Annotated in this window: 202 protein-coding genes (1 of these 202 only partly in view); 98 read left to right on the top strand and 104 right to left on the bottom strand. The window is 51.9% G+C overall.

Going from position 1 to position 230347, the window contains the following annotated elements:
* Positions 1-2766: SdrD B-like domain-containing protein (locus ACAW87_RS02830; protein ID WP_370721628.1), on the bottom strand; the 2766-nt coding region annotated here is incomplete at its 3' end.
* Between the two features lie 2 nt (positions 2767-2768).
* Between ACAW87_RS02830 and ACAW87_RS02825 the strand changes: the two genes are divergently transcribed.
* Positions 2769-3182: a hypothetical protein gene (locus ACAW87_RS02825; RefSeq protein WP_370721627.1), complete on the top strand. Its 414-nt coding sequence runs from the start codon at positions 2769-2771 to the stop codon at positions 3180-3182.
* 442 nt (positions 3183-3624) lie between these two features.
* Here the strand turns inward: ACAW87_RS02825 and ACAW87_RS02820 are convergent, their stop codons facing one another.
* From ACAW87_RS02820 to ACAW87_RS02805, 4 genes are read right to left on the bottom strand one after another with little or no spacing between them, the layout of a single operon-like run.
* Entirely contained in the window at positions 3625-6891 is a 3267-nt protein-coding gene (locus tag ACAW87_RS02820) for a hypothetical protein (RefSeq protein WP_370721626.1), read from the bottom strand.
* 39 nt (positions 6892-6930) lie between these two features.
* Entirely contained in the window at positions 6931-7992 is a 1062-nt protein-coding gene (locus ACAW87_RS02815) for an NAD(P)/FAD-dependent oxidoreductase (protein WP_370721625.1), read from the bottom strand.
* Positions 7989-8705, bottom strand: a complete 717-nt coding sequence (cmk, locus tag ACAW87_RS02810) for a (d)CMP kinase (RefSeq protein WP_370721624.1) — start codon at positions 8703-8705, stop codon at positions 7989-7991. The genes ACAW87_RS02815 and cmk overlap by 4 nt, the downstream gene beginning before the upstream one ends.
* 45 nt (positions 8706-8750) lie before the next feature.
* Positions 8751-9299: a GNAT family N-acetyltransferase gene (locus ACAW87_RS02805; RefSeq protein WP_370721623.1), complete on the bottom strand. Its 549-nt coding sequence runs from the start codon at positions 9297-9299 to the stop codon at positions 8751-8753.
* 238 nt (positions 9300-9537) lie between these two features.
* Here ACAW87_RS02805 and ACAW87_RS02800 point away from each other — a divergent pair, with 238 nt between their 5' ends.
* Positions 9538-10104, top strand: coding sequence for a cupin domain-containing protein (locus ACAW87_RS02800; RefSeq protein ID WP_370721622.1), 567 nt, complete (start codon positions 9538-9540; stop codon positions 10102-10104).
* 12 nt (positions 10105-10116) lie between these two features.
* Positions 10117-10962 (top strand): helix-turn-helix domain-containing protein, encoded by an 846-nt coding sequence (locus ACAW87_RS02795; RefSeq protein ID WP_370721621.1) that lies wholly within the window; start codon positions 10117-10119, stop codon positions 10960-10962.
* 11 nt (positions 10963-10973) lie between these two features.
* Here ACAW87_RS02795 and ACAW87_RS02790 read toward each other — a convergent pair whose 3' ends face one another.
* From ACAW87_RS02790 to ACAW87_RS02755, 8 genes are all read right to left on the bottom strand, one after another.
* Positions 10974-11135, bottom strand: a complete 162-nt coding sequence (locus tag ACAW87_RS02790) for a hypothetical protein (RefSeq protein ID WP_370721620.1) — start codon at positions 11133-11135, stop codon at positions 10974-10976.
* Positions 11136-11168: 33 nt separating this feature from the next.
* On the bottom strand, positions 11169-11369 hold the full coding sequence (locus ACAW87_RS02785) for a helix-turn-helix transcriptional regulator (protein ID WP_370721619.1): 201 nt from the start codon (positions 11367-11369) through the stop codon (positions 11169-11171).
* Complete coding sequence (locus tag ACAW87_RS02780; RefSeq protein ID WP_370721618.1) at positions 11366-11827, bottom strand: hypothetical protein; 462 nt, start codon at positions 11825-11827, stop codon at positions 11366-11368. The genes ACAW87_RS02785 and ACAW87_RS02780 overlap by 4 nt, the downstream gene beginning before the upstream one ends.
* A gap of 110 nt (positions 11828-11937) precedes the next feature.
* Complete coding sequence (locus ACAW87_RS02775; RefSeq protein WP_370721617.1) at positions 11938-12267, bottom strand: L-rhamnose mutarotase; 330 nt, start codon at positions 12265-12267, stop codon at positions 11938-11940.
* Positions 12268-12327: 60 nt separating this feature from the next.
* On the bottom strand, positions 12328-13602 hold the full coding sequence (gene fucP, locus ACAW87_RS02770) for an L-fucose:H+ symporter permease (protein ID WP_370721616.1): 1275 nt from the start codon (positions 13600-13602) through the stop codon (positions 12328-12330).
* A 128-nt stretch (positions 13603-13730) separates the two neighbouring features.
* Positions 13731-14513, bottom strand: coding sequence for an L-fucose dehydrogenase (locus ACAW87_RS02765; protein ID WP_370721615.1), 783 nt, complete (start codon positions 14511-14513; stop codon positions 13731-13733).
* A 270-nt stretch (positions 14514-14783) separates the two neighbouring features.
* Complete coding sequence (locus ACAW87_RS02760) at positions 14784-15608, bottom strand: amidohydrolase family protein (RefSeq protein WP_370721614.1); 825 nt, start codon at positions 15606-15608, stop codon at positions 14784-14786.
* Positions 15605-16462, bottom strand: a complete 858-nt coding sequence (locus tag ACAW87_RS02755) for a fumarylacetoacetate hydrolase family protein (RefSeq protein WP_370721613.1) — start codon at positions 16460-16462, stop codon at positions 15605-15607. The genes ACAW87_RS02760 and ACAW87_RS02755 overlap by 4 nt, the downstream gene beginning before the upstream one ends.
* Before the next feature lie 137 nt (positions 16463-16599).
* On the opposite strand from ACAW87_RS02755, the gene ACAW87_RS02750 reads away from it, so the two are divergent.
* Positions 16600-17226, top strand: coding sequence for a Uma2 family endonuclease (locus tag ACAW87_RS02750; protein WP_370721612.1), 627 nt, complete (start codon positions 16600-16602; stop codon positions 17224-17226).
* A gap of 62 nt (positions 17227-17288) precedes the next feature.
* A complete protein-coding gene (locus ACAW87_RS02745) occupies positions 17289-17957 on the top strand; it encodes a hypothetical protein (protein ID WP_370721611.1) in 669 nt (222 codons plus the stop codon).
* Positions 17958-17986: 29 nt separating this feature from the next.
* Here ACAW87_RS02745 and ACAW87_RS02740 read toward each other — a convergent pair whose 3' ends face one another.
* Positions 17987-18892, bottom strand: coding sequence for a hydrogen peroxide-inducible genes activator (locus ACAW87_RS02740; RefSeq protein WP_370721860.1), 906 nt, complete (start codon positions 18890-18892; stop codon positions 17987-17989).
* A 116-nt stretch (positions 18893-19008) separates the two neighbouring features.
* On the opposite strand from ACAW87_RS02740, the gene ACAW87_RS02735 reads away from it, so the two are divergent.
* The 3 genes from ACAW87_RS02735 (at position 19009) to hemH (ending at position 22012) form a co-directional block, all read left to right on the top strand.
* The gene (locus ACAW87_RS02735; RefSeq protein ID WP_370721610.1) at positions 19009-19773 is read left to right on the top strand and encodes a hypothetical protein; all 765 of its coding nucleotides are present in this window, start codon (positions 19009-19011) and stop codon (positions 19771-19773) included.
* Between the two features lie 163 nt (positions 19774-19936).
* Complete coding sequence (locus tag ACAW87_RS02730; RefSeq protein ID WP_370721609.1) at positions 19937-20884, top strand: hypothetical protein; 948 nt, start codon at positions 19937-19939, stop codon at positions 20882-20884.
* A gap of 48 nt (positions 20885-20932) precedes the next feature.
* A complete protein-coding gene (hemH, locus tag ACAW87_RS02725; RefSeq protein ID WP_370721608.1) occupies positions 20933-22012 on the top strand; it encodes a ferrochelatase in 1080 nt (359 codons plus the stop codon).
* Positions 22013-22174: 162 nt separating this feature from the next.
* Here hemH and ACAW87_RS02720 read toward each other — a convergent pair whose 3' ends face one another.
* Positions 22175-22573, bottom strand: a complete 399-nt coding sequence (locus ACAW87_RS02720) for a Dabb family protein (RefSeq protein ID WP_370721607.1) — start codon at positions 22571-22573, stop codon at positions 22175-22177.
* Between the two features lie 90 nt (positions 22574-22663).
* Between ACAW87_RS02720 and ACAW87_RS02715 the strand changes: the two genes are divergently transcribed.
* Complete coding sequence (locus ACAW87_RS02715; protein ID WP_370721606.1) at positions 22664-23719, top strand: zinc dependent phospholipase C family protein; 1056 nt, start codon at positions 22664-22666, stop codon at positions 23717-23719.
* A gap of 5 nt (positions 23720-23724) precedes the next feature.
* On the opposite strand, the gene ACAW87_RS02710 is transcribed toward ACAW87_RS02715, so the two are convergent.
* Positions 23725-24597 carry a sugar phosphate isomerase/epimerase family protein gene (locus ACAW87_RS02710; RefSeq protein ID WP_370721605.1) on the bottom strand — a complete coding sequence of 291 codons (873 nt, stop codon included), beginning with the start codon at positions 24595-24597 and terminating at the stop codon, positions 23725-23727.
* Between the two features lie 80 nt (positions 24598-24677).
* On the opposite strand from ACAW87_RS02710, the gene ACAW87_RS02705 reads away from it, so the two are divergent.
* The 5 genes from ACAW87_RS02705 to ACAW87_RS02685 all read left to right on the top strand — a co-directional run bounded on the left by ACAW87_RS02705 (position 24678) and on the right by ACAW87_RS02685 (position 29635).
* Positions 24678-25892: a class I SAM-dependent rRNA methyltransferase gene (locus ACAW87_RS02705; protein ID WP_370721604.1), complete on the top strand. Its 1215-nt coding sequence runs from the start codon at positions 24678-24680 to the stop codon at positions 25890-25892.
* 108 nt (positions 25893-26000) lie between these two features.
* A complete protein-coding gene (locus tag ACAW87_RS02700; RefSeq protein WP_370721603.1) occupies positions 26001-27092 on the top strand; it encodes an AI-2E family transporter in 1092 nt (363 codons plus the stop codon).
* A 133-nt stretch (positions 27093-27225) separates the two neighbouring features.
* Positions 27226-28080 carry a sterol desaturase family protein gene (locus ACAW87_RS02695; RefSeq protein WP_370721602.1) on the top strand — a complete coding sequence of 285 codons (855 nt, stop codon included), beginning with the start codon at positions 27226-27228 and terminating at the stop codon, positions 28078-28080.
* Between the two features lie 78 nt (positions 28081-28158).
* On the top strand, positions 28159-29253 hold the full coding sequence (locus tag ACAW87_RS02690; RefSeq protein WP_370721601.1) for a Gfo/Idh/MocA family protein: 1095 nt from the start codon (positions 28159-28161) through the stop codon (positions 29251-29253).
* Between the two features lie 139 nt (positions 29254-29392).
* Complete coding sequence (locus ACAW87_RS02685; RefSeq protein ID WP_370721600.1) at positions 29393-29635, top strand: hypothetical protein; 243 nt, start codon at positions 29393-29395, stop codon at positions 29633-29635.
* 21 nt (positions 29636-29656) lie between these two features.
* Here the strand turns inward: ACAW87_RS02685 and ACAW87_RS02680 are convergent, their stop codons facing one another.
* From ACAW87_RS02680 to eno, 5 genes are all read right to left on the bottom strand, one after another.
* Positions 29657-30226: a hypothetical protein gene (locus tag ACAW87_RS02680; protein ID WP_370721599.1), complete on the bottom strand. Its 570-nt coding sequence runs from the start codon at positions 30224-30226 to the stop codon at positions 29657-29659.
* A gap of 107 nt (positions 30227-30333) precedes the next feature.
* Positions 30334-31908: a 2,3-bisphosphoglycerate-independent phosphoglycerate mutase gene (gene gpmI / locus ACAW87_RS02675; RefSeq protein ID WP_370721598.1), complete on the bottom strand. Its 1575-nt coding sequence runs from the start codon at positions 31906-31908 to the stop codon at positions 30334-30336.
* A gap of 125 nt (positions 31909-32033) precedes the next feature.
* Positions 32034-32522 carry a low molecular weight protein-tyrosine-phosphatase gene (locus tag ACAW87_RS02670; RefSeq protein ID WP_370721597.1) on the bottom strand — a complete coding sequence of 163 codons (489 nt, stop codon included), beginning with the start codon at positions 32520-32522 and terminating at the stop codon, positions 32034-32036.
* Positions 32523-32627: 105 nt separating this feature from the next.
* A complete protein-coding gene (locus ACAW87_RS02665; RefSeq protein ID WP_370721596.1) occupies positions 32628-32936 on the bottom strand; it encodes a septum formation initiator family protein in 309 nt (102 codons plus the stop codon).
* Positions 32937-33023: 87 nt separating this feature from the next.
* Positions 33024-34301, bottom strand: a complete 1278-nt coding sequence (gene eno, locus ACAW87_RS02660) for a phosphopyruvate hydratase (RefSeq protein ID WP_370721595.1) — start codon at positions 34299-34301, stop codon at positions 33024-33026.
* 225 nt (positions 34302-34526) lie between these two features.
* On the opposite strand from eno, the gene ACAW87_RS02655 reads away from it, so the two are divergent.
* The 3 genes from ACAW87_RS02655 to ACAW87_RS02645 are packed head-to-tail and all read left to right on the top strand — an operon-like array spanning position 34527 to position 39385.
* The gene (locus tag ACAW87_RS02655; protein WP_370721594.1) at positions 34527-38270 is read left to right on the top strand and encodes a tetratricopeptide repeat protein; all 3744 of its coding nucleotides are present in this window, start codon (positions 34527-34529) and stop codon (positions 38268-38270) included.
* A gap of 21 nt (positions 38271-38291) precedes the next feature.
* A complete protein-coding gene (locus ACAW87_RS02650; RefSeq protein ID WP_370721593.1) occupies positions 38292-38735 on the top strand; it encodes a hypothetical protein in 444 nt (147 codons plus the stop codon).
* A gap of 59 nt (positions 38736-38794) precedes the next feature.
* Positions 38795-39385, top strand: a complete 591-nt coding sequence (locus ACAW87_RS02645; RefSeq protein ID WP_370721592.1) for a Uma2 family endonuclease — start codon at positions 38795-38797, stop codon at positions 39383-39385.
* A gap of 8 nt (positions 39386-39393) precedes the next feature.
* Here ACAW87_RS02645 and ACAW87_RS02640 read toward each other — a convergent pair whose 3' ends face one another.
* Positions 39394-40182, bottom strand: a complete 789-nt coding sequence (locus tag ACAW87_RS02640) for a transposase (RefSeq protein ID WP_370721591.1) — start codon at positions 40180-40182, stop codon at positions 39394-39396.
* On the bottom strand, positions 40182-42290 hold the full coding sequence (recG, locus tag ACAW87_RS02635) for an ATP-dependent DNA helicase RecG (RefSeq protein ID WP_370721590.1): 2109 nt from the start codon (positions 42288-42290) through the stop codon (positions 40182-40184). The genes ACAW87_RS02640 and recG overlap by 1 nt, the downstream gene beginning before the upstream one ends.
* 101 nt (positions 42291-42391) lie before the next feature.
* Between recG and ACAW87_RS02630 the strand changes: the two genes are divergently transcribed.
* The 5 genes from ACAW87_RS02630 (at position 42392) to ACAW87_RS02610 (ending at position 47159) form a co-directional block, all read left to right on the top strand.
* A complete protein-coding gene (locus tag ACAW87_RS02630; protein ID WP_370721589.1) occupies positions 42392-43294 on the top strand; it encodes a DUF1338 domain-containing protein in 903 nt (300 codons plus the stop codon).
* Positions 43295-43317: 23 nt separating this feature from the next.
* Positions 43318-43527: a hypothetical protein gene (locus ACAW87_RS02625; protein WP_370721588.1), complete on the top strand. Its 210-nt coding sequence runs from the start codon at positions 43318-43320 to the stop codon at positions 43525-43527.
* Positions 43528-43730: 203 nt separating this feature from the next.
* Positions 43731-43895 (top strand): PIN domain-containing protein, encoded by a 165-nt coding sequence (locus ACAW87_RS02620; protein ID WP_370721859.1) that lies wholly within the window; start codon positions 43731-43733, stop codon positions 43893-43895.
* A 190-nt stretch (positions 43896-44085) separates the two neighbouring features.
* A complete protein-coding gene (locus tag ACAW87_RS02615; RefSeq protein WP_370721587.1) occupies positions 44086-44925 on the top strand; it encodes a sugar phosphate isomerase/epimerase family protein in 840 nt (279 codons plus the stop codon).
* 92 nt (positions 44926-45017) lie between these two features.
* On the top strand, positions 45018-47159 hold the full coding sequence (locus tag ACAW87_RS02610) for a S46 family peptidase (RefSeq protein ID WP_370721586.1): 2142 nt from the start codon (positions 45018-45020) through the stop codon (positions 47157-47159).
* A gap of 91 nt (positions 47160-47250) precedes the next feature.
* On the opposite strand, the gene ACAW87_RS02605 is transcribed toward ACAW87_RS02610, so the two are convergent.
* The 4 genes from ACAW87_RS02605 to ACAW87_RS02590 all read right to left on the bottom strand — a co-directional run bounded on the left by ACAW87_RS02605 (position 47251) and on the right by ACAW87_RS02590 (position 52289).
* Positions 47251-48945 carry a S41 family peptidase gene (locus ACAW87_RS02605; protein WP_370721585.1) on the bottom strand — a complete coding sequence of 565 codons (1695 nt, stop codon included), beginning with the start codon at positions 48943-48945 and terminating at the stop codon, positions 47251-47253.
* Positions 48946-49051: 106 nt separating this feature from the next.
* On the bottom strand, positions 49052-51025 hold the full coding sequence (locus ACAW87_RS02600) for an acetoacetate--CoA ligase (protein ID WP_370721584.1): 1974 nt from the start codon (positions 51023-51025) through the stop codon (positions 49052-49054).
* 75 nt (positions 51026-51100) lie between these two features.
* Positions 51101-51700 carry a YcxB family protein gene (locus ACAW87_RS02595; RefSeq protein ID WP_370721583.1) on the bottom strand — a complete coding sequence of 200 codons (600 nt, stop codon included), beginning with the start codon at positions 51698-51700 and terminating at the stop codon, positions 51101-51103.
* A gap of 166 nt (positions 51701-51866) precedes the next feature.
* Complete coding sequence (locus ACAW87_RS02590; RefSeq protein WP_370721582.1) at positions 51867-52289, bottom strand: DUF4783 domain-containing protein; 423 nt, start codon at positions 52287-52289, stop codon at positions 51867-51869.
* Between the two features lie 139 nt (positions 52290-52428).
* Between ACAW87_RS02590 and ACAW87_RS02585 the strand changes: the two genes are divergently transcribed.
* Positions 52429-52932: a phosphoribosyltransferase family protein gene (locus ACAW87_RS02585; protein ID WP_370721581.1), complete on the top strand. Its 504-nt coding sequence runs from the start codon at positions 52429-52431 to the stop codon at positions 52930-52932.
* 7 nt (positions 52933-52939) lie between these two features.
* Entirely contained in the window at positions 52940-53902 is a 963-nt protein-coding gene (locus ACAW87_RS02580; protein ID WP_370721580.1) for an esterase-like activity of phytase family protein, read from the top strand.
* Positions 53903-53939: 37 nt separating this feature from the next.
* Here ACAW87_RS02580 and ACAW87_RS02575 read toward each other — a convergent pair whose 3' ends face one another.
* Positions 53940-54266, bottom strand: coding sequence for a DUF4286 family protein (locus tag ACAW87_RS02575; RefSeq protein WP_370721579.1), 327 nt, complete (start codon positions 54264-54266; stop codon positions 53940-53942).
* Positions 54267-54322: 56 nt separating this feature from the next.
* On the opposite strand from ACAW87_RS02575, the gene ACAW87_RS02570 reads away from it, so the two are divergent.
* Both ACAW87_RS02570 and ACAW87_RS02565 read left to right on the top strand, forming a co-directional pair.
* Entirely contained in the window at positions 54323-54757 is a 435-nt protein-coding gene (locus ACAW87_RS02570) for a cytochrome B (protein WP_370721578.1), read from the top strand.
* A gap of 127 nt (positions 54758-54884) precedes the next feature.
* Entirely contained in the window at positions 54885-56963 is a 2079-nt protein-coding gene (locus tag ACAW87_RS02565) for an IPT/TIG domain-containing protein (RefSeq protein WP_370721577.1), read from the top strand.
* A 69-nt stretch (positions 56964-57032) separates the two neighbouring features.
* On the opposite strand, the gene ACAW87_RS02560 is transcribed toward ACAW87_RS02565, so the two are convergent.
* Positions 57033-58436, bottom strand: a complete 1404-nt coding sequence (locus ACAW87_RS02560; RefSeq protein WP_370721576.1) for a vanadium-dependent haloperoxidase — start codon at positions 58434-58436, stop codon at positions 57033-57035.
* Positions 58437-58637: 201 nt separating this feature from the next.
* Between ACAW87_RS02560 and ACAW87_RS02555 the strand changes: the two genes are divergently transcribed.
* The 3 genes from ACAW87_RS02555 to ACAW87_RS02545 all read left to right on the top strand — a co-directional run bounded on the left by ACAW87_RS02555 (position 58638) and on the right by ACAW87_RS02545 (position 61526).
* A complete protein-coding gene (locus ACAW87_RS02555) occupies positions 58638-59603 on the top strand; it encodes an alpha/beta hydrolase (RefSeq protein WP_370721575.1) in 966 nt (321 codons plus the stop codon).
* 131 nt (positions 59604-59734) lie between these two features.
* The gene (locus ACAW87_RS02550) at positions 59735-60508 is read left to right on the top strand and encodes a type III pantothenate kinase (RefSeq protein ID WP_370721574.1); all 774 of its coding nucleotides are present in this window, start codon (positions 59735-59737) and stop codon (positions 60506-60508) included.
* 367 nt (positions 60509-60875) lie between these two features.
* Positions 60876-61526 carry a hypothetical protein gene (locus ACAW87_RS02545; RefSeq protein ID WP_370721573.1) on the top strand — a complete coding sequence of 217 codons (651 nt, stop codon included), beginning with the start codon at positions 60876-60878 and terminating at the stop codon, positions 61524-61526.
* Position 61527: 1 nt separating this feature from the next.
* On the opposite strand, the gene ACAW87_RS02540 is transcribed toward ACAW87_RS02545, so the two are convergent.
* The 3 genes from ACAW87_RS02540 to ACAW87_RS02530 all read right to left on the bottom strand — a co-directional run bounded on the left by ACAW87_RS02540 (position 61528) and on the right by ACAW87_RS02530 (position 63750).
* Positions 61528-61731: a type II toxin-antitoxin system antitoxin gene (locus ACAW87_RS02540; protein ID WP_370721572.1), complete on the bottom strand. Its 204-nt coding sequence runs from the start codon at positions 61729-61731 to the stop codon at positions 61528-61530.
* Positions 61732-61829: 98 nt separating this feature from the next.
* Entirely contained in the window at positions 61830-62693 is an 864-nt protein-coding gene (locus tag ACAW87_RS02535) for an SPFH domain-containing protein (RefSeq protein WP_370721571.1), read from the bottom strand.
* 121 nt (positions 62694-62814) lie between these two features.
* Positions 62815-63750, bottom strand: coding sequence for a hypothetical protein (locus ACAW87_RS02530; RefSeq protein ID WP_370721570.1), 936 nt, complete (start codon positions 63748-63750; stop codon positions 62815-62817).
* A gap of 201 nt (positions 63751-63951) precedes the next feature.
* On the opposite strand from ACAW87_RS02530, the gene lysS reads away from it, so the two are divergent.
* A complete protein-coding gene (gene lysS / locus ACAW87_RS02525; RefSeq protein WP_370721569.1) occupies positions 63952-65739 on the top strand; it encodes a lysine--tRNA ligase in 1788 nt (595 codons plus the stop codon).
* A gap of 169 nt (positions 65740-65908) precedes the next feature.
* On the opposite strand, the gene ACAW87_RS02520 is transcribed toward lysS, so the two are convergent.
* Positions 65909-66103, bottom strand: coding sequence for a cold-shock protein (locus ACAW87_RS02520; protein WP_085410498.1), 195 nt, complete (start codon positions 66101-66103; stop codon positions 65909-65911).
* A gap of 209 nt (positions 66104-66312) precedes the next feature.
* Here ACAW87_RS02520 and ACAW87_RS02515 point away from each other — a divergent pair, with 209 nt between their 5' ends.
* Positions 66313-66546 carry a PspC domain-containing protein gene (locus ACAW87_RS02515; protein ID WP_370721568.1) on the top strand — a complete coding sequence of 78 codons (234 nt, stop codon included), beginning with the start codon at positions 66313-66315 and terminating at the stop codon, positions 66544-66546.
* A gap of 85 nt (positions 66547-66631) precedes the next feature.
* On the opposite strand, the gene ACAW87_RS02510 is transcribed toward ACAW87_RS02515, so the two are convergent.
* Both ACAW87_RS02510 and ACAW87_RS02505 read right to left on the bottom strand, forming a co-directional pair.
* Complete coding sequence (locus ACAW87_RS02510; RefSeq protein WP_370721567.1) at positions 66632-67144, bottom strand: DUF2480 family protein; 513 nt, start codon at positions 67142-67144, stop codon at positions 66632-66634.
* A 157-nt stretch (positions 67145-67301) separates the two neighbouring features.
* Positions 67302-67733 carry a DUF2141 domain-containing protein gene (locus tag ACAW87_RS02505; RefSeq protein WP_370721566.1) on the bottom strand — a complete coding sequence of 144 codons (432 nt, stop codon included), beginning with the start codon at positions 67731-67733 and terminating at the stop codon, positions 67302-67304.
* Positions 67734-67891: 158 nt separating this feature from the next.
* On the opposite strand from ACAW87_RS02505, the gene ACAW87_RS02500 reads away from it, so the two are divergent.
* From ACAW87_RS02500 to ACAW87_RS02480, 5 genes are read left to right on the top strand one after another with little or no spacing between them, the layout of a single operon-like run.
* Positions 67892-69616 (top strand): GMC oxidoreductase, encoded by a 1725-nt coding sequence (locus ACAW87_RS02500; protein WP_370721565.1) that lies wholly within the window; start codon positions 67892-67894, stop codon positions 69614-69616.
* A complete protein-coding gene (locus ACAW87_RS02495; RefSeq protein WP_370721564.1) occupies positions 69613-70203 on the top strand; it encodes a gluconate 2-dehydrogenase subunit 3 family protein in 591 nt (196 codons plus the stop codon). The genes ACAW87_RS02500 and ACAW87_RS02495 overlap by 4 nt, the downstream gene beginning before the upstream one ends.
* Before the next feature lie 55 nt (positions 70204-70258).
* The gene (locus tag ACAW87_RS02490; RefSeq protein ID WP_370721563.1) at positions 70259-71188 is read left to right on the top strand and encodes a helix-turn-helix domain-containing protein; all 930 of its coding nucleotides are present in this window, start codon (positions 70259-70261) and stop codon (positions 71186-71188) included.
* A gap of 55 nt (positions 71189-71243) precedes the next feature.
* Positions 71244-71711 (top strand): hypothetical protein, encoded by a 468-nt coding sequence (locus ACAW87_RS02485; protein ID WP_370721562.1) that lies wholly within the window; start codon positions 71244-71246, stop codon positions 71709-71711.
* A gap of 13 nt (positions 71712-71724) precedes the next feature.
* Positions 71725-72036, top strand: coding sequence for a DUF3817 domain-containing protein (locus ACAW87_RS02480; protein WP_370721561.1), 312 nt, complete (start codon positions 71725-71727; stop codon positions 72034-72036).
* Positions 72037-72051: 15 nt separating this feature from the next.
* On the opposite strand, the gene tsaB is transcribed toward ACAW87_RS02480, so the two are convergent.
* From tsaB to ACAW87_RS02465, 3 genes are all read right to left on the bottom strand, one after another.
* Complete coding sequence (gene tsaB, locus ACAW87_RS02475) at positions 72052-72744, bottom strand: tRNA (adenosine(37)-N6)-threonylcarbamoyltransferase complex dimerization subunit type 1 TsaB (protein WP_370721560.1); 693 nt, start codon at positions 72742-72744, stop codon at positions 72052-72054.
* 117 nt (positions 72745-72861) lie between these two features.
* Positions 72862-74517 (bottom strand): S41 family peptidase, encoded by a 1656-nt coding sequence (locus tag ACAW87_RS02470; protein WP_370721559.1) that lies wholly within the window; start codon positions 74515-74517, stop codon positions 72862-72864.
* A gap of 100 nt (positions 74518-74617) precedes the next feature.
* Positions 74618-75127 carry a ribonuclease P protein component gene (locus ACAW87_RS02465; protein ID WP_370721558.1) on the bottom strand — a complete coding sequence of 170 codons (510 nt, stop codon included), beginning with the start codon at positions 75125-75127 and terminating at the stop codon, positions 74618-74620.
* 295 nt (positions 75128-75422) lie between these two features.
* Between ACAW87_RS02465 and ACAW87_RS02460 the strand changes: the two genes are divergently transcribed.
* Positions 75423-76112, top strand: a complete 690-nt coding sequence (locus tag ACAW87_RS02460) for a hypothetical protein (RefSeq protein WP_370721557.1) — start codon at positions 75423-75425, stop codon at positions 76110-76112.
* A gap of 185 nt (positions 76113-76297) precedes the next feature.
* Positions 76298-76900, top strand: a complete 603-nt coding sequence (locus tag ACAW87_RS02455; protein ID WP_370721556.1) for a DUF5025 domain-containing protein — start codon at positions 76298-76300, stop codon at positions 76898-76900.
* Positions 76901-76991: 91 nt separating this feature from the next.
* Here the strand turns inward: ACAW87_RS02455 and rpmH are convergent, their stop codons facing one another.
* A complete protein-coding gene (rpmH, locus tag ACAW87_RS02450; RefSeq protein ID WP_085410512.1) occupies positions 76992-77159 on the bottom strand; it encodes a 50S ribosomal protein L34 in 168 nt (55 codons plus the stop codon).
* Positions 77160-77385: 226 nt separating this feature from the next.
* Between rpmH and pyk the strand changes: the two genes are divergently transcribed.
* A complete protein-coding gene (pyk, locus tag ACAW87_RS02445) occupies positions 77386-78825 on the top strand; it encodes a pyruvate kinase (RefSeq protein WP_370721555.1) in 1440 nt (479 codons plus the stop codon).
* A 73-nt stretch (positions 78826-78898) separates the two neighbouring features.
* Here the strand turns inward: pyk and ACAW87_RS02440 are convergent, their stop codons facing one another.
* Positions 78899-80413, bottom strand: a complete 1515-nt coding sequence (locus tag ACAW87_RS02440; protein ID WP_370721554.1) for a DUF1593 domain-containing protein — start codon at positions 80411-80413, stop codon at positions 78899-78901.
* A 196-nt stretch (positions 80414-80609) separates the two neighbouring features.
* Here ACAW87_RS02440 and ACAW87_RS02435 point away from each other — a divergent pair, with 196 nt between their 5' ends.
* From ACAW87_RS02435 to ACAW87_RS02415, 5 genes are all read left to right on the top strand, one after another.
* Complete coding sequence (locus tag ACAW87_RS02435) at positions 80610-82208, top strand: vanadium-dependent haloperoxidase (RefSeq protein ID WP_370721553.1); 1599 nt, start codon at positions 80610-80612, stop codon at positions 82206-82208.
* Positions 82209-82473: 265 nt separating this feature from the next.
* Positions 82474-84018: a gluconokinase gene (locus tag ACAW87_RS02430; RefSeq protein WP_370721552.1), complete on the top strand. Its 1545-nt coding sequence runs from the start codon at positions 82474-82476 to the stop codon at positions 84016-84018.
* A gap of 9 nt (positions 84019-84027) precedes the next feature.
* Complete coding sequence (locus tag ACAW87_RS02425; RefSeq protein ID WP_370721551.1) at positions 84028-84690, top strand: DUF4230 domain-containing protein; 663 nt, start codon at positions 84028-84030, stop codon at positions 84688-84690.
* Between the two features lie 123 nt (positions 84691-84813).
* Positions 84814-85935, top strand: a complete 1122-nt coding sequence (locus tag ACAW87_RS02420; protein ID WP_370721550.1) for a hypothetical protein — start codon at positions 84814-84816, stop codon at positions 85933-85935.
* The gene (locus tag ACAW87_RS02415) at positions 85901-88357 is read left to right on the top strand and encodes a hypothetical protein (protein ID WP_370721549.1); all 2457 of its coding nucleotides are present in this window, start codon (positions 85901-85903) and stop codon (positions 88355-88357) included. The genes ACAW87_RS02420 and ACAW87_RS02415 overlap by 35 nt, the downstream gene beginning before the upstream one ends.
* A gap of 108 nt (positions 88358-88465) precedes the next feature.
* Here the strand turns inward: ACAW87_RS02415 and rnhB are convergent, their stop codons facing one another.
* Both rnhB and ACAW87_RS02405 read right to left on the bottom strand, forming a co-directional pair.
* A complete protein-coding gene (rnhB, locus tag ACAW87_RS02410) occupies positions 88466-89053 on the bottom strand; it encodes a ribonuclease HII (protein WP_370721548.1) in 588 nt (195 codons plus the stop codon).
* A gap of 103 nt (positions 89054-89156) precedes the next feature.
* Positions 89157-90179 carry a vWA domain-containing protein gene (locus ACAW87_RS02405; RefSeq protein WP_441656222.1) on the bottom strand — a complete coding sequence of 341 codons (1023 nt, stop codon included), beginning with the start codon at positions 90177-90179 and terminating at the stop codon, positions 89157-89159.
* Positions 90180-90458: 279 nt separating this feature from the next.
* On the opposite strand from ACAW87_RS02405, the gene ACAW87_RS02400 reads away from it, so the two are divergent.
* Both ACAW87_RS02400 and ACAW87_RS02395 read left to right on the top strand, forming a co-directional pair.
* Complete coding sequence (locus ACAW87_RS02400; protein ID WP_370721547.1) at positions 90459-91112, top strand: MarR family winged helix-turn-helix transcriptional regulator; 654 nt, start codon at positions 90459-90461, stop codon at positions 91110-91112.
* Between the two features lie 62 nt (positions 91113-91174).
* On the top strand, positions 91175-93631 hold the full coding sequence (locus ACAW87_RS02395) for a TonB-dependent receptor (protein ID WP_370721546.1): 2457 nt from the start codon (positions 91175-91177) through the stop codon (positions 93629-93631).
* Between the two features lie 12 nt (positions 93632-93643).
* Here the strand turns inward: ACAW87_RS02395 and tsaD are convergent, their stop codons facing one another.
* Positions 93644-94654: a tRNA (adenosine(37)-N6)-threonylcarbamoyltransferase complex transferase subunit TsaD gene (tsaD, locus tag ACAW87_RS02390; RefSeq protein WP_370721545.1), complete on the bottom strand. Its 1011-nt coding sequence runs from the start codon at positions 94652-94654 to the stop codon at positions 93644-93646.
* Positions 94655-94776: 122 nt separating this feature from the next.
* On the opposite strand from tsaD, the gene ACAW87_RS02385 reads away from it, so the two are divergent.
* Both ACAW87_RS02385 and ACAW87_RS02380 read left to right on the top strand, forming a co-directional pair.
* Positions 94777-95184, top strand: coding sequence for a VOC family protein (locus tag ACAW87_RS02385; protein WP_370721544.1), 408 nt, complete (start codon positions 94777-94779; stop codon positions 95182-95184).
* 224 nt (positions 95185-95408) lie between these two features.
* Entirely contained in the window at positions 95409-100103 is a 4695-nt protein-coding gene (locus ACAW87_RS02380) for a translocation/assembly module TamB domain-containing protein (RefSeq protein ID WP_370721543.1), read from the top strand.
* 23 nt (positions 100104-100126) lie between these two features.
* Here the strand turns inward: ACAW87_RS02380 and ACAW87_RS02375 are convergent, their stop codons facing one another.
* The 8 genes from ACAW87_RS02375 to ACAW87_RS02340 form a co-directional block, all read right to left on the bottom strand.
* Positions 100127-101404 carry a hemolysin family protein gene (locus tag ACAW87_RS02375; RefSeq protein WP_370721542.1) on the bottom strand — a complete coding sequence of 426 codons (1278 nt, stop codon included), beginning with the start codon at positions 101402-101404 and terminating at the stop codon, positions 100127-100129.
* 6 nt (positions 101405-101410) lie between these two features.
* Positions 101411-101653: a hypothetical protein gene (locus ACAW87_RS02370; RefSeq protein WP_370721541.1), complete on the bottom strand. Its 243-nt coding sequence runs from the start codon at positions 101651-101653 to the stop codon at positions 101411-101413.
* 128 nt (positions 101654-101781) lie between these two features.
* Positions 101782-104358, bottom strand: coding sequence for a cytochrome c biogenesis protein CcsA (ccsA, locus tag ACAW87_RS02365; protein WP_370721540.1), 2577 nt, complete (start codon positions 104356-104358; stop codon positions 101782-101784).
* Between the two features lie 25 nt (positions 104359-104383).
* Positions 104384-104578: a hypothetical protein gene (locus ACAW87_RS02360; RefSeq protein ID WP_370721539.1), complete on the bottom strand. Its 195-nt coding sequence runs from the start codon at positions 104576-104578 to the stop codon at positions 104384-104386.
* On the bottom strand, positions 104575-105015 hold the full coding sequence (locus ACAW87_RS02355; RefSeq protein WP_370721538.1) for a cytochrome c maturation protein CcmE domain-containing protein: 441 nt from the start codon (positions 105013-105015) through the stop codon (positions 104575-104577). The genes ACAW87_RS02360 and ACAW87_RS02355 overlap by 4 nt, the downstream gene beginning before the upstream one ends.
* A gap of 28 nt (positions 105016-105043) precedes the next feature.
* Entirely contained in the window at positions 105044-105310 is a 267-nt protein-coding gene (locus tag ACAW87_RS02350) for a CcmD family protein (protein ID WP_370721537.1), read from the bottom strand.
* Positions 105311-105473: 163 nt separating this feature from the next.
* Positions 105474-106133: a cytochrome c biogenesis protein CcsA gene (gene ccsA / locus ACAW87_RS02345; RefSeq protein ID WP_370721536.1), complete on the bottom strand. Its 660-nt coding sequence runs from the start codon at positions 106131-106133 to the stop codon at positions 105474-105476.
* Positions 106134-106246: 113 nt separating this feature from the next.
* Positions 106247-106921 carry a heme exporter protein CcmB gene (locus ACAW87_RS02340; protein WP_370721535.1) on the bottom strand — a complete coding sequence of 225 codons (675 nt, stop codon included), beginning with the start codon at positions 106919-106921 and terminating at the stop codon, positions 106247-106249.
* Positions 106922-106972: 51 nt separating this feature from the next.
* On the opposite strand from ACAW87_RS02340, the gene ACAW87_RS02335 reads away from it, so the two are divergent.
* From ACAW87_RS02335 to rluF, 4 genes are all read left to right on the top strand, one after another.
* Positions 106973-107746 (top strand): sulfite exporter TauE/SafE family protein, encoded by a 774-nt coding sequence (locus ACAW87_RS02335; RefSeq protein ID WP_370721534.1) that lies wholly within the window; start codon positions 106973-106975, stop codon positions 107744-107746.
* A 252-nt stretch (positions 107747-107998) separates the two neighbouring features.
* A complete protein-coding gene (locus ACAW87_RS02330; protein WP_085410544.1) occupies positions 107999-108223 on the top strand; it encodes a FeoA family protein in 225 nt (74 codons plus the stop codon).
* Between the two features lie 26 nt (positions 108224-108249).
* Positions 108250-110397 (top strand): ferrous iron transport protein B, encoded by a 2148-nt coding sequence (gene feoB, locus ACAW87_RS02325; protein WP_370721533.1) that lies wholly within the window; start codon positions 108250-108252, stop codon positions 110395-110397.
* 190 nt (positions 110398-110587) lie between these two features.
* Positions 110588-111628: a 23S rRNA pseudouridine(2604) synthase RluF gene (gene rluF, locus ACAW87_RS02320; RefSeq protein WP_370721532.1), complete on the top strand. Its 1041-nt coding sequence runs from the start codon at positions 110588-110590 to the stop codon at positions 111626-111628.
* 125 nt (positions 111629-111753) lie between these two features.
* Here rluF and ACAW87_RS02315 read toward each other — a convergent pair whose 3' ends face one another.
* On the bottom strand, positions 111754-111918 hold the full coding sequence (locus ACAW87_RS02315) for a hypothetical protein (RefSeq protein WP_370721531.1): 165 nt from the start codon (positions 111916-111918) through the stop codon (positions 111754-111756).
* A gap of 245 nt (positions 111919-112163) precedes the next feature.
* A complete protein-coding gene (locus ACAW87_RS02310; protein WP_370721530.1) occupies positions 112164-113666 on the bottom strand; it encodes an NAD(P)H-hydrate dehydratase in 1503 nt (500 codons plus the stop codon).
* Between the two features lie 107 nt (positions 113667-113773).
* Here ACAW87_RS02310 and rplS point away from each other — a divergent pair, with 107 nt between their 5' ends.
* From rplS to ACAW87_RS02295, 3 genes are all read left to right on the top strand, one after another.
* On the top strand, positions 113774-114157 hold the full coding sequence (gene rplS / locus ACAW87_RS02305; RefSeq protein WP_370721529.1) for a 50S ribosomal protein L19: 384 nt from the start codon (positions 113774-113776) through the stop codon (positions 114155-114157).
* A 213-nt stretch (positions 114158-114370) separates the two neighbouring features.
* Complete coding sequence (gene dapF / locus ACAW87_RS02300) at positions 114371-115171, top strand: diaminopimelate epimerase (protein ID WP_370721528.1); 801 nt, start codon at positions 114371-114373, stop codon at positions 115169-115171.
* Positions 115172-115276: 105 nt separating this feature from the next.
* Positions 115277-116206, top strand: coding sequence for a bestrophin family protein (locus ACAW87_RS02295; RefSeq protein ID WP_370721527.1), 930 nt, complete (start codon positions 115277-115279; stop codon positions 116204-116206).
* 109 nt (positions 116207-116315) lie between these two features.
* On the opposite strand, the gene ACAW87_RS02290 is transcribed toward ACAW87_RS02295, so the two are convergent.
* The 5 genes from ACAW87_RS02290 to ACAW87_RS02270 are packed head-to-tail and all read right to left on the bottom strand — an operon-like array spanning position 116316 to position 120865.
* Positions 116316-116624 (bottom strand): rhodanese-like domain-containing protein, encoded by a 309-nt coding sequence (locus ACAW87_RS02290; RefSeq protein WP_370721526.1) that lies wholly within the window; start codon positions 116622-116624, stop codon positions 116316-116318.
* Between the two features lie 47 nt (positions 116625-116671).
* Positions 116672-117874 carry a 3-oxoadipyl-CoA thiolase gene (gene pcaF, locus ACAW87_RS02285; RefSeq protein ID WP_370721525.1) on the bottom strand — a complete coding sequence of 401 codons (1203 nt, stop codon included), beginning with the start codon at positions 117872-117874 and terminating at the stop codon, positions 116672-116674.
* Between the two features lie 34 nt (positions 117875-117908).
* The gene (locus ACAW87_RS02280; RefSeq protein ID WP_370721524.1) at positions 117909-118721 is read right to left on the bottom strand and encodes an SDR family NAD(P)-dependent oxidoreductase; all 813 of its coding nucleotides are present in this window, start codon (positions 118719-118721) and stop codon (positions 117909-117911) included.
* Complete coding sequence (locus tag ACAW87_RS02275) at positions 118711-119913, bottom strand: CaiB/BaiF CoA transferase family protein (protein WP_370721523.1); 1203 nt, start codon at positions 119911-119913, stop codon at positions 118711-118713. Before ACAW87_RS02275 ends, ACAW87_RS02280 begins: the two co-directional genes overlap by 11 nt.
* A gap of 58 nt (positions 119914-119971) precedes the next feature.
* The gene (locus ACAW87_RS02270) at positions 119972-120865 is read right to left on the bottom strand and encodes an HTD2 family dehydratase (protein ID WP_370721522.1); all 894 of its coding nucleotides are present in this window, start codon (positions 120863-120865) and stop codon (positions 119972-119974) included.
* A 129-nt stretch (positions 120866-120994) separates the two neighbouring features.
* On the opposite strand from ACAW87_RS02270, the gene ACAW87_RS02265 reads away from it, so the two are divergent.
* The 6 genes from ACAW87_RS02265 to ACAW87_RS02240 all read left to right on the top strand — a co-directional run bounded on the left by ACAW87_RS02265 (position 120995) and on the right by ACAW87_RS02240 (position 126068).
* Positions 120995-121411 carry a VOC family protein gene (locus ACAW87_RS02265; RefSeq protein ID WP_370721521.1) on the top strand — a complete coding sequence of 139 codons (417 nt, stop codon included), beginning with the start codon at positions 120995-120997 and terminating at the stop codon, positions 121409-121411.
* Between the two features lie 3 nt (positions 121412-121414).
* Positions 121415-122218, top strand: coding sequence for an IclR family transcriptional regulator (locus tag ACAW87_RS02260; protein ID WP_370721520.1), 804 nt, complete (start codon positions 121415-121417; stop codon positions 122216-122218).
* Between the two features lie 13 nt (positions 122219-122231).
* Complete coding sequence (locus ACAW87_RS02255) at positions 122232-123344, top strand: bile acid:sodium symporter family protein (protein ID WP_370721519.1); 1113 nt, start codon at positions 122232-122234, stop codon at positions 123342-123344.
* A gap of 168 nt (positions 123345-123512) precedes the next feature.
* Positions 123513-124370: a 3-hydroxyacyl-CoA dehydrogenase family protein gene (locus ACAW87_RS02250; protein ID WP_370721518.1), complete on the top strand. Its 858-nt coding sequence runs from the start codon at positions 123513-123515 to the stop codon at positions 124368-124370.
* Positions 124371-124443: 73 nt separating this feature from the next.
* Positions 124444-125277, top strand: coding sequence for an alpha/beta fold hydrolase (locus ACAW87_RS02245; protein WP_370721517.1), 834 nt, complete (start codon positions 124444-124446; stop codon positions 125275-125277).
* Positions 125278-125291: 14 nt separating this feature from the next.
* Positions 125292-126068 carry an alpha/beta fold hydrolase gene (locus tag ACAW87_RS02240; protein WP_370721516.1) on the top strand — a complete coding sequence of 259 codons (777 nt, stop codon included), beginning with the start codon at positions 125292-125294 and terminating at the stop codon, positions 126066-126068.
* 60 nt (positions 126069-126128) lie between these two features.
* Here ACAW87_RS02240 and ACAW87_RS02235 read toward each other — a convergent pair whose 3' ends face one another.
* The 10 genes from ACAW87_RS02235 to ACAW87_RS02190 all read right to left on the bottom strand — a co-directional run bounded on the left by ACAW87_RS02235 (position 126129) and on the right by ACAW87_RS02190 (position 135481).
* Entirely contained in the window at positions 126129-126803 is a 675-nt protein-coding gene (locus ACAW87_RS02235; RefSeq protein WP_370721515.1) for a hypothetical protein, read from the bottom strand.
* A gap of 37 nt (positions 126804-126840) precedes the next feature.
* On the bottom strand, positions 126841-127809 hold the full coding sequence (locus ACAW87_RS02230; RefSeq protein ID WP_370721514.1) for a zinc-binding alcohol dehydrogenase family protein: 969 nt from the start codon (positions 127807-127809) through the stop codon (positions 126841-126843).
* A 133-nt stretch (positions 127810-127942) separates the two neighbouring features.
* Positions 127943-128686 (bottom strand): alpha/beta hydrolase, encoded by a 744-nt coding sequence (locus tag ACAW87_RS02225; RefSeq protein ID WP_370721513.1) that lies wholly within the window; start codon positions 128684-128686, stop codon positions 127943-127945.
* Complete coding sequence (gene ygiD, locus ACAW87_RS02220) at positions 128683-129519, bottom strand: 4,5-DOPA-extradiol-dioxygenase (RefSeq protein ID WP_370721857.1); 837 nt, start codon at positions 129517-129519, stop codon at positions 128683-128685. Before ygiD ends, ACAW87_RS02225 begins: the two co-directional genes overlap by 4 nt.
* Positions 129520-129634: 115 nt before the next feature.
* Positions 129635-130078, bottom strand: coding sequence for a DoxX family protein (locus ACAW87_RS02215; RefSeq protein WP_370721512.1), 444 nt, complete (start codon positions 130076-130078; stop codon positions 129635-129637).
* Between the two features lie 40 nt (positions 130079-130118).
* Positions 130119-130781, bottom strand: coding sequence for an NADPH-dependent F420 reductase (locus tag ACAW87_RS02210; protein ID WP_370721511.1), 663 nt, complete (start codon positions 130779-130781; stop codon positions 130119-130121).
* Positions 130782-130906: 125 nt separating this feature from the next.
* Entirely contained in the window at positions 130907-131485 is a 579-nt protein-coding gene (locus tag ACAW87_RS02205; protein WP_370721510.1) for a Crp/Fnr family transcriptional regulator, read from the bottom strand.
* A 46-nt stretch (positions 131486-131531) separates the two neighbouring features.
* Complete coding sequence (locus ACAW87_RS02200) at positions 131532-132773, bottom strand: multidrug effflux MFS transporter (protein ID WP_370721509.1); 1242 nt, start codon at positions 132771-132773, stop codon at positions 131532-131534.
* Positions 132774-133093: 320 nt separating this feature from the next.
* Positions 133094-134500, bottom strand: a complete 1407-nt coding sequence (locus ACAW87_RS02195) for a Gfo/Idh/MocA family protein (RefSeq protein ID WP_370721508.1) — start codon at positions 134498-134500, stop codon at positions 133094-133096.
* A gap of 24 nt (positions 134501-134524) precedes the next feature.
* Entirely contained in the window at positions 134525-135481 is a 957-nt protein-coding gene (locus ACAW87_RS02190) for a TolB family protein (RefSeq protein ID WP_370721507.1), read from the bottom strand.
* Between the two features lie 280 nt (positions 135482-135761).
* Here ACAW87_RS02190 and ACAW87_RS02185 point away from each other — a divergent pair, with 280 nt between their 5' ends.
* The 7 genes from ACAW87_RS02185 to ACAW87_RS02155 all read left to right on the top strand — a co-directional run bounded on the left by ACAW87_RS02185 (position 135762) and on the right by ACAW87_RS02155 (position 150947).
* Positions 135762-136487, top strand: a complete 726-nt coding sequence (locus ACAW87_RS02185; protein WP_370721506.1) for an NUDIX hydrolase — start codon at positions 135762-135764, stop codon at positions 136485-136487.
* 251 nt (positions 136488-136738) lie between these two features.
* The gene (locus ACAW87_RS02180) at positions 136739-140056 is read left to right on the top strand and encodes a SusC/RagA family TonB-linked outer membrane protein (RefSeq protein WP_370721505.1); all 3318 of its coding nucleotides are present in this window, start codon (positions 136739-136741) and stop codon (positions 140054-140056) included.
* Between the two features lie 26 nt (positions 140057-140082).
* A complete protein-coding gene (locus ACAW87_RS02175; RefSeq protein WP_370721504.1) occupies positions 140083-141597 on the top strand; it encodes a SusD/RagB family nutrient-binding outer membrane lipoprotein in 1515 nt (504 codons plus the stop codon).
* 205 nt (positions 141598-141802) lie between these two features.
* A complete protein-coding gene (locus tag ACAW87_RS02170; protein WP_370721503.1) occupies positions 141803-142324 on the top strand; it encodes an HD domain-containing protein in 522 nt (173 codons plus the stop codon).
* A 144-nt stretch (positions 142325-142468) separates the two neighbouring features.
* Positions 142469-145348 (top strand): phosphoesterase, encoded by a 2880-nt coding sequence (locus ACAW87_RS02165; protein ID WP_370721502.1) that lies wholly within the window; start codon positions 142469-142471, stop codon positions 145346-145348.
* Between the two features lie 160 nt (positions 145349-145508).
* Positions 145509-147764 carry a TonB-dependent receptor gene (locus tag ACAW87_RS02160; protein WP_370721501.1) on the top strand — a complete coding sequence of 752 codons (2256 nt, stop codon included), beginning with the start codon at positions 145509-145511 and terminating at the stop codon, positions 147762-147764.
* A gap of 264 nt (positions 147765-148028) precedes the next feature.
* Positions 148029-150947, top strand: coding sequence for a bifunctional YncE family protein/alkaline phosphatase family protein (locus ACAW87_RS02155; protein WP_370721500.1), 2919 nt, complete (start codon positions 148029-148031; stop codon positions 150945-150947).
* A 96-nt stretch (positions 150948-151043) separates the two neighbouring features.
* On the opposite strand, the gene ACAW87_RS02150 is transcribed toward ACAW87_RS02155, so the two are convergent.
* The 3 genes from ACAW87_RS02150 to ACAW87_RS02140 form a co-directional block, all read right to left on the bottom strand.
* Entirely contained in the window at positions 151044-152516 is a 1473-nt protein-coding gene (locus ACAW87_RS02150; RefSeq protein ID WP_370721499.1) for a nicotinate phosphoribosyltransferase, read from the bottom strand.
* A gap of 12 nt (positions 152517-152528) precedes the next feature.
* Positions 152529-153404 carry a ribose-phosphate diphosphokinase gene (gene prs, locus ACAW87_RS02145; RefSeq protein ID WP_370721498.1) on the bottom strand — a complete coding sequence of 292 codons (876 nt, stop codon included), beginning with the start codon at positions 153402-153404 and terminating at the stop codon, positions 152529-152531.
* Between the two features lie 141 nt (positions 153405-153545).
* Positions 153546-154232, bottom strand: coding sequence for an NUDIX hydrolase (locus ACAW87_RS02140; RefSeq protein WP_370721497.1), 687 nt, complete (start codon positions 154230-154232; stop codon positions 153546-153548).
* A gap of 140 nt (positions 154233-154372) precedes the next feature.
* On the opposite strand from ACAW87_RS02140, the gene ACAW87_RS02135 reads away from it, so the two are divergent.
* Positions 154373-154876, top strand: a complete 504-nt coding sequence (locus ACAW87_RS02135) for a (2Fe-2S)-binding protein (protein WP_370721496.1) — start codon at positions 154373-154375, stop codon at positions 154874-154876.
* Positions 154877-154878: 2 nt separating this feature from the next.
* Positions 154879-157029, top strand: coding sequence for a xanthine dehydrogenase family protein molybdopterin-binding subunit (locus tag ACAW87_RS02130; protein WP_370721495.1), 2151 nt, complete (start codon positions 154879-154881; stop codon positions 157027-157029).
* A gap of 125 nt (positions 157030-157154) precedes the next feature.
* On the opposite strand, the gene ACAW87_RS02125 is transcribed toward ACAW87_RS02130, so the two are convergent.
* A complete protein-coding gene (locus ACAW87_RS02125; RefSeq protein WP_370721494.1) occupies positions 157155-157613 on the bottom strand; it encodes a hypothetical protein in 459 nt (152 codons plus the stop codon).
* 147 nt (positions 157614-157760) lie between these two features.
* On the opposite strand from ACAW87_RS02125, the gene ACAW87_RS02120 reads away from it, so the two are divergent.
* Complete coding sequence (locus ACAW87_RS02120) at positions 157761-159035, top strand: DUF5690 family protein (RefSeq protein ID WP_370721493.1); 1275 nt, start codon at positions 157761-157763, stop codon at positions 159033-159035.
* 204 nt (positions 159036-159239) lie between these two features.
* On the opposite strand, the gene ACAW87_RS02115 is transcribed toward ACAW87_RS02120, so the two are convergent.
* The 10 genes from ACAW87_RS02115 to ACAW87_RS02070 all read right to left on the bottom strand — a co-directional run bounded on the left by ACAW87_RS02115 (position 159240) and on the right by ACAW87_RS02070 (position 176583).
* Positions 159240-162731: a putative Ig domain-containing protein gene (locus ACAW87_RS02115; protein WP_370721492.1), complete on the bottom strand. Its 3492-nt coding sequence runs from the start codon at positions 162729-162731 to the stop codon at positions 159240-159242.
* Positions 162732-163197: 466 nt separating this feature from the next.
* Entirely contained in the window at positions 163198-163338 is a 141-nt protein-coding gene (locus ACAW87_RS02110; protein ID WP_370721491.1) for a hypothetical protein, read from the bottom strand.
* 84 nt (positions 163339-163422) lie between these two features.
* On the bottom strand, positions 163423-163614 hold the full coding sequence (locus ACAW87_RS02105) for a hypothetical protein (protein WP_370721490.1): 192 nt from the start codon (positions 163612-163614) through the stop codon (positions 163423-163425).
* Complete coding sequence (locus tag ACAW87_RS02100) at positions 163595-164056, bottom strand: hypothetical protein (protein WP_370721489.1); 462 nt, start codon at positions 164054-164056, stop codon at positions 163595-163597. The genes ACAW87_RS02105 and ACAW87_RS02100 overlap by 20 nt, the downstream gene beginning before the upstream one ends.
* Before the next feature lie 55 nt (positions 164057-164111).
* Positions 164112-171626 carry a T9SS outer membrane translocon Sov/SprA gene (sov, locus tag ACAW87_RS02095; protein WP_370721488.1) on the bottom strand — a complete coding sequence of 2505 codons (7515 nt, stop codon included), beginning with the start codon at positions 171624-171626 and terminating at the stop codon, positions 164112-164114.
* A 221-nt stretch (positions 171627-171847) separates the two neighbouring features.
* Positions 171848-172435, bottom strand: coding sequence for a Holliday junction branch migration protein RuvA (gene ruvA, locus ACAW87_RS02090; RefSeq protein ID WP_370721487.1), 588 nt, complete (start codon positions 172433-172435; stop codon positions 171848-171850).
* Between the two features lie 110 nt (positions 172436-172545).
* Complete coding sequence (locus ACAW87_RS02085) at positions 172546-174171, bottom strand: lytic transglycosylase domain-containing protein (RefSeq protein ID WP_370721486.1); 1626 nt, start codon at positions 174169-174171, stop codon at positions 172546-172548.
* 116 nt (positions 174172-174287) lie between these two features.
* Positions 174288-175751, bottom strand: a complete 1464-nt coding sequence (gene gatA, locus ACAW87_RS02080) for an Asp-tRNA(Asn)/Glu-tRNA(Gln) amidotransferase subunit GatA (protein ID WP_370721485.1) — start codon at positions 175749-175751, stop codon at positions 174288-174290.
* A gap of 88 nt (positions 175752-175839) precedes the next feature.
* Entirely contained in the window at positions 175840-176040 is a 201-nt protein-coding gene (gene tatA / locus ACAW87_RS02075; protein ID WP_085412555.1) for a twin-arginine translocase TatA/TatE family subunit, read from the bottom strand.
* Positions 176041-176139: 99 nt separating this feature from the next.
* Entirely contained in the window at positions 176140-176583 is a 444-nt protein-coding gene (locus ACAW87_RS02070) for a YkvA family protein (protein WP_370721484.1), read from the bottom strand.
* Positions 176584-176844: 261 nt separating this feature from the next.
* Between ACAW87_RS02070 and lepA the strand changes: the two genes are divergently transcribed.
* From lepA to ACAW87_RS02020, 10 genes are all read left to right on the top strand, one after another.
* Positions 176845-178632 (top strand): translation elongation factor 4, encoded by a 1788-nt coding sequence (gene lepA, locus ACAW87_RS02065; RefSeq protein ID WP_370721483.1) that lies wholly within the window; start codon positions 176845-176847, stop codon positions 178630-178632.
* Positions 178633-178639: 7 nt separating this feature from the next.
* A complete protein-coding gene (locus ACAW87_RS02060; RefSeq protein WP_370721482.1) occupies positions 178640-178900 on the top strand; it encodes a hypothetical protein in 261 nt (86 codons plus the stop codon).
* Positions 178897-179286: an aspartyl protease family protein gene (locus ACAW87_RS02055; protein WP_370721481.1), complete on the top strand. Its 390-nt coding sequence runs from the start codon at positions 178897-178899 to the stop codon at positions 179284-179286. The genes ACAW87_RS02060 and ACAW87_RS02055 overlap by 4 nt, the downstream gene beginning before the upstream one ends.
* 115 nt (positions 179287-179401) lie before the next feature.
* The gene (locus ACAW87_RS02050) at positions 179402-180409 is read left to right on the top strand and encodes a glycosyltransferase family 2 protein (RefSeq protein ID WP_370721480.1); all 1008 of its coding nucleotides are present in this window, start codon (positions 179402-179404) and stop codon (positions 180407-180409) included.
* 54 nt (positions 180410-180463) lie between these two features.
* Entirely contained in the window at positions 180464-181567 is a 1104-nt protein-coding gene (locus ACAW87_RS02045) for a glycosyltransferase family 4 protein (protein ID WP_370721479.1), read from the top strand.
* 117 nt (positions 181568-181684) lie between these two features.
* Positions 181685-182770: a M20/M25/M40 family metallo-hydrolase gene (locus ACAW87_RS02040; RefSeq protein ID WP_370721478.1), complete on the top strand. Its 1086-nt coding sequence runs from the start codon at positions 181685-181687 to the stop codon at positions 182768-182770.
* Between the two features lie 224 nt (positions 182771-182994).
* On the top strand, positions 182995-183885 hold the full coding sequence (locus ACAW87_RS02035) for an alpha/beta hydrolase (RefSeq protein WP_370721477.1): 891 nt from the start codon (positions 182995-182997) through the stop codon (positions 183883-183885).
* A gap of 8 nt (positions 183886-183893) precedes the next feature.
* Complete coding sequence (locus tag ACAW87_RS02030) at positions 183894-185213, top strand: CitMHS family transporter (protein ID WP_370721856.1); 1320 nt, start codon at positions 183894-183896, stop codon at positions 185211-185213.
* Entirely contained in the window at positions 185210-186532 is a 1323-nt protein-coding gene (locus tag ACAW87_RS02025; protein ID WP_370721476.1) for an acyclic terpene utilization AtuA family protein, read from the top strand. The genes ACAW87_RS02030 and ACAW87_RS02025 overlap by 4 nt, the downstream gene beginning before the upstream one ends.
* A complete protein-coding gene (locus ACAW87_RS02020; protein WP_370721475.1) occupies positions 186529-186843 on the top strand; it encodes an AtuA-related protein in 315 nt (104 codons plus the stop codon). Before ACAW87_RS02025 ends, ACAW87_RS02020 begins: the two co-directional genes overlap by 4 nt.
* 13 nt (positions 186844-186856) lie before the next feature.
* Here ACAW87_RS02020 and ACAW87_RS02015 read toward each other — a convergent pair whose 3' ends face one another.
* The 3 genes from ACAW87_RS02015 to ACAW87_RS02005 form a co-directional block, all read right to left on the bottom strand.
* The gene (locus ACAW87_RS02015; RefSeq protein ID WP_370721474.1) at positions 186857-187165 is read right to left on the bottom strand and encodes a hypothetical protein; all 309 of its coding nucleotides are present in this window, start codon (positions 187163-187165) and stop codon (positions 186857-186859) included.
* Positions 187166-187291: 126 nt separating this feature from the next.
* On the bottom strand, positions 187292-188065 hold the full coding sequence (locus tag ACAW87_RS02010) for a hypothetical protein (protein WP_370721473.1): 774 nt from the start codon (positions 188063-188065) through the stop codon (positions 187292-187294).
* 349 nt (positions 188066-188414) lie between these two features.
* Positions 188415-189383 (bottom strand): HNH endonuclease, encoded by a 969-nt coding sequence (locus ACAW87_RS02005; protein ID WP_370721472.1) that lies wholly within the window; start codon positions 189381-189383, stop codon positions 188415-188417.
* 252 nt (positions 189384-189635) lie between these two features.
* Between ACAW87_RS02005 and ACAW87_RS02000 the strand changes: the two genes are divergently transcribed.
* From ACAW87_RS02000 to ACAW87_RS01990, 3 genes are all read left to right on the top strand, one after another.
* Positions 189636-191108, top strand: a complete 1473-nt coding sequence (locus tag ACAW87_RS02000; protein WP_370721471.1) for an amidohydrolase — start codon at positions 189636-189638, stop codon at positions 191106-191108.
* A gap of 280 nt (positions 191109-191388) precedes the next feature.
* Positions 191389-192234, top strand: coding sequence for a hypothetical protein (locus tag ACAW87_RS01995; RefSeq protein WP_370721470.1), 846 nt, complete (start codon positions 191389-191391; stop codon positions 192232-192234).
* Positions 192235-192435: 201 nt separating this feature from the next.
* Positions 192436-193305, top strand: coding sequence for a geranylgeranylglycerol-phosphate geranylgeranyltransferase (locus ACAW87_RS01990; RefSeq protein ID WP_370721469.1), 870 nt, complete (start codon positions 192436-192438; stop codon positions 193303-193305).
* Positions 193306-193411: 106 nt separating this feature from the next.
* On the opposite strand, the gene ACAW87_RS01985 is transcribed toward ACAW87_RS01990, so the two are convergent.
* Complete coding sequence (locus tag ACAW87_RS01985) at positions 193412-193894, bottom strand: MarR family winged helix-turn-helix transcriptional regulator (protein ID WP_370721468.1); 483 nt, start codon at positions 193892-193894, stop codon at positions 193412-193414.
* Positions 193895-194016: 122 nt separating this feature from the next.
* Here ACAW87_RS01985 and ACAW87_RS01980 point away from each other — a divergent pair, with 122 nt between their 5' ends.
* From ACAW87_RS01980 to acpP, 4 genes are all read left to right on the top strand, one after another.
* Entirely contained in the window at positions 194017-195105 is a 1089-nt protein-coding gene (locus tag ACAW87_RS01980; RefSeq protein ID WP_370721467.1) for an HlyD family secretion protein, read from the top strand.
* Between the two features lie 13 nt (positions 195106-195118).
* The gene (locus tag ACAW87_RS01975) at positions 195119-196732 is read left to right on the top strand and encodes a DHA2 family efflux MFS transporter permease subunit (RefSeq protein WP_370721466.1); all 1614 of its coding nucleotides are present in this window, start codon (positions 195119-195121) and stop codon (positions 196730-196732) included.
* A gap of 113 nt (positions 196733-196845) precedes the next feature.
* On the top strand, positions 196846-198150 hold the full coding sequence (locus ACAW87_RS01970; RefSeq protein ID WP_370721465.1) for a TolC family protein: 1305 nt from the start codon (positions 196846-196848) through the stop codon (positions 198148-198150).
* 142 nt (positions 198151-198292) lie between these two features.
* Positions 198293-198529 carry an acyl carrier protein gene (gene acpP / locus ACAW87_RS01965; RefSeq protein ID WP_370721464.1) on the top strand — a complete coding sequence of 79 codons (237 nt, stop codon included), beginning with the start codon at positions 198293-198295 and terminating at the stop codon, positions 198527-198529.
* Between the two features lie 331 nt (positions 198530-198860).
* Here the strand turns inward: acpP and ACAW87_RS01960 are convergent, their stop codons facing one another.
* Entirely contained in the window at positions 198861-199847 is a 987-nt protein-coding gene (locus ACAW87_RS01960) for a YheT family hydrolase (RefSeq protein ID WP_370721463.1), read from the bottom strand.
* An 87-nt stretch (positions 199848-199934) separates the two neighbouring features.
* Here ACAW87_RS01960 and ACAW87_RS01955 point away from each other — a divergent pair, with 87 nt between their 5' ends.
* Positions 199935-200330, top strand: a complete 396-nt coding sequence (locus ACAW87_RS01955; protein WP_370721462.1) for a hypothetical protein — start codon at positions 199935-199937, stop codon at positions 200328-200330.
* Between the two features lie 8 nt (positions 200331-200338).
* Here ACAW87_RS01955 and ACAW87_RS01950 read toward each other — a convergent pair whose 3' ends face one another.
* The 5 genes from ACAW87_RS01950 to ACAW87_RS01930 form a co-directional block, all read right to left on the bottom strand.
* Positions 200339-201103 carry a glycosyltransferase family 2 protein gene (locus ACAW87_RS01950; protein WP_370721461.1) on the bottom strand — a complete coding sequence of 255 codons (765 nt, stop codon included), beginning with the start codon at positions 201101-201103 and terminating at the stop codon, positions 200339-200341.
* Between the two features lie 28 nt (positions 201104-201131).
* Positions 201132-202127: an aldo/keto reductase gene (locus ACAW87_RS01945; RefSeq protein WP_370721460.1), complete on the bottom strand. Its 996-nt coding sequence runs from the start codon at positions 202125-202127 to the stop codon at positions 201132-201134.
* Entirely contained in the window at positions 202124-202930 is an 807-nt protein-coding gene (locus ACAW87_RS01940) for a TauD/TfdA family dioxygenase (RefSeq protein WP_370721459.1), read from the bottom strand. The genes ACAW87_RS01945 and ACAW87_RS01940 overlap by 4 nt, the downstream gene beginning before the upstream one ends.
* 145 nt (positions 202931-203075) lie before the next feature.
* Positions 203076-205208, bottom strand: coding sequence for a BatA domain-containing protein (locus ACAW87_RS01935; protein ID WP_370721458.1), 2133 nt, complete (start codon positions 205206-205208; stop codon positions 203076-203078).
* A 150-nt stretch (positions 205209-205358) separates the two neighbouring features.
* Positions 205359-206597 carry a bifunctional 3,4-dihydroxy-2-butanone-4-phosphate synthase/GTP cyclohydrolase II gene (locus tag ACAW87_RS01930; protein ID WP_370721457.1) on the bottom strand — a complete coding sequence of 413 codons (1239 nt, stop codon included), beginning with the start codon at positions 206595-206597 and terminating at the stop codon, positions 205359-205361.
* Positions 206598-206776: 179 nt separating this feature from the next.
* Between ACAW87_RS01930 and ACAW87_RS01925 the strand changes: the two genes are divergently transcribed.
* The 3 genes from ACAW87_RS01925 to ACAW87_RS01915 all read left to right on the top strand — a co-directional run bounded on the left by ACAW87_RS01925 (position 206777) and on the right by ACAW87_RS01915 (position 210281).
* Positions 206777-208747, top strand: coding sequence for a T9SS type B sorting domain-containing protein (locus ACAW87_RS01925; RefSeq protein WP_370721456.1), 1971 nt, complete (start codon positions 206777-206779; stop codon positions 208745-208747).
* A 117-nt stretch (positions 208748-208864) separates the two neighbouring features.
* Positions 208865-209218 (top strand): YbaB/EbfC family nucleoid-associated protein, encoded by a 354-nt coding sequence (locus ACAW87_RS01920; RefSeq protein WP_370721455.1) that lies wholly within the window; start codon positions 208865-208867, stop codon positions 209216-209218.
* A 31-nt stretch (positions 209219-209249) separates the two neighbouring features.
* Positions 209250-210281, top strand: coding sequence for a glycosyltransferase family 2 protein (locus ACAW87_RS01915; protein WP_370721454.1), 1032 nt, complete (start codon positions 209250-209252; stop codon positions 210279-210281).
* A 107-nt stretch (positions 210282-210388) separates the two neighbouring features.
* Here ACAW87_RS01915 and ACAW87_RS01910 read toward each other — a convergent pair whose 3' ends face one another.
* A complete protein-coding gene (locus ACAW87_RS01910; RefSeq protein ID WP_370721453.1) occupies positions 210389-211204 on the bottom strand; it encodes a serine O-acetyltransferase in 816 nt (271 codons plus the stop codon).
* A 191-nt stretch (positions 211205-211395) separates the two neighbouring features.
* Between ACAW87_RS01910 and ACAW87_RS01905 the strand changes: the two genes are divergently transcribed.
* Together ACAW87_RS01905 and ACAW87_RS01900 are read left to right on the top strand one after the other, a co-directional pair.
* Complete coding sequence (locus tag ACAW87_RS01905) at positions 211396-212592, top strand: PQQ-dependent sugar dehydrogenase (RefSeq protein ID WP_370721452.1); 1197 nt, start codon at positions 211396-211398, stop codon at positions 212590-212592.
* Positions 212593-212922: 330 nt separating this feature from the next.
* Positions 212923-213729: a hypothetical protein gene (locus ACAW87_RS01900; RefSeq protein WP_370721451.1), complete on the top strand. Its 807-nt coding sequence runs from the start codon at positions 212923-212925 to the stop codon at positions 213727-213729.
* On the opposite strand, the gene ACAW87_RS01895 is transcribed toward ACAW87_RS01900, so the two are convergent.
* The 4 genes from ACAW87_RS01895 to ACAW87_RS01880 all read right to left on the bottom strand — a co-directional run bounded on the left by ACAW87_RS01895 (position 213719) and on the right by ACAW87_RS01880 (position 219723).
* The gene (locus tag ACAW87_RS01895) at positions 213719-215230 is read right to left on the bottom strand and encodes a DUF1501 domain-containing protein (RefSeq protein ID WP_370721450.1); all 1512 of its coding nucleotides are present in this window, start codon (positions 215228-215230) and stop codon (positions 213719-213721) included. The genes ACAW87_RS01900 and ACAW87_RS01895 overlap by 11 nt on opposite strands.
* A gap of 27 nt (positions 215231-215257) precedes the next feature.
* Complete coding sequence (locus ACAW87_RS01890; protein WP_370721449.1) at positions 215258-216919, bottom strand: DUF1800 domain-containing protein; 1662 nt, start codon at positions 216917-216919, stop codon at positions 215258-215260.
* Positions 216920-217112: 193 nt separating this feature from the next.
* Positions 217113-218051 (bottom strand): carbohydrate kinase family protein, encoded by a 939-nt coding sequence (locus ACAW87_RS01885; protein WP_370721448.1) that lies wholly within the window; start codon positions 218049-218051, stop codon positions 217113-217115.
* Positions 218052-218220: 169 nt separating this feature from the next.
* Positions 218221-219723 carry an MFS transporter gene (locus ACAW87_RS01880; protein WP_370721447.1) on the bottom strand — a complete coding sequence of 501 codons (1503 nt, stop codon included), beginning with the start codon at positions 219721-219723 and terminating at the stop codon, positions 218221-218223.
* 188 nt (positions 219724-219911) lie between these two features.
* Between ACAW87_RS01880 and ACAW87_RS01875 the strand changes: the two genes are divergently transcribed.
* Entirely contained in the window at positions 219912-221318 is a 1407-nt protein-coding gene (locus ACAW87_RS01875) for a BamA/TamA family outer membrane protein (RefSeq protein WP_370721446.1), read from the top strand.
* Between the two features lie 9 nt (positions 221319-221327).
* Entirely contained in the window at positions 221328-221864 is a 537-nt protein-coding gene (locus ACAW87_RS01870) for a hypothetical protein (protein ID WP_370721445.1), read from the top strand.
* A gap of 201 nt (positions 221865-222065) precedes the next feature.
* Here ACAW87_RS01870 and ACAW87_RS01865 read toward each other — a convergent pair whose 3' ends face one another.
* Positions 222066-223550, bottom strand: a complete 1485-nt coding sequence (locus ACAW87_RS01865) for a hybrid sensor histidine kinase/response regulator (RefSeq protein WP_370721444.1) — start codon at positions 223548-223550, stop codon at positions 222066-222068.
* 75 nt (positions 223551-223625) lie between these two features.
* Complete coding sequence (locus ACAW87_RS01860; protein WP_370721855.1) at positions 223626-224072, bottom strand: response regulator; 447 nt, start codon at positions 224070-224072, stop codon at positions 223626-223628.
* Positions 224073-224415: 343 nt separating this feature from the next.
* Between ACAW87_RS01860 and ACAW87_RS01855 the strand changes: the two genes are divergently transcribed.
* Positions 224416-225054, top strand: coding sequence for a porin family protein (locus tag ACAW87_RS01855; protein ID WP_370721443.1), 639 nt, complete (start codon positions 224416-224418; stop codon positions 225052-225054).
* Between the two features lie 69 nt (positions 225055-225123).
* On the opposite strand, the gene ACAW87_RS01850 is transcribed toward ACAW87_RS01855, so the two are convergent.
* Together ACAW87_RS01850 and ACAW87_RS01845 are read right to left on the bottom strand one after the other, a co-directional pair.
* Positions 225124-226590: a sigma-54-dependent transcriptional regulator gene (locus tag ACAW87_RS01850; RefSeq protein WP_370721442.1), complete on the bottom strand. Its 1467-nt coding sequence runs from the start codon at positions 226588-226590 to the stop codon at positions 225124-225126.
* Between the two features lie 133 nt (positions 226591-226723).
* Positions 226724-227098, bottom strand: a complete 375-nt coding sequence (locus ACAW87_RS01845) for a response regulator (protein WP_370721441.1) — start codon at positions 227096-227098, stop codon at positions 226724-226726.
* 498 nt (positions 227099-227596) lie between these two features.
* Here ACAW87_RS01845 and ACAW87_RS01840 point away from each other — a divergent pair, with 498 nt between their 5' ends.
* Positions 227597-227758, top strand: coding sequence for a lmo0937 family membrane protein (locus tag ACAW87_RS01840; protein ID WP_207332037.1), 162 nt, complete (start codon positions 227597-227599; stop codon positions 227756-227758).
* Positions 227759-228066: 308 nt separating this feature from the next.
* Here ACAW87_RS01840 and ACAW87_RS01835 read toward each other — a convergent pair whose 3' ends face one another.
* The 3 genes from ACAW87_RS01835 to ACAW87_RS01825 all read right to left on the bottom strand — a co-directional run.
* Positions 228067-228810 (bottom strand): LytR/AlgR family response regulator transcription factor, encoded by a 744-nt coding sequence (locus ACAW87_RS01835; protein WP_370721440.1) that lies wholly within the window; start codon positions 228808-228810, stop codon positions 228067-228069.
* Positions 228811-228933: 123 nt separating this feature from the next.
* Entirely contained in the window at positions 228934-230034 is a 1101-nt protein-coding gene (locus tag ACAW87_RS01830) for a sensor histidine kinase (protein WP_370721439.1), read from the bottom strand.
* A gap of 258 nt (positions 230035-230292) precedes the next feature.
* Positions 230293-230347: the 3' portion of a histidine phosphatase family protein gene (locus tag ACAW87_RS01825; protein WP_370721438.1), read on the bottom strand. The gene runs 581 nt beyond the window's last position; the window shows 55 of its 636 coding nt (coding positions 582-636); the start codon falls outside the window, past its right edge; it ends in the stop codon at positions 230293-230295.

The following is a 230347-nucleotide window of genomic DNA, read 5'->3' as shown; positions in this document are numbered from 1 at the left end:
TGGGTTGTTCTCACCAGAGGCTAAAGTCACACTCTGGCTACGACCTGTAATCGGGTCAGCGTCAGAGTCCAGTGACTTATCCGTACCTGACAACGGCGTTGTAGTCGAGAAGCCTGATGGAGCCGTGAAGCCCACTACGTAGCTATTCGACGCACCTGGGGTCAGACCCGTGAATGAGTAGGCACCGTTTACGTCCGTAGTAGTCGTGGCGATGGCCGAACCGTTCTGATACAGCGTTACCGTCACCCCTTGAATTGGGCTGTCACCCGCATCCTGCGTACCGTTGCGATTGGTGTCGTTAAACACATAGTCACCCAGCGAAGCAGGACGGAAGAAACCAGCGTCAACCGTGGGGTTGAACTCGTCAGCCGTCAGCGAATACACACCCGTCAAACCAGTAGTCCGGTCAGCGTCTGAATCAAGAGCATCGTTGCCGACACCTACCAGCGTTGGCTCGAAACCGGCTGGCTTACCGAAGCCGACCACGTATGGTGTGCCCGGCGTCAGACCCGTGAACGAGTAAGCACCGTTAACATCCGTAGTAGTGGTAGCGATAGCCGAGCTGTTGGTATACAGCGTTACCGTCACCCCTTGAATTGGGCTGTCGCCCGCATCCTGAATACCGTTGGCATTCTTATCTTCAAATACATAGTCGCCCAGACCCGCCGTTGGCTGGTAGAAACCAGCATCGATCGTTGGGTTGTTCTCACCAGAGGCTAAAGTCACACTCTGGCTACGACCTGTAATCGGGTCAGCGTCAGAGTCCAGTGACTTATCCGTACCTGACAACGGCGTTGTAGTCGAGAAGCCTGATGGAGCTGTGAAGCCTACCACGTAGCTGTTTGACGTACCTGGCGTCAGACCCGTGAACGAGTAGAAGCCTGTAGAGTTCGTCGTTGTGGTAGCTACAGCCGAACCGTTCTGGTAGAGCGTTACTGTCACACCCGGAATCGGGCTGTCACCCGCATCCTGAATACCGTTCCGATTGGTGTCGTTAAACACATAGTCGCCCAGTGAGGCAGGACGGAAGAAACCAGCGTCAACCGTAGGGTTGAACTCATTGGCCGTTAACGAATAAGTACCCGTCAATCCAGTTACCAGATCGGCATCCGAATCAACAGCATCATCGCTACCTACGCCTAACGCTGTCGGCTCAAAACCAGCTGGCTTACCGAAACCAACCACATATGGTGTGCCTGGGGTCAGACCCGTGAACGAGTAAGCACCGTTTACATCCGTGGTCGTAGTGGCAATAGCCGAAGAATTTGTATACAGGGTAACAACTACGCCTGGAATGGCTACGTCACCCGCATCCTGAATACCGTTGGCATTCTTATCTTCAAATACATAGTCGCCCAGACCCGCCGTTGGCTGATAGAAACCAGCATCAATCGTTGGGTTGTTCTCACCAGAGGCTAAAGTCACACTCTGGCTACGACCTGTAATCGGGTCAGCGTCAGAATCCAGCGTATCATCTCCTATGTTAGCCGAAGTAGACTCAAAGCCCGAAGGCTTGCCAAATCCTACTACATAACTATTCGACGTACCTGGGGTCAGACCCGTGAAGGAGTAGAAGCCCGTAGAGTTCGTTGTTGTGGTAGCCACAGCTGAACCATTCTGATACAGCGTCACCGTCACACCCGGAATTGGGCTGTCACCTGCATCCTGAATACCGTTCCGATTCGTGTCATTAAATACGTAATCTCCCAATGAGGCTGGTTTAATATAGCCAGCATCGAGAGTAGGATTAAACTCTCCAGCCGTCAAAGTCACGGATAGACTTCTGCCTGTTAAGGGGTCAGCATCGGAATCTTTCGACCGATCAGTTCCTGACAGTGGCGTTGTTGTGGTGAAGCCAGCCGGAGCAGTAAAGCCTACACTGTAACTAAGCGACGTACCGGGGGTCAGACCTGTAAACGAGTATGCGCCCGAAGCATCGGTCGTTGTTGTAGCAATGGCCGAACCATTAAGGAAGAGTGTTACCGTTGCACCAGGAATCGGCACATCGCCCGCGTCCTGAATACCGTCGGCATTTTTGTCTTCAAATACAAAATCGCCCAAACCTGCCGTCGCACCTGGGTTAACCAGAATATTACAACAGTTACTTACATCACAACCATTGAGTTTTCCTGAAAACGAAAATATACCGGGCGCCTTGATGACAAGGTTACCGGATGCATCAACACTTGCTTCAGTAGTTGCTCCTGTAATTGGGTTACCATTCACCAGCCAGGTAACCGCACTAAAGTTGGCTGGCTTATCAACGGTGTACTCGTCGCCTTCATACCAGGTTAGTGGTACAGAGAAACAGGCGTTGTCATAGTCATCTTCTACCAGCGAACCATTGCCGGGAGTAGAGTTAGCATCAGTGCCATCCATCGAAGCAATTTCTGCCGCGTTGAATGAAACACCTTCTCCTTCCACACGGGTAGTAATAAGGAGTGTAACGGTTTGGCCGGGGTTCACCGTACCAACAGTCCAGCTTCCTGTAGAACCAACCGCATCAAAACTGAACGTTCCAATTGAGGCTGTCGATGACAGATAGGTAGACAAGCCTGCCGTGATAGATTCACTTACAATCACACTGGTAGCAGTTGCCGACCCGGTGTTTGTAACAGCTACCGTATAAGTAACCAAATCACCCAACGCGGGTGAAGCATTACTGATCGACTTCTCGAGTTTGAGATTAACCGTCGGCGCTTGTGCAAAAGCGCCTGATGCCAGACCCAATAGCATAAACACCGCTACGAAGGCTCGCAACAGCATTGATGAGCTACCAGAAGAAGGAGGCCCTATGTGCTTATGCAGAAACGCGACAAAATAAGTCCAAAAGGAGCTTATTCGGCGCAGAGACTGGTTTTGTAGAAAGATATCATTCATTGCATGCGGGGAAATTTGTAAGCTGGATAGATTGCCAAATGGAAAGTATCTGGATCGTTGATCAGGTGGTTCTGCCCATCGGGGTGGCCTTTCCAGACGATTACCGGTTAATGGTTGTCCCGAAAAACAAACCGGCTTTTGAGCAACCTCAAGCTCCAGAAACCGTGACGCAAAGCTCCACGCTCCCAGCATGTACCCAAATTGAAGGATCAACCGCTCCAGGAAACAAAGTAACCGACCGCCGAAAGCGGGCTGAGCACGTTTGTCCAGAGTCAATATCGATGCTGAATCAACCTGATTGAGGACTTTTTTCAATGTAGATGTTACGTTCATCTGCGATGGAATTAGAAGCGTTTAATGGGGTCCGTTAGCCAACAGATATACGCTCAGTTCGGACCTGATGCCCGTGCGAAAGTCACGAACACAGTGCAGACCAGAAAGAAGGCTATGGTTCGCTCTATTTTCATCTAAAACTATGCCAAAGGCGGCCGGGTATCGGGCAAATACACGTATACCCAATGTTACGGGCAAGTCACTAGCTATTCGTGTTTACGAACTACCATTTTCGTACACCAACCGTACCGACACCTCTGTATATTCAGATAGAAAAGAGTTGCAGGACAGTTAGCGAAAACTATGCCAAATAAAGGCTCCACTAAGCAATAGCACTTAAGCATCTCCCCATATAGACACAAAAAAAACCCGCCTAAGCGGGTTTCTTTTCACTACAATGTGTCGCAAAAATTAGAAGTCATACCCTAATGTCAGGTACGCAGTAGGGCTATTAACGGTCTTGTTTTCGATTCCCCAGGCATAGTCAAACTTCACGTAATAACCCAGCAACATCGTCCGTACGCCGGCACCATAACCAATCAGGAAAGGGTTTTGAAAATTAGTTATCGTTACACGAAATGGAGTTGGCGGGCCACCAAAACGCTCCGTGTTCAAGCTGTTCTCCCGGCTAAATGGGCCACTTGTTCCATTCCAGGCAGTACCAATATCGGTGAAACCAACAAGCTGAAGATTACGCAGGAAGTTCGATGTGATATTGCCTCTGTACAGGTAACGAATCAATGGAAAACGTAATTCAGCATTGAACAGCAAGTGGCTGTTGCCAACCAGCTTGCCCTGCCGGAAACCACGGAGCGGCGCCGCAAAATCCAGAAAGAACAAGTCTCTGATATTATTACGTACCTCAGTAATGTAGAGCGGGTTAGTAGCGGTTTCTTCTCGCTGAGTGTTTATCCAGTTTTCCATCCCTCCTACTGCACTTTGTTTCGGAGCTGCTCCCCCCGACTGACCGTACGATAAACGCAGGGCCAACACCAGATCACGATGAATATGCTGGTAATGCCGAATGTCGGCCGAGAGTCGGTTAAACGATTCATTTACACCGCGCAACCCGGTATAATTATCATACCGAACCTTAAAACGGGTGCCCTCGATCATGTTCATGCCGCTGACCTTTGTATTATCGAACACCACTTCAGCCCGCGCACCGGCATAATCGGATACGGCATCGGGTTGCCCCTGCCCTTGAAACGACAAGTCGATCTGACGGGTTAAAGCGTAGAAAGGCGATACTGAGAACCGAGTATTTACCGAGATTGGGTAAGCGGCCGTTAAGGCGACTTTATTGTATCGGAAACGCTGACTAAACTCGCCCGCATCCAGAAACAGGGTCTGGCGATCGACCCGAACGCCATAATCAACCCGGTGTTTCAGGTTCTGGTACTCAGTCCATAAATCACTATTCTTCAGATTGGTCGTAATAAACAGGCCCCCTTTTACGATATGATTTTCAAGCAAGTCATTTAAGGCTATGTTCTGAACGTACCCAAATCCACGGATCGGGTCTATGCGCCAGGCCGAACTCGCATCATTCATGACGAACAATCCCTGGTATTCAAACGGGCCGCGAACAGTTACGTTTTCCCGGCGACGATTCCGTGGCAAAGGTGCGTTCAAACCAGGAACGGTAGCTTGGGCAGCCGTAGAAGCGGCCCGGCGCTGCCGATATTCGGCCGCCTTCAAAACGTCGGCATCAAACTCATACTGGTCTGTGTCTACCTCGCCCGGAGCCAGTACCATACGCTTAGGAGGGGCTACCGTAACCGAATTGACTGGTGTCGTTCTAGCAACTGTATCACGAACCATCGTTGTACTGTCACGAGCGGGTGCGGGCTTTGGGGTTGGCTTGGCAACAAGGCGAGGGCTCATAGCTATGGCCCGCTGCGTAGTGGGTAAGGCCGCTACGGCGTTGGCTAGTTGCGACCGGAAACCAATGTATACTGAGCCTTCCTGAATGCTGCTGTAAACAAATCCTCCGTTGGCGGGCAGATAGTCGTATTGCAAAATTCCACTGGGTAATGCCGTTACTGCCGTTTCCGATTGCTCGTCGATAAGCCGCTTGTATACATTGCGAATACCTGTTTGCTCGCTCACATAGAACAGAGTATTCTCATTGGCACCAATGGGCGCCAGTGCCTGATACGTAGAATCGGTTAATCGGCGAGCAGATGACACACGAGCTGTACCTTCAATGGTAAAAATACTGAACTGATCACGTATCGATTTGTACGTCCCCTTGTCTGCGTTCAACGTGTCTAACCGGCGATTCGAGGAAAACACAATCTGCCGACCCGACCGCCCCACAAATCGTGGATTAAGATCGTCGTACAAATCGTTGGTCAACTGCTGATAATTGTTCCGATTCAGGCTATACAGGAACAGGTCGTTCTGACCTCTCCGAACGGCACTTAAAACTAGACTACCTCCATCGGTCGAAGCATCCATACTGGTTACCTGCGCCAACCCACTAATTCCCTGACTGAGTACGCGCTTGGGTCGTTTTTTCAACGACGCATCCAGATCGCTATATATATATAGGAACGGTCTGCCTTTTTCTTCCAGCAAAATAACCAGGCGGTTATCGCGTTGCCAGGCTACCAACGGCATGTTCGGTTTATACGTTAGCCCGTCGAGCCGGTACCCTCCCGACATGAGACTGTACCTTTTTTGAGTAGTTGTGTTCACTACCTCTACACTATACTTCCCGTCACGAACGGTTGTGTAAGCAAGCAGTGACTTATCCGGGCTTAATTTCAGACTATTTAACTGAACGGGCGTTTTAGAACCAGACAGCTTAATTCGGAAATCATCCGGGTTGGTTTTGAATGCGCCGGCAAACGGCGATGCCTGCACGGTATAATACTCGCGCCAATCGCGTAGGAATCGGTTGTACGAAATACCCAGGGTGCTCTGAATGCTTTTCTGCTCATCCCGAATAATACGAGTCAGATTCAGAATATTCGAAATGTTATCACGACCATATTTCTGACCAATGTAATTCCAGATCGACTGCCCTACCCGTTCCGCATCCATTCCCGACAGCGTAGACGGTTTACGTACCGGATCATTGATAGAGGCATCGCGCATGTAGTCGTCAAGTTCAGGACTCCACCCTTCGGCTACATACGAGGCCATACCCGGCATAAACCAGTTGGGTAGTGTCAGTAGCAACGAACTTTGTAACGCATCTTTCAAACTACCGCCGTACAGCATATCGTACACGAACAGCATTGTAACATTACGCAGTAACTCTTTACGGAAACTGACCTGATCGCCCGAGAACGCCAGCTCTACCCGCGACTTCGACAGGTCGAGTTCACGGCGAGTCATCTCACCGAGGGTAGTTACGCCAATGTTACTTTGGGCAAGCTCCTGCGGTGAATTGTACAGAAAGATCTTAATGCGATTGTAAGGCGTGTAGCCAAGCAGTTCGGTAATCCGATCGAAATCAGATTCGGCATACTGCGCGGCCAGATTAGCCAGTTGCTCACCGTCTTCATAGAAGTAAATCTCGAAGTTCGAAGTCCGCACCGTTTTCCACTCGAACGTTCGATATTGGATCCGGTTTTTACCAAACTGTTCGAGCGACGGATAATTCTGCCCCCAAGCCGACGTACCTGCAACCAGGCACAATAATGAAAAGATATATAGCTGACGCATAAGCATCCCGAGTAAAAAACAAGTCAGACAAACTGCACTTTATAACGAATGAAAACGGCTAATATTCACGGCCGGATTGATTTCTTTACCCAATAACATATGATCAGCGAAATCATGGGCCAAATACGGCGCCAACGACACTCCTTTCGTCCCCATTCCACCAAATATACCAACAGCCGGATACGTTTGATGCCAGCCCACAAACGGCCGCCGATCGTTGGTCGAAGGCCGAATACCCGCCTGCTGATCAATCACGGTAAACGGAATGGTGAGCAGTGCACGGGCCTTCGTCTCTAAGAACGACCGCCCCACGTCGGTTGTTTTCCAATCTAGTTCGTGCCACGAATAGGTAGCCCCAATCCGAATGCGCGTCGGTGACAGGGGCATCACGAAAATACCCTGATTGACAATGTTCGTCAAGGGATAGTTGGCAACTTCGGCAGTCAGAATTTCGCCTTTCACCACATTGTAAGGCAATGTCTGAAAGAGCGGGTTAGACTCACCATGCGGCCCTTCGCAAAAGACAACATACCGATATTTTTTTCCCAGGTACGTTACCGAGTCAGCTTGTATCTGTAACTCTTTGGTATGTACCTGATCTAGACTAAACTTCTCTTTTTCAATAAAATAAGCCCGAACAGCGGTAATAAAAGCAGGCAGATCAACCCAACCCGCCTGTGTCACCTGAATGCCGCCAAAGGGGTTATTGATAACAGTTGAATAACTCGATTCGTCGACATCGTGCCTGAAGTAAGGCTGCAGGTCAGGGTCAGCGGCAATGGTCTGATAGAGATTCCGCTCCTTTTCGTCGCGATAAGGCCGATACACGTCGAGCGACGTAAAAAACGAAGCATCGAGTTGATGTTCGGCATCGGAATAGAAGCGATGCAGGTACGGAAAAAGTCGATCTGCCTCCCAGGTTCTTACCAGCTTACGACCCGTCAGTGGGTTTACAATGCCTGCCGCTACGGCCGAGGCAGCGGGTAGTTGGGCCGACGAAACAACATGAACCGACAAACCCCGCTGTTGCAGGGTCAGGGCCAACACTGAACCCGCAACGCCCTGTCCAACAATCAGGACATCGGCCGACGACAGGCTCATGAGTGAGCCCGTCCGAAATGTCCCTGCCGATGCAACTCTGCAATACGACGGTCGGCGAGTTCAATGACCCATTCTACCTGTTCATCAATCATCATAAATGAGGTATCGAGCAAGACGGCATCGGAGGCTTGCGAAAGCGGACTTTCGGAGCGGGTGCTGTCGATATGATCGCGCTTTTCGAGGTTACGCACAATCTCGTCGAGGTTCACCATCTCACCTTTTTCGAGCAGTTCAACCTGCCGACGTTTGGCCCGGATGAACGTATCGGCGGTCATAAACACTTTTACTTCCGCATCCGGAAAAACCTTGGTACCAATATCGCGGCCATCCATGACAACGCCGCGTTTACGGCCCATTCGCTGTTGTTGCGATACCATGGCGCGACGTACTTCCACGATGGTGCTCACCTCGCTGACCATATTGGAAATATACATTTTCCGAATTTCTTCTTCTACGTTGAGTCCGTTAAGACATGTCTCGTTTCGGCTCGTTTTCTCGTTGAAATTAAACGATACGTGCAGTTTTTCCAGAGCGTCGGCCACCTCCTTCGGATTGGTGTAGGTGACGTGATTCTGATGAAAGTACAAACTCACCGCGCGGTACATGGCTCCGGTATCGATGTAGGCGTAACCCATTCGGGCGGCAACGGCTTTGGCCGTGGTGCTCTTCCCGCAGCTCGAATATCCGTCTACGGCAATGATGATTTTCGACATGCAAAAGGGGCTAATAAGTCCGCAAAGAAACCACAAACGGGGCGTTTATGAAAGTTGGTTTTTGCGCGCCTGATACTCTTCGCGCAATATGGCATAGATATGCTCGTCTAAGAAACGGTTGTTTTTAACGGCCGCTTTCCGGTGGATGGCTTCGTGCCGGAACTGTGTTCGCTCCAGTACCCGCATCGACCCTTCGTTACCTTCTAACACACAGGCATAGATGCGATTGACCTGCGAATTTTTGAAAATGTAATCGACCAGAACAGGTAATACTTCGGTGATAATACCCTGACCCCAATGCTTTTCTGAAAGCCAGTACCCTATCTCGGCGTTGAACCGGTAAATGTCGTCACGGACAGTATAACCTACATTACCAACAGCTTCACCATTTACCTCAATTGCCAGATTACTAGGTAGTTGCAATGTTCGATTAGAACGTACCCAGGCCGTGGCATCACGCATACTGTAGGGATACGGAAAGAAATCACGGACCCAATTCCAGATATTCCGGTTACTGGCATGGCGCGATAACGGCTCCTCGTCACCCTCACGCCAGGGGCGAAGCAGACAGGTATTTAATTGAAAGTGCGTCAAAAGGCAGCGGATTTTTGCCTAAACTACAAGTTTATCTCGCGAAATAACAACGGGCAGGCCGCTTTGTTGGCATAACATTATCCTATCTGGCTATAACCGGGCCGAATTCATAGCGTACGGCTAATGAGGATACCTATGCAGAAAAGTCTGTTTCCCACTTCCCAAAAACCGCCGTTTTTTACCACCAGACCGCCAGTAGTATCGCCCATTTTTGTCTCGCACTTAAACAAAACCGAACATGCAACGAAGAACATTCCTGGCTACGGCCATGGTGGCCCCTACTCTTGGTTCATCAATAGCAACTATGCCGACAACGCAGTCTGCCCCGGGTACCCAGCCCCAAAAAGGCTTTATGGTTAAGGCGGGAGAAGCCCGCTTCGGCGTGCATACACCCTTCAAAGGCGTCAATCCCAACGACCTCAAAGTATCGTCGAAGGACACCAACGGTGCGTTGTCGGTATTTGAGTACATAGGCAGGGAGAAGACCGGTCCATCGCTACACGTTCATTTTGACCAAGACGAAATCTTCTATATCATCGAAGGAAATTACCGCTTTCAAGTTGGCGATGAAACTGTATTGGCCGGCCCCGGCGACACGGTATTTAGTCCCCGTAACGTACCCCATACCTGGATTCAGTTATCAGACGCTGGGAAACTTGTATATTCGGTTCAGCCTGCCGGTAAACTGGAAGATTTTTTTACGCTGATGAGCCAGATGACTGGGCCGCCTACCGTCGAAGAAAGTGAAGCCATTCATCGGGCACATGGCATGAAGGTAATAGGCCCGCCACTGTCGCTCGAGTAAAACGGATCGTTTATGCTTGTTCACTATTTTCAGCCCAACCCTGCTCTGCGTGAATACGTCAGGCTATTTCAGATTGTCCATTTCGTTTTCGATGACAGCGTCGTTCTGCCGGTCAAGCCGTATTGGCCCCGGCCAGAACACTGTTTGGCTTTTTATACCCGACACACTGAAACAGTCAGGTACGTTGGCAACGACACGCCACTCCAAAAACCCCGGTCAGCACTGATCGGACAGCCGTCTATCGTCACGAACCGACATGTTGGGCGGGAATTCTTATTGTTTCAGGTCGTTTTTCAACCCGGAGCCCTCTTTCGACTCACCGGCCTTCCTGTTCAGGAGTTGACTAATCAATTTATCGATGCTGAAGCCCTTTGGGGGCCAGAGATTCGTTTGGTTAATGAGCGGCTGAACAGCACCAACAATTACACCGATATGACCGCTATCGTTGAACTGTTCATCCGTGTCTTAATCGACACCCGGAGCAGCAGGCAGTCGCGCTACAGCATCAGGCCAATCGACAAAGTGAGTCAGTTTATGCTCACCAATCCAACTCCCGTTTCACTCGATTGGCTGGCCAGTCAGGCCTGTTTGAGTACAAGGCAATTCTACGAACGCTTTGTAGAACGATTAGGTATCAGCCCTAAACTATACAGCCGGATTATCCGCTTCGATAACGCCATGAAGATCAGCAATGCACAGCCAGGGAAAGACTGGTTGAGCATTGCGCTTGAAGTAGGGTATCATGATTACCAGCATATGGCGCGTGATTTTAAGGAATTTACCACTCTCACCCCCGCCGAATTCTCAAAACAGGAAAGCCAAGCCCCCGAGCGCGCATTCGGAATCATTGAGACCTAACGGAGCAACGACTATAAATCACGGGCCTTAACCCGCACAGGCTTCCCGTCGCGCTCGATAATGAGGGTCTTGTTTTCCAATTTGGCCCGCTTTAGCATTTTTTGGTGATCAGTTACAAAACCCTGCATTACTAATGCCCCTAAATCCTGGTCGCTTTTTACGTTACTTTCCATAACTTCTTGTTAGACTGTCCCATAAACACAGCACTAATCGGTCTCTTCCAGGCTAAATAGCACCTCCACCGGTTTGGCAAATACGGTGGCCAGTTTAAGTGCTAGCACCGTCGAGGGAACGTACCTACCGGTTTCAATAGAGTTGATCGTTTGCCGACTGACTCCTATACGCTCAGCCAGATCACCCTGCGACAGGTTTGCCTCGGCCCGCGCTATTTTCAGTTTGTTCTTCATGCCGCCATTAGTTGGTTATTCCGGTAAATCAACCAGCGGAAACGTAATATAAAGATCAACAGTGGAGTAAACAGGTTATATACCAACACTGAAGAATAACTGAATCCATAAACGAGTAGGGTGGCCATAATCAACAAGATATAGTTGATAAGCAAACTCCACTGAAGTGATTTAAGTCTGATTTGAGCGATCATTTCGTCTTCTACAGCTTCGCGAGAAAAAGTAACAAAGCCCATTCCAGTAATTAAACTTACGATACTAAACGTGTCGGTCAGGTTCAGATCGTCTGTGTGAAACCGCCTGTATTCGGCTGTTAGTGGATGTACAGGAACTGTGATTGTTAGCCAGTCAATAGAATATCCATAGGCGTTGACGAGAAAGCTAAGCAGTAAGGCAGGAATGAGAATCGACCAGCCAATGTGCTGAAATCGATGTGGTAAAAGCAAGTGAGATCGCATATATAGTGTAAAGTTTATTTAACAGCACAAGTATCAAGCAAACTTTTCACATTGTCAAGTAAACTTGTCATTTATTTTCAAACCTATAAGGCCCTTAAGACCTTATAAGTTTAACCCAGACCATAAATCTGGTCCATCAGTACCCATTTTTCGCCGGGTTTCGCGCCGGGAATGGGTTGTTGGTAGCCCCACATGAGTTGTTCCCAGACCTGCACGGCTGGGTTATCAGCATCCATTTGGGCTTTACGCTCGAAGGAAAACGTCTCATCGGTTTCCATGATCATGAATAGCCGGTTACCAAACCGATAGATATTCATGGCCGTAACGCCCGCCTCCCGGATGCTCGCCTCTATCTCGGGCCGTGGGTTGGCGTGGTGGTGTTCATACTCGGCAATCAGAGCCGGGTCATCTTTCAAATCAAGCGCAAGGGCGTAGGTCATATACGTAACGCGGACTTCAGTCCGCCGATCTAAAGCATGCGGACTGAAGTCCGCGTTACATTACTCTTCAACAACGTGTCCTCTCCAGCCGTACCAGGCGATGACCGTCAGGCAGAGCATGGGCACCACGTAGGCGATTTGGATGTTGGTTTGGTCAGAAATCCAGCCCATCAGAAGCGGGCAGAACGCGCCACCAGCGATCGACATCACCAGCAGCGAAGAGCCAAGTTCACGGTCTTCATTCAGCTTATTGATACCCAGCGCGAAGATGGTCGGGAACATGATCGACAGGAAAAATGGTACGGCAAACAACGCCCACACCGCCACCTGCGATTGCGATGACAGCGCCACCGCCAACAGCGCCATGCAAATCACGGCATAAATCGTGAGCAGTCGGTGCGGTGCAATATAGCGCATCAGGAACGTACCTGTAAACCGGCCAATCAGGAAACCCAGCATAGCAAAACCAAGCAGTTCGGCGGCCGCTTTTTCGGGAATATCGCTGGTAAATTTGGCAAAGCGGATAAAGAAACTCGTTACACAAACCTGCGTACCCACGTAGAAAAATTCAGCACCAATACCGCCAACCAGTTGCTTGTGCGACAGGGCCGTACGCAACGTAGAGACACGTTCGCTCACGTGGGTATGCACGTTCGGCAGTTTAATGAACACGAACAAGACCAGCACCAGCAGCACCAGACCGGCAATGATGAGGTAGGGCAGTTTTACCGAGTCGGCTTCAAATTGCAGGTACGTATCCAGTTGAGCCGGGGTCATAGCCGCCAGTTCACTCTGCGTATGTTCGATGCCACTCAAAATCAGCTTCCCTCCTATCAGTGGAGCCAGAAACGACCCCAACCCGTTAAACGACTGACTCAGGTTCAGCCGCGTAGTAGCCGAATCGGGTGGGCCAAGAAGCGTGACGTATGGATTGGCCGCCGTTTCCAGAAAGGCACAACCCGACGCAATGATGAACAACGCACCCAGAAACAGGCCATAAATACGGGTATTGGCGGCAGGTACGAACAGCAACGCGCCAACAGCGTACAAGGCCAAACCCATCAGAATACCCTGCTTATAGCCATATTTCTTCATGACCAGACCAGCCGGAATAGCCATCAGAAAATAGCCCAGATATACGGCTGAGTCGATAAAGGCTGATTGTAAATCTGTTAATTGACAGGCTTTTTTCAGGTGTGGAATCAGGATAGGTTCCAGGTTGTGAACGAATGCCCAGAGGAAAAACAAACTCGTCACCAACGCAAAAGCGAGTGTGTACGATTGGGCCGGGGTGCCCGGTGGTTTGGTAGCAGGAGTAACAGGAATGGCAGCCATTTTTAGTAAGGGAAGGTTTAGGGAGAGAGTTTGTGGTTTGTTGTGTGTGGTTTGTGGTTGCGCTGCTTGCCATCGTGATCGTGATTTAGCAGCGCAACCACAAACCACACACAACAAACCACAAACCGTTAAGAAATTGACCGATCAAGGTGCGTGTAGCCGCCATCGACGTATACGAGTTGGCCGGTGGTGTGGCTCGACTGCGATGATAATAGAAAAGCGACGGCATTACCTAATTCAGTAGTCGTTGTCATCCGGTGTTCGAGCGGAATTTTACTGGTAATCTTTTGCAGTGTTTCTTCCGGATTGGGAAGCGTTTTAATCCAGCGTTCATACAGCGGTGTCCAGGATTCGGCCACAATAACGGCGTTTACGCGAATACCGTACGGCAGCAGTTCAACGGCCCATTCGCGAGTCAGGGCATTACGACCGCCGTTCGACGCGGCATACGCCGACGTACCTCCCTGACCCGTTGTAGCTACTTTGGAACCGATGTTGACTATACTACCTTTCGACGCTTTCAGCGCGGGCAGGGCGTGGTGCGCCATTAGGTAGTAGTGTACCAGGTTCTTGTGCAGCGACGACATGAAGCCTTCGTAACTGCCGTTTTCGAGCCCAACGCCGTCGTTCTCACCTGCGTTGTTCACCAGCCCGTCGATCCGGCCAAACTGAGCCATCACCTGCTCAATAGCCTGCTTACACGCCTCCGGCTGGGTTAACTCGGCCACGACGCCAAACGCTTTCCCACCTGCCTGTTCAATGTTGGCAACGGTGACGTCATTATTGCCAGCACTACGCCCAACAATGACGACGATAGCTCCCTCTGCGGCAAGTACGTGGCTAATGCCTTCGCCAATACCACGAGCCCCGCCAGTAACGATAATGACTTTATCTTTTAAGTGTAAATCCATGAGTTAGGATGCTGGATGTTAGATGTTGGATATTGGATATTAGATGCTGGACTCTAGACAATGGACTTCGTTAGACGTGACCTAAAGACTCTGGTCTGACGCTGAAATGAGTTGATCTGCTCCAAACATTGATCGAAAGGAAAGCCAGGCAATATCCATAGCCTGTTGCCAAATTCTCAGTTCTTTAAAATTATGCATAGAAACGGTGGGTGATGACGATGTATTGATTAATCAGGCTTCTCCAGCGTCCAGAATCCAATGTCTAAAATCCTATAAACTATAAAACTCAACTGCGTTGCCGCCGAATACTTTATTGCGTACTTCATCACCCCAGGGGGCCACATAATCCTCAATCAGCGTTTTCACCTGCGTGTAGTCGGCCGCCACGAGGCAAACGGGCCAATCGGACCCAAACAGCAACCGATCGGGGCCGAACTGCTCGAAAACCACGTCGAGATAAGGAAAGAAATCGGCTTTCCTCCAGTTTTTCCAATCCGCCTCCGTCACCATTCCTGATACCTTACAGGACACGTTCGGCTGTTTGGCAATCTCGGCCATGAAATTCGACCAGCGGTTTATCTCCTGTTTCCGAATAACAGGTTTAGCCAAGTGATCGATTACAAACTTCACGTCGGGTGCCGACCGCACCAAATGCAGGGCAGCTTTCAACTGCGACGGGTAGATCAGGATATCATACGTAAAGTCGAACGCAGCCAATTGCTGAATTCCTTTTACCACCTCGGGACGCATCAGAAAATCATCAGGTTCAGCCTGCGCTACATGCCGAAAACCACGAATTTCCTCAAACTGAGAATAGGCTTCCAGACGGTCGTAGAGGCCAGAAGCCCGCAAATCGACCCAGCCGACTACGCCCTTGACAATATCGTACGCCTGCGCCATACTGACCAGAAACATGGTTTCTTCATCAGACTGCGACGCCTGAACCGCCACACAGCCGTCGATCCCGTTGGCCTGTAGTACAGGCTCCAGATCGGCGGGCAAAAAATCACGGCGAATCGTCGCCATGTCGTCTGTAATCCAGCTATCCCGTTCGGGGTTATACAGCCAAAAATGCTGATGCGCGTCTATGGTCATAGTGAATACGAGACTGCTACTTGCCGTTGTTCGCCCAGGCCCTCAATACCGAGTTCGACTACATCGCCGGCGCTGAGGTAGCGGGGTGGTTTCAGACCGAGACCAACGCCGGATGGGGTGCCCGTTGAAATTACGTCGCCGGGAAGCAGGCTCATAAACTGACTGATGTAGCTAACGAGCGTAGGTACGTCGAAGATCATGTCGTCGGTGTTGGAATCCTGTAGCTTTTCGCCGTTGACAGACAGCCACAGGCCCAGCGCGTTCGGGTTTGGTACCTCGTCGCGCGTGACCAGATAAGGCCCCAGAGGAGCAAACGTGTCGCAGCCTTTCCCTTTCGCCCACTGACCGCCGCGTTCGAGTTGAAAAGCCCGTTCGCTATAATCGTTGATCACAGCGTAGCCCGCCACGTAGTCCATAGCGTCGTCGAGTTCAACGTAGCTGGCCCGTTTGCCAATGACCACGGCCAATTCGACTTCCCAGTCAGTTTTTTCAGACCGCTTCGGAATGACCACGTTATCGTTGGGGCCGCAAAGTGAAGTGGTCGATTTGAAGAACAAAATCGGCTCGGCCGGGGGGGTAGCGCCCGTTTCGGCGGCATGTTTGGCATAATTCAACCCGACACACACGATTTTCGACGGGCGTTTGATGCACGAACCAAATCGGGTATCGGCCGGCACGGGTGGACATTGAGGAGCATGAGCCGTAAGCCAATGCGCCAGCCGTTCGGGACCATCGGTAGCGAAAAAAGTTTCGTCGTAGTCGCCACCAAAGTGCGTAACGTCGAGGTGGCTACCGTCCGGCATCAATACACCGGGGTGCTCATGGCCATCGGGGCCGAAGCGAAATAGTTTCATAAAAATGCGTTTCTGTAGCGGACGAGTGTACTACCGCTTAACCAGTAATCGTACTCCGAGCCTCTATAAGCCTACGGAAGCCCAAGTTTAACCAGTTAGCGACAAAAAGGCCGGATCGTTTGTTAAATTTGTGTACGGTGACCACCAATTCTATGACCACGCTCGATCAACTCTGGCAAGCGCCTAACCTGCGCACCCTTCTGGACGAAGCCGAAGAAAAATGGCAGGACGAACAACGCCGTCGGCATCAGTTTTGGGCTGATGTGGATGAGAACGTCAAGTCGGAATTCATTCTCGGAGAGATAATCTATCACTCTCCTGTCTACGGACGTCATTGGAAAGCCTCGTCCCGAATTACCCGGCATCTAATGCCTTATGTCTACGATAACAAACTTGGCGAGATTGGCTACGAGAAGGTAATGGTCCGCTTGACTCGAAACGATTACGAACCAGATATCTGCTTTTGGAATGCTGAAAAATCGGCCGCTTTCGAACCAAAACAATCCGCTTTCCCGCCACCCGACTTTGTTGTCGAAATTCTGTCAGATAGTACCCGCGACCGGGACTATGGCATCAAAATGACGGATTACGCCTTACATGGCGTTCATGAATATTGGATTGTCGATACCGAAAAGGAAACCATTGAGCAGTATTTGCTGGATGGAACTACGTTTCGGTTAGCGCAAAAACTAAGAGGGGGAACATTAGTATCCGAAGCAGTCGATGGCTTTACAATTCACGTGAGCGACATCTTTGCCGACTAGCTACCACTACTTTTCACATGCCTCCATATACGACCTGCCCAACTCGGCTCGTTGTTAGGGCAATGTCCATAAATCCCGCCTTATACCGTACTGCCTCGGCTCCCGGTTTACTCACCGTTTGCCTTCTCGTGGGCTTGTCTGCCTGCCAGCGTCCTGTTGCCCAGTTTCAACGCAGCAACCGCGAGGTTTTCTACTCGCCGGCCCCGAAACAACTCGCCGATAAACACGCAGGTACGTTGCCTGCCGATCAGCAGGTTGATTCGATCAGCAACGTACCTGACGAAACTGAACGTACCCGGCAACCGCTGGCTTATGCCGAGGCAAACAGACCCGCCGAATCGACCGGCAGGCCAATGCCGACGCAGCATACGTACCCGATTGCCGAGCGGATTAGGCAACATCAGTCTAACGCACGGCGTCTGCTGACTCCCAACCCCGTTACTGCTGCCCGACCTGTTTCCGCGCCGGTTGCGATGAACGCCGTACAGCCTGGGCCAAAACCGAAAAAGAAAACATTACGTGAAATTCTTGGCCTGCCTGCCCGTAAAAAACTGAACTGGTGGCAACGCATTTCCTGGCAGCTCAAAGCCTCTATTGTTGTCATATCTATTGCGCTCGTTTTTGCAATTTTAAACGTCACCATACTGGCAATCATTTTCGGCGTCATCGGCGCACTGCTCCTGATTCGGGGCCTGAAGAAAAGCTTCAAGGTGAAGCGGCCCTGGTTCTAAGAAAAGCTAATCCCAGGCAGCATAGCCACCTATTCCCGGGCAAGTCCTTCGGGGAGGTTCACCAGAATCTCGCGGCGAAGGGCATTGATGAGGCCGCGTTTCAGAAAGCTTCGATGCATCACTAGGCTTACCTGGCGTACCGGTGGAACACCCGAAAATGGGCGTAACTGCTTCCGACGGGCCGCATCGAAATCCAGCGTAGCCAGATAGGGTAACAGTGTAAAACCATCCTGCCGGTCAATGAGCCTGACCAGCGTTTCCAGCGAACCTGTTTCATACCGCAACATCTTATTGCCCTGATGGCTGTTGCCACATAAATTCAGCACCTGATCCCGAAAACAGTGTCCCTCCGACAACAACCACAGCCCTTCGTTTTTCAGATCGTCGGGGCTGATTTTCTGCTTTTTCAATAGTTCGTTTCCCGTTGCCGCATAGAGCATAAAAGGCTCTTTGAACAAAGGAATCTCGACCATATTATTCTCGCGCAAGGGTGTAACCACGACGCCAACATCCAGCAAACCGGTACGTAGTCGCTCCACAATCTGCTCGGTTAGTAACTCCTGCAACTGAATGGTCACGGCCGGGTAACGCGCCATGAACGCGCTGATAAAATACGGCAACAGGTAGGGTGCCAGCGTTGGAATAATCCCTACTCGCAAGTCACCACCTACATCGTCGCGTGATTCTCTGGCCATTTCAGGAATACGACGAGATGCCTGCAACACCTCACGCGCCTGAGCCACAATAAGTTGCCCGGTTTCAGTAGGCACTACCGGGTGTTTCGACCGGTCGAATAGCAATACACCAAGTTCATCTTCGAGCTTCTGAATCTGCATGCTCAGCGTAGGCTGCGTTACGTGGCAGTGCTCGGCAGCGGTGGCAAAATGCCGGTGCGTATCGATAGCAACAATGTAATCAAGTTGGGTGAGGGTCATGGGAAGGAAGTTTACCGTTTTCATAGGTGTATTCGATATAAAACTAAATCGTATTGATGAAAGAAACGGGGGGAATCGGCTTTCTTTGTCTTCCAGTTCAAACCCAGTTATCATCGATGAACATCTATCGCTCTCTGCCTCTGTTGCTTTTGCTCCTGACCTCGCCTCTGCTGGCGCAAAAGAAAATGAATAATCCAGCGGCCAAAGACTTTGATTTAGCTGGGTCAGATGCCCGCGCCGTTCAGATCGCCGATGAAGTGATGGCGGCACAGGGAGGACGCAAAGCCTGGGATAACACCCACCACATTGCCTGGACATTTTTTGGTGCCCGCCGCCTTCACTGGAACAAATGGACCGGCGATGTACGGGTCGATAACCTTAAGAATGATCAGACCGTTTTGCTTAACATCAATACCGATAAAGGCCGCGTGTTTCGCAATGGAAAAGAAGAAACCAACCCCGACAGTGTAGCTCGGTTTGTTAAAGCAGCCAAGGGGGCCTGGATCAATGATTCGTACTGGCTTGTGATGCCTTACAAACTGAAAGATTCGGGGGTTACGCTGAAAGACCTGGGCACAGCCAATACCGAGGCCGGTCAACCCGCCGATCTGATTCAACTCACGTTTAAAGGCGTGGGTAATACACCCGACAATAAATACCATGTTTGGGTTGACAAAACAACCCGTCTGGTATCACAATGGGCCTACTACCCAAAATTCACGGACGAAAAGCCTGGTTTCATTTTACCCTGGACCGATTATCAAACGTTGGGGAAAATCAAACTATCGGGTAAGCGCGGCCCACGCGAACTATCAGATATCAAGGTGTTCGATTCTCTATCAGACGCGATCTACGTGAATTTCGATCGGCCGTCCCTGTAACGTTTTTGGGTTCTGTTGGCTCCAGCTCCGTTGGCTGAAGCCAACGGCAAAAAACCAGAAGTCCCCGTTGGGACTTTCCCTTCCAGTCCCAACGGGACTTTTCACTCATTGCTATTGGCTTCAGCCAATGGAGTTTTAGCCAACGGAACTGCTCTTCAGCGTTATGAATGTTCGCTCCTGCATTGTCTGGCTAGGTACGTTGCTGTGGGCTTCGGCGGCTTTCGCACAAACTGATTCAACTACCCTGAGCGATTCAACGCGTTTTCGGAATCACCGGTACAACGAATTTTTTCGGGGTAATCGCGACTTTTCGTATATCTCGCCAAGTGGTGAATTAGGTGCCCCCAGTAAGTACGTCATCAACGGTGAGTTGATTGCCAGTTATTTTTTGCTCGCCAATGCCAAATCGCGCTTGTCGGTTGCTGTAACGCAGCGTTTCATGGCTCGTACCCGCACAGACCGGTCTTCGCCAATTCGGACGCCAAGCTTCAGACTGGGCACGCAGATTTTCTACCGGTTAAGCAACAGCGTAACACAATACAGGTACGTTGAAGGGCAATTTTTTCATCACTCCAATGGGCAGGATGGCCCAACTTACCGGCCAAACGGCACGTTCAACACCGAAACCGGCGATTTTTCGACCGATTACCTACAGGCCACTTATAACTGGGGTACTCACTTAAGCCAGCGTTACGGTACCTACTATAATCTGGGCTATCGTTGGCACGCTCCTATCTTTAACCATTCAGAAGGGCTGGAAGGCAATTATGGCTTTGGCCGACTGCTGGGCCAGGCTACTTACCGACTATTTGCCCGAACGCAGACAGCATCTACGTCATCGATAACGACCGAACGGCTACGGCTAACACTACAGGCCTCCTATGCCGTCAATCAGTTGACCAACTGGCCACTGAACATAGCACGTCGCCGATTAAATACCGAGTTAAGTCTCTGGTATGTTCCACCCTTTAGCCATGATGCTGGTATCTTTGCCACCGCAGGTTATTACGGCGAAGATCCGTACAACATTTACTTCAATGACCGATACGCTTTTGTACGGTTTGGCATTGCGGCAGGTTTTACCCGTTACAATGACGAACGCATAAAGTGAAGGTCGACCTACCGTAAACCGATTTCGGCCAAAAACCGTTACCCACTCATGGAAGCCACTGCTTTACACTCTCCCCATACGACAGTTGCCGGAACTACGCCGAAACAGATCGGAAAAACCGGTGTTTTATTGGTCAATCTGGGTACCCCCGATAGCCCAAACGTACCCGACGTCAGGAAATACCTGCGTGAATTTTTGATGGACGGACGCGTTATCGACGTTCCCTACATCGTTCGTTTTCTGTTGGTAAATGGCATCATTGCGCCGTTCCGAGCACCGAAATCAGCGAAGGTGTACAAGGAACTCTGGAATGAAAACGGTTCGCCCCTGAAACACTACGGACACGTAGTGACGAAACTGGTGCAGGAACAACTGGGCGACGATTACGTGGTTCGTCTGGCCATGCGCTACCAAAGCCCAAGCATCGATACAGGCCTTGCTGAGTTTCAGCGGATGGGCCTGAACGATATTGTGGTCCTACCCTTCTTTCCGCAATATGCCTCAGCATCGACCGGGTCGGTGTATGAAAAGGTGATGGACATTCTGAAAACCTGGCAGGTGATTCCGCAGGTACGTTTCATTAACCGCTTTCTGGAACACCCCAAATTCATCCAGGGCTTTGTTGAGCGGGGCCGCAAGTACATGAACGAGCGGGAATATGATCACTACCTATTCAGCTACCACGGCCTGCCCGAACGGCAAATTCGCAAAGGTGACGTAGACAAAACGGTCTGTAAATTTGGTGAATGCTGTGCCTCATTACGGCCCGACAACCAGCATTGCTATCGCGCTCAATGCTTTGAAACGACTCGCCGGTTAGTGAAAGAGTTGGGTATTCCTGAAGGCAAGTACACCACAAGCTTCCAGTCACGCCTGGGCAACGATCCGTGGATTAAGCCCTACACCGATGACGAGATCAAGCTGTTTGCGGGCAAAGGCATCAAGAGCGTACTGGCGTTCTCACCCGCTTTTGTAGCCGATTGTCTGGAGACGACGATCGAAGTAGGCGAAGAATACAAAGAGCTATTTGAAGAACACGGCGGTGAGCACTGGCAGTTGGTCGAAAGTCTCAACGACAGCCCGCTTTGGGTTGAAGCCGTGGTTGATATGGTAAAAAAAGAGTCGTAAGTCGTAAGTCAATAGTCGATAGTCGCGCTGATGACGGACGTATTGAATCTTGCAGCGCGACTATCGACTATTGACTTACGACTTACGACTCTTTTTTAGTTTAAAATGCAGAAAGCCGAACGTTTCCACGTTCGGCTTTCTGCATTTTAAACTAAAAAAGGTTTACGGCTGTATCTCAGCGTTGATGACCAACGTCTTATCCCAGCTGTCTTTATTCTCATTAACAAACGCTTTGTACGCCGGATTTTGCTCGAACGCTTTCATGTCTTCTTCACTCTGAAAAGTCAGATAGTGCATGACGTCGTACTCAGAATCAGCCTTACCAACCAAAAACGTCTTGCCGGCCGTGTAACCAACGACCTGTGGAATTTCGTGCCGAAGGGCTGCAAAATCGCGCATATGCTTGTCAACAGCTTGCGGATTTGCATCATTTGTGAATGAAAAGCAGAAAATCTGCTGTTTCTGGGCTTTGCGAGCGGGTGAGTACGCTCCGTAGATTAATAAACCGAGGATGCAGAAGAGACCTACAATGAGGGCATATCCTTTAGTTTCGCGTTGCATTGATTTGGAATTTATGTCGTTTAACAAAATATTATTCGCTTTTGGTCGAGGTTTTATTTGTTACGTCTTATTGAGTCTTCAAATAGTACCATGACTACACAAATGTACAAGGATAGTATTTGGTTGGGTATTTTTTCGGGAAAATATTTTCGGAACACCTTTTTTGGCTTTTTTTCGCTTTGGACAGCTATCACCAATTTCGCGTTCGCCAACCCGCCGCGTCCGGCACCATTATCTCCGAAATGGGGGTTTTATGCTCACCAACAGATCAATCGGCTGGCGGTATTTACGTTGCCGCCCGAAATGATGCCGCTCTTCAAAAGCCGCATTCAGTTTCTGACCGATAATGCCGTTAATCCCGATAAACGTCGGTATGCCGTTGTCGGTGAAGCTCCCCGCCACTTCATCGATCTAGATGTATATGCCGACACCACCCGCGAAACACTGCCCCGCAGTTGGAGCGCCGCCGCCGAGCGATACGGCGCCGATACGCTGGCCATGCACGGCATCGTACCTTGGCACATTCAACTGGCCAAGTATCAGCTCACCGAAGCGTTTAAAGAACGGAACGTACCCAAGATTTTACGATTATCGGCCGATATAGGGCATTACATTGCCGATGCCAATGTGCCGCTGCATACCACCCGCAATTACAACGGACAGCTAACGGGCCAAACCGGTATTCACGGCTTCTGGGAGTCGCGCTTACCGGAGTTATTTTCAGGAAATTATGATGTGCTGGTCGGTGCCGCCGAATACATTGAACGCCCTCAGCAACGGGCATGGCGGGCTGTTTTTGACGCCCACGCAGCACTCGATTCTGTGCTGACGATTGAGCGGGAGATGACTGCCGAATTGGGCGACAGCAAAAAATGGAATTTTGAAGACCGGAATGGGCAAACCGTCAAGGTGTATTCCGAAGCCTTTGCCCGGCAATATCACGAACGGCTACGCGGGCAGGTAGAACGCCAAATGCGGGCGTCGATTAAAATGGTAGGCGATTTCTGGTACACCTGTTGGGTCGACGCCGGGCAGCCCGACCTGACAAAACTGGCCCGCCGACTGCCCGACGAAGCCGAACAAGCAGAAACAGCCGCCGAGCAACAAAGTTGGCTCAAGCGGCTGTTTAAAGTGCGGGAAGAGTGACCGGCCTAAAACTTGAATTTTTTCAGGTAATCGGCGTCGGCTTTCAGGCTCACCATGGATGGGCCGGGGTATTCTTCCTGCTCGATCAGGAAGTACTTCATACCGCTTTTGCGTGCCTGCTTTAGAATGGCTTTGTAGTTTACCTCTCCCTGGCCTAGGTCCTGCTGTACTACCTTACCGCTCGTCTCTTTTTTGTAATCCTTAATGTGACACAGTTCATAGCGATTGCCATATTGCTTCAGGTGATCGACGGTGCTTTGGCCAGCCGCTTCACTCCAGCACATATCGAGTTCGAACATCACATTCATTGGGTCGCAATGCGTAAGCAGATACTCTTGCGGCAATTTACCATCCAGCGGGCGGAACGAATAATCGTGGTTATGGTAGCCGAATTTCAGACCACCATTCCGAACCACTTCGCCTACCCGGTTAAAACTATCGGCAATGCGTTTCCAGTCGTCCCAGGTTTTCTGCGGGCCGATGTAAGGGCAAAGCATATAACTCAGACCAGCTCCATTAGCCATATCAATGTATTTCTGAAGCGTATCGGCGCTTTCCGATGCGCCTTTGAAATCGAAATGTGTACTAACCATCTTTACGCCAAGGCCATTCAGAAACGACTTCATAGCGGCGGGTTCCATTCCCCACAGAAAGCCTTTGTCGCCCTGATAGCTTTCAAACTGTTTGTAGCCCATCTGGGCCAGTTTTGTCATAACGCCTTTAGGATCAGCGGGCAACACATCACGAACGCTGTACAATTGAAGGCCAAACGTTTTTATGGAAGCGCCCAACGCCTCAGTCAGGGTTGAACTTAGCGCAACAGCACCCGCAGACAGAAGGCCCGCCTGCTTTAGAAAATCACGTCGATTGGTTTGCATTGATTAGTTGATTTGATAGATGAAAGTAGCTGAATTTGGCGATTTACCATTGCCCGCCAACGCTTCACTACCTTTGCAGCATGAATTACCCCAAAATTTTTCTGCAAAAAGGTCGCGAGCAAGCCGTGCGACGGTTTCACCCCTGGGTGTTCTCGGGCGCCGTTGCCCGCCGAGAAGGAGCTAAACCTGACAACAATATAGAGGATGGTGAAGTAGTCGAGGTCTTCGATAGTAAGGCAACGTACCTGGGAACGGGGCACTTCCATGACGGTAGCATTCAGGTACGTCTCTTCTCATTTGCGGCCCATACAAACGGTCAGTCCATCACGCCTGACGTTGATTTCTGGGCACAGAAACTCGTTCAGATTCGGGCGGTGCGCGCCAGCGTGATTCCACCACAGACCAACTGCTACCGCTTAATTCATGGCGAAGGCGATGGCTGTTCAGGCCTGATCATCGATATGTATGATGGCGTAGCGGTGCTTCAAGCTCACTCGATTGGCATGCACCGGCAGCGGCAGCCCATCGTAGAGGCGCTACAACGTGTTTTTGGGACAGACCTCGTAGCCGTTTACGACAAAAGCGCCGAAACCCTACCCGAACAGTACGCCGCTGGTGTGCAGAATGGTTACCGCTATGGCCGGGCAGAGACACCGCGTGCCGTTCAGGAGAATGGTCACACGTTTATGGTCGACTGGATTACGGGGCAAAAAACCGGCTTTTTCTTAGATCAACGCGATAACCGGCAATTGCTGGCGCGCTATTCGGCGGGAAAAAGCGTGCTGAATGCCTTCTGCTATTCAGGTGGTTTTTCAGTGTATGCACTGGCAGCAGGCGCTACAATTGTTCATTCGGTCGATGTATCGAAAAAGGCCATCGAACTGACCAATCAGAACGTGGCGGCTAATCCCGGTTTCGCCGGTGAACATGAGTCGATTGTGGCCGATGTGATGGATTACCTGAAAGAGCCCGCCACACCCACGTACGACATTGTGGTGCTTGATCCGCCTGCGTACGCCAAAAGTCTGTCGGCTCGGCACCGGGCCGTACAGGGGTACAAGCGTCTGAATGTAGAGGGGTTGAAACGGGTAGCACCAGGCGGCATTCTATTCACCTTCTCGTGTTCACAGGTGGTAGACAGGGAGTTGTTTTACAACACCGTTGTGGCCGCAGCCATCGAGGCGGGTCGTCAGGTACGTGTGCTGCATCACCTGAGCCAGCCCGCCGACCATCCGGTTAGCCTCTTTCACCCCGAAGGCGGGTACCTGAAAGGGTTGGTGTTGTGGGTAGAATGAACAAATTGTAATGAATAATGTATAATGCACAATGAACAATGTACTTCGCTCTACGAACGTCTCTGAGCGAAGCCATTGTACATTATTCATTATACATTGTTCATTGCTATGGCATCTTCTACTATCTACACGCCGAAACAACAGCGTATTCTTCTCATTGCCAGCCTATTAATTTTAGGAGGCTTCATTATTGCGGGGCTCCGTGGGTACGTATCGGCTTTCTTCGGAGCGGGTATACTCTACGTTATCTTCCGTCCCCTCTTTTACAGTCTGGTCTACCGTAAAAAGTGGAATCGGACGCTGGTAACTACCGGTATCATCATCTTTTCGCTGTTTGTTATCGTACTGCCCTTTATCGTGTTGAGTTTTCTGCTCATCGATCGAATTCAGTATTATTCGCAGCATACCGACCAGATTTTGGGTCTGGTGAAACAAGCTGAACAGTTAACCGGCTTCAAGATCACCAGTCAGCAGAACATTCAGAAGATATTGCAACAGGGCGGCACCTTTGCTTCCCGTCAATTGCCTTCGCTTGCTGGTGGCGCGCTTGACTTTCTGGTCATCATTGGCCTGATGTTCTTCACCCTGTTTTACATGTTTTCGGATGAAGAGTCTTTCCTGGAAGGTTTACGCAAGCACCTGCCCTTCAAGCGGGATACACTGAAAGAGTTAGGTGAGCAACTCCGTAACAACGTAAACGCCAACGTATTGGGCCAAGGCATTGTTTCATTGGTTCAGGGCATTCTCACCGGTGTAACGTTATTGATCTTCGGCGTTCCCGACGCGGCATTCTGGGGTACTGTGGCTTTTTTCCTGGCCTTCATTCCCGTACTGGGTACGCCGCTTGTTTGGTTACCCGCCGGCCTGATTCAGCTTTCGCAGGGCAACACCACGCAGGGCGTTGGTATTCTGCTCGTAGGTGCCATCGTGATCACCAATATCGATAATCTGCTTCGTATTATGCTGGCCAAGCGCATGGGCGATGTGCACCCGCTCGTCACGCTGGCGGGTATCGTAATTGGTGTACCCATCTTCGGCATCCTGGGTCTGGTAATTGGGCCAACCATTCTCTCCTTTTTTATTGTGCTGATGCAGGTCTTCGCCAAAGAGAATAAAGACTCCCGCGAAGAAGTAGCACAAGATGAAGCCAGACTAACCGAACACGCAGAGGTGAAAGCTGAGAAGGCGGTGAGGGAATAAAAAAGAAGTTCAAAGTGCCAGATTCAAAGTCGCTCTGCTGATTAGCAACGCGACTTTGGACTTTGAATCTGGCACTCTGAACTTCTTTTTTATACTTATTTTGCGAAATAATCCAACAAAACCAAGCTTAGTCATGGAGCATATCGTTGATTATTTCGCACATATACCATCGTCCCACCGAAGTTTGATACTGGTGGGTGGTATTTGCTTTTTCTGGCTGATAGAAAGTATCGTCCCGCTTGTTCGGTTTGATTATCAGAAAACCCGGCATGCAGGCATTAACTTCTTCTTTACGTTCACTACCATTCTGGTCAATTTTTCACTGGCGTTCATCCTGGTCAAAACCAGCGACTGGACCGTGGCGAATCAGTTCGGGCTGTTGCAGTGGTTATCTCTACCAATCTGGGCGCAGGCTATTGTTGGTTTGCTGTTGCTTGACCTCCTGGGGGCCTGGCTTGCGCATTGGAGCGAACATCAGGTTAAGTGGATGTGGCAGTTTCACGCTGTTCATCATTCCGACAGGCACGTTGATACCACTACGGCCAACCGGCATCATCCCGGCGAGAGTGTGATTCGATTTCTGTTTACGACACTAGCCGTAGTCATCACCGGTGCCCCCATGTGGCTGGTGTTTATGTATCAGGCTTTTTCGGTGCTACTGTCGCAATTCAACCACGCCAATATCGAATTACCACGCTGGGCCGACCGGGTTGTCAATTGGTTACTGGTGACGCCGAATATGCACCACGTTCATCATCATTACGTGCTGCCCTACTCGAATACCAATTACGGGAACATATTCTCTGTCTGGGACCGACTTTTCAGCACATTCGCCGTTCGCCAAGGCAAAGACCTTGTTTACGGCCTGGACACCCACCCAGATCCAACTGGGCATAGTCATATTGTCGGAATTCTAAAGGCACCGTTCCAGGCTTATCGGGCACCCGTTGGGGAAAATCAGGTTGAACGATCAACGGTCGACGTTTAATGTTCCTATGCTATATTGAGAGTATTCTCGCTGGCAACGTAACTTTAAGCACTAAACCTCAAACGCTAAACGCATATCATGACTTCCCGTCGTACCATTCTCCAAACCCTGTCGCTGGCCTCGGCTTCAACGCTCATATCGCCGCACACGTTACTGGCGGCTACGTCGCCTAAGAAGGATAAGCTGGGCGTGGCTCTGGTTGGCCTGGGTTACTACAGCACCGATTTACTGGCTCCGGCGCTTCAACAGACTAAAAACTGCTACCTGGCTGGTATCGTAACAGGTACGCCCGCTAAGGCAGAGGCCTGGAAGAAAAAATACAATATTCCTGATAAGAATATCTACACCTACCAAACCTTTGATCAGATTGCCAACAACCCGGACATCGATGTAATTTATGTGGTGTTACCGCCATCGATGCATGAAGAGTATGTAGTGCGCGCTGCCAAGGCAGGTAAACATGTTTGGGTTGAAAAACCGATGGCCGTAACGGCAACAGAATGCCAGAATATGATTGATGCCTGTAAGAAGAACAAACAGTATCTCTCTGTCGGTTATCGCCTGCATCATGAACCTAATACCCAGGCGTACGTCAAATACTTACGTGAAGGAAACATCGGCAAGATAAACATGGTGAACTGCGCGGCGGGCTACTACGATGCACGAACCGATCACTGGAAGCAGAAGAAAGAGATGGGCGGCGGTGTTATGTATGATATGGGCGTGTATGCCATTCAGGGAGCCCGCTTAGCTACCGGCGAAGAACCGATTGCACTGACTGCCCAGCAGTACACGACCCGCCCCGATGTGTATAAAAACGGGCTGGATGAAACCAGCATGGCCCAGTTGGAGTTTGCGAGCGGTGCACGTGCTATGATCCAAACCAGTTATGGTATGAACATGAACTTTCTGCATGTGACAGGGCAAAAAGGGAAATTAAAGATGGAGCCTTACTCAGATTATAATGGCGTAAAAGGCGAGGGCAGTAAAGATTTCAAAACCGACGTTCCCTACAAGACACCGATGCAACAGACCATGCAAATGGACAATGACGCTAAAGCCATCATGTCGAACTCACCGGTGCTTGTTCCCGGCGAAGAAGGGCTAGCCGATATTCGGGTTGTCGAAGCGATTTACAAAGCCGCCAAGTCAGGCAAGCGGGTGACGATGTAATATAAGTTTCAGGTTTCAAGTTTCAGGTTTCAAGTGCGCTGCTGATCAAGCCTTTGGCTGAAAAGCGAAGCACTTGAAACCTGAAACTTGAAACCTGAAACTTTTTTTTAGCCTATATTCGCTATGAAATCGCTCTTTTATGACACCAGCTCACTTTACCAGCCTCGATACCGACGACCAGTTGAACGCCCTGTATTTCGAGGCAAGCATTCTGGCTAATCGGTATGAAGACGATTTCATCTACCTCCTCTACAGCCTCGACTCATTCTACGTGGAGGTTCGTCATGACGCTTACACCAATAAGGTGAAGCAGATTTCGGCGTTCAAATCAACCGATAAGCTGGAACCGTACCTCCCTTATTTGACGGAGGTTTCCAATTAACGCATCAGCATTCCAGGTACGTTACCGCAACACCGTTCCCTCTACATCGAAAGTGTTCTTATCGGAAATGCTCAGGTGCTGAAAGCCCTGCAACCGGTAGTGGACGATTCCCCATGAACCGTTAGCCCTCGATCCATTATCCAGCCTGATCCTTCTTTCCGAAGTGTATAATAGATTCTCGGTAGCCAACACAGCATCGATATGGTGTGGTTGGCGCGTAGCCGAATCGAGCCTGACCGTCAATGATCGGACGGTTAGATTTTTCTCCGTTGGTTTTAACGTATACTGATACGTCAGGGAGTCGGGCCGAGCAATGGTGTAACTGTTACGCAGGGCAGGCTTGTTGATATCTGCCTGCGCGAACAATTCCAGTTCACGGCTCCAGTTGATAGTACTGGTTGTCTGCTTCTCCACTTTATCGCCCATCTGCGACCGTTTAGTCACTGTTGGCTTTTGCTTCGACAATACATCAATCTGACCTTTAACGAATCCAGCTACATCAAAATAGACGGGTTTTTCGGTGCGCTTGGCCGTACCGTCTGAGCAGGCGGTAATCGATAAAGCGGCCAATAGCAGGAACGCGTATTTCATAGACAAAAAAACCGCCCGCAGCGGTTGTGAGCTACGGGCGAGTTAGTAGAACGTTATACAGAAATAACAGCGGTCAGGTACGTTGCGTTCAGTGAACGACAGCGTGCTTAGGACAACAAACTGGTACCCGTCATTTCGGCGGGTTTTTCGATACCCATCAACGCCAGAATGGTAGGGGCAATATCGCCTAGCTTACCGTTCTTCAAGGCGGGCTGATACTCATTGTCGACCAGAATGCAGGGCACCAGGCTGGTTGTGTGCGCGGTGTTAGGCGAACCGTCGTCGTTAACCATGTAATCGGCGTTACCGTGGTCGGCAATGATGATCGATGTGTATCCGTTCGCCAAGCCCGTTGTCACTACATCACGCGTGGTGGCGTCAACGGTTTCGGCGGCTTTCACTACCGCTTCGAATACACCGGTGTGGCCCACCATATCGGTATTGGCAAAGTTGAGGCAGATAAAATCAACCTCCCCTTTTTCTAGCTCTGGAATAATGGCATCGCGAATGCCATAGGCCGACATTTCGGGCTTCTGATCATACGTTTTCACTGGAATCGTGATTTCTTCGCCCTGTTCGTTGGTGATGATCATTTCTTTGGGTGATGGCACCAGCAGACGCGACTCACCGACAAAGGGTTCTTCGCGGCCACCCGAGAAAAAGAACGTTACATGCGGATATTTTTCGGTCTCGGCAATGCGTATCTGCTTGCGGTTGGCTTCGGCAACAACTTCACCCAATGTTTTAGCCAGATTATCTTTCTCGAAAATCGCTTTCACGCCCACAAACTCACTGTCGTAGTTTGTCATGGTGATGTACTTCAAATCGAGCTTGTGCATGTTTTGCTCCGGGAAGTCGCGCTGCGTTAGGGCTAATGTGATTTCGCGACCCCGGTCGGTGCGGAAGTTGAAACAGATCACCACGTCACCATTCTCGATCTGAGCTACGGGAGTATGGTCTGCATTTTCCATCACTATCGGGTTGATAAATTCGTCTGAGACACCCGCCTCATAGGAGTCCCGGATCATCTGGAATACACCATCACCCTGCGCCCGGTCGCCAATGGCATTCACCATGGCATCGTACGCTATTTTAACGCGCTCCCAGCGGTTGTCGCGGTCCATCGCGTAGAAACGGCCTACCACAGTAGCCAGTTTTCCGGTTGTACTGGCCATATGTTCGCAAACATCAGTCAGGAACCCCAGCCCACTCTTCGGATCAGTATCGCGTCCATCGGTAAAGGCATGAACAAATACATCGTTCAGCCCCTGCTCATGGGCGATAGTCAACAGGCCTTTCAGGTGCGTTATGTGGGCATGAACGCCACCGTCAGACACCAACCCGATCAGGTGCACGTTCTTACCATTCGCTTTGGCGTATGTCAGCGCATCGGAGAGTACAGGCTCTCTTTTCAGGGTATCATGCTCAACGGCCAGGTTGACTTTAACCAGGTCCTGATATACGATCCGGCCTGCGCCAAGGTTCATGTGGCCTACCTCTGAGTTGCCCATTTGCCCGGCAGGCAAGCCAACAGGCAGACCCGAGGCTTCGAGCGTACTGTGCGAGTAACGGTTCCAGGCATCGGTAACAAACGGTGTTTGGGCCGCTGCCAGCGCCGACCGGTCGTTCTGGGTGGTCATGCCCCAGCCGTCCATGATGATGAGAATGACTTTCTTATTCATAAAGAGGGAAAGAATGGAAGAGATAAAGAGGAAAAGCTGCTTACGCCATAGACAATGCCTGCGAGAGCAGCTCTTGTTCCGGTAGGCGTACCACTCTTTTACTCTTTATCTCCTTCACTCATTAGTTAAAGGTTATGTCGTCTCTGGATGTATGTCAGTAATTCCTCGCAGCATCGGCGAACAATCTGGTAGACCTCCTCAAAAACCTCCGGACCTTCGTAGTAGGGATCCGGTACACTCGGTTGGTCACTAACCGCCGGGTCGAATTCGCGAAGCAGGAATATAGTATCATCGTGAACCAGACCAACTGAACGTTGACTAAGTTTCATAACCGACTCGAAGTTGGCTTCGTCCATCGTGATGATGTACGTAAAACGGGCCAGGTCTTCGCCGATCATTCGGCGACCACGGTGGGTTAGCGTTAGCCCATGCGTCAGGGCATTTTGGCGGGTACGCAGGTCAGGCAACTGCCCAATATGGTACGATGACGTACCTGCCGAATCACAGTCAATTTGCCCGGAGAGGCCCGCCTCATCAACCAACTGCCGAAATACTCCTTCTGCAACCGGCGACCGGCAAATATTACCCAGACAAACAAAAAGAAGGGAAATCATAGCGTAGAATTAAGAATTAAGAGTTAAGAATTAAGAGTTGCGCTGCTTACCCACCAGTTGACTGAGAAGCAGCGCAACTCTTAATTCTTAACACTTAATTCTTAACTATTTTTCAATCGGTTCACCGTTTTCGTCGACGAGTACGTACACGTCTTCGTTACGCTTTTTCATCAGGTATTTCTCGCGGGCGTATTTAACGCGGAGTTGTTGGCTGCCAAGCACTTCTTTGCGCTCGGCCTTAACAGCTTGAATTCTGTCCTCGAAATAGGCCTTCTCTGCTTCCAGTTCCTTCGCCTTCCACCAGTTACGAAACTGCGAACGGAGATCGTTGGCGTCGAAAAACATCATCCACAGCAATAACCCCGCACCCGTCAGGATGTAAAAACGATAGCGATTGTTGAGGAGACGGTTCATGGGAGTTAAGAATTAAGAGTTAAGAATTGCGTTGCTACGGCACGTGTGATAACCATAGCAGCGCAATTCTTAACTCTTAACTCTTAATTAAAATTTTAATCCTGGGAAATAGGCCATTTCGCCTAGTTCTTCTTCGATACGGAGCAGTTGGTTATACTTCGCCATCCGGTCTGAACGAGAAGCCGAACCAGTTTTGATCTGACCGGTGTTTAGGGCAACGGCAAGGTCAGCGATGGTTGCATCTTCTGTTTCGCCTGAGCGGTGCGACATGATGTTTTTGTAGCTGCTGCGTTTCGCCAGATTCACGGTGTCGATGGTCTCCGTCAACGAGCCGATCTGGTTTACTTTCACCAGAATAGCGTTGGCAATACCCTTATCGATACCTTCCTGAAGGCGCGTTACGTTGGTTACGAACAGGTCATCGCCCACCAATTGGGTTTTGGTACCCACCAGTTCAGTCTGCAGTTTCCAGCCCGACCAATCGTCTTCAGCCATACCGTCTTCAATCGACATAATGGGGTATTTCGACACCCAGTCAGCCCAGTACTGCGCCATTTGGGGTGACGTCAACTTATCGCCAGTCGATTTCTTGAAGTGATATTCTTTGGTTTCAGCGTTGTAGAACTCAGACGCGGCGGCATCCATGGCAATCCAAACGTCTTCGCCCGGACGGTAACCTGCCTTCTCGATTGCCTCGATCACGATCTGAATCGCCTCTTCGTTCGATCCGATGTTTGGGGCAAAACCGCCTTCGTCACCTACGTTGGTGCTCATGCCTTTGCCTTTCAACACTTTCTTCAGCGTGTGGAAGATTTCGGTACCCATACGCAGCGCTTCAGCGAACGTTGACGCGTTGGCGGGCATGACCATGAACTCCTGGAAATCGATTGAGTTATCGGCGTGTGAACCTCCGTTCAGGATGTTCATCATTGGCACGGGCAACGTGTTGGCGTTTACACCACCGATGTAGCGGTATAGCGGCATGCCACAGTCGATGGCAGCGGCTTTGGCAACGGCCATCGATACGCCCAAAATAGCGTTGGCACCCAGACGACCTTTGTTCGGCGTACCATCCAGTTCCAGCATCATCCGGTCGATCATACCCTGATCGAATACCGACATACCTACCAATTCAGGATAAATCAGTTCGTTAACGTTTGAAACGGCTTTCAATACGCCTTTGCCAACATATACTTTGCTATCGTCGTCGCGCAGTTCAACGGCTTCGTGCGTACCTGTCGAGGCACCCGATGGAACAGCAGCGCGGCCCAGGGCACCAGTTTCGGTACGTACGTCGACCTCAACGGTCGGGTTGCCACGCGAGTCAAGAATCTGGCGGGCATGGATGCTTTGAATGGTACTCATTGTGCTTTACGAACAAAAATTTGGATTAATCACCTAACAACAACTGAAACCGAGCCGAATGCCCTTTTTCACACCACAAATAAACGCAAAAGCCGGGGAATGAGGAGGATTGTCATCCGGGCTTTCGTGTTAGAGGGTCAGATACGTTACTATTTTCATCAAATAATAACTTACTGATAGAGTCTGGGCTGGAAAGACGGCCCAAGTTGATTATATTTACTGTAGATGAATCCACAGAAAAATATCAACTACGGCACGATCACATCAGATGGTGCTATCCATATCGGAGATATTCATTATACAATTGAGGAGCGATTCATCGATAGTCATAGCGTCCTGTTTCTACGAATCGATAAAACTGAGGATGGCTACGAGGCCTTATTATCGGCAAAGAATGCAATTACTGGCAGTATAGCCAACTATGACGTTCCCATATCCGTAGCAATACCTACTGGTTTATTTGAGCAGGTAGACGAATTCCAGCTAACAAGGCGTAAGATTGGTGGTACAACACGCTATGGTGCTACACTACCGCAACATCCTGAGCAAAGCGAAGCTGTACTGGCAGATGCGTTGTACAATACATTCTGGACAGGCGAAATACGGACAGTTTGTGAGCGATTTATCACACTCCTTCAACAACGCAAGCTAGCCGAACTGCTACTAGTCATCTCAACAGATGATGCCAATCTGCATCAATTGCCTTGGGAGATGATCCTGCCCCGTCTCTCAGGGAGCGCAGGTACGTTACCACCAAACAATTTCGGGTTAGTGCGGAGTCACCTCACAACCCTGGACGATTTCAACCAACAAGGACCCACTGACCAGCCTGCTCCACTAAAATTGCTTTTCATTCCGTCTCTGCCCGAAAACATGGCGGAAGGGCATAAGCAATTAGAACTGGAGAAAGAACAGCGTCTAATCATACAAGCCGTTCAAGGTCTGGATAGCTCAACACAGCCTAAGCTTGTAGTGGACATTCTAGACTGTGCCAGCCTAGCCGAAATTGAGAAGGCCCTTACCAGGCGTAGTCATGACATTGTTCACATAAGTGGACACGGTGCTTTCTTGACCGACCAGCAGCAAGGCGTGTTGTTTATGGAAGATGAAGACGGCAACGAAGAGATCGTGACGGGCAGCCAATTAGGTACGCTGTTGCGCAGGTTTGCTTCAGTTAAGGTGCTAGTACTGAGTGCTTGCGAAACGGCCGTTGGCGACGCCACAGGTAGCTTAGCCCGGCAGATGGCCAACGTTGGCATTCCGGCGGTAGTAGCCATGCGTTTTTCGGTGACCGACGAAGCGGCGCGACAACTGGCAGAGGTGTTTTATAGCAGGTTAGCCACTGGCGATTCATTCACGAAAGCGGTACATGATACTCGCCACGCTCTTTGGCAGCGGACTAGTGAGCAACGTACCCAGAACCCCCAAGCACCTATTCCAGCAGAGTGGTTTACGCCTGTGGTTTTCCAAAATCAGGGAATAGGCGCGTTACTTAACCCGCAGCGTAACTACGACGATCAGGTCCGCAAACGGTTTTATCCACCCCTTACATTCATCCGGAGCCAAAACACACGGTTAATTGGCGAGGACTTCATTGGTCGGAAGCGCGTACTTATTGAATTACGGCAAGCTTTCCGGCAACACAAAGCCGTTTGTATACATGGTATGGGTGGCTTAGGCAAGACGACAACTGCTGAGGCATTTGCTCATAATTACCGCTCTCAACAGGGTGGCCACGTACCCACGTTACTGTTCCGCGAAGGCAATTATCCAATCGAAGAGTTCAGCATTCTGCAACGGTTAGTTGCCAACTGGAAACTCAAAGAAAGGCCAGATGAAGGCTTGATAGCTGAAATAGAGTTTACGCTAAAAAATCCTAACCTGTCGGTCCTTGACAAGCTACAGGCTATAATGACTACTTGTCTTCAAAACTTGCCGACAATCCTACTATTCGATAACGCAGAGGATATCCATGATGAAAATGGAATCATCAAATCTGCTGAGTTACACGACTTTCTTCGCCAATTAGTCAAGAAAATCCCACGCAATTGCCACGTCTTATTTACAACTCGTTACCGACTGACTGATTTACAAGACTGCTTAATGCATTTGCCTATTAGCAAGATGACTTATGCTGAGCAGTACCGCTATATTCAGTCGTCGGAGCAACTAAATCGGCTCACCCGCGACCAGCATAATTTACTTTACCAACGCTTTGACGGATTACCACGTGCCTTTGAATTTTTAGAGACCGTTTTAATTGATCAACCTGATTTCAACCTTGATCATTTAAGCCACGTTGAGGGACAGATATTAGAAAACCTATTGCTAAGCGAACTCTTCAACAGCTTGAATACAACTGAGCAGCAATTGTTCACGCAAGCTTCGGTGTTGATCGGTCGTGTATCAATAAAGGCTCTTTCTTACGTATTAGAAAAATCGGAAGAAGAACTATCACTCGCACTAATTTCACTACAACAAAAAGCTATTGTCTTTCTTTACGATAAAACGTTCGAAATCCACCCTCTCACACGGAGATGGGTTCAAATACATCACGATATAGATCATTATTTAATTAAATCACTTGCACATAGAGCTGGTATATTCTACGAGAGAGAGCCAGAATGGAATAGTGCATTCGCCGCAAAACACTACTTCGAGGTAGCACAAGCTTGGAATGAATATGCAGATCTAACTTTAAAAATAGCTTCTTCTTACTCTCATTCTGGCATGCACCAATATGCTATACTATTTAGTGAAGAAATAATAGCGAAAAACATCTCTTCAAGTTTTAATCTAAGTGCAATTAATCATTTATCAAGTATTTATGTTAAGATAGGAAAATATGACAAGGCGCTTCAATTTGCCCAGAATAGCCTAGAAATTAGCAACAAAATAGGTAATTATAAAGCAAAAAGTGATGCATTTCACCTAATTGGAACTATTCTCAATTTGCAAGGAAAATATGAAAGTGCAATAAAAAACCATGAATTAAGTATAGAGATAGCTAAGTACTTAAGGGACAAATCGTCAGAAGGAATTTCTCTCAATAACATAGGTCAAGTATATATGAGATTAGGAAGAATGGAAAAGGCGGAGAAAAGTTTTAAAGAAAGTCTTAGTATAGCTACGTCTCTCGACGATGAAAATGCACAATCTTCGGCGTTAAATAGTTTAGGAGCACTCTCTCGTGTTCAAAGAAATCTCACTGAAGCTGTAAAATATTATACGGAAGGATTACTATTAGTTAAGAAAAATTTAAATGTATATGGTAAAGCTGCACTTCTCGGCAACTTAGGGCAAGTTTATGAACAAATGCGAGAATTTAAAATGGCTTTGGAAAAATTTGAGGAGAGTTTATTGCTATCCAAAGAGATTGGTGAAATATTTGGTGTTGCAAGTGTTTTAAATAACATTGGGCAACTCTACAATTCTCAAATTAATTATGAAAAGGCCTTGGCATATTCTTTGGAAAGCTTATCAATTAAGCAAAAAATTGGAGATAAGCAGGGTGAAGGAGTAACTTTAAATAACATTGGACAGATTTATGTAAAAGTAAAAGATTTTGACCTAGCTTTTGAATACCTTCAAAATAGTCTTAAAATTAGAATAGAAATTGGCGATATACGTGGGGAGGGTTTTACTTTGAGTAATATAGGCGATCTGCTATATATGAAATCTGACTATCAAAAAGCAATCTATCAATACCAAGCAAGTTTAATTAAGCAAGAGCAAATTAGCGACTCCGTTGGCATATCGAGTACACTATATAAAATAGGTGCATCTTACTATAATTTAAATAGAATCTACAAAGAAGCTATAGAAAATTTAATGAAATCTTTTTACATTGCTAGCATTTACAATGTAGCTGTCGCTTACAAAGCAGCTAACTTATTGGAAACTATAATTAGTGAAATAGGCAAAATAAAATACGAACAAATATTGCAGGATATCGCAACTAAAAGGTAAAGAGCCACAATGATTGAAAGCATGATTCCAGTAGCCATCAAATACGTGACTGATCTTCTCCTTGAAAACGAGGAGGTCAAGAAATTCCCTAAAGACTTCGTTACAGCGGGTATGTTGTGGGTACGTTCATGGTTTCTAAAAGAAGATGATCCAGTTACCAAAGGCATTATTGAGTCTGAGACACAGCCGACGGCGGTAAAAGAAGCGGTACTGGAAGCCAAACTGAAAGAGTTACTAAAAAACCCTCAGTTTGTACAGGAACTTCAGGCACAGTTAGCCACGTATGCCCAACACAGTCCTACAGCTAAAAATATCATTGACGGAGCAAACATTGACGTCACGGGATCAGTGCATATTGGCGACACAGGAATCACCGATGCAGCTACATACGACCAAAAAAACGTTGTCAAGAGTGGCTCTGTCATCAAGGCCGGAGGGGATTTCCGGCTGGGTGACGGACAGTAGTATTCGTACCTAAATTCGCAAGGGCAAGTGATTTTCGCCAATTAACCATATCATTTCCTATGATTACTGACCTTTCGCAACTCGACCCTAACGGCTCGTATGCATACAGTGATTATCTAAAATGGCGATTTGATGAGCGGGTTGAGCTGATAGGGGGACGGATTTACAATCTAACAGCGGCCTCGCCTACGCTTCACCAACGTATCTCTATGCGAATCACCGGCGAGTTGTACAATCATTTCCGGGAACGTACCTGCGAAGTTTTTCCAGCACCATTTGATGTTCGTCTGCCTAATCATGACTACGAACCAAGGTTTAACAACAAAGTCCATACGGTGGTGCAGCCTGACATTTGCGTCATCTGTGACCCCGCCAAAATCGATGAATTTGGCTGCGTTGGCTCACCCGACTGGATCATTGAAATCACCTCGCCGTCGACACATAAGAAAGATTTCAACGAGAAATTCGACCTGTACGAGTCAGCAGGCGTGCGTGAGTATTGGATAGCGGTTCCGAAAAGTGCCGAAATTTACGCCTATACGTTGGTGGGTAACCAGTATGAAGAAACGGCCGTTTATGAGAAAGGTAGCCGCCCTACCTCATCGCTATTTCCTGATCTCAGCCTAGATATTGACTGGATTTTTGGGTAGGTCACTGCTCACCGTACCCGATCTTCGGCCCAGCGCACCGGATTGGTACGTATATACTCGCTAATCTGGTTGTAAGCGGCTTCTGTCCTGATTATGTGCTCGTAATAATTACGCTGCCACAACCGCCGATCAAACGCCGGATAGCGTTCCTCCTTCACACCCCTGATATAATGATTGGTCGTACTCGCCTTAAACCACCCAACCACATCCGCTACGCTGGGTACGTTAGTCGCATCGGCATGATCAATCGCCGGATAGTTGCTATCATTGGTTTGATCAATCATCGGATCGTTGCTATCATTGGTTTGATCAATCATCGGATCGTTCATGTGTAGGGGCGGCCCATCGTGGTCGCCCGCTTTCGGGCCGATAGGACCGCTGAAGTTAAGCCAATCCGAATCGTCAGGCATTATTCCCAAATTAAGGCTATCGTCATCATGGGGTAACGTACTTGGGCGGCCCTGTCGGTCCGAAAGCGGGCGGCCACGATGGGCCGCCCCTACACATGAACGATCCGGCAACTGATCAAGCCGATAACCCAGTAGGGTGAGAATGAAATGGACGTGGTTGGGCATGACTACGCACGAGTCGATCAACGTACCTGGAAATTTGGCAGGAATAGCCAGGATACGTTCGAAAATCATTTGACCAGCCTCATTCAACAACATCGTCCCGTCGGTGATGCGGCCGAAGCGATGTTCTTTGTGCTGCGTGCAGATCGTGATGAAATACGAATCTGCGGAGGCGTAATCGAAGCCGTCGAGGCGGATTGACCGGCGACTAGAGTAATTCTCCATTAACTAATCCGGCTCCAGTCGGATTGGGTGCGGCCGATAGCGTCGATGTGATTGCGGATGGCGGCGTGTTCGGGGAGAATCAGGTTGGGATCGGTTTCCAGAATGATCTGCGCCGATTCGCGGGCAGCGGTCAACACGGCACCGTCTTTAGCCAAATCGGCAATCCGTAGATCCAGCAGGCCGCTTTGTTGCGTACCGGCCAGGTCGCCGGGTCCACGGAGTTGCAGGTCAACGTCGGCGATTTCGAAGCCGTTATTAGTGCGTACCATCGTCTCGAGGCGGACTTTAGTATCAGCGCTGAGCTTGTAGCCCGTCATCAACACGCAGTATGATTGCTCAGCACCACGACCCACTCGGCCACGAAGCTGGTGCAACTGCGAAAGACCAAATCGCTCGGCGCTTTCAATCACCATGACGCTGGCGTTGGGTACGTTTACGCCTACCTCGATCACCGTGGTGGCCACCAAGATCTGCACTTCGCCGTTAGCAAAACGGGTCATCTCGTAGTCTTTGCTGTACGAGTCCATTTTCCCGTGCAGAATACCGACTTGATACTTTGGCTGCGGGAAAGCGCGCTGAATCCCTTCGTGTCCATCCGTCAAATCCTTATAATCCAGCGTTTCCGATTCTTCGATCAACGGATAAACGACGTACACTTGCCGACCCAACTCGATTTGTTGCCGCATGAAACCGAATACCTCGGCCCGGTGCTTATCCGTTTTGTGCACCGTTTTAATCGGTTTCCGACCTGCAGGCAGTTCGTCGATGATTGAAATGTCGAGATTACCGTAGAGCGTCATGGCCAGCGTACGCGGAATGGGCGTAGCCGTCATAACCAGAATATGCGGCGGCACCACGGGGTTCTTAGCCCACATTTTAGCCCGTTGCGCCACCCCAAACCGATGCTGCTCGTCGATTATACACAGGCCCAAATTCCGGAATTGCACCACATCTTCGAGCAAAGCATGCGTACCCACCAGAATATGCATCTTCCCGGTTAGCAGTTCTTCGTGCAAGACCCGGCGGCGTTTGGTGCGTGTACTTCCCGTAAGAATACCGAGGTTCAAGCCCATCGCGTCGGCGAAGGGTTTCAGGCCGTTGTAATGCTGATCGGCCAGAATTTCGGTGGGAGCCATCAGGCAGGCTTGCGCCCCGTTGTCGATAGCCAGCAACATAGTAATGAACGCCACAATGGTTTTGCCACTGCCCACGTCGCCCTGCAACAGCCGGTTCATTTGCCGACCCGTCAGGCAATCTTTATGGATTTCACGGATTACGCGTTGTTGCGCACCGGTGAGCGGAAAGGGTAACAGCGTTTTGTAGAAGTGCGACAACAGGCTGGTTTTCTGGAAGAGCTGACCAGGATGTTCTTCTTTCTGGATCAGCTTATTCGAGATAAGCCGAAGCTGATTGTAGAACAGCTCCTCGAATTTCAGCCGCCGTTCGGCCTGCCGTAGCCAGGCGGGGCTTTGGGGCAGGTGAATGTTCCAGACGGCCTCGCGTTTACCCACCAACCTAAACTTCTCGATCAGACTAGCAGGCAGCGTTTCGTGTATGTGCGGCCAGGCCAACTCGAGTAACGACCGCATTGCTTTGGCCATCACCTTGTTGTCGATGAAGCGTTTGCGGAGCTTCTCGGTCAGGTTATACACCGGCGAGAGTGTGGCTTCGGGTTCCACGTCCGGGCGAACGGGATCGAGCTCGGGATGGACAATGCTGAATTTCCCCTGAAACTCCTGCGGCTTGCCAAACACGATGTATTCACCATCGCGCCGAAGCGATTTTTCGAGCCACGAAATCCCCTGAAACCAGACCAGATCCATGGTGCCGGTGCCATCTGTAAAATGCCCAACAAGCCGCTTTTTCGGCCCTTCGCCTTCCGTATGCCAGTCGCGGAGGCGACCACGTACCTGCGCCGATGGCATCGACTCCAGCAGTTCGCTGACGGTATAAAAGCGCGTACGGTCTTCGTACCGGAAGGGGTAGTACTGAATCAGATCGGCGGCTGTAAACAGGTGCAGTTCTTTATTCAGCAACTCAGCCCGTTGGGGGCCAAGTCCTTTCAGGTATTCAAGTCGGGTGTCGAAGAAGGTGGTACGTTCAGTCATGCGGGCATTGGGCAACTAACTGTAAAAATAACAGTTTACCGCTTGATGTTTGTGGTTTCGTGTTCGTAGTTTGTATCTCATTAACCGTTAACCAAACAGCCATGACTCCTCTCGACACTGTACTTGCCGGCCTGATGCGCCGGTACACTGAACGGGTTCCCGATGTAAAAAATATCCTGTATGCGCTTCAGCAACAGGGAGTCATTAACGCGCCGGAGGCCATTGAGAACGACCATATCGCTTTCCGGACAATGGGTGTACCTAACCTGGGGCTGGCTTCATTTGAGAAGATCTTCATGCATTACGGTTACGAAAAACGGGAGCCGTATAATTTCGCCGAGAAAAAGCTGAACGCTTACTGGTATTCACCACCTGCCGACCGGGCAGCTGATAACCTGCCCCGCATTTTCGCCAGTGAACTGCGCGTAAACGACCTCTCAGAAGAAGCACAGCAGATTATTCACAAATACACAGACACCGTCACCAGCGACCCGGTTGATGCGCTAGACCTGAACGATGGAGAGGCCGTTGACGCGTTTCTGCATCAGCCCCTCTGGAAAACGCCTACCCTGGCCGACTATAAAGCGTTGCTGGCCGAAAGTGAATATGCCGCCTGGGTGATTTACAACCGGTATTACCTGAATCACTTCACCATCAGCGTGCATAACCTGCCGGAGGGGTACAACACCATCGACGAATTTATCTCGTTTTTGGAGCAGCGCTGCTTTAAACTGAACTCGGCCGGGGGCATCATTAAGGTTAGTCCCGACGGTGGTTTACGGCAGGCATCGACGGTAGCGCAAATGGTCGACGCTAAGTTCACTGGCGGCGAAACCTTCCGGATTGCCGGTTCTTATGTTGAATTTGCCGAGCGCCGCATCCTCCCCGAATTCGCCGATTTGCCCGCTGATCAGATCACCCGGAAACACCGCCGCGACGGATTTGAGGCAGCCAACGCCGACAAAATTTTCGAGAGCACGTTCACAAAGCAGACGGGGTTATAAATCGTAAACTGACGGTATTAATTATGGAAACGCTAGTTATTGAAGTCCGTGATCAAAAAGGTATGGCCTTACTACGTGATCTAGAGGCATTACAAATTATCAGGGTTCTTGACCGCAAGCAGGTACACAAAACAAAAGCCGCCGACCGTTTTGCAGGAAAACTCTCGCCCGAGACCGCAGAACTACTCGACAAACACATTCAGCAAAGCCGCGACGAATGGGATCGTATCTAATCGATAGTAACGCCGTATCTCACTATTTAGCAGGGAAACTCTCGGAATCAGCCACGGATCTCATTAACCAGTTGGTTGATGAAGGTGCCGTCATTTCGGTTATGACTCAAATAGAACTACCAGGTTTTAATGCTCCAAAGTCTGACGCCTTGTTGTTTCGTGAGTTTATCAATGAAAGTGTAGTCATTGGTTTATCATAATCTATTGTAAATCAAACTATTGCTCTAAGAAAAGCAAGAAAAATTAAAGTACCAGATGCAATTATTGCGGCAACTGCCTTAGTAAATCAATTGACACTTATAACCAATAACACGAAGGATTTTCTGAATATACCAAGCCTGTCTATTTTAGATCCTCACACCATTTGAATCGACCGTATAGGGCCTTCTCATTCTTTAGAGTTTTATCTTTCTTCAAGCCACAGCTGAAATTGCCTAATCAGAGTAGCAACCCATTCGGCTTTGAACCGAAAAGCACCAGGGTAAATAGGTCACCAGCCATCGGTTAATATGCGGCGAAATTGGCTACTTTTAAACAGTCAATTCTAAACCGAGCCCTATGAAAATTTTTCCTTTTCTCTTGTTTGGTCTGTTCACCGTCAGCGCGTTGGCTCAATCGGCTCCGCCCGCGCCGGTAGGTCTTGGTCTGTACAGTTTCAGAGATCAGTTTAAAGCCGACGTACCTGGCACAATGGCCAAGGTAAAGCAGATGGGATTCCGCGAAGTAGAAGTGGCGGGCACCTACGGACTTTCCCCGGTTGCTTTCCGACAGGAGCTCGATAAAAACAACCTCAAAGCGATCAGCGCTGGTGCCGACTTCGACGATCTGGAAACGAACGTACCCAAGGTTATAGCCGAAGCCAAAGCTCTCGGCGTCAGGTATGTTGTTTGTTTCTGGATTCCTCACACCGCCGATTTGTTTACCATAGGCGACGCTGATCGAGCTGTCGAGGTATTCAACACCGCTGGTCGGCTATTAGCCGATGCCAAGCTCAGTTTGTGCTATCATACCCACGGCTATGAATTTCAGAAAATGCCCGATGGTCGCCCTTTTTTCGACTATATGGCCGAAAACCTAGAGTCGAAATACGTAAACTTCGAGATGGATGTGTTCTGGGTAAAATCGCCTGGACAAGACCCGGTAAAGGTGTTACAACAGTACCCCAAACGCTTCTTGCTGGCCCACCTGAAAGACCGCAAACCCGGCACACCCGATACGATGACCGGTCAGTCTGATATTGAATCGAACGTGGTATTAGGCGACGGTGATATTGGTATTGAGGCTTTTATGAAAGCGGCGAAGAAAGCGGGTGTAAAGTATTTCTTCATCGAAGACGAATCATCCCGATCTATGGAGCAAATGCCAAAAAGCATTGCCTTTCTGCGGGGCTTGAAGTAGCCCCGACCCTAAACCTTATATGTTTTATAAACCTGTAAGGTTTGACTAACTATTCAACTCACAGCCGTGTCAAAACGGCTTTTTCTGTCTCTATGATCTCCTTTAGGTCAACTCGAATTTCTATCTCAACAGCCCGCCCCGCCCTGGTGGGTTTGCTTACTGGTCTGTTGGCCACATCGCTAGGTTGGGCGCAAACCTCATCGGCTACGTTGAACCCCGATACCGTTCAGGCCGGGCCGTTCGATATGGGTAAAATGTGGACGTTCGACACACCGCCGACCGACTATTTCAAGAAAACCTACAACTTCACCCCCGACGCCAAATGGTTCGATGAAGTCCGGCTTGCCTCGCTCCGATTTGCCGATTATTGCTCGGCGTCGTTCGTGTCGGCCAACGGATTAGTCATGACCAATCATCACTGCGCCCGTGAGTCGGGAACGGGTGTAGCGCGTCGGGGTGAAGATCTGAATAACAATGGGTTCTACGCCAAAACGGCCGCAGAGGAGCGGAAGGTAGAAGGGCTATTCGTGGATCAACTGGTGAAGATCGAAGACATTTCGAAACGCGTGCAGGATGCCGTTACGGCCTCGGGCAGCGATGAGCAGGCTCAATTGCAAGCCCGTGAAAAGGTCTTCGCCGATATTAAGGAGGAATATACCGGCAAGGCAGAGTGGCAAGGGCTTGAGCTGCAAACCATTACTTTCTACGACGGAGGGCGCTACGCACTCTACGGCTTCAAACGCTTCAATGACGTTCGCCTCGTGTTCATGCCCGAACTGAATCTGGGCTTTTTCGGCGGTGACCCAGACAATTTCACGTACCCACGCTACGCGCTCGATTGTTCATTCTTCCGGGTGTACGACAAAGGCAAACCGTTGCAAACCACCCACTTTTTCAAATTCAATCCGAACGGCATTCGCGAGGGGGAACCCACGTTCGTGACCGGTAACCCCGGCAGCACCGAGCGCCTGAAAACAGTGGCCGAACTGGAATACGACCGTGACCTGCAATTTCCGTACACGCTCTCGTTACTCCGAAGCCGGTCAAATGCATTGCAGACCTACAACGCCACGGCTAAAAGCGACAGCGTGCTGAACGAAATTTTTAACCTCGAAAACAGCCATAAAGCTTCGAAAGGTCAACTCGATGGCCTACGCGACCCGTATCTGCTGGCCCGTAAGGCGGCTTTCGAACGAAAATTCAAGGCTGACGCGCAGAAGAAAGGTATCTCTCTGAAAACGTGGGACGATATTGCCGCTAACGTAGCCGACCTTCGAAAAGCTTTCAACGATTATACGTACCTGGCTCCTAACCCGATGGCCCTGGGCGAAACCATGACCTTTGCCATGACTCTGGGCTTTATCAACGCAGCCGTAACAGCCAATCCGGTGATTTGGGAGCAGGCCAAAGGCGTGTTGGAAGAACTGCCGAAACCCAAAAGTCGAGCATTGGAAGAGGCGTTTCTGGCCGCCCACATCAGCGAAGCACAGGCCGCTTTGGGCAACGATGACCCTTATGTGAAAGCCGCGTTGACAGGCCCAAACGGTCAGGTACGTTCTCCACGCGAAGCAGCGGCGGCTTTACTGGCCGCTACTAAACTCACCGACCGCAGTTTCGTCACACTACTGATGGATAAAGGCGCGGCAGCCTTGAACAGCAACACAGACCCACTACTGGCACTTGGCCGAATTGGTGGCAAACGTTTTCTGGCTGTCAACACGCTTGTTCGCGATCTGAACACCCGGCAACAGGTACTCCGCAGTCAGTTGGGGCGTGCCTTGTACGATACCTACGGCACAGCCGTTCCACCCGATGCTACGTTTTCGTTACGGATCAATGATGGTGTAGTAAAGGGCTACCCGTACAACGGAACACAAGCTCCCATAATGACCACGTTTGCCGGGTTGTATGACCGCAGTTACTCGTTTGGCAACAAAGACCCGTGGAAGTTACCCGCCCGCTGGGCCAATCCACCCGCCGCTCTACTGAAAGAGCCGATGTGCTTTATCTCGACCAACGACATTATTGGTGGCAATTCGGGCAGTCCGATGATCAACAAAAATCGGGAAGCGGTAGGGCTAGTCTTTGATGGCAACATGGAAAGTCTGCCCGGCTCGTTCATTTTCGTGCCCGATGCCAACCGCGCTATCTCCGTACACGCCGGTGGTATTATCGCTGCCATGCGCTACATCTACAAAGCCGACCGGCTGGTGCAGGAGTTGTTGAAAAAATAGGTTCAATGTTTAAAGTCCAAAGGTCTAAAGCTTCTCCGCTACGTGAAATCGGGCGAAGCAACTTTAGACCTTTGGACTTTAAACGTTGAACCTATTTCTTCCCTACCGCCTTCGGGCCGAATTCCAGTTCCTGAGCCTTATCAAAGAGGGTCAGGGCTTTCACGTAGGTGTTGTCGGCAGTGTTCATTACACGGTAGAACTCGTTGTTCTGACCGCCTTTATTCGCTCTCTGGTATACGTACCTGGCAATGAGCGCTTTGGTCTGGATGCGTATGTAATTCTTCGAGCGGGCAAACTCAGCAGCGTTGAACTTCACCCCATCGGCAATAGCCGCTTTGTTTAGTGCCTCCAGCTGTCCGTCGTTCAGATTTACGGCTTTATCGAACTCAGCAAACGGCATTTTCTCCAGCCGGGCCCGGTTCTCATTGGCGTACGACAGCGCGTATTCCCGGATAATGTTTTTGGCATATAACTGCCCTAAATAAGCCGTTTGCCAGCTTGAATCGCGGGGCACGAAATAATCGGGCGTAATACCGCCACCGCCGTAAACCGTGCGACCTTTATCAGTTTTGAACACACTTTTAGGATCATTCTTGATACTGTCGGCCACGTAATATTCACCACGTTTCGAACGTAGTTCGAGTTCTTTCTCGTAGTCACCCTCCTGCCCCATCACATAAGGTTTCTGGATACTGCGACCCGTTGGCGTGTAATAGCGTGAAATAGTGAGACGCAGTTCTGAACCGTCAGATAGTTGTACCGGCATTTGCACCAGTCCTTTACCGAACGACCGACGACCCACAATATAGCCTCGGTCATGGTCCTGCAAGGCACCGGCCAGAATTTCCGAAGCCGACGCACTGCCTTCATCGATGAGAACAATAAGGGCACCGTCTTCAAACTGCCCGTTCAATTTGGCAAAATATTTCCGATCATAACGGTCGTCTTTGCCATCCGTATACACCAGCAGTTTGTTGCCGTCGATAAACTCATCGGCCATGTTAGTGGCCCGGTCGAGGTAACCGCCGGGGTTGTTCCGCAAATCGAGCACGAGTTGCTTCATGCCCTGTTGCTTCAATCCAGTCAGTGCCGTTCTGAACTCTTCGTAGGCTGAATCAGAGAAGCGGTTCACTTTCAGGTAGCCCGTTTGCGCGTCGGTCATGTAAGCGGCATCAACGGCGTAGGTCGGAATTCGATCGCGCGTGACGGTTACCAAACGGGGTTTCTGCCCCTTCGACAGCACCATCAATCGCACCTCGGTACCCCGTTTGCCGCGCATGGCTTTATAGACTGCGCTGTTGTCTACGCCTTTCGCGGTAAGCGGCGTATCATCGACCTTCAGAATTTTATCGCCACTACGAATACCGGCCGCTTCGGAAGGACCACCGGCCAAGGGTGTAACCACGTAAACCGTATCGGCAAAAATATTGAATTCAACGCCAATGCCATCAAAGCCACCTTCCAGTTGTGAACGCGCCGCTACGGCGTCGGTTGGGTTCAGGTAGGCCGTATGCGGGTCAAGTTTTTCGAGCATCTTCGTGATCGAAAAATCAACCAGATCATCGGTATTGACCGAGTCGACGTAGTTATTTTCAATCAGTTGCAGAATCTCTTTGTATTTGGTGTAGCCTCGACCAATTGAGTTCAGGCCTTTTGTTCCACCAAAAAAAGAAGCCCCAATCAATACCCCGCCGGCCAGCGTAATACCCAGTAGCATGGGTAGCCGAACGATGGTGCGGTCGTTGGTGATCCGTTCGGGCGATGGCGTTGTGTTGTTGGTTGCCATTGGGTTGTTCATCAGATTGTTGCGTATAGATGCGTAACACTAATATACGCCAGTAATGTTTGCCTGATTACGGATAATCTGAGCGAAAAGAAAAGGTAGTGGAAAACTAGTGCATCAGCTGTTCAAAAGCCGCCAGCGAACCGGGATTTCGCATGGTATCGGCGCTTGCCACCCGGTCGGCCTGCTGCCCCATCAGAATTTTTTTCACCGGCGTTTCCATCTTCTTCCCGCTGATGGTATACGGCACTTCAGGAATCTGATGAATGCTGTCAGGTACGTGCCGGGGGCTATACTGGTTTTTCAACGTTTGCTTTATTTGTTTCACCAGTTCGTCGGTCAGCGATTGCCCGTCGCGTAAGACTACAAACAACGGCATCTGGTAACTGCCATCGGACAGTTCGATACCCACAACCAGGCTATCGGCAATATCGGGCAGACTTTCTACAGCCGAATAAATCTCGGCGGTGCCAATTCTTACCCCATCCCGGTTGAGGGTGGCATCTGACCGGCCGTAGATGATCACGCTACCCCGGTCGGTGATCTTGATCCAGTCGCCGTGCCGCCACGTGTCGGGGTCGTTCTCGAAATAGCTGCTTCGATAACGCTCATTGTTGGGATCGTTCCAGAAATAAATAGGCATCGAGGGCATCGGTTCCAGAATCATCATCTCACCCAGTGCTTCACGAACGGGTTTGCCCTGTTCATCATACGCCTCTACTTTACATCCCAGTAGACGACACTGAATTTCGCCCGCCACCACCGGCGCCAGCGGATTGCCGCCCACAAAACCACTGCAAACGTCGGTGCCGCCACTGAACGAGATTAGCCAGACATCGGTACGAACAGCCTCGTAGATCCAGCGGAACCCCTCGGGCGGCAGTGGCGAACCCGTTGCACCAATGCTCCGCAATGAGCGCAGTCCGGTAGCTTTACCTGGCTCAAGTCCCGCCCGCATACAGGCCAGGAAGTAAGCCGCCCCACCCCCAAAATGCGTGATCTGCGCCTGCTCAATGAGTTGCCACAGACGGTTCATGTCGGGATAGACCGGAGAGCCTTCATACAGTACCAGTGTGGCCCCCACCAGAAGCGAAGCCACCGAGAAGTTCCACATCATCCAGCCGGTGGTCGAATACCAGAAATAGCGTTCACCCGACTGCACATCCTGATGGAGCGCCAACGTTTTCAGGTGTTCGATCAGGCAACCGCCTACGCTATGGGTAATGGCTTTGGGCTTGCCCGTTGTACCCGACGAAAACAACACCCACATCGGGTGGTCGAAGGGAACGGGCGTGAAAGTTAACTCGGCAAACGGCGTTCTGAGTACCTCACTCCAGGCGGTAACGCCCACCGGAACAAGTGCGTCGGGGTTGAGAAAGGGCACCCAGATTAGTTGTTTCAGCGTGGGTAACCCCTGCCGTAACGTACCCAGATCGCCTGATTTATCAATTGCTTTGCCATTGTAGGTATATCCATCCGTCATGAGGAGCACCTTCGGCTCGATCTGCCGAAAACGATCCAGCACACTAGCCGTGCCAAAATCGGGCGAACAACTCGACCATACGGCCCCCAGCGACTGCGTGGCCAGAAAGCCAACCACGGCCTCGGGTACGTTGGGCAACAAAGCCACTACCCGATCGCCGACACCAACGCCCTGCTGACGCAAAAACTGCGCCATCGCCCCCACCTGATACGCCAGTTCAGACCATGATACGCTTTGCAGTCGTTTTTTTTCGGAAGCAAACAGCAGGGCCGGATGTTGACTGTTCGCATTCCGGAAAATATGTTCGGCATAATTTACGGTTGCGCCGGGGAACCAGCGCGTGCCAATCATGCCCTGCCGTGGCCGCTCAAGCACCTGCTGGTAGGGTGTATGAAATTGCAGATCGAAATACGTAGCGATCGACTCCCAGAAATCGTCCAGGTTCATCACCGACCAATTCCAGAGATCATCATAGTGACGCAGGTAGAGGCCCTGTTTCACGAACAGGTAATCGATATAGTGTTTCAGCCGGGACTGGTGCTGGAGTCGGGCACCGGGGGTCCAGAGAGGTTCATTGGGCGCGTGAGGAAATTGGGTCATGGGCAAAAAAAGAACGGGCTTCGACGTTCCTGAGAAGGTAACGCCGAAGCCCGTTCGGTTCGCGTATAGCTTGTGTTATTTGACCTCTTTCAATTCTTTAGTCTCTTTCACCTCTTCGATGAGCAGGCCTTTGCGGCGGAGAAGGAGATCCATGAACCGCTGGTCGCTTTCGCTGGTAAAAATGGAGTAAGGCAGGTACAAGAACTGCGCCCGCCCCATTTGCTTGGCCAGGTATTTCATAAAGAAATTCATGGTAGGGGTGTTGGCTCCGTCGAGGCCATTGCCCAACTGCAGCACATAGGCATTTTTATCCTTAACCGCAGCCTTGATCATGTCCCACTTCAGCATACCACCTTCTTTGGCGTTCAGCTTCATCATAATGTGGCGGCTGTCGATCTCATATACGTATTTTTCGAACATCGGTTTAAACTGTTCCGACTGCGAAACGCCCGTGAATTGTACCGCCCAAAACAAGACGTAGATAATCGTGAGCAGAATCACTACGACGTAGATCCAGTAATTGGGATAAATGCCCGTCAGGTTCAGAATGGCATTTATCAGAATCAGCGCCAGCGGTATCCCGCTCCAGAGCCAGTTGTCACGTACCCACTGCCGAATAGCTAAGTTGATGTACGTTTTTTGATCTAATGCGTATTTTTTGGTTTTAATGGTCATTGCGAACTTCCATAAAGAAAGTGCAAAGATAGGAGGAGTTAGTCGGAAAAAGTCGTGAGTGCGGAGTCTGGATAGGGTGTTTAGTGTTGATTGCAGCGAAACATTTCTGCGTCAGCCATACTAAACAAGCTGTCCAGACTCCGCACTCATGACTTTTTCGACTTAATTACTCGTTTACCTGAATAGCGTGAATCCGGTATTGGCCGGGGGTAGTCTGCCGCATCAGAACATTGACCCGGAATGAGCGTGAGCCCGACCAGTAAGTACCGGTGGTGTACCGCAAGTTGGTTGTACTGCCCTGTTCAGTAGGCATGAAACGGCCGGGTGGGTATTTTTTGAAAAAAGAACGCATAATCACTTCAGCCTGATCGGCGCGCACCGATGGAAAATCGACGCCAACCGGATCGACGCGTAACTCGAGTTTAGTATCGAAGAAAGCCGCTAGCTGATGCGCTTCGCCCGTTTTGATAGAGGCACCAATAGCTTGTGTAGGATCTGTAACGCTGGTAAAGCACGAGAGTGCAGTCCAGGCAATTCCGATAAGCAAACCGATCGATTTTGCTTTTAAAAACATAATGATACGTGACATGGTAGTGAGGTTGTTTCTGGATGGGCATATACTGTATACATCTGTTGGCGAAAACTATGCCAAACAAGCCGTATTAAACCCTGATAATTTATGCATTTTTGCAGCCTTACTTTTACCTGGTCTGGCCGGGTCTTTGCTAATGAATCCCACTCAAATTCTATCGGCTGATCAGATCCGCCAAAAAATCCGTCGTATTGCCAGTCAGTTATACGAAACCAACTTCGACGAGGCTGCCCTGGTGCTTGCCGGCGTAGCTGGCGAAGGCTACGAACTGGCCCGCCGACTGGCCGACGAACTGCAACAGATCGCTCCATTCAGCGTGTCGCTGGTACAGATCGACCTCGACAAGTCGCAAAAAGCGCAGCCTTCGATTGCCTTGCCCGGTGGCTCAGGTACGTATGCAAACCGCGTGGTGGTGCTGATCGACGATGTGCTGTATTCGGGCCGGACGCTGGCCTTTAGCCTACAGCCTTTTCTGTCGGTACCCGTCCGCAAGATTCAGGTGGCTGTGCTGGTGAATCGTAATCACCCCCGCTACCCTATCGCCGCCGATTTTATTGGTCTTGAACTGGTCACCACCCTGAACGAACACGTAGAAGTCATTTTGAGCGACCCTGCCCGCGAAGGTGTTTACCTGCAATAACCTAACGATGCCCGGCTCATTTCTAAAAACTGGTTTAGCGCTGTGTCTCAGTCTGACTATCACGCTACCAACACTTGGCCAGGCTTTCCGGCTCGACACCACGATTTACCTGCCCCAGGAAGCGGGGCTACACACCATTTCCGGCATTGAGTATATAGCACCGGCGGGAGTTTGGCACCTGGTAGGCGATCGGGGAGCCCAATGGCAGTTGCCCAACTTGACCCAATACAATCGGGCGGTAAGCGGGCCCAACACCGGATTGCAGTTAGAAGCCTTGCGTTATGACGCAGCCAGCCATACTTATTTCGGTACGGTAGAAGACGATAACGCTTCGGGAGGGTATGCTTTCTTTTGCCGCGACTCGTTGCCACGTGCCGGCACAACGCCCGACATCACCGTATTTGACCGCATCATGCCCTTGCCTTTCGACAATAAAGGCATTGAAGGGTTGGCGTTAGGAGCCGATTCAACCCTTTGGCTGGCTCCCGAAGCTGGCTGGGCACCCGCCGACAGTAGCAGTGCTGCTGTGCTTTTCTACCGGTATCACTGGTCAGGTACGTCGTTGAGCGCAAAAAAAACATTTGCTTACCCCCGCGACCGCATGCCACAATTGCCTACTTCGGAGCGGTACGGCGGCATTTCGGAGATTTTGTGGGCGGGTAAGAATCAGTTGCTGGTCATCGAGCGGTTCTATGACAACGTGCGCGACACATCGTATGCCAAACTGTATGAGGTGGCGTTTAGCGATAACGAAACACAAAGTACCCCGACCAAAAAATTGGTGTTCGATTTCAATACCATGCTCAACGGCAACCGGATCGATAATCTGGAAGGCATGGCGTGGGTACCTGCCGCAGCGGGTAAACCTCGGCGACTCGTTATTATTTCAGACGACAATGGCGGGCAATGCCCCCGCCCTAGTGGCAAAAAATGCCAGCAAACCCAGCTTATTTATCTAAGTGGTAAATAGTTACACCGGGCACAGCCCGGTGTAACTATTTACCCATTTATATCTCTTCCAGTAGCGTGCGGAACGACACGTATTTATTGGCGTAGCGGTCAGCTACCTGTTGTTGGAGGGCGGGTTGATGAAGGCTTTGATAGGTTACAAAATCCTCCATGGTCTGAAACCAGTACTGAAACGTGTAGGTAACGCCGCCATTGTCTACTTCGGTCAATAGTTTTAGGGCATTATTCTGCATGGTAAGCCCCGTAGCGACCACCGCAGGTACGTGTTCGTCTTTCATCCAGCGAAGCCATTCGCGCTCGATCTGCTGGTCAATGTTGTAGGTTATGTTGTAAAGAATCATCGAATCCTGGGTACGTTGAGGCATGAATCAGCGGTTTGTCCGTTTCTTTGCACCAACATTAATTTTGATAAACCTACACTATGTATACTGGATTAGTTCATGCCCATTCGGGCCTTCGCTGGGTTGCGCTGGTGCTTTTACTGGCGGCCGTTTTTGTATCTGTTAGCCGTTGGATGGGTAATAAGGCTTTTACGGACGGAAACCGTAAACTGTATCTGTTCACGCTCATATCGGTTCATATCCAACTGGTGCTTGGCCTGATTCTGTACTTCATCAGCCCAAAGGTTGATTTTGCAGGAATGAGCAATAAGGTTGTTCGATTCTATACCGTTGAACACATTACCATCATGCTGCTAGCCATTATAGCCATAACGGTTGGTTATTCACGCTCGAAACGGGCTAGCGGCGATACCCAAAAACATCGATTGGTTGGCATTTTCTATGGTGTTGGCCTCATCCTCATTCTGGCGGGTATTCCCTGGGCATTCCGTAACCTGGGAGCGGGGAATTTTTGAGTAAACGTCGACTACTGATAATGGCTTTGCTGATCACAGAAATGTGGCGCGGCAAAGCCATTATGCATTATTAATGACGCATTGTGCATTTGCTATTAGTTTTGTGTATACGATAGATAGGGCGTAGATGAGAGACGGTATACGTAGAAACGGCTGGTGGCAGCTGGTTGCTGGAGTGGGAATGCTGTTGATGGCCTACGGATGTAAAGTCGAGCAGTTTCCGCCAGAACTATGGAATGTAAGCCCCAACCGCTTTGACATTGGCCGGCCGGTAGAGTTAAAAGGGGCTCAGTTTGGCAGTAACCCAATTGTTACTTTCGGGCGGGCCGAAACGGCGGTTCAGGCTACCGTCAGGTCACGGTCAGACGGTACGCTGGTGGTTGAGGTTCCCCGCATGGCTACCGGGCCCACGCAGATTCAGGTAGCCAACAGCGAAGGCGTAACGCCACCCGTTAACTTCACCGTTATTCAGCCCGAACCTACGTTTGACCAAACAAATGCCGTTTTACCAACCAATGCCGCTCCGGGCGCTACCATTCGTATCAGCGGCAATAATCTAGACCGACTGCAAAGCGTTCGCTTCGATACCACAAGCGCGGCTTCTTTTACGGTTGTATCGCCCAACGTAGTGCTTGTGACCATTTCGCCACAGCAACCCCGTGGATTGGCAAGAATGACCCTGCTTACGGAAGGAGGGCCCATTGCGATACCCTACCTGATAGCTGGCACACCCGAAATCACCGGTTTCTCACCCAAACGCGTACGTGCCGGCCAGGAAATTGTGGTGCAGGGACGTTACCTGACCGATGGCGTTTTGCTGATTAACCGCGCCGCGCCAGACCCCGCAACCGTCCGAATCACCGATACCGAAATAAGGGCTATTGTTCCCGCCGATGCTACGAGCGGACGCATCAGCGTGACCGTTTTTGAGCAGCTTATTGGCCTCAGCGCCGACAGTATTTACATAGCGGGCGCTCCTGTGCTGACAACTAATCCGGACCCAATGGAGGGTATTACTGGTGATAAGGTATTGCTGACGGGGCTTAATCTAGGCGACATTACCAGCGTATCGTTTGGAGGGACTGCAGCACCCTTTCGCATCCTAAGCTCCACTCAGATTGAAGCTACCGTGCCAGCCCGCAGTCAGTCGGGCAATGTAGTCATTAGCCTAAATGGTGCCGGTGGCGCAGTCAGCGCCGCGCAACCATTTTTATATATCCTGCCGCCCGCCAACCTCGTATTTACCCCTCTACGACGCGGTATCAATAAGCTCGTTTCGGTAACGGGACAAAACCTACACCGGATTCAGCAGATTACGCTGAACGGAAAACTACTTACTATCAATGCGCGTACGGAAGGCACTGGTTTTCAGTTTTTTGTTCCTGCCGATGCCACAACCGGGCCTATAACGGCTACCAACCGGGCAGGTACCACCACCTCGGTGCGCTCGCTTACCGTAGTACAGGCCCCCGTTGTGACCGATTACCCCCTCCGATTGCCCGCTGGTGGTCGGATGGTTATCAAAGGCAATTGGCTACGCGACGCGGTTGTTCAATTTACAGGGGCTGTTAATCCTGCATCCAATGATGGTCGCAACGACGATACCGAGATATGGATTCGTGTTCCCGACGACGCGCAACCCGGCCAATTCAGGCTCACGACCGACTCTCCTACCGCTTTCACTTCCAATCTGTTTACGCCCATCCGGCCCGTATCGGGCGTGGTGTTTACCCCCACAAAAGGCCGTGTTGGCGACGAACTAACCGTTACCGGGCACTTTCTGGAAGACGTTACTGATGTTCGATTTGGCGGCGGCGCCTCACTGGCTGCTTCTTTTCAACGCCTGGGAAATGGAGAAATGAAAGTGATCGTACCAGCCAATGCAGTTGACGGTACCATCTGCTTCACCAATCCGGCGGGCCTTGCCTGCACCGCCACTGTGTTTGATGTGCAACGCGTTGTAGCGGGCGTTAATTTTACGCCTAAAACCGGCAAAGTAGGCACCGACGTCACCTTCACCGGCCAAAACCTGAATGATGTGGTCGAAGTCAGGTTTGGGGGCGGCTTATCGACCCCTGCCCGCTTCCGACTTGTAGGTAATACGTTGGTGGCCACTGTTCCCAATGATGCTGTGAGTGGTACCATTTGCCTCACAACCGATTCAGGCACCGTTTGTACTACCGACTCGTTTGTAGTTACCAAGTAACGTACCTGACATAGAAACGGCTCGCCAGTGAATCTGGCGAGCCGTTTCTATGTCAGGTACGTTCAGGACTTATTGCACTCGTTTCCAGCGGAGTGCATTGATATTTTGGCCAATAGTACGTCCCTCCCGCAGACCAACTTCGTTGTCTTGCCGGGTGTGGATACCGCCCAGAATTCGCGAATAGCCCGACTCTTCGGCCGCTTCCCAAAACGAACGGAACGTACGCGCTTTAAAGTCTACATTCCGTTTCGTGTCACGTACCCGCCCAACGTGCGAGTTATCGGTAAAATTGAATGACGATCCATACAGGTCGGTAAGTACAATAGCTGTGGCAGCCGATTGGGTAGAGTGCCCTGACGCAAAACCAGGAAATGGAGGCGAAGGCCAAAATGGTATCCAGTTTGGGTCAATAGCCCGGCGCACAAACGTATAAGGACGCTCGTTGTTAATGGCAAATTTGCATTTCCAGCAGGCAATGAAGGCATCGGTCACGGCCACACCTACACGGGCGAACGTTTCGGCAGCTTTAGCCAGATTAGATTTGTCGGCCTGTACGGCAATACGGGCCAGATTGTATGAGTGACCGGGGGGCGTAAAGGTTTCGCTTGGATCGTCGGCCCACCAAATTGAAATCTCTTTTTCCTCCTGCGTCAGGCTGATATTTTTGGCGTATACTTCCAGATATTGCGCAAAATACTGAGAGGTTACCTGAGTCGAATATGGTATGGCAACAGGCAGTGACATAGCAGCCGTAGCAGCCAGCATGGTACGATTTTTGCCCCAATAAGGTTGCATTGGAATGGTGCGTCCGTTCTCTGTGGGGCGCCATGCACCCGGTCCTGTAGGCACCACATAATCACTCGGAAAATTTCGGCTGTAGCCTTCGTGACCGCCATCTGTTTTCGACCAATCGAAGATAGCAGTGGCTATGTTTTTTCCGTAAGCTGCAGACCGCTCACTAGTAGTAGCATCAGCACTTTTAAACTGATTGAAAAGAGCTGTTTCCAGCGAATCAATCTTCAGTTTATAGGCGTCGCTCGTGTTGGCAAATAAGTTGCGCAGTATCTCGGCTTCGGCTGCATTGGCACTCAATGCCCAGTTATAAACCTGCCCCGGCTGCACGGCGGGCAACGTGGTCAGCCCCTGAAGTTGCCCGGCCATCGACTGATTTTCAGGCATTCCGGCCACAATTGATTCATACATAGCCAGGCCCGCGTAGCTAAACGTTCGGGAAGCAACAGGCGGCGTCTGGCCAGGACTATTACGCACCAGCCTTAAATGCAAATCGCTCCATTTGAGTGCAACTTCATTGCTGTATGATTCGGCATCATTGGATTTTGGATCTACCCCCGACTGATCGTCATTGAGGCGGCAGGACTGTAACAAAGTGACAGCTAGTATGACAATCCAGCCATTCCGAAAGAGTATGCCAATCGGCAGGGCACGTGTAGAAAGAGGTACGTGTATTTTCATATGCAAACCATATTGAAGAGGAGTTCCTTAATCTTGAGACGGTTAACTCTTCTAAAATGTGCAAAAATGTTGCCACTTTTTTCGGGGCTATTTTCAGAGCGGCTAAACTCAAAAAGTTGTTTTGATAGAACTTTACCAACTCTACGTTAATTTTCGCTCGCAATGAGATAGCTTACGGCCCCGTTGCTCAATTCATAGCTTATGAAATCCTACCCCTTTTGCCTATGCATTCTGGCCCTCGTTTGTCTGTTTACTAACACAGTATCAGCACAAAGCCGCCGTCGACTGAATACGAATAGTCAGCCGATACCGACCACCAATTCGCCCCTGCCAGTCATGATGGCTCCACAGGCGCATTTGCTCGAAGGCATCACCATGAACAGCTCGTTGCTGAACCGGGGCGTACGCTACTCAATCTATTTACCACCAGACTACTACGTATCGAATCGCCGTTACCCGGTTGTGTATTTACTGCACGGCTACACCGACGATGAAACGGGCTGGACACAGTTTGGCGAAGCCGATCGAATCATTGATGAGGGAATAAAGTCAGGTACGTTGCCGCCCATGATCGTGGTCATGCCCGATGGGGGCGTAACCTGGTATATGAATGATTATCTGAACAAAACCCGCTACGAAGACATGTTCGTCTCGGAGCTCATTCCCCATATCGACTCGATGTACCGCACCCGCACCAAGCGCGAATTCAGGGGCATTTCGGGCTTATCAATGGGTGGGCATGGATCGCTTTTACTGGCAATGCACCACCCTGATCTGTTTGGCTCTTGTGCCGCGCTGAGTGCCGCCGTATTTACCGACGAAACCATGAAGACCATGCCCGACGAGCAATACGACAAGACGTTTAGCTTCCTGTTTAGCGGCCCCGTGAAAGGCGAGGAACGCCTGACGGCCCACTACAAACGCAACAGTCCGCTGACCCTGGCAACCTCAGCACCGGAGGGCGATTTAAAAAAAGTGCGCTGGTACCTCGACTGCGGTGACGATGATTTTCTGACCGCTGCCAACGCTCAACTCCACATAGCCCTCGTAGGCCGTAAGATTCCACACGAGTACCGCGTTCGCAACGGAGCCCACACCTGGACCTACTGGCGGACCGGTCTTCCCGACGCGCTAAACTTCATCGGCGCGCAATTTCATCAGCAATAAAACTGTCCTTTGCCTTTAGTGTCCTCCGTCTTCTGTCCTCTGTTGCGCTGCTAATGAGAACGATACGTACCTAAGCAACGCAACAGAGGACAAGAAGACCGAAGATACTAAAGACAAAGGCCTCCTTTCCCATGACCCTAACCCTTGATATTGGCAACTCCGATGTAGTGTTTGGCCTGTACGATGCCGATTCCTGGCTGCATATCTGGCGAACTCCCAGTTCACCCATGCAGCCAGCTGCTTTTTACCAACGTAAACTTCGACTATGGTTACTCGAAGCCGATTTGACCCTCAGTCAGATCACTCAGGCTACCATCAGCAGCGTGGTGCCTGCCCTAACAGCCAATGTGCGCGAGGCCGTAAGCGATTTATTTGCCATTGACCCGTTGGTAGTCAATGCATCGGTGTATGACCAATTGCCTGTTACCGTACTTAGCCCACAAGAGATTGGCACTGATCTGGTAGCGAATGCCGTTGCCGCCCACACCCGGTATAAAAAGGCTTGCGTTATCGTTGATTTTGGCACGGCGCTAACGTTTACAACAGTTGGTAACGACGGTCAGATTATGGGTGTAGCTATTGCGCCAGGGCTAAAAACGGCTATTCGGGCGTTGTTTGCCAATACGGCCCAATTGCCCGAAGTACCCATTGAACTACCCACATCGGCACTGGGATTAAATACGGTTCACGCCATTCAGGCAGGTGTTGTTATGGGCTACGAAGGCCTGGTTCGCAGCCTGATTCACCGTATCCGATCGGAACTAGGGGGAAGTTGCCTGGCAGTAGCCACGGGAGGACTATCGAAAGCGATTCCTTCGCTTCATACCGAGTTTGTGGACGTAGTGCCCTCGTTGACCCTCGACGGAATCAGGCTGATTGGCGACTACGCACGCGCCGACAAATAACCTCAGTTGGGTACGTTGCTCTGTGGCTCCTTTTCCTCATCAGCCAGATAATCAGGCTGGTGAGCTGCCACTGGTATATCAAAGCGGTGTTTTTTGAGCAAATGGTCTGTCATTGTTTACCAGGCTGTAAGCCATTGAATGTTTCACCAATAGCCCGTATAACCAAATTTTCTGTATACCATTCTTATATAAGTAAAATTAGTATAAATGGCATTTTGCCCACACTAGGCCACTTGATAAGCCAAATGCTTATCTCACATATTGCACGCTTCGTTGGCATGATTTTCTAGCCACGGTGGCACGTACCCAGCCTGATCCTGTCTGAAAGACAGTTTCGAGCCCGTTCAACCGGGTGCAGACCAACGTTATGAAGAATGTGTTAGTAGCCATGCTTTTGCTGGTAGCAGGAAGCAGTGATGCAATTGCCGGGGCCAAATCCTGGCATGTGGGATATGTTATACTGCCCGATGGCCGCAAGTTGGAAGGGAAACTAAGTTACAATTGGAAAGCCGACATGATTCAGGTGCAATTACCCAACGGACTGACGAAAGTCTACTCTGCCGGACAAGCCGATTCGTTCGTGTTTTTCGATAATTCCCTTCAACTGCTGCGTAAGTTCAACGCGCTTGATCTGCCGGTTGCCACAAAAAGAAGCCGGCCTGCTTTTCTGGAAGAACTAACGACCGGTTCACTAACTGTTTACCGACGTCTTCGGCCTGTACGTCAATTTATAAAGATTATTCGTCCGTCTGTATTCAACAACGATAACGACCTGTTGAAAGACCCCGATAACTTCGACTATCTGGTCATTGATTCTGAAGGCCGGGTTTTTGACCTGACGTCATTTGACCAGCATTTGTGGCCAAAAATGGCGGCGCATCAAACCAGATTGGCTAATTATCTGAAAGGGCAGGCCATGGACCCGTCGACCACTGTTGCGCGGCTGATTATGATTAGCCAGTTCAATTTTCTTGACGTCGCCACCAAAGCAACGGCTACCTCAGTTACAGGTGAGTAGATTACTCATCTGTTTTTCGGTCTGCTTCAGCGTCTCCGGCTCCGGCGTCGGCACTTTTACGGGTACGTCGCCGTTTTTTCAATGCATCGCTGAGCAGATACTCGATTTGCCCATTCACGCTCCGAAACTCGTCTTGCGCCCAACGCTCCAACTCAACCAGCATTTCAGGATTGAGCCGCAGTAAAAATCCTTTCTTTTCAGACATGGAAGGAGGTTCAAGGTTCAATGTCTAACGTTTAAAGTCGCTCCGCTTATTAGCAGAGCAACATTAAACGTTAGACATTGAACCTTGAACTTTAAAGATCAGTAAATCGACCCGGCGTTAACGACTGGGCTGACGCTTTTTTCGCCACAGAGAACGACCAGCAGGTTGCTCACCATAGCGGCTTTGCGCTCTTCGTCGAGGTGGACTACGTTCTTCTCCGCCAACCGCTCCAGTGCCATTTCAACCATACCCACAGCCCCGTCGACAATCTGACGACGGGCCGCTACCACGGCCGATGCCTGTTGCCGTTGTAACATCGCTCCGGCAATTTCGGGCGAATAGGCCAGGTGACTAATCCGGGCTTCGATGATCGTCACACCCGCTCTCGACAGTCGCTCGTTCAGCTCAACTTCCAGCACATCGTTGATGTGGCCAGTATTGTCACGTAGGGTTACTTCACCATCATCAGCGTTGTCGTACGTATGTGAATTGGCCAAATGACGCACCGCCGCTTCAGACTGAATCTGAACAAAGAGCGTGTAATCGTCCACCGAAAAGAGCGCTTTGGCTGTATCGGCCACTTGCCACACCACCACAGCGGCAATGTCGATCGGGTTACCCATCTTATCGTTCACCTTCAGCGTTTGGCCGTTCAGGTTACGGGCGCGCAGGCTGATCTTCTTTTTGCTGTAAAATGGATTGACCCATCGCAGGCCATTCTGTTTCATGGTGCCCGTGTAATCACCAAAAAAAGTGGTCACAACGGCTTCGTTGGGGTTTACAACCGATAAACCCGTCAGGGTTATCAACCCGGCGAAGAACAGAATTCCGCCAAGAATACCCAGCCACAAACTGGACGTAACAACACCGGATATAAAGAGAACAGGGCCCGCAATGAAGCCAAGCAAGCCAATCAGAAGGGCTAGGTAGCCCGAAATAGAGGTAAGGTTCTTCTCAGTCATTAGTTTAGATAGTAATAGTGTTTCAATAGCACAATGATATCATACTAATTTTGAATGAAGTCTGTTTTTCAGACCAATGGTTCGTTTATCATGTAAACGGTCACCCGCTAATCTGGTAGGATCAAGCCTGTTCCAGGTACGTTCGTAGTTCGGCCGTGCGCTTGTCGCGTTCGAGTAGCGCATTATTCAGTTGCTGATCGAGTTGGCGCTGGGCGTAGATAATTCGATCGGCCAGCATCCTGGATTGATGATGCGCCTTGTTGATGCGCTGTTGTACGGAATAGTCAGTGAAGATGTTATCGAAGAAAATATCCGCGAAACGGGTAAAGCCATCGAGTTGCAGGTCGGCTCGTAGCTGCATGTGCAGATCAGCCAATTCGAGATTAAAGCGTTGCAGACTCTGGTTGACCCGGTAGGATTGGTCGCGCACGTCGTCGAGTTTGCTGTACTTGGCCATTGAGATCAGCGTTGACCCGGCAAACATATCCCAGTTGCCAAGGCTGATGGCGCTGTCGAGCAAGGCTGCAAGCTGGTTCACCTCATGGGCTGCTTCCTGACTGGCCTGCTGCGCTTCGTGAATTTCCCGAATCTGCTGTTCAGCGGTTTGAAGCGCTGTCGCATACACTTCATACATGTTGCCCGGCTTCGCCTTTACTGACTCCGTTTTTTCCCGAAGCAGGGCCTCATAACGTGTCTCTACATCAGCATAGGCCACCAGTTGATTTTTCAGCGACGCAACTCGACTTATCAGCGTATCGACCTGCGCCGTGACGGCATCATAGGCTATCCGGGCCGACCGGGCTTCGGCTTGCTCTTTGGTTAGCTGTTCTTCCCGCCGATTCAGCAGATCGTAATAGATCGTTGCCCAACTAAGTCGGCCTAACCGGTCAACGTCGACCTGTTCGGCGTTCCATTGGGCATACAGATCGGCCTGATGAGCCTGTTGCTGCTGTAGCTGGCCGTTGACGTGATTTAGTTGTTGGGTGAGCACCACTTGTTCGCCTCGTGAACGAATCAGGGTGAGCAGGGTTTCCTGCTGGGTAGTAGTCCAGGTCATTGGGATGTTAGTTAAGTACGTGAAGCAACGACCGAATGAGCCTCGAAACCAGCAACTCGGGATGAATGGCTTGCAGACAGGCCAAACAATCAACCTGGTGATTTAGTCGGCACATAGCTATTTCTGCCGTACTTTTGCCCCTCGATTTGCCTGACCATTCAGGCCACGTAAATCGGTTAAATCCAGCGAATCCCCGTTCAGATGTTAAGTGAACAAGAAGTAAATAGACGACAGAAGCGCGAAGAACTGATGCGGATGGGCATTGACCCCTACCCTGCCGAGTTATTCGACGTTACCCACACCATCACCAACCTCCGCGACGCCTTTGCCGATAAGGCAGGTCAGGACACGCAGGGAGGTTACGAATCACACCTCGATTTTGCCGGCGATGCCACCTACGGTCAGGTACGTTTGGCCGGCCGCATGATGGGCTTCCGTATATCGGGTGCAGCCTCTTTCGCCGAAATGCAGGACAGCACCGGTCGGATTCAGCTTTATTTCAAGCGCGACGACATTTGCCCCGGCGAGGACAAAACGATGTACAACACGGTTTTCAAGAAACTGCTTGACATCGGCGATATCATCGGTGTAGAAGGTAACATCTTCACCACCATGACCGGTGAATTGTCGCTCTACGTGCGATCGTTTAAACTGCTGACCAAATCACTGCGGCCGTTGCCGGTGGTGAAAGAAGTGGTGAACGAGCAAACCGGCGAGAAGGAAATCTACGACGCCTTCACCGACCCAGAACTCCGTTACCGGCAGCGGTACGTCGATCTGATCGTGAATCCGCAGGTACGTGAGGTGTTTATCAAACGCAGCAAGCTGGTTAACTCTATCCGACAGTATCTGAGCGGGAAAGGCTATCTGGAGGTGGAAACGCCTATTCTTCAGCCCATTCACGGCGGTGCTACGGCGCGTCCTTTCCAGACGCACCATAACACGCTCGACATGACGCTGTACCTGCGGATTGCCAATGAGCTGTATCTGAAACGGCTGATCGTGGGTGGTTACGACGGCGTATTCGAGTTTGCGAAAGACTTCCGCAACGAAGGCATGGACCGAACGCACAACCCCGAGTTCACGCAGGTTGAATTTTACGTCGCCTATAAAGACTACAACTGGATGATGGACACCATTGAAGAAATGGTGGAAAAGGTAGCCATCGACGTGGCCGGTACCACGAAGGTGACGGTCGGTGAAAACATCATCGATTTCAAACGCCCCTGGAAACGCCTGACCATGTTCGAGGCTATTCAGGAGTATACAGGCGTTGATGTGTCGGAAATGGAGGAAGATGCGCTGCGCGCGACCGCCGAAAGCCGGGGCATCAAAACCGATCAGTCGATGGGCAAGTCGAAGTTGATCGACGAACTGTTTGGCGAAGCCTGCGAGCCGAACCTGATTCAGCCGACGTTTATTACCGATTACCCCGTCGAAATGTCGCCGCTGACGAAGAAGCACCGTAGCAAAGCCGGTTTGGTCGAGCGATTCGAAGCGATCTGTAACGGCAAAGAAATTGCCAACGCCTATTCGGAGCTAAACGACCCAATTGATCAGCGGGCCCGCTTTGAAGAGCAGCTTGAGCTGGCCAAACGCGGCGACGACGAGGCGATGGTAATGGATGAAGATTTCCTGCGCGCCCTGGAATACGGCATGCCACCTACGGCGGGTGTTGGCCTGGGCATTGACCGGCTGGCAATGATCATGACCAATCAGCCAAGCATTCAGGAAGTGTTGTTCTTCCCGCAGATGCGCCCTGAAAAGAAGGAAGAGTTATCGACAGAGGCTGATTTCGTGGCGGCGGGCGTGCCCGAAGCGTGGATTCCAGCGCTTCAGAAGTTAGGCTATCTGACAATCGCTCAATTACACGCCGCAAGCCCGAACAAACTGTTCAACGATCTGGGCGGCGTTCGCAAGAAGCTAAAAATGACCGACGTACCCATGCCGAGCATCGCTGATGTGCATGGCTGGGCGGGGCATAACTAGTTTGTGGTTTGTCGTGTGTTGTTTGTGGTTGCGCTGCTGATTGACCTGTCTGTTGACAAGCAACGCAACCACAAACAACACACGACAAACTACAAACTTTAAAAACAAAATGCCCCGACTTTTCAGCCGGGGCATTTTGTTTTTTCTATCTGACCAACGGTCTGACGAATTAGATCTTGCTGACCTTAACGGCGTTGAGGCCTTTCTTGCCATCAACTACTTCAAATTGAACCCGGTCATTCTCACGAATCGTCACACCGTTCAAGCCGGTAATATGAACGAAAATTTCACGACCATTGGCGTCATCAACGATAAAGCCGAAGCCTTTGCTCTCGTTGAAAAACTTAACCACACCTGTTTGCATAAATTTGGTATAAATTGAATATGTGAACAACCCGTTGCAGGTTACTCACATGCATGAAGCGCAAAGTAAAGGAATAAGTTTCAGAAGAATGGTAAATTCGGCAATCAAAATTGTGTGTTCCCTGGCTTTTTTTTTACAAATGGTTGTAAACGGTCGAACAAAGCTCACATATTAACGTTATTTTTACTCTCCTTCAGGACAACAAGCACATGGATCAGAGTCTTAACAAAATGAAATACTTCGTTGAGCAACAAGCTTTTGGCGTTTGCGCCCGGCTTGGTGAACGAATGAACATTTCGGCTAGCAGTATCCGGCTGTACTTTATTTATACCTCCTGCCTAACCCTCGGGTCACCCGTCATCCTGTATCTGATCGCCGCCTTCTGGCTCGAGATGCGTACCCACGTTCGCCGCAACGCTAACCCTACTTTCTGGGAGCTATAGGGTAATTAAGAATGCAGAATTAAGAATGGCTCTGCCAATGCACCAACTGGGGTTCATCGGCAGAGCCATTCTTAATTCTGCATTCTTAATTCTTTCTTTTAAAAAGAGGCACCGTGCTACAAGGCTCACCAAAAAGCAGGCTTTGCACGACGGGGGTAAGCACACGAGTCAGCTCCACATAGGCAGCCGTTGGTACCGGAACCTTGCTACATCCCTTCACTACTACTTTAGCACCCCGATACGCTTCCGGCTCTATGGTCTTGATGGCGTCGAAATAAAGCTTTTCATTCAGGTCGTCGAGTGTACCGTATACAACCGTATTAGCATAAGGTTGCAGGTTCAGCGTCAGAAGCATGAACGCCCAGGTTGGAATAATGGCGTCTTCGGTACAGGTGATCGCTACGTTCTTACCGGTATACTGGCTCCAGTCATGTTCTTTCAGGAACGCCCGGAAGTCTTTTTCCTTCAGGATCATGCCCATAAACAGGTTGTCTTTCAAATCGTAGACAACCCGCTCGCCGTGGTTGTAATACTCTTCAAGATCAAGCGTAACCAGGCCGCTGTTGGCCACCCGGTTTACAATAACGTCCGTTTCCATGGTTGGAGAACGAGAGGATCAGTGTTCAAAGTTCAAGAGTCGGGTTTGTGGTTTGTGGTTCGTAGTCTGTGGTTTGTCGTTGCGCTGCTAAATGACCACTCAGTTGATTTAGCAGCGCAACGACAAACTACAGACTACGAACCACAAACCCGTTTTTTCACATACTCATCAGCACGATTTTCATATCCGTGTCTTTGTCGAGGGTAAACGACGCGTCTTCAAAGGAAGGCGGGCCCATGAGCATAGTTATTTTCGAGAAGCCGAACGGCTCGGCTGGGCGACCACCTTCCATGTCCATCTGCTTGTTGTCATTCAAATCCTGATGCAGGCGGACGGCATACGTACCTGAGGCCAGGTTTGGAAACGTGATAACTAATGGGCCTTCTGCGGGAATCGCAACCGTTGTGTCGATGTCCGCCTTACCCATGAAGTTCTCTTCTTTGGTAACCAGACCCACGCGAATTGTCCCCTTTCGCTCGAGCAGATTACTCACGTTGAGCGTCAATTTATACGTCTTGGTCTGAGCCTGAACGGTGGCGGCTGTGCAAACCGAGGCAAGTAACGAGGCGGCGAATACTAACGTTTTCATAGCGATATGTGCGTTTTGTTTGATTGAGTCAAAAGTATTCCTCAATCGTATCTGCAAGCAAGTTGGTGGGCCAAACAGCACGATTTTGGGGCGAATGGGAAAGCGGCGAGTAGATTCCGTAGTAGGTTCTATATTTACCTAAATCCCAACTTAACCTGATGGCAAACCTAAATACTACCGTAAACAAATCGCACCGTTATGACGCCATCGTGATCGGATCGGGCATGAGTGGTGGCTGGGCGGCAAAAGAGCTTTGTGAAAAAGGCCTGAAAACGCTGGTCCTTGAAAAAGGCCGTATGGTCAACCACGTAGAAGACTATCCCACCATGAACCAGGACCATTGGGACATGGAACACCGCGGCGGACTAAACTACGAAGACCAGCAGAAGTACCACATTCAGACCCGAAGCGGCTTCGTCGGTGAGAGCACCAAACATTTCTTCACGAATGACCTCAACGATCCGTACGAAGAAACCAAACGCTTCGACTGGATTCGGGGTAACCACGTTGGCGGACGATCGCTGACCTGGGGCAAACACTGCTACCGATGGAGCGACCTTGATTTTACGGCCAACGCCCGCGAAGGTATCGCCGTTGACTGGCCCATCCGCTACAATGACATTGCGCCCTGGTATAGCTACGTCGAGAAATTCGTTGGCATCAGCGGCGAAAAGCTGGGTCTCGATCACCTGCCCGACGGTGAGTTTCTGCCGCCAATGGATTTGAATTGCCTGGAAAAGCATTTCAAGCAGGAGGTGATGAAGAAGTACGGCAACCGCCCCGTTACCTGCGGCCGCGTTGCCCACCTGACCGAGCCGCAACCCTGGCATCTGGAGCTAGGCCGTGGCCAATGTCAGAATCGAAACCGTTGTTCACGTGGCTGTCCGTACGGCGCTTATTTCAGCAGCAATGCCGCTACCCTGCCCGCCGCCAACCGGACTAACAACCTGGCAGTTCGCCCCAATTCAGTGGCGCATTCGCTGATTTATGACGAAAAAACGGGGCGGGCCACCGGGGTACGTGTCGTTGATTCGGAAACGAAGCAGATGACCGAGTTCTACGCCAGTCTGATTTTCTGCTGTGCCTCCTCAATGGCTACCACGCAGATTTTGCTGAACTCAACCTCAACCCGATTCCCGAACGGGCTGGGTAACGACAGCGGCGAACTGGGTCACAACATCATGGATCACCATTATCATGTGGGGGCGATGGGCTCGTATGATGGTTTCGAGGATCAGTACTACAAAGGCCGGAAGCCGGCAGGCCTGTTTATTCCCAGGTACGTTAACCTCGACGAGAAATCGAAGAACCCGAACTTCCTGCGTGGCTATGATTATCAGGGAGCGGGTGCTGGGCGTGGCAACTGGGGCGCAGGGGTGAATGAGCCAGGCGTTGGCGCTGCCTTTAAAGAATCGCTGTTTAAACCGGGCGGCTGGGGTATGGGCCTGATGGGATTTGGCGAAGTATTGCCATACCACGACAACAAAGTGACGCTTCACCCCGACAAGAAAGATCAGTGGGGCCTGCCGATTCTGGTCTTCGATGCCGAGTTCAAGCAGAACGAACTGAACATGCGAAAGCAGATCATGGCCGATGCCGCCGAGATGCTGGAAGTGGCCGGCATGAAAAACATTACTACGTTCGATTACTCGGGCGGTATTGGCGTGGGCGTACATGAAATGGGTACGGCGCGCATGGGTCGCGATCCAAAAACATCAGTACTGAACGGTAATAACCAGATTCACAGCGTGCCCAATGTGTTTGTGACCGATGGTGCCTGCATGACCTCATCATCCTGCGTGAATCCTTCGATTACATATATGGCGCTGACAGCCCGTGCCGTTGATTTCGCTACCAAACCTCAGAACAAAATAGCCCTATGAACCGCCGCAACGCCCTTAAAACCTCGGCCCTCTTCATGGGCTATACCGTCACCGCAGCGGCGCTGACCGAAACGTTCATCGCCTGTTCCAAAGAGGCACACCTTGACTGGAAGCCCGTTTTCCTGACCAACAATCAGGCCGCGACAATCGCCGAAATTACGGAAACGATTTTGCCGAAAACCAGCACACCGGGTGCCAAAGACCTGGGTGTACCGCAGTTCGTCGATAAGATGCTGAAGGAGTTGCTGAGTGAAGCCGATCAGAAAGACTTCCTGGCCGGACTGGCTTCACTGGACGAACGTTGCGAGAAAGAAACCGGCAACTCATTCATCGATTGTACCCCAGCCCAACGTGAGGCACTGCTCCTGACGTTAGACAAAGAAGCGGCCCCGTTTCCTCCTTCACTTTGGGGCATTACCCTGAAACCGGCTGGCCCACCCGCGTTCTTCCGCCGCCTGAAAAGCCTGACGCTATTGGGTTATTACACCAGTGAAAAAGTGGGTAAAGAGATTTTGGCCTATGACCCTGTTCCGGGACCATTTATTGCCTGTATGCCGTTGAACGGGCAGAACGCTTGGAATGAGTAGACGGATGTTGGATTTGGGAACGGTCCCAAATCCAACATCTTTTCCCAGGTACGTTATGAATAGTGAAGACAGTTTCCCTTCCATTAGTCCCGATATGGCTCGGGAACGGTTTCTGGTGAAAGATGAAGCCTGGGAACAACGATTTCGGCCCAACTTCAACCAGTTCATTATTGCCCCTTTTGAGTTTGCCCGGCCCGTTATCAAGCTCCCCGTGCCACCGGGACGTACCGGCAATCACGCACTGTTTCTAGTTACAGGTGGTCAGGTTGGCCTGACAGTCGGGCACCAGTCCTGCACAGTTACCAGCCAGCAGGTAGTGGTTGTTCCGGCCCAACAAATCTTTTCTATCAACTCAATTCAGGAAACTACAACTGGATACATGTGTTTCTTCAGTAATGAGTTACTGATCAGCACCATTCAGGACTCCAGTTTCGAGTTTCTGAAACTGACCAATAATCCACTAACGGAGCTATCAACCCAGCAAACCAGTTTCCTTGCCAATCTGCTCAATCGGTTAGTGGTTGAGTATACCGAATCGGGAGCTAGTCGAACAGACATAATCAGGCCTTACCTGCTGGCGGTGCTGAGCGAGATCAACCGGGCCTATGCCGGAAAAATGTCGATCAAAACAGACGCGGGCGACCGGCTTGTTCAGGGTTTTCTAACGCTGCTCGATGAACATAGCCGGCACAAGAATCAGGTTACCAACTACGCCAACTTATTACACGTCAGTCCTAACCACCTCAACAAAGTGGTTAAGGCCAGAACCGGTCAATCACCCTCTGTTTGGATTGATAAGCGACGCGTACTGGAAGCCAAAGTCTTACTCTTCCAATCTACATTGACGGTTGGACAGATCGCCGCCGAACTTGGCTTTACGGACCAATCGAGTTTTGGTCGGTTATTCCGCAAGTATGCTAGCCTAAGCCCGGTCCAATTCAGAAAAATGATTGATTCTGCCCAACCTTTGCCGGGTATGGCTTAACTGTGACAAGGCGAATTCTCTGAAATTTGCGGCCAACATTCTGTCACCTCCCGACATGGTCTATTCCATCATACTTTTGATTCACAGCTACCTGCGTTGGCTCGTATTGGGCAGTCTACTGGCGGCGCTGGCTAGCGCTTATTCCGGCTTACTCCGCCCACGCCTCTATCGCCCGGCCGATCAGACAATTCGGGTGGTAGCCACGTCAATTGCGCATACGCAGTTGCTCATTGGCATTTACCTTTACACCATCAGTCCAATTATCCGGTATTACTGGCAAAATCGGTCTGGCTTCGGTGAGTCGCCTCAATTTTCTTTTTTTGCCCTCATTCACATTGGTCTGATGCTCGCCGCTGTCATCATCATAACAATCGGATCGAGCAAGGCGAAACGCCAGATTGATGCCCGAGAGCAATTCAAAACAACAGCGACTTATTTCACCATTGGCCTGTTACTTATTCTACTGGCTATTCCCTGGCCGTTTTCTCCATTAGCTACTCGCCCCTGGCTTCGTACTTTTTAATGTATCAGCAGTTATGAACTTCTTCAATTCACCCAAAATTCGGCTTCGTCAGGTAGGTTTTGCCGAAGGCGTTTCGTTCCTGATTCTTGTCTTTGTCGGTGTTCCCCTGAAACGTATTGGTGGCCACCCCGAAGTTGTTGAGATCGTAGGCCCCATCCATGGACTGCTTTTTGTTGCCTATGTCCTGATCGTTATTCAGGCCCAAACGGAGTATAAATGGCCGCTGGGCAAAACGCTGCTGGCCTTGCTCGCCTCTGTCATCCCCGGCGGCACGTTCTACGCCGACCACAAAATTTTCCGGCACCTTCGGGAGATACCCGACTGAGCATGTGCGTCTGCTTTAGCTGACGGTCTTGAGCGCCTTCGGCGTGGTAGCCATGAACTCTTTGAGGTAGTATGGCTCAAACGTAACCAGGTCCTCGAAATTTCCAGCGGCGTAAGCCTGCACGGCTAACGTACCTACGGTGCGCGCTGAAGGACGTACTTGAGTGGCTGGAAAACTGGCATTAGAATGTGTCAATACTGGTTGGGCTTTGGCAGAACCATCACCAAAGAAAACCATCCGGTTGGTTTCCAGCAGGTCAGCAAAAGATGTTTCGTCAAGCACCGTGGCCGAAGTAGCCCGAACCTCGCTCCCGTCCTGCCCGTAGATAGCGCAATACACCTCCATCCGACGGGCATCGATCATGGGGCAGAATAACGTATCGGACGGGTAAAACGAACGTACTTGCTCAGTCATGGCGGCCAGCGTATTGATGCCGATCAGCGGCTTATCGAGGGCCATACAAAGCCCTTTCGCAGTAGACACGCCAATACGCAAACCCGTGTACGAACCCGGCCCTTTCGCCACCGCAATCGCCGACACATCGCTAAGCGCGTAGCCCGTATGCGTCACCACATCGTGCACAAGCATAGTCAGCCGCGCCGAAGCCGTGCGTTCGGTAAACAGTTCATAACAGCCCAGCAGCGTACCATCCAGTTGATGCAAGGCCACGGAGCAAACGGTAGTAGAGGTATCGAGAGAGAGGATCATTTTAAAGTGGGAGGAAGGAGGAAAGGGAGAACGGAGGAAAGGGATTGCTGACGCCAGAGCAGATACGTTGGCGTCAGCAATCCCTTTCCTCCGTTCTCCCTTTCCTCCTTCCTCCTTTTATTTACTTCCTTTCAAAATCCGCTCGTACTTGCTCATGTCTTTGAACAGGTCGAGGGCGGTTTTGATATCGGTGTCGGTACTGAATGAGGCTTCTTTGATGCCTTTTTGCAGGTAATAATGGCCGGCGATTTCCTGTTCCAATAAGCCCCGAATTTCGGTCTGGAACGTTTTCATGTCGGCATCTTTACTGTGCGACATCTTCGACTTCAACGCATTCAACTGATTCTGAATCTGGTCGAAATATTTTTCTTTCTTGGCCGATGCTTCCAGCACCCCCAAGTCTTTTTCTACCTGTGTAGTGTAGTCGTATTCTTTATCTGACGCCCATTTCACAAACTCCTGATATTCAGCGTCCGTTAGCTTGAACTCGCGAGCGGCTTTGATCGTCGGATGGTCGTGTTTGTATTTCACGGCATAGTCGAAGATCAGGCCTTTGTTGGTCAGGCTGAGGGCCAACGGCGATGGGGCTGGTGCTTCCGTCTGAATATCGGGGGTTACGCCGCCGCCATCATATACAGTCCGGCCAGCTTTGGTTTTGAAGGCTGTGCGCAGCGAATCGGCGATTTTGCCCACACTACCATCGGCGTTGCGGTGGCTGTAGTCGATCGCCTGAATACAGCGGCCACTCGGAATGTAGTACTTGGCCGTGGTGATCTTCATCCGCGTTCCGAACGAGAGCGGGCGGGTGGTTTGCACCAGTCCTTTGCCGTAGCTACGCTGCCCGATCAGTACGCCCCGGTCATAATCCTGAATCACGCCCGACACAATTTCGGCAGCAGAGGCCGAATGGTTGTTGGTTAGTACTACCACCGGCATTTCGGTATCCAACGCGGGCGATTGAGCGGCATACGCTTTATTCCACTCTGTCACCTTGCCTTTGGTGGTTACCACCTCAGAGCCACGCGGAATGAAGATATTGGAGATATCAATAGATTGATCAAGCAGTCCACCGGGGTTTTCGCGGAGGTCGAGCACGAGTTTCTTCATGCCTTTTCCCTTCAGTTCCTGATAGGCGGCACGTACCTCACGACCGGCAGCGGCCATGAAATCTTTCAGATCAATGTATCCAACCTCGTCATTGAGCATCCCGTAATACGGCACGTTGGTCATTTTCACCACGTCGCGCATCACTGAAATCTCGACCGGCTCTTTCACCCCAAAACGCTTCACCGTCAACTTCACCGCTGTTCCGGTTTGGCCCCGCAGCAGTTTACCCGTATCGGCATCGCGGCGGGTTTTGATGTCTACCCCGTCGATCTTCAGAATTTCGTCGCCAATCTGTAGACCCGATTTTTCGGCGGGGGTTCCTTCATAGAGCATCATCACAATGCTCTTGTCCTGCCGAGTACCAACCGTAGCACCGATGCCGTTGTAGCGGCCGGTGGTCATGGTCATGTAATCTTCGATGTCGTCTTCAGCGTAGAAGTTCGTGTACGGATCAAGCGACTTCAGCATGGCGTCGATACTCGTTTTCACCATGCGGTTGGGGTTCACCTCATCCACGTAATACATGTTCAGTTCTTTGAACATCGTGGCGTAAATGTCGAGGTTCCGGGCGATCTCGAAAAACCGATCATCGCGCGTAAAGGCGGTCATCCCCCCCGCAACAAGCAGGGCCGACGTGCCAAGTATCAGTTTTTTATAAAGAGCCATAAAGGAGAACTAAGAGTTAAGAATTAAGAGTCAAGAAGTGAGAGTTGCTTCGCTGAGCCCTGTCCGCTACTCTAGCGAAGCAACTCTCACTTCTTGACTCTTAATTCTTAACTCTTTTCAAGGCTAATTTCATGCCTTTTTCTATCTCTTCAAACGAAATTTTTGTCTTGGCGGTATAGAGAAACACAATCTGCGCCACCGGCCCGGTAATGGGCTGTTTGTCAACGTTCTCTTCGCTCACCTGCGCCAGCCGATGCTTGTGCAACCGATACGCCTCCTTCACCCGCCGACGTACCGCATTTCGGTCAACGGCTTTCTTAAACGCCCGTTTTGGCACGCTAAATAATACCTGCGGTAACGTACCTAGCTCGGCGGGGCTGGCTATACCCGGCTCAGCCTGTTCCGTTTCGGGTACAGCTTGCCCAGCTTCGGCGGGGTTACTAAGCCCTTGCCGAAAGTACAGCACCCGAAACGGATAATGGTAAAACGTCAGCGGTGCCTCGCCAGCCGGTTTTTCAGCGGGAGTTGTACCTGGCTTATCGCGGTGGAAAAGCCGGTCAATGACCTTCTGACTGGTCAGGTGTTCCGATTTAGGAAAGAAGTGGCGCATAGGTAGTCTGCAAATTTAACAGAACGAAACGACCCACCTCCTATTCGCCCGATATTGGCACTGGCTTAACGTACCTGACTTCGACTCTATGGGGCGATCGTACGCTGGTCCTTGGCTGGAATCACATTTATTCCAGCAGTTTGTTCAGAAACATTACCACCAGTTATGGCTAAATCCTCAGCTAAGAATATCAGGTCAGCAACCTCTTCTACGTCAATCAATTACGTTCCGGTATTCGTAATCTGTGTTTGCTGAGCGATTTTACTGGACAATCTCACAACGTTCACGAGTCAATGTGGGTCGTTACTACGCCGATCAGGCTATCAAGGGCTACGTTCAGCCAACGGCCAACTCAACAATGAAAAAACACCTCACAACCCTCACCCTGGCACTCGCTATGTGCGCCGTGCAACGTACCTACGCGCAGACAGAGAAAGGTACATTCACCATTGGCACGAACGTGGCTGCCGGTATCTGGAAACCGGAATCCGGCGTATTGAGACCAGAAACGTATGACATGAACAGCCTGCGGGTAATACCATCGGCCGGTTACTTTATCCGAAAGAATACGCTCCTCAGCATTGGTGTGCCGATCGAATCCGGCGAGGCTCGCTACAACTACACCGGTGTCGGTGCCGTTTCCCGGACTGCTAGTTCCTCGGTTGGGCTGTCGCTTACGGCCCGGCGCTATTTTCTGGAAGGCCGGTTCAAACCGTTTGTGCAGTTGGATGGCGCTTATACCTGGAACACGGTGCAGCTATACCGCATACCTCAGAACACGCCTTCAGAAACGCGCGCTGGCCAAACCATTCGGGCCAATGCAGGGCTGGGAATCAGCTATTTTGTAAGCAACCGCTTCAGCATCGAAGCGTCAGCCCTGTTGGGTGTCGCCAATGTCCAAGGCGCTTTCAACGACAAGAAGCTTGACCCGTCTAATCGGTTTCTACTGCTGGGCATCGGTGCCAACTGGTATTTGAAGCGGTAACTCCAGCCCGTTGGCTAAGTCCAACGGAACAGAGCAGCTTTTCTAACTGATAGGTAACAGTCAGCTTGTATAGAAATGCAAAACACCCGTGATGGTCCGGTAACTCAATTTTTGAATGAATGGAACGACAAGTTGTTACATTGTATTCCATAGTAACTTATCAGTTCAACTACAAGTAAATGACTATGCCGAAGGTTACTCTGATCAGCGGTTACTGCTTGCTTGCCCTACTGAGTGGCATAGTGGGTTGCCATACGGATAGGGATAGCCCAACAGCCATACCCATACCGGCCAACTCATTCTCAATGCAAATCAATGGTCGGGACTGGAAACCCTATCAAAATTCAACTGACCCTTGCTATAGTACGTTTAAGATGCAAGCAAGCGCCCTTAACCACATACCGTTCTATCGTTTCTATGCCTGGCGCGATTCGATAGGCCGGGCTGATACTAGAAGTCAGGATGCGCTTACAATCCAGATCATGAATGTCACAGAACCTGGTGCATACCCATTGAATGGCACCTGGAAAGCCCACTTTGAGTCATATGTGACGTTGAACATGAAACAAGCATCAGGAGCAAACAAACGGTACATCAACTCGCCTGATCGCACACCGTTCGTGGTAACGGTACGCGAACTGATTACCGACATCCCTTTTGTCCCGGGCCTGATAGGGTCATTCGCAGGTACGTTATATGCAGAAGACGACAGCAACGACTCTTTGGTTATCAATCAGGCAGCGTTCGCTTTCCTGAAATTGACCAGCAACTTCGATCACTGCCAATAGCTAATCACGGCTTACCCAAGCTAGGCTAGCATTAAAAAAGCCGCTACTGATGATCAGAGCGGCTTTTTTAATGACGTGTAAAGGTCAGGCATTACAGTTTAAACCGAACGCCTTTCTTTTCGTCAGAAACGGTCAGTTTCCAGCGACCTTTGGCCCGGCGACGAGCAATTACATTCTGCCCGTTAGGCGTTGACATCCGCTCACGGAATCCGTGTTTGTTCCGACGCTTGCGGTTCGACGGTTGGTAGGTTCTTTTCATTGTATACTTGTGACTAAAATGCCTGTTCCTGAATTGAGTCCGCAAAATTAGCAGAATCATTTGTAACGACAAAGAAGTTTGTAGTTTGTTGTCTGTGGTTTGTGGTTGCGCTGCTGAACTTAGGTACGTTATATGGCAACGCAACCATAAACCACAGACAACAAACCATAAACTATCCTATTTTTGCACCCGATACCTCCTGCTTCAGTTATTCTTCAGTTACCCCATGTTCAAAAGAACCAAGATTGTTGCCACCGTTGGCCCTGCTTCTGAAACCAAAGAACAGTTACTGGCATTAGCCCACGCGGGTGTCAACGTGTTCCGGCTTAATTTTTCACACGGTACGCACGAAGATCACCTTCAACGCCTGACTCTCATTCGCGAAATCAACGCCGAATACAATATGAATCTCTGCGTCCTCCAGGATTTGCAGGGCCCTAAAATTCGGATTGGTGCCGTTGAAGACCCTAAAAATGGCGTTCAGCTCATTGCCGGTCAGCAATTGGTGTTCACCAACGACGAAATGATCGGTACGGCCAATCGCGTCAGCACACCCTATAAAGGCATGTACCGCGATGTCCGGCCCGGCGAGCGTATCCTGCTCGACGATGGCAAACTGGAAGTAAAAGTAGTAGGCGTCGACGGCACCGATGTGGTTACCGAAGTGGTCTACGGCGGTCCGATGAAGTCGAAAAAAGGCGTGAACCTACCCAACACGAAAGTGTCGATGCCCTCGGTGACCGACAAAGACTGGGCCGACCTTGACTTTGGTCTGGAGCACGATGTAGAGTGGATTGCCCTCTCGTTTGTACGGGAAGCGCAGGAAATTCTGGAAATTAAAGATTACATAAAGTCGAAAGGCAAGTTGGCCCGAGTGGTCGCCAAAATCGAAAAGCCTGAAGCCATCGTCAATATCGACGCGATCATCGAAGCGACCGACGCAATCATGGTAGCTCGTGGTGACCTCGGCGTTGAACTGCCCGCCGAAGAGGTGCCGATGATTCAGAAAATGCTGGTCGAGAAGTGTAACCGCGCCGCCAAACCGGTAATTGTGGCGACGCAGATGCTCGAAAGTATGATCGATGCCCCTCGCCCAACCCGCGCCGAAATCAACGACGTAGCTAACTCAGTAATGGACGGAGCCGATGCCGTCATGCTGTCGGCCGAAACAGCGTCGGGTAGCTACCCAATTCTGGCGGTTGAAAATATGTCGGCCACGATTCGGAACGTAGAAGCCAACACCGACAAGATTTATTACCGGCACCACGCGCAGGTTAATGATCACCCAAGCGAGAACGTGTTGAACGACAACGTGGTAATGAGCGCCTGCCGTTTGGCCCGCGACACCAACGCGAAAGCCGTTATCGGCATTACGACTTCCGGCTACACAGCCGTTCGTTTGTCGCACCACCGGCCAAAGGCGTCAATTTATGTGTTCTCTCCCGATGCCCGCCTGCGTAACGTATTAGGCTTGTATTGGGGCGTTCAGGTAATTCCGTTCGAGCCTGATACACAAATCACGGTTGACCAGACCGTTGAGGCGATTAAACAAACGCTAATTGCCCGTGGCTCACTGGAATCGGGTGACATTTTCGTGAACACGCTCAGCATGCCACTGTCGCAGCAACGCAAAACCAACACGGTGAAACTGAGTGTGGTAGACTAATATCGGAGAACGCTATTATTGAAAACGGGAACGTACCTGAATTGGTACGTTCCCGTTTTTTTGTCTTTATGTATCAACCCGCCACCGTCACAATCACCCGCTGGTAGCGTGTCAGCGAAGGGGTTCCCGCATCCGATACTTCCAAAATCAGATGAACGGTTTGGCCGGGGGTGGCGTTAGTGGGTACGGTAAACAACGTCTTCGCCTGGTATGGCTGGCTCATGGTTACCTTGCCCGGGTACGTACCTGCCTCTTCATACTGCCACCACCGATACGTTAGCTGATTTTTATCAGGGTCGGTGGCCGAACCGCTTAGCGCGATGCGTTGGCCACGTTTCACCGACAGGTCACGGGCATGGTTAAGCTTCACCACCGGGGCATGATTGGCGTTTTTGTAGGGCTTTACGCACCAGTCAGCACGGGCGGCAAAGTCGTTTTGCAGCACCGGAATCCAGCGGGTCTGGGGATAGGCTGTATCCTGTTTCTTCGTGTATGGATTATAATCAGTCACCTGTTTACCGTCTTCCCAACGATACGGGTTGGTGGACGATTTCACCATGCGACCGCCCCAGCCACCATACGAAACATCGGCGAGGCTTCGTAAACCTACGTCGATCAGGTAAAAATAGGCGGGTGAATCGCCTTCTGAAATAAAATCGTACTGACTCAGGTTGTACTTTTTGGCCTCAGTCAGATCACCGTGCGTGTGTTCGGGGTCACCGGCCAGTTGCTGCCCATCGCCCCAGAGGTAATACGATGACAGTAATGGCCCATGCCCAAACTTGATGTGTTCAGCAAACCACGCTCCTTTCAGGTACGTCTGCAATTCGGCTGGTACCACACGCGGCCATAGGTAGGCAAAACTCCAGAACTGATCGGAGTTATACAGCACCCGAATGCGGGGCCAATTTGGAGCCACGTAGTTCTGATACGTAGCATCCTGATCCAGCACGGCGTAGATGATGGCTTTGTCCGACACTTTTTTCTGAATAGCGGCCCACTCAGGCTTGTTTTTGTATTGCTCTTCAATGGATTTCAGCGCCCTGGCCACTGTGTTGGTTCCGCCCCAGATTTGCAGGTAAACCGGACTGGCATCATCATCGAGCAGCACTTTTTTAATCAGTTCCGACCCTTCGGTATCACGGGCCATCTCGCCTTCAAAGTCGATGTTACCCACACGAATCAGACTTTTCAGGTACGTTGATGTGGGGTAGCCCGTCGCGTGTTTAATCAGGTTCGGATACACCTGCGCGTACTTGTCGATGTAGCTTTTCATCCAGGTTGTGCCGGGCCAGCGCAGGTCTGTCCGTTCGCCATACCGTTCGGCAGTATTGGGCATCTCGGAGGTGAATTTCGTGCCTTTACCATCCCCTTTGTAATGCCACTGCGAACTGCTGTAGACCAACCCTACCAGAGTAAATTCATTGCTGTATAACAGCATACGAATAAACGTATCGACATCATCAACCTCACCGTCTGTAGTTACGATGGTACGTGCTTTGGTAACGGGGTCGCTTTTTTTCTGAGCCAGCGCCGATTGCGCCATCAACAAGGGCAGAAGACAAAGTAAATACAGGCGTTTTTTCATTATTCAAGGGTTAAGGCCACTACCTCTGTAGTGATTGCAATCCAGATAACAGGGTGATACAGTTCAGGTAGTAATGCGCTCGGCAAGCAAGCCGTATTTATACGCACCACAATCCGTAATTATATCCTTGTCTATCAATGTGTTACGAAAGACTTTTGAGTGAACTTTTATTCACCCAAATAACGCTAATAATCACATGAATGACATTGTTCTGGACTGGAATCTAGTTGCGCTCGAAGCCAACCGCGAAAGTCACACCAACGGAAAAGGAGAACAGACGGGCCCTACCCTTAGCTCACGGGCGCTGGCGATTGTTCATCTCGCCATGCACGACGCTTACGTAGCAATTCAAAATGCACCTGGCTGGCCAACGTACCTGCCCATCGGCAGTATACCTGGTGCACCGGTGGGGTCAGCCAATGCCGGGTTGGCCATAGCGGGTGCTGCTTTTACAGCGCTAAATGCTCTCTTCCCGTCACAGAAAGACTATTTTGCTCAACAGTTACATCTGTTGGGTGGCGACGAAGACTCGGCCGAACACAAATACGGCGAGAAAGTAGCGAAAGCGATGTTACATGATCGTAAGTTCGACCCCGGAGCAAATGCTGGCTACTACGTTCCTTCAACCGGTCGGTATGCGCATCAGGTCGACCCCGATAATCCTAATCAGGGGTACCACGCACCGCTATACGGAGCCTGCTCCAAAGGATTTGCCATCACCAACCGCCATGAACTTGCCAGCCCACCTAGCGGCGATGCGGTATATAAAGCAGCTTTGAAGCAGGTACGTTACAAAGGCATAAAGCCTGAGCTTTTGGGCACCCTACCAACCCAGTCAACGATATCTCCTACAGGATTAAACATCACCAAACGAACAGCCGACGAAACGGTGATTGGCCTTTTCTGGGGCTACGATGGAGCCATTGACCTTGGCACACCGCCCCGACTTTACAATCAGATCATTCGGAAGATTGCCATTGCTAAGGGAAATTCGCTTGAGCAAAACCTTCAGTTGTTCACGCTCGTAAACGTGGCTATGGCCGATGCCGGTATTCTAGCCTGGGACCAGAAGTATTTCCACGAATTTTGCCGCCCGGTAATTGGCATCCGCAATTACGATAACTCGAGTGATGCCAATGGCGACACATCCAGCAACCCGATCAGTCGGTCGGCCGACCCGTTCTGGTTGCCATTGGGTGCCCCCTCGTCAAACTCCGCGAACAAAGCAACTGTAATGGTGCCGCAGAAATCATTTCCCTTTGCCGTTACCCAGACCGCGCAGACGAAAAACTTCACACCCAATTTTCCGGCTTACCCGTCGGGACATGCCACGTTTGGAGCTGCTGCACTTCACATGGCCCGGCTATTTTACGGATCTGCCAACGGAGGCGTAGACCTCCCAGCCGTCCCCAACGCTGGAAATACAACAACTCAGGATACGCTGATTGATCAGAACGCGCCTGGAATGAATAATACACCCTTTTACTTCGTCTCGGAAGAACTGAATAACAAGACGCAGACCAACGAGGGAGAGGTACGTCCCCTACATCGGCGGCGGTTCAACAGCCTTTGGGACATGATCATTGAAAATGGGATTAGCCGGGTTTATCTGGGTGTCCACTGGGTGTTCGACGCCTTCAATATCGATGATAGCGATCCGTCTACACCCATCTTCAGCAATGATCCTGCCCAGCGAATTGGTGGCATTCCCCTAGGGCTCACCATTGCCGAAGACATTTTCCGAAACCGCACAAATCAAGGTATTACCAAATCAACAGTTGGGTGTCGAGCCTGATTGACTTTGCCTTTCACTAGTTCTCAGCCGGTTTGTCGCCACATAAAAATGGTGACGAACCGGTTATTTTTTTGATCTATTTTCGCCGGAGACGATACCTGTTCACACCTATGCACTCTTGTCGGAATACCCCATCGACGAATTTAGTAATAACTAAAGTTGCCTGAAGCCTGTATCTATATTCGTAAACAGTGTATTATGGTCTGCCCAAACGCGACGACTTGACGCCCGCGCTTGTTAGCTGCCCGTTTCATTTATTCGTTTTATGCCCCTTACTCCCCTGCTTGTTGGCGTTGATGCCGGCACAACCAACCTGAAGTTACTGGCCATTGACCCGGATTCGATGGAGCAGATAGCCCACGCAGCCCGCTCCGTTGACACCAACGTACCTAAACCGGGCTACGCCGAGCAGGACCCCGACCAACTTTGGCAATTATTTCTCGACTGCATGGCCGAGCTAACCACTGAAGTCGCCGCCGCAGGACGCACGATTGGCGCACTCTGTTTCAGCACAGCCATGCACAACATTATGGCGGTTGATGAAGCCGGAAAGCCGCTAACGCCCGCCATAATCTGGTCAGACAACCGGGCAAGTCAGGAGGCGAGAACGTTGAATAAAGAGCAGGGCGATCTGTACAAGGCCATTGGCGTGCCGCTTCACCCCATGCTGCCGCTCTGTAAGCTGATGTGGTTTGGCCGTCATCAGCAGCGCCTGCTGAAACGAGCCAGTCGTTGGCTATCGCTGAAAGAATACCTGTGGTGGAAACTCACCGGCCGCTACGAAGTCGATTATTCCATCGCCACCGCATCGGGTCTGTTCGATAGTCGAAAGTCGGTTTGGCATCGACCCGCGCTGAAACTCGCCGGTGTCGATATCCGGCAACTCAGTACACCCGTAAACACGACCCACCGGGTTCAGTACCAAGACCTTCCGGATGGTCACGTACCTGGCCTGTCAACTGACACGTGGCTGATCATTGGCGCATCAGACGGTTGTTTGGCCAATCTGGGAGCCGGAGCCGTGGAACCGGGCGTAACTACCATCACCATTGGCACAAGCGGAGCCGTTCGCCGAACCAGTGTCAGGCCCATTCGCGACGCACAGAGTCGACTGTTTTCGTACCCGCTTTACAAACACGAAGAACAGCCCATTACGGCGCAACCCGCAGGCCAACAAATCAACGAAGAGCCCGCCTCCGATTTGTCGGATTGGTATGTGGTGGGCGGGCCTACCAACAACGGGGCCAATGTGCTGGAATGGCTATCGGAAAAACTGACGCAGCAAGACATTCCAACCCTGCTAGACAAAGCCGCTGCCATTGCGCCCGGATCCGACGGATTGTTGTTTTTACCCTACCTGCAAGGCGAACGCGCACCCCTCTGGAATTCGGACGTACGGGGAGGCTACCGCCACCTCGACTGGCAGCATACGCAGGCCCACATGGCAAGAGCGGCGCTGGAGGGAGTCATGTTCAACCTGCGCCAAATCGAGCTTCTTCTGGCCCGCCATACGGGTCCAACCCGGGTGATTCATGCCAACGGCGGATTTGCCCAATCAGCGTTGTGGGTACAGATGATGGCCGATATCTTCGGCGTTCCTGTTCGTCTCAATGCGAGCAACGAAAGCGGAGCCATCGGGGCCGTGTTGCTGGCCCGGATGGCGCTGTCTTTGGGCAACGGCGAACCTGTATCTTTGGGCGACTTAACCCGTCGAATAGCTTTCGGCCAGACTTTTGAACCCGACCCTGAACGGCACAAAGTGTATGTGCAGTCGTTCAAAGCGTTTCAGGCGGCTATCGATACCATGTAGTACCGAACTATGGACTTTCTAAATACCCTACTTCTTCTCACCGCCGGACTGGCGGGTGGCGTTGGCCTGACTACGTTGCTTCGCCGTAAGCAAGACACCCCCGTTACCGATGTGCGCCGCGAATCGACGTTGCTGCTGGAACGGATCGAGAAGGTGTTTAAGGTGGTAATGGCGGAGGGCTACTTCTCGGAAATCTACAATTATCAGGATCAGAAAAAGATTCTGTACCTATTCAACGACCCCAAAAAGGCCATGATCATCGCCAAATCGAAAGTCCTGGTGGGCTTCGATTTTCAGAAAGTGCGGTTCCGGCTGTCGGAGTCGGGCGAGAAGACATTGATCGTGGAAGCTTTCCCGGAGCCGGAAATCCTGTCGGTCGATACCGATTATAAGTTTTACGATATTCAGTCGGGCATCCTGAATCATTTCGACAGCGACACCTACACGAGCATTCTCGACGATGCCAAACAGGCCATGCACAGCCGCGCATTGCAAAGCGATCTGCCTCGGATTGCCAACAATCAGATCCAGTACATGATGTACCAACTCGCCGGCTCGATGGGCTGGGCGCTGCAACTCCCCGAAGGTGACCAACGCCGTATTGAAGCCCTGGAACAGGGGAAACCGCTGACCATCGATCCACCAACATTGCCTTCGCTCCCAAATGGTTGATCTGTAGGGGCGGCCGGAATGCCGGACCACCACAGTGGTCGCCCGCTTTCGGACGCATAGCGTCCGCACAATTTTTAGCGAGATGCATAAGAGAGCTATGCCTTTAGACGTGCTTACCCCTTTATGAAGCCAGCTAGTTTTTGGGCGGCCCTATCGGTCCGAAAGCGGGCGGGCACGAGGGTGGTCCGGCATTCCGGCCGCCCCTACAGGCATACCATTTGGGTTGTTTTCATGCTTGTGGGTTGCCAGACCGAGACGCGCATAACGGCCGAACGAGTACCTGCTTTTTACCATTGGAAGGCCACGTTTAACCCAACCGCTTCTGACCAGGCAACGTTGGATTCGCTAGGCGTACAGACTTTGTATGTTCGCTTTTTCGATGTGGATTGGGATGCAGCCGCTCGTACCGCCGTCCCGAAAGCGACGACCATTTTCCGGCAAAAGGCAACAGCGGGTATGCGGGTGATTCCAGTCGTTTACATCACCAATCGAACGGTGGCTAACCTGACAGGCGGCAACCCTGCTGAAGCGGGGCGGGCTGTACCTGAACTGGCCAAAAACCTGACGCAAAAAATCAGGCAACTGGCGCAAAAGCAACATATCAGTATCGACGAAATTCAGATCGACTGCGACTGGACAAGAAGCACACGCGGCACCTATTTCAGCCTGTTAACGGCGATTTCCCGCGAAGCGAACGTACCGCTGTCGGCTACCATCAGGTTACATCAGGTGAAGTTTGCGGCCAAAACGGGCGTTCCTCCCGTGGCGCGGGGCATGCTGATGTCCTACAACACCGGCGACTGGAAGCAAACCGCGACCCGGAACTCCATTCTCGACCTGACCGACCTGCAAGCCTACACCGATTACCTGCCCGGCTACCCGTTACCGCTCGACATAGCCTTGCCTCTCTTTCGCTGGACCGTCGTCTACCGAAACGATCGCTTTTTGACTCTGCTGAACAATGTTGATCGGGCACAGGTACGTACCGTGGTGGGGTTGACGCAACAGGCCGATTCGGTTAGGTATGTGGCCACCCGCGATGTGGAAGCACTCGGCACCAGCCTGCGCCGGGGCGATATACTGCGTACAGAAGCCTGCTCTATCCGCGATTTAACCACCGCACGCGATCTTTTGCTCGCCCAATTACCTGACCAAAAACGTACATTTACGCTCTACCATCTCGACTCCATCGTTTTGCATCCTTACACCCATGCCAACCTCAAAACGCTTTTACACCGTCCGTAGAGTTTCGTTGCTTTTTGCCGTACTAATTGGTTTTGCCTGTGGCCCCGGTGCTGAGGAAATGGGCGAATTTTTTAGTTTGTTTCAACCCGAAACCGCGACATATACCCCCGCCGACAGCCGGTATATCTTTACGCCTCAGCTTTACAACGTCGGCATGTTCGGTGTCGATGATGCTCCTGATTCAGCGTCGGCTCAGGCGAACACCGCCGCCTGGGTACGTTACCTTGGCAGTGGGTATTCAACCAAACTCGTTGGAGAGGCTCTGGCGGATACGTCGGTCAACAATGCGCTGATGAGCCGGTTAAACGGGACAAAACCGGAAGCGGTAACGTACCTGCGCTTTGCGTACCGGGCGCAGCAGGCATCGGGGAATGGCTCTCCCTGGAGCGAAAACCGGCCAGATACCGTACAGTTGACCGAGCTGAGCCGTCAGGCCCACACGGCAGCCAAGACCACAAGCGACCCTTTCCTGAAAGAGCGATACGCATTTCAGGCAGTAAAACTGGCCGATCAGGCGGGGCTATATGCGCAAAGCCACGACAGCTATGCACAGTTGGTTAAGCCATTGTCTGCCCGCACATTTATCAGCGATTGGGCGCGCTGCCGCATGGCGGGGTCGTTGCTTTCGCTGGGGCAAAAAGATCGGGCCGTATTTGAGTTTGCCCAGGTATTTGCCAACTGCCCAACCCGACGCCTTGCCGCCGAACGCAGTCTGCGACACCACAATCTACGGTTCACGGATGAAGCGCTGGCGTTTGCCAAAACCGACGCCGAGCGCGTGGCCGTGTATGCCGCATGCGCTATTCAGCCAAAGCAGGACGCGTTGCCTTTGCTGGAAAAAATGGTGGAGCTTGACCCGAAAAATCCGCTTATCGAGCTGGTGCTGGCGCGGGAAATCAACCGCAACGAATATTATTTCGCGGCGAAGCAGTTTCCGGGCTACGTAGAGGATGACGCCACCCGCGCTGACTCGGTCGCCTTCGAAAAACGCCGCGGCAACGTACCTGACTATTCGCAACAATTATTGTCGTTTACGCAAAAAGCGGCTGACAATGCAAAACTTGGTAATCCAGCTTTTTACCTGACGGCCACGGCGTATCTGCACTACCTCAACGGCGACTACAATTCGGCTAAGACAGCGCTTACGGAAGCAACTCAGCAACCAACGGCCAACCAATCGCTGAAACAGCAGATTGCCCTGCAGCAAATGTTGTTGCTGGCTGCCCAACCCGGACTACCCACGGCCGCCGACGAAACGGAGCTGATCAGTTACCTGACCCAGTTCAAGCAGGCGAGCATACCCGATACCAACACGCCTTACATTACCAATTTCCGCTTCACCAACGCCATTCAGACGGTGGGCAAGCAATTGGCCGATCGCTATCTGACCAACGAAGGCGATGACACATCGACGGGATGGCTGTCGGGGTGCAGCCAGAAAAAACGCGAAGACGGCGACCAGTCAACTTTTGTGGGACCACGGCAGGCCAAAGCTTTTCTAATGCGATTGATCACCACCGGGAATAGCAGTGCCGGGTATTCGCTGTATGATTTCGACGCACAAATGGCCCTGGAAGATTCGGCTTCGCTGCTTACAGCCCAGAATCTGGCTCATTACGTAGTGAACCCCATTGCGGAGTTCGACGAGCGGCTGGTGAAACTGGCCGGTGTAGATGCCGATTATGCCTATCAGTTGGTCGGTCGGCGGGCCATGCTAGCGGGAAATTACGAGGTGGCGGCCAACGCTTTTGCCAAAGTAAAACCGGCCGTCTGGCAAGGTGAGGCCACCCGCCTTTATTTCGCCATTGACCCGTTCAGCGTAAACATGCCGGGCGAAGGCAAACCGCGTAACCCGTACACGCCCGTTCAGTTTGCCCAACGGATGCAAGAGCGACAAAGAACGGCTCTGGCCTCGGCGGTGAAAACGAAGGAAGAGCGAGCACAAGCCTGGTACGACCTCGGTTGTGGCGCCTACAACCTGACGTATTACGGCAACGCCTGGATTATGGCGCACCGGTTCCGTAGCACGGGCGAGCCTTACACCTATCGCTACAAAGCAAGTGAAACGGCTCAACTCGATCAATTTAACAACGACCCGTATTATTCACCAAAGCAGGCGCAGGGCTATTTCATGCAGGCGGCCAAAGAGACGACCAACCCTGAACTAGCGGCGAAAGCCACGTATATGGCAGCCCGATGCGAGGCCAACGGTCTACAAACGCGTCGCCTGGTAGAAGCAGCGAAAACGGGTGGGTACGTAGCTGATGATGATGCAGCTTTCAACAACAAGATGCAACAGATTGCCGCCGCCGAGTACGATACGCATTTTAAAATCTACCAGACCCGCTATCGACAAACCCAATTTGCCCAACAAATGCAAACCCGCTGCGCCCTCTACCGCGATTTCATGACGGGTGAGTGAGGGGGTGAGGGGTGAAAGGGTGAGGAGTGAGAGGTGAAGAGTGAGGAGTGAAAGGGCAAAACCTCGTCACCTTTCACCTTTCACCCCTCACCTTTCACCCCTCACCCCTCACCCCTCACCTTTCAGCAAGCGGAAGCTTAGGCGGTGGTGGGGCGTTGTGCCGTATTCGCGGATGGCGGCGCGGTGGTAGAGTGTGGGGTAACCAACGTTTTGCGCCCAGCCATAGACCGGGTACGTTAGTCCAAGTTGTTCCATCAATTCATCACGGTATGTTTTGGCCAGTACCGAAGCGGCGGCGATACTCAAGTACAACGAATCGCCTTTTATAATGCAGGTATGCGGCACCATGGGGTAAGGCGTAAACCGGTTCCCATCAACCAGCAAATGCTCGGGCCGAACCGACAGTAAATCAGTGGCACGGTGCATGGCCAGGAAACTGGCTTTCAGAATATTGATGCGGTCAATATCGGCGGGCGACACCTCGGCAATGGCCCAGGCAACAGCATCGCGTTTAATGTCAGCCTGAAGCGTAAGGCGCTGCCGGTGGCTAAGCTGCTTGGAGTCGGTCAGAATCGGGTGGTGGTAATCAGGCGGCAGTATCACCGCTGCGGCCACCACCGGCCCCGCCAAACAACCCCGCCCCACTTCATCGAGCCCCGCTTCAAGGATGTTAGGTGTATGGTGTGATTTGAGCATAAGTTGATGTCCAAAGTCTAAGGTTCAACGTCTAAAGTTGCTCCGCTGATTGATGCCCAGTGGAGCAACTTTAGACGTTGAACCTTAGACTTTGGACCTTTAATTAGTCTTCCAAACTATTCCCCAGCACCGTGTTTTTCAGGAATAGGGCCAGAAGCAGGAACGTGGTGCCCCAGTAGATGTAGGGGCGGTATTGATCCTGAATGTCTTCGTAGGTTTGCACCCGCACCGGGGCGCGTTCGAGGCGGTCGATACGGGCAAATACCTGCCGAAGCTGGCCCGCGTCGTTGGCTCGGAAAAAGCCGCCCTGCCCCACAGTGGCAATCGTTTTCAAAATACCTTCGTCGAATTGCGTCGTTATACCCAGCGTATCGCTCGAGCGGGTACGTTTGCCTACGGCGATGGTATAGATTTTGACCCCAAAATTTTGAGCCAGTCGCGCTACAGTTAGTGGGTCCAGGTTACCCGCTGTGTTGTCGCCATCACTGAGCAAAATCAACACCTTGCTCTTGGCCGGCGAATCGCGCAGGCGGTTGATACTGCGGGCCAGTGCATCGCCAATAGCCGTACCCGTGGTTCGGATCATGGCCGGATTAAGTTCGCGAATGTATTGCTGCAACAAGGCATAATCAGTAGTGAGCGGACAGAGTGAGTGAGCTTCCCCAGCGAAAATCACCAAGCCTATCCGGTCATTTTTACGCCCGCTCACAAACGACTTCGCCACCTGACGGGCAGCAGCCAACCGGTTGGGCCGCAAGTCTGTTTCGGTCATCGACGACGAAATATCAATGGCCAGCATGATGTCAATACCGTCTGACTTTTCTTCGCGCAGTTGCCGCACCACCTGAGGCCGAGCCAGCGCCAGCAGCAGAAAAGCAAAGGAAATCCAGACAAACAACGGCATCAGAAAGCGCAACGCACTGACCAACCGCATCCAGCCGCCGGGTCGACCGCCAGCCATTCCCGCCAGTGAAATGCGGAGCTGTTGGTGGTAACGCCGCCCCAATAGTGTACGCAACCCAAACAGGCTCAGCGATACGGGTATAAGCCATAATGCCCATGGGTTATCGTAATGAAACGATCGCAGCGTTTCAGGCAGTAACCAGTAAAGTGCGTACCAGGGCATAATCTTCAGTTTACTGTTCGGTGACCTAAAGCCACACCTGCCAGTGCAAACAGCCTTCTAAATTAGCAGGACTTCGGCAAACCCTCAAACCAGACCCTTTGATTAGCCAACATAAGATACGTATCAACGGCGGGTAGTAAACCTATAGGGCTGGCTGTTTTGTGGCTACGATTAAAACCAATTGACAAGTAAAGGCCCAGAAGTCAGACGCATAACTTTTAGAGCGGAGACACAGTTATGGCCAGGTGCCAAACTTGATACATTTTTGTATTAATTTTCATGATGACGTACGATTTCCTAAAACAGTTGATTGCCCAGGCTGAAGCCTTTGAACAGGCCACGCCCGATACTGATAACCATACAGTGACTGATTTTGCTACCTGGATTAGTCAGCAGTCGCCGCCGACCACCGCTATGGAACCAGATCCATCAAAGGATAATCAACTTCCTGTAGATACCGAAATTGCAGTTATGGTTTCTTATCTGTACCGCTATGCCCGGCTGTACAGTAAGAAGGCACTAGCGCATACCCCGCTCACAACCATCGATGAGTTTTCGTACATCATCATGTTACTGGAAGGCCCGCCACCCACAAAAACGGAGCTCATTGAACGCAATATTCACGAAAAAACAACTGGTACTGAAATACTGCGGCGTCTCATTAATGCAGGCCTGATTGAGCAGTTCGACGATCCGGTTGATAAACGGTCAAAGCGGGTGAAACTAACTGAATCGGGCCAATCGCTGCTGATGAGCTTATGGGGCGACATGACCGATGTAAGCACGCTGGTAAGTGGAAACCTTACCGCTGTTGAAAAAGAGCAATTAGCTCGTTTACTTAGAAAATTACACCTGTTTCATAACCCTATTTTTATAAACGAACGTGAATTACCTATTGCCGACCTGGTTGAACGGCTAAAAAGCAAAAATTAATTCAAAAACATACAACTTTTATCAGAAAACCAAAGTTTATAGTACGAAAACACACTTCTACTATGCGACTTTGTCTTCTACTTAGCTTACTTTTCAGCGCGTTCATCGGGTCAACATTGGCGCAAACCCAGCCAACCGGTATTGTAACGGGCACGGTGCGTAACCGAAACACCCAGGAACTACTCATTGGCGTGACGGTGCAGGTTGATAATCGGACCACGCCCGATGCTAGACCAATTGGTGCCACCACCGATGCTGAAGGTCGTTACAAACTCAGCCTGCCGGTGGGCAGCTACAACCTGCGGGCAACCTATATTGGCTATCAACCGCAGGAGAAATTCAATCTCATCGTATCGTCGGGGAACGCCAACGAAACCAGCTTTGATCTGGAAGAGGAAAGTAAGCGGCTATCGGAGGTAACCGTTAGAGCCAACCGGGCTACGGCCGCCGTATCTTCTATCACGACGCCAAACTCCATTCAACGGCTTACGACCGAGGAAATCAAAACTAACCCGGGGGGTAATTTTGACATTTCGAAGGTGATTCAAACCTTACCCGGCGTAGGTGGCTCAGCAGGTGGGCTGCGAAACGACATCGTGATTCGGGGGGGCGCGCCCAACGAAAACGTATTTTACCTCGACGGCATCGAGATTCCGGTTATCAACCATTTTCAAACGCAGGGCGGAACAGGCGGGCCACAGGGAATTCTGAACGTGTCGTTTATCGAAGACATAACCTTGACTTCATCGGGTTTTGATGCCCGCTACGATAATGCCCTGGCGTCTGTGTTTCAGTTTAAGCAACGCGAGGGCAATCCAGACCGGTTTCAGGGGAATTTCAGGCTGAGTGGCACCGAAGCAGCCCTGACCACAGAAGGACCTCTCAGCGAAAAAACCACATTTCTGGCGTCGGCACGGCGGTCTTATCTGCAATACTTTTTTCAGCTCATCGACCTGCCTATTCGCCCAAACTACTGGGACTTTCAGACTAAAATAACCCACCGTATCGACAAAAAAACCACGTTGACCGCTATTGGTGTGGGCGCTATCGACGAGTTCAGCTTTGCCGTACCCCGCAACACAACACCCGACAAAGAATTTGCCATTCGACGTAGCCCGCTCGTCAATCAATGGAATTACACAGGTGGTCTATCGCTGAAACGGCTCGTTGAGAACGGATTTTTCAATGTGGCCCTGAGCCGCAACGCCTTCGATAATGCCCTCGACCGTTTTGACGATGGCCGAACGGGCGATGAATCGGCGCGTGTACTGCGCATTCGATCGCGCGAAACAGAGAACAAACTTCGGTTCGACCTGAATCAGTCCGTGAACGGGTGGCGGTATTCGGTAGGTGGTGTGGCGCAATATGTGCAGTTTACCAACGATTTGGCAGCCAAACTGAGCAACGAGGTTCGTAGCCCAGCCGGTGTGCTGATACAACCAGCGCTATCGGTGCGGTCGGTAACAGACATCGATTTTGGCCGGTTTGGGTTATTTGGGCAGGTGAGCCGCAACTTTCTCGCCAACAGACTGGGCGTGTCGGCGGGATTGCGCACCGATATCAACACGTTTACCGACACCGGGCTCAATCCACTACAGACGCTGTCGCCCCGAGTGTCGCTGAGCTACGCGCTTACTGATCGCTGGACGGTCAATGCATCGGTGGGGCGGTATTACAAACTGCCGACCTATACGGTGCTGGGTTTCCGGGATGACGCAGGTACGTTGGTGAATCGCAGTGCTACCTACATTGGCTCGACGCACTATGTGGCCGGGCTCGAATTTTTGCCAAAACCGACCACGCGTTTTACCATCGAGGGTTTCTACAAACAGTACGGGAATTATCCGGTTTCGGTACGTGATGGTATTTCGCTGGCTAACCTGGGCAATAACTTCAACGCGATTGGCAACGAAGCCGTAACCAGCACAGGCAAGGGAAGAGCGTATGGCGCAGAAGTGTTTTTTCAGCAGAAACTGGTAAAAAACCTGTTTGTGGTAGCGTCTTACACCTTTGTTCGCTCCGAATTTTCGGGACGTGATGGCGTTTTGCGTCCATCAGCCTGGGACAATAGGCACCTTTTTTCGGGCTTACTGGGCCGCAAGTTCAAGCGGGGCATCGAGATTGGGCTGAAATATCGCTTTGCGGGCGGGGCTCCCTACACGCCGTTTGACCTGGTAGCGTCGCAGCAAAACTTCCTGAATAGAGGCGAAGGCGTACTCGACTTCAGCCAGTTGAACACGCAGCGACTGGCCCCATTGAATCAATTCGATTTCCGGTTTGACAAAAAATGGAATGCCAAACGGTTCACCTTCGATCTGTTTCTGGACGTGCAAAACGCCTTTGTACTGCCTACACCCAACTACCCGCAGTTTGTGCTGAAACGGGGCGAAAACGGAACGGGTTACGTAACCACCGATGGCCGACCGCTACAAGCCGACGGTAGCAACGGTGTGCCGACTGTTCTGCCCGACAGTGACCCATTTGTAACGCCAACCATTGGCTTCATCGTTGAATTTTAGGTCGTGTGCCGGTTATAATTCCATTCGCGGCAGGGGGCTCACGTCCTGACCAACGAACTCGTTTTGTTGGTATTTGAAATACGCAGCCATGGCAATCATGGCTGCGTTATCTGTGCAGTACTCGAATTTCGGAATAAATACCTGCCAGCCTTCTTTTTCGCCAAGCGCCAACAAACTGTTTCTCAGCCCACTATTGGCCGACACGCCGCCCGCAATGGCAATCTGCCGGATACCCGTTTCGCGCGTAGCCTTCGTCAGTTTTTTCAGCAACATCTGAATCAGCGTGTACTGAATACTGGCGCAGATGTCGTTCAGGTTATCCGTTACGAACGTAGGGCTTTTGCGGGTCTGGTCGCGGAGGAAATACATGATCGCCGTTTTAATACCGCTGAACGAGAAATCGAGGTCGGGCATATCGGTCAACGGAAACGGGTAGGCAAGTGGATTACCCAACTTCGCGTGCTTATCGATCAGCGGACCACCGGGATAAGGTAATCCTAACAATTTGGCCGATTTGTCAAACGCTTCGCCAACCGCATCGTCCTGTGTTTGGCCAATCACATGCATATCGAGCGGCCCGTCTACGCGCACCAGTTGCGTATGCCCCCCACTGACAGTCAGGCAGATAAACGGAAACGCTGGCACGTTTTGGTCAGGTACGTCACGGATAAAATGAGCCAGCACGTGGGCCTGCATGTGGTTTACTTCGATCAGCGGAATGTTTAACCCCAGGGCAAAGGCCTTGGCAAAGGAAGCGCCAACCAACAGAGAGCCCAACAAGCCGGGCCCGCGCGTGAAAGCAATGGCCGACAAATCTGTTTTAGCTACTTTTGCCTCTGCCAACGCCTGCTCGACCACCAACACGATGTGTTGCTGATGCGCCCGCGAGGCTAGTTCGGGCACAACACCCCCATAGCGTTCATGAATTAGCTGGGCAGCAATAATATTAGACAAAATACGGCCGTCGGTCAGAACCGAAGCCGACGTTTCGTCGCAGGATGATTCAATAGCAAGCAGTGTCATTACAGCAAATTTAGTTTAAAGTTCAACGTTCAACGTCCAAAGTCGCGCTGCTGGCTTGAAGGGATGGCCACTAGCAGCGCAACTTTGAACATCAGACCTTCAACTTTGGCCTAAATTCACCCATGCCTCAAACTATCGCTCAGCTTGCTCTTGTCGTTGATGATTACGACGATGCCATTCGGTTTTATGTGGATAAACTGAATTTTATATTGGTGGAAGATACGCCGCTCAGTGATACCAAGCGCTGGGTACGTATAGCCCCACCGGGTACGTTGCCAGACGGTCAGGGCTGTCAGCTATTACTGGCTAAAGCCACCGATGATGAGCAGCGTAGCCGGGTTGGCAACCAAACAGGCGGGCGGGTTTTTCTGTTTCTGAACACCGATGACTTCTGGCGTGATTTTCGCCTTATGGTCCAAAACGGGGTTCAGATTATTCGCGAACCGGTTGCTCAACCCTACGGAACAGTAGCCGTTTTTGCCGACCTGTACGGCAATCTGTGGGATCTGATTGGACCAGGAATTAAATAGTCTAACGTTTAACGTTCAATGTCTAAAGTTGCTTCGCTAACTGATGTGAGACGGAGTAACTTTAGACATTGAACGTTAAACGTTAGACTATTTAATTCCTGGTTCCATCGAGTGTAACGAAAACAGCACTTTTACCGTTTAAAAAGCAGTTCCTAAACCCTGTGGCTCGTTTTTAGTCGAACGACGGACGATATTCGAGCCAACCCCCACTTCTGTAGCCCCGCATGCGGTCATTTGTTAACATACTCCTGAAAACGTTACTGCTGGTGATGCTGGCTTTTGTAACGCTTTGGGTCATGTTGCAATTACCGCCCATACAAACCTATATCGTGCAGCGCGCGGCTACCTGGGCAACCGAGAAACTGGGCATGCAGGTTAATATCGGCCGGGCCTCCATCAAATGGTTCGATACGCTGACTCTCGAGGACGTTCATATCCGGGACTATCAGAACCGCCCCATGATTCAGGTTGGGCGGCTGGAAGTAGATTATAACCTCGGCAATTTCGTTGATTTCACCACGCTCCCTACCTGGCTCACCGGCATTTTTCTTACGCCGGATCAACAGCTCCGAAAGCCGACGAGCGCCATCCATCTGGATGCAGTTGTGCTGTATAAACCAAACGTACAACTGGTATACAGCCCCGAAACCGGCGATCTAAACCTCGACGACTTTATCAGTTCTATTGAGCGGCTAACGAGCGACCCCACGAAACCCCGAGTCCACAGCGATATGCATGCCCCCTTCACCATTGGCAAAGTAGCCGTGGTTGATGGATTCTTCTCCATGGACGACCCCCGCGAGTCTTACATGAAAGACCCCAGGGATTTTGATTATAATCACCTTCGGCTGTCGGCTATCAACGGTGATGTCAAGGATTTTCTGGTACTGGGCGATACCATTGCCCTCAATGTGTCGCGGCTACGTACAGTTGATCGGCAAACGGGCCTCACGGTAAAGCGGATGGATACGAAGTTTCTGTATTCAGACAAGAAAATGGAGTTCGCAGATCTCTACATGTCGGTCAATAACTCAGTCATTCGCGATTACGTCGCCTTTCTGTACAATGCCCATCGAGACATGGGTAAATTTAATACCAACGTGGCTATACGGGCCAATTTTGCCAACAGCATCGTTCGGTCGGCCGATCTGGGCGCGTTTAGCTCGTATGTTCGAAAATTAAACGAGACCTGGTTCCTAAGTGGCAACATGCGCGGCCGTGTGGTTGATCTGAGTCTGGTTGACACTGATCTCCGCTTTGGACCACAGGGCCGTAGCCGATTGGTAGGCGACCTGGCTTTCAAAGGGTTACCCGACATGGATAACCTGCTGGTGAATCTGCGTTTTCGACCCTCGCTCGTCACACTGGCCGATATTCGGCAATATTACCCTGATCCGGCATTCAACAAAACGATGGCCAAGCTGGGTACGTTGGCCTTCAACGCCAATTTTACCGGAGCCTTCGATAATTTCACCACCAACGGGCAATTCAGCTCGGCACTGGGTAGGGTGGCGGGTAAACTGTCGCTTAAACTTGCCGACCGACCCGAGCAGACAACTTACGAAGCCGACCTGACCGCCGACCAGTTTAAAGTGGGCGAGTTAATTGATCAGCCAGGTACGTTGCAAACCATCGACGGGCGGGGACGCATTAAAGGGCAGGGAACCGACCTTAGCCGCGCCCAGGCCGACATTGACGGGCAGTTTGCGCGCTTCGGCTTTGGCGGCTACGACTACAAAAATCTGGTGGTGCAGGGCAACTTGCAGAAAGCCTACTTCAACGGCCATGTGGCCCTTCGCGACCCCAACGCCAAGCTGAACCTGGATGGTGAGTTTGACTTGCGTGGTGCTAAAAACCAGTTCGATGTGCGCGGTACTGTTCAGCAGGCCGATATGCGTGCGTTGGGCTACACCCGCGATTCGCTCACAATCAGCACATACCTGAACGCCATACTGGAAGGTAATTCAGTGGATCAGCTAACGGGGCAGGCCAATTTCAGGGATGCTTTTCTAACCCTGAACGGTCGCAATCTGGCCATTGATACGCTGTCTCTAGTGTCTACGATCGAAGGGGCTCAGAGTCGCTATCTTAACATCGATTCCGATTTTTTGTCGGCACGATTACAGGGGAACTACGAACCTAACCGCACCATTGCTGACTTGACCAGACTGGCGCGTGAATACACCCTGTACTTTGCGGGCGATGCCGCCGGTCAGAAAGAGTACTACGCTGACAAGTTGGCCCGATCGATGCGAAACGCTCCCCTTCCCTATCACATCGACTATCTGATGTCGGTTCGGAATGCCCGGCCATTATTGACTTTTCTGAATTTGCCCGCCTACATTGCTACCGGTACACGCCTGGTGGGTCGGTACAATGCCGACAACACACAGTTCATTACGGCCAATGTACTTACCGATTCGCTGCGAGTGGCCGATTACGCCTTTGGCCCAACGGAACTGGATCTGACTACGTCTAAATTCACCAATTCGGGCGAGGTACTGGCTTCGGCCATTCTGTCGTCGGCACGGCAGAAGCTGGGAGGTCTGGCCCCTACCCAGAATCTGGATGCAGAAGCATCGTGGGATCAGGACCATATCAACTTCACGAGTAGCGTTGACCAGACAGGTACCTCCAATCGGGCCGATCTGAACGGAGAGTTACGCTTCAAAGGCGACGCCATTGACCTCACCTTCCGCCAATCGAAACTTCGGTTGCTCGATACGGACTGGACGCTGAACCCAGCTAGTCTGGTCAGAATGGTGGGCAATGAGTTTACGTTGCAGCAGGTGACGGTTTCTAACCAGAGCCAGTTCATCACGGCCTCGGGCAAGGTGTCTACCGACACATCGGCACGCCTGGACCTGGCTGCGCGCGATTTTCAGTTAAGCTCGCTGAATCCGGTTTTGAACACCCGGCTGGGCGGCGTACTGAATGGAAGTGTACAACTCCGCAATCTGTACAAAGCCGCCATTGTAGAAAGTCAGCTCAACGTAACGGCCCTGGCCTATGAAAACGCCATTATCGGCGATGTGGTGGGATCTGGCGCTTATGACCCTGCAGCCAAGCAAGTTAACGTTAACGCCCGTCTGATTCGTGATCGGGCCGATGTGTTTACGCTGACAGGTACGTATACGCCCGAGCTGAAAACCAATTCCCTGGCGCTTCGTGCCCTGTTCAACAATACTGAACTCAGACTAGCCGCTCCTTTTACGAAGGGTATCTTCTCTAATTTCGGAGGTACGTTGCTGGGGCAAGTCAATGTAACAGGCACGCCTAAAACACCCGTACTGAGCGGTTCAGTAGACATTCAGAAAGGCCGCGCCACCTTCGATTACCTGAAAACCGATCTATTTTTCGATAACACGATCTATTTTGGCGATAACGAAATACTGACCCGTCGCATGGTATTACGCGACGCCGACGGCAATACCGCCATCATTCGCGGCGGGGTGTATCACGATAATTTCCGGTTCTTTCAGCTTGGATTCGATGCCGATTTGCAGAAGTTCCGCATCATGAACACGAGCGCCAATGATAACAACCTGTTCTACGGACAAGCAGTTGTAACGGGCAAGGCTGAGTTGTTTGGCCCTCTGGATAACCTGACGGTGCAGGCCGATATGCAGAGCAACAAGGGCACACGCATGTATATTCCGCTGGATGGCGCGGCCACCGTTAGTCAGCAGGATTACATTCAGTTTGCCAGCCGCCGCGCTGCCGCCAAAGACAGCACCAAACAATCGGTTGATTTGTCGGGAATCAAGATGGATTTCAAGTTCGACATCACGCCCGATGCGTATTGCGAAGTGCAGTTCGACCGGCAATCGGGCGACATCATACGTACCTACGGCGAAGGGCGGATTGCCATGAATGTGGATACGAAAGGCGACTTCACCATGACTGGCACGTATGGCATTACGCAGGGAGACTACACGTTTACCTTCCAGAACCTGCTGAACAAGAAGTTCCAGATTCGGCCCAATAGCCGCATTACCTGGACGGGTGACCCCTACGGTGCGCTCATCGACGTAACGGCGGCCTACACCCAGTTTACGGCCCTCGGCGCGCTGCTTCCCACCACAGGTACGTCGTCGAACATTACCAATAACTCGCCCGACCGAACCCGCCGTTACCCCGTTGATCTGCTCATCAAACTGACCGGTCAATTAACTACGCCCGACGTTGGTTTCGATCTTCGCATTAAAGAATATCCCGCTTCGTCGGAGTTCAGGCAGGCGGTAACGGCATTTGAAAACCGGATTCAGAGCAACGACCAGGAGCTGACCAAACAGGTAAGCAGCCTACTGATATTTAACCAGTTGATTCCGGAAGGCCTGAACCTGTTCAGCCAGGATGTGCAGGGAGGCGTGGGGAACGCACTTGGCGAAATCGTGTCGAACCGACTGAGTCAGTTGTTCTCTAATGTCGACGAAAAGCTGAATGTCGGCGTTTCACTGGGCAACGTACTGGGAGCCGCCACCGGTACTCAGGCCAGCGATAACCTGCTGAACAACCTTCAATTGAGGGTATCTTATCGGCTGCTCAATGACAGATTGCGCGTAAGTCGCGATGGTGGGTTTACGTATGGCCAAAGCCAGGCTAGTGCTGCCAGTTTGCTGGGGGAATGGACGCTGGAATACTGGCTTACGCCTGATGGACGATTACGGGCCAAGATGTATAACCGGAATCAGCAAAGTGCCCTGGGAGCCCTTAGCCTCAACTCGGCCACGCTGACCACCAGCGGCGGATTGAGTATGCTATATACCCGATCGTTTAATCGCTTACTGTTTGGCGGAAACAAGGAAGTGAAACCTGGTGTGCCGGTTCCTGAACAACCCGCGCCCTCTACTCCGGGAACCCAGCCGCTAGCCACGCCCCCCACGGCCGTAACCAATGGTTTTTCAGGAAGGCAGTAAGGGGGTTAGGGTAGAATGTGATACTACTCGTTGCCGATTGTGACCCGAACGGTGCCAATTCGGGTACCCTGCACCGACTCGATCATGAGCGTGTAAGGGCTTATCCTGAAGGTATCGCCCACGTTTGGCAGATCTTCGTTGATTGATAGAATAAGACCACCCAGGGTTTCGTAATCGCCCTCGGGTAATTCCCAGTCGTATTTCTCGTTTAAATCGTCGATCTCGTGGCGGGCCGAAAGCAGGTACGTTCGCGCATCGATCTGCTGCTCTACCCAGTCTTCGTTTACGTCGTATTCGTCCTGAATTTCACCGAAAATTTGCTCCACAATATCCTCTACGGTGATCATACCCGCTGTTCCGCCAAACTCATCAACCACTAAGGCAATGCTTTTATGTTCCGACAAAAACCGCAACAGCAGATCCTGAGCTGGCATGGTTTCAGGAACGGTGAGAATAGGCAACAGAATATCGTCAATTTGTTGCGGCTTCTTAAACAGACCCGACGCATGGCAATAGCCAATCACATCGTCTACGGTATCCCGGTAAACCAGAATTTTGGAGTGGCCGCTTTGCTGAAATGTCAGGCGCAGATCGTCAATGGTTTCGTCGTTGGCTACGGCAGCTATTTCGGTACGCGGCACCAGACAATCACGCACCCGAACGTCGCGAAAGCCGATGGCGTTGTTGAAGATTTTGGCGTCTACCTGTCCATCCTCCTCTGCATCAGTCGGACTTTGGTTCAGGTGTTGCAGGTAGTTGTTCAGGTCGGTGATACCGAAAACAGGGCGTAATTCGGTTACATCCTGCCGCAGCACATATTTATTGAACAGACGAGCTATCCAGACCAACACCCGCACCAGTGGCGCAATAGCCTGATAAATCACCCAAAGCGGCACTGCCAGTTTTTCCAGAAATGCATCGGGATGAATGAGGGCCAGGCTTTTGGGCAAGTAGTCGGCGAAGGGCAGAAAAATCAGCGTTAGAATCAACGTTTCGATGATCAGCAACGCGATCGGACTATCAAAATCGCCAGGGAGCAGTGCTTCCAACATCGGATTCAGCACCGTAACCCCCAACACAGCATACAGGACCAGAAAAAGCGTGTTTCCCGTCAGGGTGGTTCCTACAAAAAGAATTGGATTCTTCAGAAAGCGGGAAACCAGCTTTTCGCCTACCGGGCCTTGTTTACTGTGCAGATCGAAGTAAAGCCGGTTCACCGACGTGTAAGCGGTTTCAACGGCGGCAAAAAAACCGGTGGCGATAAGCGCAAAGAGGGCACCGAGCAGCAAAGAATAGATCATATTGGCTTATTTCTTCCCCTTCCGTTGAGCGTCCTGCTTCCGTTTGTCGATCATCTGTTTAATGGTTGGCGAAACGTCTTTACTCTTCTGCTGGTCGCGCAGGCGAAACAGTTGAAAAGCAAACAGAAAGGCTACTGCCAGTAGCAGTAAATCGTAACTCCCCGAAAAACCCACGCGCCGGATTTCCAGTATCCAGAGAATTAAAGCACCAATGAAGGCACAGAGTAACAGTGTATCGCGGAGTTTCATATCAGTTATCAGTTATCAGTAAGCAGTTATCAATGTACCCAGTTAGAATACTATACGTAGGCATCCGGGTACATTGGTAATTAATCATTGACAACTGCGTTATGGTAGCTAGGTACGCTGATAACTGTTTACTGATAACTGACTACTGATTTGCGGGCTTCTTTCTTGTCCTTGCTCTCCATCTTTCCGTTTTCGCGGTAGCGGCGGTAGATCGCCATCAGGAAACCGATGACCATGACCAATGTACCAATCCAGAGTAGGTTGATCAACGGTTTTTCCGACGCTTTCATCACGATGTAATCGCGTTGTGTACGGTTCACGGCGAAGGTAAACTGGCCTGTTTTAGGGTCGATTGTTTTCAGTTGAAGACGAACACCAAGCTCTTCCGAGATGTCGGCGGGGCTGGCAATAGCTCCGTCACGAATCACGAAGGCGGGTTGCATCATCACTTCCCGATCTTTATACAGCACACGTACCTGCGCTTTCACCCCTACGTCGGAAGGCGTCATCTCGATGCCCTTCACTTCGTTCGTTTTAGCGACGTTGTCCAGAATGGCTACGTAGTCGTTCAGGAAAAACGTATCGCGGATAGAAACAGCGTATGTTTCCGTTTTCTCCCACTGCATTTCTGCGTTGGGGTCAGGCACCGATGAAACGAACGTGTACAGATCCCGTCCGGCTTTATGGCGAATATCGGGCGAGGCTAACAAGCCCATCCGGTCATTTACCTGAGCGCGCGGGTACAGCGAGAATACTTTGCCACTAGGCTCACGATATTCTACCTCGTAATACACGTTTTCGGGATACAGTGCCACGGTATCGCCTTTCTTATGATACAGCTTACCGTCTTGCGAAAGGTCTTCCTGCGCAATACCACGGAAGTCTCCCTCGATGACCGATACCGCCTTACGGGGAACGTACCCAGGCATATCACGCACCTCCACTTTCTGGCCCCGGTACGTTAGCTGATAGCCTTCCATCCGCTCAGACTGATTCAGCCACAGCAAGACGTTCTCTTTGTTCTCTTTGTTATCGTTTTTGGTAAACTCGTCTGACTTCGAAATCAGCAGGCCACTGTTGTTGATCGACGTTACCTTCGAATAGCCCGACGAGAACAGAATACCGATCAGCATCAAGGCCATACCCATGTGCGCTACGGCTCCGCCAGATAGCCGGTAATTGCCCTGCAATACCCCCATCAGAATAGATCCGTTGGCCATAATGGCAAATACCGACGTGGTCAGGAATACCATGTAGATCGGGTTCTTTATCTGACCAAAACCAATGATCGCTGCACTAACCAGCAGTGTAAGCACCAGCGGCGTCATGAGCGCATTGAAGCTACCCTTGCCGGCTTTGCGCCACCAGATATATTGGCCAACACCCGTCAGTACGGCAATGAAACTAAAAAACCAGATCTGAAACTTGTTGTAGTGCCCAATCTGATCAGTCGGCATGGCCAGGTTCGAGGCTTTACCAAACAACTCAGCCACTTTGTTATAAACCGGAATCGACGTGGTTGAAATGACTTGAAAACCGGCCAAGCAGAGCACAATAGCGCCCAAAAACAGCCACAACTCTTTGTTGTAAATAGATAACTCCTGCTCATCACTAGGAATCAGTTTCCACTTCGCGGCCATCAGGGCAATTGAAATGACCACGAACGCCAGCAGGTATACCAACAATTGCCCCGATAGGCCCAGATCAGTAAACGAGTGTACAGAGGCATTGCCCAGAATACCGGAACGCGACAGGAAGGTAGAATACAGGATCAGCAGGAACTGCGCAATAGTTAGAATAATCGCCGTTTTGAGGCCTGCCGAGCTGCGTTTAGCCGTCAGCATCGTGTGCATAGAAGCCACCATGATAAGCCAAGGCACGTAGACGGCATTTTCAACGGGGTCCCAGTTCCAGTAACCGCCGAAGTTCAGCGTTTCGTAGGCCCAGTAGCCGCCCATCATAATGCCAACGCCCAACACCACGGCACCGACCAGCATCCAGGGTTGTGCAGGACGAATCCAGTTCAGGGGCTGATTGCGCCACAAACCGGCAATACAGTAGGCAAACGGTACCAGCGCGAGCGCAAATCCGAGAAAGAGCGTCGGCGGGTGAATCACCATCCAGTAGTTCTGCAGCAGCGGATTCAGTCCTTTCCCGTCAGTAGGAATAAAGTTGGGATTCATGGTATACACCGGTGCGTCGGGCATTGCTTCTTTCAGCAACAAAAACGGTGATGAACCGATTTTCAGGTCTCCCAGCACTACGCCCAGAATCATCGATGTCAGGAACGCCTGTACCAGCGCAAACACGGTGAGCATCGGTCCTTCCCACTTCGAACCGGCCGTGCGGGTCAGAATAATACCCAGCACCGCGTTCCAGAACATCCAGAGCAGGAAGCTTCCCTCCTGTCCTTCCCAGAAGCACGAAATCATGTACTGCACGGGCAACGCCAGCGACGAGTGGCTCCAGGCATACTGGTACTCGAACCGGTGGTTATAGATGATGGAGAACAAGCAAACAACCACACTTAGAACTGCTACGCCGTGTACATAAAAGGCCCAGCGTGCCAGCTTTTTCCAGTGGTTCTCTTCCGCTGACTCACGGGCCAGCGTTGTTTTCAGGTACGCAAACGTGGCTACCAACGCCGTTACAAACGACAGGATAACAAACAGATGACCCGTATTACCAACGGTGAAGTCTTTCATAACATGTTAACTAATAAGTCGGGCGTTATTTATTGCGGGCTTCCTCTTTACGTACCTGGTTTGCCTCGTCAATCCAGGCATCCAGTCGGCCAGATTCAAGATCGATGATCAACTGCGCATCCCAGCGCGCCTGATGTAATTCAGCAGCTTTATCGCGTACCTGAGTAAGCTCTTCAATTGATAGCGACTGTAGCGCTACTTCAATTTCCTGAACGCTCATAGCTTCGCCGTTTTAGCTTCGTATTCAGTTACGTCTAACTTACCATCCTGATACTTGGAGGGGCATTTAAGCAGGATTTTGTTTGTCTGGAAGTGATCGCCCTGCATGGCACCAATAACCACGACCTGTTCTGACCGGTCGAAATCCTGCGGTTTGGGGCTGTTGTATACGCACTTCTGCACGTGATTATCGTTGTCGACGAGGGTGAACTCGAAGTGGTTCGGATCGATTTGGGGTTGGTAGAAAAGGCCTTCGGCCTTGCCCGACGCGTCTTTTTTCAGCTTGCCCACCACGTGTACCATGTCTTCGTCGCCATCTTTGGCCATAGCCATTGCCTTGCCGAAAGTCACGTATGAGCTTGAATCGCCGTATGAAGTTACCACAATGCCGATAGCCACAGCGATAACGATAATGCCAATAATGTGTGAGATTTTCATGACTTAAAAAGTGCATTAGCCGGGTACGTTACCGGCTCATATTGGTTGTTGATTTACCGGCGTTTAGTTGGCTATTCTTTACCTCCCGCTCCAGCTTACCAATTTTACTGTCGAGGCGAACGAGGTATACAATAATGCCAAAAAAGACCGCCGCAATAACGGCTACGACCACCCAGATTTTACCGTCGGCCCGAAGTTGATCGGCCATCTCGACAGTATCCTGGGCCATAGTGGTTTGGGCAATCAGCAAGAAGGAAAGCAGCAAACTAAAACGGGGTACTAATGAGCGAATCATGCGGTTGGTTTAGAGGCAGAACCTCTTTAAATGTTAACAAAGATACGGCGCGATTTATTCCAATAAGAATCAAAGAGTAACACGGGCTTTAGCCGGGGGCGCCTAGCCCGTATGTGAGTAAGTTAGTTACATACGGGCTAGGCGCCCCCGGCTGAAGCCCGTGTTACTCTTCCAACGCCACGTGCAACCGGCTGATACGTACCCGAAGCTGCGTTATCCAGACACCGAGCAGGATGAATCCGATCACGGCCGGATAAAAAACCATGCGCATATCACTGTTCATATCATACTTACCAAACGCCGGATTGCCCCCATTACCAGGGTGTAGCGAATCTGTCATACGAGGCAAGACGAAAATGAGCGGAACGAACACAGCAAAGGCCAGAATATTGTAGACCGATGAGATGCGGGCGCGGCGCTGTTCGTCATCAAACGCACCACGTAACACCAGATACGCCATGTAGAGTAACATACCAACCGCTGCCCCGTTCAACTTCGGGTCGTTCGGCCAGGGCTCACCCCACGTATAATTAGCCCAGATCGAACCGGTGGCACAGCCTAACAGGCCGAACAGGATAGCTGTCTTGGCAAATTCGACCGATACCAAGTCGTCTCCCAGCTTACCACTCCGGAGGTACTTGATAGCAAAAATCATCGACGTCAGCATCAGCGTGACCATCCCAAACCAAAGCGGCACGTGGAAATACACGTTCCGGATACTCTCGTTCAGAATTGGCTGACGAGGTGTTGGGCCCAACAAACCCCAAAAAACTGTATACGTTAAAATGATGACCGCCAGGGCCTTCCACCAGTTTGCTTTCATATTTGTCTAAGTTTGATGTTTCGTGTTTGAGGTTTGACGTTGCGCTGCTACTTTATACAATTAAGGATTGGCAGCGCAACGTCAAACCTCAAACACGAAACATCAAACGTTTTTTAGCTCTTCCACAAAAACGGGAAGAGGAGGTAAGAAAGTGCCAGAACAATGGCGTCTATTGCCAAAATCGTTATCAGTTCATCGCTGCTCACCGACCGATCGAGGCCATCCATGGCATTTTTGGCCACTTTAAGTAGCAACAGCAGTAATGGTAAAATCACGGGGAAGCTCAGAATAGCCATCAACGTTGCTGAGTTTTCGGCTTTGGCGGCAATGGCAGCTACGAGTGTTAGGGAAGCGGCGAAACCGATAGCCCCCAACAACAGGCTTCCTATATATAAGCCCACATCGTCGACGGGATTGCCCAGGACAAAGGCATAGACCGAGAAACCCAGCAGGGCGAGCACGATCATCAGGCCGGTATTGTATATGATCTTGGCAACGATGATTTGCTGCGGACTGGCCAACGTGTAGTAGTACAATTGTCGACCGGCGCGCTCCTGTACAAAGGTTTTAGAAATGGCGTTGATAGCCGTGAAGAGTTGAATAAGCCAAAAAAGCGTGTTCCAGACCGTAGGGGCCATTTGACCACGTCGGGCGTTGAAACTCAGGTAGCAGACAAAAACGGCGCCCACGATATAGAGCAGCATTCCGTTGAGGGCATACCGCTGCCGCCATTCGAGCCGAAACTCCTTGCCGACCAACGTTCCAACTTGCAGTAACGATTCACGCATAGGACCGCAAAAATACGCCACAATGCCCAAACGCACCCTACTTTTGCAGTCATGATCCCCGATTTAGGTACGTTACTCTCCCTCTGCTTTTTTTCGTTTTTGGCTGGCTTCATCGACTCTATCGTAGGCGGCGGCGGACTGGTTCAAACCCCCGCCGTTTTGTTCAGCCTGCCTCAATATCCGATTCCTACCTTGCTGGGCACCACCAAATTTCCCAGCGCTGTAGGTACGTTGCTGGGAGCTGTTCAGTTTAGCCGACGCGTGACCATTCAATGGTCGCTTCTGTTACCAATGGCGGTCATCGCTTTTGCCGCTGCTCTTACCGGTTCCTGGACACTCACCCACGTACCCAATACGTTCATGCGGCCATTGGCGCTGGTCATTCTGATCGCGGTATTCCTCTACACGTTACTTAAGCCTGACTTTGGCCAGCACGTTGAGCGCACCCTCAGCCGCCGTCAGCAGCGCATCAGAATGGGACTTATGGCCTTGACTATCGGGTTTTATGACGGTTTTTTCGGACCCGGAACAGGTAGTTTCCTGGTGCTGGGACTGGTTGGGCTGCTGGGTTTCGATTTCCTGCGGGCCAGTGCTCATGCTAAGTGGGTCAATGTGGCAACCAACGCGGCCAGTCTGCTTTTTTTCACCAGCCGGGGCACCGTTCTGTTTGCCATCGCCATACCCATGGCCATCGCCAACCTGTTAGGTGCTTTTGTGGGCGTACGACTGGCGCTACTTAAAGGAAACGGATTCATTCGCGTGTTTTTCCTCTGCGTCATCGCCGCCACCATCCTGCGCTTCGCCTATGATTTAGTACGCGGATGATGGTACGCAGATTATACGGATGAAAGGGATTTACACGAATTTTCGATTTAAGCGGAGCAAATCAGTTCAAATCCAAAATCCGTGTAAATCCCTTTCATCCGTATAATCTGCGTACCATCAATCCGTGTCAATTCCTCTCATCCGTGTAATTCGTGTACCATCAGCATCATAATCCACTTACCATTTCTTACCATTTCTCAACTTTTCGCCGTAATGTTGCGTTTGTTTAAATGAAGTCTAAATAAAGACACCATGAGCAACCGTACTGTAGCCGATCTAAAACCCGGCGAACGCGCCCGGATAAAGTCCTTTAATGACCAGTGGGCCTCGATTAAGTTGCTCGAAATGGGTTGTTTACCCGGCGAGGAAGTGTGCTTGCATTGCAAAGCCCCGATGGGTGACCCAATTTGCCTGAACGTCTCGGGCTACTGCCTGTCGATGCGCCGGGCCGAAGCCGCCACCATTATTGTTGAGTAGAACGGCCCTCTGGGTCGAATGTTACCTTGGAAACATCGCCCGTATTGGCTTTAGTCGGCAACCCCAACGCCGGTAAGTCCTCGTTATTCAATCAATTGACAGGTCTGCGTCAGAAAACCGGGAATTTTCCCGGTGTGACGATGGACAAGAAATCGGGCACCGCTATTCTGTCGCCCCAACTCGAAGCCACCGTAGTTGATCTGCCGGGGGTTTACTCGATCTACCCCAAATCGCCCGACGAACAAATCGTCACCGACATTCTGGCGAACCCCGCCCATCCTGATTACCCGGATGTAGCCGTGGTTGTGCTCGACGCCTCTAACCTCCGCCGCAATCTGCTCTTGTTTACACAGATCATGGATTTGCGCGTACCGGTTGTGCTCGTGCTCAATATGCTCGACGTGGCCCGGCAACAGCAACAGGAGGTCAACGCTGTCCGGCTGTCGATGCGGTTGGGCATTCCGGTGGTGCGCGTCAATGCCCGTACCGGCGAAGGTGTTGATTTATTAAAAAAAGCCATTCTACAGCAGTTGAACGAGCCGGTTTTAGCTGAAACCCTCTTCTTCGATCCACAAACTGACCCCGTTCTTGCCGAATCGGTGACGAGTGAACAAACCGGTTTGCTGGAAGAAACAAAGCACCAATACGGCCTGACCAATAATTACCTGGCGCTTCAGTACGTCATTCAACATGATGGCTTTACCTTCCTTAACAAAGCGCAACGGGAAGGACTGGATGAACTCATTGCCCGCTATAACTTCAGTGAACCAGCTTTCCAGGTACGTGAAACCATTCGGCGCTATGAACTGATCTCGGCGGTAGTGGCCGACGCTGTCACCGACAAACGCCCCATTGGCCAACCAACCTGGAGTCAGCGGATTGACCGCGTTTTGTTACACCCGGTTTGGGGATACGCCATTTTTACGCTGATTCTCCTACTGGTTTTTCAAGCCATTTTTTCGTGGGCCACACCGCTTGTCGATCTTATCGATGAAGGCGTAGCCTGGCTGAACGGCAGCCTGAAAGACAGCCTGCCCCCCGGCCCCCTCACCGATTTACTGACCGATGGCATTCTGTCGGGTATTGGCGGCATTCTGGTTTTTATTCCGCCAATCGGTTTGTTATTTCTCTTGATTTCGCTGCTTGAAGAATCGGGCTACATGTCGCGCGTTATGGTCTTGATGGACCGCATCATGCGCAAATTTGGGCTAAGTGGACGGAGTGTGGTGCCTCTGATCTCTGGCGCTGCCTGTGCCGTACCAGCCATTATGGCTACCCGATCGATCAGCTCTCGCCGCGACCGGCTTATCACCATTATGGTTACGCCACTCATGAGTTGCTCGGCCCGGTTGCCTATCTACACCATCCTGATTGCATTGGTGGTGCCCGATCAGCGGGTGTTGGGCATTTTTAACATGCAGGGGCTGGCGCTGATGAGTTTGTATTTATTGGGATTGATTTCGGCACTGGCCGCCGCCTGGGTCTTTAAGAAACTCCTGAAAACCAAAGAGCGAAGCCTGTTTGTGATGGAATTACCCACGTTCAAATGGCCCCGCTGGAACCACGTTGGCCTCACTGTCTGGGAAAGCGTTCGCTCCTTTGTATGGGAAGCGGGCCGGGTTATTCTCGCGATCTCTATTGTACTCTGGGTACTGGCAAGCTACGGCCCCGGCAACAGCATGGACGAAGCCGAATCGCGCGTTCGCCGGGAATGGCAGGGGAAATCGGATGACGAAATTGCCAATGCTGTTGCCTCCGAACGGCTCGAATCATCGTATGCCGGTCATTTCGGCCACTTTATCGAGCCCGCCATAAAACCACTGGGTTACGATTGGAAGATTGGCGTTGCGCTACTCGCTTCATTTGCTGCCCGCGAAGTATTTGTCGGTACCATGTCGACTATCTACAGCCTGGGCGCAGGCGATACCGGCGACGACACTACCATTCGTCAACGCCTGAAAGCCGAACGCAACCCGGACACGGGTGGTCCCATGTATACCCCGGCTGTGGCCTGGTCGCTACTGGTCTTTTACGTCTTTGCTATGATGTGCATGAGTACCATTGCCACCACCTACCGCGAAACCAAAGGCTGGAAATGGCCCATGGTGCAGCTAGGCTACATGAGCGTACTGGCCTATGTATCGGCCCTGATCACGTACCTGGCGCTTCGATAAAATAGTCCTCAGTCTTCTGTCTTCTGTTTACTGTCTTCTATTGCTCCGCCACGGCACGTATTGGTGAGTTGGCGGAGCAACGGAAGACAGAAGACTGAGGACAGAAGACAACGGTACGTTGCTACCTTTGCCGGGCGTTTAGATTCGGGCACCACGGTTTCCTTTCTGTCCGTACATTCATCGAAGCCAAATGGAGCAAAGTTCAAAACGACTCAATAAATTCATCAGCGAAAGCGGGTTATGTTCCCGGCGAGAGGCAGACCGGTTTATCGCTCAGGGCGTCGTATTCATCAACGGACGCAAAGCGGTGGTTGGCGACCAGGTGAAGCCCAATGACCGTGTGCGTGTGAACGGAAATAATCTGGAACCCCGCGATGCTGATAACGTATTTCTTATTGCCCTGAACAAACCGGTGGGAGTAACCTCCACTACCGAGGAAAACGTGCGCGATAATATTGTGCAGTATGTAAACCACAGTGAACGGCTCTTCCCCATTGGTAGACTGGATAAGGATTCGCAGGGGCTTATTTTTCTGACCAACAACGGCGATCTGGTCAACAAGATCCTGCGGGCCGGCAACAAACACGAAAAAGAGTATGTGGTGACGGTAAACAAGCCCCTGACCACAGCGGTGATTAACGGCATGGCCAACGGGGTTCCGATGCTGGGCGTCATTACCAAAAAATGCAAAATAGTGCAGGAAGGCGCCACCACCTTTCGAATTACACTTGTTCAGGGATTGAACCGGCAGATTCGCCGGATGTGCGAATATTTCGGCTACGAGGTTACGAAGTTGGAGCGGGTTCGGATCATGAACATCAACCTGAAGGGCCTGCCCGTTGGCGATTGGCGGGATTTGACCGACAGTGAGAAGGAAATTATTTATGGCATGCTGGAAGGATCAACCGGTCTGGACGAGAAAAAGCCCAAAAGCGATCAGGCAACCAGAACAAAGAAGCCTGCCAGCTCCCCCAGAACATCCGGGATCAGAACATCCAGTTCCCCAAAAACAGCCAGCTCGCCCAGAACAGCTGGGTCGTCCAGAACAGCCAGCTCCCCAAAAGCAGCCGGGGCTAGAACAGCCAGTGCTCCCAGAACAGCCAGCGCTAAAAAACCGGCGGCCACGCCGCCGCCCCAATCTCGCCTGGGTAAGCCAATTCAAAAAAGAACGGACAGCCGGACTACCAAAAGTAAACCGGAGCAGAAAAACGGCCGCCGTAGCAAACGATAAGGCAACGCTGGAGATGTGGCATACATATAGTCCCCGATAACGAAGTAAGCTTGTAGCTACATAACGAAAGAAGGCCAAACTCCGGGGAGTTTGGCCTTCTTTCGTTATGCTTTAATCGCCTGCTTCTAAAACAGTAGCCCTTTAGCGATGAGTGGGTAAATGAAGTGGTAAATGATGTAGGTAAATAAAGCCACTGTGGCACCTCCTATGGCGGCGGTCTGCCCAAAATCAGCTGATGACCTTGATTTAGACTGGCTCATTCGCCATTCACGCTGCGTGTAGTTACCCATCTTTAGTGTTCGTTTAGAATATGTTACTAATTGCAGGGCAAATTTGATGCCCGACGAACTACTTTTTCAGCGAAGAACTACCTGATTATCGTACGTGTATCTACGTAGCTGATTAAACGGCATTTACCCCTATAGCTTCCGTATAAAGCTTATCTAACGGTCACTCCATGAGAACCAGTCAATAAACAGGCTGCCTTCTCTACGTAGAATTTATTCCACAAAAATTATGGATATTTTTCCATGAGTTACCAGGACCAGTGTAGGCTTTCAGCTACGTCAGAGGCCGTTAGCCCAATCTGTCCACGACTTTTTGCCGCCCGGTCTCCTGCTTGTCCGTGCACAAAAACGCCCAGCACTGCGGCCTCTACCGGGTCATACCCCTGAGCGAGCAAGGCCGTTAGCAAACCGGTTAACACATCGCCGGTGCCGCCCGTGCTCATGCCCGGATTACCCGTAGAGTTAAAATGAACTTCACCATTTGGGAGTGCAACGGCCGTATGAGCACCTTTCAAAACCACTACCACCTGCTGACGTTGGGCAAATTCCCGCAGTAGTTCAAGCTTGTCATAATCATTCTGCCAGCGTTGGGTCAAACGCTCAAATTCTTTTGGATGCGGGGTCAGAATACTGTTTTCGGGCAATAAACCGATTAAGTCTTTGTTAGCCGACAGCAGGTTCAACGCATCGGCGTCGATAACAACGGGGCGGTTAAAATTGGTCAATACTTCGCGCAGAAAACGAGCGGTTTCGGGGGCCTGCCCAATGCCGGGCCCAATACCAATGGCCGCATAATCGGAAAGCGAAGGACCATCCACATCACTCGGCCCCGTCAGAATACGCTCATCAACATCGGGGCGACACATGGCTTCGGGCACGGCAGTCTGCATAATCACGTACCCACAGTGGGGCGTCTGCACCGTCAATAACCCCACACCCGACCGCAAACAAGCCTTTGCAGCCAGCACACCCGCCCCAATTTTACCATAGCTACCTGCCAGCAATAAGGCATGACCATACGTGCCTTTATTGGAAAAACGCTCCCGACGGCGAAGCAGTAGCCGGGCTTCAGCTTCGGTCGTGTAATAATAAGGAGTGGGGGCTTGGTCGATGAAGCGCTGATTTAACCCAATATCAACCGTATGCCATTCGCCTACCGAACGGGCATTACCGGGTAGCAGAAGCGCCAGTTTGGGCAAATCGAACGTAACCGTATGATCGGGCTGAATCGTTACATCGTCGGGCAGATTAGGCTGATTTGCCTGAAGACCACTGGCAATATCAACTGAAATCACCACAGCAGGTGAATGATTGATTCGCTCGATAACCATTTTCACCAACCCCTCAGCCGACCTTGATATACCCGACCCCAGAATGGCATCGATAACGACATCTCGCTGCCGGAGTGTAGGCATATCGCCCGGATTTTCGATGTAGTGGGGATTAATGAGCAGTTTAAGGCGGCGGTGATTATGCGCAAAATCGTCGGATTCGCGGGGTGCATACCGCACCACAAACACATCAACGATATAATTAGCCTGAAGCAGTAAGCGGGCAATAGCCAATCCATCTCCCCCATTGTTTCCAAGACCGCAAAATACCTTCACAGGTGTGAAAGCATCGTAGCGCATCATAAACCAATCGACAAATGCCTGTGCGGCACGTTCCATCAGTTGGATCGGTGCAATGGGTTCATAGGTAATGGTGGCTTGATCAAGTTGACGAATCTGTTCAACATTAAGGATTTTCATACTGGTTAAGGAAGCTGTCTTGAGCAAAACTATTTTCTTACAACGAATTAAGTACTATCTTTGCGGCTCGATTTTGAAAAAATATCCTGACGATATACAATACGGTCATGAGTGAGCTGATTAAATTAGTGGAAGCCGACAACGCCCAACGGCGTTCGGACCTCCCCGTGTTTCGCGCCGGCGACACGGTAAACGTACACGTTAAGATTCGCGAAGGTAGCAAAGAGCGTATCCAGGTTTTCACCGGTACGGTTATTCAGCGTCGCAACCCAAACACCAACGGCGAAACCTTCACGGTTCGCAAGATTTCAAATGGTGTAGGTGTTGAGCGTATCTTCCCCCTGCTGTCGCCAAACGTTGATAAAATTGATGTAGTCCGTCTGGGCAAAGTACGCCGCGCCCGTTTGTTCTACCTCCGTGGTCGTCAGGGCAAAGCTGCACGCGTAAAAGAGCGGATTATCCGCAAACCAGCTCCAGTAGCTGCTGCATAGATTTTTCTCTGCATAAACAGAAAGGGCTGCTCATGCATGGGTAGCCCTTTCTGTTTATGCAGAGAAAACTAGTTCAAAACGGTCCGCCGCTGCGGTCTAAAGTCCAAGAGTTCAAAGTCGCGCTGCCTGGCTGTGTGATGGTACTCAGGCAACGCAACTTTGAACTCTTGGACTTTAGACCGCAGCGGCGGACCGTTTTGAACTTCTTTCCCCATGCTTTTCTCCAAATACCAGGGAACCGGCAACGATTTCATCCTGATCGATGACCGGAATAATACGTTTCCTACACACAACCAATCGTTGGTGGCTCAACTGTGTCACCGTCGCTTTGGCATTGGTGCCGATGGCCTTATCCTGCTCCAGGATCATAACGACTATGATTTCAGGATGGTCTACTTCAATGCCGATGGCGCTGAGGGCAGCATGTGTGGTAACGGAGGCCGGTGCATCGTTCGGTTCGCGCATGATCTGGGTATTTTCAAAACACATACCCGTTTTCTGGCTGTCGATGGTGAGCATCTGGCCGAAGTAGACGGTGAGGAAGTGCGGCTGAAAATGAGCGACGTACCCAGCCTCGCCCCTGCCGGTCAGGCCGACGAATCGGTACCTCAACCAGCATACAGTTTTTTGAATACCGGTTCACCACACGTAGTTAAATTCATCAGCGGCCTGGCTACTTACGATGTAGCTGCTGAGGGCTATACCTTACGGCACGATGCGGCGTTTGCGCCGGGCGGCACCAACGTTAATTTCACCGAACTGGTGAAAGGCAACAGTCTCTTTGTACGTACCTACGAACGGGGAGTTGAAGACGAAACCTATTCGTGTGGTACAGGTGTGACCGCGGCGGCTCTGGTGGCCCACCAACAGCAAAACCTGCTCAGTCCCATATCAATACGAACACTAGGCGGTAACCTCAAAGTAGCTTTTACGGCTCAGGAAGATGGCTCGTTTACAGACATCTATCTGATTGGCCCGGCACAGCGGGTGTTTGGGGGAAACATAACCCTTTAAGTAGTTTGCAGTTTACTGTTTACAGGCTTCTGTTGCTTGGCCTAGGAACGTATTGTGCTATAGCAGCGCAACAGAAGCCTGTAAACAGTAAACTACAAACTATAAATGATTACATACACCAAAAATGACTGGTTTCCGGCTATCTGGCATTTTCACCGAAGCCCGACTGCCTTTTCACTTTACAGACGGTTGCTCTGGATAGGACTTTATGTAATAGGCGTCACCTTCCTTGAATTATGGATGGTCGATCTTAAGTTGAAAGATACGCCTACCGAATTTCTGTCGACGATGGGCATTCTGCTTAGTTTGCTGTTACTGTTCAGGACCAACACGGCCTACGACCGGTTCTATGAAGGCCGGCGCGCCTGGGGCACCCTTGTCAATAACAGCCGGAACTTAGCCGCCTACCTAAACGCCGTGCTTCCCTCCGACCGTACCGACGATCGGCTCTTTTACACGAAGATGATCGCCAACTTTGCGTTTTCGCTGGAAAACCACCTGCGTAACGACGAGAAAGCAGATGGATTGGAAGCCGCGGGAACAGACGAATTGAGCGAGCTGACTCACTATGATCACGTACCTAATGGCGTGGTAGCCCAGTTGCAGTTACGCACCGAACGCCTGTACCGCGAGGGGATTTTTACTGATGCCCACCTGATTAACCTGAACACCATGTTGCTCGTTTTTTTGGATGTATCGGGCATATGCGAACGGATCAAAAGCACCCCGATCCCGTTTTCGTACAGCTTTTTTATCAAGGTGTTTATCCTGATGTACATCTTCGTGCTGCCCTTCTTGATCATCGACGAATACGGCTACCTGACCATTCCGGCAGTTTTGGCTGTGTCATACATTCTGGTCGGCATTGAGATCATTGGTGAAGAAATTCAGAACCCATTCGGTAAAGAGCACAACAACTTACCCCTGAACCAGATCGCCCAAATGATCCGGTTGAATGTGCACGAGCTAATGCAGTATTACCTCCCCCACGAAGAAAAACAAGCCGCCAAAAGCAACTTTGCGATCGTTACGTAGAAAAACCGTTTGTGGTTTGTCGTTTGATGTTTGTGGTTGCTCCGCTGATTTGCCAACCCGCTGATTAGCAGCGCAACCACAAACATCAAACGACAAACCACAAACGGTTTCACTCGCTTTCCACTATTCCCCCATGCAGGTGGTAGATCGTCTTTTTGGCGAACTCGGACTGACGAAGGAGGTCTTTGGCGGCTACCCGACTACGAACGCCGTTCGTGCATATGACGATAATCGGGTTGTGCGGTAGCAGTTCGGCGCGGCGGGTACGTATATCGGCCAGGGGAATGTTCAGCCCCCCCAGGTTAAACTCTTCGAACTCCCAGTCATCGCGCACATCTACCACCACAGCGTTAGGCTGCTCACGCAGCGCTTCCAGATCGGTCAGCGAAATATCGGTGTAGGCTGGGTACGTTGTCATACCGAAAACAACACCAACTTAGGCATACGTGTTCGGAGAGAAGTTGCTTACACCCGCTCGATCACAACGGCGTAACCCATCCCGACGCCTATACACATCGTAGCCAGCGCGTATCGTTTTTGCTGATGAGCCAGTTCCAGCATAGCCGTTTGAAGTAGGCGCGTACCCGACATACCCAGCGGATGGCCTAGCGCAATAGCACCGCCGTTCGGATTAATGCGGGGATCGTTGTCGGATAAGCCCAACTGCCGGATGCAGGCCAGCGACTGAGCCGCAAAGGCTTCGTTTAGTTCGATGACGTCGATATCATCGAGAGTCAATCCTGCCTTTTGCAGGGCTTTCTGACTAGCCGGTACGGGGCCAATGCCCATGATGCGCGGCTCAACGCCAACCACCGCCGAGGCCACGATTCGGGCTTTTGGGGCCAGTTCGTAGCGTAAGGCAGCCGCTTCCGTTGTGACCAGCATGGCAATCGCGCCATCGTTCAGCCCGGCGGCATTGCCCGCCGTAACGGTGCCGTCTTTTTTGAAGGCCGGTTTCAACTTGGCCAGTACATCGAGAGACGTTCCTGGTTTGACAAACTCATCGGTCTGGAAACGCACGGGTGCTCCCTTTTTAGCGGGGATGTCGACGGGCATCATTTCTTCGGCCAGTCGCCCTGACTGCTGCGCCTGCGTGGCTTTCTGCTGCGACCGATAGGCAAATAAATCCTGATCGTCGCGGCTAATGGAATACAGCTCCGCCAGATTTTCGGCCGTTACGCCCATTGCATCGACGCCGTAGAGATCGCGCATGCTGGGGTTGATAAACCGCCAGCCGAAACTCGAATCGAACAGTTGCGCGTCGTTGCCGAATGGTTTTGCACTTTTCGATAGCACCCAGGGGCCGCGCGTCATGTGTTCCATACCCCCGGCAATGAACACCTCGCCGTCGCCTGCCCGGATAGCGCGGTTGGCGTGCACCACCGCCGACATACCCGACGAACACAGCCGGTTGACCGTTTCGCCAGGCACCGTGTAGGGAAGCCCCGCCAGCAGCAGCGCCATACGAGCCACGTTCCGATTATCTTCACCCGCCTGATTGTGGCAACCCAAGATCACGTCATCAATGGCATCGGGCGACAGGCCCGGATTTCGATTCAGTAGTTCGCGGATGGGTAGTGCCGCCAGATCGTCGGCGCGGACGGTCGACAAGCTTCCACCAAAACTGCCAATGGGCGTGCGAATGGCATCAATGATATAGGCATCCATAGGTTGATCGCTTGAATGAGTGGATGAAGTGGGTCTAGTGAATGTGAATGCCGCCGTTGACATCAATCGTGGCTCCGGTGATGAAACCCGACAGGTCAGATGCTAAAAACAGGCAAGTCCCAGCCAGTTCGACCGTTTTACCGACTCGTTTTAAAGGAATCGTTGAAATGACGGCTGTTAGCTGATCTTCCGAGAGTCCATCCAGCATGCTGGTTTCGATCATTGCGGGGCAAATCACATTGGCCCGGATACCCATTGGCGCAAATTCCCGGGCGATTGACCGGGTCAAACTAATCACACCCCCTTTTGAGGCAGCATAGTGCGCCCCGCCAACCAGCCCTCCTCCCCGCTGGGCTGCTAGAGAAGCCAGATTGACGATAACCCCGCTCTGCTGTTCGGTGAAGCGTTTCAGGGCACTTTTGCAGATGTTGAACGTGCCTTTCAGGTTCACGTCCATAATCGTCGTGTAGGCGTCGTCGGTTATGGAAAGCATCCCTTCCGACTTGACAATACCGGCACAATTCACCAGACAATCAATCGTGCCAAACGTATATACGGCCTTTTCGATGGCATTGTCGCAGTCGGCGGCACTGCGTATATCACATGACACGCAAAGTACGTCTGGCGTATGGCCAATCTGTTCAGCGATGGAGGCCTTCACGTCCTGCGCGATCTGATCAGTCATGACCAGATCCAGAATGACCAGCCGGGCACCATGCGCAGCAAACAACTCGGCGGTGGCATAGCCGATGCTACGCAGCGACGCGGCACCGACAATGACACATACCCTGTTCTCTAACAGCCGGTGATTGTATTTTTTACCTTCGGCAGATGGGCTATTTTTCACAGATGTGCGCTGCTTTTTGGGTGAGTAACGATTCCTGTTCAGCCGGAGAAAATCCTAATTCATTGAGTAGGTCTTTGGTATCCCAGCCACGGGGTACGGCCGAGGAACGAGCGGACGGGTAGTGCCCATCGACCTGAATGGTAGAGCGGATAACCGCTGTTTTTCCTTCCGTCGGGTGCTCTTCCACGCCCAATAGGTCAACGGCTTTCAGGTGTGGGTCTTCCAACAGTGTCTGAAGGGTATGGCAGGGCATCGCAGGCAGGTCGGCTTCCCGGAAGAGGGCAAGCCATTTGTCGGTCGTCTTGTTTTCGAGCGGTGCCCCCCGCACCTCGAACCACTCCGCAACGTACCTGGCCCGGCTTGCTACGGTGCTGAAACGCGCATCATTGAGCAACGCCTGTTTGCCCGTTACGTGCAGAAACGCCTGTACCTGCGCATCGGTGTTGATGGTGAACGAGATATAGCCGTCCTTCGTTTTCACCGGCTGGTTATGGGGACTCAGCAGGCGAAGGTCGCCCGGGGGACCAACCGGCGGGACAAAACTCTGCTGGGCCAAGTGCTCCTGAAGTACGAAAGACGCCATCGTCTCGAACATCGGAATCTCCAGGCTGGCCCCTTCCCCCGTGCGCTGACGCTGCATCAGAGCGGCCATTATCGCCCCCGCCGAAATTTCGCCGACCACATGGTCGCAGATGAGCATGGGCACATAGGCCGGCTTACCATCGCGAGCCATCGTCAGCCCCGCAATGCCGGAAGCACCCTGCAATACGCTGTCATAGGTGGGCAGTCCGGCATAGGGGCCATCAGTACCGTAACCGGTTATCAAACAGTAAATTTTATCCGGGTACGTCGCCCGAATTGACTCGGCATCCAGACCCAAACGGGCAAGGGCATCGGGGCGCATATTGGCCACGATGACGTCGGCCCAGCCAACCAGTCGTTCGCAGATTTCCTTGCCGCCGGACTTTTTGAGGTCGAGGCAAATGTTTCGCTTGCCCCGGTTGAGATGCAGGTACGCGCCCGCATGCTGACCCGTAGGCGATAGGCCACCAAGCCCGCGCATCAGGTCGCCCGACGGGTTTTCGACCTTGATGATGTTCGCGCCGTATTGCCCCAGTCGCCAGGTGGCAACGGGCCCGACGACAACGGCGGTCAAATCGAGAATATTGATTCCTTTCAATGGCTCAAACATGAGAATTTCGGATTTTGGATTTATTGCCGGGTGGCGTTCGGCTGACGCTAGAAGGGTATTATCGCGCCGGTGGACTGGCGTGAGCCGAACGCGGCCCGGCAATAAATCCAAAATCCGAAACCCCCAATCCCAAATCCATAGTTATGGCAACCCGGTTCGTATCATCGAAAATGGTCAGTTGCCAGCCTGTTTCGCCTTGGTCGGCTGTCAGCGTCAGTGGACGGCCGCAGTACAACGGAGCAGTGTGTTTTACGGTTATCTCGGTTGGGGCAAGCCCTAATTCCGTTCGGATGAACTCGGTTAGTAGTAGGGTTGCCAGACCGCCGTTCACGACTAAATCCGGGAGACCTTCTACGATCCGGGCGTAGTCGCGGTCGAGGTGAATTTTATGCGAGTTGAACCCTAGTGCCGAGTATTGGAATAGTAGGGTTTCGTCGGGCACAAACAGCTTCTGATACTCGGCCTGAATCGGTGCCGCCGGTGTTGTTTCTGCTTTCGCTGAACCGGTTTTTCCGCTCAGCAAAATATACGTCTGGGTCTCAACAAGCACGGGCGACGCAGCCGAAACCGGGCGCAGTTCATGCTGGATCGTCACGATGGCCATTGGGCCTGAGGGGGTTGTCTTTTCAGTGATTTTCTTCACGAAACTCGTCCGCTCCACCACCGAACCAATCTCAAGATCGCCCCTGTACGAGACGGTTCTACCGCCCAGTAGCAGGCGGGGTAAGCCAAGGTCGGGAAGGGGAACACCCAGACCGGGGAAGCCATCCGGCCGTAGTGCCGATTTCCGGGTTTCGCCTGCCAGCATGAAAAAGTGCCAGCCCCGTGGTAAAACATCGCCCTCCGCGAACGTATCTGAATCCAGGTCCAGCATGGCGGCTACCCGCCTTACCATGGTCAGACTGCATCCTTCGTTTACCCGTACCGGCTGTTCTATCGCTGACTCGTGCATTGTCTATTAGTGAGCAGAAGATGGCTTCTCTTATAAATCTTCCCCCAAAACTACAACTGTGTTTTTATATTTGAAAATTAAATTTCATATTTGCAAAACGATGTTTCTTTTGGGTAAATCATAGTTCTCATGACATTCAATTATCACCACATGAATCTGTGCACGGAGGACGTGCCAAGAATCTCGGAGTTTTATCAGTCCGTGTTAGGTCTTAGCCGCATCACCGATGCTGAACACAGTCTCGTTGGCGAGGATACCGCCGAGCGGTTCGATGGTGTGGTTGATTTTTTGACCGATGGAAACGTCGAGTTTCACATCACGCGCAAGGATGTCAACCTCGGGTTTCAGATGAAGCAGTTCATCAATCCACTCGAACGGGGGCATTTCTGCTTCCGCACCGACGATATCGAAGGGTTCAAAAAGCGGCTTGAAGAGAAAGGGATACCCTATGCCGACTACGGTAAATGGGCGCTGGCGGGCTGGTACCAGATCTTCTTCCATGATCCGGACGGCCACATCATCGAGGTGCACCAAACGGGCCTATAACCCATGAAAGCGAACGGAACCGACGACGTAGCCGACAAGAATAATGGGTATTCGGCCCCGGCGCTGGAGAAGGGACTCGATATTCTGGAGGCTCTTTGCCAAAGCGAGAATGGCCTGACGCAACAGGAAATTGCGTCTAAACTAGGGCGAAATCTAGGCGAGATTTACCGGATGCTTACCTGCCTGGTGCGCCGGGATTACGTGGCCAACTACGGCAATACGTACACCATTACAGCCAAGCTGTTTCAGCTGTCGCATTTCCATCCGCCTACCTATCGGTTGCTGACAGAGGCCCTTCCGGTGATGGAAGAATTGTCGCGGGAGATATCGTTTCCCTGCGATCTGCGCGTTTACAGCAAAGGCGTTCAGACGGTTATAGCCTCGATTCAACCGCCCGATGGCCTTGGTTTCATGACCCGGGTGGGCTCCGAAATTGCCGTTGCTCCGTCGGCCTCCGGGCTGGTGCTGCTGGCGTTTCAGGAGCCGGTGATCATGGATTTGATGATACGTGAAAGTCTGCCTGACAAACCGGAAGATGAAGTCGCCCGGTTTCGCAGCACGTTGACAGAGGTGAAGGCCAAAGGCTTTGCGTCCATCCAAAGCAACCAGTACGCCGGCCTCCACGCGATTTCGTTTCCCATTCTCGATATAAACCGGAATGCCATGGCGGCCATCACCATCCCGATGCTGGCCCGTATTGACGGCGAGCAGCAGGCATCACTGGCTGAGGTCGAAGAAAAGCTCCGTCAACGTGTGGCCACTCTCAGCAACCGGATTGCGCTGGGAAATACGGGCAACAGAGTTTAGCCCTTAACCAACCATGCAAAACCTATATACCCTCTTACGTTGGAGTTCAGCTTTGTTGGGGCTTTTAGCCATAGGGGTGCTGCTTTTTGGGGATATCCTGACCGCTATGGGCCCGTTCGTCATTGGCGCGCTGGTTTGTTTGGCCATTGGTGGGCGCGGTATTCCGGCCATCCGGCAACTGTCTTTCACCATCTGGGTATTTGCTGCGGTCGCCGTGGGCATGTTTTACCCGCAGTATTTCCAGCGAATCGGTGATTTCAAGTTCACCAGTTTAATCGTGCCACTCATTCAACTCATTATGTTCACGATGGGTACCGAAATGAGTTTGAAGGACTTTGAAGGCGTTGTCAAAATGCCCAAGGCGGTGGTTATTGGGCTGGTGAGTCACTTCACCATTATGCCGCTGGTCGGGTACTCGCTGGCCAAAGGGTTTGGCTTTGAGCCCGAAATAGCGGCCGGTATCATCCTGATTGGGTCGGTGCCCAGCGGAGTAACGTCCAACGTGCTGGCCTTTATTGCCAAAGCAAACATGCCCTTGTCGGTGACCATCGCGACTATATCGACCCTGGTAGCCCCCGTTATGACGCCGTTTCTGATGAAACTGCTGGCGGGGCAATTTGTGCAGATCGACTTTGTGGCCATGATGCTGCACGTGGTCGAGATCATCATTATTCCCATTGTGCTGGGCCTGATCATTAACCGGATTATTCGCAGCGGGGTGAAATGGCTGCAAACGGTTATGCCCATTATCTCCATGATTGGCGTGCTAATGATGCTGATCGTGATTGTTTCCTCCGGCCGCGATGCCCTGCTGAACATCGGGCCACTGCTCTTTGTCGCGTCGGTCATTCACCACTCAACCGGCTACCTGCTGGGCTATTGGAGCGGCCGCCTGCTGGGACTCGATGAGCGAACCTGCCGCACCATTTCGCTGGAGGTGGGCATGCAAAACGGCGGACTGGCTTCGGGCATCGCCCTACAAATGGGCAAAGTGGCCACCGTCGGCTTAGCGTCGGCCATTTCAGTGCCGTGGATGACCATTTCGGGATCATTGCTGGCCAACTGGTGGCGGAATCAACCGCTAAAAGAGGAAGCCACGCCGGAACCGGTTACACCTGTTGTGTAAAGGTTTTTTGACAGGATTAACATGATTTACAGGATTTTTCCTCTGCGCTTACTTGAATCGTTAAAGCAAAAGAAATCTTGTAAATCATGTTAATCCTGTCAAAAATAAATTGATTTATCCCGTCAGTGTATACCGGAGAAGTTCAATCCAATAAGCTAAACAAAGCGTATGGAAATCAATAAAATTGCGGTGATTGGCGCGGGCAACATGGGCCACCAGATTGCCATGTGTGCCGCCCTGACTGGTTTCCGGGTAACGTGCACCGATACCAATTCAGCCATTCTGGAGAAAGCCATTTCGTTCGCCGACACGTACCTGACCGAACGAGTGACGAAAGGGAAACTAACCCAGGAGGCCGCCGATCAGGCACGTGCCTCGCTGGCCTTTGTGCCCGCTATAGAAGAAGCTGTAGCCGAAGCCGATTTGGTCATTGAGGCCATCATTGAGAAGCTCGACATCAAACGCAAGCTGTTTGCCCAACTGGACAGACTCTGCCCGGCGCACACGATTCTGGCGACCAACAGTTCATACATTGTCAGCTCAAAGATTGCCGATGCCACGACCCGCCCCGACCGCGTGTGTAACATGCACTTTTTCAATCCGGCTTTGGTGATGAAACTGGTTGAGGTCGTAAAAGGCCCGCATGTGTCAGACGAGACGGTTAAGCTGGTGATGAATGCGGCCAAAAAAATGGGGAAAACGCCCGTTTTGCTGCATAAAGAAATCTATGGGTTTCTGGTCAATCGCTTTTTGCAGGCTACCCGGCAGGAAGCCCTCAAGCTCCTCGACATGGGCGTAGCTTCCCACGAGGATATTGACACGGCCGTCATGAATGGCTTGGGATACCCCATGGGCCCGTTTAAACTCCTGGACCTTACCGGTGTGGACCTTGCTTACCACGTGGGCATGGAGAAGTACCGCGAGAGTGGCGACCCCGCCGACCGGCCTTCGCCAACGGTGGTTGAAAAATTCACCAAAGGGGAGTGGGGCAAAAAAGTCGGAAAAGGATTTTACGACTACGAATAATTAACCACCGTTTTTCACGTACCTACCAATCAACATGTCGTCAAAACTTCTCATAACGCTCTCACTCTTACTGATGAGTGTCACGATACAGGCGCAACAGCCGTTGCGGAGAGCGTTTCAGCCAGCGAATGTGGTCTATAAAGTGCCCTACGGAAATAATCCGAAGGCAGGTCATTACGTGCAGGCGAACGATGCCAAAATCTATTACGAAGTCTACGGAAAAGGGCAACCGATTGTGCTGCTTCATGGCGGCCTGTTTGGATCTACCGTCGAAATGACCGACTTCATCGACAAGTTGAAGGCCAACTTCCAGGTCATCGCCATCTCTACCCGTGGACATGGAAAGTCGGAAATTGGCAACCAGCCACTGACCCTGGAACAACGGGCTACTGATGCGATGGCGGTCATCAACGCCGTCACCCGCGATAGCGTGATGGTCATTGGCTTCAGCGATGGCGGGTATTCGGCCTATAAACTAGCCGCGATGTACCCCAATCGGGTAAAGAAAATGATCGTGATGGGAGCCGGGGAGATACGTCCGGGATTGAGAGAATTCAAATTCACGGCGAAGCAGGCGATGACCATGGATAAACCTTTTTGGGACCAGCAATTGAAACTCATGCCCGAGCCCAACCGACTGGAGGACATGTTCGCCCAGGTTGCAAACTGTTACAATAACGTCACCATCAGTAAGGATTTATTGAGTACGATCAAATGCCCTGTTTTGGTTATGGCTGGTGATGGCGATGAGGGGAATCCGGTTGAACGTGTTGTCAGTGCCGGTCGGTTTATCCCGAAGCATCAAATCTGTATTATTCCGAACACCGGGCACGGCTGTTTTTTAGAGAATTTTCCGGCGGCCTGGGCCAGTGTTGAACCGTTTTTGACGCCCAGCGCAGTAAAGTAGTTTCACGATCAACCATGCAGCACGATACGATCATTAATGGGGCAACGCTTCGAATCAGCCAGAGCCCTATTGGGAACGATCAGCCAACCCTGATTTTCTTACATGATTCATTGGGCTGCATTGCGTTATGGCGCGACTTTCCTACGAAACTAGGCCAGGCTACCAACTGCAACGTGCTGGTATATGACCGGCAGGGCTACGGGAAATCCAGTCCGTTTGCCGACCACGAACGGAGGCTTGATTACCTCGAAAAAGAGGCTGATGTACTAAACGAGTTAATCAAGCAGTGCGGCATCAAACAGGCCATCCTGTTTGGCCATAGCGACGGTGGTTCCATTGCCCTGCTGGCAGCCGCTAAATACCCGTCCTGCATAGTGGGCGTCATTACCGAGGGAGCCCACATCTTCGTGGAGGGCAGTACCTTAGCCGGTATCCAGACCGCCGTTGAAGCCTACCGGACGACAAATCTGAACGAGCGTCTGCAAAAATACCACGGCGACAAAACAGACGCCGTGTTCCGGGCCTGGGCAGACACCTGGTTATCCGACAACTTCAAGTTGTGGAACATTGAACACTTCCTGCCCCGGATCAAATGCCCCGTTCTGGTTATTCAGGGCGAGCAGGACGAATATGGTAGCCTTGAGCAGGTGCAGGGCATTGTCCGGCAAGTGTCAGGGCAGGCTAGCCAACTCATCATTCCCGGTAGTGGCCATACACCCCATAAAGAAGCGCAGGATGTTGTTTTGGCACATGCAACCTCTTTTATAAATCACTTGTTGGCTTCCTGTTAATTAACTGGCCTGACAGGAAACTCAGGCCAGTTCGATTCACTTTGGCCTGGGTAATGGATCTTACTGTTTGGTGATTTTTAGATCGGTGAAATAGCCTTCGGTACCTACTTCAACCCATAGGCCAATGCCGCCCGACCGACCTACGCCATGTTTCATGTCCTTGACAAGCAGGTTGGGTTGTTTGGCGTCGTTCAGGTAGAGTTTCGCTTCCGTCCCGTTCACCACGATCTTCATCGTAATCCATTCGTTCAGGGTCATATCGGCATACGATTCGTATCGCTCCGGCGCTTCTTTTCGCAGGCGATCAAATTTGTAGTCGGGGTAGGAGAAGTACTGGATAGAGTGGTTACGACGTACCTGATCGTCGGCCCGGCCGTTGGTGGGGCGGATATAAATATTCTCGAAACTGGAATTGGCTTCGTTGATCCTGAACGCCACCCCGATAAAGCCACGGGCCGTTTCCGGTGCATTCTTCAACAGGCGACTCAGCACCTTCACTTCAATGGTGCCGTTGGTGAAGTCGACACCGCTGAGCCGTACAAACGTGGGCTCGTCTACCTTTTGTATCGTCGAATCCTTCACGACCCGCAGGGCTTCTTTACCCATTACCCGCTCAAACGACATGGATACCATATTGGGCAGAAGCCTGTCTTTCGTCAGCTTGATGGTCTGAGCGGTCAAACTCGTTGTGCCAAGTAATAAACTGATAGTGAGCGTAGATAAGATATATTTCATGGACTAAAAATAGGTGTATTTACTGATTTCGATGGGGTCAGGGCACTACTACGATCTTGCCGGCCCCCTGGTTGCTCTCCATAAACTGGTGGGCTGCCACGATCTGATCTAGCCGAAATACCTGACTCACTGCTAGTTTTACCTGCCCCGCTTCGACCTGGCGAATGAAGTCCTGAAACACCACTGTCGGGCTGGTGATCTGACCGCTGTCGTAGGTAGTAAGTCGAACGGTAGCGGGGATAAATTCCATCGGGGCGAAAGAGGGGATCGACCAGCTTTCAGCCAGCATACCACTCATACAGCCTGTGCCGCCGGGCTTGAGGCAACGCAGCGAATCGTGTAGGGTAGACGTACCTACGAGTTCCAGCACCTTATCGATACCTTCCGGAAAAAGTGCCCGGACTTTATCGGTCAGGTGACTATCGTCGATGAGCACGTGCGCGGCTCCATACGCCCGTAAGGTGCTTTCTTTCTGATCGTTGCGGGTTGTAGCCAGCACAGTTAAACCGGCCAGACTGGCTAGTTGAATTGCCAGCATTCCCACCGACGATGTACCTCCGCGAATGAGCAGCGTTTCGCCGGGTTGACAACCCAGGGCCGGATAGAGCGAGCCGTAAGCCGTTTGGAACATTTCGGGAATGGCTCCCAGCACGTCCCAGGGCAGATGGCTCTCAAATGGATGCAGCAGGTGTTTCGGCAACACCGTGTAGTTGGCGTAACTACCGTCGTAGTCCCGGCCCATGCCACCCATCATCGCCAGAACGGGCTGGCCTTTGGTATACTGGCCAGAGGGGTCGTTTTCTACTTCACCCACGCACTCGATACCCAGCACACGCGGAAACTGGACAGTAGGTGAGTAGCCCTTGCGGGTCATCAGCTCCGACCGGTTCAGGCCAAACGCTTTCACTCGTACCAGCACTTGCCCGTCGGCAGGAACAGGTATAGCGCGTTCTTCAAGCAATAACTCCTCGGCCGAACCGGGGCTATAGATAACGGCGGCTTTCATAGGGTAGCTGGAAAAGGGCAGCGCCAGTCCTGACAGTTGTAAAGTTGGCACGAAAACCGGAATTTTCTGCGGTAGGTTACCGGCTCCGAATTCACTGCATAGCCTTGAGCCATATTGTCGATAGACAAATTCATCAATGTTCCACAAACCAGGTATTCAGATCCCGCAGTACGACTTCGTTGATGCTATGCCCCATTGCGTACTCATGGTAGCTAACAGGTACGTGTAACGCGTCGAGGTAGCGTTTGGCAGACCGGCCATAATCGATGGGCAGCGTATTATCTTGTATGCCGTGAGCGATAAATACAGGTAGGTTTGCCAGCGCAGTCCGCTCGGTCACCGCCGGTTTGATTTCTTCGAGTAGCCGGCCACTGAGTGCCACAATCCCCTGAACCGAACCAGGATGGGTCAGTCCAACGCTATAACTCATGATGGCTCCCTGGCTAAATCCACCCAGATAGATCGTATCAAGTTTGTAGAGCTGCTTCATGTCGGCAATGAACTGCCCGATATGTTCCCGGCTTATGACTTCCTGTCCGGCATCGTAAACGGGCCTGCCCGACGAAAAATCGACGTTATACCAGGCGTAGCGGCCCGGTCCTAGTGTGTACGGACCACGGGCTGCAATCACGTACAGGTCGGTAGGTAGTTGATCGGCCAGACCGAATAAATCAGTTTCGTTACTGCCCACGCCGTGCAGCAGAATGATCGCTTTCCGGGTTGTTGTGGCCACGCGGGGTTCGCGCACCAGATAGGTCAATACCGGCTGCGCGGTTGGGGTTATCTGCATAGGTACGTTGTTCAATGGCGTTGGTTGGCGATCGTAAAAGCTAATCCAGCTGATGAGCAGCCAGCTAATCAGTCCGGCGGTGCTCATGCCGCCAGTTTGACCGAGGTCATGGTCAGTGAACCACCCACGGCCTTGTCGTTGAAAAAGGACACCTTGTCTTTCGGAGTTTGCAAACCCAGTGTATACATCAGCGGCAGGTAGTGTTCTGGCGTAGGGATAGCCAGCATGGCTTCTTTACCCAGCGTGCTGTAGTTGATCAGTGGCTTGTGATCCCCCGATTCAATCAGCGATTTGAACGTATCGTTCATTCCTACGGCCCAATCATAGCCGAAGGAGGGGTCGTTCAGGCGATCCCAGGCGACCATCCGCAGGTTGTGCACCATGTTGCCGCTTCCTATGATGAGCACGCCCTTTTTCCGCAGCGCAGCGAGTTCGCGGGCCAGGTCATAGTGGTACTGCGGTCCTTTGGTGTAGTCGATGCTGAGCTGCAACACCGGGATATTGGCTTTGGGGTACATGTGCCGCACAATAGTCCAGGTGCCGTGGTCCAGTCCCCAGTCGTGGTCCAGTTCAACCTGCGCTGAATGAATGAGTTGGGTTGTTTCCAGGGCCAGGGCAGGCTTACCGGGCGCGGGGTATTGCACGTCGAACAGGGCCTGCGGGAAGCCCCCGAAATCGTGAATTGTTTTTGGGAAATCCATCGCCGTAATGCGTGTGCCCCGCGTGAACCAGTGGGCCGAAACTACCAGCACAGCGGTTGGAACGGGAATCTCACTCGCCAGTTTGGTCCAGCGGCGGCTGAATTCGGTATCCTCGATACCGTTCATGGGTGAGCCATGTCCGACGAACAGCACCGGCATCAGGTGATCCTGTATGGGCAAGCCATCGGTGAAATTGTTGAAAGCTGATAAAGTTGTCATTGCTGTTGTTCCTGATAGGAGTAACTGTACGAACCGACGACGGTCAATGTCAGGCGTTTTCATTGGTTGGATAGCGGGTGAGTCAATGATAGTTTTTGCCGGTAGCTTACGCAGCCTATTTGCTCAAGGTAGCATCCACACTGGCTTTGCCACCTCCGGCAATCAGCGCGATCAGGGTCAGCCCAAACAGCAGGATGAAGTATTCCAGTCCTTCGCCCTTATTGGCTTCTACATACCAGTTCATGAAAAAGCCGTTATGCAGGTGGGAGGTCAGCACCACACCGAGGAAATTACCCAAAATGCCCAATGCAGCTACGCGGGTGGCAGCACCGAAAATGAGCATCAGCGACCCGAAAAACTCAATCAGGATAACCAGCAGGGCTACGATCCAGGGCAGTCCCGCTGAACCGGTCAGAAAGCCCATCGTCCCCTCGAAGCCATAGCCACTAAACCAGCCCAGTAATTTTTGCGCCCCATGTGGGAATACTACAATACCTAACGCTAGGCGAGCAATCAGGGCCGTTATGTTTGCCCCGTTCGTTGCGACTATTGATTGCATATACTTGTTTGTTTTTACGTATTAAATTATTGTTTATCAGTTAGTTGTGTAGAACTTTCCAGCCCGCCAGCCAGTTATACCCGTTTTTTATGGTCAGCTGGATCAGCAGCAGCGTCATGTTCTCCAGCGTCCGACTCACCGACAGATCACCAGCGACAATAGGATTAAAACCGGCTGTTGCTACCAGGTCAGAGACGGTTTCGACAGCATCGGCGTCGTTACCAGCTATAAACGTATCAACCTGCTGACCGGCAATAATCGGCGTGGCAAAATCAGCGGCAAAGACCGTGCTGAACGCTTTGACGACCCTTGCATTGGGGAGTAGTTTCTGTAGCTCTTCGGCAGCACTGGAATCCGGCGCGGTAACCAGCCCGCTGTAGGTTTCGTTGAGCGGATTGGCAATACTGACGACGATCTTCTGGTTGGCAACAGCTTCGATCTTTTTGGCTAGTTCAGCCTCGGCACTGTAGGGAACGGCCAGAATAATGATGTCGGCTTCCCAGGAAGCATTGGTGGGGCAGTGGAACGGCTCAACCTCAGCCGACTGATTTTCGCTCTTGATCTCATTGGCCAGCGTCTGCACTTTCTCTGAATCGTTAGCGAACAGCAGCAGCCGGTTATTCCCCTTCGTCAAGGACCGACTAATGCCCGCTCCCATATTTCCCGTTGCACCAATGACGGCTATTGTTTGCTTCGTTTTCATATTACTCTTCGTTTTTGACGATGCAAAATTACCAGCCTCACATGCTCCTCTCCATTGCCCGAAATCAAGAAAGGCCATTGATTCAGATCAATGGCCTTTCTAATAAGTGTCTCATAATCAACCACTCATCTCTCTGTCAGCCGACGTCTAATTCGGCTGAGCGTTTCGGGCGTAAAGCCCATGTAGGAAGCAATCATGTGCTGCGGCACCCGTTGAACAATGTCTGGATAGAGGGTAATCAAGTCTTTATAGCGCTCTTCGGGCGACAGGCTAACGGTGGCGTTAAGGCGTTTCTGCAAGGCGATGTAAGCACCCGTAATAAGCTGCAACATGTAGGCCTGATAGCTGGGAGAATGTGTCAACAACTCCTGGTAAGCTGATTGATTTATGAGCACCAATTCTGAATCCTCGATGGCTTCAATGTTATAGACCGACACATCACCGGCCAGGAAACTGTATAAGTCAGAGATGAACCAGCCTTCCAGCGCAAATTGCAGGATGTGTTCTTTACCATCACTATCAACCGTGTAGGATCGCAACGCTCCCTTTTCAACGAAAGCAATGACCTTACACACGTCTCCTTCCTGCAACAGGTATTGTTTTTTGCGGATTTTCTTTACCGACAGAAAGCGCTGAATTAATGCCCGCTCATCAGCCGTGAGTGGCACCTTTTCGGTGAAATGCTGGAAGTAACGGTTGTACATGGTTGTTTGGGGTGCTTGTCTGGCAGGCCGAAGCCAGGCTCTATTCTTAGAATTTCTCCAGCATGTCCAGGCTCTGCTGGGCGGCGGCATCTTGTCTGGCCACATAGGCTATTCGCCTACGGCCGAGTAGCAACATCGTCAGACCCAGCAGGCAACAAACCAACATGATGACGACCATTGGGGTTGCGGTGCCATTGAAAAAGACCCCAACCATCGCCGAAGCTACAGACCCGCACACCATTTGCAACGCACCCAGCAAAGCCGATGCACTGCCCGCCCGCTGCGTGAAAGGGGCCATGGCTAAAGCGGCCGAGTTGGGGAAGGTGAACCCCTGACAACTCAGAAATAAAAACAGCAGGCCGATCAGCGTATATAAGCCCAATGATCCGCTGGCTATACCGATTACGAGCAGCAGCCCGATCAGGGACTGTGTTATCAAAACCACGCGCAACACCTGACTGCTCGAATACCGGCGCAAGATCAGATTGTTCAGCTGGCTGCTGCCAATGAGCCCGGCAGCGATGATGGCAAAAATGAGTCCGTACTGCTGTTCACTCACGTCATACAGCTTCATAAAAATAAACGGTGAGCCCGCCAGATAGGCGAACAGACCCGCCGATGCCAGGGCACCCGCCCCGGCGTATGTGGCAAACTGCGGTTCGTTGATGACCTGAAGATAGCCTTGCCCAATGGCCGCGGGTTTTAGGGAAAATCCGGGATCGGCCTCCCGGCTTTCGGGCAGCCAGCGTATGACGGCCAGCAGCAATAGCGTAGCCACGCCTGCCAGTACCGTAAAGACCATGGGCCATCCACTGGCGGCGATGAGATAGCTACCGACCGTAGGGGCCAGCAGGGGCGAGATACCCAGGATCAGGACCAGCAGCGACAGAATTTTGGCGTTTTCCTCGACCGGAAATAAATCCCGTACCATGGCATTCGGTGTGACCATGCCAACGCAGGCACCCAATGCCTGTAGAAACCGAAAGGCAATCAGGGCTTCGACCGAAGACGACAGGGCACACCCAACAGAAGCCAGGATGTAAATACCCAAACCGATCAGCAACGGCTTTTTGCGGCCAAAACGATCCAGCAGGGGGCCACATACCAGTTGCCCCAGACAGACCCCGATAAAGAAACTGGAAAGCGAATACGCTACCTGATCAACTGTGGTGTGGAGGCTCTGCGCGATGACCGGAAAACCCGGCAGGTACATATCAATAGAAAAGGGGCATACAGCCGCCAGTAAGCCCAAAATCAGGATGACGACTGTACGATTACGTTGTTTCATGTTGTAGTTGTTTGTCACGGTCAGGTACTTGATCGTATACCTGACGTACCCAGCCATCCAACAGCTGTTTCTAGCCCTCCTGAAGCGGAATAGGGCTCTCGGAATGATTGATTAACGCCTGTAGCGACATTGATTATTTAAAAGCTGTTGCAGTTAGCGTTTCGTCGCATAGCGACCTAATAGTTGTAGCTATATCGTCATACTGGCGACCTAAATGGCGGCAGTATGACGATATAGCTACAACTATTAGGTCGCTATGCGACGAAAATTAATTTAATAAATAGCTATTAATAAACATCGTTCTTGGGAAGAGAAGCGAGCTAGACCACTAGTTTCATGGCAACCGGGTTCCAATTCACGATCTTTTTGGTTAAAAAGCTGGTGTTGCAAGACAGCGCCGGAGCGGCTGCCCGGAAGCCGAACGTAGCATCTTCCACCACAACCTTACCCGTTCTGACCGAGTCGAAGAAATTGGTGAAATGGTCCAGATGGTCGCTGTAGCCATCCGGTGCTTTGAAGACGATATCTTCCTTTTTAGGGCGTTTCCGCTGGTCGGCTGTCCACTTGGCGTCGTACTCGGCCTTCATTTCATCCTGCATACTTTTGGCGAACGTAAATACCGAATCGTAACCGCCAAAGCCGGGGGCTTCGGGCATTAGGCTGTGTTTAATGGATATGTTGTTGCCAATCACATCAATGACTCCTTCCGACCCAACCAGCCGGATCACCTCCTGGCCGCCCGTACCGCTGATGAAGTTTACCTGCAAGGTCAGCTGAAAGGCGGCGTGTTCAGGGCTGTCGGGGTACTGCATCACACCCGACATCACATCGGGCAGGTTACGGCCGTCTTTCCAGTAACTGAACTGCCCGGTGCTGTAAATGCTTTGGGGCCCTTTTGAATTGGTGATAAAGTGGGAACCGCTCAGCAGGTGAATGAACAAGTCGCCCGCTACGCCGGTGCCCACTTCCTTGAAGGCCCGCCACCAGAAAAACTTCTTGCCATCGTAGGGCATTTTTTTGCCTGTAACGGCAATGAACCGCTCCCAGTCGGTGGTCATGGCATCGGCATCTTTGGGAATGGTGTATTCCCAGGCGCCAATTGAGCTTTGGCGGTCATACACGGCATTCACCATGTTGAGTTTGCCGATCTCGCCCGCCGCCAGCAGTTCTTTTGCCTTGGCGTACCCGAGGCTACTAACCCGCTGGCTACCCACCTGCAATACCTTGCCCGATTTTTTGGCGGCAGCTATCACCGGGTACCCTTCGCTGATCTTATAGACCATCGGCTTTTCGCAGTACACGTGCTTACCGGCCGCCAGGGCGTCGAGGGTGATGCGCGAATGCCAGACATCATGCGTGGCAATGATCACCGCATCGATGTCTTTGCGGGCCAGCAATTCTTTGTAATTGCGGGTGGTATAGAGCTGTGGGCCATAGGTTTCTTTGGCGTTATCCAGCCGGCCTGTATACAGATCGCAGATGCCAGCCAATTCTACACCCGGCACTTTGAGGGCCGTGTTCAAATCGAAATGGCCCTGCACACCATAACCGATGACGCCCAACCGGATGGTATCACTGGATGAAATTGGCTTCTCGTAGTGCAGTATGCGCTCTTCGGCTTTTGCCTGAGCCGCCAGCGACGAAAAAGGGGAAGACGCTGCCACCAGACTGGTAGCGCCAATTTGCTGCAAAAACTGCCTTCTGGAGGCCGCGGTGTCTTTTTTCATAAAGGTATAAGGGAGGAACAAGGCCTATTTTACTAGGTAGCTGACAAAAGCTATTTTCTGGCTGTCGGGGCTCCACGAGGGCACATTGATGGTACCCTGACCACCGTGGAAAACAGGGGTAAGGTCTTTGATGGCTTTGGTCTTTAGGTTCATCAGACGCAGCTTAACGTTCTTGCCAAACAAGTGGGCTTGCTTTTCATCGGATGTGTAGGCGATGTAGGCAATCCAGTTATTGTCGGGCGAGGGGTGGGCAAACCAGTTTGAATTGTCGTCGAACGTCAGCTGTTCGGGTTTCGAGCCATCGGCTAGCATCCGCCAGATCTGCATATGACCAGTCCGGTACGAGTTAAAGTAAATGTAGTTGCCGTCGGGCGAATAGTCGGGCCCATCGTCAAGGCCTTCGGTACTGGTCAATCGTTTTTCGGTGCCTCCGAAAATGTCGATCGTGTAAATGTCGAAGTTGCCATTGCGCTCGGCGCAGTAGGCGAGTGTCTTGCCGTCGGGTGTCCAGCCGTGCCAGAACGAAGGCACTTCGGGCGTGACTCGCCTGGGTTGTCCGCCCGTGATCGGAACCAGATACAGCGCCGACTTATACGATTTTGTCGACGGGTCGCTGCGGTCATTGTGGCTAACCACGAGCCATTTCTTATCGGGCGAAATGCCGTGGTCGTTGTTGCATTGGGTGGCAAAACCCGTGTTGAGTTCGGTTACTTTTTTAGAGGTCAGGCTCAGGGTGTAAATCTTGCCCCTGCTGTTGAGAACCAGGTAATTGTCGGGGTGCCAGTTCGGCGCCTCGAAGTGATTTTTGACGGCCAGAATGGTATCAATCTTACCAGTTTTGATGTCGAGCGTCTGAATATAGCTCGTTGTATCCTGTTTGGATTGAGCCACCGAATTGACCGACCAGAGCAGACAACAGGCAGCTAAGCCAGGCCAGCCAAAATGAGGCAAAGCCATTCGACATGGAAGCAGATTCTTCATGAGTAAGGCGTTAAGGAACGGCTATAATCGGCCGACGGGAGTAAATGTAAACAGATAAATCTTATTTTATAAAAAATATATAATAGGTAATAATAATATATTTTCGTAGAAGAATAAGTCTATTTCGTGACAGGGTACTTAGGCAGATAAACCCTACTTTTGCCAACAGACAGCGTATCGACGTACCCAATAGTGACTAGCCAGGTACGTTGCCAAATGCCGATTGCACCGGTTTGACCCGACCGATCGAGACCCGAATGAAGTTGACAGTGCCCGGACGATGAAGAAACTTGACGATGATAATTATATATCACACCTGTCAATCGACTGTGTGATTTTTGGCTACCGCGATAAAGAACTAAAAGTGCTGATTGCCAAATTCAAATTTGGTGAAGGCATCTGGTCACTACCAGGCGGTTATATTCAGAAAACAGAAGGTATTGACAAGGCTGCCAGCCGGATATTAAAAGAACGGATGGGCTTAGAGAATATCTACCTGGAACAGTTCCGCGTCTTCGGCGATGAGAACCGGATTGTAAACAGCCGTTATACAGAAACGCTAAAGTCGGCGCTCCGTAATTTTGACGATCAGCGATTCGATGCCGACGTAACTAACTGGCTAACAAGTCGATTTGTTTGCATTGGGTATTATGCCCTGGTCGATATTGACAAGGTCAGCCCACAAGCTGGCGAGTTTGATGAGTTCCTCGAATGGCGGAGTATCAGAGACATTCCTGAGATGATTCACGATCACGGCGAGATTCTGACGGTTGCCCTTGAATCACTCCGTCTGCATCTTGATCAGAAACTGATTGGCTTTAATCTGTTGCCCGAAACGTTCACGATGCGGGAGGTACAGGAACTCTATGAAGCTGTGTATAACCGACCATTCGTCAATGCTAATTTTCAGAAGAAAATGCTGGATTTGAACGTGTTAGAGCGTCTGGAAAAGAAGTTTACGGGAGCCGCCAACAAAGCCCCTTACCTGTACCGATTTAAAAAGTAGTGTTTCCCGGACCCAGTTTACCGGCTCAAAAAAAGGGGCTCAACCTACGTCAAGCCCCTTTCTGCTAGTTTGATGCTAAGTCTGGTGTAGGATCAATGACCGCCTGGCCTGGGCCAGGTACGTTACGTTAGGAAATCGTTAAGTACTTTTTAGTAAGCGGTCGGTAACGACACAGTTTGGTAACAGCCTGAAAATACTCACGCAACAGGCCCCCGGTAGTTTTGTGGTTTATCAACCATATCCCTATCGCCATGAACGTACCTATACTTCGTTTGTCGATCAGTTGCCTACTGAGCGGCTGTTTACTACTCTTGCTTTCGGGGCCGCTACTGGCTCAAATCTCTCTCACGGGAAAGGTCGTTTCTGCTGAAGATCAGCAGGGTATGCCGGGCGTATCCATCATCATAAAAGGTACGTCGGTGGGTACAACCACCCGCGCCGATGGTGCCTATACGCTCTCTGTTCCTTCGCCAAACAGTGTACTTACCTTTTCATTTATCGGCTATAAATCGCAGGAAGTAACTGCTGGAAACCGCTCGACGATCGATGTATCGCTCCAGGCCGATGCGCAAACGCTAGGCGAAGTGGTGGTGACGGCCCTGGGTATTCAGCGCGAGAAAAAAGCGCTTGGCTATGCCACTCAGGAAATACAGGGCACTGCCCTGACCATTGCCCGCGAAACAAACGTGACCAACCAACTGGCCGGCAAGATTGCGGGTGTAACGGTAGTGGGCAGCCCATCGGGCATTGGCGGATCGGCCAGGGTAACCATCCGGGGCGAACGGTCGGTTGACCTCAATAAGAACCAGCCCCTCTACGTCATCGACGGCGTTCCGATCTCGAATGGCTTCACCGGCGGGTCGGGCCGGAACAATACGGAGGTGGATTTTGGTAATGGAGCCAGCTTCATTAACCCCGACGATATTGAGTCGATGAACGTGCTGAAGGGCGCGGCGGCTTCGGCACTCTATGGCTCACGCGCCGCCAACGGTGTGATCGTCATCAAAACTAAATCAGGGCGGGGTAGCAAAGGCATTGGCGTTGAAATAAACACAAACCAGACCTTTGAAACGCCACTCAAACTACCTGAATACCAGAGCGTATACGGACAGGGCAACGCCAACGGCGGTGATTTTGCCTTCGTAAACGGCGGTGGTGCGGGCCTGACCGACGGTACCGACGAAGCCTGGGGACCAGCCTTTTCGCTTAACAAAAGCTACCCGCAATACGACTCGCCCCGCACCCTCAACGGCCAACCCATTCCGTTCAGAGGTGGTGATTTAAATGCACCGGCCGGCAGCGTGATTACGCCAACGCCCTGGGTGGCCGAAACCGATAACCTGAGCAAATTCCTGCAAACGGGTAATACCAATACCACCAATGTGTCGGTGACGGGAAGCAACGAATCGGGTAACTTCCGGCTGGCGCACACGCTGCTGAGCCAAACCGGTATTGTACCCAACACCGACCTGAAACGGAACACAACCTCCTTTAGCGGTGGCTACAACTTCACCCCAAAATTTTCGGCCAACGCGTTTGTGAGCTACATCAAAGGCGAAAGCGGCAACCGACCCTCGATCAGTTACGGTACCGAAAGCATCATGTACCTGTTCAACTGCTGGTTGCCACCCTCGGTACAGCTTGAGCCGATGAAAGACTACTGGATGCGCGGGCTGGAAGGAACACGGCAGTTTGGCTGGAACTACAACTACCACGACAACCCGTATTTCACGATGTACGAAAATACCAACGGTCAACTATACGACCGCCTTATTGGTAACGTATCGCTCAAATACGACCTCACTAGCTGGTTAAGCGTACAGGCCCGTACCGCCCTCGATTACAGCAATGAAAAACGCGAGTACCGCCGGGCATTCGGCACGCAGCGTTTCCCCTTCGGTCAGTACCGCGATAATCGCATCGTGACCGAAGAGCGTAACAGCGATTTCCTGTTTTCGGCCAACAAAGAAATCAACTCAAACTGGTCTGTTTCAGGTACGTTCGGTGGTAACCAGCTTAGCCAGAAATCAGATTTTCTGGAGAACAACGCCGGGCAGCTCAACATTCCGGGCATCTACAACCTGACCAACTCGCGGGTGCCGCTACAAACGGCGCAAAGCCTGACCGCCAAACGGGTAAACTCGTTCTACGGATCGGCGCAGGTAGCTTACCGCAATTACCTATTCCTGGAAATGACCGCCCGCAATGACTGGTCGAGCGCGCTGACTCTGCCCGAATATGCCCGCACGTTTGGTACGCAGGCCAATTCATACTTCTACCCGTCGGTGGCTGTCAGTGCCGTGTTGAGCGAGATGTTCACGTTGCCGCAGCAGATTTCGTTCCTGAAAGCCCGCGTCAACTACGCTTCGGTGGGTAACGATACGGATGCGTTTACGTTCACGCAGTCATATAACCCAAGCGACCCGTTTGGCAGCAGCCAGGTATACGGCGAAACAGACCGGCTGGCCAATTTCAGCCTGAAGCCTGAGATCAGTAATTCGTATGAAGGCGGTTTCGAGTTGAAGATGTTCAAGCGCCGGGTTGGCCTTGATGTGTCGTATTACCTGACCAACACGCGCAACCAGATCCTGAACATTCCGCTGTCGATCACGAGTGGCTATAACAGCCGCGCCATCAACGCGGGTCTGATTCGGAACAGCGGGGTTGAAGTGGCCCTGAATCTGATTCCGGTAGAACGGCCAAATGGTCTTCGCTGGGCCGTCGATGTTAATTTCTCGGCCAACCGCAGCAAGGTGCTCGAACTGTCTGACAACCTGAAAAACTTCGTGATGGCCAGCCGCCGGGTAAGCATCGAAGCCCGCGTGGGCGAGCGCATGGGCGATATGTACGGCATTGGCTTTGCCCGGGTGCAGAACACCGATCCAACCAAACCGTATTACGACGCCACCGGCCAGTTTGTGGGTCAGATGGTGTACAACGCGGGCCGGCCGGTGCCTACTACCGAGCGCATCAAGCTGGGCAATTATAATCCGGATTTTCTAGTGGGCATCAACAACAGCCTGACCTACCGCAACCTGCGCATGAGCTTCCTGTTCGACGTTCGGCAGGGTGGCGAGTTGTATTCGGAGACGCAAACCGTTGGTCGTGAGGGTGGTATCATCATCGAAACGCTGGAAGGTCGCGCCAATGGCTATGACCTGAATTTGCCCGGTAACGGCGTTATTGGGCAGGGCGTGAAAGTGGGCAGTACCAGCGCCGACGGCCGCGTTACGTTTGTTCCCAATGATATAAAGCTCAACTCGCGGCAATGGCATACCGCCTGGACGGGTGGCCGCAATATTGCCGAAGGGGTGATGTACGATGCTTCGTTCGTAAAACTGCGTGAAGTACAGCTTGGCTTCAACATTCCCGATCGTATCTGGGGCCGGGTTCCCCTGCGCGGCGTAGCGCTCACGTTGGTTGGTCGTAACCTGGCGGTATGGTCTAAAGTGCCGCACGTCGACCCCGAAACAATGTCGTATTCGGGTGGCACCGCCCTGCCGGGTATCGAATACATGGCCATTCCGTCGAGCCGGAGCATTGGCTTCAACCTGAGCGTGAAACTGTAACCCACTCCATTCAACTGCTTTTACCGATGAAAATCATAAAATATAGCCTCCTACTGGCCACCCTTTTCGCTGGTTTTTCCTGCGACAACGACTTCGAGGTCATCAACAATAACCCAAACGTACCCACACAAATATCGCCCGATCTGCTGTTGGCGGGCGTACTGCGCAACACCATCAACGACCAGGTGAACGAAGCCTGGGGCATTGGCAACATTGTAGTTCAGCATACCGCCAAAATTCAGTTCGTCAACGAAGATCGCTACCTCTGGGGCGAGCGTAATGGCGTCTGGAACAGTGTATACGGCAACATGAGGAACGTACAGAATATAATTGATTTAGCTACGATCAATAAGCAGAACAATTACCTCGGCGTGGCCCTGATCTGGAAATCGTGGCTGTTCTCGCTGGCTACTGATGCCTACGGCGACATTCCGTATACCGACGCCACCAAGGCGAAGTCAGAAGGCATTTACACGCCCAAGTACGATACGCAGGAAGCAGTATACGTCGGTATTCTGGCCGACCTGACCCGCGCCAACGAGTTGTTGGGTACCAGTAACGAAGCCATATCGGGCGATATTCTGTTCGGCGGTGGCACCGGAAGTCTGATTCGCTGGAAAAAACTGGCTAACTCGCTCCGGTTGCGCGCCCTGATGCGTATTTCCAACAAGCGCAATGTGGGAGCCGACCTTCAGGCCATTTTAGCCGACAAGACGAAGTTCCCAATCATGGAATCGAATGCCGATAACGCAGCTCTGGTCTATCAGGCAGCCGCGCCAAACCAGTGGCCGCTGTATGGGGCACGGGTGGGTTCGTTCGATGAGTTTCGGGCCAGCAAATCACTGGTCGATCGGCTGAGCGCCCTTAACGATCCTCGTCTGCCTGTATTTGCCCGCCCCGTTGAAAAGCCATCGGCCGCCGGCAAGGTCGAGTACGTAGGTGTACCCAATGGCCTGGGCGATACCCCGGCACTGAACTACAATGGCGGGCCACAGGGCGTGTCGCGGGTAGGTTTGCCATTTGCCTGTCTGGTTTGTAGCAGCCCCGCGCCGGTGCCTAACGTATCGCGCGGCCTGGTGATGACCTATGCCGAAGTGCAGTTTTTGCTGGCCGAAGCCCGCGAGAAAAATCTGATCTCGGCTGGCAACGCCGAAACGTATTACCTGGCGGGTATTCAGGCAAACATGGACTATTACAAAGCCATTGTGCCAGCCGAGTACGGCATCAACATAACGCCGCCAACGGGTTACTTCACCCAGGCGGGCGTTGCCTACACAGGTACGTCGGCCGAGAAATTGCAAAAAATTGGTACCCAGAAATGGGTTGCGCTCATGTTTAACGGCCTCGAAGGCTGGTTCGACTGGCGGCGCACGGGGATTCCAACGGTGACACCCGGCCCCGACAACCTGAATGGCAACAAAGTGCCGGTTCGGTTTCCGTACCCACAAGCAGAACAATCGCTTAATGGCACCAACCGAAACGAAGCCGTTACCCGTCAGGGGACCGATGATCTGAACACCGCCGTTTGGTGGGATAAATAGCACTCCGAATATAGTACGAGCCCCCGGTCTACCCTTTCACAGAGTAAACCGGGGGCTTATTTAAGTTACCGTCAATTTCTTTCTGCTCGAACAGCTACTCAACAAATGGACAGATACGTAAAACCATACCATTTCCTGCTTCTTATTTTCTCCATTGTACTTTTATTAACGGCTTAATAGCAACAATGTAAAGACCTCTCCCAGCATGATTGAACAACTATTTGCACAAAGTGGCGACGATGCTTATTTCGGTGAACCTGTCACGCAACTCGAACACGCCTTACAAACTGCCTTACTGGCCGAAAACGTCGGGGCCGACCGCGACACCGTGTTAGCGGCCTTTCTGCATGACATTGGACACCTGCTACCGCCTGGTTCTGAAGATGGCTATATGGATGGCTACGGCACCATTGACCACGAACGGCTGGGTGCTGATTTTCTTCGGGAGCATGGCTTTTCCGAAAAAACGGCACAGTTAATCGAACATCACGTCAATGCCAAGCGGTATCTGGTAGCCAAAAACCCGGATTACCTAGCCCGTTTGTCGGAGGCCAGCCTACAAACGCTCGGCTTTCAGGGCGGGCCGATGACGCCCGATGAAGTGAATCAGTTTGAGCAACACCCGTACTTCAAAGAGATCCTGCAACTGCGCTATTGGGACGAACAGGCTAAAATCCCCGGTTTACCCACCCGTGATATGGCGTATTATGTAGCCATGATGGGTTGACGCACCTTTTTTGTCATCCCGACGACAGGAGGGATCTTGAGTTTTCTCTGACAAATAGATAAGGAAAACTCAAGATCCCTCCTGTCGTCGGGATGACAAAAACTACCACGTGTCAACACTACTCCCACCCCTCCCACCCCTCCTATGCCTTCCTTTTTCCGCTACGCCTTTCTCCTGATTACACTGCCCGCCTTCTCCCAAAAAACGCACACAACGCTTCAGGTGCCCGGTCGAGCAACCTACTGCCGGATCGATACGGCGGGGAAATCGGTCTTGCCAAGCGGTAGGTACGTTACGCCGGCGGGGAAAACCATCCGGGTCACCAACGACCCGTTTGGATTGGCTCTCTCTCCCGATGGCAAAAAGGCAGTGACCCTTCACGACGGGGTCATTACCGTACTCAACACCAGCACATTAGAAACCAAACGCGTTCCCAATTACGCGGGTACGGTTACCTCGCCCGTGGGTGGCGCTACGTTTCTGGGTGTAGCCTTTGCGCCTGATGGCCGAACAACGTACCTGAGCAATGGCGATAAAGGGCGCGTTATCGTGTTCGACACGGAGACCCTCCGAAAAACAGATAGTATCAGCCTCGACGGAAATGGCTACGAAGACAGCTTCACGTCTGATCTGCTCCTGAACGGTAATGAATTACTGGTGCTCGACCGCGCCAATTTTCGGCTGGTACGTATCGACCTGACCACCAAACGCATTACCGCCTCTATTCCAACGGGGCGTCAACCGTTCGGACTGGCGCTCTCTCCTGATCGAAAAACGGCTTTTGTGGCCAATGTGGGCCTGTATGCGTATCCGCTGGTGCCGGGAGTGACGAAGACCAACAAAGACACGATGATGCTGAAGTTTCCGGCTTATGGTGCCCATACCAAAGAGTCGCGGGAGGGTGTTGAGGTAGAAGGGCGACGGATACCGGGGCTGGGTAGTCCGCTGGCCGATGAGGCCATGAGCGTCTGGATGGTCGATCTGGCCACCAACAAAATCACCGCCAAACTGAAGACGGGCGTTCAGATAGGCGAGATGATTGAAGAGGCCGAGGTGGTAGGTGGATCATCGCCCAATTCGGTGGTGGTGGGTAGCCAATATGCCTACGTCTCGAACGCAACCAACGATAACATCTCCATTATCGACTATAAAACCCGAAAGATAGCGGGCGTTATTCCTATAAAAATAGACCCCAAACTCGACCGTTACCGGGGCCTGATGCCGTTTGGATTAACACTGACCAAAGACGAAAAAACACTGTATGTGGCCCTACTGGCGTTCAATGCCGTGGCCGTGATCGACGTACCCAGCCGGAAAGTGCGTGGGCTTATTCCGACGGGCTGGGGGCCAACCCGAGTCGCGATTTCGCCCGACGAAAAAACGCTGTACGTCACCTCGGCGCGGGGCTATGGAGCCGGTCCAAACGGGGGCGCTGGCTTCGTGAAACCACCTCAGGGAACCTACATCGGCGACATTCAGCTAGGTACGTTCCAGGCCATTCCGTTGAACCCCACCCCAACCCCTCCCCTGAAAAGCAGGGGAGGGGCTATTAACCGGCTTAGCCCCTCCCCTGCTTTTCAGGGGAGGGGTTGGGGTGGGGGCCTGGCCAGCTACACCAAACAGGTACTCGCCAACACCTACGAGACCTTGACAGTAACCGACGACGGTAAAAACCCGTTGCCCGTTCTCCCGAAAACGCGCCTATCAGCAAACAAGACCCCGGAAGGCCGGACCCCGGAAGGCCGGACCCCGATCAAGTACATCGTTTACATTACCAAAGAGAACCGGACGTATGATGAAGTGCTTGGGCAACTCAAAACGGCTAACGGCGACTCCACGCTGGCCCGCTTTGGTACGGGCGTGACGGTACGGTCGCGCATAGCTACCTCGCGGGGAACTAGTGGCCGGACCACCGATCAGCCCGGCGATTCGGTTAAGATCGTTGGCGCTGACATTATGCCCAACCACGCCCGCCTGGCCCGTCAGTTTGCCTTCTCCGACAATTTCTACTGCGATTCTGACGCCAGCATTCACGGCCACCACTGGATGATGGGCACTATTCCCAACGAGTGGGTCGAAGCCAACGCCGCCTCAGAAGGTCGATTTGATGCCTTTTCAAAAGCGCCCGGACGTCGGTTCCCCAAATCGTCGGGCGCCATTGACCCGGAAGATTACAACGAAATTGGTGGCCTGTGGGAAGCCCTGGAGCGCAACAAGGTATCGTTCTACAACTTTGGTCAGGTCAATGAATATGCCGGGAATTACGAAGAGCAGTTCGACACCACGTTCGGCGCGGCCCATCCGGTAGCCTTTCCTATGCCCGCTGCGGCCTTCCGGCATACGTCGCGCAACTTTGCGGGCTACAACACCAACATTCCCGACCAGTTTCGGATAGACCAGTTCGAGCGGGAGTTTACTCAGAAATGGCTCACCAAAAGCAAAAAGACCGGTCGATTAACGCCCCTTCCGCAACTGATTACGGCCATGCTTCCAAACGACCACGGCTCTGGCCCACGACCCGCCGATGGCTACCCGTTTCTGCACTCCTACATGGCCGATAATGACCTGGCCGTGGGTCGGATGCTGAACTTCCTGTCGCGGACTCCCTACTGGAGAAACATGCTCGTGATCATTACCGAAGATGACCCGCAGGGAGGTGTTGACCACATCGACGCGCACCGGTCGCTGTTGATGATGGCTGGCCCGTACGTAAAACGTGGGTATGTCTCCAACACGCACGCCAACTTCGGCTCGATCCTGAAAGTGATCTACAACCTATTAAATGTGCCCTACGTGAATCAGTACGACGCTACGGCTTCGCTCCTTCAGGATTTCTTCACCAGTAAACCCGACTTCCGCCCCTATGACGTTGTCTTGCCCGACGTTCGTATTTTCGACCCGCAGCAGGCCATGAAGCCATACAACAAAACGTTCGATTGGCGGAAGGTTCAGAAAGGCCCCGAGATGGATGACCGCGCCGATCAACGGGCCGATCATTATCGGCAACAGAACGAGGGGAAGTAGCCGTTTGTCGCTTTTACACATGACTTGCTTTTCGTGTGTGTATGGGTTTACGCTGTGGGCTTCGTGAGTTAGGCCCACAGCGTAAACCCATACACACACGAAAAACAATACAAGAAGCTTCCCATCACTATCAATTTTTCATATTACCACTACTCAATCAATGACACGTATTTGTACCCTTCTTTTCAGTTTACTGACTACTTTTTCGTTCGCTCAACAGCTTACCGGTGTCGTGCGCGATGCCCGTACCAACGCCCTGCTGACTGGGGTTACTGTTCAACTCAATCAGGGTCAGCAAGGCACGACTACAAATCAGCAGGGGCGTTTCACCCTTTCGAAATTAACGGCAGGAACATATCAGGTACGTGTCAGTTCGATAGGTTACCGACCAGCTACGCAGACCGTGACGGTCACCGACCAGGTTAACCCGTCGGTACAGATCAACCTGATGCCCTCGGTGATTCAGCTCAATCAACAGACGGTCGTTACCACACAACGGCAGGAAAACCCCGATTTCGACCGGCCCGAAATGACCACCGTTATCACCGCCCGCGACCTGCAACAGCGGTCTCCCCGAACGGTGCCCGAAGCGTTGATTGGCGCTACAGGCGTGTTTCTACAAAAGACCAATCATGGAGGAGGGTCACCGTTTGTGCGTGGCCTCACCGGTCAGCAAACGTTGATCTTGGTCGATGGTATCCGATTGAATAACAGCACCTTCCGTTCTGGCCCGAATCAGTACCTGAATACGATTGACCCGCAGAGCATCAGCCAGATCGAGGTGTTGCGCAGTAGTGGCTCGGTTACCTACGGCTCGGATGCCATTGGCGGCGTGGTAAATGTGCTGACCAAAACGCCGCAGTTTTCGGAGCAGACGCAGGTGACCGGCAGCGTTTTCGGCAAAGCCATGACCCGCGACATGGAATACAGCAGCCGCGCCGAACTAGGCGTGTCTACCGCTTCTGTTGCCCTACTCGGTGGTCTTGCCTACCGTAATTTCGGCGATCTGGTGGCCGGAAAAGGATTGGGATTGCAATCACCCACGGGCTACAACCAGCTGTCGGGCGATATTAAAGCGCGGTTTCGCCTATCGGACAGATTTGTGGCTACGGCGGCGTATCAAAGCCTGAGGCAAGACAGCGTACCCGTTTTTCACCGCGTCAGGCTCGAGAACTACCGGTATTACCAGTTCAACCCGCAACGTCGGCAACTGGCTTATGCCCGACTGGAAGGGTTTTTTGACCACAAATTTCTGCAATCGGTGCAGCTAACGGCCCTGTGGCAAGACCAGACCGAAGGCAGACAGAGCCAGCGCAACAACAACCCCACGGCCATCTACGAACGCGACCAGACCACCACCACCGGCCTAACGTTGCTCGCCAACGCCCAGCCTACGCGCTTCTGGCAGATGCAAAACGGCGTGGAATGGTACGACGACCGGGTAAACAGCAGCCGTCGGGATGTGAACACGCAAACCGGCGTGGGTACGTCGAAACGGGGACTGTACCCGAACGGCGCCACGATGAGCAGCCTCGCCATCTACTCGGCGCACACCATCACGCTCAATCGCCTGACACTGACAGCCGGGGGCCGGTATAACGCCTTCCGAATCATGACGCCCGAAGCAGGGCCAACATCGACCGACGAAGCCGTAATTCGCCCGTCGGCACTGGTAGGCAACGCCGGTTTATCGTTGGCCCTGACACCTTCCCTACGGGTTGTGGGGTCGGTACAGTCGGCGTTTCGTGCGCCCAACATCGATGATCTGGGTACGTTGGGCGTCGTCGATTTCCGGTACGAAGTGCCCAACGCCAACCTTCGTCCCGAACGGTCGCTCAACACGGAGGCGGGCGTCAAGCTACGCACCCAACGCGTGTCGGCGACCCTTCTGGCTTACAACAACCGCCTGACCGACTTCATCAGCCGGGTACGGTCGGGCAATGACTCCATTCAGGGCTACCCGGTTTTCGTGAAACTGAACAGTGCCGAATCATTTATCCGGGGACTGGAAGCAGAGGCCGAATACGAGTTTCTGCCCAACTGGCTCGCCTATGGAAATCTGACCTACACCTATGGTCAAAACGTAACCGCCAACGAACCCTTCCGCCGGATTCCACCCCTGAATGGCCGGGTGGGCCTGACCTACCAGTCGCCAACCGGCTGGTGGACACGCGCCGAATATCTCTACGCCGGAGCACAAACGCGGCTGGCCGCAGGCGACCTGTCAGACAATCGCATTGCCAAAGGCGGCACACCCGGCTGGCAGGTGCTGAACCTGAACGGCGGCTACCGCTGGCAACACGTAACGATCAGCGCCGAATGGCAAAACATCACCAACGAAGCCTACCGCACCCACGGCTCCGGCGTCGATGGCGTCGGCAGTAGCGCTTGGTTATCGGTGCTGGTGAGTTGGTAGCCAGGCTGGTCAGGATTCCCTTGGCTAGTCGAGATTTGCAATCCTTGGCTGGTCGAGATTTGCAATCTTGACCCAACTAACCGCGCGTTTGTAACGCGCAGACGTAGCCAGTGCAAGCGCGTTACAAACGCGCAGTTAAGTAGGTCAAGATTATAAATCTTGACCAGCAATCCCTAAACTCATCCACAACCAAACCTTATGCGCTTTTTATTCGCCAGACAACCAAACGTAACGCGGACTTCAGTCCGCACTTTTCTTACTCCCATGCGGACTAAAGTCCGCGTTACGTGCCTCTTGCTCCTGTCAATCGGCGCGATTGCGCAACCAAAACCACCAACGTACCTGATCTCGGCACCGGCGGGGAGTGCGTATACACAGATCGATAAGGCGGGCAAAACGGTGCTGCCCAACGGGCGATTCATCACCCCGCGTGGCAAACAGATCGAGACGGCACCACATCCGTATGGCCTGGTGCTGAGCCCCGACGGAAACACGGTGATTACCGCCAACTCCGGCATCAATCCGTTTTCTATTTCCATCATTCGTAACGCGCTGACCACCACACCAACCGTTCGGCAAGTGCCCGAGGGCGTAAAAACCGATAATGGGGTGCTGGAAGCCTGCTTCATGGGCCTGGCCGTTTCGCCCGATAACAAGCTGGTGTACGTAGCCGGTGGCGAAACCAACAAGATTTTCCTGTTCGACATCGCGACTGGCAAACCGGCGGGCAGCATCAACTGCGAGGCGAAACAGTATAGCCACGGCTACATTGGCGACATGGCCCTAACCCGCGACGGTAAAACGCTGTATGCCGTCGACCAGATCGGATTCCGACTCCTGATTATCGACGTACCCAGCAGAACTATTCGGCACAACGTACCTACGGGGCGCTACCCATTCGGCGTTACCCTCTCGCCCGACGAAAAGACGGCTTACGTAGCCAACGTGGGCGTTTTCGAGTACAAACCGTTTACCGACCTCGACAAGAAAGACCTGAAACGCACCGCCCACGACTACCCCTCGTCGAAGTATGGCTCGAAAGAAATGCGCGAGGGCGACGAGAAATACGGTGTTCCGGCCCTGGGCGATCCAAACGTACCTGAGGCCTTTTCGGTCTGGCAAATCAAACTTGACGGTTCACCGGCCAACCCCGCCGGATCGGGGCAGGCTGTACCTGGCGTGACGGCAAAGATCAAAACGGGCTTTCTGGTCGGTCAGATGGTTGAAGATTTTCCGGCAGTTGGCGGGTCGAGCCCCAACTCGGTGGTGGCTACCGATCAATACGTTTTTGTCAGCAATGGCAACAATGACTGTGTCTCGGTGATCGATGTAAACACCAGCAAGGTCATCAAAAACATCGCTCTATCGCCCGATGCACGGCTGGGCAACCGGCGCGGTGTAATCCCGTTCGGCCTGGCGCTTTCGCCCAACAACAAGCGGCTTTTTGTAGCCGAAGCGGGCATCAACGCCGTGGCTGTCATCGACGTTGCATCACTGGCAGTAGTTGGTCATATACCGGCGGGCTGGTTTCCGTCGAAACTGAAGGTGAGTCAGGATGGTAAGCAATTGATTGTGGCCAACGCGAAGGGATTCGGCAGCGGACCCAACGGCGGTAAAACATTCACCCTCAGCGACAAGGGCAGCTATATCGGTAATCTCATGAACGGCACCGTATCGGTCATGTCCATTCCGACCGATACGGAACTGAAAGCCGAAACCGAGCAGGTTGTCCAGAATAATTTCACGTTCACGCCGATCAGCAACCCCGCCGATGCGGGGCAAGCTGTGCCTGCCACCAACCCGATTCCGGCATATCCCGGTCAGCCGCGAGTGGCGAACGCACCGAACCCGATTAAGCACATTGTGTTCATCGCCAAAGAAAACCGCACCTACGACGAAGTACTGGGACAGCTTCCCGGCGGGCGGGGCGACTCCACGCTAGCACGCTACGGGGTTCGGGTTTCGGTCGCCAACAAACGCACGAACCAGACCGTCGACAAAGCGGCCGTGATGCCCAACCACCACGCGTTAGCCCGCCGCTTCGCCATGTCTGACAACTTTTACTGCGACTCTGACGTATCGGCCGACGGGCATCGGTGGCTGGTGAACACGTACCCAAACGAGTGGGTCGAAACAAACACAGCCGCCTCGTACGGTGGTCGACAGCATCAGCGCGACTCATCAGATGCGCCGGGCAATCGGGCCTTTGTTGGTTCTGCCGGGTCTATTTATCCCGAAGATTATAACGAGGGCGGTTCGATGTGGGATCACCTCGAACGCTGGAAAAAGGAGTTTTTCAACTTCGGTTTCGGCGTTGAAATGGCCGGGGCCTACAGCGACAGCACCATGAAATACATCGGTGAAAAATACACCATCAACTACCCCCTACCCGCCCCCCTCTTCGACCGTACGTCGCGCATTTTCCCGACCTACAACATGGCCATCCCCGACCAGTTCCGGGCCGACTTGTTTATGAAAGAGTTTAATGAGAAATGGGGTAAGGACCCCACCCCAACCCTCCCCGTAAGGAAGGGAGCCGCATCTACTCCCTCCCTTACGGGGAGGGTTGGGGTGGGGTCCTTACCCGATCTACTGACGTTGATGCTGCCGAACGACCACGGTACCCGGCCCAGACCGAAAGCGGGTTTTCCGTTTACCGAAAGCTACATGGCGGATAACGATCTGGCGTTGGGTCGCGTAGTCGAGTTTCTATCAAAAACGCCGGAGTGGAAGAACATGCTGATTGTGGTGCTGGAAGACGACCCACAGGGGGGCGTTGATCATGTCGATGCGCACCGGAGTCCGCTGCTGGTGATTTCGCCCTGGGTGAAGCGCGATTATGTGGGACACGTGCATTACAGTTTCGGCAGCGTGTTCAAAACGTTCTGGAACATCCTCGGCATGCCCTGCCTGAACCAGTATGATGCTGGCGCCACCGATCTGTCCGATCTCTTCACCGACAAGCCCGACTTCACGCCCTACCGCGCCGTTCCCGCCGACATCCGCCTGTTCGACCCACAAAAAGCGCTGGACCCGTTCGACGAAAAATTCGACTGGAAAGCCTTCTCTGAATCGGAAGAACTGGACCGTACCGAGACCATGCAAAAACGCCGCGCGGAAGACGATGATGAAGCCAGAAAGAAGAAGCCGGTGAAGAAAGCGAAAACAAAGCGCCCGCGTTGATTAACGACGAATCTGGAGTTGAGGGTAATCCAAAGAAAACTGTAGCTCCATAGCGACATTCCTTTATCAATCAACCACGGCTCTTCAATTGGTATGCTAAACGTCGTCGTTCTGATGCAATTGTTCCCTAATCTCGCTCAGCGTTTGTTTGCGAACCAGTTTCCCGTCGAGGAAAACGGTTTGTAGCAGGCCGGTTTGTTCTTCGGCCCAGGTACGTTGGTCGTGCATCACAAGTTGGCCGTTTTCTTCAGTGATGCAGAGCAGTCCTTTCGCTGACTTCTTGGTACCGTTGTCTGTTTTAGGATCTTTGAAAATGTCGCGGCCTTCACCGTTTACCTGCCCGTAGGTGGCTTTTACGGCAAATCCGAAGGTGTCGCGAGTGACATATTCGTAGGTAAACGAGCCAATGCCCAGCACCACGTTGAATGACGCGAAACCTTTCTGCTTCAACTGTTCCAGAATACGCCCTTGCCGTTCGGTGGTAATACTATCGCCGTAGATCAGGCCGATATGGCTATCGAGCAGCTTATAGCCTCGCTCGGTGATGGTACCGCCGAAGGTTTCCCACATACATTCAATGGCGCCTTTGAACGTCGGACTACCGGGCTCGGCGTCTGGGTTACCGCAGATAATCTTCACCGGGTCGCCCGAATCGGGACGGATCACCACCTTTCCCTCACGAGCCAAAATATCGGTTTTCAGTTCGGGCAGAAATTCAGTGATGACGCGCCAGAAATCCCAGGTATCCGAAACAATCGAGACCACGCCCGCCGGATAAACGGTAGTGATCAGTCGCCGAAATGTTTCTATCTCGCTGTCCTTCAGCCCCATACACATGACGCTGTGCTCGGTAGCCGGTACCGAACCGCCAACCAGTTCGCGGTCGGCATCGGCGTCGTAATACGCTTCCAGGAAATCGATGGCGGGGACAGAGTCCGTTCCGGTAAAACTGAGCAGGTGACCCGCTCCGCTCATCACAGCGTCTTCAACACCCGACATACCGCGCATCGAAAAATCGTGCCCCTGCCAGCCAACAAAATCGCGATTGCCTACGGTTTCGTCGGCATATTGGTCGAAAACACGGCGGTACGTCAGGGCGGTGGTGGCTGAGGTACAGGGTTTCCAGAGCACACACGAAATCAGGGTTTCGAGGTAATTGGTCAGCCAGAAAAATTCGGGCCGGGTGTTCTTCATTGTCAGCATAGCCACTTTCAGCGGAACGCGTGTTCCTTCGGCTACGGCCTTAATCTCCAGTGGCAAATATCCCAGATCGTGCAATGCGCCAATATGCGCTACGTCAATCGCGCCCGGTCCCAGCGCCGTATCCATCCGGCGTTGATACTGCGCCAGTACCTCGGCCTTCGGGCGACGGAAAAACCCTTCGTTCCACTGATCGATCAGGTATTCCTGCACAAAGTATTGCAGACCAAAAAAGACAACCTCATCGGTGCCGGGTACGCGACTGTTACGGGGTGTGAGGTTACTGTAAACCAGCTCGGTACCGTCGGGATATTGGCGGCGGTGGTCGGCTTTGTAAAAATCGATCAGGGTCAGCGGATTCGTTCTCATGGCTGTTGTTGGTTAAAGCGTGATCAGGTTTTTCAGGGCAATTTGCGTGAATACGTCGGTGGAGGGAAGTGACGAAAAGCTATCGGTCGTGTACACGTGATCGAGGGCGCTGGTCAAGGGCGCAAGGCCTTTGCTGAAAATGCCGTGTGAGACTGCCAGTGAAACACGGGCCGGATTCAGTTTTTGGAGTTCGGTGGCGAGGCCCGTGAACGTGCCGCCCCCATCGCAAATGTCATCGACGATCAGACACTGCCGACCGGTCAGGTCATCGGCGAAGACACGAAAGCCGGTCAGGTCGCCTGTTCTCACGTCGCGCTCTTTATCACAAACCACTACCGGAATGCCACCCAGGGCCGTCGATAGCTTGTGAATTTTCTTCAGTGCCCCGGCGTCTGGTGAAACAAGACAAACGGCTTCGGGATCAAACTGCGTCAGTACCTTCGCCACAAATGACTGGTCGTTTATCACCTGCGCTTTATTCAACAAAGCAGCCGTCACGTCAGAATGTGGATCGAATACATAGACCCGGTCATACTGCTGCGCATTGATGAGGTCGGCATAGACCCGGACGCTCAACGGCTCACCAGCAACCATCAGCCGATCTTGTCGGGCGGCCGGGAAATAAGGCAGCAACACGGACAGGCGGTCGTAACCAGCCCGGCGAAGTGCATCGGTTGCCAACAGGAGTAGCATGAAATCGGCACCACTGGTAGCGCGTTGCGTAATCAGCACAGGCTCAGGTACAGCCTGCCCCGACAAGGCGGGGTTACCTGTAACAGGCAGATTCAGCTTAATGTGGGGTTCACCTCCGCTGAAGGTAAACGCACTGAAGACAATTGGCGTGGCGTCGGTCGGTGTAAAGCCGGGTGACAGATGTAACGCGAGCATATTGTTTTTGTGTAAATTCTACGCAAACGTAATTCATTCTTTTTCAACAACAAATTATTTTGCGTAAATTTTACACAAAAAAAACGTAACGCGAACTTTAGTCCGCATTCCAGCTATACAAAGTGCGGACTAAAGTCCGCGTTACGCTATATCGAACAGGAACCCTTCCTGCCTGATGGCTTCGTAACGTACCTGGTCAAATGAATAGAGCGAGGCAGGACGGCCTTTGTCGGGCGTAACCTTATCAGGCAGTTCGATCAGGATGCCGAAGCTGAGGAATTTCTTGCGGAAGTTTCGTCGGTCGAGCGGTTTGTTGAGGATAGTGGCGTAAAGGCGTTCAAGCTCACCGAATGGAAACTTTTCATCCAGCAAAGTCAAACCGATTGGCTCGTAAGTGAGCTTGCCACGAAGCCGTTGTAGGGCTGTCTCCAGAATGGTGGCATGATCGAAAGCGAGTGGTGGCAAGTCATTTAGCGGAAACCAGTCTACGTCCTGGGCGTCGGTGCTTGCCTGTATCACAAAATCAGACGGACGCACCAGCCCCATGTACGCGACGCTGACAATGCGTTGCCTTGGGTCGCGGTCCACTTTTCCGAAGGTGTACAGTTGCTCCAGAAAACGCAGTTGAATGCCCGTTTCTTCCTGTAGTTCCCGTTCAACAGCCGTTTCGAGATCTTCGTGGGGCAACACAAACCCGCCCGGTAAGGCCCATTGTCCATCGAATGGCGGGTATTTTCGATTAATAAGAGCCACAACCAGTTGCCCATCCCGGTAGCCAAATACCACGGCATCGACGGTCAATTGGATGGAATTATCAGGTATCTTCATAGTGGGTTGTGGGTTTGGGGACGTTCGGCAAACACAGGTGTCAGCCTTTACCGGCAAAGAAACGCAAGTTTTCGGGCGGCCTAACTGAACGCATGCCGGTTTCTTCGTAAATTGGTTCGCTCTTTACTTCACCCTGACAAATGGCACTCTACAACCTTCAAATCAACGGCAAAGCGTACCGCGCCGACGTAGACCCGGATACCCCACTCTTGTGGGTTCTGCGCGACAACCTGGGACTGGTTGGCACCAAATACGGCTGTGGCATTGCCCAGTGTGGCGCCTGCACCGTTCACCTCAATGGCGAAGCAACACGCTCGTGTGTGTTGCCGGTCTCAGCAGTTGGCAAAGGGAAAGTAATTACCATCGAAGGGCTGGCCGCTACGGCTGGTTCGGGTCCGGAAAAACTCCATCCTGTACAGAAAGCGTGGGACGAAGTCGACGTGGCGCAGTGCGGCTATTGTCAGGCCGGGCAGATCATGACGGCGGCGGCGTTTCTCAAGAAGACACCCAAGCCAACCAACGCCCAGATCGACGACGCTATGAGCGGTAACATCTGCCGCTGTGGCACGTATCACCGCATCCGCGAAGCTGTGAAAGTAGCCTCGAACGCAACGGCATCTGCCACTAAGCCCAAAACGAAATAGCCATGCAAACGTTATCGAACGCAAGCCGCCGGAACTTCCTGAAAGTGGCCGTAGCGGCTGGAGGTGGCCTTTTTCTGGGCTTTAACTGGACCGACGCCGAAGCGGCCGCAGAAGCCTCTGCCGCCACTACAGCACCGGGCGTAGGCTTCAACAGCTACCTGTCCATCAATCCGCAGGGAATCATCACCATTCTGTCGCCAAACCCCGAAGTGGGTCAGGGCATTAAAACGGCGTTTCCGATTGTGGTAGCCGAAGAACTCGACGCCGACTGGAAGAACGTGATCGTTGAGCAGGCTCCGCTCGATGGTAAACGGTTTGAACGGCAGGTCGCGGGCGGAAGCGGGTCTATTCCGCACTCGTGGACGCGCCTACGCAAAGCAGGCGCTACCGCCCGCCAAATGCTGATGGAAGCCGCCGCCAAACGCTGGAACGTACCTGCCGCCGAATGCACCACATCTCTCGGCGTTGTCAGCCATGCCGCCACTAATCGCAAACTCAGCTACGGCGAGTTGGCTACCGAAGCGGCTCAGATTCCGGTTCCGACCGATGTGAAGCTGAAAGAGCCGAAAGACTTTAAGCTGATCGGGCAAACGATCAAAAACGTTGACAATCCGGGTATCATCACCGGCAAACCACTATTCGGGCTCGACTTCTACCGCGAAGGCATGCTATTTGCCATGCTGCAACGGCCCGCTTTTGGCTACACGCTGAAGTCGATGAACGATACGGACATCAAGGCCATGCCCGGTATCGTCGACGTGTTTAGCTTCGCTAATAACGTAGCCGTTGTGGGTAAATCGACCTGGCAGGTTCGGAAGGCGAAAGAGGCCCTGAAAATTGAATGGACAAAAACCGACGCTACTGAAAGTACCGCCGACCATAACCGGATCTTCGGTGAACTGCTGACCTCTACCAAAGCCACCGTTCGCCGAAAAGATGGCGACGTTGATGCGGCGTTTAAGGGCGCGGCCAAGGTTGTTTCGGCCGAATACCAGTGTCCGTTTCTGCCTCACAGTCCCATGGAGCCGATGAACTTCTTCGCCCACGTGCGGCCCGACGGTGTTGAGCTGGTTGGCCCTACCCAAACGCCCGATCTGGCGCGTGGCGAAACAGCCAAACTCCTCGGCATTTCGCCCGATAAAGTCACCGTGCAGATGACCCGCATGGGCGGCGGTTTCGGGCGACGCCTCAAAGCCGACTACGTAGTAGAAGCTGTTCAGGTATCGAAGCGGGTAAATGCGCCGGTGAAACTGATCTGGACACGCGAAGATGACATGACGGGCGGCAGCTACCGGCCAGCCGTGCGCTACCGGTTCGAGGCCGCGCTTGACGCTCAGGGTAACATGATTGGCTATAAACTGCGCGGCGCCAGCATCAACGCGGGCAGCTCGACGCGGGAAGACAATTTCCCCGCCGGAGCCGTCGATAATCTACTGATCGATAGCATCGACCATAAATCAGCCATTACCACCGGGCCATGGCGCGCGCCGATTACCAATTTCCTGGCCTTCGCCGAACAGTCGTTTCTGGATGAAGTAGCACAAGCCGCCGGCAAAGATCCTGTCCAGTTCCGCCTCGAACTGCTCGACAAAGCCAAAACAAAACCAGCCGGTGCCGTTAAATACGACGTCGACCGGATGAAAGCGGTGATCAACCTGGCCGTTGAAAAGTCAGGTTGGGGGACCAAAAAGGGCCCGGATGGTCGACCTGTTGCGCAGGGTTTCAGCGTATACTTCTCGCACCGGTCGTATGTAGCGCAGGTGGGCGAAGTAGTGATGGAGAAAGACAAACCGGTGGTGAAGAAGGTCTACGCCGCCGCCGACTGTGGCATCATCATCAACCAGAGTGGTGCCCGGCAACAGGTAACGGGCTGTATCGTGGATGGTATTGGCCACGCGATGTTCGGCAACATGACGTTTAAAGACGGGGTGCCCGAGCAAAGCAACTTCAGCAATTACCGCCTCATCCGCCTGAACGAGATTCCCGATGTCGACGTCCATTTCGTCGATAACGGCATGGAGCCTACGGGTCTTGGCGAACCAGCCCTCCCTCCTGCCGGTGCTGCCGTGGCCAACGCCATTTTCAAAGCCAGCGGCAAACGCGTCCGCAACCAGCCGTTCATCGAAGACGAAGCGTTGAAACGAATCTTGTAAAAACAGTCCTCTGTCTTTCATCCTCTGTCCTCTGTTGCACTGCTAATCACCGATGTGTCTCGTTAGCGAAGCAACATAGGATAGAGGATGAAAGACAGAGGACTATTTTTAGATCATTCTCTCACCTAATCTTCAGATGTATAAAGGTGATTCCGCGCCGACAACGAATCGTTATAGGTACGAGGGGGAATGGAGCCATAATAGGGATTATATATCTTGACAAAGCTGGTGGACTTATAGTGGATGGAATCAAGATCTGTTTTCAGATACGGTTGCCACCAGCGCTCTTCGGTCAGGTAATCGCGCCAACGCCAGAAACGCCAGATCTCAATGGAGCGAACCCGATACAGCGTTCTGTCGGCTTGTGGGTACAGCAATATATACCGTTTGTAGTAAGGGTTTTTTAACGTGTCTTTCAACCAGCCACTGTACACGAATACGTTGTCTTTAGTAATGTAATCCGATTCCAGCGGCTGAATTAAGACACCATCTCCGACAAAACGAAAGACATGATACAGGGGTACCACATTACTAAACCCAATGAAAATCAGTAAATACAGTAGGGGTTTAGCAAACTTTCTCATTGAGACTCGTACAGCAGGATGCTGATTTTGTATCCTGTGAAGGTAGGATAGCTAACAGGCTGGAAAATTGACATATATCAATTTCCATTCAACTACTCCTTGTTCTTTCACACAAACGGCAAACTGAAAACAGTAAACTTCTTTTTGATGAAATCACCCGCCTTCCTTCGGCATCCGGTCGCCTTTGTTGTTTTTGGTACAGTAGCTGCTTTTTGCACCTATACCTGCATGTACGCTTTTCGCAAAGGCATTACGGCGGTGACGTTCGAGGGGATGGTGTATGCCGGTATCAGCTATAAAATATGGCTGGTGATGGCGCAGGTGTTTGGCTACGCCATGTCGAAGCGCATCGGCGTGAAAGTGGTGTCGGAAATGCCTCCGGGGCGGCGCGTTATCAGTATCCTGGGCTTCATCACCGTTGCCGAACTGGCGTTGCTTGGTTTTGCGGTGGTTCCTGCACCCTGGAACATCGTGTTTCTGTTTCTCAACGGATTACCGCTGGGCATGGTCTACGGCGTGGTGCTCAGCTTTCTGGAAGGCCGGCGACAAACCGACGCGCTGGTAGCCGGACTGACCGCCTCGTTTATCTTCGCGTCGGGCTTCGTTAAAACCGTGGCCCTTACCCTTCGCCGCGACTGGGCCGTAACCGAATTCTGGCTGCCCCTCACCACCGGACTTCTGTTTGTGTTGCCCATGCTGGTGTCGCTCTATGCTCTATCGCTGTTGCCGCCGCCAACCGCCGCCGATCAGGCCCTGCGCACGGCCCGTCAGCCCATGGATGCCGACGATCGTAAAGCTTTCGTCCGCACTTTCGCCGCCGGACTTATTCCGTTTATTGCTTCCTATGTGCTGTTAACGGCCTTCCGCGACTTCCGCGACAATTTCGGACCGGAGATCATCAAGTCGCTCGGCATTACCGACCCGGCCGTTTTTACGCAGACTGAGACCACGGTGGCCGTTGGCATTTTAGCGCTCATGGGCAGCCTGCAACTCATCAAAAGTAACCGACTCGCCTTTCAGCTCATCAACGTCGTCATGGTGGTGTCGGTTGGGCTCGTGGGCGTCAGTACGTGGTTGTTTCAGCAGGGTATGCTCTCGCCGGGAACCTGGTATATGCTCGTGGGTTTGGGCCTATACGGCGCCTACGTACCCTGCAATGGCCTGTACTTCGAGCGCTTTGTAGCCTCGTTCAGGTACGTTAGCACCGTCAGTTTCGTAGTTACCCTGGCCGACTGGTATGGCTATCTGGGTAGCGTAGGCGTGTTGCTGTACAAGAATTTTGGCCAAAGCAACATCAGTTACCTCGACTTTTTCATGTACGGGGCCTACATTATAGCCATTGCCTACGCCCTCCTGATCGCAATTTCGTACCGCGCTTTCTGGCGTATGGGGAACGAAGTAAAAACGACCGTCAGCGCTTAGCAGGTAATAGCCCGAATGTGACGGATGCTTACCAATGAATCATTGACCGTTCAATTTACGGACCAGGAAAAGCTCTTTGCCCCGTTAAGGGCACAACAGCGCAGCGTCGGTAGATAACGGGGTGCTACAAAACAGACCAGCGTGCCGTAGGTACGCAACAGGCACTCAGGGAGCGTATCTATGGCACGCTGGTAAGAATAGGCCTTACTGGCTAAACTGCAACACCGTGTTAGGCCCAACGGTCAAAGCAATACCGGGATTGAAAGTCACGCGCAGGGCCTGGGCCGTATAGTTACCCGGCACCGTTACGGCATGGTTGAGTTGCACGGCATCGGTAAAGATTGGTACGCGCCCGCACGACCAGACCGCCGGATCGGTCCATTCGCCGGATTTTACCGTAGCCATTACACAGGGACCGGCGTTAATTATCAGCGTGGCCACTGCCGTCAGATTGCCCGGATCGGTTGCTTTGATTGAGGATGTAAAGCTACCGGCCTGAGTGGGTATACCTGATAGAAGCCGGGTTGGTGGATCGAATACAAGCCAGTTGGGCAGGTTGCTGGCACTGTAGCTTAGGTATTGGCCCTCAGGATCGGTAAAGGTTGGTATGGTATACTGGAAAGACTGACCCACAAGAGCCGTTTGCGCGGTCAGTACAGGCGGTACGGGCGGCTGATTCACCACCACCCAAATGGGCAGCGTAGCCGTTGCCATTGCATTTTGCGGATCGGTGGCGCGAACAATGGCCGAGTAGCTCCCCGTCTGTGTAGGTGTGCCGCTCAACACCCGTGACTCCGGATTGAACTCCAGCCAGGCCGGTAACTGCACCGACGAATACGACAGACTTTTACCTTCTGGATCGGTAAAGGCAGGCAATACATAACTAAATGGCTGATTTCGCTCAACTACCTGCTCAGTCAGCGCTGGCGGCACCGGAGGCTGGTTGGGTGCCACCGTAATGACTACAGACACCGACGCAGGCAGACTACCCGCGTCGGTTGCGCCAATAGTGATGGTGTAGCTGCCGGTTTGGGTGGGCGTACCGCTCAGCAGCCGCGTTGTGGCGTTAAAGGTGAGCCACGACGGCAGCGGAATGGCTGTGTAGGTCAGTACCTGCCCCTCCGGGTCATAAAATTCCGGTATGGCGAACAAAAACGGCTGGTTCAATGCCGCCGCCGGTGGGTTAACAGGCGGAGCTACGGGCGGCAGGTTCGGAATGGCCCCCACCTCCACGCCCCCGTTCCAGACAGATCCGACACGGGTATAGACCCGAAAATAATACTGCACCAGGGGGTTTAGTCCCGTCACTATTACGGCTGTGCCATTGCCCCGGTATACTACCTTGCCGTTTTCAAATGCGGTACCGTTTCCGTTAAAATTGGCGTTGGCAGTATAGGTAGTTCCGGTAGGCTCAGTGGTGAAACCGGTGTTCTCGCGGGCGACCACCAGAATCTCGTCGAAGGCGATGTTGGGATTGATCCAACCCACCTGCACCGCGCTCAACTGGTGCGTTGCCGTTACGTTGCTCACCAATGAACTGGCCGAGCTACAATCGGGATATAGCAACCGGGTGGTCGAAGCCGTCAGCCCACCATTGTCCGTAACGACCAGCGTGACCTTATAATAGTAGGTTTCGTTGGGACTACATCCCACCGGCGAGACCGTGATTGTGGGCGAAGCACCCGGGAGTGCAGGTTCGGTATGGCTGTGGTTGTTGTGTTCGAGCGAGAGGTACCACGCATAGGTCAGATTGGTAGGGTCGGTATCGGTCACGGCAGCCGAGAGCGTATACGTAGTAGCCTGACTCATGGTGTATTTTGTGCCGACAGCCGGATTGGTAATCTCTACCGAAGGCGGGGTGTTGTTGGTCGAGATAACAACCATTTTGGGGATCGACGTCTGGTTTTGGTTATCTTTTACTACCAGTGTAACCGTATACTGACCAACGCCCGTGTTGCTGAAGGTGTGGGTTGGGTTGGCTCCGACCGCGTTTATACCATCGCCAAAATCCCAGGCGTAGGTGAGGCTGCCGCCTTCAGGATCCACAGAAGCTGAGCCGGTAAACTGCACCGTCAAGGGCGATGGACCGTAGGTCTTGTCTGTGCTGATGATGGCCACGGGGGGCTGGTTTATGCCGTAGCTGATTCGGTTGACTAGTCCCTGCACTCGAACATAATACAGCGAACCGTCGCGCGGGTTCATCTGCAAATCAACTATACCGATATCATAGGCGGCAGGGGCAAAGTCCCGCATCTCCTGTACCACCAGTTCGCCCTCATTATTCAGCGCCAGATTCTTGATCCAGTTTTCGCCGTGGTCGCTGAAGAAATAACTGTTTTTGTAGGTGGCAGGAAACTGATTGCCTGTGTAATAAAACCCGCCGATAACGCAGTTGCCTTTGAAGGGCGTTCCGGCTGGCGCCCCGGTGGTGCCGATAGACCGGGTGATGGGCGTGGTACCGCTAAATGCGGGAACACGGGTGCGGGCAGTGCCGTGGCTGTAATCCAGGATGGGGCGCGAGTGGGTAAACCGGCGAAGAGTAGAGTCGGGGTTGGTCACAAACGAGGTTGGCTGCACGCACAGACTATCGAAGGTGGGCATGCCAGGTTCGTCTAAGTTAGCTACGTTGGTGCCGTAGTACGAGATGGTAGGTTCCAGTCCTTCATACAGGGGCCAGCCTGCGTTCAGGCCGGGCTGGTCGATCAGGTGTATGTCTTCGACTTTGTACCACCCAACGTCGCCCACGAGCAGCGTGCCGGGGTTATTGGCGGCAAGGCTTGTGCTCCCTGTGCCGGGTTTGAGGCTCAGTTGAAACGGATTCCGCATCCCTAACGCCCACACCCGTGACTGGGGCTTGCGCGGGTCAGCCGGATCGAAGAACGGGTTACCCGGAATGCCATTGCCCGTGTTGGGATCGATGCGAAGAATCTTTCCGCACAATGAGTTAACCAGCTGCGACCGCATAGCCCCTACGTTTTCGTTTGGTCGCATCATGCTATAATTCAGCGACGCCTGAAAATAACTGTCGGCCCGACTGCCTACGTCTACCCCTTCGTGGTGTGCCCCGTCGCCGGTACCAATCAGCAGTGTGCCGTCAGTACCAAAAACCATCCGGCCTCCGCCGTGCGATTCCATCGTAACAGGTATGCCCGTTTCCTTTGTCTCGCCAATGAGAATGTGCCGACTGCCATAGTCGGTGGTAAGTTGGTTGTTTACCTCTTGAAGTTTGTAGCGGGTCAGGCGGCTGATGGTGGCGTTGTTGTACCAGTTGGTATGCGGATTGTACGCGGGCGTTCCAAAATACAGCAGGTGGTGGAGGTCGACCTGGTAAAAAACATAAATCAGGCCGTTGGTTTTATAATTGGGGTCCAGACAGAAGCCGAGCAAACCGAAGTCGTTCCAATCGCCCACTTCTTCGTGAATGTCGAGGACGGGTGTACTTTGCCGAACGTAACCTGACCCGTTCCAGGTCGACACGTAGAGCCGCCCGCTTTTTTCCCAGACGAAGAACTGGTTGCCATCGTCGGTAAAGCGTATACCCACCGGACTAGTATAGCCATCCTGTACCGTATTTCTGGAAAACCCTGACGGCAGTTGCGCCAATGCGTATCCAGTCATTAATAAAATAAGGGCAGCAATTACCACTAAAAAAATGCCTATGGGTATATAGTTGATTTTTATGAGTTTACGATTCATGCTATAGTAGATACTTGAAGTACAAATAATACCTAAGTACACTCACTTAACATACACATAATGAATGATTAAGCAAATTTTCTTTAGTAATAATAACGACTTATTATCGTATTAATACTTACAACATTAATGCCATATTACCCTTAAAAATGGCATTGGCTGGGGGCCTATAAGGCTAATTGGGAGGTTGCTTTTTCCAGACAAGACCGCGCTACCGGGCGATTTATCAAGTTGAGTACGGTGGCTTTAGCTATAGGCGTACCACGCGAAGTTTTCGTCCGACGCGGTCTCTGCAGCCGTTTGGGTTTGTAAAGACCGCATCGGCAGACCGGTTCTTCCTGACAAGGACGGTTTGGTGGGCGAACGGCTGCTGTTGACCATTGATACGTACCTGCACGCCGCCGGAGGTGGTGGCCCGGATGAAGCTGTTGCCCACCAGTGGGTCGTTGACCGTGCAGTTTACGGACTAGGCGAAGCTCTTTGCCCCGTTAGGGGCACAACAGCGTAGCGTCGGTAGATAACGGGGTGCTACAAAAAAGACCAGCGTGCCGTAGGTACGCAACTCGCCCGGCTGTGGCGTATCTACGGCACGCTGGTAGGTACGCATGGCTTTTGATTCTACCGACGCTACGCTGTGATGTCGCTAACGGGACAATGGGCCACTTAGGATTGATACGCCCCCATTTTCTACTCAGCCAGATTGAAGCGTACCTGCACACCGCCCGAGGTGGTGGCCCGGATGAAGCTGTTGCTGACCAACGGGTCGTTGACCGTGCGGTCGAAGAAAGAAGTTCACGTTCAGGCGGCGGTTCACCACGTAACTGAGTTGAGGACGTACCTGAAAATTGAAGCGATCTACCTCATTAGAACATTGGCGAAGCAATGGCACGGAAAAAATATACTCTCCGATTCAGTGAATCAATCAGAACATAGGCAGATTCCTTACTTCCTTGATGTAACGTCTTATAGCGTCCCGGCACGTTGCCAAACTGAACGGATGTATCCTGGCAACAACCAGACTGTTGCAGAACGGTCAACAACTTACCTTGACCTGCCTCCAGATTCAGCATATAGTTTTGCTGTTCGGCTTGTTTCATCAGATCGACTATCTGCCGATCATCTACTGCCAGTTCGCCACAGGTAATACCACCGCCCAAAAAAAACGAATACCCATCGGTGAACTTAACTGATGCGGCATTCGACGGTAGATCCAGCCCTGTAATTTGTTCAGCTATACGAATGGGTGAGGTATAGTAATCCCAGCTAAGCTTAATTACCAGTGCTAGGCCTAACCACACACCTAAAACAACTGCTAATTTCTTCATAACTGCTTAAACTCCGTTTGCTGGTTTGCAGCAACGTTTCATGGTTTGCCCTCCCTTACTCGGCCAGGTTGAAACGTACCTGCACGCCGCCGGAGGTGGTGGCCCGGATGAAGCTGTTACTCACCAGCGGGTCGTTGAAGGTGCGGTCGAAATAGAAGTTCACGTTCAGGCGGCGGTTTACCACGTAGCTCAGTTGGGGGCGTACCTGGAAATTGACGTTACCCGCCGTGATGATCTGCTCGGCTTCCAGCTTGCGCTGAATGGTGCGGGTGTCGCGCAGGGTTAGGGCACAGTTGAAGGTCAGGTCGTTTTTCAGGCGTTTCACGGCGCCGTTGACGCGGAAGGGTAACCGCACATTTTGCTTGGTAAAGCCCAGCGAGGCCGTCACGTCTTTGGTGTTCACCTCGGCCACTTGTGCGTTGGTTAGGTTCAGGGCGGCATCGCGCGAGCGGTTGTATTCCAGCGAACCACTCAGCCGGTTCTTAGTCTGAAAACGGATACCCACAAACGGACCAAATCGCTCACTCATGCTCATGGTGCTCATCACGAAAATCGGGATAAACTGCCCGTTTTCGTTCAACTGCTGCGAGATATTGTAATCGTTTACCGCCAGGTTCACAAACTGCGCTTCGTAACTCAACGAGGACACAAAGTTACCCACGCTGTAGGTCGAGGTGTAGCGGTGCACGAGGTTGAACGACGTAAACACCTTGCTAAATGGCTTCACTTTGTTCAGACCGCTGTAGTTCAAATCCCAGTTTGGAAACGGCAGGTTGTAGAACGGTGAATACTTCACCGAACGCGGATTAGAACCGCTATAGGCCGCAAAGAAGGCCGGAATCAGTACATCCTGCGAATTCTTGTTGTAGCCATTCGGATTGTCGCGGGCAACGGCATTATCAGCGTTTAACCGGCGTTGCAGAATATCGCGATACGCCTCGAACTTGTCGAAGATCGGCGACGTGTTATCTACCCGAAGGCGCTCAAACGTAGTACCGAACGAGAAGTACGACATGCTGTAGCTACCACTCCGAATCGGAGCCTGACTGCTGAAAGCGGCTCCCGTAATGGCCGGCCGGTAAAACTCCTGGTAATTGTCGGACCGGTTGTAATTGGCCGTCACGTTGATGCGGAAATCCCGGAAGGGTTCCAGGATCGTGGTGGCCAGAAAACGTTTGGTGATGGCTTGCGTGAAAGGCGCATTTTGCACCGTACTCGGCGATAGCCAACCCGCCCGTGCCGCCCGTCGGGCAATGCCGTTATCCTGACTACCCAACACAAACGGCAGACCCGGTGCGCCGAAATCAGTGAGGCCGAAAAGACCGGGCGTGGGCAGGAAGCCCGGCAGAATGGTGTTTTCCTGCACGTTATACGACACGTTAATGCCACGCACCGTCATCAGGGCGCGCACGAAACTCTTCACCAGCCGGTTGCCGCCGGGGTTTATTTGCTGGATACTGCCGGGGTTACGGGCAAAATTCAACCGCGCCGGCGTTGGCGTATTGGCCCAGCGCAACGTGCGAATCTTGTTGTACAGCAACACAAAGTCGACCTTTCCGTTGATGCCCACTTCCCGGTTATTGCGGATGGTGTTCCCAAACGGAACAAACAGGGAATCTTTAATACCGAACGAGTTGGCCGTGAACTGATAACCGATGTTGTAGGTCAGGTCGCCCTGTAGCCAGTTCACGATCGGGAATTTGTCGAACGGAATCCGGTAGGTGGTCTTGATCTCCTGCTGGTAATTCTTCATCCGACCCAGGTTTTGCAGGCTGCGCCACACCGAGTCTTTTTTGAAAGGCGTATCCAGTTCACCATACGGCTCATCAATGATGGCATTTGCCGCCGCCCGGTACGCTACCGTCAGGTTTTTGGTCAGGTTCCAGGTGAGGTCGTAGTAGCGGTTGAAGAAGAAATATTTCTCGAACTGCGGCGAAATGCCATTGGTAGTCAGATCGGAGTTACGGAGCTGCGTTTTGATGTAACTCCGGTCAATGTCTGTCCGCACCGAAACGATGGTGGGCAGCAGCGTGAGGTTGAAATCTTTGAGCCAGTAGAGGTATTTCCGCTCCAGTCCTTTCACGTTGCGGAACGGCTCGAACGGGCGCGGCTGACTGGTGAATGTGTAGGTAATGCCCCCCCGGTACTGCTCCTGAATGTATTCGCCGGTCAGGATATTGCTGCGGCGAATGTCGTTGTAAGCGTAGTTAAACCCGAAATTTTCAATGTCCCAGAAATGCGCTTTGCCATTCGGATCTACCCGAATTTTGCGCACGTTGGAGAAGTTGACCCCGCGCCGGGTGGTGATATCCTGCACCAGTCGGCGGTATTCAGAGGGGGAAGGCATATCAATACCGCCCACGTTTCCTTCCGGCATGCTGGCAATCGACTGTTCCAGCGGCATATCCGGATCGAGCGGATCGAATTGCGGCGTCACCAGCCGGGAATCGTAATTCACGTACATGGGAATTTTCAGGCCCCACTTCAGCGGCAAAAACTTGTCGACGGCCAGAGCGGCGGTCAAGCCATATTCGGTGGCTGCTTCGCGGGTACGTTCGCCGGGTTTGGTCTGCACCCCGCCAAAGCCAAAGCTCGAGTACCGCCCCGATGCGGTTATGGTAGCCACGTCGGCAAGGCGTAAGTTCAGCGCACCAATAGCCGCCCGACCCGATTGCTGGTTGATGCCGGTAGCCCGTAATTCATTGACCCAGATCGTAAACGTTTTCGCCTGCTCATCGGTCGATTTGGGATTACGTACCCCGATCATAATGCTTTGCACCGAACTCAGGTCGGGGTTACCCACTACGGTTAGGTTGTAGCGCAGGTTGGCCGAAGGCTGGGTGAAGGGCAGGCCAGTCCGCCGCGTTAGCTGCTGATTTCGGGCTGCTTTCAAATCGGTCAGTTCGCTAAACGCAATGTCGAGTTCGTTCTGGGCTGGCCAAATATCGTCTTTGGTAACGGAGCCGGGGGGCGTCGAGGTGAGGCCCGGAATTTCGATTTCGTAGTAGTTTTCGGTGTAGTCAGTACCAATCCGGATAAAAGCCCCTACCTGTCCGTCTTCATTCTCCGGGTTGTGCATGTGAATGAACATTTTCAGCCGGTCACGGTACAGGAAATCGAAGTTGGTGTTCCGGAAAGCACCGCGTGAATCGCCATCGCGCAGGTTGGTCACGCTCAGCGCCATCGACTGCTCGTTCAACTGCACGTTGTTGTTGGGCTGCGTATAGTCTACATCGCGCACAAATCCGGGCGGCACGTCATACACGTACTTGTCCGCCGCAATCTGGCTGTTCTCTTCCACGTTTACCGCCGACACTTTGAACTGCGCGTCGTAGGGTTCAGGTACGTCCTGCAAACCGCGCTGTGTCAGGTCACCCACGTAGCGGCGATACTGGTTGGCTTCCATCTGCAACTGCGCAAAACGAAGCACCACCGGCTGGGCAAAATCGGTGAGGTACATCCGGAAAAAGCGGATCGACTTAAAGCCGTTGATATTCCCCACCCGACCCGTAAAGTTGCGCACCGGAATGCGGTACAAGTACCAGTCTACCCCCTCAGCGTTCACTTTGTCAACGATAAAGCCCTTGCCTACGGCCAACTGACCGGGACGCAAATCAATCCGAAAATCGTAATAGGCCTCCTGTTCGTTAATGGTGTTATCGACGTTTATATCTTCGATATCGGGAAGAATCGATGAGGCGGGCGAGGTGAAGTTATTCAGGTCGTTGGCAGTTTCGGGCGAGTTGCCTTCCATGCCCATAAACGACTTGTACCGCGCTACCACGTACCTAGCCGAGTCGGCCTGTGGACCCAGATAAAAGCGAAAATCATCGTTAGAGGGGTCACCTTCAATCCGCCGTAACGCCTCCTGATTGGTCACTCTCGCCCGAACAGCATCCAGATAGGGCCTGAATTTATCGCGCTCTTCAGCGTTGTTCAGTCCATCCAAACCAATATCCTGCTTTTGCCGCGCCCCTTCCTGATTGGTGAAGGCATTGGTCACAAACTGCTGCGTAGGTGCCTTACCCCAGGGCGTATCGGCCAGCCGCCCGCCTAGTCGCGAGTTAGTGGTGTCGATCGGAATACCGTTCTCGAAGTTGAACCGGCCATCTTTAACCACATCTTCCGACACATCGCCGAGGTTGAAATGTAGGATACCGCCCGTGGTGTTCGGGAAGTTTTGCGAGTTGTCGGGATTGCCGCGCACCTTACCATTTTCGCCCGGTACAAAAGGGTCCATCATCCAGAAAACGATGTTCTCGATGTTGGCATTATCAAAATCATTATCCGACGAAATAGCCCGCGTTACCGCGCCGAAATTTTGGCGGGGGTTGGGTAGCGTACCGTCGTTATTCAGGTTCGGATTGTAGTTGTACATCCCCCGCTCGCTGGGGAAGTAAGCCACATCTAGGATATTTTCGGGCTGCTGAATTTGCCGGGGCGACCGACCGGGAAACAGCACATTGGGCAAAAAATACCGTTCGTATACGTTCGACAGGTCGGCCTGTGTCAGGTTGGTGCCCACACTGCCGGTGGCATCGGGCAGGTAAATGGTCTGGTCAATGCTGTAGACCGACGTTCGGGCGCGGCGGTAGCCGTATTCTAGAATGTTACCGGCGGTTCCCTGCGGAAATTCCTGCGGGGTCGAACCCATGCGCCAGCGGGTTGGTTGCCGGGTCAGGTCGAAAATGGTGCGGGTAGCCTCAAAATCGTCGATAAACGCGTTGTTGTTGGCCCGTGGCGAAACGCCCGGAATAAACTCGGCCACCTCACCCGTAAATTGAATGGCCGATAGTTCTTTAGTTTGCAGGAAAGGAAGGCGATCCAGAATACGCGTCAGACCGGGCGAATCTTTGCGGAGGTTGATGTCGAACCCAATCATGCTGTTGTTGACCGGTTCGTTGCCAATGGCTACCCGCGTCAGAAAGCCCGACGGCGTTTCGCGCATATTCATGGCCGTCATCCCGAGGTTGATTTCGGGTGTCAGCCGGTAATCGAGGCGGGCACCGATCAACGTACGAATCTGGTTTTGGAACAGGTCGGGCGATTCGAAGCTGATACGAATTTCACGGCCCGAGTTGGAAATACTCTCGTTCAGAATCCGCACCCGCTGCCCTTCCACGATATAATCCTGACCGGGCACCAGCGGCACACCCCCCGCCGAAACCGTCACCGACTGCTCTTTCACGCCATAGGGCAAATCAATGCCTTGCCCCTGCCCCGACTGAAAACTGCCTTTGATGAAAAACTTGTTCTTCACCGCAATCTGTTGCGCATCGGCCAGGGTGGTGCGGTACAGTTCTTCAAATACGTATTTCGACTCGAAGATGGGGTCCTGTAGCTGATTCCGCAGAAAAGGACCGAACGGTTCCAGCACCGGGAAGATGATTTTCCCGTTCCGGCTGTCCACGGTGATGCCTTCAATAAAGTCAAAATTGCCGTCGGGTTGCGGGTCCAGTTGTGCATTCAACTGATCGACCTTAAAGACCTGAACCAGCGGCGTATTGGCCAACCGGCTATCCTGCAAGTTTGGATTGTCGATACCTGACACGTCGTCTTTATACACGATCCGCATCTGGAAACCCTGCCGTGACAGCGCCGTTGTATTCAGCGAATACACGTTTTTCATCATCAGGTTCCACATCGGATTTTGCAGGTTGTTCCGAATCGTGGTCGACTTCAGCAGCTTCAAATACAGCACCTTGTCTTCGCCCTGACTTTGGTAATCTTCGGTCAGTTCACCCACCTGATAGCGGCGTCCCTGATAGGTGTATTCGTACGAAACGGCCAGAACCTCATCGTTTCGCAACGGTGTAATCAGCGAGATGTAGCCCAGTTGCGGCTCAAAGCGGTATTCGCGGTCGGTGAGGCGCTTGGCTCCGCGCAACATATCAAAGTCGGTGCCGCGTTGCAGTCCGAACGTACCTGTCAGCACATCGGGCGTCTGATCGGCATTGCGCAGGGGCTCCGACGCCTTAATGCGCGAAAACAGGGTATTGGCGGCATTGTCGGCGGGTGAGCCGGGGGCAACGGCCGTCTGAATGTTGGGGTTTCCCCGGTTGAACGGGACCGGCTCGGCGAGATCAGAAAAGCCCACCACGTTTCTGAGCTGATCGGTGGTATTGGTGCGGTTGGTAACGTAGACTTCAAGCCGCGTAATGGTCACGCCCGACGTAACAACAGGCAGGCTTTTCAGCGACCGTTCGTAGTTAGTGCGGAAGAACTGCGACAGGAAGAAGTGTCGGTTTTCGTCGTACTGATCGGCCCTGATCTCAAACGGCCGGTTGAGCGTTCCTCCCCGCAACACAATCTCCTGTTTCCGCGACCGCTGCTGCGATAATACGGTAGTGGCATTCAGCTTGCCAAACCGCGTTTGCAGCTTCACCCCAAACAGGTTTTGCACCCCCGGAATCAGTTGGCTGTTGAGCGTCCAGGTCAGGTTACCCAGTTCAATGTTTTGCAGAATACTCTCGTTCTGCGGCGTAAATGGCATCTGCGGGTTACTGAGGCGACTACCGAAAGCAGGCAGGTTGGGGAGGCCCGGCACCTGTGGCAATTGCGGTGTGCCGCCCCCCAAACCAGACATGCCGGGAATGTTGGGAATCAATCCCTGCGGGCGGTAATTCACCTTCAGCGCATTCTCGAAATTGAAACTAGCTTTGGTATCGAAGTTGGCCAGTAAGCCCAGCCGGTCGCCAATTTGGCCGTTGAAGTTAATGCTGATCTGCTCGTTGAAAATCAGGTTTCCCTGCCGCCGCAACCGCACCGGCACCGCCGGATTGTCGATAAACTGATGCAGGTAACCCAGATCGAGCGTCACGAAGCCGTTGGGTTTGAAGTCGATGTTGTTGCCCCCAAATATACGGTCGAACACCGGCGGCACTTCCAGTTTCGGAATCAGGCCACGTCCGCTAACGGCGCTTTGCCCATCGCGGCGGGCTGAGTTCTCGCGAAAAAGGCGGTCTTCAATCCGTTCGTTCTGAAGGCGGTTGTAATCGGAGAAAGGCAGGTTTTCGCCAGGGCGGTAAAGCAACCCGTTCTGGCGGGGCGTCACCGTCTGACTGGCTGGCGTACCGACGCCCGGTGCCGACGTACCTGAACCTGGCGTTGTAATTACGCTGGAGTTTACCACCGACGGAGCCGTTGCTCCCGGCCGGGGTGTGAGGCGTTCGGTTACCGTCACCGTCCGGTCGGGCAACATTCTAAAATCAGTATTCAGCGATTTAGGGTCGCGGAGCAGGTACGGCGACCGGGGATTACGGTCCGAGAAACGGGTAGCGTATCGGTCTGTCCATTTGGTTGTGGGTCGACGGGAGGCGTTTTTTACGGCTCTCAGGCTGTCGAGGCGTTCCTGCGCGGCGGCTTTGACCGAATCGGCGCGGGCTTTGGCCGCATCGGCAGCGGCCTTTATCTGCTCCGGGGTACGTTGTGTAGCGGGGGTTGTACGGCCACGGCGGGCGGGGGTCTGTGCCCGAACAGCCGTTCCACCAACGCCTACTAGTAAAAGCAGAGTCAGCAACCAGTATGCCCCTTTTTGACCCATACGGACAGGGCCTGTTGTAGGCAGCATTGAGCAGAAAAGAGAGGTTCGACAGGTGTAACGCTTCACCATATACTGGTGCAAAATCAGAAAAATAAACAACCCGGTAATTCAGGACGTTAACACAACGGCGAAAACCGGGCCAATCGTATTTAATTAAGAATTAAGAGTTAAGAATTAAGAGTGACTCTGCTACGTAACAATCTGTTATCCAGCGAAGCCACTCTTAATTCTTAACTCTTAATTCTTAACTACCTCAGTGCTCTGCGGATGATGTCTTCGACAGAGAGGGTGCTGTCGGCGTTCAGGATATCGTCGACGCTTTTTTCGGCGGAGGGGCGGGGGAAGCCCAGGGCAATGAGGGCCGCCAGTGATTCTTCGCGCACCGGATTGCCCGCCTGCTGCCGATACGTTGGCGTATCGGGCAACAAACCAGACTTCTTCATCTTGTCTTTCAACTCCAGAATGATCCGTTGGGCCGTTTTGGCCCCAATGCCTTTGATCGCCTGAATGGCCCGTACGTTTTCGCTCATAATAGCTAACCGTAGATCCTGCGGAGCCAGCGACGATAACATACCCAACGCCGTATTCGGCCCCACGCCCGACACTGCGATCAATTCACGAAACAACGATTTCTCATCGGCCGAAGCAAAGCCAAACAGCGTCTGATTTTCTTCGCGGAAATGGTGGTGAATGAATAGTTTCACCGGCGCCCCGCCACCCGGCAGTGTCGAATAGGTTTGCAGCGAAACAAACACTTCATACCCAAGCCCCTGTATATCAATAATGACATACGAGGCTTCTTTATACGCTAACGTGCCGTCTAAGTAGGCGATCATAATTCAGTTATCAGTTATCAGTTATCAGTTATCAATGAACAGTTATCAGCTCTGCTTAGGTACGTACCCAAGCAGAGCTGATAACTGTTCATTGATAACTGATAACTGAATCACCCTACCACCAGCTTTTGTCCGGGACGGACACTGTCGCCTTTGATACGGTTCATTTTTTTGAGTTGTTCGATAGAAATATTGCCGTAACGGCGGGCGATATTCCAGAGGGTATCGCCGGGTTGAACCAGATGATATTTTGGTTTCACCCGTTCATGCCGCGACTTGGAAGCCACTTCTCTGCGTTCTTTCGAAGCCGACGGTATGGTCTCCTGCCGCGCCATTCGCTCGGTATGGGTTTCGCCCGATTCGCGCAGTATGGTCAATTTCTGACCCGTTTTCACTGTTTTAAAACGCAGCTTGTTCCACTGTTTCACATCGAGTAGGGCCACGTCGTATTTGTCGGCAATCCCCGATAAAGTTTCGCCACGCCGAACGGTATGGGTCAGCTTGCGGGGTTTACGCATAACCACTGTAGTCAGATCGTCGGGCTCAGGCTGTGTATTCTCGGCAACTACAGTGCCCAGACCATCGGTATCAGGTGCATTGTCGGCCAGTCGATTCGCCAAAATCCAGCCGCCATCGGGGTCAATCGTCGTAGTGGCCCGATTAGTCAGCAGTTCATTATGCGCCAGCAGCATGTTCTCCATCATGACCGGCATTTTCGAAGCCGAATCCATGATGATTTGCCGGTAGGTCTGCACGTAACTATACCGCTCGCTCGGGATACGAAGGGCATGGTTTCGCGTGTATTCGGGCAGGCGATCGGCGGTGATGGCGGGGTTCAGCTTTTGCAGATCAGCAAATGAAATGTTGCTCAGACTGGCAAACGTTTTCAGGTCCAGATATGAGTTAATCTGCAGCGTATCGAAGACAATCGGGTAATCGGGGCGTTCGGCCACAATGCCGTGATCGGGACCGTAGTTCATGATGTAGGTCATGGCAATAAACTGCGGCACATACGAACGAGTCTCTTTCGGTAAACCCTCGTAGCACGTCCAGAAGGTAGCACCTCCGGTTCGGCGCATGGCCCGGCGAACGGCACCCGGTCCACAGTTATACGCTGCCAATGACAATTCCCAGTCGCCAAAAATCCGGTACAGGTCTTTCAAATACCGACAGGCCGCCTCGGTCGACTTGGCCGGGTCCATCCGGTCGTCTACGTAATCGTCGATGTTGAGGTTAAAATCTTTGCCGGTGTAGGGCATGAACTGCCAGAGTCCCCCGGCCCCTACCCGCGACATAGCCCGTGGATTCAGCGCCGACTCCACAATGGAGAGGTACTTCAGCTCGTCGGGCATTTTGTGCTTAGCCAGCGTTTTTTCGTAGAGCGGAAAATAAAATGGCATCCGTTCCATCACCGTGCGCGTGTAGCTGGGCTTGCGGTAAATGAAATAGTCGACGAAGTTGTGAACGACCTTGTTGTAGGGCAGCGGAATCTGGCGTTGCAGCCGGGGCAGTCGCTCGCGCAGGACGGCCTCGGGCACACTCGGCAGATTCAATACTGTTTCTACAAGAAAGGCCGTATCGAGCACCATGGTGTCGGCTACAGCCAGATTCGCCACCTGATTCGACGAAGCCGGGTACGTTACCGTCGGTGTAGGTCGGGCTACCTGTGCCTCAGCATCCGGCACAATCACCGCCCACGATACACTACAGACAGTTAGTAGGTTGAGTAGTTTCATAGTTACGTGAAATTTCAGGTCCAATGTTCAAGGTCTAAAGTCCAAGGTCCAATGTCTAAAGCTGCTTCGCTGATTTAGCAACGCAACTTTAGACTTTAGACCTTGAACGTTGGACCTTAAAGCTGCATCGTCAAATAAGCCTCCGCCATCGTTACCAACGCCTGCTCCTGAAAGGGCGGGGCCATGAACTGAATGCCGATGGGTAAAGCGGGGCCGTCGCCGTTCGGATCCATGCCGTTAGGAATCGAGATGGCGGGGTAACCCGTTACATTAGCCTGAACGGTAAAAATGTCGGCTAAGTACATTTGAAGTGGATTCGCTCCTGCGTTCCGGGTGCTTTTTTCTCCTAAGATAAAGGCCGGCGTTGGTGTTGTCGGCATCATCAGAAAATCATAGTGGGCAAATACCCGCTCTGTTTCCTCACGCACCAACCGACGTACCTGTTGGGCTTTGGTATAATACGCGTCGTAATAGCTGGCACTCAGGGCGAACGTACCCAGCAAAATCCGCTTGCGCACCTCGGGGCCAAACCCTTCTGTGCGGCTTTTTTTGTACATCGAAATCAGATCCGTCACGCCTTCGGTAGCCCGATGCCCGTAGCGTACTCCATCAAATCGCGACAGATTCGACGACGCTTCGGCGGTCGTGAGTACGTAGTACGTGGGTAGCAGGTGTTTCAGCAACGATAGCGTCACTGGTTCAACTACGTGGCCTGCCTTCCGAAGCCGGTCGATGGCCTGTTGCGTAGCTTCGCGAACCACCGACGAAACCCCTTCACTTTCCACGCCATCAACAAGATAGGCTATGCGGGCGGGCGTTTCACGTACCTGCGGTGAAGCATAAGCCTCTACCGGTTGCGACGATACCGTGCTGTCGAACTCATCGGGGCCGGCCATTACTTCGAGCAGCAGAGCCGCATCCGTTGGCGTGTTGGCAATGGGACCAATGCAATCGAACGACGACGCGTAGGCTACCAGCCCCCAACGGCTCACCCGACCATAGGTTGGTTTCAGGCCCACCACCCCGCAAAACGCGGCGGGTTGCCGCACCGAACCGCCGGTGTCGGAACCGATACTAGCCAGGCAAAGGCCCGCCTGTACGGCTACGGCTGATCCGCCGCTACTTCCGCCCGGCACTCGCGTGGGATCTGCCGCGTTACGCACCGGCCCAAAAGCTGAACTTTCGTTGGAAGACCCCATGGCAAACTCATCGCAGTTTTGCCGACCAATAATGATCGCGTCTTCGGCCAGCAGTCGTTCAACGGCGGTGGCGGTAAACTGTGCCTCGAATCCGTCGAGAATGCGGCTGCCAGCCTGTAATCCATGCCCGGTGTAGCTTAGTACATCTTTCAGGCCAATGACCATACCATGCAACCGGCCCAACGGAGCCGTTTTTTCTGCTCGGCGAGCGTCCAGTTCGTCGGCCCGTTGGCGTGCTTCATCAGCGTATACCTCCGTGAATACGTTGAGGTGTTGATGGTCGGCAATACGAGCGAGGTACTGGTCTACTACCTGACGGCAAGTGGTTGTACCGTTGGCCAGGTCGGTTTGCAGGGAGGAAAACGAACGATAGATAGTCACGGGAGGAAGGGATGGTCACTAAATAAAAAAACAGACAACCCCACGCCATTCAGGCATCGGGTTGTCTGTGTATACAGGAAAGAATCCCTTATTTTATGTCTTTCAGGCCATCCTCAATGTTCTCACGAACATCTTTGGTGGCATCTTTAAACTCGCGAATGCCTTTGCCAAGGCCACGGGCCAACTCGGGCAGCTTTTTGGCGCCGAAGAAAAGAAGCAGGGCTAAGAAAATGAGCAGCATCTCTTGACCGCCCAGACCCATAATTGCAAAGATGGATGCTGTAATCATAATATGTCGTGTTTAGAACGTATGCAAAAGTAACAACTAGCTTGTGAAGAAGCCATTAAAATAAAGGTAAAAAAGGCAACACAGGGGTAGGTTATACCCTTATTTCAAATCAATAATCTTGCCGGTGGCCCGTTGCTGCTGCTGCTCCCAATCGCGGAAATTTTCCAGATCGGCATTCAGTGAGTTAAACAGCCAAACCATCAGCGCAATATCATCGGCAAACCCTACAATCGGTAGAATGTCGGGAATGAAATCAAGTGGCGACACAAAATAGATCAGTGCAGCCAGTGTTGAAATCAGTGTCTTCGTCGGTAACTGACGGTACTCGCCCGCTACATACGCCTTCACCAAACGGCTCAGCAGACCAATTTTCTCACGAAAACCAATGCCCTCTTCGCCTTTCACCGAATTACTTTTGCCCAGTGCCTCCTTAATCAAGGCCAACATACTGAATCCGTTACGGGCATAACGGCCCGCGCGAGCCGTTGAGCGACGAAAGAAAATAGACGAGAGAATCTGAGCAATCAAACTACGTTTTGCCATCGACAACTAACTTGTTTTTGTTGGTTCGTCTGCGTTACCTACGCAGATCATGGGTATAACAGATTTATTTATAAAAAAGTCTGTTTCAATCCAGCAACCGGTTAAACGGTTCAGGTACGTTCCCGGCGGTTGACCGAGGCTTTTAGTTCTTACCGATAGCGTAAGCCAACAGAATGGCGGGCCACCGATGACAGACCGCCGCCGAAGTTTTTTGCGTACTTTTGTGGTTTAAACGAAAGACACAACCCCCGTTTTTTCAACGTGAAACATATTCGCAATTTCTGCATTATCGCCCACATCGACCACGGTAAAAGTACCCTTGCCGACCGCCTGCTGGAGTTTACCCATACCGTTGGTGCCCGTGATATGCAGGCCCAATTGCTCGACAACATGGACCTGGAGCGTGAACGCGGCATCACTATCAAGAGCCACGCCATTCAGATGGATTACATGTACAAGGGCGAAAAGTACACGCTGAACCTGATTGATACCCCCGGCCACGTTGACTTTAGCTACGAAGTATCCCGCTCCATTGCCGCCTGTGAGGGTGCGCTGCTGCTGGTCGATGCCTCGCAGGGAACCGAAGCGCAGACAATCTCGAACCTGTATCTGGCCCTGAACAACGACCTGGTCATTATTCCGGTGCTGAACAAGATCGACCTGCCCGGTGCCCGGCCCGAAGAGATTAAAGACGAAATGGTGGATCTCCTCGCCTGTGAGCGGGACGACATCATTCCGGCTTCCGGTAAAGAAGGCATTGGCGTTCCCGAAATTCTGGCCGCCATTGTCGAGCGTATTCCGCCCCCAAAAGGCAACCCCGACGCGCCCCTGCAAGCCCTTATCTTCGATTCACATTTTAACTCCTACCGGGGCATTGAAGTTATTTTCCGGGTAAAAGACGGCCGGATTCGCAAAGGACAGAAAGTAAAGTTCATGAACACCGGCAAGGAGTATTTTGCTGATGAAATCGGAACGCTCCGTCTCACGCAGGAACCCAAAGATGCTATCGAATGCGGCGACGTAGGGTACCTGATCTCGGGTATTAAGGTAGCCAAAGAAGTAAAAGTCGGCGATACCATTACCACGTTCGACGATCCGGCCGAAGTGGCCATTCAGGGTTTCTCGGAGGTAAAACCAATGGTATTTGCCGGCATTTATCCGGTTGAAACCAGTGAGTTTGAGGACCTGCGCGAAGCGATGGAGAAACTGCAACTCAACGATGCCGCGCTGGTTTGGGAACCCGAAACATCGGCGGCCCTGGGCTTCGGTTTCCGTTGCGGTTTCCTGGGTATGCTCCACATGGAGATTGTGCAGGAACGCCTCGAGCGCGAGTTCGACATGACGGTGATCACTACGGTGCCCTCGGTACGGTTCGAGGTGATGAACACCAAGGATGAGTTGTTTCAGGTGTCGGCCCCGGCCGAAATGCCCGAGCCCAACCAGATCAAGTACATCGAGGAGCCTTTTATCAAGGCGCAAATCATTACCAAAGCCGATTACGTGGGAGGCATCATGGGCCTGTGCATGGATAAGCGGAGTATCCTGAAAAATCAGGTGTACCTCACTGCCGACCGGGTAGAGCTGCAATTTGAAATGCCGCTGGCCGAAGTCGTATTCGATTTCTTCGACAAGCTCAAGACCATTTCGCGCGGCTACGCTTCCCTCGACTATGAGTTCATGGACAACCGGGAGTCAGACATGGTGAAGCTGGACGTGATGCTCAACGGCGACAAAGTCGATGCACTTTCGGCTATTGTTCACCGATCGAAATCGTATGAGTGGGGTAAGAAATTGTGTGAGAAACTTCGTGAGTTGATTCCCCGCCAACAGTTCGAGATTGCTATTCAGGCGGCAATTGGTCAGAAAATCATTGCCCGCGAAACCCTGAGCGCACTGCGCAAAGACGTACTGGCCAAATGTTACGGCGGTGATATTTCCCGGAAACGGAAACTGCTCGACAAGCAGAAAAAAGGCAAGAAACGGATGCGTCAAGTCGGTAACGTCGAAATTCCACAGGAAGCTTTTATGGCGGTGTTGAAGATTAACTAAGTAATAAATGAAATTTATGGAAGCGCTTACTATCGATCAAATCCGGGATGCTTACCCTGAACAATGGGTACTAGTGGGCAATCCTATACTTACCGATGCAGGTACAGTTGGTTCTGTAATTAGCAAACTTCAGAGTGGTGTTGTATTGTACCATAGCAAAGACAAGCGTGAGATTGCTTATAAAGCTAAGGAACTTACGCGTACTGTTGATCGCTTCACCTGCGTGTTCACGGGTGAAGCGATCAAAAATCGCCGGTTTTGGCTATGAATTCGTTCAAATTCTCGCTTGATGACGCAGACAGCCTAATCCGAATAGATGCACAGATTGGCCGGTCTGACCTTACTCTTGCATTGGATACAGGAGCAACGCACACAGTCATTGACTTGACCCTCATGCTACTGAATGGATACGATCTTTCAAAGGTCGTGAGAACAGTAGAGTTTGAGACTGCCAAAGGGCCAATCAATGCTTATGTTTTCCGAATAGACCAACTGACTGCTTTAGGCAAAACAGTAAGGAATGTAGAAGTCTCGTCATATGATTTTATCGGCAACAATGTCATTTTTGACATTGACGGTGTACTAGGGCTCGATTTCTTCAAGGAAAGTGAGTTAATAATCAATTTCAAAAACCATACGATTTCATTGCTTTGAAGGGTGAATTGGTAAAGGGTGATGCTCCCCTCAGGCACCATCACTGTACTCGGCAGAGCTTCACTCCTCACCAATTCACCCCTCACCAATTCGCCCCAATTCATTTCTATTGCTGATGCCCGAGCCTCAACTTGACCTCTCCATCCTGATTGTCAATTACAAAACTCCTCAATTGATTGTCGATTGCCTGCACTCTGTTTTCGAGCACACGTCGGGCATTACCTTCGAGGTCGTTATTGTCGATAATCAGTCGGGCGACGATAGTGAGGCGCAGGTACGTGCCGCGTTTCCGCTAGCCAGTTTTCCGCAGGTACGTTGGTTCGATATGGGGTATAATGCCGGATTTGGGCGGGCCAATAATTACGCCATGAAACAGGCGTTGGGTCGTAACTACCTGCTGCTCAACTCCGACACGCTACTGATCGATAATCTAATTGGCCGTTGCTCGCAGCTCCTTGATGAACAGGCCGATGTGGCCGCCGTGGGAGCCATGCAGATCAACCGGGCGGGTCAGGTACACACGCAGATGTATACCCGATTTGGCGAGATTCGGCGACCTTTCTACATTCTGCCCATTCATCCGAAAGTACAGAACTGGCTTTACCGTCAGATTCCCGATACGGTATATGACGATCCCAATCAGGTCGACTGGATCATTGGCGCTTTTCTGATGACCCGGCGAACCACGGTGGAGAAAGCAGGGATGCTCGACGAACGCTTTTTCATGTATGGCGAAGACGTAGAATGGAGCTGGCGATTAGGGAAACAAGGCCGGATGCTGGTGCTTCGTGACGGCTTCTTCGTGCATCTCGAATACGGCAGTGATCCTACTTATCAGGCCCGTGAAATAACGTATATCAACCGATTCAAAACCCAGATGCAGGTCTCGAACCTCCTCTGGATTCGGAAGCAATATGGTGTTGGTGCGTACCTCCTGCTCATGTTGCACTACATCACGCTGGTACCCATTATCTACGCCTGGAAAATGAGCGTGAACCTTCGACAGGGCAAACCCCTGCTGAGCGAATTGGAGAACCAACGGGCATTTGCCCAACAAGTCGGTATATTTACCCGTTTCTTTTGGAAGACCCTGTTCAACCAAACTCATTTTTTCAAAGTCTAATCGCTACGGGTACGTCCTCATCGTGCTGTACTGCCAACTGCCTGCCAGATTTCAATGAAACTACTCTTTATTACACCAGTGGCTAACCGCTCAGGCTCTGTCACGACGCTGCTGAATTACATGCATTACGCGCCGAAAAGCGATAGCCGTCGGTACGCCATGTTCAGCCGCCGGGCCGGTCAGCTCGATCTGGCCGAGTTCAACTGCCCCCTGTACGTCAGTCAGCAATCTGATCGGTTTAGCTATCGACTCTACGAAACGGCGGTACATAAACTCTTCGGGAGCATTCCGCACCTGAAAGACCTGCAGAAGGCTCACGAGACCGAAAAAGCGGATTTGTGGTATATCAACACGATTGCCATGCCCGAATACGCGTTGCTGGCTATCAAGCTCGGGCAGCCGTATGTGTTGCACGTTCACGAGTTGGTTCAGGAGTACGACGAGCGTGGTTACGACGAGTTCAAGCAGATGCTCGATGGAGCCAAACTGCTGTTTACGGCCTCACAAACGGTGGTCGACAACCTTGAAAACATGGGCTACAAAAACGTAGTGCTCATGCACGGTCTGATCAACGTGGAGCAGATCAAACCCACGCGCGACCGGGCAGAGGTACGTAAAGAACTGGGCTTTCGCGACGATGAGTTTGTGTGGCTGATGTCGGGAGCCTGGTCGAACCGGAAGGGTTTCGATATGATCCCGGACATTCTTCGTCAGATGCCTGCCGGCACCCCATTTGTCTGGATGGGACCCGCCCGCAAAACCGGCATGACCTATTACGTGGAGCAATACATTAAAACGTATAATCTCAACGTACGTTTCCTGACCGAACAATCGACGCAGTATTTCAGCTATTTCAACGCCTGTGATGGCTTTTGCCTGACCTCGCGCGAAGATTCATACCCTATTGTGATGCGCGAAGCATCGGTACTTGGCAAACCCATTGTGGGTTACAACTCGGGCGGTATCAAAGAGTTCGTGAAGCCGGGCATGGGCGAAATGGTAGAAGGGTTTTACCCCAAAGCCCTCGCCGAAGCCATGCTACGCGTTCAAAACGGCCAAACCCCGATCGATCGCCAAAAGTTACAAACCGCCATTACTACCCAAACCCAACAAGCCGAAGCCAAACGCTGGATCGAAACGCTTGAAGGAATAGTTTAGGTTTATAGTTTGTTGTCTGTGGTTTGTAGTTGCGCTGCTACTTCTCGAAACGGGTGAGTTAGCAGCGCGACTACAAACCACAGACAACAAACCACAAACACTCCCTCCCTCCCCCCTATGACTGAGCATAGCAAAACCTTTCTTTACCAGTACCTGAACAACGCATCGCCAACAGGTTTTGAATCGTCGGGGCAGCAGCTCTGGCTCGATTACCTGAAACCGTATATCGACGAATATATCGTGGATACCTACGGCTCGGCGGTGGGTGTTATTCATGGTGCCGACGATTCGTCCACGAAAGACTACAAGGTTGTTATTGAAGCCCACTCCGATGAGATTTCGTGGTTCGTGAACTTCATCTCCGACGATGGCTATCTTTTCGTTCGTCGCAATGGTGGTTCCGATGCCCTGATTGCACCCTCGATGCGGGTTAACCTGCACACGAAGCAGGGCGTGGTACAGGGCGTTTTCGGTTGGCCAGCCATTCACGTGCGCGACCTCGCCAAAGATACCGCCCCAAAAGTGACCGATTTGTTTATCGACGTGGGTGCAGCCACCAAAGATGAAGTGTTGGCGATGGGCATTCACGTGGGTACCGTTTGCACGTTTGTGGACGGCCTCACGGAAATGAACGGCCGCTATTTTGTGGGTCGCGCCCTCGATAACCGGATGGGTGGATTCATGATTGCCGAAGTGGCCCGTCAGTTGAAAGAAAACGGCGTTCGGTTGCCCTACACGCTGTATATCGTGAATGCCGTGCAGGAAGAAATCGGGCTACGCGGTGCCGAAATGATTGCCCGCCGCCTGAAACCCGATCTGGCCATTTGTACCGACGTAACGCACGATACGCAGTCGCCGAAATACGACAAGAAAGAGCAGGGCGACCTTAAATGCGGCAGCGGCCCGGTACTTTGCTACGGACCCGCCGTGCAGAACAACCTCCTCGATTTTATGATCGACGTGGCCAACAAAAGCGAAATTCCGTTCCAGCGTCAGGCCGTCAGCCGGTCGACGGGGACCGATACGGATGCGTTTGCCTACGCCGCCGAAGGGGTAGCCTCCGCCCTGATTTCGCTGCCGTTGAAGTACATGCACACCACCGTTGAAACCGTGCATCAGGAAGATGTGCAGTCTGTGATCCGCCTCATGTACGACGTGTTGCTGACGCTAAAAGGCGACGAAGATTTCAGATACATCAAGTAGATATCGGTGCTCTATTTGTGGCCAAGCTATTGGAAAGTATATCAAAAAGCCGCGCTCTGTCATTGGAGCGCGGCTTTTTGAATTATAAGCTGAATGATCAGTAGTCGACCTTGAGTACCCTTACTGGTTAACCTCCATTGTTCCGCCACTTCCATCTAGATTTACAGGCTGGTGTGCGACCTATTGGCTTTGGCCCGGCATCCTCCTAACATCCCGAACCGAACATGCTTAACCCGACCGACCGTAGAGCTACCTGGCTAAAACTGGCTATCCTTTTTTACCTGCTCCTATCATCCCCCCTCTATGCCGCCAGCGTAGATACCCTGGCCATTCCCAGTGCAGTGATGAAGAAAAACCTGCGTGCGGTTGTTGTGCTACCGGCCTCATATTCATCGACAGGAAAAGCCAAAACAACGTATCCAGTCCTCTATCTCCTCCACGGTGGCTACGGACACTTTGACGACTGGATCACTAAAACGCCCGATAAAACGCTGATACAGCGACTAGCCGACCAGTATAACCTGATCATCGCAATGCCCGAAGGGGAAGTGTTCAGCTACTACATCGATAGCCCCATTATCGGCGACAGCCAGTTTGATACGTACCTGACCAAAGAAGTCATCGACAAAATCGACAAGACCTACCGCACCAAACCAACCCGTGCTGGCCGGGCTATTACAGGGCTTTCGATGGGTGGCTACGGGGCGCTCTACCTGGCTACTCGTCACCCCGATTTGTATTGTGCCGCAGGTAGCATGAGCGGAGCCCTGAATCCAGATATGAACTCATGGAAGTTACCGCCCGATGCTACCCAGAACATTAAGGCGGAATTTGAGAAAATTCTTGGGTCATTCAGCCAATCGCCCGACGGGTGGGCTGCCTACTCGGTGGTTGGCATGGCCGACCGGATGAAAACGAATGGACTAAAGCTGGTCATCGACTGTGGCGTAGATGATTTTCTGATCGAGCCGAATCGGGAATTGCACCGCCGACTGGTATTCAACCAAACACCCCATGACTATAGCGAACGGCCCGGCGGCCATAGCTGGGAATACTGGCAGAACTCGTTACCCTATCAGGTGCTGTTTTTCAGTCAGGTGTTGTCTCAAAACTAGGTCTATCGATCAACAACGTACCTGCACCCATCATGCTCTCTTTACTTGGCTTCGGCACCATTGCTATTTTTCTGGTGCTGATCATTACTAAACGATTATCGGTCATTACGGCGCTGGTTCTAGTACCGGTTGTCATGGGTTTGCTGGCCGGATTTTCGGCTAAAGAGCTGGGCGAAATGATTCTGACGGGTATCAAGCAGGTTGCGCCGACAGGTATCCTGCTCATGTTTGCGGTGCTCTATTTCGGAACGATGCTCGACGTTGGCCTGTTCGACCCAATCATTACCACCATCATCCGCTTTGTGAAAGGCGACCCGCTGAAGGTGATTCTGGGAACGGCCATCCTGACCATGACCGTTCATCTGGATGGCGATGGCACGGCAACGTTCATGATCGTCATGTCTGCTTTTCTCCCCATCTACAGGCAGTTAAACATCGACCGGCTCATTTTGCCCGGCATCGTGGCGCTAAGCGTTGGACCGATGCACCTGGTGCCCTGGTCAGGTACCTCGGCACGCGCTATTTCGACGTTAAAAACAGACGCCACCCAACTGTTCAACCCCAATATTCCCGCCATCATAGCGGGCATTTGCTGGGTGTTGCTGGTGGCCTACTGGTTTGGGCTTAAAGAACGAAAACGCCTTGGTATTCGTGAATTCAACTACATCCATCAGGATAGCTTGACCCAGGAACAGCGGCAGTTTCGGCGTCCCCGCCTGTTCTGGATCAATGCGCTGCTAACCGTTACCCTCATTACCACGCTGATGAAAGGCTGGGTACCGGCTCCGGCCCTGTTCATTGTGGCGGCTATTGTGGCGTTGCTCATCAATTACCCCCGCCTCCCCGATCAGCAAAAAGTGCTCAGAAGCCACGGAAACAACATATTCATGGTGTCGAGTATGATCTTTGCCGCTGGCGTCTTCTCCGGTATTCTGACTGGCTCCCAAATGATCGACGCCATGGCAACCTCGGTTGTATCGCTCATTCCACAGCAACACGCGGCCTGGTTACCTACCCTGACGGCGATCACCAGCCTGCCCGCCAGTCTCCTTTTCACGCCCGATGCTTATTACTTCGGAGTTGTTCCCATCCTGAGTAAAACCGCCACGCAGTTCGGTATCGACCCGCTGGAGATTGGCCGGGCTGCTTTGCTTGGCCAGATGACGGTCGGTTTTCCGGTCAGTCCCCTCACCGCGTCGACGTTTTTGCTGGTGGGTTTGGCCGAAGTAGATTTGGGCGACCACCAGCGTTTCATTCTTAAATGGGCTTTTGGCACCACGCTGGTTATGACACTGGCCGCCCTGCTGACCGGCTCGATACACCTATGAAATCATCTGTTCGAATTGGGTGCGGGGCGGGTTTTTCCGGCGACCGGCTAGAGGCTGCCCTGGTGCTGGTGCAACAGGGGGAACTAGACTACCTGGTGCTGGAATGTTTGGCCGAACGTACTATTGCGCTGGCCCAGAAACGAAAACGGCAACAGGCCACACTAGGCTACGACCCCCTTCTGGAACGCCGGATTGACAGCCTGTTGCCGCATTTACTGGAAAAAAAAGTACGGCTGATTACCAACATGGGTGCGGCAAACCCCCTGGCTGCTGCTCAGAAAATTATGGAGATTGCCGGGCGGCTATCACTCTCTGTCACGGTGGCGGCCGTTACCGGCGACGATGTATTCAGTCATCTTTCGGGTTCAGAGACGGCGCTGGAAACAGGGAAACCCCTTTCCGATTCGGGCACGCTTGTGTCGGCAAATGCCTACCTGGGAACCGATGCTATTGTTCCGGCGCTGGCTACGGGTGCCGACATCATCATTACGGGTCGTGTGGCCGACCCCTCGTTGTTTCTGGCCCCGCTGGTTCATGAATTTGGCTGGTCGCTGAACGATTCCGATCGCTTGGGACAGGGTACGGTTGTTGGTCACCTGCTGGAATGTGCCGGTCAGCTCACGGGAGGCTATTTCGCCGACCCCGGCCGCAAGAACGTACCTGACCTGGCCAGCCTGGGCCATCCCTTTGCCGATGTCTCGGCCGACGGAGCAGCTATTTTTGGCAAAGTGGCCGGTACGGGCGGTCTGCTAACGGTGGCAACCGCCAAAGAGCAGCTCCTGTACGAAGTGATGGACCCCAGTCGCTACCTCACCCCGGATATTATCGCCGACTTCACGCAGGTACGTCTGGAAGAAACAGGCCCCAATCAGGTTCGCGCTACAGGCGGGCGGGGAAAGCCACGCCCCGATACGCTGAAAGTGAGTGTGGGATACGAAGCTGGATTCATTGGCGAAGGCGAAATCTCGTACGCGGGCTCAAATGCCCTTAACCGCGCTAAACTGGCGGGTGATATCATTCGAGAGCGACTACACGACCAGTTCACCGACCTCCGCATCGACTATATTGGCAGCACATCGGTCCATCGAACCAACTTCGGTCATTACCCCGACCCTTACGAAATCAGGATTCGGGTGGCGGGCAGAGCCTCCACTGCCCAACAAGCCGCGTTGGTAGGCGAAGAGGTTGAAGCCCTTTACACCAACGGTCCCGCTGGCGGAGGCGGTGCCCGGAAGTACATCCACGAACTGGTTGGCATCGTCTCGACGCTGATCGACCGGGATCAAACGACGCCTCAGGTAACCTTTTTTCAATCATGATCATCAAGCTCTACGACATTGCGCATAGCAGGGCTGGCGACAAGGGGAACACGCTCACCCTTTCGCTCATTCCGTACCGGGAAGCCGATTATCCGCTGCTTTGTGCCCAGGTTACGGCCGAAGCCGTCAGGCTGCACCTGGCCGATATTGTGTCTGGAGAGGTTACGCGCTACGAGTTACCCCATTTACCCGCGCTTCAGTTTGTTTGCCAGCAGGCACTGACCGGTGGGGTAACAACTTCGCTCACCATGGATACACACGGAAAGAGCTTAAGCTTCGCCCTGCTCGAAATGAGCATAACCAGGCACTGAAGCCCTGATGGTACTATCGCTTCTGCTGTTGTAGCTGTTCCTGCTGCTGATAGATCTCCTCGAAACCGTTGCTGGTGAAACGAAGCTTGACGCTGCCTTCGCGCAGAAATCGCCCGGTTTGTGTGTCGAGGATAATCAGGCGTGATTCGAGGTACAGTGCCTGATAACGGCGCTGGTCTTCGCATGGCCTCGGCTCTGCCACCAGCTGTTCTACCGGTTCGGGCTGTGGCTGACTGGCGGGTTTGTTAGCCATTAATAAAACCGCGCCCATAGCCATCACGCCAAAGCAAAAAGATTTCAAATCAATCGTAATCGTTTTCATAGCCGTAGACGTTTCGTTTGTCCAGCTATGACAACGCACCCGGCAATGTGTTTAAGCGTAGGTTTGATTTTTCTCTTCGTTGGCGTAAGCTTACCAGTACGAACCAACAACAGTGTGCTTGCTGGTCTATTTCTGATCGTATTGATAGGCAACTACCGTTGAGGTCTGATCCCGGTTAAAGCGCAAAAACAACCGGGAATCAGCTGACTCGTAGTACCAGCTTTCGGCTGATTTATTGATTGTTTTTTGGGTAGGCTCACCCAAAATAGCAGCCACATCAGATAAGGTCGTTTGGCCTTTTTTGATGTTTGTCAGTTTATCCGAGTCGATGACCAGTGGCCGTTGGGCAGTTACCGAGAACTGGTAATCTGTCACCGTAAAACCATCTTTACCGGAAAGAATAACCTGAAGTTTGGTTTGATCGGGCGCATTGACATAAGCCATCTCCATACCAGATGCCGACATGGACAGGTACGTTGGCTCGCCCAGTAAACGGACAAGGTCAGCCGCGTTACTGCCAACCCGAATCGACTTTATATTCCGCACATCGAGAGCAGACGAGTTTCGGTCGTATTGCTGGTATAGACAAGAGGTCAACTTGTTTTGAGCATCAAACTGAACGCGTATGTTCAGCTTATCGAAACGGTAGGCCCACTCGGTCGACTCGCCAGTAGAGGCAATAGAAACGGGCTTACCCAGGAGCGATCTGATGGCTTGGTCAGTCGTTTGTCCGCACGTCAGCTTACTGATGGTCGTAAAGTCCGGCGCTGCAACAGGGTTCGTTTTCTCCAGGCCATCAGGTTGTTTGTCTGTTTTCTGTTGAGCTACCAACCGCGCCGAAGGAACAGCGAGCAATGTGCAGGACAACCCCACAGTCAGGAGTAAGGGTAAGGCTTTCATACGGGCGATCGTTGGTTTATAAACCGTTTCAGTATGGTAACTTAAAACAGGCATCTACCTATATATCAGGCCCTCGAAATTTATTAGCCGTTACCTGCCTGCGCCTCGGCCGCTTCAACACCGAAGCCGACGTTATCACTACCATCAACCGTGTGGTGCGTTGGTGATGGTACAACCAGCGTACATCTTTCAAACCATAGACTATTCGTGGTTTGTCGCTAGGAAGACATCGAAAACCAGACCTACTTTGTGGAATGTACCTGATGGTCCCGATGGGACAACGAGTCGGGCGGGGTTACGTCTGTTAAGTATGCGATAGGCTATTATGTTATGACAAACCTTTCCTAGCCTACCCCCTAAACCGCTCCCGTAAATGCCATGCGAAGGCTTCTCGGTTGGGGTAGTGCAGGTCGCCGAAGGGGAGGCGGAGGGGTTGGTTGTGGAACTGGCGGAGGTTGTAGGGGCTGGTGGGGTTTTCGGCGATGGCGGGGGAGACGAGGACGCGGAAACGGTCGTCTACGCCGATCATGCCCCGGTCGAAGGCGGTGTGCAGGGTTGGGCACAGGGCAATACCGTTGGTGACGCGGTCGTCGCCGGAGACGCTGATCGGGATGATGTGGCAGGCTTCGACCAGCGTAGCACCATCTGTTGCAATGACTTTCAGGCCTGAAATGGCACAGGTAAAATCATAGACTTTCGGCACCAGCTTTTTGAATAGGCCACCGCGTACAAAACGCGTTTCGTCATCGTTGGTGGTGAGTGACAGGGTGGTTTGGTAAGGGGCGACCTTCTCGTTTAGCAGGTACGTTGCCATATCCTGCACGTAGCTTCGTCCGGCAGTTTTCAGGCTCAGGTACGTTGCCTTCGTGGCGGGGAAGTACGTGTCGAGCAACAGCGTTTTCAGGTACGTTCGGGCCTGTGTGTCTAGCAGCAGCGTGTACAGTTCATCGGCGAAACAGGCGTATGCCAACCGGTCGCTCAGCGTTTGTACGCTGCGGATATAAGTGTCGAGCAGGAAACCGGGGTTAGGCTGCAAAAACCAGAATCCTTCGTTTTTCAGGTAGAAGAACGGCTGCGTAAAATCGTCCTGATTGGCTGTGTTCACCAGCAGCGCAAAATTCTCTTTGAACGTAGCCACCAGTTCCGGCGACACGCCGATTCGGTTTTCAGTAATAAACTGCTTATCGATCAGGTCTATCAGCGTCAGCAGAAAAACGGGTTTGTGGGGTGCTGGCCCGTATTGCGTGCCGCCCCGTTTCAACTTCGTGAATTTCCGGGCGTAAACGGCAAGGCGTTCCTGATCAATCGGACTAGGCATAACGTGAGCGTATTTCGCCATCAAGTTAACGTATTGGCGCATACGGCAATCATCTGTACAGGCGATCTGAACAGGCTACGGTAGCATACGCCTACATTTTCCCTATTTTTAGGGCTGATCGTTATTGCTGACGCGTTTGTATTGCTGACGCATGTGTAGAGACCGGTCCGCCGGTGCGGCAAAATCTTGCGTCTCTACGCCGCACGCGAAGCAGGACAGTCCGTACCCAAATCTCATCACACAACCTGTACCATGATTAAACAACTCCTTACTACCGCCTTACTGTTACCCGTACTAGCGTTTGGGCAGTCCAAAAAAAACACAAAAATCGCCGCCAATCCTGCCGATCGTGACAAGCAGGCCATCATCGCTAGCCTTGATAAGCGGATGCCTGAATACGCGGGTATCTCCAAACAGATCTGGGACTTTGCCGAACTGGGTTATCAGGAAGAAAAAAGCTCGTTGCTGCTTCAGGAACAGCTAAAGAAAGAAGGCTTCGACGTGAAGGCGGGCGTAGCCGGTATTCCCACCGCGTTTGTGGCCACCTACGGCGCGGGCAAACCCGTTATTGGTATTCTGGGTGAATATGATGCGCTGCCCGGCCTGGCTACCGAAGCGAAGCCCGATTTTACGCCCATTGCCGGCCAAAAAGGCGGTCACGGCTGCGGGCACAATCTGTTCGGGACGGCCTCAGTAGCGGCAGCAATCGAGGTAAAAAACTGGTTGAAAGCCGGTCATGCCGGTACGGTGAAGATTTACGGTTGTCCGGCCGAAGAGGGTGGCGCGGGTAAGGTGTATATGGTGCGCGAAGGGCTGTTCAACGATGTCGATGTGGTATTGCACTGGCATCCCGGCTCGCAGAACGCTGCCGACGCAGGTACGTCGCTGGCCAACAAGAACGCCAAGTTCCGGTTTCGGGGCATTGCCGCCCACGCCGCCGCGTCGCCTGAACGCGGTCGGTCGGCACTCGATGGCGTTGAGGCAATGAACATGATGGTGAACATGATGCGCGAACACGTACCGCAGGATACCCGCATTCACTACGTGATCACGAAAGGCGGCGAGGCTCCCAACGTAGTACCCGCCTTTGCCGAAGTGTATTACTACGCCCGCCACAAAGACCGTGACATTCTGCAAAGTGTGTGGAAACGGATCGAAAACGCCGCCGAAGGAGCCGCGAAAGGAACGGGCACCAAAGTGGAGTGGGAAGTATTGGGTGGCGTGTTTAACCTGCTGCCCAACGTGACGCTGGCCGAGGTGATGCACAATAACCTGAAAACCGTGGGCGGCATCAACTACACGCCGGAAGAAACCGCCTTTGCCACGACAATCAGAAATACGTTTCCCGAAGAGCAGCGTGTGCCGGTAACCAACGCCGCGCTCGTGAAAGACTTCCGCGATGCGTCAGAAAGCGCTACCAGTGGCGGCTCTACCGACGTGGGCGACGTAAGCTGGACAGTACCGACCGTTGGCTTGCAAACGGCCACCTGGGTACCGGGTTCGTCGGCCCATAGCTGGCAATCGACGGCCGCCAGCGGCATGAGCATTGGGCAGAAAGGGATGATCGTAGCGGCCAAAACGCTGGCCCTCACCGCGCTTGATCTGTTCACCACCCCCAACTTAATCGAGAAAGCCCGCGCTGAATGGGTACAGAAACGCGGTGCCAATTTCAAATACGAAGCGTTATTGGGCGACCGCAAACCCGCGCTGGATTACAGGAAGTAGTGAAGGGTGAGGGGCGAGGGGCGAAGGGTGAAGGGCGAGGGGTGAGAGGCAAAGGGCGAAGGGCGAGGGGTGAAGGGTGTTGCTTCGCGAGAGCAGCCCCCCCCCGCAATGTCGAACCACCCAAAGGGTGCCTGCTGGCGCCTGACTATCTTCGCGAAGCAACACCCCTCGCCCTTCGCCCTTTGCCTCTCACCCCTCGCCCCTCACCTCTCACCCCTCACCTCTCACCTCTCACCCCTCACCCTTCACCCCTCACCCTCACCCTTCACCCTTCACCCCCATGCCCCACACCCCCTTCACGCTAACGTACCTGAAACCGGGCTTGCATCTGCACCGGATTGACCTGGGTACGTATGCGGCGCTTTGTCGGGAACGGGATTTCAGGTTCTTCTTTCGAGATCTGACGGATGAGTTTGCGACGCGGGGTGAGCGCATCATCCATCTCTGGGAAGACGTTGAACAGCAAAAACCAGCCGTAGTAGCGTCACGACTGGCGGCGTTACAGGGGCAATCCGTCCGTGTTCCGGGGCGACTCACGCAGGTACGTCGTATCGATAAAGCCACGGCCGTAGCCTTTCTCGACGAGCATCATTTGCAGGCATCACTACCCGGAAAAGTACGTTATGGCCTTTTCCTGCCCGAACGCTACTACCGCGTGTTGCCCCCGGCCAACGAGTCAGACACGTACCTGAGCGAGCGGCCTGACGGAGAACTATTGCTGGCGGTAGCCACCTTTGCCCAACCACGTACTCAGCAACGCAATGGCTTGCCCTATCGATCGGCCGAACTGGTACGCATGGCGAGTCGAATCGGCACTACGGTTGTTGGCGGGCTGGACAAACTAATCAAAGCCTACCTGACCAACCACCCCGCCGATGATCTGATGACCTACGCCGATCGCGACTGGTCGGACGGGGCGAGCTACCGCAAACTGGGTTTCGAGCAAACGGGTCACACTGATCCGCAACAGTTTTGGCTACGTCCCGACGAAGGGATTCGCTACGTACCTGACCGACTCCCCGTACCGCTCAATGAAAGTAATACTATAGACTTTGGCTACATTCCTGTTTATAACGCCGGGAGCTTTAAGTTTGTACGGAGGTCTGAAAAAGTTGACGAGTCATAATGGATGTACCGCCATGACTCGGAAGTTCCCTCGGCTTTACCTCACCCCCGGCCCCTCTCCTTGAAATAAGGAGAGGGGGGTGCTCGGCCCATCAATCAGAGTAAGTAATTGGCAGCGCATTGCTCCCCTCTCCTTATTTCAAGGAGAGGGGCCGGGGGTCAGGTAAAGGCCGTAGCAGACTTGCGACTCTTAGAACAACCCATGACACGTACCATAACCACGCTCGATTACGTCAAAGGATTTCTACGCCTGATTCGGGTGCAGAACCTGTTGATCGTGGTGGGTACGCAATACCTGGCCAGGATCGCCCTGATTGGTCCCCGCGAAGATTGGCCACAGCTTTTGCTCGATGGGCGTATGATCATTCTCACCCTGTCGACGGTTTGCATTGCGGCGGCGGGCTATATCATCAATGATTATTTCGACGTGAAAATCGATATCGTCAATAAGCCCGAGCGGGTGATTATCGGGCGATATTTGAAACGGCGGTGGGCTATTACGGCGCATCAGGTGCTGAACGTGATCGGCTGTTTGCTGGGGTTGTTACTCAGCCGTTGGGTGTTTGCCGTCGATGTGCTGTCGGTGTCGCTGCTGTGGTTTTATTCGGCCAACCTGAAACGCCAACCATTTATTGGCAACCTGGTAGTGTCGTTTCTCACGGCCCTGTCGCTGATTGTCATGGCGGTGTATTACAAGCAGAACGAAAACCTGCTGCTAATGTACGCGGCCTTTGCGTTTGTGGTTACGGTGGTGCGCGAAGTCATCAAAGACATGGAAGATGTACGCGGCGACGCCCGCTACGGTTGCCGCACATTGCCAATCGTCTGGGGCATCCGTCGGACCAAATACCTGCTCTACGTGATCATCGCGGCGTTTATCATGACGCTCTTCCTCACCGCCGATTCCTGGGATAACGCCCGCCTAAGCTGGATTTTCATGCTGTTGCTTCTACCCGTTTCCTGGCTGGTTTACCGCCTCGTGATGGCCGACACCCGCCGCGAATACAGCTACCTCAGCAACCTCTGCAAACTCATCATGCTCATGGGCGTACTGACCATGGTGTGGGCCTGAGGAATTACGATTGACGAGTTACGATGTACGATTTGCGCTGCTGTTCTACAACAAGGTTTCTTAGGCAGCGCAAATCGTACATCGTAACTCGTCAATCGTGATTCCCCTAGCAGTCTCCCCCGTCCAGGCCGTTGACCAGGTCTTTCATGTCGTCGATGAGGCGGTTGAAGCGGTCGGGGCCAATGATGCCTTTGAAATGGGTATGCGCTTCTTCCATACAGGCATGTACGGCCATCAGCAATTCAAAACCACGTTCGTTCAGGAAGATCCGGCTGGCGCGTGAATCGGTTTCGTCTTTTTTCGTGTAGATGTACCCCTGCGTTTCCAGCAAACTGACCACCTTGCTCATCATCTGCTTGGTGACGTCGGCCTTGCGTGCCAGTTCGTTGTTGGTAATGCCGTTCTCCTCGATGTTGGCCATCAGGCGCAGGTAGCTGAGCTTAAAATCAGTAAAGCCACGCTGATGCAGCCGGGGCTCCATGAACTCGTCCAGAAAACGTTTCAGCCGCCACGCAAGTCGCCCCATCGAGCGGCCCCGAATCTCCCGGAATAAATCGAAGGTGAAGAGCGTAGTATCTGCTGGTTTCATGGATTGGCAACTGGTTGAGGCTCGCAAATAGATTAATCATTATTTAATACACAAAGATAGTCAACCCGATTGACTTTTATAGTCAACTAGGTTTACCTTTGTTGCCTCATCAAGTAAAACCTATGGCATCTGAATCAACATCTTCTGTAAAAACATATGTGCCCCGACTTATTGGTCTGGTGGTCGTGATCGCTGCTGCCTATTGGGGCTTTACCGCTTATCGGCATGGTCAACAATACGAATCGACCGACAATGCGCAGATCGAAGGCACGTCGGCTCCGGTGCTGGCGCGGGTGGCCGGGTACGTTCAGGAGGTAAACGTCAACGATTACGCTACGGTAAAACGCGGGCAACCGTTGCTTACGATCGATCCGCAGGAGTATGAAGTAGCTCTGCAACAGGCCGAAGCCGATTATCAGTCGACGTTGGCCGATATACAAACGGCACAGGCCGATCTGGCTACGGCGCAGGCCAACAGCCGCAACGTGGCACAAAATCTGAAAGTAACGCAGTCGGCAGCCGCTGTCCAGGCACTTCGCCGCAACAAGGCACAGACCGACCTGCAACGCGACCAGAACCTCTACAACGATCAGTCGCTGACCCGCAAACAACTCGAAGACTCGCGCAATACGGTCGATGTGCAAACGCAGACGTACCAAAATAGTCAGGAGCAGATCGGTCTGGCACGTACCCAGCAGGGTGTAGCGCAGGCGGGTATACTGAAGGCGCAGTCGGCCATTCAGAAAATGCAGGCCGTCTTGAAAGTGAAAGCTGCCGCCGTTGAAAGCGCCAAACTTCGCCTGACTTATGCTAAACTGGCCGCGCCGATCAACGGTAAAATCGGCAAGAAAAACGCCGTTGTTGGTCAATACGTGCAGCCCGGCCAAACGCTGATGACTATCGTGAACGACAGCACGTTTTGGGTCATCGCCAACATGAAAGAAACGCAACTGGAGAAAATCGTTGTGGGTCAACCCGTTGATATCAAGATCGATGCTTACCCGAGCCTCGACGTAAAAGGCCGCGTAGCCTCGCTATCGGAAGCCACTGGAGCGCGGTTTGCCTTATTGCCTCCCGACAACGCATCGGGCAACTTCGTGAAGATTACGCAGCGTGTGCCGGTGAAGATCGAGATTCTGAATCCTGAGAAATACAAAGACAAGCTTCGGGCTGGTCTGAGCGTAGATGCCGCCGTGCGGGTAGCCGACTAACCGGATTCGCTGAATGGAAACTACACTAAAGGCCCCACCTGCTGAGGCCACATTACCCACGGGCTTCCGGCGCTGGGTGATCGTGATCACGGCCGTAACGGCGGCGGTCATGGAGTTGATCGATACGTCGATTGTCAACGTCGGCCTGACCGATATTGCCGGTAGCCTGGGCGCTACCATCGAAGATGCCTCGTGGGTGGTTACGTCCTACGGCATTGCCAACGTGATTGTGATTCCGATGACGGGCTTTTTGCAGCGTTATTTCGGTCGCAAGAATTACTACATCGCCTCTATCATTCTCTTCACCATTGCGTCGTACGGCTGCGGCGTTGCGCCCGACCTCTGGACCCTGGTTTTCTTCCGGTTCATGCAGGGCGTAGGCGGCGGTGCCTTGCTGTCGACCTCGCAGGGGTTGCTGTTCGATGCGTTTCCGCCGAAACAACGGCCGCTGGCGTCGGCCCTGTTTGGGCTGGGCATCGTGCTGGGACCTACGTTTGGTCCAACGCTGGGCGGCTATATCATCGACAATTACCATTGGAGCTGGATGTTCTACATCAATATTCCGGTGGGCATTGCCGCTACGTTTTTGAGCCTCCGGTTTATCGACAAGAAAGCTGATGAATTCAGCATCGATCGCAAAGCGATCAGCATCGACTGGCTTGGTATTATGCTGCTGGCCGTCAGTGTAGGCAGTTTGCAATACGTGCTGGAACGGGGCGAAGCCGACGACTGGTTCGACGATAAAGCCATTCTGTATCTGACCATTGCGGTGGTGGTTGCCCTGCCCTGGTTTATATGGTCGCAACTTCGGGGTACCAAGTCGCCGGTGCTTGATCTGCGGGTGCTGAAAAGTCGAAACCTGGCCGTGGGAACGGTGCTGATGTTTATTGTGGGCTATGGCCTGTTTACATCGGTACTGCTTTACCCGCTGATGGTGCAACGCGTGGCGGGGTTCACGGCTACCCAAACCGGGCGACTGCTCATTCCGGGTGGTGCCATTGCCGCCATCTGTTTCCCGCTGGTAGGTCGAATTCTGGCCAAAGGCGTATCGCCGCGGTATGTGGTCATGGCTGGGTACGTTGCCTTCGCGTCGTTCTGTTTCATCATGTCGACGTTCACGTCCGAAACGTCGGATGGTTATTACGTGCAGGCGTTGCTGATTCGAGGCGTGGGGCTGGCGTTTGTCAATGTGCCGCTGATCAACTCGTCGGTGTCGGGGCTGAAACCGCAACAGTTGCCTATGGGTATTGCCCTCACCAACATGATGCGGCAGTTGGGCGGTGCGTTCGGCGTAGCCATTACCAACACCTACGTAGCCCAGCGCACGGCCTTGCACCGCAGTGATCTGGTATCGAACATCACGGCCGAGAATCCACTGGCTACCGAACGCATCAACGGGATGGCGCAAACGCTGACGGCCAAAGGCATGAATGCTCTCGACGCCGTAACGGGCGCTTACCGAACGCTGGAACTCGCCGTGCAGAAGCAGGCGCTGCTTCTGGCTTACCTCGACGCGTTCCGACTGGCGGGTATGTTCTTTATTGTCTCGTTCCCGCTGCTTTTCCTGCTTCGCTCCGTGAAAATGGATGCCGCCACCGCGAAAGCCGCCGCCGACGCAGCGCACTAACTTTTAAGTCCAAGGTTCAATGTCTAATGTCCAAAGTTGCGCTGCTCCTCAATCAGTGTGATCTCTTAGCAGAGCAACTTTAGACATTAGACTTTAGACGTTAAACTTTTTCCATGAAACCACTCCATACACTCCTCCTTCTGCTGCTGCCTTCGCTGGTGATGGCGCAGCAGCCACAGGCGTTGCCGGCCGATCTGAGTACGCTTATTCAGCAGGCATCGGCTAATTTTCCGTTGCTGAAACAGCAGGAACAACAAATTCAGGGCGTGGCCGTACAGGCCGATCTGGCTCGTACGGCGCTGAAACCCCTGGTATCGATCAATGGCACTTACCAATACATTGATCCAGTTCCGAAGGCGACGTTGCCTGTCGATGGGCGTAATGTATCCTTGCAGTTTCAGCCGAACCACAATGTCAATGGTAACGTGTCGGTGTCGCAGTCGATCTATGATTTTGGCCGGACGGGGGCAGCAGTGCAACGGGCGGGCGATAACCTCCGCATTGCGCAACGTCAGCAGGAGCTGACCCGGCATAACCTGACCTATCAGGTGGCGGCGGCCTATTATGGTATCGGGTTCATTCAGCGGAGTATGATCGTGCAGGACTCCGTGATTCGTACGGCGGCCAATAACGTGACCATTCTGAGCGCCCGGCTCCAAAACGGCGATGCGCTTCAATACGACGTCATTACGCAACAGGTACGGTTGAAAACAGCGCAGAACCGGAAGATCGACCTGCAAAATCAGCTCGACCGTCAGCGCGCCCTGCTCACGTACCTGACCGGTAACACCGATCCGACTGTTGGACCGGACGCGCAGCAATTTGGTGGTATCATCCAGCCATTTTCGCTGGAGGGTCAGTTGCAACTGGCACAGGCAGGGAACAAAGACATACTGGCTACGCAGGACCGGGTTCAACTGGCCCAAACGGATGTGCTGGTCGATGAACTGTCTGGGCGCCCGAGTCTGGTGGCGGTGGGGTCAACGGGTTTTCGGAACGGGTACGTACCTGACGTAAACACGCCCCGTTTTAATGTGGCTGCGGGCATCTCGTTCACGGCGCCGCTCTATGCGGGTGGCCGCTACAAGTTGCAGCAACAGGCCGCCAAGCTGAACCTGAATGCCAGCCGCTACGCCGTTGATAATGCCACGGCTCAACTTCGGCAGCAACTCGCTCAACTCAACGCCGACATTGCCGCCAACCAAACGCGTTTACAGAACCTGAACACACAGGTAGCTCAAGCCCGGCAGGCGCTACAATTGGCGCAAACCCGATTGCGCAACGGGGTCATCACGGCGGTTGAGTTGGAAAGTGCCGAGACCGGTATTGAAGAAGCGCTGCTCGGCCAACTGGCTTTTCAGTATCAACTGGTGCTGAATCAGTTAGAATTGAAGCGGTTGATGGGCGAAAATCTGTGATCGCAAATTCCTTAAAAACTCCTAAATTTTGATTTAGCGGTTCTTGGTAGAAGTAACAAAATCAGGCATTTGAACGTTGTTTGTGTATATTCCTTCTTTAAGACGTACTATTCCCATTCACAAAAACCAACGCGCATTTGTTATGAAAGACCAGGTCATTACCATACTCAATAACTTTGGTATTCAAGGTTCACAGTTGACCGGCGATGCTCACTTCACCCGCGATCTCGGCCTCGACAGTCTGGACACGGTTGATATGGTCATGCAATTAGAACAGGAGTTCGGCATTCGTATTCCCGACGAAGATTACACCAAATTGCTGACACTACAAGGTGTGCTGAACTACCTGGAAGAACATCAGGTCTCGGTTGCTGCTTAGTTATTATCAGAATACATACCTTACGTCGAAGGGTCTCAGGCAATATGCCTGGGACCCTTTTTTTGTTGCTTAGTTGTGAAAACGCATGCTGCGCCCCGCTGGGGCTTTGGTTAGCTACCGTGTTGCGTTGCTTTCTACCGATGCTTCGGCCCGCTGGGCCTGTCGGTTTTAGGCCCCCGCCCTGTGTGGAGGGTTCTGTTAGCAGAGCATCAGTGGTGCATATCAAGTCCAGTGAGAGCAGGCCCAGCGGGCCGAAGCATCGATAGAAAAAAGGATGTGCAAAATGTACCTGAGCCCCGGCGGGGCGTAGCATGCGTTTTTCAAAATGCTTTCACTCATTGCCGTTGGCTTCAGCCAACGTAGCAACGAAAGCCAATGCCCGGTGTTCGGCGTAGGTGAACAGGCTGCGAGGCGTCATGAAACCAACGTGACCGCCGAGGCGGGGTGTTTCCAGGAAGAAATGGGGTAACTGCTCAGCCAGCCATATTGGCGAACATTCAGGCGAGAGTAACGGGTCGTTTTGGGCGTTGAGCAGTAGCGCAGGAATAGTTAGGCCCGGCATGAAATTGATGGCTGATGCCTGCTCATAAAAATCGTCGGCGTCGCGGTAGCCGTTGACGGGGGCCGAAAACCAGTCATCGAAATCTTTCCAGACACGTACTTGCTTCAATCGACTCATATCCAGTCGGCTGGGGTACTGCGTGGCTTTCCGGCTGATTTTCACCAACAACTTCTTCATGAATCGATTGCGGTAGAACCGGTTACCGGGCAAATCGAGCAGCAATGCACTGGCTCTAAGGTCGACAGGTGCCGAAATAGCAATAACCCGGCTGATAGATGCGGGCAGGTTTGCACCATGGACACCGGCGTATTTCAGCGAGATATTCCCGCCCATGCTGTAGCCAACCAGCACTACCTCGTCATAATTTTTAGAGGCCAACGCGTGCGTGATCACTTCGCCGATATCGCCAATTTCGCCGTGATTATACAAACGAAATGCATGATTCATTTCGCCGCTACACGATCGACAGTTCCAGGCCAGCACATCAAAGTGATGTTCATGAAACAGGCGAGCGGTTCCCATGATGTAATGACGGTGACTATCGCCTTCGAGCCCGTGCGTCAATACGACCAACCGGGTATGATGCGGCTTACGAAGCCAGTCGATATCCACGAAGTCACCATCTGATACCGTCAGCCGTTCACGTTGATAAATTATGCCTGTAATACGCCGGGTTAAGCTAGGTATAATGGTCTGTAGGTGAGCATTATACTGAAGACGCGGTGGACCGGCATAAGTCGAGGCAAAAACAGGCATTAACTTCTAGTGATTAATCGGTGTTCAGAAGGCAAGTAGTTATTTCTTATGAGTTACGCCAAATATATTTCTGTAGCGCTTGCCAGTATGCTTAAGTTCGTTGGCGGTCCGCTGGCCGGGCTGGCTTTACAACTGAGCTGGTTCGAAACCGCTATTTGCTCGGTGACGGGCATGATGATGAGCGTTTTTCTGGTCTTGTTTGCCGGAACCGCTATCACTCAGATTCAGGATCGGTATCGTAAAACAGCACCCCGGTTATTTACGAAACGGAGTCGTATGGCGGTGCGCATCTGGCAGCGGGCCGGTTTGGCAGGTATTGCTGTGCTGACACCTATTTTGCTCACGCCTATTGGCGGCACAGCGTTGGCCCTCTCCTTCCGCGTGCCTACACTGCGCATTATCGTCGCTATGCTGCTCAGCGGTATATTCTGGGGCGTATTGATCTGCTGGGGACTATTCCAGATACCGGCGCTATTAAAGTAAGGTTCACCTCACCGACTTACCTCTACCGTTGGCTTCGCCGTTTTCTTACGGAAATCACCTTGTGAAAAGTGTTTTTCGATGAGGCAGTACATCAGAATAAAGAAGTACCGGCTACCCATTTCCTTGATTTTCAGCTTCGATTCGCCGTATTTCCGGTTCGTCCAGCTATTGGGTACTACTTCGTAGCTGTAGCCCCGCACCATGGCTTTCAAGGGTAATTCTACAGTGAGGTTAAAGTGCGGCGATAGAAACGGCTTGATGCCTTCCATAGTTTCGCGGCGGTACAGTTTGAAGGCGTTGGTCGTATCGTCGTAGCGGGTATTCATCATCAGACGGATGATCATGTTGGCCACCCGATTGATCACTTTTTTCACCGCCGGGTAGTCAATAACACTGCCCCCTTTCTGCCAACGCGAGCCAAAAACAGCATCGGTACCGGTTTCGCGCATCTTGTTGTAATACTTCACCAGGTCTTCCGGATCGTCGGACATGTCGGCCATGAAAACGGCTACACAATCGCCCGAAAAGCGTTCGAGACCGTAGCGAACGGCGTACCCGAATCCGTTTGGCCCCAGGTTCGTGAAAACAACTAAGGTTGGAATTTCGGTCTGCAGACCTTGTAGAACGGCCAGTGTGTTATCCTTCGAGTTATCATTGGTTACACAAATTTCATGGTCGATGCCATGTTTGGCGAGCGTTTGATAGAGCGCGCGAAGGGTTTCGGAAATCGACTCTTCTTCGTTGTAAGCCGGGATAACGACACTTAGCTTCATAGAGCATTACTTGTTGGGAGACGCAAAGTTACGCGGGTTTCCAGTGCGATGGTACATCGGGAACCGCCACTTTTATCTGTTGCAGGATTTCGTTAGGTAGTGGCCCCTGACGTGACGCCCGCACGTGGTCGATCACCTGATCGGCCGATCGAACGCCGGGAATCACAACCGACACAGCCGGGTGACTCAGGCAAAACCGTAGCGCCGAGGCACTGATACCGCCGTCGAGTTCATTCAGAAAAGCGAGTTGACGGGCGCTGTCCAGCAGCCATTGACGGTCACGATCGGGCAGGTAATGACGGTATTGGTCGGCGGGGAAAACGGGATCGTTTTCCAGGTACGTTGCCTTCAGGAAGCCAGATGCCAGCGGCACCCGCGCAATAAATCGGTAAGCATTCGCCTTGGCATCGGCCCATAAAATGGTTTCGGCACGGCGGTCTAGGGCGTTATAAATCACTTCCAGCACCGACCCAAAGCCAGCGTCCATCACGCGTTTGGCTCCGTATACTGACCGGGAGCTGACGCCATATGCCTTGATTTTACCGGCTCTGATGAGCGCCTCGAATGGCTCGGGATCATAGGTAGTCCAATCGAAAGCATCGGGTGGGCTATGAAGCAATAAAACAGCCAGTGAATCGACTTGCAACCGACGCAAACTAGCCTCGACGGCTTCGGTCAGATAAGCAGCGCTATAATCCTGAATAGATTGGCCAGAGGCATCACGGCGATTGCCAAACTTGGTACAGATCTCAACGGGCAACGTACCTGATTGAGTGGCTCGTTCTGCCAGTACCTGCCCAACTATAGTTTCAGACAGACCGGCCCCGTAGCTATCGGCTGTATCGATGAAACGAATGCCTTCATCCAATGCCCGGTGAATCGCACCGGCAGCCGTTGATTGGTCAACGGCGCCCCAACCCGTTGGCTTATCGCCAACGTAGTTAGGGCCACCCAGTTGCCATGTTCCGATACCCAGCCGGGATGAATGCGCCGAGCTGGATTCGGTTATTTCTGAATCGATCATGCAGTTACTGCCACCGATTCGCTCGTCTGCCCAGCGGCCGACAGAATAATTTTACCTTTAATGAGGCTGCGCTGACCTGGATATTCGGCGAAGAACGCGTTACGGCCGTGCATTACGCGGTCGTCGTGGAAAAACACGCACTCCCCTTCTTTCAGCGTCACCGGCATCACGATACCCGATTCGATGATACGGGTTTCCAGGAATTTCTGCCAACGCTCGCACATATCGAGTACTTCCGGCGAATTCTCTTCGCGGTCGAGGCAATAGTAGTTCCAGTTAGCCAGATAGCCTTCTTCGTCTTTGTCGAGCGGCTTTCTTACTTTCCGTAAACCACCTTTCGAGTGAACGACATCGGTGCTCATCAGTTCGTCGAGCAGGGCGGTTTCGCCGTCCAGATTCAGGCAGTCAACCAGTGTTTGCAGGTCAATAAACGTGGTAGCTCCACCGAGTTTAGCTTGCGAGGCACTGTAGAAAAAGTTTACGGCCACTTCGTCATACAACTCCACATACGAGTCATCGGTATGCATCGGCTGACGTGTATTGCTCGACCGGTAGCGGTCAGGAATTTCGGGATTGTAGGTAATGTCGATCCAGCGATTACCCGTCTGCTGGCCCGTAGCGATATCCTCATCGGCAGCATGGATTTTTCCGATGGTTTCTGACAGGCGGCTATAAAAATCATGCACCGGCAGATCAGGCTTGAACCCTGACAGATGAACAACCCGGTTATTCATCACGGCATGCTTCACATTCTGAATGGTTTCATCGAGCGTAGTGTACGCTACTGTAGCGAAGAAGTTCATATCAATCTTACGTTTCGTTTTTAACTAAATGGTGTACTCTAAACCCCTTGAGGGACAGCCGGTTTTTACGCCCGGTTAATGGTTGAAAGTACTATATGAAGCGGTTACCTTCCAAACTGAGTTATCCAACAGCCCGCTCTTTTGGTCACGCTTTCAGGAGCCTGACGAATACTATTTCAAACAAAAGGAATACTAAAGCCGCTATAATGCAATATGGCCACAGGTTTTTTCCTATGTTCTCCTCCTCAAGTACCTGACCAAAATCATTATCCCGTATGCTATCAAACACCTCCACGTTTGGTTGGTTCGAAAAAGCCTGCCGCAATTCGGCGGGTGTATAGAACGCCATCTGCGATTCGGCCCGGCCGTGGTTGAGGGCAATGACCCGTTCGGTTTGCGGTGCGCCATCAGTGCTTGTGCGTTGCAGTTCGTAATAGCCCGCTTCAACCGTTTGCCCCGCCGACAATTGATTGGCTTTAGGTAACTCAAGCACCAATTGGTTACCCACCACCCGCTGCACCGGAATAATTTCCAGCGCTTTGTTCTTTAGCTTATACACAGCTCGGTCGGCCGCAGTGGCCACGTTACCCGCAATCGGAAACGACAGAATATTATCGTCGAAGGAGTAAGCTGTACGCTGCGGACGAACGCTGAGCGCGGCCATTTTGTACATGACTGGTACAAACAAAGCGTGTTGAGCCAGGTTTCCGTAATCGGCGCTCAGCGGACTGGCCAATATGTAGACCTGCCCCTGCCGGCCTGTTGTTCCGTCTCCCGCCCGCGACTGCGTCAGAAATGGCTGACCACTGCGAAGAGTCAGCAGTTTATCGCCGCCATTCCATTGCCAAACAGGCGCGGCTTGTGGCATACTGAGCACCTCCTGCCGGAATCCCTGCTGAAACACATCGGCAAAAAACGGATTCCGCCGGTCGGGTTCGGCCACTGGAATGGGTTCGGCATCGGCTGGGGTAATTTGCACGCCAGGTACGTTCAGGCTGCTCAGAAACGGGCCATAACTGGCCGCATCGGGACGAACGGGTGGAATAACCACCATGCTGCCTCCCTGCTTTACAAACTGATCGAGTTCGGTGCGTAATGTACCCGATACCTGTGGAACACCTTCGAGCACCACCAAATCGGTTCCTTTCAATTGCCCAACGTCGAAATTCTGCGCAGCAAACTGCCGGAACGTAAACAGACTATCGTTCTCGAAAACGGCCTGAATGTAATCGGGCCCGGACGCGGGACCGTTTGGTTGCTGACCATACAGATGCAGCACCCGAATAGCGGGCGACGCTTCGATGACGAAGTAGTAATCATTATCAAACGTAATGGGCTGATCGTCGAAGAAGACGCGCCCCCGGTGAAATCCTTTTTTGGTCACGTTGATCGTCAGTGTTACATCACCGGTACCGTTGGCGGGCAGATTCACCGATGCGGTAGAAGCCTGTACATCATCGAGATAAAGGCGAACAGGCAGATTTTGCACCGCTTCCCGACCACTATTATGCAGCCTGACGTTGAGGCTGTTATTCTGCATCTCGCGCACGAAAGGCGTAGTTAACCACACCGAATCGACCGCTACATTCCGTTCGGCCTGCGCCGCAATGGGCACCAGATACAGCCGATCGGCGGTGTCTATGCGCAACCGGCTCAGATCACCGGCAGTGCTTTTCTGAAAATCGGAAAACCAGAACAGTTGTTGGGTACCTCCCCGACCCGTACTGGCCAGCAGATTACGTTGGCGACGATAAACGGCTTCGAGTGTGCGTGGCGTGTGCGCCAGTTTGATAGAAGCCAACCGGTCGCGAATGGCCTCTGAGGTAGCGGTCTGCTGTTCGTCGGCCGAGAAATCGTTGGTTATCAGTTGCAGCGATGTGGCATTTTTGAAAAGCGTCAATAACTGATCGAGCTTGCCAACGGCAATATCGATGTAACGGCGATGAGGGGCATTGTTGGCCTCTTCGTTCTGCATACTGAACGAATTATCGACATAGAGGCTGGTTGCTCCCTGCCGTGACAAGCCAAGGCTACTTTTCGAGGGAATAAAGGGCTGGGCAAAAGCAAATACCAGCGCCGCCAGAAACAGACAGCGAGCCAGCAGAATAAGCCAATCGCGTAACCGCCGAAACGATCGGGTGGTCGTTTGCACCGTCTGCAGCAGGGCCACATTGGTAAAATACACCCGACGCGTACGTCGAAAATTGAATAAGTGAATGGCAATTGGCACCGCAAGGGCCAGCAATCCCCACAAAAACGACGGAAACAGGAAACTCATACAGACGTAACGCTTTCAGGCCGTAAGTTAAGGTAGAAAAGTTGTCCAATGTTCAATGTCTAAAGTTCAAGGCTGCGTTGCCAAATTCACCACACCGTGATCTGGCAACGCAGCCTTGAACTTTAGACATTGAACATTAAACAACCCTTCTTACCCTTTCAAAATCGTATGCCCCATTTTGTCGCGTTTGGTGGTCAGGTAACGCACATTATGGGGATTGCTCGGCATCTCGAGCGGTACAGTTTCTACAATTTCCAGGCCGTAACCCATTAGTCCGGCCCGTTTTTTCGGATTATTTGAGATCAGGCGCAGTTTGAGCACGCCCAGATCGCGCAGGATCTGTGCACCAATACCGTAGTCACGGGCATCCATGGGTAGGCCCAGATCCAGGTTAGCTTCTACCGTGTCGCGGCCACTTTCCTGTAGTTTATAAGCTTTCAGCTTGTTGATCAGGCCAATGCCGCGCCCTTCCTGGAACATGTAAAGTACCACGCCTTTGCCTTCACGCTCTACCATTTCCATTGACGCGTGTAGCTGAGGCCCGCAATCGCAACGGCATGAACCGAAAATGTCGCCGGTAACGCAGGACGAGTGAACCCGCACCAACACCGGTTCACCGGGCTCCCAATGTCCTTTGATCAGGGCCAGGTGGGTATCTTCGGTATTTTGTTGCTTGTAAGCGATCAGGTCAAAGTGCCCCCAATCGGTGGGCATATCGACGCCAATTTCGCGTTTGATAAGGCTCTCCGTGCGCAGCCGATACGAGATCAGGTCCTGAATGCTGATTAGTTTCATGCCAAAGCGATCGGCCATGATGCGCAATTGAGGCAAACGGGCCATAGTGCCATCCTCATTCAGTACCTCGATCAGTACACCTACCGGTTTCAGACCCGCCAACCGTGCCAGATCAACGGCTGCCTCCGTATGCCCCGCCCGACGGATGACGCCGCCATCTACCGCCCGAAGGGGAAAAATATGGCCGGGTCGGCCCAAATCATCGGGCACCGTGTCGGTATCGACTAGGGCACGAATGGTTTTTGAGCGGTCGGAGGCCGAAATACCAGTGGTGCAACCATGACCCAGCAAATCGACCGATACGGTGAATGGGGTAGTGTGTACCGATGTATTGCTGGTGACCATCATATCGAGGCCCAGTTCCTGGCAGCGCTCGTCGGTTAAGGGAGCACACATTAATCCGCGCGCTTCTTTCACCATAAAATTAACCATTTCGGGCGTAATCATTTCTGCGGCGCAGATCATATCTCCCTCATTCTCACGATCTTCATCATCGACAACCAAGATAATTTTACCCGCCTTGATGTCGGCGATGGCGTCTTCGATTCGATCTAACTGGTTGCTACCCGAATGGGTGCCCGTATCTTTGTTCATAGGTAATTGGAATCAGCGATGCTTTTGGCGAGTTATTTGCTCCGGTTTATATCACCACTATCCATTCATTTACAAAACTCTGTCTGGCAAAGATACGTTTCGTCTGATGCGCGAAAAGGCCGGCAATTGCGTTAAGGATTCAGATCATCAAGGAAGTAGCTACGAAACAACATTACACCGTGAATGAATTCGGAAACAGGCAGCGGCGCATCATAGCGCTTGCTTTTGGCCTGTTAATCAATACATTATCTCTAAATGCACAAAATTTCTGCCCTACCTCAACAGCGGTAGAAACGGGTTCATTCAGTGTGCCTGCCCGCGCGTGTGCTGACGTACCTATTACGGTTACGGGCGTACCTACCTCGCTGGTCAATGTCAGGTATGAGTATGAATACAGTGGTAACGGATTACCCAGTGGAACCAACAGTATATCCAAGATTTACTCCACGCCGGGTAGTTACACCATTCTTCAGACCGCTGCCGGACCAAACGCCACAGGTACGTTGGCCTGTCGGGTAATTGAAGTATTGCCGGTAAGTCCTGTTTCGTTTAGCGTCACTTCTTGTTCAAATCGGCTGGTTAGACTACGGTATACGTTGGACGCCCAAACTATCCGATACAACACACTATCGATCAATTGGGGCGATGGATCGCCCCAATCTACCGTCGTTCTAAATGGCTCGAACACTGCGGGAACTATTGAGCGCAGCTACGCTGGCAACGGAACCAACTTTACCGTAACCCTAACGGGCGCGTATACGGGGGCTTGTTCTGGTAAACCCGCCACACGCTCGATTCAGCTTTCTGGCTCATCGACCGTTAATCCGAATATTCTTTCGCTCACATCTGAAGCAACGGAGGCAAAGATTAATTATCAGGGGCCACAAGATTTCAGTCTGGAATTATATAAAAAAGATGCCAGCGGAACCTATACCCCAACCGGTCTCACAGGTACGTCGGGCGGAAATTTTACCATACCTGCCTCGCCAACGGACGTAAGCTGTTTCCGGATTGTTGCCAAAGACGCCTGCGGCACATCGGAGCGTCGCTCTAACGAGGTGTGTAGCCTGGTGCTGACCGCAACCGCCGGTGATAAGAGAAACACATTAAACTGGCAACCTTATGCGGGGACGGGTGGTACATTTAGCCGATACCGGCTTTACCGCAACACTACCCCTACTGGCTTTTTCTCCCAAAACCGGCTGGAGTCATCCCATGCTGATGCCAACAACATTCTTTGCGGTCAGAACTATTGTTACTTTCTCGAAGCAACTATTGCTAATGGAGCTGTATCGCCCACTACTGTACGGTCTATGTCTGTCTGCGTCACCGGTTTCGATAATACGTCGGTAGCCTCGCCTACGTCAGCGTACGTATCAGTACAGCCCGATGGCGTAAACGTACAGGCCACGCTACCCGACGTTGGTTTACCCTCGCCCTATACGCTTGTGGTAACCCGGTCTAACGGAGGAGGCAGTCCATTCAATCCGTTGGCTACCAGCGATGACCGGTCTTATCTCGATGCTACGGCGCAGACCAACAGTCAGAGTTACTGCTACCAGACCGCTATTCGTAACTCGTGCGGCGTTCTGTCTAAACCTACCTCACCGGCCTGCTCCATCTTATTATCCAAAGGGCCCAACGGCTCGGTAACCTGGACCTCAGCTTCGCCCTATGCCAACGAGTCGCCGCAGGAATATCAGGTTATTTTTATTGACCCCGTAACGGGAGCTTCTGATAAAAGACCTCTTGGCAACGTGACCAGTTATCAACCTGACCCCGATAGCCAGATTACGCAGTACCAGATTGCCGCCGTCAACAACGCCGGTATCGAAAGCTATTCTAACCCCATTGAAGTTGAGCTTGGGTTGCGTGTGTTTCTGCCTAATGCGTTTACTCCCAACGGTGACCAGAACAATCAGACGTTCATGGCCAAAGGACTCATTGCTTTCTGGAACACGTTCGAGATGACCATTTTCAGCCGTTGGGGCGACGTAGTGTACAACACAACCGACAAAAACACAGCAGGCTGGAACGGCGAAGTAAACGGAGCTCCTGCCCAATCGGGTTACTATGGCTACCGCATCAAAATAACAGATGCCCTGGGCAAGGCTTATCAGCGAACCGGTCAGGTCTTACTGATTCGGTAAACTGGATTGGCACCTTTGTGGTTATCGTTTCAGGGTTTACTGCCAACCATCTCTTCATCACCTTCGCGGTGACTGGTAGCGTTGGCCCCTGTATATTCGACTTTTAGCTTGTAGACTATGTTTGGTAACCTTGGAGATATGATGGGCATGATGGGGAAGATGAAGGAAATTCAGTCCCGCATGAAAACCGCCCAGGACAGTTTAAGCACGTTGTCGGCCACCGGCGAATCGGGTGCCGGTCTGGTACGCGCTACCGTTAACGGTCAGAAACAACTAACCAGCTTAGTGATCGACCCCGACCTGATGAAGTCGGCCGATGACCGCGAAATGCTTCAGGATCTGGTGGTGGCCGCTACCAACAAGGCAATGGAAAACGTGGAGCCCATTATTAAAGCACATTTGCAACAGGCTACGGAGGGTTTACTACCCAATATTCCGGGTATGGACCTAGGCAGTATGATGGGGCAATAAGCCGACAAACGGCTTTTTCTGACTTCTATCTATGTCCCTTGCGGTTGTTATTCTGAATTACAACGGGAAAGGTTTCCTTTCCCGTTTTCTGCCTTCCGTTGTTGACCATTCCGACGAAGCTACCATCTACGTAGCCGACAATGGAAGCACCGATGGATCGGTAGACCTGCTACTGAACGAGTTTCCCAGTGTACGGTTAATTCGGCTTCCCAGCAACGAAGGCTATGCCGGTGGATATAACACGGCTTTGCAGCACATTCGCCACCATTCCGACATTTTCACCTACTACTGCCTGCTCAATTCCGACGTAGCCGTTACTCCGGGCTGGACCCTGCCGGTGTTGCGCCTCCTCGATGCGAATCCCCGTATGGCGGCCTGTCAGCCTAAGCTACTCGCCTACAACGAACCCACGATGTTCGAGTACGCGGGTGGGGCGGGTGGCTATCTCGATTGGCTGGGTTTCGCCTTTTGTCGAGGTCGCCTCTTCGATACCCTGGAAACCGATACCGGACAGTATAACGACAACCGGCCTGTTTTCTGGGCCTCGGGCGCGTGCCTGTTTGTGCGGGCATCTGTTTTTCACCAAACAGGCGGCTTCGACCCCGATTTCTTTGCGCACATGGAAGAGATTGACTGGTGCTGGCGGGTGCAACGGCAGGGCTACGAGGTCTGGACGTGCGGCGAGGCGGCAGTACACCATGTGGGTGCGGGTACACTGGCGAAAACGAATCCAAAAAAGACGTACCTGAATTACCGCAACAGCCTGGCCATGCTGTATAAAAACCTGCCGAGTCGCAACTTGTGGGTTCTACTGATACTGCGGCTAGTGGTAGATGGACTCTCGGCGGGGCCCCTGTTGCTTCGCGGCGAATGGGCGGCTATCGGGGCTATCATCCGCGCCCACTTCGCTTTCTACGGTTGGCTGGGGCGGTCCGATGCTTCAGCGTTACACTATAAACGCCGCAGCTTAACCAAACTCGCCACTACCGATGTACAGCTTTTCCCAAAGAGTATTGTCTGGCAGTACTTCGCAAAAAGCGTACGGCGCTTTTCGGAGCTGTAAGTAAAAGTTTAAAGGTCAATGTCTAATGTCCAACGTGCTTCGCTACATCACAAACAAATAAGATTAGCGAAGCACGTTGGACATTAGACATTGACCTTTAAACAGTTCTACTGCAAAATCGGCTTTACGTCTATCTGACTTTGGTGATACACCAGTGAATGGGGGACCACGCTCTCGGTTAGCCAGACGTTTCCGCCAATGATGGAGTGATGGCCCACCACAGTATGCCCGCCAAGAATAGTGGCGTTGGCATAAATGACTACATTATCCTCGATGGTTGGGTGGCGTTTTTTCTGAGCCAGCGACTTGGCTACGTGGGTAGCGCCTAACGTTACGCCTTGGTATACTCTAACGTTTGCGCCAATAATGGTTGTTTCGCCAATAACAACGCCTGTGCCATGATCGATAAAGAACGACGGGCCGATACTGGCTCCGGGGTGAATATCGATGCCCGTTTGTCCATGCGCGTATTCGGTTAGCATGCGGGGTAACAGGGGCACATCGGCCTGAAGTAACGCGTTGGCAATGCGGTAAACGGCAATGGCGTAAAAGCCCGGATAAACCGCAATCACCTCTTCAATGCTCACTGCCGCCGGGTCATTATCGGCAATCGCGTGCGCGTCGAGCAACAGATTTTCGTGAATAGCAGGCAGTTCATCGAAAAAGCGGTGTGCAACGGCTTCAGCGCGTATAAGCAGGTTTGGCTGAAGCGGATGCAACAAGCAAAGCAACTGATCGTGGAGGCGCTGATACGTTTCGCCCACATTGGCCGTAGCCGACTGACAATCCTGCGTAACGGGAAACAGCAAACGCATTAACTGCTCGATAAACCGGCCAGCGTCGGGACGCGAAGGAAGCCTGTACTGATAGTTCTGCCGCTGAGCAGACAAACGATTTAAGAAATCAACGAGCGGAGTCGACATACGTTATAGTGGCTAATCTACCCCAATGTGGGGCAACGGCCCAACAGCCCGGAATGGGCAGCGCGGGTAACAGAGCAGGGCAAAATACCCTCAATCAACTGATTGGCGAACAAATGTCGGTCCAAATAGTTCGACAACGGAGATTGGCTTGTATTTTGTCTACACGTACATACAATTCAGCACTTACAGTCATGATTTATAAAACACTAAGCATTTTGGGCTACTCATTGGCCGCTACGTCTGGCTTCTCGTTTTGCCTGGCGTGGTTGTGCTCGTCGCCCACGGAAGCAACCAGTACAACCACCACGCCAACGGCCATTACGATCTCTACAGCAGACGCACACCCTGGTCTGAAGTTCGAGGCACCCGTTGAGTACACCTATGCCAACGACGGCACCAACCGGATGTTTATTATTGAACAGGCGGGGAAAATTAAAGTCGTAGACCGGGCAATGGGCGCTAAAAAAGCCGATACATACCTGGATATTAAAAGTAAAGTAGCCTATGGTGGTGAGATGGGTTTGCTTGGCCTCGCTTTTCACCCGAAGTTTAAAGAGAATGGCTATTTCTTCGTGAATTACACGAAGAACAACCCGCGCGAAACAGTCATCAGTCGTTTCAAAGCCTCATCGGCAAGCGCCGGTCAGGTTGACCCCGCCTCAGAGGTTATTCTGTTCACCTTCAAGCAACCTTATTCAAACCATAACGGAGGCAAGGTAGCGTTTGGTCCTGACGGGTATTTGTACATTGCCACCGGCGACGGGGGTAGTGGTGGCGATCCGCAGAATAATGCACAGAATAGATCGATTCTATTAGGAAAAATTCTTCGTATCGACGTTGATGGGACTGACAAAGGGAAATACGGCATTCCGGCTGACAATCCGTATAAAGCCAACAAAAACGACTTTCGAGAAGAAATTTACGCCTACGGCCTACGCAATCCGTGGCGGTTCAGCTTCGACAAGCAGGGCAAACTCTGGACTGGTGACGTTGGTCAGAATGAGATTGAAGAAGTTGATATAGTCACTAAAGGGGGTAATTACGGCTGGCGTATTCGTGAAGGAAACGCGGGTTATAAACCGAATGAGAAGGCTGAAACCCCCATTACCGAGCCTATTCACACGTATACCCACGCTAATGGCGACTTATCGATTACGGGTGGGTACGTGTATCAGGGTAAAGCCGCCCCTGCTTTGGTAGGCAAGTATATTTATGCCGATTATGTTAGCGGCCGGGTTTGGGCCTTAACACCTACGGGTAACAACAAGGCAACCAATCAGCTCATTTCCGAACGGGTCGGCACGGTCTCGGCCTTTGGCGAAGACCGGACCGGTGAGCTATACATCTGCGACCACGCAGAAGGAAAAATTCTGAAAGTAGCGAATTAACTACCTCTGTCAATTTCTAAACCCCATACCTGTGCTCGACACCGTTGGTTAGTCGAGCGCAGGTATGGGGTTTAGTCTTTATAGACCAGTTAGCGCTGTGAACAGACATTGGTACTCGGTGGTGGAATGTCCATGTAGTGTTCTTCCATACATTTAAGGGGGGCTGTGGATTGAGGCGGAAAGCTACTTTATAGAGAAGGCAGGGTATTGATACCCACGCGATTCGCCATAAAATTATCTCTCCGGCCAACCGTAACTATAGGTTACATATTCTTACTTTGTTCCTGATTTGTTCCTTTTTTATACCCTCCCCCTCTATACTCATCGTATATGACTGACAATGAAATGATTGAGCTTAGGGAAGCCATCAGGAAAAAATACGAGGAGTACCGGTTGGCAAAACCGGGAAAGTATCCCACCATTAAGTTTAACAGCTATCCGGCACCCTACGAATATCTTCGAACGTCGTTTAAAGAAGAGTTAATCAATCAGGGACAAGCTGACATGCAAGAGGCTATTGCCGCCATTCCCAGCGTAAAAACATTAGCAAAAATTTTCCACGAAGGCTATATCCTGAAAGATGAAAAGGCACTCACGACCTGCTATCTATATGCGTGGGGAAAGCCAATACACATAGCCAGTGACATAACCTCACCAACAATAACACCTACCCGAGAGACGCTCAGGCAACAACCTACTAAGCGCATCTTATTTTTCGTTGGTCTAGCAATTGGTGTTAGCGCTTTAGCATACCTACTCGTTGGCCAGTATGCCAGTGGATTAGTGATCGACAGCCCTGCCAACGGCATGACTGTGCCGCGGATTATGATTGCTGAAGGTAGAGTGAATGACGCGGAGATGGTGTGGCTTGTCATCCGCCCAGTTGGGAAACCCGAGTATTACGTGCAGGCACCTATCAAGGTGGCCGATGATGGTACCTGGAAGGGACCAATCTACACAGGCAACGGTGACAGCCGAAGTGTTGGCGTACGGTTTTTAGTACGCGCTTTTGTTAACCCGAAAAAACCATTGATAGAAGAGCAGATAATCTACGCGTGGCCCCAAGCCGAACTATCTTCAGACATCGTTGAGGTGGTGCGGGGGGCGCAGAATATCCAGGAAATAATTAACCCGTGATGCGGATGCGGGCACCCGGGGTGTAGTTCACCGTGCCATATAACTGAACCGAGCGAACGGTAACCGTTTCGGTCAGACTAATCTGATGGCCAGAGTTGATCCGAACTCGCTCATTGGGTAATGGCAAACGTCCAACTGTCCAGATAGCGGGGTTAGTCCACGCGCCGGAGGCAACCGTCTCGCAAACATCAGAAAACAGCGATACCGTTGGAAAGTTCTGCAGCAGTAGTTCGTCGGTTTTAGCTCGTCCTGCACCAAACCAGTCATTGAGAATGTCGGCATAGACCCGGCGGAAATCGATCTGCATTTTCACGTCTTTGTTGCCACCGTAGCTTTCGATCAGATCTGACAGATTTGGGTTTACACCAATGCTTTGATGGCGTATCGGCGCTCCAAAAACGAACTGCGGAGCCGCCACGCCGTGATCTGTTCCGAAAGAAGCGTTTGCGTTGGCCCGACGCCCAAAATCAGAGAAAGTCATGCCTACTACCCGTTCTTGTGTTCCCTGAAGGCGCAGGTCTTCCTGAAACGAAAAGAGCGCCTCTGATACTTTCCCCAGCAGGTCGGCATGGGCACCTAACAAGGGGTTGTTATTTTGAACTTGCCCGGAGTGCGTATCAAAGCCACCCAGGGCTACAAAGTAAATTTTTGTTTTTAGCCCGCCATGAATGAGTCGGGCCACAATTTTCAGTTGCTCGGCCAGGCTGTTTTTCAGGTAATCGGCTGGGTACGTACCCAGCGTTTGTCCGGCATCGTAGGCCGCTTTTATTTCGCCCGCATAGCCCACAGCCAATGCCTGTTGTAGCCGAATAAACGAGATCAGCGCCCCGGCATCGCCACCGGGTATATCTGAGGGCGACGTAGGCTCGCCCGCTCCTACCAGCCGATAAAAAGCATCGGGGTCGTTGATGGCCACACCCATCGATTGCTGACTACCCAGCAAAGCCGTTGAGGTGAGGTAACCAATCTGAATGGCCAGCGGATCTTCCATCACCTGATTCGGAAACCCGATCGGATAACCCGGATATTGATCTTCCAAATAACGCCCAGCCCACCCCGTTGGCAGGCTCACATCGGCGTTGGCGGCCGTCATCCAGATATCGGTTGATCGAAAATGCGACTGATCAGGGTTGGGATACGATACGGAGTTAACCACCGTGAGCCGACCGTCATTGTAAAGATTACGCATGCCCGTCATGGCCGGATGAAACGCCATTTTATCGGTTCCATCCAGCGTCAGGAGGCTATTCTGAGGCAAAGCGATCGAACTGCGCAGGCTATTATACGTGGCCAGTTGATCGAGCGGAATCACGGTATTCAGCCCATCATTCCCGCCGTTGAGGTACACAATCACCAGCACTCGGTCGGTATTTACAGCCCCCGACTGCATCAGCGACTGCACCAGCGCCGACTTCCGGGTCATGGCTTTCAACCCAAACCCATTCAGCATTACAGGCACCGTAAATGCCGTTGAAGCGGCCAGAAAGTCTCTGCGGTTCATATTTATCTGGTCGGGAGTCGACTTAGTTTAAAACACGTGATATTCTGCCATCCGCAACATGTAGCGCATCAGATTTTGCAAGCGCCAGGTGACGCTATTCCGTCGCCAACTTAGATCGCCGGTATTATTGACAAAGGCGGTTCGATACAGATTCCATTCAAACTGCCACGATGTGCGCGGAATACTATTCATCATGATGGTATCGATCAGAAAATCCTGCTGACTCGGGTACAAATCGGTCGCGAACAGATCGGCAATAAAAGCCGTCAGCACCATTTCGCAGGTAATGGCCGGTGTGCCGGTGGGGTTGGTGGCGCTGGGTACGTTGGTGAATTCGACCTGGAGCGACGTGGCCCATGCCAGCAGATCGATGCCCATGTTGTAGCCGGGTTTCACTTCCAGCCACCGCCAGATCAGGGCATCGGTAAATTCGTTCCGCATGCCAATGGTGGTGGTATTGATCCAGTTTTTCGAGAGGCCTGTCTGGAAAAAAGGCTCGTACCCAAATACTGTTGGCTGGTCGATGGTATTCATCTGCAATTGCTCCATCCGCCACTGCATGAAGTCAGTCAGCTTCAGAAAAGCACTGTAGTCGGTGGTGATGTCGGGAATGGGCTGGTTGAAAAAACGGATAGAGCCAACAATCAATTCAGCAGGCGATTTCACGATACAACCGCGATTACTTTCCTCGAAAAAATGCTGGCTCGTCAGCAGTTTCACCACCACCGGCTGAATGGCGAAGTCATTGGCTGGCGACGCGAAAAAAGCGGCCAATGGCTCTATAATTGTTTCGTTCACCACAGCCGTCACCAGCGGATTCACGTACCAGCGATACAGCTTGCGGCAAATAAACGTCGCCGTTTGCGGGTGAGCCAGCAACATGGCAACCAGATCGACCAATTCTTCATCGCCGGCGGTTACCGTGTTTCGTCCCGTTATAATGGCGTTGTTGTAATGGCTCGAAAACTGTTTGTCTGTGGTATCATGCCTGTTTAAGGCAAAAACGGTTTCAAACGAGGTAGAGCCCGGTGTCCAGAAATTGGAGTACCCCCAACCGGTCAGCACACGGGCAGCGGCCTTGACGTCGTCTTCGGTATAGTTTTTATTTCCGTCGAAATCGACCGTGCCCATCGTAAACAGCTCCTGTAACTCACGGGCGTAGTTCTCGTTGGGGTTGCCAGCCTCGTTTTCGTTGCCGTTGAGAAACCGCAACATAGCCGGGTCTTTGGTTACGGCGATCACCAACTGCCGGAAATTGCCCAGGGCGTTGGTTCGTAACAGCCGTAGGTACCGATCAACAAACCGATAATCGTCCACTACTTCGCGGGTGGTTACGAAGTGGTTTTGCCAGAACATAGTCAGTTTATCGAGCAGCGCGGGCGTGCCCTGCCGGTGACTCATCAGGCCCAGCCACCATAACTTGATGGCGTAGCCAAAATGAAAATTCCGGTCGGCGTTAAATGGCTTGTCCAGGTACGTTTGACCGGCACCGGGCTGGGTAGAGTCCAGTTCAACGGGTGGGGGCGGATTGTATTGGCTGTTGGCAATCAGGGTTTGCACCGCCTGTGCCGCTGTTTGGCCAACCAGAGCAGTTATTTCGGCAGGTGTTGGCCCAAACGTAGCCCTTCGCAGCAGATGCGCCGCCGTTGCGCGGGTAAGCGGAACGGAATAAGGGTCCAAATCAGCCATATAACCAGAGTAGCTACCGTTACAGTGATATTGATCGAAAAAGGCTGACCACAAAAGAAAATGGATACAGCCATGCGTAGTGGCTTTTGCGTGTTAACATACCTGACTGTATCCACCAACTTACATGCCAGTTTTGGCTACTGGCGTGAATAAAGACTTTACTCAATCATATTATCAGGAACTAGTATACCCGTTAGGCGTCATAAAGCAATTTACGGTCTACTGTTGGCGGTAAAGAGCCACGACGCATCAGTTTCATGGCCGCCAGAGTGGCCCCAGCTCCGGCGCATTCGGCGGGTGAGCAACCATCGAGCCAGGCCGTCAGAAAACCGGCCCAATACGCATCGCCTGCCCCGGTAGCATCAACAACAGAAATAGATTTTCCAGGTGTAACCACTACATTTTCACCATTATTGGTCGATACAATACTTCCTTTAGCACCCAGTGTCAGGCAAACGAGTTTGGCCCCCATCTGGTGAAAATCGGCCCGAATCTGTTCCGGTGTTTGTGGCGATCCGTAGAGTCGTTCGGCATCGTCGTCGCTCAATTTCACCAACGTACCCAACGCGCAATACTCGGTCAACACCTGCCATGCGTTAGCGCGATCGGGCCAGATGCTGGGGGCATAATTGGCGTCGATACTGATCTGCGCCCCGGCAACAGAGGCCCGGCGGGCAGCATCGACAATCGTTTGCTGGGCAGGGTTACGACTCAGGGCAAAGCAGGTCGTGTGAAACAGAGCGGTCTGATCGAGCAGCTGATCGGGCAAATGATCAGGCTGAATCAGGCAGTCGGCGGTGCGGTAGGCAATAAAGTCGGGCGTTCCCTTCGTGCGCGACACCACAACAATACTCGTTGGATGCGCATCGGTAGTTACCACGTGGCTAACGTCGATGCCTGTTTCGGCCATTTTCTGCACTAGATAACGGCCCAGGTTATCATTACCGACACAGGCCACTAACGCCGCCTGATTACCCAACCGGGCCATGTTAGCCGCCATGTTGGCGGGCGACCCACCCTGAAAACGCGAGAAGTCAGCAGCATCGAGCAAGCTTTCGGAGAAAGTTTGGCCGATGAAATCAGCCAGCAATTCGCCAACTGACAGAATAAGTTGTTTCGTGGTAAGAATCATAGGTTGGAAATTGAAGAAGAAGCCCAACCAGCAGGCAGGGCTTCTTCTTTTAAAAGGTCATTACACTACGCTGTCATTAATAGTCATTACGCTTCGCTGTCATTTGTTGTCATTCATTGTATCTGCGATTAAGGACAACAAATGACAGCGAAGCGCAATGACTACCAATCTAAGCCGTTCGGGTTTCTTTTACCAGAAAGCACGATGCCGCCGCCGCCAACATGCAAACACCGGCCAGCACCAGCGCATTGCGCGGATCATCGCCCAGCCATGTTTTGTAGAACAAGGGCACCGTGAGCATGCCGATAAACTGAGGCACGCAGATGAAGCCGTTGAAAATGCCCATATACACGCCCATCCGATCTTTCGGAACGGCACCCGCCAGCATCAGATACGGCATCGACATGATAGAACCCCAGGCCAGCCCAATGATCGACATACCGGTCAGATAAATATATTTATCGTTGGATGTCAGGGTCAGGAAGAAACCGGCGGCTCCAAGGCACAGAAAGATTGCGTGTGTGGCTCGTGCACTGCCGATCACTTTGGCAATACGCGGAATGAAAATAGAGATAATGGCGCAGGATACACTAAAGGCCGCAAAGCAGAGGCCACCCCATTTGGTGCCTGCCTCGAAACCAGCCGGATTAGCAGCCGGGCTTGGGGCGTCGAACGCGTATTTCGCCACCGCCAGCGACAAAAACTGCCACATCAACGGCAATCCGTACCAGGTAAAGAACTTCACCCACCAGAGTTGTTTCATTACCGTTGGCATAGCCGAAAGCGACGCCAGCACTTCTTTAAACACCGGCAACATAAGCACCAGATACCCGCCTGCCATAACACCCATTCCCCAGGCCAGACCATTGGCCAAACCACCTGAACCATAGGCAAAACAAAACGCCAGAAAGGCCGCCCCAACCGTGAGGGCCAGATGCCAGAACGAAATTGATTTTTTCTCCTCCTCGGTAAACGTATGCGCTTGTTTATAACTCTCGTCCTGTGGCGGATACTCCTTCGTGGTGCGCATGGTCCAGAGAACGGCAATCACTATAGATACCCCGCCGATATAGAATGGGTAGCGCACCGAATTAGGAATTCCATTGGCCAGTTGCGATTCAGAAACCACCATCGAAATGCCGATCAGGGGGAGAATGTAGGGCATCACGTTGGCCAGGGTTTGCCCAAAACCAACAAAAAACGACTGCACGGCAAAACCCGTTGGCCGTTGTTTCTCGTTCAGCATATCGCCTACAAAGGCCCGGAAAGGCTCCATAGCGGAGTTCAACCCTGCATCGAGCATCCACATCAAACCAGCCGCCATCCAGACTGTCGACGAGTTAGGCATCAGAATCATAGCGATACTTCCGATCAGGGCACCGACCAGCACAAATGGCTTTCGCCGACCCCAAGTGGGCGACCAGCTTCGGTCAGAAACCGCACCAATAATAGGTTGCAGCAACAAGCCAGTGAGCGGGCCGGCCAGCCACAAACCCGGTATAGATGCCTCGTCGGCATTCAGATACCGGTAAATAGGACTCATGTTTGCCTGCTGAAGCCCAAACCCGTATTGAATGCCCAGAAAGCCGAAACTCATGTTCCAGATTTGCCAAAAACTCAGGGTCGGTTTTTCAGATTCTATAGCGGCAGAAGGCGCGCGTTCAGTTTGCATAGGTGTAATTTTAAAAAGACAATAATACGCAGACCATTGCATGATTCGGCGAATGAGTTGGGTTATTTCTTACCTTAGAAGGTATATTAGCCGTTTTCTATCCGCTGAGAGGTCTATCCATCCAGTAAGGTTCAAATTTCGTTTATTGTAAAGCACCCCTTATCTGCGACTCTTGTAGCTCATTCGTTATGTCATTTTTTACGTTCGTTTTCTCGCTTTGGCAGTTTGCCGCTGTGCCCCCACCAGCCGATTCAGCGGTGGTAGTCAGATCGGTGAAACTAGTGGGAAATGCACGTACCCAGGATCGGATTATTTTGCGCGAGATGGACATTCGCGTTGACGATACACTTCGGCGCGGCGAACTAGCCGGAAAAACCGCGTGGGACCAACGCAAAATCTGGAATACCAACCTGTTTATCTCCGTCGATGTCGTTGCCGTAGAAGATACCGCCGCTCAGCCCGGCTACCGCCCCATCGATGTAACCGTAACAATGAAAGAACGTTGGTACATCTTTGTTATTCCTATTTTTGAACTAGCCGACCGGAACCTAAACGAATGGTGGTATGACCGGGGCCGAGACCTGCGCCGAACCAACTACGGAGCCCGCCTTAGCTGGACAAATTTTACGGGCCGAAACGATAAGTTAACCGCATTGGCGCAGACCGGTTTTACTAAAAAATACATCCTCTCCTACAACCGGCCTTATATTGACAAAGCACAACGAATAGGCATTAACGCCGACTTTTTTTACGCAACTAACCGCGAAATCGCGTATCGCCCTTTTCTCGACAAATGGGAGTACATCCGGCCAGAAGGACTGACTAGCCTACGTAGTCGATTCATTTCCAGTTTGGCCGTAACCCAACGAAACGGTTTCTATAACTTCCACGAACTGGAAGTAAGCTATACCAACAACACCATTGCCGACACAGTGGCCAGCCTTAATCCCGACTATTTCTTGGACGGACGTACCCGACAACAATTCCTCACACTGAAGTATAACTATCGCTATGACCGGCGCGACAATGTAGCTTACGCCCTTCAGGGTACGTTGCTGACGGGATCACTGGCACACGCAGGCTGGCTACCCAAGGCCGACATGGTTCAGACTGATTTGTTGGTGGGTCTGAGTCGGTATTATCCGCTAAGCAAACGCTTTTTTGCCGCTCACACCGTTCGGCTTCGTAACGTGTGGTCACCCCGACAGCCCTACTACGGTATCAGAGGACTCGGCGTAGGCGACGACGTAATCAGGGGCTACGAACTTTACGTGATTGAAGGTAATCGGTACGGCGTGTTCCGAAATAATATCCGGTTTCGCCTGTTTGATGTGAAAAAAGAGTGGAAGTGGATTCCGATAAGGCAGTTTAACACCGTACCGATTGCGGCGTATTTATCGCTGATTGCCGATGCGGGCTACATAAACAGCACCATTGCCGAGCAATACCAGAGCCGATTAGCTAACCGCTGGCTCTACAGCACTGGCATCAGCCTCGATGTGGTTACGTATTATAATATGGTTTTCCGGTTTAGCACTGTGATGACTGCCCAGCGCGAAACTGGTTTTTTCCTCAACATTCAGCGTGAGTTGTAGTTTCGCAGTATGAAACACTTCTTTGTCTCCCTTTGCCTTGCACTACTGGCCGCAGCCTGTACCAACCGCCAGACTACAGACGCCACCAACAGTGCCGATTCGGCCCGCGTAGATTCTGTGCGCACAGAAACATCTACCAGCCTCCAACTTACGCCTACACTCACTAACCTCGGGTTAACTACCAACCACGACTGGCGACAGGTAAATATTGGCGACGATTTTGCTGTAGCCAAAGCCACCGAATCGGCCGAGTTGTTTGAGCAAGACGCCAACCACATCGGCTACACAAAAGAGTTTACCAATCTCGAATCCGTTGACTTTCAGTATTTTCAGGACAGCGGAAAGATTAATAAAATCCAGGTTGATCTTTACTTAAATTCAGCCGAAAGCGTAAATACATACTTGGCAGATCTCGTCCTGTATTTAACGACGCGGTATGGTACAGCTACTACTGTCGATGGCGTTACGACTTGGCAAAGCGGTAAAGTAGAACTAAAAAATGTATCGAAAGGAAAGGACTTCGGCCTAAAGCTGACGATAAAATGATTGGTACGCGGATAAAAGGGATTAAACAGATTGACGCGTTTTTTTTGATTTAAGCGGATACTTAGCTTGACGCAGAGCAAATCCATTTCAATCCCAAAATCCGCGTCAATCTGTTTAATCCCTTTAATCCGCGTACCCCATAAAAATCCGCGCAAATCTTTTTAAATCCCTTTAATCCGCGTACCGTTCCAAGCGTACCAATCATTTCGGGAAGGTAATTCGGAACGTAGTTCCCTGCCCCCTTTCGCTCTCCACGTCAATATGTCCGCGGTGGCTGGTAACAATGTTTTGCGTAGCGGTCAGGCCCAGGCCCATACCACTTTGCTTGCCTGTGAAAAAAGGATCGAACAGGCGCTGTATATTCTCGGGGGCAATACCACTCCCGTTATCGCGGATGATTACGCACACCTGCGCCTCGTCGAGGCAATGCGTATCGATCCATAATTTACCCTGACCAGGCTCCATAGCCTCTACCGCGTTGATTAAAATATTGGTCAGGGCCATACGTACCTGCTCAAGGTCGAGGGGTGCAATGCAGTCGTCTTCAGAAAAGTTGGTTATCAACTGCATCTGTTTCAGCTTAATACGATCGGCTACAAATCCGATGGTATCACGCACAACCGCATTGAGACTCTGAGGTTTTCGGTCCAGTTCGCGGGGCTTCGACGAGTTGAGCATGTCGGTAATCAGCGTGCTGATTCGCTCCACATTTCGGCCAATAATATCGGTATACAGTTGCGTTTCTTCCTGCCGGTCATCCAGTTCATCGCGTAGCTGATCCAGCGCCAGGCTCAGGTTCGTCAGCGGATTTCTGACTTCATGGGCAATGCTACGGGCCAGCTTACCCGTCATGGTTAGCTTTTCGGCAATAATCAGTTCCTGTTGTGCCTTTTTCTGTTCAGTAATGTCGCGTACAATACCCTGATACCAAACCGGCCGGCCAGCCGCATCGTCGACCGCCCAGACCGAGATCAGGCAAATGCGCTTGCGCCCTTCTTTGCTGACAATCGTTGTTTCGAAATCTTTAATCTGATTGAACTCCCGCACCGAAAACCGGAGTTGCCGCAGCGAGTCAAGCCGATCAAAAAGGCGGGCTGGATTTATTGTCAATAGTTCATCGCGGTCGTAGCCCAGCAGTTTCTCTACGGCAGGGTTTACATCGCGGAAGTGCATGTGACTATCGGCCACGAAGATGGCGTCGAATGAGCGTTCGAAGAGAGATCGATATTTTTTCTCCTGTTCAACCGATTTGGCCAGCGATTCGGCCTGCCGCAGGGCGTACCGAACACTGCGCCCCAGCAACTGAGCATCAATGCGGCCCTTAACCAGGTAATCGGAGGCACCAATGGCCATAGCCGAATAATCAATAGACTGGTCGTCTTGCCCCGTCAGTAAAATCATGGGCGACTGACAACCCGAATCGGTAGCTTCCTGAATAAGTTCAATACCGGTTCGCTCCCCCAACCGATAATCGATCAGATATACATCATACTCTTTGGCCAAAATGCGCTCGAGCGCTTCTTCATAGCCTTCCACCCAATCGAGCCGGAGGTTCCGGTTTTCGGGCACACTCATCAATGTCCGGGTCAGGATATAATCATCTTCGTCATCCTCGACCAGCAATACGCGGATAACCGTTGCTTTATCAGACACTTCGGGAGTTAGCAAAGTAGGGGCAGGGTTCATAACTGGTTGTTGAGCAAAATAATAAGCGTGAGTACTGTTAGCAACAGAAACCCAATAATAGGAAACAACTAACTGTTAATCTGGCAATTGAACAGTTTCCAGCCAGTAATATTTCAATGAATTAACCACTTCAACCAGCCTGTTGAAATTATGCGGTTTAACGATGTAGGAGTTAACTCCAATATCGTAAGTCTTCACAACATCGCCATTGGCATTCGAGGTCGACATCACTACAATCGGCAGGCGGCGCAGTCCTCTGTTTCCCCGGATTTCGGCCAAAGCCTGAAAGCCGTTTTTGCGCGGCATATTCAGATCAAGCAGAATAAGGCTTGGCGTAGGTGCATTTTCGATGGTAAATCCATTCTGGTGAGTCAGGTAATTCATTAAGTCCTCACCATCCTCAACAAACCTGACATTATGCCGAAATCCATTGTAACGAAGTGCCTCAATCATGAACAGCCTATCGTCGGGATCATCGTCTGCTATCAGAATTGTTTTAACCGTATTTGTCTTAATGTTCATCATAAAAAAGAGGAAAGTCCAGGTCACTGATCCAAAGGCTAAGTTAACGGATATAGCTAATCAGCATCACCGAAAACGAAGTTATTTAGCAGTAGACTTATGGTAGGGGTGTTGCTTCACTACGCCGAAAGTGTGGAACACGGTCCGCACCAATACGCTATATGCACTCACTCTCTAACACAAGAAGTACAATTTCTTTACTACTCAACTACCTGTTCAACAACTCTTTACATACACACGAACTTCCGAGATTCATAAACTGGCACAGATTTGTCTTTGTTACTATTTGTACCAATAGTTAAATGCGCTTTATCCAACTTTCACAACAAAGAATAACAACGTCATGAAAACATCCATCACAACACTCGCATTGGCCCTTCTTACAGCGGCTGGCATTTTGTCGAACAACACCGATGCGCAAGCCCAAAACCGGGTACGTACCGGTATTAAAGGTGGTTTGTCGGCCAGTACGCTTCAGTTCAATGAAGTTGACTTTTCGAATCGTAAAGAACGCATTGGCTTTCATGCCGGCGTATTCACACAGATTCCGGTTGGCTCGGCTTTTGCCATTCAGCCCGAACTGCTCTACGTCAATAAAGGCGCATCAACAGATTACCGTGCCCTTGGTCAAAACGGGGAAGCTTCTTTCAACCTGAATTACGTTGACCTTCCTGTATTGGCCACCTTCAAGCTGGGTAACGCTGTTGAGTTGCAAGCAGGCCCTTATGCGGGTTACCTGCTGAACTCAGGCTTTAGCACAACAGGAGCTGTAAACACAGGCCTTAGTCTGGGCACTGACCAGTTTAACCGGGTCGACTATGGTCTGGCAGGTGGCCTGAACGTGTATTTTGGTCAGGTTCTGCTTGGTGTTCGCTATACGCAGGGCTTACAACAAATTGCCAACACAACAGCTTCACGGGCCATCTTCGATAACGCTAAAAACGGCGTAGGTCTGCTATCGGTCGGTTACAGCTTTAATTAATTCGTTCTGGGCTTGATGCTTGGTATTTGATTAGTTCGCTGATCAAACACCAAGCATCAAGCCCGAAACTCATAAATGTATATCGTAAGCTTTCAGCTTGTTATACAGCGTCTTGCGGTCAATATTCAATACCTCGGCTGCTTTTGTTTTATTGTAGCCAGTTTTTTCGAGCACTTTTAGAATGGCAGCACGTTCAGCACTTTCTGATACTGATTTCAGGTTTCCTCCCTGCGTAGGTTGCTGCATGATAGGCGGTGAACCGGGGCGTATGGCATCAATTACAAATCCGGCCGATTCCTCTGGCGAAATGTATGTTGGCGACACAATCTCATGGGGGAGCACATCGACCGTGATATAGTCGCCCTGCGTTAACAGCACAGCCCTTTTCACCACGTTTTGCAGTTCACGGAGATTACCATGCCAGTAGTAGTCTTTGAACTTCTCTTTGGCGTCTTCGTCGAAACCAAGTACTTCTTTTTCCAGTTGCCGATTGGCTATTTCCAGGAAATGCTCGGCAAACATCATGATATCGGCTCGCCGCTCGCGAAGGGCGGGCAAATCAATACGGAATTCATCGAGACGGTGAAAAATATCTTCGCGGAAACGACCCTGCCGCACAGCGTCGCGCAGGTCTTCGTTGGTGGCACAAAGAATACGCACATCCACGTTGATGTCATTGTTCCCACCTACCCGTTTAATCTTGCGTTCCTGCAAAACCCGGAGTAGCTTAATCTGATTCTCGTAGGAAAGGTTTCCAATCTCGTCCAGGAACAACGTACCCCCGGTGGCAAATTCAAAGCTACCCATTTTGTCGGAAGTAGCCCCGGTAAAGGCTCCCTTCACGTGACCAAACAGTTCACTACCAGCCAGTTCTTTTGATAGCGCACCGCAGTCGATCGCCACAAAAGGTTTGTCTGCCCGCTTACTGCTCAAATGAATAGCATTGGCCACAAACTCTTTCCCCGTTCCTGTTTCGCCGGTAATAATAACCGACATATTGGTTGGGGCAATCAGCTCAATATGCTTCTGTAATTGTTCGGCGGCACGGCTTTTTCCGAATATAAATCGCTTGCCATTGGGAGCCAAATCATTGCGACCCGAACGCGAGGGCTTGGCCACCACCGTTTTTTCGGGCTCAACGGGACTCGCAGGTACTACCTTGGTGTTGGCAGTGCTTTTTTTGTCGAGAGCCCCTTTGATGGTGTACAGAATCTCGTCGGGCAACAGTGGCTTCGTCACATAATCGAAGGCCCCGTATTTGAGCGCCTGTACGGCAATACGCACATCAGAGTAGCCGGTGATAATAATCACAGCCGTTTGCGGGCTAAGCACCTTAATTCGCCGGAGCATTTCCAGGCCGTCGGTATCAGGAAGCTTAAAATCGCATATTACCAGATCATATGACTCTTTCCGAAGCAAGGCAAGGCCGTCTTCGCCGCGTTGCGCCGAAGCCGTTTTGTATTTCTGTTTCGACAGAAATCGCTCCAGTAAAACACATATGTCGTTATTATCGTCAATGATCAGGATTTTTTCCATAGAAAATACCCGATTCGGTAATTCCGTTTCGGGGTGGAAGGAGTGGTGGAAAGGCGTTGGTGCAACCGAAGCTACCTGATAGGATAGGCTGCTTTTTTCGGGATAAAACGTTGTTGTACTAATAAAGGTGCGGCTAAAGTTGTATAGACTCTAACGCCTGTTCGACTGTTTTACGAGTAAATGGTTTACCCATAAAATAATCGGCACCCTGATCGCTCGCGCGCTTACGTTCTGCCATGCCGTCGAAAGCACTAATCATCACCACCTTAGGGCTGTCTACCAAAGCCTGACCCGTTTTAATAATTGGCAACAGATCGAAGCCAATACCATCGGGAAGATTCAAGTCCAGAAAAATAGCGTCGAAGTGCTGACGGCTTAAACACTGACGCCCCTCTTCCAGAAAATGCGCACACGTGGGTTGGTATCCCAATCGGCGAAGCAATCCAGATAGTAGCAGGCAAATGTCAGCCTCGTCGTCTACTATCAAAACGTGCTTCGTAGTTGTCATAACTGTGTTGATGGCCGGTCGGAAGGTGTAATTGGTAACCGAACCCCCTACTCTTGCACCATTCATATTGCTATATTAAATTTTTATCTATTCGTTGTCAGTGTATTACTATAAAATATGATGCCTGATTTTCTTTACTCCTCTAATTACTTGCCTATGCGGTTATAAATGACCCTTATAGAAGCAGTTAGCCCTACGAATAAGGTTATGGTCACAAATAGCTATATGCCCACTCTTGACCTAGTTGGGGAAAAGTGTGGATTTGTTGCCTATATGCAAGACATAAAATGGGGAATACTTTCTACAATATGTTACCAATCACGATTTTTGAAAATCAATTGGCATACCCGTTTTCAAGGTTTATGTGCCTCATTTTCATCCTTTGAGGGAGAATTGAGGCCATTTTGACCATAATGCTGAACGAACTGGCACGGAATTTTCAAAAGGGTTATTCAGATTGCACATTCGCTTTCTGATTTACTCAACAACACGAACGTTATGGGAAACTTGCTGTACACTATTGCAGTGATCTTAGTTATCATCTGGGCACTTGGATTCTTCGGATTTGGTGGCTTTGGAATGGGTGGTTTGATTCACGCTTTATTGGTTATAGCCATCATAGCGGTTCTGTTTAGGCTGATTAGTGGGCGTGGCGTCTGAGGTGAGTAACCGTTGACGTAGTTCACTAATCGAACAGGCCACTTCAACATTGATTCTAAACAAATAGTACGTTTAGGTTTGGTAAGAGTTCGCTCTTATAGTTTCATTTTAGGTTAAGTACAAGTTACGGTGGGTACGGAATCCCTGCGTCAGTTTGAACGCAGGGATTTTTATTGGCTTTAAGTCAATAGTCGGTAGTCTATAGTCTGGAAAGTCGTTTTTAGTGTTGCTCACGCAGGCAAATTGCTCACGCGTAAGCAACACTAAAAACGACTTTCCAGACTATAGACTACCGACTATTGACTTTTTTAAAGACTCATCATTTCTTTGAACCGTATTGCCTGACGGCGGCTGATTTCGATTTTGTCGTTACTACCGCGCAACGTAACCAGTAAACCGCCGCTAAACCAGGGCTCGATTTTATCGATCCATTGCAGGTTAATAATGTGCTTGCGGTTGGCCCGGAAATAAGTAGCCGGATCGAGACGATCTTCCAGCGCATTAAGCGACTTGAGTACCAACGGCTTCTGATCGTCGAAGTACAGGCGCACGTAGTTTCCCATCGACTCGAAAAGGCGAACTTTGCCCAGTTTCACGAACCAACATTTCTCGCCGTCTTTCACGAACACCTGATCGTCTTCACCAAGCAGTTTGTTATGATCTTTAACCGCACCGGGCCTTTCAGCCACCGTGTTCTGGTGCAGTTCTTCCTCAACTCGATGTACTGCTTCGCTCAACCGCGACAGATCAACGGGCTTTAGCAGGTAATCGAGCGCGTTGAACTCAAACGCCTTGATCGCATACTCGTCGTAAGCGGTTGTAAACACCACCTCAGGCGCTTTGCCTTCAATAGCCTGTAATAGTTCGAACCCATTTTTACCGGGCATCTGAATATCCAGAAACAGTAGATCGGGTTGGAGTTCGTCGATCATTGGTAGGGCTTCGTCGGCATTGGCTGCTTCACCTACGATATCGACCTTCGGAAAGTTCTCGAGCAGGCGGCGCAGTTCATTGCGGGCCAACCGCTCGTCATCGATGATAATGGTTCTCATGAGGAACAGTGGACAGGTAACAGTTATTAGTAAACAGTTATCAGCGTACCTATCTACCCAAACCAAATCAGTGATTGGTCAGCTGGGTATGTTGATAACTGTTTACTGATAACTGTTAACTGTTCATTGATATATGGTTTCGTGGTCTGGTTTAAAAATACTGTCTGACTGTTGGGGAATCTGAACATCGGCTACCACAACGCCCGGTGCTTCCTGCGCGATGGTAAAATAGGCTTCAGAGCCGTAAAGCAAATTGAGGCGTTGCGTCGTGTTCTTCAACCCAAAACCGCCCGACGACGGATTATCTCCTGATTCAGCCTCTAACGTACCTGTATTTCGGATACGAATGTGTAGTTCATCGCGACCTGACGTGCCAGTGACAATGCGCCCAACCAGCTCAACAAATCCACCATTTACTGCCTTCGATACGCCATGTTTAATCGCATTCTCTACCAGCGTTTGCAACATCATGGGAGGCACTTGCCAGTAACTAGCCTGAGGATCAATGGTGACACGGCTATCCAGGCGCTCTTCGTAACGAACTTTCTCGAGGGCCAGATAGTCCTGAACAGTTTTAATCTCTTCGCGTAATTCAACGGTTTTGCGGCGATCGGCTAGCAACGAGTTGCGCAGAATATTGGAAAGCTGCGTTATGCCTAGCTGTGCTTTTTGCGGGTTTTCATAAACCAGCGCCCGAATACTATTTAGGGCATTGAACATAAAATGCGGGTTCAACTGCGACCGAAGCACCTTCGCTTCGGTTTCCCGGATCGATGATTTCAGCAGAATCTTTTCGATTTCGGCTTGCCGGGTACGTTCAACGTAATGGTAAGCCGTGTAACTCAGCACCCACGCCATCATGGTTTTAACCCAGCCCACCATGGTAGCCATGAAGAACGAAAGCCCATGCAACTGTAATGGCTGATTCAGCAACAGTTCAAGATCGATGGGTACGTTGATAACCGACATGATAAAAGCCAGCACCATGACCGACGCCAGCACACGGGGCACCAACTGAAAAAAAGGCAAACGTACCCATTTCCACCGCTGAATCGTGAGGCGATAGAGGTGAGTGAGGCTGATGCCCAGCATAATATCGGCGATGGCCAGGTAGAACATTTCCGGCTTAAACCCATCATCGATCCAATAGATGATGAAATCAACCATGATGAGTAACGTCCAGCCGACTATCTGGCAAAACCAGTATATCCGTTGTTTCGACATGCAAAAGAAAGCAGACCCGCAAGTGGTCTACTAACGAAACTACGCAACATTGCCCGAAAATGCTCTGGTTTGTGGGAAACCGCACTATGCGTGGATGAGCGGTTGAAAAAGTTGGTAGTCGTTAGTTTGGAAAGTAGATAGTCGGTAGTCGATAGTCTGGAAAGTCGTTTTTAGTGTTGCTTACGCGTGAGCAATTCTCTGGCGTAAGCAACACTAAAAACGACTTTCCAGACTATCGACTACCGACTTTCCAGACTATCAGAACGCATTCACCGCCAGCAGATGCGCTGTGTCGTTAGCTATATCTAGTGTA

It is taken from the genome of Fibrella aquatica (assembly GCF_041321135.1).
Classification (GTDB): Bacteria; Bacteroidota; Bacteroidia; order Cytophagales; family Spirosomataceae; genus Fibrella; species Fibrella aquatica.
Note: the sequence above shows the minus strand (reverse complement) of the source record. Positions and strands in the feature narration are given on the sequence as shown.

Excerpts from the sequence above, each read along its gene's own strand:
- ACAW87_RS02250 (WP_370721518.1), top strand. The coding sequence starts at position 123,513 with ATGGAAATCAATAAAATTGCGGTGATTGGCGCGGGCAACATGGGCCAC.
- ACAW87_RS02290 (WP_370721526.1), bottom strand. The coding sequence starts at position 116,624 with ATGACAACGTACCCAGCCTACACCGATATTTCGCTGACCGATCTGGAA.
- ACAW87_RS01845 (WP_370721441.1), bottom strand. The coding sequence starts at position 227,098 with ATGACAACTACGAAGCACGTTTTGATAGTAGACGACGAGGCTGACATT.
- ACAW87_RS01880 (WP_370721447.1), bottom strand. The coding sequence starts at position 219,723 with ATGCAAACTGAACGCGCGCCTTCTGCCGCTATAGAATCTGAAAAACCG.
- ACAW87_RS01980 (WP_370721467.1), top strand. The coding sequence starts at position 194,017 with ATGGCATCTGAATCAACATCTTCTGTAAAAACATATGTGCCCCGACTT.
- ACAW87_RS02035 (WP_370721477.1), top strand. The coding sequence starts at position 182,995 with ATGCTTAACCCGACCGACCGTAGAGCTACCTGGCTAAAACTGGCTATC.
- ACAW87_RS02310 (WP_370721530.1), bottom strand. The coding sequence starts at position 113,666 with ATGAAAATCCTTAATGTTGAACAGATTCGTCAACTTGATCAAGCCACC.
- pyk (WP_370721555.1), top strand. The coding sequence starts at position 77,386 with ATGTTCAAAAGAACCAAGATTGTTGCCACCGTTGGCCCTGCTTCTGAA.
- ccsA (WP_370721540.1), bottom strand. The coding sequence starts at position 104,358 with ATGAAAGACTTCACCGTTGGTAATACGGGTCATCTGTTTGTTATCCTG.
- ACAW87_RS02085 (WP_370721486.1), bottom strand. The coding sequence starts at position 174,171 with ATGAAACTACTCAACCTACTAACTGTCTGTAGTGTATCGTGGGCGGTG.
- ACAW87_RS02670 (WP_370721597.1), bottom strand. The coding sequence starts at position 32,522 with ATGATTTCCCTTCTTTTTGTTTGTCTGGGTAATATTTGCCGGTCGCCG.
- ACAW87_RS02710 (WP_370721605.1), bottom strand. The coding sequence starts at position 24,597 with ATGCAAACCAATCGACGTGATTTTCTAAAGCAGGCGGGCCTTCTGTCT.
- ACAW87_RS01930 (WP_370721457.1), bottom strand. The coding sequence starts at position 206,597 with ATGAACAAAGATACGGGCACCCATTCGGGTAGCAACCAGTTAGATCGA.
- ACAW87_RS02590 (WP_370721582.1), bottom strand. The coding sequence starts at position 52,289 with ATGTCACGTATCATTATGTTTTTAAAAGCAAAATCGATCGGTTTGCTT.
- ACAW87_RS02215 (WP_370721512.1), bottom strand. The coding sequence starts at position 130,078 with ATGCAATCAATAGTCGCAACGAACGGGGCAAACATAACGGCCCTGATT.
- ACAW87_RS01920 (WP_370721455.1), top strand. The coding sequence starts at position 208,865 with ATGTTTGGTAACCTTGGAGATATGATGGGCATGATGGGGAAGATGAAG.
- ACAW87_RS02015 (WP_370721474.1), bottom strand. The coding sequence starts at position 187,165 with ATGAAAACGATTACGATTGATTTGAAATCTTTTTGCTTTGGCGTGATG.
- ACAW87_RS02205 (WP_370721510.1), bottom strand. The coding sequence starts at position 131,485 with ATGTACAACCGTTACTTCCAGCATTTCACCGAAAAGGTGCCACTCACG.
- ACAW87_RS02025 (WP_370721476.1), top strand. The coding sequence starts at position 185,210 with ATGAAATCATCTGTTCGAATTGGGTGCGGGGCGGGTTTTTCCGGCGAC.
- ACAW87_RS02125 (WP_370721494.1), bottom strand. The coding sequence starts at position 157,613 with ATGAGAAAGTTTGCTAAACCCCTACTGTATTTACTGATTTTCATTGGG.
- ruvA (WP_370721487.1), bottom strand. The coding sequence starts at position 172,435 with ATGATCGCCTACTTAGACGGCACGTTAGCGTATAAAGAAGCCTCGTAT.
- sov (WP_370721488.1), bottom strand. The coding sequence starts at position 171,626 with ATGCTGCCTACAACAGGCCCTGTCCGTATGGGTCAAAAAGGGGCATAC.
- ygiD (WP_370721857.1), bottom strand. The coding sequence starts at position 129,519 with ATGACAACTTTATCAGCTTTCAACAATTTCACCGATGGCTTGCCCATA.
- ACAW87_RS02040 (WP_370721478.1), top strand. The coding sequence starts at position 181,685 with ATGACTGAGCATAGCAAAACCTTTCTTTACCAGTACCTGAACAACGCA.
- ACAW87_RS01990 (WP_370721469.1), top strand. The coding sequence starts at position 192,436 with ATGACACGTACCATAACCACGCTCGATTACGTCAAAGGATTTCTACGC.
- rpmH (WP_085410512.1), bottom strand. The coding sequence starts at position 77,159 with ATGAAAAGAACCTACCAACCGTCGAACCGCAAGCGTCGGAACAAACAC.
- ACAW87_RS02740 (WP_370721860.1), bottom strand. The coding sequence starts at position 18,892 with ATGACCCTCACCCAACTTGATTACATTGTTGCTATCGATACGCACCGG.
- ACAW87_RS02375 (WP_370721542.1), bottom strand. The coding sequence starts at position 101,404 with ATGATCTATTCTTTGCTGCTCGGTGCCCTCTTTGCGCTTATCGCCACC.
- ACAW87_RS02140 (WP_370721497.1), bottom strand. The coding sequence starts at position 154,232 with ATGAAGATACCTGATAATTCCATCCAATTGACCGTCGATGCCGTGGTA.
- eno (WP_370721595.1), bottom strand. The coding sequence starts at position 34,301 with ATGAGTACCATTCAAAGCATCCATGCCCGCCAGATTCTTGACTCGCGT.
- ACAW87_RS02605 (WP_370721585.1), bottom strand. The coding sequence starts at position 48,945 with ATGGCAACCAACAACACAACGCCATCGCCCGAACGGATCACCAACGAC.
- ACAW87_RS02000 (WP_370721471.1), top strand. The coding sequence starts at position 189,636 with ATGATTAAACAACTCCTTACTACCGCCTTACTGTTACCCGTACTAGCG.
- ACAW87_RS02520 (WP_085410498.1), bottom strand. The coding sequence starts at position 66,103 with ATGCAAACAGGTGTGGTTAAGTTTTTCAACGAGAGCAAAGGCTTCGGC.
- ACAW87_RS02550 (WP_370721574.1), top strand. The coding sequence starts at position 59,735 with ATGACCCTAACCCTTGATATTGGCAACTCCGATGTAGTGTTTGGCCTG.
- ACAW87_RS02160 (WP_370721501.1), top strand. The coding sequence starts at position 145,509 with ATGACACGTATTTGTACCCTTCTTTTCAGTTTACTGACTACTTTTTCG.
- ACAW87_RS02515 (WP_370721568.1), top strand. The coding sequence starts at position 66,313 with ATGGATCAGAGTCTTAACAAAATGAAATACTTCGTTGAGCAACAAGCT.
- ACAW87_RS02745 (WP_370721611.1), top strand. The coding sequence starts at position 17,289 with ATGTCCATAAATCCCGCCTTATACCGTACTGCCTCGGCTCCCGGTTTA.
- ACAW87_RS02615 (WP_370721587.1), top strand. The coding sequence starts at position 44,086 with ATGAAAATTTTTCCTTTTCTCTTGTTTGGTCTGTTCACCGTCAGCGCG.
- ACAW87_RS02170 (WP_370721503.1), top strand. The coding sequence starts at position 141,803 with ATGATTGAACAACTATTTGCACAAAGTGGCGACGATGCTTATTTCGGT.
- ACAW87_RS02295 (WP_370721527.1), top strand. The coding sequence starts at position 115,277 with ATGATTACATACACCAAAAATGACTGGTTTCCGGCTATCTGGCATTTT.
- ACAW87_RS02685 (WP_370721600.1), top strand. The coding sequence starts at position 29,393 with ATGACACCAGCTCACTTTACCAGCCTCGATACCGACGACCAGTTGAAC.
- ACAW87_RS02385 (WP_370721544.1), top strand. The coding sequence starts at position 94,777 with ATGCCTCAAACTATCGCTCAGCTTGCTCTTGTCGTTGATGATTACGAC.
- ACAW87_RS02425 (WP_370721551.1), top strand. The coding sequence starts at position 84,028 with ATGGACTTTCTAAATACCCTACTTCTTCTCACCGCCGGACTGGCGGGT.
- prs (WP_370721498.1), bottom strand. The coding sequence starts at position 153,404 with ATGCTCGCGTTACATCTGTCACCCGGCTTTACACCGACCGACGCCACG.
- ACAW87_RS02165 (WP_370721502.1), top strand. The coding sequence starts at position 142,469 with ATGCCTTCCTTTTTCCGCTACGCCTTTCTCCTGATTACACTGCCCGCC.
- acpP (WP_370721464.1), top strand. The coding sequence starts at position 198,293 with ATGAAAGACCAGGTCATTACCATACTCAATAACTTTGGTATTCAAGGT.
- ACAW87_RS02110 (WP_370721491.1), bottom strand. The coding sequence starts at position 163,338 with ATGCGTACCTACCAGCGTGCCGTAGATACGCCACAGCCGGGCGAGTTG.
- ACAW87_RS02430 (WP_370721552.1), top strand. The coding sequence starts at position 82,474 with ATGCCCCTTACTCCCCTGCTTGTTGGCGTTGATGCCGGCACAACCAAC.
- ACAW87_RS02400 (WP_370721547.1), top strand. The coding sequence starts at position 90,459 with ATGATGACGTACGATTTCCTAAAACAGTTGATTGCCCAGGCTGAAGCC.
- ACAW87_RS02045 (WP_370721479.1), top strand. The coding sequence starts at position 180,464 with ATGAAACTACTCTTTATTACACCAGTGGCTAACCGCTCAGGCTCTGTC.
- ACAW87_RS01890 (WP_370721449.1), bottom strand. The coding sequence starts at position 216,919 with ATGGCTGATTTGGACCCTTATTCCGTTCCGCTTACCCGCGCAACGGCG.
- ACAW87_RS02755 (WP_370721613.1), bottom strand. The coding sequence starts at position 16,462 with ATGAAACTATTTCGCTTCGGCCCCGATGGCCATGAGCACCCCGGTGTA.
- ACAW87_RS02695 (WP_370721602.1), top strand. The coding sequence starts at position 27,226 with ATGGAGCATATCGTTGATTATTTCGCACATATACCATCGTCCCACCGA.
- ACAW87_RS02650 (WP_370721593.1), top strand. The coding sequence starts at position 38,292 with ATGATTCCAGTAGCCATCAAATACGTGACTGATCTTCTCCTTGAAAAC.
- ACAW87_RS02720 (WP_370721607.1), bottom strand. The coding sequence starts at position 22,573 with ATGCAACGCGAAACTAAAGGATATGCCCTCATTGTAGGTCTCTTCTGC.
- dapF (WP_370721528.1), top strand. The coding sequence starts at position 114,371 with ATGCTTTTCTCCAAATACCAGGGAACCGGCAACGATTTCATCCTGATC.
- ACAW87_RS02380 (WP_370721543.1), top strand. The coding sequence starts at position 95,409 with ATGCGGTCATTTGTTAACATACTCCTGAAAACGTTACTGCTGGTGATG.
- ACAW87_RS02175 (WP_370721504.1), top strand. The coding sequence starts at position 140,083 with ATGAAAATCATAAAATATAGCCTCCTACTGGCCACCCTTTTCGCTGGT.
- ACAW87_RS02435 (WP_370721553.1), top strand. The coding sequence starts at position 80,610 with ATGAATGACATTGTTCTGGACTGGAATCTAGTTGCGCTCGAAGCCAAC.
- ACAW87_RS02420 (WP_370721550.1), top strand. The coding sequence starts at position 84,814 with ATGAAGCCAGCTAGTTTTTGGGCGGCCCTATCGGTCCGAAAGCGGGCG.
- ACAW87_RS02245 (WP_370721517.1), top strand. The coding sequence starts at position 124,444 with ATGAGTGTCACGATACAGGCGCAACAGCCGTTGCGGAGAGCGTTTCAG.
- ACAW87_RS02735 (WP_370721610.1), top strand. The coding sequence starts at position 19,009 with ATGAACATCTATCGCTCTCTGCCTCTGTTGCTTTTGCTCCTGACCTCG.
- ACAW87_RS01885 (WP_370721448.1), bottom strand. The coding sequence starts at position 218,051 with ATGATTCTTACCACGAAACAACTTATTCTGTCAGTTGGCGAATTGCTG.
- ACAW87_RS02585 (WP_370721581.1), top strand. The coding sequence starts at position 52,429 with ATGAATCCCACTCAAATTCTATCGGCTGATCAGATCCGCCAAAAAATC.
- ACAW87_RS02330 (WP_085410544.1), top strand. The coding sequence starts at position 107,999 with ATGAGCAACCGTACTGTAGCCGATCTAAAACCCGGCGAACGCGCCCGG.
- ACAW87_RS02050 (WP_370721480.1), top strand. The coding sequence starts at position 179,402 with ATGCCCGAGCCTCAACTTGACCTCTCCATCCTGATTGTCAATTACAAA.
- ACAW87_RS02465 (WP_370721558.1), bottom strand. The coding sequence starts at position 75,127 with ATGCGCCACTTCTTTCCTAAATCGGAACACCTGACCAGTCAGAAGGTC.
- ACAW87_RS02255 (WP_370721519.1), top strand. The coding sequence starts at position 122,232 with ATGCAAAACCTATATACCCTCTTACGTTGGAGTTCAGCTTTGTTGGGG.
- ACAW87_RS01970 (WP_370721465.1), top strand. The coding sequence starts at position 196,846 with ATGAAACCACTCCATACACTCCTCCTTCTGCTGCTGCCTTCGCTGGTG.
- ACAW87_RS02405 (WP_441656222.1), bottom strand. The coding sequence starts at position 90,179 with ATGCCCTGGTACGCACTTTACTGGTTACTGCCTGAAACGCTGCGATCG.
- tatA (WP_085412555.1), bottom strand. The coding sequence starts at position 176,040 with ATGATTACAGCATCCATCTTTGCAATTATGGGTCTGGGCGGTCAAGAG.
- ACAW87_RS02640 (WP_370721591.1), bottom strand. The coding sequence starts at position 40,182 with ATGGAGAATTACTCTAGTCGCCGGTCAATCCGCCTCGACGGCTTCGAT.
- ACAW87_RS02155 (WP_370721500.1), top strand. The coding sequence starts at position 148,029 with ATGCGGACTAAAGTCCGCGTTACGTGCCTCTTGCTCCTGTCAATCGGC.
- ACAW87_RS02715 (WP_370721606.1), top strand. The coding sequence starts at position 22,664 with ATGACTACACAAATGTACAAGGATAGTATTTGGTTGGGTATTTTTTCG.
- ACAW87_RS02150 (WP_370721499.1), bottom strand. The coding sequence starts at position 152,516 with ATGAGAACGAATCCGCTGACCCTGATCGATTTTTACAAAGCCGACCAC.
- ACAW87_RS02195 (WP_370721508.1), bottom strand. The coding sequence starts at position 134,500 with ATGAAAAAAGACACCGCGGCCTCCAGAAGGCAGTTTTTGCAGCAAATT.
- ACAW87_RS02565 (WP_370721577.1), top strand. The coding sequence starts at position 54,885 with ATGAGAGACGGTATACGTAGAAACGGCTGGTGGCAGCTGGTTGCTGGA.
- rnhB (WP_370721548.1), bottom strand. The coding sequence starts at position 89,053 with ATGCTCAAATCACACCATACACCTAACATCCTTGAAGCGGGGCTCGAT.
- ACAW87_RS02625 (WP_370721588.1), top strand. The coding sequence starts at position 43,318 with ATGGAAACGCTAGTTATTGAAGTCCGTGATCAAAAAGGTATGGCCTTA.
- ACAW87_RS01995 (WP_370721470.1), top strand. The coding sequence starts at position 191,389 with ATGCCCCACACCCCCTTCACGCTAACGTACCTGAAACCGGGCTTGCAT.
- rplS (WP_370721529.1), top strand. The coding sequence starts at position 113,774 with ATGAGTGAGCTGATTAAATTAGTGGAAGCCGACAACGCCCAACGGCGT.
- ACAW87_RS02115 (WP_370721492.1), bottom strand. The coding sequence starts at position 162,731 with ATGAATCGTAAACTCATAAAAATCAACTATATACCCATAGGCATTTTT.
- ACAW87_RS02645 (WP_370721592.1), top strand. The coding sequence starts at position 38,795 with ATGATTACTGACCTTTCGCAACTCGACCCTAACGGCTCGTATGCATAC.
- ACAW87_RS02350 (WP_370721537.1), bottom strand. The coding sequence starts at position 105,310 with ATGATTCGCTCATTAGTACCCCGTTTTAGTTTGCTGCTTTCCTTCTTG.
- ACAW87_RS02315 (WP_370721531.1), bottom strand. The coding sequence starts at position 111,918 with ATGGGTAACTACACGCAGCGTGAATGGCGAATGAGCCAGTCTAAATCA.
- ACAW87_RS02440 (WP_370721554.1), bottom strand. The coding sequence starts at position 80,413 with ATGAAAAAACGCCTGTATTTACTTTGTCTTCTGCCCTTGTTGATGGCG.
- ACAW87_RS02230 (WP_370721514.1), bottom strand. The coding sequence starts at position 127,809 with ATGAAAGCCGCCGTTATCTATAGCCCCGGTTCGGCCGAGGAGTTATTG.
- ACAW87_RS02560 (WP_370721576.1), bottom strand. The coding sequence starts at position 58,436 with ATGAAAATACACGTACCTCTTTCTACACGTGCCCTGCCGATTGGCATA.
- ACAW87_RS02775 (WP_370721617.1), bottom strand. The coding sequence starts at position 12,267 with ATGACCTACGCCCTTGCGCTTGATTTGAAAGATGACCCGGCTCTGATT.
- ACAW87_RS01870 (WP_370721445.1), top strand. The coding sequence starts at position 221,328 with ATGAAACACTTCTTTGTCTCCCTTTGCCTTGCACTACTGGCCGCAGCC.
- ACAW87_RS02825 (WP_370721627.1), top strand. The coding sequence starts at position 2,769 with ATGAGCTACCAGAAGAAGGAGGCCCTATGTGCTTATGCAGAAACGCGA.
- ACAW87_RS02200 (WP_370721509.1), bottom strand. The coding sequence starts at position 132,773 with ATGAAACAACGTAATCGTACAGTCGTCATCCTGATTTTGGGCTTACTG.
- ccsA (WP_370721536.1), bottom strand. The coding sequence starts at position 106,133 with ATGAAAGCAAACTGGTGGAAGGCCCTGGCGGTCATCATTTTAACGTAT.
- ACAW87_RS02705 (WP_370721604.1), top strand. The coding sequence starts at position 24,678 with ATGAATTACCCCAAAATTTTTCTGCAAAAAGGTCGCGAGCAAGCCGTG.
- ACAW87_RS02500 (WP_370721565.1), top strand. The coding sequence starts at position 67,892 with ATGGCAAACCTAAATACTACCGTAAACAAATCGCACCGTTATGACGCC.
- ACAW87_RS01940 (WP_370721459.1), bottom strand. The coding sequence starts at position 202,930 with ATGAACTTCTTCGCTACAGTAGCGTACACTACGCTCGATGAAACCATT.
- recG (WP_370721590.1), bottom strand. The coding sequence starts at position 42,290 with ATGACTGAACGTACCACCTTCTTCGACACCCGACTTGAATACCTGAAA.
- ACAW87_RS01910 (WP_370721453.1), bottom strand. The coding sequence starts at position 211,204 with ATGTCGACTCCGCTCGTTGATTTCTTAAATCGTTTGTCTGCTCAGCGG.
- ACAW87_RS02240 (WP_370721516.1), top strand. The coding sequence starts at position 125,292 with ATGCAGCACGATACGATCATTAATGGGGCAACGCTTCGAATCAGCCAG.
- ACAW87_RS01935 (WP_370721458.1), bottom strand. The coding sequence starts at position 205,208 with ATGAGTTTCCTGTTTCCGTCGTTTTTGTGGGGATTGCTGGCCCTTGCG.
- ACAW87_RS02785 (WP_370721619.1), bottom strand. The coding sequence starts at position 11,369 with ATGAAGAACAAACTGAAAATAGCGCGGGCCGAGGCAAACCTGTCGCAG.
- ACAW87_RS01945 (WP_370721460.1), bottom strand. The coding sequence starts at position 202,127 with ATGATCGATTCAGAAATAACCGAATCCAGCTCGGCGCATTCATCCCGG.
- ACAW87_RS02070 (WP_370721484.1), bottom strand. The coding sequence starts at position 176,583 with ATGGCAAAACGTAGTTTGATTGCTCAGATTCTCTCGTCTATTTTCTTT.
- pcaF (WP_370721525.1), bottom strand. The coding sequence starts at position 117,874 with ATGGATGCCTATATCATTGATGCCATTCGCACGCCCATTGGCAGTTTT.
- ACAW87_RS02535 (WP_370721571.1), bottom strand. The coding sequence starts at position 62,693 with ATGACTGAGAAGAACCTTACCTCTATTTCGGGCTACCTAGCCCTTCTG.
- ACAW87_RS01855 (WP_370721443.1), top strand. The coding sequence starts at position 224,416 with ATGAAAACATCCATCACAACACTCGCATTGGCCCTTCTTACAGCGGCT.
- ACAW87_RS02120 (WP_370721493.1), top strand. The coding sequence starts at position 157,761 with ATGAAATCACCCGCCTTCCTTCGGCATCCGGTCGCCTTTGTTGTTTTT.
- ACAW87_RS01835 (WP_370721440.1), bottom strand. The coding sequence starts at position 228,810 with ATGAGAACCATTATCATCGATGACGAGCGGTTGGCCCGCAATGAACTG.
- fucP (WP_370721616.1), bottom strand. The coding sequence starts at position 13,602 with ATGGCTGCCATTCCTGTTACTCCTGCTACCAAACCACCGGGCACCCCG.
- ACAW87_RS02055 (WP_370721481.1), top strand. The coding sequence starts at position 178,897 with ATGAATTCGTTCAAATTCTCGCTTGATGACGCAGACAGCCTAATCCGA.
- ACAW87_RS02370 (WP_370721541.1), bottom strand. The coding sequence starts at position 101,653 with ATGAAACTCCGCGATACACTGTTACTCTGTGCCTTCATTGGTGCTTTA.
- ACAW87_RS02595 (WP_370721583.1), bottom strand. The coding sequence starts at position 51,700 with ATGACCATTAAAACCAAAAAATACGCATTAGATCAAAAAACGTACATC.
- ACAW87_RS02395 (WP_370721546.1), top strand. The coding sequence starts at position 91,175 with ATGCGACTTTGTCTTCTACTTAGCTTACTTTTCAGCGCGTTCATCGGG.
- ACAW87_RS02185 (WP_370721506.1), top strand. The coding sequence starts at position 135,762 with ATGAAGAAACTTGACGATGATAATTATATATCACACCTGTCAATCGAC.
- cmk (WP_370721624.1), bottom strand. The coding sequence starts at position 8,705 with ATGTCGAAAATCATCATTGCCGTAGACGGATATTCGAGCTGCGGGAAG.
- ACAW87_RS02455 (WP_370721556.1), top strand. The coding sequence starts at position 76,298 with ATGCCGAAGGTTACTCTGATCAGCGGTTACTGCTTGCTTGCCCTACTG.
- lysS (WP_370721569.1), top strand. The coding sequence starts at position 63,952 with ATGTTAAGTGAACAAGAAGTAAATAGACGACAGAAGCGCGAAGAACTG.
- ACAW87_RS01900 (WP_370721451.1), top strand. The coding sequence starts at position 212,923 with ATGACTGACAATGAAATGATTGAGCTTAGGGAAGCCATCAGGAAAAAA.
- rluF (WP_370721532.1), top strand. The coding sequence starts at position 110,588 with ATGGAGCAAAGTTCAAAACGACTCAATAAATTCATCAGCGAAAGCGGG.
- ACAW87_RS01875 (WP_370721446.1), top strand. The coding sequence starts at position 219,912 with ATGTCATTTTTTACGTTCGTTTTCTCGCTTTGGCAGTTTGCCGCTGTG.
- tsaD (WP_370721545.1), bottom strand. The coding sequence starts at position 94,654 with ATGACACTGCTTGCTATTGAATCATCCTGCGACGAAACGTCGGCTTCG.
- ACAW87_RS02130 (WP_370721495.1), top strand. The coding sequence starts at position 154,879 with ATGCAAACGTTATCGAACGCAAGCCGCCGGAACTTCCTGAAAGTGGCC.
- ACAW87_RS01960 (WP_370721463.1), bottom strand. The coding sequence starts at position 199,847 with ATGCCTGTTTTTGCCTCGACTTATGCCGGTCCACCGCGTCTTCAGTAT.
- ACAW87_RS02505 (WP_370721566.1), bottom strand. The coding sequence starts at position 67,733 with ATGAAAACGTTAGTATTCGCCGCCTCGTTACTTGCCTCGGTTTGCACA.
- ACAW87_RS01955 (WP_370721462.1), top strand. The coding sequence starts at position 199,935 with ATGCTTAAGTTCGTTGGCGGTCCGCTGGCCGGGCTGGCTTTACAACTG.
- ACAW87_RS02570 (WP_370721578.1), top strand. The coding sequence starts at position 54,323 with ATGTATACTGGATTAGTTCATGCCCATTCGGGCCTTCGCTGGGTTGCG.
- ACAW87_RS02265 (WP_370721521.1), top strand. The coding sequence starts at position 120,995 with ATGACATTCAATTATCACCACATGAATCTGTGCACGGAGGACGTGCCA.
- ACAW87_RS01860 (WP_370721855.1), bottom strand. The coding sequence starts at position 224,072 with ATGAACATTAAGACAAATACGGTTAAAACAATTCTGATAGCAGACGAT.
- ACAW87_RS02730 (WP_370721609.1), top strand. The coding sequence starts at position 19,937 with ATGAATGTTCGCTCCTGCATTGTCTGGCTAGGTACGTTGCTGTGGGCT.
- ACAW87_RS02210 (WP_370721511.1), bottom strand. The coding sequence starts at position 130,781 with ATGAAAACGAAGCAAACAATAGCCGTCATTGGTGCAACGGGAAATATG.
- ACAW87_RS02815 (WP_370721625.1), bottom strand. The coding sequence starts at position 7,992 with ATGAGCCTGTCGTCGGCCGATGTCCTGATTGTTGGACAGGGCGTTGCG.
- ACAW87_RS02260 (WP_370721520.1), top strand. The coding sequence starts at position 121,415 with ATGAAAGCGAACGGAACCGACGACGTAGCCGACAAGAATAATGGGTAT.
- ACAW87_RS02020 (WP_370721475.1), top strand. The coding sequence starts at position 186,529 with ATGATCATCAAGCTCTACGACATTGCGCATAGCAGGGCTGGCGACAAG.
- ACAW87_RS02780 (WP_370721618.1), bottom strand. The coding sequence starts at position 11,827 with ATGCGATCTCACTTGCTTTTACCACATCGATTTCAGCACATTGGCTGG.
- ACAW87_RS02480 (WP_370721561.1), top strand. The coding sequence starts at position 71,725 with ATGAACTTCTTCAATTCACCCAAAATTCGGCTTCGTCAGGTAGGTTTT.
- ACAW87_RS02510 (WP_370721567.1), bottom strand. The coding sequence starts at position 67,144 with ATGGAAACGGACGTTATTGTAAACCGGGTGGCCAACAGCGGCCTGGTT.
- ACAW87_RS01915 (WP_370721454.1), top strand. The coding sequence starts at position 209,250 with ATGTCCCTTGCGGTTGTTATTCTGAATTACAACGGGAAAGGTTTCCTT.
- ACAW87_RS02540 (WP_370721572.1), bottom strand. The coding sequence starts at position 61,731 with ATGTCTGAAAAGAAAGGATTTTTACTGCGGCTCAATCCTGAAATGCTG.
- ACAW87_RS02490 (WP_370721563.1), top strand. The coding sequence starts at position 70,259 with ATGAATAGTGAAGACAGTTTCCCTTCCATTAGTCCCGATATGGCTCGG.
- ACAW87_RS02690 (WP_370721601.1), top strand. The coding sequence starts at position 28,159 with ATGACTTCCCGTCGTACCATTCTCCAAACCCTGTCGCTGGCCTCGGCT.
- ACAW87_RS01975 (WP_370721466.1), top strand. The coding sequence starts at position 195,119 with ATGGAAACTACACTAAAGGCCCCACCTGCTGAGGCCACATTACCCACG.
- ACAW87_RS02580 (WP_370721580.1), top strand. The coding sequence starts at position 52,940 with ATGCCCGGCTCATTTCTAAAAACTGGTTTAGCGCTGTGTCTCAGTCTG.
- ACAW87_RS02360 (WP_370721539.1), bottom strand. The coding sequence starts at position 104,578 with ATGAGCGTTCAGGAAATTGAAGTAGCGCTACAGTCGCTATCAATTGAA.
- ACAW87_RS02765 (WP_370721615.1), bottom strand. The coding sequence starts at position 14,513 with ATGGATTTACACTTAAAAGATAAAGTCATTATCGTTACTGGCGGGGCT.
- ACAW87_RS02575 (WP_370721579.1), bottom strand. The coding sequence starts at position 54,266 with ATGCCTCAACGTACCCAGGATTCGATGATTCTTTACAACATAACCTAC.
- tsaB (WP_370721560.1), bottom strand. The coding sequence starts at position 72,744 with ATGATCCTCTCTCTCGATACCTCTACTACCGTTTGCTCCGTGGCCTTG.
- ACAW87_RS02270 (WP_370721522.1), bottom strand. The coding sequence starts at position 120,865 with ATGCACGAGTCAGCGATAGAACAGCCGGTACGGGTAAACGAAGGATGC.
- ACAW87_RS02545 (WP_370721573.1), top strand. The coding sequence starts at position 60,876 with ATGAAGAATGTGTTAGTAGCCATGCTTTTGCTGGTAGCAGGAAGCAGT.
- ACAW87_RS02470 (WP_370721559.1), bottom strand. The coding sequence starts at position 74,517 with ATGGCTCTTTATAAAAAACTGATACTTGGCACGTCGGCCCTGCTTGTT.
- ACAW87_RS01895 (WP_370721450.1), bottom strand. The coding sequence starts at position 215,230 with ATGAACCGCAGAGACTTTCTGGCCGCTTCAACGGCATTTACGGTGCCT.
- ACAW87_RS02795 (WP_370721621.1), top strand. The coding sequence starts at position 10,117 with ATGCTTGTTCACTATTTTCAGCCCAACCCTGCTCTGCGTGAATACGTC.
- ACAW87_RS02790 (WP_370721620.1), bottom strand. The coding sequence starts at position 11,135 with ATGGAAAGTAACGTAAAAAGCGACCAGGATTTAGGGGCATTAGTAATG.
- ACAW87_RS02665 (WP_370721596.1), bottom strand. The coding sequence starts at position 32,936 with ATGAACCGTCTCCTCAACAATCGCTATCGTTTTTACATCCTGACGGGT.
- ACAW87_RS02135 (WP_370721496.1), top strand. The coding sequence starts at position 154,373 with ATGGCACTCTACAACCTTCAAATCAACGGCAAAGCGTACCGCGCCGAC.
- gpmI (WP_370721598.1), bottom strand. The coding sequence starts at position 31,908 with ATGAATAAGAAAGTCATTCTCATCATCATGGACGGCTGGGGCATGACC.
- ACAW87_RS02340 (WP_370721535.1), bottom strand. The coding sequence starts at position 106,921 with ATGCGTGAATCGTTACTGCAAGTTGGAACGTTGGTCGGCAAGGAGTTT.
- ACAW87_RS01865 (WP_370721444.1), bottom strand. The coding sequence starts at position 223,550 with ATGAACCCTGCCCCTACTTTGCTAACTCCCGAAGTGTCTGATAAAGCA.
- ACAW87_RS02485 (WP_370721562.1), top strand. The coding sequence starts at position 71,244 with ATGGTCTATTCCATCATACTTTTGATTCACAGCTACCTGCGTTGGCTC.
- ACAW87_RS02760 (WP_370721614.1), bottom strand. The coding sequence starts at position 15,608 with ATGACCATAGACGCGCATCAGCATTTTTGGCTGTATAACCCCGAACGG.
- ACAW87_RS02555 (WP_370721575.1), top strand. The coding sequence starts at position 58,638 with ATGAAATCCTACCCCTTTTGCCTATGCATTCTGGCCCTCGTTTGTCTG.
- ACAW87_RS02655 (WP_370721594.1), top strand. The coding sequence starts at position 34,527 with ATGAATCCACAGAAAAATATCAACTACGGCACGATCACATCAGATGGT.
- ACAW87_RS01950 (WP_370721461.1), bottom strand. The coding sequence starts at position 201,103 with ATGAAGCTAAGTGTCGTTATCCCGGCTTACAACGAAGAAGAGTCGATT.
- ACAW87_RS02630 (WP_370721589.1), top strand. The coding sequence starts at position 42,392 with ATGACTCCTCTCGACACTGTACTTGCCGGCCTGATGCGCCGGTACACT.
- ACAW87_RS02060 (WP_370721482.1), top strand. The coding sequence starts at position 178,640 with ATGAAATTTATGGAAGCGCTTACTATCGATCAAATCCGGGATGCTTAC.
- ACAW87_RS02415 (WP_370721549.1), top strand. The coding sequence starts at position 85,901 with ATGCCAACCTCAAAACGCTTTTACACCGTCCGTAGAGTTTCGTTGCTT.
- ACAW87_RS02190 (WP_370721507.1), bottom strand. The coding sequence starts at position 135,481 with ATGAAGAATCTGCTTCCATGTCGAATGGCTTTGCCTCATTTTGGCTGG.
- ACAW87_RS02680 (WP_370721599.1), bottom strand. The coding sequence starts at position 30,226 with ATGAAATACGCGTTCCTGCTATTGGCCGCTTTATCGATTACCGCCTGC.
- ACAW87_RS01840 (WP_207332037.1), top strand. The coding sequence starts at position 227,597 with ATGGGAAACTTGCTGTACACTATTGCAGTGATCTTAGTTATCATCTGG.
- ACAW87_RS01905 (WP_370721452.1), top strand. The coding sequence starts at position 211,396 with ATGATTTATAAAACACTAAGCATTTTGGGCTACTCATTGGCCGCTACG.
- ACAW87_RS01830 (WP_370721439.1), bottom strand. The coding sequence starts at position 230,034 with ATGTCGAAACAACGGATATACTGGTTTTGCCAGATAGTCGGCTGGACG.
- ACAW87_RS02225 (WP_370721513.1), bottom strand. The coding sequence starts at position 128,686 with ATGAGCACCGCCGGACTGATTAGCTGGCTGCTCATCAGCTGGATTAGC.
- ACAW87_RS02335 (WP_370721534.1), top strand. The coding sequence starts at position 106,973 with ATGATCCCCGATTTAGGTACGTTACTCTCCCTCTGCTTTTTTTCGTTT.
- ACAW87_RS02010 (WP_370721473.1), bottom strand. The coding sequence starts at position 188,065 with ATGAAAGCCTTACCCTTACTCCTGACTGTGGGGTTGTCCTGCACATTG.
- ACAW87_RS02180 (WP_370721505.1), top strand. The coding sequence starts at position 136,739 with ATGAACGTACCTATACTTCGTTTGTCGATCAGTTGCCTACTGAGCGGC.
- ACAW87_RS01850 (WP_370721442.1), bottom strand. The coding sequence starts at position 226,590 with ATGGAAAAAATCCTGATCATTGACGATAATAACGACATATGTGTTTTA.
- ACAW87_RS01985 (WP_370721468.1), bottom strand. The coding sequence starts at position 193,894 with ATGAAACCAGCAGATACTACGCTCTTCACCTTCGATTTATTCCGGGAG.
- ACAW87_RS02530 (WP_370721570.1), bottom strand. The coding sequence starts at position 63,750 with ATGACCTGGACTACTACCCAGCAGGAAACCCTGCTCACCCTGATTCGT.
- ACAW87_RS02700 (WP_370721603.1), top strand. The coding sequence starts at position 26,001 with ATGGCATCTTCTACTATCTACACGCCGAAACAACAGCGTATTCTTCTC.
- ACAW87_RS02355 (WP_370721538.1), bottom strand. The coding sequence starts at position 105,015 with ATGAAAATCTCACACATTATTGGCATTATCGTTATCGCTGTGGCTATC.
- ACAW87_RS02600 (WP_370721584.1), bottom strand. The coding sequence starts at position 51,025 with ATGACCCAATTTCCTCACGCGCCCAATGAACCTCTCTGGACCCCCGGT.
- ACAW87_RS02495 (WP_370721564.1), top strand. The coding sequence starts at position 69,613 with ATGAACCGCCGCAACGCCCTTAAAACCTCGGCCCTCTTCATGGGCTAT.
- ACAW87_RS02610 (WP_370721586.1), top strand. The coding sequence starts at position 45,018 with ATGATCTCCTTTAGGTCAACTCGAATTTCTATCTCAACAGCCCGCCCC.
- ACAW87_RS02235 (WP_370721515.1), bottom strand. The coding sequence starts at position 126,803 with ATGAAATATATCTTATCTACGCTCACTATCAGTTTATTACTTGGCACA.
- ACAW87_RS02005 (WP_370721472.1), bottom strand. The coding sequence starts at position 189,383 with ATGCCTAGTCCGATTGATCAGGAACGCCTTGCCGTTTACGCCCGGAAA.
- ACAW87_RS02275 (WP_370721523.1), bottom strand. The coding sequence starts at position 119,913 with ATGTTTGAGCCATTGAAAGGAATCAATATTCTCGATTTGACCGCCGTT.
- hemH (WP_370721608.1), top strand. The coding sequence starts at position 20,933 with ATGGAAGCCACTGCTTTACACTCTCCCCATACGACAGTTGCCGGAACT.
- ACAW87_RS02820 (WP_370721626.1), bottom strand. The coding sequence starts at position 6,891 with ATGCGTCAGCTATATATCTTTTCATTATTGTGCCTGGTTGCAGGTACG.
- ACAW87_RS02100 (WP_370721489.1), bottom strand. The coding sequence starts at position 164,056 with ATGAAGAAATTAGCAGTTGTTTTAGGTGTGTGGTTAGGCCTAGCACTG.
- ACAW87_RS02800 (WP_370721622.1), top strand. The coding sequence starts at position 9,538 with ATGCAACGAAGAACATTCCTGGCTACGGCCATGGTGGCCCCTACTCTT.